Origin of the sequence: Streptomyces sp. SudanB52_2052 (assembly GCF_964272415.1) — a bacterium.
Classification (GTDB): domain Bacteria; phylum Actinomycetota; class Actinomycetes; order Streptomycetales; family Streptomycetaceae; genus Streptomyces; species Streptomyces olindensis.
Map to the genome: position 1 here is coordinate 2718946 of NZ_OZ186796.1, position 230686 is coordinate 2949631.

The 230686-nt window shown below is 71.1% G+C and carries 207 protein-coding genes, 1 tRNA gene, 3 pseudogenes and 2 riboswitches (1 of these 213 cut by a window edge); of the genes and pseudogenes, 75 read left to right on the plus strand and 136 right to left on the minus strand.

The features are described 5' to 3' along the window. Positions 1–547, plus strand: partial view of an NADP-dependent oxidoreductase gene (locus tag ACSUPV_RS11765; RefSeq protein WP_436947441.1) — the 3' portion only. 401 nt of this gene lie to the left of the window's left edge; 547 of the gene's 948 nt are visible here — the last part of the coding sequence; its start codon lies off the left edge, out of view; its stop codon occupies positions 545–547. Between the two features lie 90 nt (positions 548–637). Here the strand turns inward: ACSUPV_RS11765 and pruA are convergent, their stop codons facing one another. Together pruA and ACSUPV_RS11775 are read right to left on the minus strand one after the other, a co-directional pair. Beyond that, positions 638–2269 carry an L-glutamate gamma-semialdehyde dehydrogenase gene (gene pruA, locus ACSUPV_RS11770; protein WP_031121457.1) on the minus strand — a complete coding sequence of 544 codons (1632 nt, stop codon included), beginning with the start codon at positions 2267–2269 and terminating at the stop codon, positions 638–640. Positions 2270–2322: 53 nt separating this feature from the next. After that, entirely contained in the window at positions 2323–3249 is a 927-nt protein-coding gene (locus ACSUPV_RS11775) for a proline dehydrogenase family protein (protein WP_031121456.1), read from the minus strand. Positions 3250–3439: 190 nt separating this feature from the next. On the opposite strand from ACSUPV_RS11775, the gene ACSUPV_RS11780 reads away from it, so the two are divergent. The 5 genes from ACSUPV_RS11780 to ACSUPV_RS11800 all read left to right on the plus strand — a co-directional run bounded on the left by ACSUPV_RS11780 (position 3440) and on the right by ACSUPV_RS11800 (position 10090). Continuing rightward, entirely contained in the window at positions 3440–4726 is a 1287-nt protein-coding gene (locus ACSUPV_RS11780) for a PucR family transcriptional regulator (RefSeq protein WP_436947442.1), read from the plus strand. Positions 4727–5183: 457 nt separating this feature from the next. Continuing rightward, positions 5184–6677, plus strand: a complete 1494-nt coding sequence (locus tag ACSUPV_RS11785) for an ABC transporter substrate-binding protein (protein ID WP_436947443.1) — start codon at positions 5184–5186, stop codon at positions 6675–6677. After that, a complete protein-coding gene (locus ACSUPV_RS11790; protein ID WP_436947444.1) occupies positions 6674–8455 on the plus strand; it encodes an ABC transporter permease subunit in 1782 nt (593 codons plus the stop codon). The genes ACSUPV_RS11785 and ACSUPV_RS11790 overlap by 4 nt, the downstream gene beginning before the upstream one ends. Then, a complete protein-coding gene (locus tag ACSUPV_RS11795) occupies positions 8445–9413 on the plus strand; it encodes an ABC transporter ATP-binding protein (RefSeq protein ID WP_436947445.1) in 969 nt (322 codons plus the stop codon). Before ACSUPV_RS11790 ends, ACSUPV_RS11795 begins: the two co-directional genes overlap by 11 nt. Next, positions 9410–10090, plus strand: a complete 681-nt coding sequence (locus ACSUPV_RS11800; protein WP_031121450.1) for an ATP-binding cassette domain-containing protein — start codon at positions 9410–9412, stop codon at positions 10088–10090. The genes ACSUPV_RS11795 and ACSUPV_RS11800 overlap by 4 nt, the downstream gene beginning before the upstream one ends. Here ACSUPV_RS11800 and ACSUPV_RS11805 read toward each other — a convergent pair. After that, positions 10077–10655, minus strand: a complete 579-nt coding sequence (locus tag ACSUPV_RS11805; RefSeq protein ID WP_037768655.1) for a TetR/AcrR family transcriptional regulator — start codon at positions 10653–10655, stop codon at positions 10077–10079. The two genes, ACSUPV_RS11800 and ACSUPV_RS11805, sit on opposite strands and share 14 nt — an antisense overlap. Before the next feature lie 86 nt (positions 10656–10741). On the opposite strand from ACSUPV_RS11805, the gene ACSUPV_RS11810 reads away from it, so the two are divergent. Beyond that, on the plus strand, positions 10742–12283 hold the full coding sequence (locus tag ACSUPV_RS11810; protein WP_436947446.1) for an MFS transporter: 1542 nt from the start codon (positions 10742–10744) through the stop codon (positions 12281–12283). Between the two features lie 53 nt (positions 12284–12336). Here the strand turns inward: ACSUPV_RS11810 and serA are convergent, their stop codons facing one another. The 6 genes from serA to ACSUPV_RS11840 form a co-directional block, all read right to left on the minus strand. Continuing rightward, positions 12337–13926 (minus strand): phosphoglycerate dehydrogenase, encoded by a 1590-nt coding sequence (serA, locus tag ACSUPV_RS11815; protein WP_436947447.1) that lies wholly within the window; start codon positions 13924–13926, stop codon positions 12337–12339. A 220-nt stretch (positions 13927–14146) separates the two neighbouring features. Then, a complete protein-coding gene (ilvC, locus tag ACSUPV_RS11820) occupies positions 14147–15145 on the minus strand; it encodes a ketol-acid reductoisomerase (protein ID WP_031121446.1) in 999 nt (332 codons plus the stop codon). Positions 15146–15266: 121 nt separating this feature from the next. Continuing rightward, complete coding sequence (gene ilvN / locus ACSUPV_RS11825) at positions 15267–15791, minus strand: acetolactate synthase small subunit (protein WP_010048631.1); 525 nt, start codon at positions 15789–15791, stop codon at positions 15267–15269. A 35-nt stretch (positions 15792–15826) separates the two neighbouring features. Continuing rightward, complete coding sequence (locus tag ACSUPV_RS11830; RefSeq protein WP_031121445.1) at positions 15827–17674, minus strand: acetolactate synthase large subunit; 1848 nt, start codon at positions 17672–17674, stop codon at positions 15827–15829. A 230-nt stretch (positions 17675–17904) separates the two neighbouring features. After that, positions 17905–20925, minus strand: coding sequence for a putative bifunctional diguanylate cyclase/phosphodiesterase (locus tag ACSUPV_RS11835; protein ID WP_436947448.1), 3021 nt, complete (start codon positions 20923–20925; stop codon positions 17905–17907). A gap of 426 nt (positions 20926–21351) precedes the next feature. Beyond that, positions 21352–22302, minus strand: coding sequence for a 2-hydroxyacid dehydrogenase (locus ACSUPV_RS11840; RefSeq protein ID WP_031117526.1), 951 nt, complete (start codon positions 22300–22302; stop codon positions 21352–21354). Between the two features lie 77 nt (positions 22303–22379). On the opposite strand from ACSUPV_RS11840, the gene ACSUPV_RS11845 reads away from it, so the two are divergent. After that, entirely contained in the window at positions 22380–23378 is a 999-nt protein-coding gene (locus ACSUPV_RS11845; RefSeq protein ID WP_359789870.1) for an aldo/keto reductase, read from the plus strand. A gap of 130 nt (positions 23379–23508) precedes the next feature. Next, positions 23509–24681, plus strand: coding sequence for a PQQ-dependent sugar dehydrogenase (locus ACSUPV_RS11850; RefSeq protein ID WP_037768638.1), 1173 nt, complete (start codon positions 23509–23511; stop codon positions 24679–24681). 42 nt (positions 24682–24723) lie between these two features. Here the strand turns inward: ACSUPV_RS11850 and ACSUPV_RS11855 are convergent, their stop codons facing one another. The 7 genes from ACSUPV_RS11855 to ACSUPV_RS11885 form a co-directional block, all read right to left on the minus strand. Next, complete coding sequence (locus tag ACSUPV_RS11855) at positions 24724–24912, minus strand: DUF6191 domain-containing protein (protein WP_037768635.1); 189 nt, start codon at positions 24910–24912, stop codon at positions 24724–24726. 51 nt (positions 24913–24963) lie between these two features. Beyond that, entirely contained in the window at positions 24964–28005 is a 3042-nt protein-coding gene (locus ACSUPV_RS11860) for a helix-turn-helix transcriptional regulator (protein WP_037768746.1), read from the minus strand. 176 nt (positions 28006–28181) lie between these two features. Then, positions 28182–28367: a hypothetical protein gene (locus ACSUPV_RS11865; protein ID WP_031117532.1), complete on the minus strand. Its 186-nt coding sequence runs from the start codon at positions 28365–28367 to the stop codon at positions 28182–28184. A 197-nt stretch (positions 28368–28564) separates the two neighbouring features. Next, positions 28565–29107, minus strand: coding sequence for a hypothetical protein (locus ACSUPV_RS11870; protein ID WP_436947449.1), 543 nt, complete (start codon positions 29105–29107; stop codon positions 28565–28567). Positions 29108–29142: 35 nt separating this feature from the next. Next, positions 29143–29715, minus strand: coding sequence for a GNAT family N-acetyltransferase (locus ACSUPV_RS11875; protein ID WP_436947450.1), 573 nt, complete (start codon positions 29713–29715; stop codon positions 29143–29145). Then, positions 29693–31939, minus strand: a complete 2247-nt coding sequence (locus ACSUPV_RS11880; RefSeq protein ID WP_382615665.1) for an MMPL family transporter — start codon at positions 31937–31939, stop codon at positions 29693–29695. Before ACSUPV_RS11880 ends, ACSUPV_RS11875 begins: the two co-directional genes overlap by 23 nt. 158 nt (positions 31940–32097) lie before the next feature. Continuing rightward, positions 32098–32439: a hypothetical protein gene (locus ACSUPV_RS11885; protein WP_031117536.1), complete on the minus strand. Its 342-nt coding sequence runs from the start codon at positions 32437–32439 to the stop codon at positions 32098–32100. Between the two features lie 190 nt (positions 32440–32629). Between ACSUPV_RS11885 and ACSUPV_RS11890 the strand changes: the two genes are divergently transcribed. After that, on the plus strand, positions 32630–33433 hold the full coding sequence (locus ACSUPV_RS11890; RefSeq protein ID WP_031117537.1) for an SAM-dependent methyltransferase: 804 nt from the start codon (positions 32630–32632) through the stop codon (positions 33431–33433). A 65-nt stretch (positions 33434–33498) separates the two neighbouring features. Here the strand turns inward: ACSUPV_RS11890 and gatB are convergent, their stop codons facing one another. From gatB to ACSUPV_RS11940, 10 genes are all read right to left on the minus strand, one after another. Then, positions 33499–35013 carry an Asp-tRNA(Asn)/Glu-tRNA(Gln) amidotransferase subunit GatB gene (gene gatB / locus ACSUPV_RS11895; RefSeq protein ID WP_031117538.1) on the minus strand — a complete coding sequence of 505 codons (1515 nt, stop codon included), beginning with the start codon at positions 35011–35013 and terminating at the stop codon, positions 33499–33501. A gap of 15 nt (positions 35014–35028) precedes the next feature. Continuing rightward, the gene (locus ACSUPV_RS11900; RefSeq protein WP_031117539.1) at positions 35029–35268 is read right to left on the minus strand and encodes a hypothetical protein; all 240 of its coding nucleotides are present in this window, start codon (positions 35266–35268) and stop codon (positions 35029–35031) included. Then, positions 35265–36758 (minus strand): Asp-tRNA(Asn)/Glu-tRNA(Gln) amidotransferase subunit GatA, encoded by a 1494-nt coding sequence (gene gatA / locus ACSUPV_RS11905; protein ID WP_436947451.1) that lies wholly within the window; start codon positions 36756–36758, stop codon positions 35265–35267. Before gatA ends, ACSUPV_RS11900 begins: the two co-directional genes overlap by 4 nt. A gap of 6 nt (positions 36759–36764) precedes the next feature. Beyond that, the gene (gene gatC / locus ACSUPV_RS11910; protein ID WP_031117542.1) at positions 36765–37061 is read right to left on the minus strand and encodes an Asp-tRNA(Asn)/Glu-tRNA(Gln) amidotransferase subunit GatC; all 297 of its coding nucleotides are present in this window, start codon (positions 37059–37061) and stop codon (positions 36765–36767) included. Between the two features lie 146 nt (positions 37062–37207). Continuing rightward, positions 37208–39484: a putative bifunctional diguanylate cyclase/phosphodiesterase gene (locus ACSUPV_RS11915; RefSeq protein WP_031117543.1), complete on the minus strand. Its 2277-nt coding sequence runs from the start codon at positions 39482–39484 to the stop codon at positions 37208–37210. 258 nt (positions 39485–39742) lie between these two features. Further along, positions 39743–41938 carry an NAD-dependent DNA ligase LigA gene (gene ligA / locus ACSUPV_RS11920; RefSeq protein ID WP_436947452.1) on the minus strand — a complete coding sequence of 732 codons (2196 nt, stop codon included), beginning with the start codon at positions 41936–41938 and terminating at the stop codon, positions 39743–39745. Between the two features lie 15 nt (positions 41939–41953). Continuing rightward, positions 41954–42961, minus strand: a complete 1008-nt coding sequence (locus ACSUPV_RS11925; protein ID WP_037768615.1) for a methionine synthase — start codon at positions 42959–42961, stop codon at positions 41954–41956. A 31-nt stretch (positions 42962–42992) separates the two neighbouring features. Then, on the minus strand, positions 42993–43691 hold the full coding sequence (locus ACSUPV_RS11930; protein WP_436947453.1) for an SDR family oxidoreductase: 699 nt from the start codon (positions 43689–43691) through the stop codon (positions 42993–42995). Positions 43692–43709: 18 nt separating this feature from the next. Continuing rightward, positions 43710–44249: a TIGR00730 family Rossman fold protein gene (locus tag ACSUPV_RS11935; RefSeq protein WP_031117547.1), complete on the minus strand. Its 540-nt coding sequence runs from the start codon at positions 44247–44249 to the stop codon at positions 43710–43712. Further along, a complete protein-coding gene (locus ACSUPV_RS11940) occupies positions 44246–45049 on the minus strand; it encodes a class I SAM-dependent methyltransferase (RefSeq protein ID WP_359789858.1) in 804 nt (267 codons plus the stop codon). Before ACSUPV_RS11940 ends, ACSUPV_RS11935 begins: the two co-directional genes overlap by 4 nt. 81 nt (positions 45050–45130) lie before the next feature. Between ACSUPV_RS11940 and ACSUPV_RS11945 the strand changes: the two genes are divergently transcribed. Together ACSUPV_RS11945 and ACSUPV_RS11950 are read left to right on the plus strand one after the other, a co-directional pair. After that, the gene (locus ACSUPV_RS11945) at positions 45131–45454 is read left to right on the plus strand and encodes a DUF427 domain-containing protein (protein WP_031117549.1); all 324 of its coding nucleotides are present in this window, start codon (positions 45131–45133) and stop codon (positions 45452–45454) included. A 61-nt stretch (positions 45455–45515) separates the two neighbouring features. Further along, positions 45516–46298 (plus strand): alpha/beta fold hydrolase, encoded by a 783-nt coding sequence (locus ACSUPV_RS11950; protein ID WP_031117550.1) that lies wholly within the window; start codon positions 45516–45518, stop codon positions 46296–46298. Positions 46299–46396: 98 nt separating this feature from the next. Here the strand turns inward: ACSUPV_RS11950 and mnmA are convergent, their stop codons facing one another. After that, the gene (gene mnmA / locus ACSUPV_RS11955) at positions 46397–47527 is read right to left on the minus strand and encodes a tRNA 2-thiouridine(34) synthase MnmA (protein WP_037768610.1); all 1131 of its coding nucleotides are present in this window, start codon (positions 47525–47527) and stop codon (positions 46397–46399) included. Positions 47528–47587: 60 nt separating this feature from the next. Here mnmA and ACSUPV_RS11960 point away from each other — a divergent pair, with 60 nt between their 5' ends. Continuing rightward, positions 47588–48253 carry an N-acetylmuramoyl-L-alanine amidase gene (locus tag ACSUPV_RS11960; RefSeq protein ID WP_359789856.1) on the plus strand — a complete coding sequence of 222 codons (666 nt, stop codon included), beginning with the start codon at positions 47588–47590 and terminating at the stop codon, positions 48251–48253. A 34-nt stretch (positions 48254–48287) separates the two neighbouring features. Here the strand turns inward: ACSUPV_RS11960 and ACSUPV_RS11965 are convergent, their stop codons facing one another. From ACSUPV_RS11965 to ACSUPV_RS11980, 4 genes are all read right to left on the minus strand, one after another. After that, complete coding sequence (locus ACSUPV_RS11965) at positions 48288–48662, minus strand: DUF1304 family protein (protein ID WP_031117553.1); 375 nt, start codon at positions 48660–48662, stop codon at positions 48288–48290. Positions 48663–48740: 78 nt separating this feature from the next. Further along, positions 48741–49910, minus strand: coding sequence for a cysteine desulfurase family protein (locus tag ACSUPV_RS11970; protein ID WP_037768606.1), 1170 nt, complete (start codon positions 49908–49910; stop codon positions 48741–48743). A gap of 140 nt (positions 49911–50050) precedes the next feature. Next, entirely contained in the window at positions 50051–50317 is a 267-nt protein-coding gene (locus ACSUPV_RS11975; RefSeq protein WP_031117555.1) for a hypothetical protein, read from the minus strand. Positions 50318–50355: 38 nt separating this feature from the next. Then, positions 50356–50520 (minus strand): hypothetical protein, encoded by a 165-nt coding sequence (locus ACSUPV_RS11980; protein ID WP_031117556.1) that lies wholly within the window; start codon positions 50518–50520, stop codon positions 50356–50358. A gap of 114 nt (positions 50521–50634) precedes the next feature. Here ACSUPV_RS11980 and ACSUPV_RS11985 point away from each other — a divergent pair, with 114 nt between their 5' ends. Further along, entirely contained in the window at positions 50635–51273 is a 639-nt protein-coding gene (locus ACSUPV_RS11985) for a TetR family transcriptional regulator (RefSeq protein ID WP_031117557.1), read from the plus strand. A 596-nt stretch (positions 51274–51869) separates the two neighbouring features. On the opposite strand, the gene ACSUPV_RS11990 is transcribed toward ACSUPV_RS11985, so the two are convergent. Next, positions 51870–52730, minus strand: a complete 861-nt coding sequence (locus ACSUPV_RS11990; protein ID WP_436947454.1) for a thioesterase family protein — start codon at positions 52728–52730, stop codon at positions 51870–51872. A gap of 144 nt (positions 52731–52874) precedes the next feature. Here ACSUPV_RS11990 and ACSUPV_RS11995 point away from each other — a divergent pair, with 144 nt between their 5' ends. Beyond that, the gene (locus ACSUPV_RS11995; protein WP_037768601.1) at positions 52875–54110 is read left to right on the plus strand and encodes an alpha/beta hydrolase; all 1236 of its coding nucleotides are present in this window, start codon (positions 52875–52877) and stop codon (positions 54108–54110) included. Here the strand turns inward: ACSUPV_RS11995 and ACSUPV_RS12000 are convergent. The 9 genes from ACSUPV_RS12000 to ACSUPV_RS12040 all read right to left on the minus strand — a co-directional run bounded on the left by ACSUPV_RS12000 (position 54001) and on the right by ACSUPV_RS12040 (position 64539). Next, complete coding sequence (locus tag ACSUPV_RS12000; protein ID WP_037768599.1) at positions 54001–54675, minus strand: trimeric intracellular cation channel family protein; 675 nt, start codon at positions 54673–54675, stop codon at positions 54001–54003. The genes ACSUPV_RS11995 and ACSUPV_RS12000 overlap by 110 nt on opposite strands. Before the next feature lie 66 nt (positions 54676–54741). After that, a complete protein-coding gene (locus tag ACSUPV_RS12005) occupies positions 54742–55881 on the minus strand; it encodes an ABC transporter ATP-binding protein (RefSeq protein ID WP_037768596.1) in 1140 nt (379 codons plus the stop codon). Continuing rightward, on the minus strand, positions 55878–56960 hold the full coding sequence (locus tag ACSUPV_RS12010; RefSeq protein WP_031117563.1) for an ABC transporter ATP-binding protein: 1083 nt from the start codon (positions 56958–56960) through the stop codon (positions 55878–55880). Before ACSUPV_RS12010 ends, ACSUPV_RS12005 begins: the two co-directional genes overlap by 4 nt. Then, complete coding sequence (locus tag ACSUPV_RS12015; RefSeq protein WP_031117564.1) at positions 56957–57967, minus strand: ABC transporter permease; 1011 nt, start codon at positions 57965–57967, stop codon at positions 56957–56959. Before ACSUPV_RS12015 ends, ACSUPV_RS12010 begins: the two co-directional genes overlap by 4 nt. A 90-nt stretch (positions 57968–58057) precedes the next feature. Continuing rightward, a complete protein-coding gene (locus ACSUPV_RS12020; protein WP_436947455.1) occupies positions 58058–59824 on the minus strand; it encodes an ABC transporter substrate-binding protein in 1767 nt (588 codons plus the stop codon). 8 nt (positions 59825–59832) lie between these two features. Continuing rightward, on the minus strand, positions 59833–60831 hold the full coding sequence (locus ACSUPV_RS12025) for an ABC transporter permease (RefSeq protein ID WP_031117566.1): 999 nt from the start codon (positions 60829–60831) through the stop codon (positions 59833–59835). A gap of 330 nt (positions 60832–61161) precedes the next feature. Beyond that, positions 61162–61962, minus strand: coding sequence for an enhanced serine sensitivity protein SseB C-terminal domain-containing protein (locus ACSUPV_RS12030; RefSeq protein ID WP_031117567.1), 801 nt, complete (start codon positions 61960–61962; stop codon positions 61162–61164). A gap of 164 nt (positions 61963–62126) precedes the next feature. After that, complete coding sequence (locus ACSUPV_RS12035) at positions 62127–62915, minus strand: enhanced serine sensitivity protein SseB (protein WP_031117568.1); 789 nt, start codon at positions 62913–62915, stop codon at positions 62127–62129. A 952-nt stretch (positions 62916–63867) separates the two neighbouring features. After that, a complete protein-coding gene (locus ACSUPV_RS12040) occupies positions 63868–64539 on the minus strand; it encodes an AAA family ATPase (protein WP_031117569.1) in 672 nt (223 codons plus the stop codon). A 222-nt stretch (positions 64540–64761) separates the two neighbouring features. After that, positions 64762–64861, plus strand: a riboswitch (glycine riboswitch). Next, positions 64862–64970, plus strand: a riboswitch (glycine riboswitch). Between the two features lie 34 nt (positions 64971–65004). On the opposite strand from ACSUPV_RS12040, the gene gcvT reads away from it, so the two are divergent. The 5 genes from gcvT to ACSUPV_RS12065 all read left to right on the plus strand — a co-directional run bounded on the left by gcvT (position 65005) and on the right by ACSUPV_RS12065 (position 70000). Further along, complete coding sequence (gene gcvT, locus ACSUPV_RS12045; RefSeq protein WP_031117570.1) at positions 65005–66126, plus strand: glycine cleavage system aminomethyltransferase GcvT; 1122 nt, start codon at positions 65005–65007, stop codon at positions 66124–66126. A 103-nt stretch (positions 66127–66229) separates the two neighbouring features. Next, entirely contained in the window at positions 66230–66607 is a 378-nt protein-coding gene (gcvH, locus tag ACSUPV_RS12050) for a glycine cleavage system protein GcvH (RefSeq protein WP_010041753.1), read from the plus strand. Positions 66608–66621: 14 nt separating this feature from the next. Then, positions 66622–67884 (plus strand): serine hydroxymethyltransferase, encoded by a 1263-nt coding sequence (glyA, locus tag ACSUPV_RS12055; protein ID WP_037768591.1) that lies wholly within the window; start codon positions 66622–66624, stop codon positions 67882–67884. Between the two features lie 86 nt (positions 67885–67970). Then, complete coding sequence (locus tag ACSUPV_RS12060) at positions 67971–69338, plus strand: L-serine ammonia-lyase (RefSeq protein WP_037768588.1); 1368 nt, start codon at positions 67971–67973, stop codon at positions 69336–69338. Positions 69339–69442: 104 nt separating this feature from the next. Then, a complete protein-coding gene (locus tag ACSUPV_RS12065) occupies positions 69443–70000 on the plus strand; it encodes a glycoside hydrolase family 25 protein (RefSeq protein WP_031117574.1) in 558 nt (185 codons plus the stop codon). Positions 70001–70010: 10 nt separating this feature from the next. Here the strand turns inward: ACSUPV_RS12065 and ACSUPV_RS12070 are convergent, their stop codons facing one another. Next, entirely contained in the window at positions 70011–70673 is a 663-nt protein-coding gene (locus ACSUPV_RS12070; protein WP_037768585.1) for an NADPH-dependent F420 reductase, read from the minus strand. Between the two features lie 78 nt (positions 70674–70751). Next, positions 70752–71180: pseudogene (locus ACSUPV_RS12075) on the minus strand (FCD domain-containing protein); the annotation flags it as partial. On the opposite strand from ACSUPV_RS12075, the pseudogene ACSUPV_RS12080 reads away from it, so the two are divergent. After that, positions 71130–71831 (plus strand): annotated as a pseudogene (locus tag ACSUPV_RS12080) (ABC transporter ATP-binding protein). The pseudogenes ACSUPV_RS12075 and ACSUPV_RS12080 sit on opposite strands and share 51 nt — an antisense overlap. A 60-nt stretch (positions 71832–71891) precedes the next feature. Here the strand turns inward: ACSUPV_RS12080 and ACSUPV_RS12085 are convergent. Together ACSUPV_RS12085 and ACSUPV_RS12090 are read right to left on the minus strand one after the other, a co-directional pair. Continuing rightward, positions 71892–72104 (minus strand): EF-hand domain-containing protein, encoded by a 213-nt coding sequence (locus tag ACSUPV_RS12085; protein WP_031117577.1) that lies wholly within the window; start codon positions 72102–72104, stop codon positions 71892–71894. A gap of 48 nt (positions 72105–72152) precedes the next feature. After that, positions 72153–73067, minus strand: a complete 915-nt coding sequence (locus ACSUPV_RS12090; protein WP_037768583.1) for a MerR family transcriptional regulator — start codon at positions 73065–73067, stop codon at positions 72153–72155. Between the two features lie 49 nt (positions 73068–73116). Between ACSUPV_RS12090 and ACSUPV_RS12095 the strand changes: the two genes are divergently transcribed. Next, positions 73117–73788, plus strand: coding sequence for a GNAT family N-acetyltransferase (locus tag ACSUPV_RS12095; protein WP_037768581.1), 672 nt, complete (start codon positions 73117–73119; stop codon positions 73786–73788). Here ACSUPV_RS12095 and ACSUPV_RS12100 read toward each other — a convergent pair. The 6 genes from ACSUPV_RS12100 to ACSUPV_RS12125 all read right to left on the minus strand — a co-directional run bounded on the left by ACSUPV_RS12100 (position 73742) and on the right by ACSUPV_RS12125 (position 79944). After that, positions 73742–74347, minus strand: a complete 606-nt coding sequence (locus tag ACSUPV_RS12100; RefSeq protein ID WP_037768734.1) for an ADP-ribosyltransferase — start codon at positions 74345–74347, stop codon at positions 73742–73744. The two genes, ACSUPV_RS12095 and ACSUPV_RS12100, sit on opposite strands and share 47 nt — an antisense overlap. A 92-nt stretch (positions 74348–74439) precedes the next feature. Next, positions 74440–75618 carry a YncE family protein gene (locus tag ACSUPV_RS12105; RefSeq protein WP_436947456.1) on the minus strand — a complete coding sequence of 393 codons (1179 nt, stop codon included), beginning with the start codon at positions 75616–75618 and terminating at the stop codon, positions 74440–74442. Between the two features lie 67 nt (positions 75619–75685). Next, positions 75686–76294, minus strand: coding sequence for an ATP-binding protein (locus ACSUPV_RS12110; protein WP_359794829.1), 609 nt, complete (start codon positions 76292–76294; stop codon positions 75686–75688). 168 nt (positions 76295–76462) lie between these two features. After that, the gene (locus tag ACSUPV_RS12115; protein ID WP_031117583.1) at positions 76463–77230 is read right to left on the minus strand and encodes an enoyl-CoA hydratase/isomerase family protein; all 768 of its coding nucleotides are present in this window, start codon (positions 77228–77230) and stop codon (positions 76463–76465) included. 81 nt (positions 77231–77311) lie between these two features. Beyond that, complete coding sequence (locus tag ACSUPV_RS12120; protein ID WP_031117584.1) at positions 77312–78544, minus strand: L,D-transpeptidase; 1233 nt, start codon at positions 78542–78544, stop codon at positions 77312–77314. 155 nt (positions 78545–78699) lie between these two features. After that, entirely contained in the window at positions 78700–79944 is a 1245-nt protein-coding gene (locus ACSUPV_RS12125; protein ID WP_359794831.1) for a L,D-transpeptidase, read from the minus strand. Between the two features lie 186 nt (positions 79945–80130). Between ACSUPV_RS12125 and glgX the strand changes: the two genes are divergently transcribed. From glgX to ACSUPV_RS12140, 3 genes are all read left to right on the plus strand, one after another. Next, a complete protein-coding gene (gene glgX / locus ACSUPV_RS12130; protein ID WP_436947457.1) occupies positions 80131–82383 on the plus strand; it encodes a glycogen debranching protein GlgX in 2253 nt (750 codons plus the stop codon). Between the two features lie 305 nt (positions 82384–82688). Continuing rightward, entirely contained in the window at positions 82689–84494 is a 1806-nt protein-coding gene (locus ACSUPV_RS12135) for an ABC transporter ATP-binding protein (protein ID WP_436947458.1), read from the plus strand. Beyond that, a complete protein-coding gene (locus ACSUPV_RS12140) occupies positions 84491–86350 on the plus strand; it encodes an ABC transporter ATP-binding protein (RefSeq protein ID WP_436947459.1) in 1860 nt (619 codons plus the stop codon). Before ACSUPV_RS12135 ends, ACSUPV_RS12140 begins: the two co-directional genes overlap by 4 nt. Here the strand turns inward: ACSUPV_RS12140 and ACSUPV_RS12145 are convergent. Beyond that, complete coding sequence (locus ACSUPV_RS12145) at positions 86347–86829, minus strand: hypothetical protein (RefSeq protein ID WP_436947460.1); 483 nt, start codon at positions 86827–86829, stop codon at positions 86347–86349. The genes ACSUPV_RS12140 and ACSUPV_RS12145 overlap by 4 nt on opposite strands. 193 nt (positions 86830–87022) lie before the next feature. Between ACSUPV_RS12145 and ACSUPV_RS12150 the strand changes: the two genes are divergently transcribed. The 3 genes from ACSUPV_RS12150 (at position 87023) to ACSUPV_RS12160 (ending at position 91526) form a co-directional block, all read left to right on the plus strand. Further along, positions 87023–89083 carry a M4 family metallopeptidase gene (locus tag ACSUPV_RS12150; RefSeq protein WP_436947461.1) on the plus strand — a complete coding sequence of 687 codons (2061 nt, stop codon included), beginning with the start codon at positions 87023–87025 and terminating at the stop codon, positions 89081–89083. Positions 89084–89279: 196 nt separating this feature from the next. After that, the gene (locus ACSUPV_RS12155; RefSeq protein WP_436947462.1) at positions 89280–90926 is read left to right on the plus strand and encodes a M4 family metallopeptidase; all 1647 of its coding nucleotides are present in this window, start codon (positions 89280–89282) and stop codon (positions 90924–90926) included. A gap of 60 nt (positions 90927–90986) precedes the next feature. Beyond that, positions 90987–91526: a DUF1990 domain-containing protein gene (locus tag ACSUPV_RS12160; protein WP_359794840.1), complete on the plus strand. Its 540-nt coding sequence runs from the start codon at positions 90987–90989 to the stop codon at positions 91524–91526. A gap of 76 nt (positions 91527–91602) precedes the next feature. On the opposite strand, the gene ACSUPV_RS12165 is transcribed toward ACSUPV_RS12160, so the two are convergent. Next, positions 91603–94221: a glycosyltransferase family 1 protein gene (locus ACSUPV_RS12165; RefSeq protein ID WP_037768722.1), complete on the minus strand. Its 2619-nt coding sequence runs from the start codon at positions 94219–94221 to the stop codon at positions 91603–91605. Between the two features lie 275 nt (positions 94222–94496). On the opposite strand from ACSUPV_RS12165, the gene ACSUPV_RS12170 reads away from it, so the two are divergent. The 7 genes from ACSUPV_RS12170 to ACSUPV_RS12200 all read left to right on the plus strand — a co-directional run bounded on the left by ACSUPV_RS12170 (position 94497) and on the right by ACSUPV_RS12200 (position 105208). Continuing rightward, positions 94497–95699 carry a S8 family peptidase gene (locus ACSUPV_RS12170; RefSeq protein ID WP_037768559.1) on the plus strand — a complete coding sequence of 401 codons (1203 nt, stop codon included), beginning with the start codon at positions 94497–94499 and terminating at the stop codon, positions 95697–95699. A 214-nt stretch (positions 95700–95913) separates the two neighbouring features. Then, positions 95914–98037 carry an alpha-1,4-glucan--maltose-1-phosphate maltosyltransferase gene (locus ACSUPV_RS12175; protein ID WP_436947463.1) on the plus strand — a complete coding sequence of 708 codons (2124 nt, stop codon included), beginning with the start codon at positions 95914–95916 and terminating at the stop codon, positions 98035–98037. Then, on the plus strand, positions 98034–99734 hold the full coding sequence (treS, locus tag ACSUPV_RS12180; RefSeq protein WP_037766539.1) for a maltose alpha-D-glucosyltransferase: 1701 nt from the start codon (positions 98034–98036) through the stop codon (positions 99732–99734). Before ACSUPV_RS12175 ends, treS begins: the two co-directional genes overlap by 4 nt. 191 nt (positions 99735–99925) lie before the next feature. Next, entirely contained in the window at positions 99926–101368 is a 1443-nt protein-coding gene (locus ACSUPV_RS12185; protein ID WP_037766541.1) for a maltokinase N-terminal cap-like domain-containing protein, read from the plus strand. Positions 101369–101400: 32 nt separating this feature from the next. Beyond that, positions 101401–104205: a 1,4-alpha-glucan branching enzyme gene (gene glgB, locus ACSUPV_RS12190; protein WP_436947464.1), complete on the plus strand. Its 2805-nt coding sequence runs from the start codon at positions 101401–101403 to the stop codon at positions 104203–104205. 125 nt (positions 104206–104330) lie between these two features. Next, entirely contained in the window at positions 104331–104801 is a 471-nt protein-coding gene (locus tag ACSUPV_RS12195) for a hypothetical protein (protein WP_037766542.1), read from the plus strand. Then, the gene (locus ACSUPV_RS12200; RefSeq protein WP_037766544.1) at positions 104798–105208 is read left to right on the plus strand and encodes a hypothetical protein; all 411 of its coding nucleotides are present in this window, start codon (positions 104798–104800) and stop codon (positions 105206–105208) included. The genes ACSUPV_RS12195 and ACSUPV_RS12200 overlap by 4 nt, the downstream gene beginning before the upstream one ends. Positions 105209–105214: 6 nt before the next feature. On the opposite strand, the gene ACSUPV_RS12205 is transcribed toward ACSUPV_RS12200, so the two are convergent. From ACSUPV_RS12205 to ACSUPV_RS12225, 5 genes and pseudogenes are all read right to left on the minus strand, one after another. Continuing rightward, positions 105215–106594 (minus strand): cytochrome, encoded by a 1380-nt coding sequence (locus ACSUPV_RS12205; RefSeq protein WP_436947465.1) that lies wholly within the window; start codon positions 106592–106594, stop codon positions 105215–105217. A 63-nt stretch (positions 106595–106657) separates the two neighbouring features. Next, entirely contained in the window at positions 106658–108937 is a 2280-nt protein-coding gene (locus ACSUPV_RS12210) for a HelD family protein (RefSeq protein WP_436949897.1), read from the minus strand. Between the two features lie 143 nt (positions 108938–109080). Continuing rightward, positions 109081–109394, minus strand: a pseudogene (locus ACSUPV_RS12215) (thioredoxin family protein). Then, entirely contained in the window at positions 109391–109804 is a 414-nt protein-coding gene (locus ACSUPV_RS12220; RefSeq protein ID WP_436947466.1) for a MerR family transcriptional regulator, read from the minus strand. The pseudogene ACSUPV_RS12215 and the gene ACSUPV_RS12220 overlap by 4 nt, the downstream one beginning before the upstream one ends. Before the next feature lie 29 nt (positions 109805–109833). Beyond that, positions 109834–110343, minus strand: a complete 510-nt coding sequence (locus ACSUPV_RS12225) for an Lrp/AsnC family transcriptional regulator (protein WP_359786501.1) — start codon at positions 110341–110343, stop codon at positions 109834–109836. A 45-nt stretch (positions 110344–110388) separates the two neighbouring features. On the opposite strand from ACSUPV_RS12225, the gene ACSUPV_RS12230 reads away from it, so the two are divergent. Continuing rightward, a complete protein-coding gene (locus ACSUPV_RS12230; protein ID WP_436947467.1) occupies positions 110389–111303 on the plus strand; it encodes an NAD-dependent epimerase/dehydratase family protein in 915 nt (304 codons plus the stop codon). Between the two features lies 1 nt (position 111304). Continuing rightward, positions 111305–112204: an aldo/keto reductase gene (locus ACSUPV_RS12235; RefSeq protein WP_037766554.1), complete on the plus strand. Its 900-nt coding sequence runs from the start codon at positions 111305–111307 to the stop codon at positions 112202–112204. Here ACSUPV_RS12235 and ACSUPV_RS12240 read toward each other — a convergent pair. After that, the gene (locus ACSUPV_RS12240; RefSeq protein WP_436947468.1) at positions 112201–113871 is read right to left on the minus strand and encodes a DHA2 family efflux MFS transporter permease subunit; all 1671 of its coding nucleotides are present in this window, start codon (positions 113869–113871) and stop codon (positions 112201–112203) included. The genes ACSUPV_RS12235 and ACSUPV_RS12240 overlap by 4 nt on opposite strands. Before the next feature lie 108 nt (positions 113872–113979). Between ACSUPV_RS12240 and ACSUPV_RS12245 the strand changes: the two genes are divergently transcribed. After that, the gene (locus tag ACSUPV_RS12245; protein WP_031116380.1) at positions 113980–114597 is read left to right on the plus strand and encodes a TetR/AcrR family transcriptional regulator; all 618 of its coding nucleotides are present in this window, start codon (positions 113980–113982) and stop codon (positions 114595–114597) included. 81 nt (positions 114598–114678) lie between these two features. Here the strand turns inward: ACSUPV_RS12245 and ACSUPV_RS12250 are convergent, their stop codons facing one another. After that, a complete protein-coding gene (locus ACSUPV_RS12250) occupies positions 114679–116073 on the minus strand; it encodes a cation:dicarboxylate symporter family transporter (RefSeq protein WP_436947469.1) in 1395 nt (464 codons plus the stop codon). 177 nt (positions 116074–116250) lie between these two features. Between ACSUPV_RS12250 and ACSUPV_RS12255 the strand changes: the two genes are divergently transcribed. The 6 genes from ACSUPV_RS12255 to ACSUPV_RS12280 all read left to right on the plus strand — a co-directional run bounded on the left by ACSUPV_RS12255 (position 116251) and on the right by ACSUPV_RS12280 (position 122909). Then, a complete protein-coding gene (locus tag ACSUPV_RS12255) occupies positions 116251–117975 on the plus strand; it encodes a sensor histidine kinase (RefSeq protein ID WP_037766562.1) in 1725 nt (574 codons plus the stop codon). After that, a complete protein-coding gene (locus ACSUPV_RS12260; RefSeq protein WP_031116384.1) occupies positions 117972–118661 on the plus strand; it encodes a response regulator in 690 nt (229 codons plus the stop codon). The genes ACSUPV_RS12255 and ACSUPV_RS12260 overlap by 4 nt, the downstream gene beginning before the upstream one ends. A gap of 121 nt (positions 118662–118782) precedes the next feature. Next, on the plus strand, positions 118783–120150 hold the full coding sequence (locus ACSUPV_RS12265; RefSeq protein ID WP_031116385.1) for an extracellular solute-binding protein: 1368 nt from the start codon (positions 118783–118785) through the stop codon (positions 120148–120150). A 10-nt stretch (positions 120151–120160) separates the two neighbouring features. Then, positions 120161–121081 (plus strand): carbohydrate ABC transporter permease, encoded by a 921-nt coding sequence (locus ACSUPV_RS12270; RefSeq protein ID WP_037766565.1) that lies wholly within the window; start codon positions 120161–120163, stop codon positions 121079–121081. A gap of 6 nt (positions 121082–121087) precedes the next feature. Continuing rightward, positions 121088–121927 carry a carbohydrate ABC transporter permease gene (locus ACSUPV_RS12275; protein WP_031116387.1) on the plus strand — a complete coding sequence of 280 codons (840 nt, stop codon included), beginning with the start codon at positions 121088–121090 and terminating at the stop codon, positions 121925–121927. A 61-nt stretch (positions 121928–121988) separates the two neighbouring features. Beyond that, positions 121989–122909 (plus strand): zinc-binding dehydrogenase, encoded by a 921-nt coding sequence (locus ACSUPV_RS12280; RefSeq protein ID WP_031116388.1) that lies wholly within the window; start codon positions 121989–121991, stop codon positions 122907–122909. A gap of 481 nt (positions 122910–123390) precedes the next feature. Here ACSUPV_RS12280 and ACSUPV_RS12285 read toward each other — a convergent pair whose 3' ends face one another. Together ACSUPV_RS12285 and ACSUPV_RS12290 are read right to left on the minus strand one after the other, a co-directional pair. Beyond that, positions 123391–124728 (minus strand): enolase C-terminal domain-like protein, encoded by a 1338-nt coding sequence (locus ACSUPV_RS12285; protein WP_382616238.1) that lies wholly within the window; start codon positions 124726–124728, stop codon positions 123391–123393. A gap of 38 nt (positions 124729–124766) precedes the next feature. Then, positions 124767–126104, minus strand: a complete 1338-nt coding sequence (locus tag ACSUPV_RS12290) for a gluconate:H+ symporter (protein ID WP_037766571.1) — start codon at positions 126102–126104, stop codon at positions 124767–124769. 157 nt (positions 126105–126261) lie between these two features. Here ACSUPV_RS12290 and ACSUPV_RS12295 point away from each other — a divergent pair, with 157 nt between their 5' ends. Beyond that, positions 126262–127053: an IclR family transcriptional regulator gene (locus tag ACSUPV_RS12295; RefSeq protein ID WP_037766573.1), complete on the plus strand. Its 792-nt coding sequence runs from the start codon at positions 126262–126264 to the stop codon at positions 127051–127053. Positions 127054–127089: 36 nt separating this feature from the next. On the opposite strand, the gene ACSUPV_RS12300 is transcribed toward ACSUPV_RS12295, so the two are convergent. Continuing rightward, positions 127090–127515, minus strand: coding sequence for a PPOX class F420-dependent oxidoreductase (locus ACSUPV_RS12300; protein ID WP_037766633.1), 426 nt, complete (start codon positions 127513–127515; stop codon positions 127090–127092). Between the two features lie 201 nt (positions 127516–127716). Between ACSUPV_RS12300 and ACSUPV_RS12305 the strand changes: the two genes are divergently transcribed. Then, complete coding sequence (locus tag ACSUPV_RS12305) at positions 127717–128484, plus strand: helix-turn-helix domain-containing protein (RefSeq protein ID WP_051649176.1); 768 nt, start codon at positions 127717–127719, stop codon at positions 128482–128484. Here ACSUPV_RS12305 and ACSUPV_RS12310 read toward each other — a convergent pair. Beyond that, positions 128481–129506: an ATP-dependent 6-phosphofructokinase gene (locus ACSUPV_RS12310; RefSeq protein WP_031116394.1), complete on the minus strand. Its 1026-nt coding sequence runs from the start codon at positions 129504–129506 to the stop codon at positions 128481–128483. The two genes, ACSUPV_RS12305 and ACSUPV_RS12310, sit on opposite strands and share 4 nt — an antisense overlap. A gap of 187 nt (positions 129507–129693) precedes the next feature. On the opposite strand from ACSUPV_RS12310, the gene pta reads away from it, so the two are divergent. The 3 genes from pta to pyk all read left to right on the plus strand — a co-directional run bounded on the left by pta (position 129694) and on the right by pyk (position 134506). After that, complete coding sequence (gene pta / locus ACSUPV_RS12315) at positions 129694–131796, plus strand: phosphate acetyltransferase (protein WP_031116395.1); 2103 nt, start codon at positions 129694–129696, stop codon at positions 131794–131796. After that, the gene (locus ACSUPV_RS12320) at positions 131793–133007 is read left to right on the plus strand and encodes an acetate kinase (RefSeq protein ID WP_037766575.1); all 1215 of its coding nucleotides are present in this window, start codon (positions 131793–131795) and stop codon (positions 133005–133007) included. The genes pta and ACSUPV_RS12320 overlap by 4 nt, the downstream gene beginning before the upstream one ends. A gap of 74 nt (positions 133008–133081) precedes the next feature. After that, positions 133082–134506, plus strand: a complete 1425-nt coding sequence (gene pyk, locus ACSUPV_RS12325; protein ID WP_031116398.1) for a pyruvate kinase — start codon at positions 133082–133084, stop codon at positions 134504–134506. A 103-nt stretch (positions 134507–134609) separates the two neighbouring features. On the opposite strand, the gene ACSUPV_RS12330 is transcribed toward pyk, so the two are convergent. The 4 genes from ACSUPV_RS12330 to ACSUPV_RS12345 form a co-directional block, all read right to left on the minus strand. Beyond that, positions 134610–135959 carry a hypothetical protein gene (locus ACSUPV_RS12330; RefSeq protein WP_436947470.1) on the minus strand — a complete coding sequence of 450 codons (1350 nt, stop codon included), beginning with the start codon at positions 135957–135959 and terminating at the stop codon, positions 134610–134612. Continuing rightward, complete coding sequence (locus tag ACSUPV_RS12335) at positions 135949–136512, minus strand: DUF6114 domain-containing protein (RefSeq protein WP_031116400.1); 564 nt, start codon at positions 136510–136512, stop codon at positions 135949–135951. Before ACSUPV_RS12335 ends, ACSUPV_RS12330 begins: the two co-directional genes overlap by 11 nt. 118 nt (positions 136513–136630) lie before the next feature. Next, on the minus strand, positions 136631–137263 hold the full coding sequence (locus tag ACSUPV_RS12340; RefSeq protein WP_031116401.1) for a DUF6230 family protein: 633 nt from the start codon (positions 137261–137263) through the stop codon (positions 136631–136633). A 622-nt stretch (positions 137264–137885) separates the two neighbouring features. Further along, positions 137886–138860 carry a tetratricopeptide repeat protein gene (locus ACSUPV_RS12345; protein ID WP_037766577.1) on the minus strand — a complete coding sequence of 325 codons (975 nt, stop codon included), beginning with the start codon at positions 138858–138860 and terminating at the stop codon, positions 137886–137888. A gap of 232 nt (positions 138861–139092) precedes the next feature. Here ACSUPV_RS12345 and ACSUPV_RS12350 point away from each other — a divergent pair, with 232 nt between their 5' ends. Next, complete coding sequence (locus tag ACSUPV_RS12350) at positions 139093–139704, plus strand: TetR/AcrR family transcriptional regulator (protein WP_031116403.1); 612 nt, start codon at positions 139093–139095, stop codon at positions 139702–139704. 3 nt (positions 139705–139707) lie between these two features. Here the strand turns inward: ACSUPV_RS12350 and ACSUPV_RS12355 are convergent, their stop codons facing one another. The 5 genes from ACSUPV_RS12355 to ACSUPV_RS12375 all read right to left on the minus strand — a co-directional run bounded on the left by ACSUPV_RS12355 (position 139708) and on the right by ACSUPV_RS12375 (position 144011). After that, positions 139708–141408: an acyl-CoA mutase large subunit family protein gene (locus ACSUPV_RS12355; protein ID WP_037766579.1), complete on the minus strand. Its 1701-nt coding sequence runs from the start codon at positions 141406–141408 to the stop codon at positions 139708–139710. Between the two features lie 75 nt (positions 141409–141483). Next, positions 141484–141822 carry a DUF3817 domain-containing protein gene (locus ACSUPV_RS12360; protein ID WP_031116405.1) on the minus strand — a complete coding sequence of 113 codons (339 nt, stop codon included), beginning with the start codon at positions 141820–141822 and terminating at the stop codon, positions 141484–141486. Positions 141823–141865: 43 nt separating this feature from the next. Further along, on the minus strand, positions 141866–142375 hold the full coding sequence (locus ACSUPV_RS12365; protein WP_037766582.1) for a MarR family winged helix-turn-helix transcriptional regulator: 510 nt from the start codon (positions 142373–142375) through the stop codon (positions 141866–141868). Between the two features lie 32 nt (positions 142376–142407). Continuing rightward, positions 142408–142755 carry an antibiotic biosynthesis monooxygenase family protein gene (locus tag ACSUPV_RS12370; protein WP_031116407.1) on the minus strand — a complete coding sequence of 116 codons (348 nt, stop codon included), beginning with the start codon at positions 142753–142755 and terminating at the stop codon, positions 142408–142410. Further along, a complete protein-coding gene (locus tag ACSUPV_RS12375) occupies positions 142752–144011 on the minus strand; it encodes a cytochrome P450 family protein (RefSeq protein WP_078650999.1) in 1260 nt (419 codons plus the stop codon). The genes ACSUPV_RS12370 and ACSUPV_RS12375 overlap by 4 nt, the downstream gene beginning before the upstream one ends. 228 nt (positions 144012–144239) lie before the next feature. Here ACSUPV_RS12375 and ACSUPV_RS12380 point away from each other — a divergent pair, with 228 nt between their 5' ends. After that, complete coding sequence (locus tag ACSUPV_RS12380; RefSeq protein ID WP_436947471.1) at positions 144240–145883, plus strand: FAD-dependent oxidoreductase; 1644 nt, start codon at positions 144240–144242, stop codon at positions 145881–145883. A 41-nt stretch (positions 145884–145924) separates the two neighbouring features. After that, the gene (locus tag ACSUPV_RS12385) at positions 145925–146908 is read left to right on the plus strand and encodes an amidohydrolase family protein (RefSeq protein WP_037766588.1); all 984 of its coding nucleotides are present in this window, start codon (positions 145925–145927) and stop codon (positions 146906–146908) included. A 78-nt stretch (positions 146909–146986) separates the two neighbouring features. Here the strand turns inward: ACSUPV_RS12385 and ACSUPV_RS12390 are convergent, their stop codons facing one another. The 9 genes from ACSUPV_RS12390 to ACSUPV_RS12430 form a co-directional block, all read right to left on the minus strand. Further along, on the minus strand, positions 146987–147328 hold the full coding sequence (locus ACSUPV_RS12390; protein WP_031116410.1) for a TcmI family type II polyketide cyclase: 342 nt from the start codon (positions 147326–147328) through the stop codon (positions 146987–146989). Between the two features lie 23 nt (positions 147329–147351). Beyond that, a complete protein-coding gene (locus tag ACSUPV_RS12395) occupies positions 147352–147831 on the minus strand; it encodes an SRPBCC family protein (RefSeq protein WP_031116411.1) in 480 nt (159 codons plus the stop codon). Between the two features lies 1 nt (position 147832). Continuing rightward, the gene (locus ACSUPV_RS12400) at positions 147833–148090 is read right to left on the minus strand and encodes an acyl carrier protein (protein WP_031116412.1); all 258 of its coding nucleotides are present in this window, start codon (positions 148088–148090) and stop codon (positions 147833–147835) included. 34 nt (positions 148091–148124) lie between these two features. Further along, positions 148125–149375, minus strand: a complete 1251-nt coding sequence (locus tag ACSUPV_RS12405) for a ketosynthase chain-length factor (protein ID WP_031116413.1) — start codon at positions 149373–149375, stop codon at positions 148125–148127. Continuing rightward, positions 149372–150640: a beta-ketoacyl-[acyl-carrier-protein] synthase family protein gene (locus tag ACSUPV_RS12410; RefSeq protein ID WP_031116414.1), complete on the minus strand. Its 1269-nt coding sequence runs from the start codon at positions 150638–150640 to the stop codon at positions 149372–149374. The genes ACSUPV_RS12405 and ACSUPV_RS12410 overlap by 4 nt, the downstream gene beginning before the upstream one ends. Continuing rightward, complete coding sequence (locus ACSUPV_RS12415; protein ID WP_031116415.1) at positions 150637–151101, minus strand: cupin domain-containing protein; 465 nt, start codon at positions 151099–151101, stop codon at positions 150637–150639. Before ACSUPV_RS12415 ends, ACSUPV_RS12410 begins: the two co-directional genes overlap by 4 nt. Positions 151102–151161: 60 nt before the next feature. Continuing rightward, a complete protein-coding gene (locus ACSUPV_RS12420) occupies positions 151162–152280 on the minus strand; it encodes a SchA/CurD-like domain-containing protein (protein ID WP_382616224.1) in 1119 nt (372 codons plus the stop codon). 230 nt (positions 152281–152510) lie between these two features. Next, positions 152511–152804, minus strand: a complete 294-nt coding sequence (locus ACSUPV_RS12425) for an MTH1187 family thiamine-binding protein (RefSeq protein ID WP_031116417.1) — start codon at positions 152802–152804, stop codon at positions 152511–152513. Further along, positions 152801–153145, minus strand: coding sequence for a DUF3817 domain-containing protein (locus ACSUPV_RS12430; protein WP_031116418.1), 345 nt, complete (start codon positions 153143–153145; stop codon positions 152801–152803). The genes ACSUPV_RS12425 and ACSUPV_RS12430 overlap by 4 nt, the downstream gene beginning before the upstream one ends. Positions 153146–153353: 208 nt before the next feature. Here ACSUPV_RS12430 and ACSUPV_RS12435 point away from each other — a divergent pair, with 208 nt between their 5' ends. The 4 genes from ACSUPV_RS12435 to ACSUPV_RS12450 all read left to right on the plus strand — a co-directional run bounded on the left by ACSUPV_RS12435 (position 153354) and on the right by ACSUPV_RS12450 (position 156028). After that, positions 153354–153986: an AIM24 family protein gene (locus tag ACSUPV_RS12435; protein ID WP_031116419.1), complete on the plus strand. Its 633-nt coding sequence runs from the start codon at positions 153354–153356 to the stop codon at positions 153984–153986. 1 nt (position 153987) lies between these two features. After that, the gene (locus ACSUPV_RS12440; RefSeq protein WP_037766603.1) at positions 153988–154638 is read left to right on the plus strand and encodes an AIM24 family protein; all 651 of its coding nucleotides are present in this window, start codon (positions 153988–153990) and stop codon (positions 154636–154638) included. Further along, entirely contained in the window at positions 154635–155435 is an 801-nt protein-coding gene (locus ACSUPV_RS12445) for an AIM24 family protein (protein ID WP_037766606.1), read from the plus strand. The genes ACSUPV_RS12440 and ACSUPV_RS12445 overlap by 4 nt, the downstream gene beginning before the upstream one ends. A 116-nt stretch (positions 155436–155551) precedes the next feature. Further along, entirely contained in the window at positions 155552–156028 is a 477-nt protein-coding gene (locus tag ACSUPV_RS12450; protein WP_031116423.1) for a MarR family winged helix-turn-helix transcriptional regulator, read from the plus strand. Between the two features lie 10 nt (positions 156029–156038). Here the strand turns inward: ACSUPV_RS12450 and ACSUPV_RS12455 are convergent, their stop codons facing one another. Beyond that, on the minus strand, positions 156039–157460 hold the full coding sequence (locus ACSUPV_RS12455) for a sensor histidine kinase (RefSeq protein WP_037766609.1): 1422 nt from the start codon (positions 157458–157460) through the stop codon (positions 156039–156041). Further along, positions 157457–158125 (minus strand): response regulator transcription factor, encoded by a 669-nt coding sequence (locus ACSUPV_RS12460; protein ID WP_031116426.1) that lies wholly within the window; start codon positions 158123–158125, stop codon positions 157457–157459. Before ACSUPV_RS12460 ends, ACSUPV_RS12455 begins: the two co-directional genes overlap by 4 nt. Positions 158126–158241: 116 nt before the next feature. On the opposite strand from ACSUPV_RS12460, the gene ACSUPV_RS12465 reads away from it, so the two are divergent. Further along, the gene (locus ACSUPV_RS12465; RefSeq protein ID WP_436947472.1) at positions 158242–158895 is read left to right on the plus strand and encodes a PepSY domain-containing protein; all 654 of its coding nucleotides are present in this window, start codon (positions 158242–158244) and stop codon (positions 158893–158895) included. Between the two features lie 361 nt (positions 158896–159256). On the opposite strand, the gene meaB is transcribed toward ACSUPV_RS12465, so the two are convergent. Both meaB and ACSUPV_RS12475 read right to left on the minus strand, forming a co-directional pair. Then, positions 159257–160228, minus strand: a complete 972-nt coding sequence (meaB, locus tag ACSUPV_RS12470; protein WP_037766615.1) for a methylmalonyl Co-A mutase-associated GTPase MeaB — start codon at positions 160226–160228, stop codon at positions 159257–159259. Between the two features lie 38 nt (positions 160229–160266). Next, the gene (locus tag ACSUPV_RS12475; protein WP_031117522.1) at positions 160267–161475 is read right to left on the minus strand and encodes an acetyl-CoA C-acetyltransferase; all 1209 of its coding nucleotides are present in this window, start codon (positions 161473–161475) and stop codon (positions 160267–160269) included. A gap of 148 nt (positions 161476–161623) precedes the next feature. Here ACSUPV_RS12475 and mce point away from each other — a divergent pair, with 148 nt between their 5' ends. The 7 genes from mce (at position 161624) to ACSUPV_RS12510 (ending at position 171507) form a co-directional block, all read left to right on the plus strand. Continuing rightward, positions 161624–162064, plus strand: a complete 441-nt coding sequence (gene mce, locus ACSUPV_RS12480; protein ID WP_031117521.1) for a methylmalonyl-CoA epimerase — start codon at positions 161624–161626, stop codon at positions 162062–162064. Between the two features lie 232 nt (positions 162065–162296). Beyond that, the gene (gene scy / locus ACSUPV_RS12485; protein WP_382616215.1) at positions 162297–166244 is read left to right on the plus strand and encodes a polarized growth protein Scy; all 3948 of its coding nucleotides are present in this window, start codon (positions 162297–162299) and stop codon (positions 166242–166244) included. A 183-nt stretch (positions 166245–166427) separates the two neighbouring features. Continuing rightward, positions 166428–167363 (plus strand): cellulose-binding protein, encoded by a 936-nt coding sequence (locus tag ACSUPV_RS12490; protein ID WP_010040099.1) that lies wholly within the window; start codon positions 166428–166430, stop codon positions 167361–167363. An 85-nt stretch (positions 167364–167448) separates the two neighbouring features. Continuing rightward, entirely contained in the window at positions 167449–168408 is a 960-nt protein-coding gene (locus ACSUPV_RS12495) for an ABC transporter ATP-binding protein (RefSeq protein ID WP_436947473.1), read from the plus strand. Between the two features lie 2 nt (positions 168409–168410). After that, positions 168411–169181 carry an ABC transporter permease gene (locus ACSUPV_RS12500; protein WP_436947474.1) on the plus strand — a complete coding sequence of 257 codons (771 nt, stop codon included), beginning with the start codon at positions 168411–168413 and terminating at the stop codon, positions 169179–169181. Positions 169182–169303: 122 nt separating this feature from the next. Continuing rightward, positions 169304–170641, plus strand: a complete 1338-nt coding sequence (locus ACSUPV_RS12505; RefSeq protein WP_436947475.1) for an ABC transporter ATP-binding protein — start codon at positions 169304–169306, stop codon at positions 170639–170641. Beyond that, positions 170638–171507, plus strand: a complete 870-nt coding sequence (locus tag ACSUPV_RS12510) for an ABC transporter permease subunit (protein ID WP_031117512.1) — start codon at positions 170638–170640, stop codon at positions 171505–171507. Before ACSUPV_RS12505 ends, ACSUPV_RS12510 begins: the two co-directional genes overlap by 4 nt. 6 nt (positions 171508–171513) lie before the next feature. Here the strand turns inward: ACSUPV_RS12510 and ACSUPV_RS12515 are convergent, their stop codons facing one another. Next, entirely contained in the window at positions 171514–171846 is a 333-nt protein-coding gene (locus tag ACSUPV_RS12515; RefSeq protein WP_031117511.1) for a hypothetical protein, read from the minus strand. 254 nt (positions 171847–172100) lie between these two features. Here ACSUPV_RS12515 and ACSUPV_RS12520 point away from each other — a divergent pair, with 254 nt between their 5' ends. After that, entirely contained in the window at positions 172101–173129 is a 1029-nt protein-coding gene (locus ACSUPV_RS12520; RefSeq protein ID WP_031117510.1) for an LLM class flavin-dependent oxidoreductase, read from the plus strand. Between the two features lie 84 nt (positions 173130–173213). Here ACSUPV_RS12520 and ACSUPV_RS12525 read toward each other — a convergent pair whose 3' ends face one another. Further along, positions 173214–173606: an SCO5389 family protein gene (locus ACSUPV_RS12525; protein ID WP_010040113.1), complete on the minus strand. Its 393-nt coding sequence runs from the start codon at positions 173604–173606 to the stop codon at positions 173214–173216. A gap of 252 nt (positions 173607–173858) precedes the next feature. Between ACSUPV_RS12525 and nucS the strand changes: the two genes are divergently transcribed. Beyond that, complete coding sequence (gene nucS, locus ACSUPV_RS12530; protein WP_031117509.1) at positions 173859–174530, plus strand: endonuclease NucS; 672 nt, start codon at positions 173859–173861, stop codon at positions 174528–174530. Positions 174531–174599: 69 nt separating this feature from the next. Here nucS and ACSUPV_RS12535 read toward each other — a convergent pair whose 3' ends face one another. The 4 genes from ACSUPV_RS12535 to ACSUPV_RS12550 all read right to left on the minus strand — a co-directional run bounded on the left by ACSUPV_RS12535 (position 174600) and on the right by ACSUPV_RS12550 (position 179458). Beyond that, on the minus strand, positions 174600–177101 hold the full coding sequence (locus ACSUPV_RS12535; protein WP_382616209.1) for an ATP-binding protein: 2502 nt from the start codon (positions 177099–177101) through the stop codon (positions 174600–174602). 267 nt (positions 177102–177368) lie between these two features. Further along, a complete protein-coding gene (locus tag ACSUPV_RS12540) occupies positions 177369–177692 on the minus strand; it encodes an STAS domain-containing protein (RefSeq protein ID WP_003993003.1) in 324 nt (107 codons plus the stop codon). Positions 177693–177841: 149 nt separating this feature from the next. Continuing rightward, positions 177842–178690, minus strand: coding sequence for a 3-hydroxyacyl-CoA dehydrogenase family protein (locus ACSUPV_RS12545; RefSeq protein ID WP_031117507.1), 849 nt, complete (start codon positions 178688–178690; stop codon positions 177842–177844). A 126-nt stretch (positions 178691–178816) separates the two neighbouring features. Continuing rightward, entirely contained in the window at positions 178817–179458 is a 642-nt protein-coding gene (locus ACSUPV_RS12550; protein WP_436947476.1) for a TetR/AcrR family transcriptional regulator, read from the minus strand. A gap of 79 nt (positions 179459–179537) precedes the next feature. Between ACSUPV_RS12550 and ACSUPV_RS12555 the strand changes: the two genes are divergently transcribed. From ACSUPV_RS12555 to ACSUPV_RS12565, 3 genes are read left to right on the plus strand one after another with little or no spacing between them, the layout of a single operon-like run. Next, complete coding sequence (locus ACSUPV_RS12555) at positions 179538–180320, plus strand: ABC transporter ATP-binding protein (RefSeq protein WP_436947477.1); 783 nt, start codon at positions 179538–179540, stop codon at positions 180318–180320. Between the two features lie 17 nt (positions 180321–180337). Next, on the plus strand, positions 180338–181087 hold the full coding sequence (locus ACSUPV_RS12560) for an ABC transporter permease (protein WP_359790066.1): 750 nt from the start codon (positions 180338–180340) through the stop codon (positions 181085–181087). A gap of 13 nt (positions 181088–181100) precedes the next feature. Next, complete coding sequence (locus ACSUPV_RS12565; RefSeq protein WP_436947478.1) at positions 181101–181673, plus strand: cob(I)yrinic acid a,c-diamide adenosyltransferase; 573 nt, start codon at positions 181101–181103, stop codon at positions 181671–181673. A gap of 28 nt (positions 181674–181701) precedes the next feature. On the opposite strand, the gene ACSUPV_RS12570 is transcribed toward ACSUPV_RS12565, so the two are convergent. Continuing rightward, positions 181702–182280: a hypothetical protein gene (locus tag ACSUPV_RS12570; RefSeq protein WP_037770041.1), complete on the minus strand. Its 579-nt coding sequence runs from the start codon at positions 182278–182280 to the stop codon at positions 181702–181704. Positions 182281–182432: 152 nt separating this feature from the next. Here ACSUPV_RS12570 and ACSUPV_RS12575 point away from each other — a divergent pair, with 152 nt between their 5' ends. From ACSUPV_RS12575 to ACSUPV_RS12585, 3 genes are all read left to right on the plus strand, one after another. Further along, complete coding sequence (locus tag ACSUPV_RS12575) at positions 182433–183617, plus strand: sensor histidine kinase (protein WP_037770038.1); 1185 nt, start codon at positions 182433–182435, stop codon at positions 183615–183617. Further along, positions 183614–184255, plus strand: a complete 642-nt coding sequence (locus tag ACSUPV_RS12580; protein WP_037770035.1) for a response regulator — start codon at positions 183614–183616, stop codon at positions 184253–184255. The genes ACSUPV_RS12575 and ACSUPV_RS12580 overlap by 4 nt, the downstream gene beginning before the upstream one ends. Positions 184256–184377: 122 nt before the next feature. After that, a complete protein-coding gene (locus tag ACSUPV_RS12585) occupies positions 184378–186201 on the plus strand; it encodes a glycosyl hydrolase family 18 protein (RefSeq protein ID WP_436947479.1) in 1824 nt (607 codons plus the stop codon). A gap of 35 nt (positions 186202–186236) precedes the next feature. Here the strand turns inward: ACSUPV_RS12585 and ACSUPV_RS12590 are convergent, their stop codons facing one another. The 26 genes from ACSUPV_RS12590 to ACSUPV_RS12715 all read right to left on the minus strand — a co-directional run bounded on the left by ACSUPV_RS12590 (position 186237) and on the right by ACSUPV_RS12715 (position 214183). Next, the gene (locus ACSUPV_RS12590) at positions 186237–186683 is read right to left on the minus strand and encodes a DUF2550 domain-containing protein (RefSeq protein ID WP_031117494.1); all 447 of its coding nucleotides are present in this window, start codon (positions 186681–186683) and stop codon (positions 186237–186239) included. Positions 186684–186813: 130 nt separating this feature from the next. After that, positions 186814–187191, minus strand: coding sequence for a F0F1 ATP synthase subunit epsilon (locus ACSUPV_RS12595; RefSeq protein ID WP_031117493.1), 378 nt, complete (start codon positions 187189–187191; stop codon positions 186814–186816). Between the two features lie 130 nt (positions 187192–187321). Then, positions 187322–188758, minus strand: a complete 1437-nt coding sequence (gene atpD / locus ACSUPV_RS12600; protein ID WP_031117492.1) for a F0F1 ATP synthase subunit beta — start codon at positions 188756–188758, stop codon at positions 187322–187324. 3 nt (positions 188759–188761) lie between these two features. After that, positions 188762–189676 (minus strand): F0F1 ATP synthase subunit gamma, encoded by a 915-nt coding sequence (locus ACSUPV_RS12605; RefSeq protein WP_031117491.1) that lies wholly within the window; start codon positions 189674–189676, stop codon positions 188762–188764. Positions 189677–189696: 20 nt separating this feature from the next. After that, positions 189697–191286: a F0F1 ATP synthase subunit alpha gene (atpA, locus tag ACSUPV_RS12610; RefSeq protein ID WP_031117490.1), complete on the minus strand. Its 1590-nt coding sequence runs from the start codon at positions 191284–191286 to the stop codon at positions 189697–189699. Positions 191287–191410: 124 nt separating this feature from the next. Continuing rightward, the gene (locus tag ACSUPV_RS12615) at positions 191411–192226 is read right to left on the minus strand and encodes a F0F1 ATP synthase subunit delta (RefSeq protein WP_031117489.1); all 816 of its coding nucleotides are present in this window, start codon (positions 192224–192226) and stop codon (positions 191411–191413) included. After that, positions 192223–192771: a F0F1 ATP synthase subunit B gene (locus ACSUPV_RS12620; RefSeq protein ID WP_031117488.1), complete on the minus strand. Its 549-nt coding sequence runs from the start codon at positions 192769–192771 to the stop codon at positions 192223–192225. The genes ACSUPV_RS12615 and ACSUPV_RS12620 overlap by 4 nt, the downstream gene beginning before the upstream one ends. A 39-nt stretch (positions 192772–192810) precedes the next feature. After that, positions 192811–193047 carry an ATP synthase subunit C gene (locus ACSUPV_RS12625; RefSeq protein WP_010040161.1) on the minus strand — a complete coding sequence of 79 codons (237 nt, stop codon included), beginning with the start codon at positions 193045–193047 and terminating at the stop codon, positions 192811–192813. Between the two features lie 78 nt (positions 193048–193125). After that, complete coding sequence (gene atpB / locus ACSUPV_RS12630; protein WP_037765486.1) at positions 193126–193893, minus strand: F0F1 ATP synthase subunit A; 768 nt, start codon at positions 193891–193893, stop codon at positions 193126–193128. A 273-nt stretch (positions 193894–194166) separates the two neighbouring features. After that, positions 194167–194604: a hypothetical protein gene (locus ACSUPV_RS12635; RefSeq protein WP_037765453.1), complete on the minus strand. Its 438-nt coding sequence runs from the start codon at positions 194602–194604 to the stop codon at positions 194167–194169. A 298-nt stretch (positions 194605–194902) separates the two neighbouring features. After that, a complete protein-coding gene (locus tag ACSUPV_RS12640) occupies positions 194903–196249 on the minus strand; it encodes an MraY family glycosyltransferase (protein ID WP_037765451.1) in 1347 nt (448 codons plus the stop codon). 129 nt (positions 196250–196378) lie between these two features. Then, a complete protein-coding gene (glyA, locus tag ACSUPV_RS12645; protein ID WP_382616194.1) occupies positions 196379–197617 on the minus strand; it encodes a serine hydroxymethyltransferase in 1239 nt (412 codons plus the stop codon). 87 nt (positions 197618–197704) lie between these two features. Then, entirely contained in the window at positions 197705–198385 is a 681-nt protein-coding gene (locus tag ACSUPV_RS12650; RefSeq protein WP_031117482.1) for a low molecular weight phosphatase family protein, read from the minus strand. After that, positions 198382–199029: an L-threonylcarbamoyladenylate synthase gene (locus tag ACSUPV_RS12655; protein WP_190055023.1), complete on the minus strand. Its 648-nt coding sequence runs from the start codon at positions 199027–199029 to the stop codon at positions 198382–198384. Before ACSUPV_RS12655 ends, ACSUPV_RS12650 begins: the two co-directional genes overlap by 4 nt. A gap of 79 nt (positions 199030–199108) precedes the next feature. Beyond that, entirely contained in the window at positions 199109–199954 is an 846-nt protein-coding gene (prmC, locus tag ACSUPV_RS12660; protein WP_031117480.1) for a peptide chain release factor N(5)-glutamine methyltransferase, read from the minus strand. Between the two features lie 42 nt (positions 199955–199996). Next, complete coding sequence (gene prfA, locus ACSUPV_RS12665) at positions 199997–201064, minus strand: peptide chain release factor 1 (RefSeq protein ID WP_031117479.1); 1068 nt, start codon at positions 201062–201064, stop codon at positions 199997–199999. Between the two features lie 106 nt (positions 201065–201170). Next, the gene (gene rpmE / locus ACSUPV_RS12670) at positions 201171–201392 is read right to left on the minus strand and encodes a 50S ribosomal protein L31 (RefSeq protein ID WP_436947480.1); all 222 of its coding nucleotides are present in this window, start codon (positions 201390–201392) and stop codon (positions 201171–201173) included. A gap of 170 nt (positions 201393–201562) precedes the next feature. Beyond that, a complete protein-coding gene (locus ACSUPV_RS12675) occupies positions 201563–202699 on the minus strand; it encodes an LCP family protein (RefSeq protein ID WP_031117478.1) in 1137 nt (378 codons plus the stop codon). A gap of 206 nt (positions 202700–202905) precedes the next feature. Beyond that, positions 202906–204699 (minus strand): trypsin-like serine protease, encoded by a 1794-nt coding sequence (locus tag ACSUPV_RS12680; RefSeq protein WP_359790128.1) that lies wholly within the window; start codon positions 204697–204699, stop codon positions 202906–202908. Between the two features lie 138 nt (positions 204700–204837). After that, the gene (gene rho, locus ACSUPV_RS12685; RefSeq protein WP_436947481.1) at positions 204838–206850 is read right to left on the minus strand and encodes a transcription termination factor Rho; all 2013 of its coding nucleotides are present in this window, start codon (positions 206848–206850) and stop codon (positions 204838–204840) included. A 399-nt stretch (positions 206851–207249) separates the two neighbouring features. Continuing rightward, positions 207250–208167, minus strand: coding sequence for a homoserine kinase (thrB, locus tag ACSUPV_RS12690; RefSeq protein WP_031117475.1), 918 nt, complete (start codon positions 208165–208167; stop codon positions 207250–207252). A 361-nt stretch (positions 208168–208528) separates the two neighbouring features. Beyond that, positions 208529–209587 carry a threonine synthase gene (thrC, locus tag ACSUPV_RS12695; protein WP_037765441.1) on the minus strand — a complete coding sequence of 353 codons (1059 nt, stop codon included), beginning with the start codon at positions 209585–209587 and terminating at the stop codon, positions 208529–208531. 6 nt (positions 209588–209593) lie between these two features. Further along, positions 209594–210886, minus strand: coding sequence for a homoserine dehydrogenase (locus tag ACSUPV_RS12700; RefSeq protein ID WP_359790079.1), 1293 nt, complete (start codon positions 210884–210886; stop codon positions 209594–209596). Positions 210887–211039: 153 nt separating this feature from the next. Beyond that, a complete protein-coding gene (lysA, locus tag ACSUPV_RS12705) occupies positions 211040–212431 on the minus strand; it encodes a diaminopimelate decarboxylase (protein WP_436947482.1) in 1392 nt (463 codons plus the stop codon). Positions 212432–212444: 13 nt separating this feature from the next. Beyond that, positions 212445–213590, minus strand: a complete 1146-nt coding sequence (gene nrtL, locus ACSUPV_RS12710) for an ArgS-related anticodon-binding protein NrtL (protein ID WP_436947483.1) — start codon at positions 213588–213590, stop codon at positions 212445–212447. 83 nt (positions 213591–213673) lie between these two features. Next, positions 213674–214183 (minus strand): response regulator, encoded by a 510-nt coding sequence (locus ACSUPV_RS12715; protein WP_359790083.1) that lies wholly within the window; start codon positions 214181–214183, stop codon positions 213674–213676. Between the two features lie 121 nt (positions 214184–214304). On the opposite strand from ACSUPV_RS12715, the gene ACSUPV_RS12720 reads away from it, so the two are divergent. Beyond that, positions 214305–214376 (plus strand) — tRNA-Arg (locus ACSUPV_RS12720). Positions 214377–214541: 165 nt separating this feature from the next. Further along, entirely contained in the window at positions 214542–215339 is a 798-nt protein-coding gene (locus tag ACSUPV_RS12725) for a hypothetical protein (RefSeq protein ID WP_436947484.1), read from the plus strand. Between the two features lie 47 nt (positions 215340–215386). On the opposite strand, the gene ACSUPV_RS12730 is transcribed toward ACSUPV_RS12725, so the two are convergent. From ACSUPV_RS12730 to ACSUPV_RS12790, 13 genes are all read right to left on the minus strand, one after another. After that, on the minus strand, positions 215387–216850 hold the full coding sequence (locus ACSUPV_RS12730; protein ID WP_436947485.1) for a tyrosine-type recombinase/integrase: 1464 nt from the start codon (positions 216848–216850) through the stop codon (positions 215387–215389). Beyond that, entirely contained in the window at positions 216847–217041 is a 195-nt protein-coding gene (locus ACSUPV_RS12735; protein WP_111004752.1) for a helix-turn-helix transcriptional regulator, read from the minus strand. The genes ACSUPV_RS12730 and ACSUPV_RS12735 overlap by 4 nt, the downstream gene beginning before the upstream one ends. Next, positions 217038–218195, minus strand: a complete 1158-nt coding sequence (locus ACSUPV_RS12740) for an AAA family ATPase (RefSeq protein WP_436947486.1) — start codon at positions 218193–218195, stop codon at positions 217038–217040. The genes ACSUPV_RS12735 and ACSUPV_RS12740 overlap by 4 nt, the downstream gene beginning before the upstream one ends. Then, positions 218192–219091 (minus strand): bifunctional DNA primase/polymerase, encoded by a 900-nt coding sequence (locus ACSUPV_RS12745; RefSeq protein WP_436947487.1) that lies wholly within the window; start codon positions 219089–219091, stop codon positions 218192–218194. The genes ACSUPV_RS12740 and ACSUPV_RS12745 overlap by 4 nt, the downstream gene beginning before the upstream one ends. A 90-nt stretch (positions 219092–219181) precedes the next feature. After that, positions 219182–219691: a hypothetical protein gene (locus ACSUPV_RS12750; RefSeq protein WP_436947488.1), complete on the minus strand. Its 510-nt coding sequence runs from the start codon at positions 219689–219691 to the stop codon at positions 219182–219184. A gap of 17 nt (positions 219692–219708) precedes the next feature. Then, positions 219709–220152 carry a hypothetical protein gene (locus tag ACSUPV_RS12755; RefSeq protein WP_436947489.1) on the minus strand — a complete coding sequence of 148 codons (444 nt, stop codon included), beginning with the start codon at positions 220150–220152 and terminating at the stop codon, positions 219709–219711. 11 nt (positions 220153–220163) lie between these two features. Beyond that, positions 220164–220352: a hypothetical protein gene (locus ACSUPV_RS12760; protein WP_193460181.1), complete on the minus strand. Its 189-nt coding sequence runs from the start codon at positions 220350–220352 to the stop codon at positions 220164–220166. 35 nt (positions 220353–220387) lie between these two features. Then, the gene (locus tag ACSUPV_RS12765) at positions 220388–220639 is read right to left on the minus strand and encodes a hypothetical protein (protein WP_436947490.1); all 252 of its coding nucleotides are present in this window, start codon (positions 220637–220639) and stop codon (positions 220388–220390) included. Positions 220640–220778: 139 nt separating this feature from the next. Further along, complete coding sequence (locus tag ACSUPV_RS12770) at positions 220779–223034, minus strand: cell division protein FtsK (protein WP_436947491.1); 2256 nt, start codon at positions 223032–223034, stop codon at positions 220779–220781. 82 nt (positions 223035–223116) lie between these two features. Then, positions 223117–223500 (minus strand): RRQRL motif-containing zinc-binding protein, encoded by a 384-nt coding sequence (locus ACSUPV_RS12775; RefSeq protein ID WP_436947492.1) that lies wholly within the window; start codon positions 223498–223500, stop codon positions 223117–223119. Continuing rightward, positions 223500–224150 carry a GGDEF domain-containing protein gene (locus tag ACSUPV_RS12780; RefSeq protein WP_436947493.1) on the minus strand — a complete coding sequence of 217 codons (651 nt, stop codon included), beginning with the start codon at positions 224148–224150 and terminating at the stop codon, positions 223500–223502. The genes ACSUPV_RS12775 and ACSUPV_RS12780 overlap by 1 nt, the downstream gene beginning before the upstream one ends. Next, positions 224147–225139 (minus strand): DUF2637 domain-containing protein, encoded by a 993-nt coding sequence (locus ACSUPV_RS12785; protein WP_436947494.1) that lies wholly within the window; start codon positions 225137–225139, stop codon positions 224147–224149. The genes ACSUPV_RS12780 and ACSUPV_RS12785 overlap by 4 nt, the downstream gene beginning before the upstream one ends. Further along, the gene (locus ACSUPV_RS12790; RefSeq protein WP_436947495.1) at positions 225136–225435 is read right to left on the minus strand and encodes a hypothetical protein; all 300 of its coding nucleotides are present in this window, start codon (positions 225433–225435) and stop codon (positions 225136–225138) included. Before ACSUPV_RS12790 ends, ACSUPV_RS12785 begins: the two co-directional genes overlap by 4 nt. Positions 225436–225599: 164 nt before the next feature. Here ACSUPV_RS12790 and ACSUPV_RS12795 point away from each other — a divergent pair, with 164 nt between their 5' ends. Then, a complete protein-coding gene (locus ACSUPV_RS12795; RefSeq protein ID WP_030784520.1) occupies positions 225600–225995 on the plus strand; it encodes a GntR family transcriptional regulator in 396 nt (131 codons plus the stop codon). Between the two features lie 216 nt (positions 225996–226211). On the opposite strand, the gene ACSUPV_RS12800 is transcribed toward ACSUPV_RS12795, so the two are convergent. From ACSUPV_RS12800 to ACSUPV_RS12815, 4 genes are all read right to left on the minus strand, one after another. After that, positions 226212–226790, minus strand: coding sequence for a flavoprotein (locus ACSUPV_RS12800; RefSeq protein WP_436947496.1), 579 nt, complete (start codon positions 226788–226790; stop codon positions 226212–226214). Then, on the minus strand, positions 226772–228007 hold the full coding sequence (locus ACSUPV_RS12805; protein ID WP_436947497.1) for a helix-turn-helix domain-containing protein: 1236 nt from the start codon (positions 228005–228007) through the stop codon (positions 226772–226774). The genes ACSUPV_RS12800 and ACSUPV_RS12805 overlap by 19 nt, the downstream gene beginning before the upstream one ends. A gap of 263 nt (positions 228008–228270) precedes the next feature. Continuing rightward, positions 228271–228708 carry a hypothetical protein gene (locus ACSUPV_RS12810; protein ID WP_436947498.1) on the minus strand — a complete coding sequence of 146 codons (438 nt, stop codon included), beginning with the start codon at positions 228706–228708 and terminating at the stop codon, positions 228271–228273. 760 nt (positions 228709–229468) lie between these two features. Then, positions 229469–230314, minus strand: coding sequence for a DUF4231 domain-containing protein (locus ACSUPV_RS12815; RefSeq protein ID WP_436947499.1), 846 nt, complete (start codon positions 230312–230314; stop codon positions 229469–229471). Positions 230315–230686: the final 372 nt, after the last annotated feature.

A 230686-nucleotide genomic window follows, 5' to 3' on the forward strand; every position in this document is an offset into this window, starting at 1 on the left:
CTGGCACGCCCTGATCGACATCGCCCGGGTCGGCCCGGGCAGCCGCGTGCTGGTCCGCGCGGCGGCAGGCGGGACCGGCCACGTGGCGGTGCAGCTGGCCAAGGCGGAGGGCGCCCATGTCGTGGGCGTGGCGCGCGCCGAGGACCACGACTTCCTGCGTGAGCTGGGCGCCGACGAACTCGTCGACGACTCGGCCGGCGACGTCGCGGAGTCCGTCCACGACATCGACGCCGCCCTCGACCTGGTCGGCGGCGACCACGCGCTGTCCACCCTCAACACCCTGCACCCGGACGGCATCCTGCTCTCCACCGTCCCCGAGGACCTGGGCCTCGCCCCGGAGGACGCGGAGGCGCGGGGGCTGCGCTTCGCCCTCGTCCGCACCGACCCGTCGGGCGACCTCCTGGCGAGGACCGCCCCGCTGCTCGCCGACCGCCGCGTCCGCGTCCACGTGACGACGACCCTGCCGCTGGCGGAGGCGGCCAAGGCGCACGAACTGGGCGAGGAAGGCCACGCGCGGGGCGGGATCGTGCTGGTGCCGCACCCCTGAGCCCGGGTGCGTGAGGCCGGATACGCCGACGGGCCGGGTCCCGTGACCCGGCCCGTCGGTGCGCCCGGGGGCTCAGCCCAGGTGCGGGTATCAGCCCATGTGCGGGTAGGTGTAGTCGGTCGGCGGGACCAGCGTCTCCTTGATGGCGCGGGTCAGGGTCCAGCGCATCAGGTTCTGCGGGGCGCCGGCCTTGTCGTTGGTGCCGGAGGCACGGCCGCCGCCGAAGGGCTGCTGGCCGACGACGGCGCCGGTCGACTTGTCGTTGATGTAGAAGTTGCCGGCCGCGTAGCGCAGCTTGTCCGCCGTGTATGCCGCCGCCGCGCGGTCGTTCGCGATGACCGAGCCGGTGAGGGCGTAGTCGGAGACGGACTCCATCTGCGTCAGCATCTCGTCGTACGTGTCGTCCTCGTAGACGTGCACGGCGATGATCGGGCCGAAGTACTCGGTGCGGAACACCTCGTTCTCCGGATCACTGCACTCGATGACGGTCGGGCGGACGAACCAGCCCTCGGAGTCGTCGTAGGCGCCGCCCGCGACGATCGTGCAGGACGGGTCCTCCTTGGCGCGGTCGATGGCGGCCTTGTTCTTGGCGAAGGCCCGCTCGTCGATGACGGCGCCGATGAAGTTGGACAGGTCGGTGACGTCACCCATCCTGATGCCGTCGACCTCGGCGGCCCACTCCTCCTTGAAGCCGGAGTTCCAGATCGAGGCGGGGATGTACGCCCGGGACGTGGCGCTGCACTTCTGACCCTGGTACTCGAAGGCACCCCGGGTCAGGGCGGTCTTCAGGATCGCCGGGTCGGCCGAGGGGTGGGCGACGAGGAAGTCCTTGCCGCCGGTCTCGCCGACCAGGCGCGGGTAGGTGCGGTACTTCTCGATGTTGTTGCCGACCGTCTTCCACAGGTACTGGAAGGTCTTGGTCGAGCCGGTGAAGTGGATGCCGGCGAGGTCGCGGTGCTCCAGGGCGACCTTGGAGACCTCGATGCCGTCGCCGGTGACGAGGTTGATGACGCCCTTGGGCAGGCCGGCCTCCTCCAGCAGCCGCATCAGCAGCACGGCGGCGTGGGTCTGCGTCGGGGACGGCTTCCACACGACGACGTTGCCCATCAGGGCCGGGGCCGTCGGCAGGTTGCCCGCGATCGCGGTGAAGTTGAAGGGCGTGATCGCGTAGACGAAGCCCTCCAGCGGACGGTGGTCGAGACGGTTCCACACGCCGGGGGCGTTCGCCGGGGGCTGCTCGGCCAGCAGCTTGCGGGCGTAGGAGACGTTGAAGCGCCAGAAGTCGATCAGCTCGCAGGGCGTGTCGATCTCGGCCTGCTGGGCGGTCTTGGACTGGCCGAGCATGGTGGAGGCGGCGAGCGTCTCGCGCCAGGGGCCGGACAGCAGCTCGGCGGCGCGCAGGATGATCGCCGCGCGGTCGTCGAACGACATCGCGCGCCAGGCGGGCGCGGCAGCCAGGGCCGCGTCGATGGCGTCCTGGGCGTCCGCCTGCGTGGCGTTGCGGTAGGTGCCGAGCACGGCCTGGTGGTTGTGCGGCTGGACGACCTGGAAGGCCTCGCCGCCGCCCATGCGCTTCTCGCCGCCGATGGTGCAGGGCAGGTCGATCGGGTTGTCGGCCAGCTCCTTCAGCCTGGCCTCCAGCCGGGCCCGCTCGGGCGAGCCGGGGGCGTAGCCGTGCACCGGCTCGTTGACGGGGGTGGGGACCTGGGTCACAGCGTCCATGTTTTCCGTAACTCCTTACTGAGCGGTGTGTCGGTCTCAGCCCTTGCAGGCCGTCAGCCCTTGGTGATCATGCTGCGGGCGAAGAAGCGCAGGTTCGCCGGCTTCTCCGCCAGCCTCCGCATGAAGTAGCCGTACCAGTCGGTGCCGTACGCGGTGTACACGCGCATCCGGTGGCCCTCGGCGGCCAGCCGCAGGTGCTCCTCGGTGCGGATGCCGTAGAGCATCTGGAACTCGTAGTCGCCGGGCTTTCGCCCGGCGCGATGGGCGAGTTCCTGGCCGATGGCGATCAGGCGCGGGTCGTGGGACCCGATCATCGGGTACCCCTCCCCCTCCATCAACGTCCGCAGAATGCGAACGTATGCCCGATCGATCTCGTGCTTGTCCTGGTACGCGACCGAGGCGGGCTCCTTGTACGCCCCCTTGACCAGGCGGACCCGGCTGCCGCTCGCGGCGAGGCGGCGGGCGTCGGCCTCGGTGCGGAAGAGGTAGGCCTGGATGACGCAGCCGGTCTGCGGAAAGTCCTTCCGCAGCTCCTCGTGGATGGCGAACATCGAGTCCAGGGTGGTGTGGTCCTCCGCGTCCAGGGTGACCGTGGTGCCGATCTCGGCGGCGGCCTCGACGACCGGGCGGACGTTCTTCAGGGCCAGCTCGTGGCCGTCCTGAAGGGCTTGCCCGAACATCGACAGCTTCACCGACATCTCGGCGCGGGTGCCGAGCTCCAGCGGCTTGAGGCGGTCGACCAGTTCCAGGTAGGCGTCGCGGGCGGCGGCGGCCTGCGCGGGGTTGGTGATGTCCTCGCCGACGACGTCCATCGTCAGCTCCAGGCCCTGGTCGGTGAGGTCCCGGACGACGGGGACGATGTCGTCGACGTCCTCGCCCGGAATGAAGCGGTCGACGACCTGCTTGGTCACCGGGGCGGCCGAGATCAGACGTCGCATCCGGTCGCTGCGTGACGCGGCGAGAATCACGGGACCCAGCACGGGGCACCTCCAGAGCACAAGCAACGTGAGGCCGGACCCCTCGCGGATGACGCGTCGGGTACGGCACGGAGAACCACCGTGAAACCTAAGGATCCCTCCGATCGTCGGCCATCGACAGCTGTCACGCATCCGTGCCGCAGATCTCAGACAGATGTATGAAGGGGTCCCGGGAGTGCGGGACAATGCCCGGATGACGTCGGAACACAGGGGCGACTACGAGGAGCTGGTCGACGAGATCTCGGAGCTGCTCGGCGCGCCCGCGACGCTGGAGAACCGGGACTTCGAGCTGATCGCCTTCGGCGCGTACGACAGCGAGGGCGACCTCGATCCGTCGGCCCTGGACCCGGTGCGCACCCGCTCGATCCTCACCCGCCGCTCGACGGCGGCCGTGCGGGCGTGGTTCGAGGGCTTCGGCATCACGCGGGCGACGGGCCCGGTCCGCATCCCGCCGACCCCGGAGGCCGGCGTCTACCGGGGGCGCATCTGCCTCCCCGTCCGCCACCGGGGCGTGGTGCACGGCTACGTCTGGCTCCTCGACGACGATCCCGGCCCGAGCGAGCGACAGCTGTCCGCCGCGATGCTGGTCACGGCCCGGATCGGCGCCCTGCTCGCGGACGAGGCCCAGCACGGCGCCGACCTCAGCCGCGAGCTGCGGGCGGTGCTCACCGCCGAGCGAGGCTGGCAGAGCGACATGGCCATCGCCGAGCTCCGCACCGCCCTCGGCCCGCGCGCCGACGGCCCGCACACCGTGGTGTGTGTCGCGCCCTGGCCCTCGGCCGACCCCGACGACGCCCCGTCGGTGCGCGGCATGCCGGGCGCGACCGCCCTGTGCACGCTGCCGTGGGGAGCGGCGGCCCAGTGCGTGGCGGTCCTGGTCCGGCTGCGCTCGGCGGACGTCCTGACTCCGGCGACGACGGCGGCGGGCCGGCTGCTGGAGCGGGTGCGCGGGGGGACGGGGCCGGGCGACGGGCGCGGGGGGACAGGGCGGGGCGACGCGCGCGGAGGGACGGGGCCGGGAGACACCCCCACCCCGGGCGGTGCCTGTGCCGGTATCGCCACCCCCCGCTCCGGCCTCGCCGAGCTCGGCGCCTCCTGGTGGGAGGCGTCGGCGGCGGCGCGGGCGGCGCTGGCCGAGCCGCGGCTGGGGCCGGTGGCGCAGTGGGCGTCGATCGGGCCGTTCCGTCTGCTCACCGCGCTCCCCCCGGAGGTCGCCCACGACCCCGTCGCCCGGACCCTGCTCGCCCCGGTCCACCGGGAACTCGCCCGGACCGCCGAGGTCTACCTCGACTGCGCCGGCCAGGCCGCCCGGGCCGCCGCCGAGCTGGGCATCCACCGCCAGACCCTCTACTACCGCCTCTCCCGCATCGAGAAGCTCACGGGTCTGGACCTGGACGACGGCGAGGACCGGCTGCTGCTGCACATGACACTGAAAGGGGCCCGGCTCGCCCCCGGTGACGCCAGGGGGCCGTCCGGGTGAGTCCCGCCCCCGAACGGGCGGTGTTCGGGACGGACCCGTACCCTCCGGCGCCGCGCATGGTCACGGTTCTCCCGGTGTGCCATCGGCTGGGAGGAGTGCACGTGCGGAATCGACGCGCCTGGTCCGCGACGCGAACGGTGGTGACGGGGCCCACCCCGACTACCTCACCGGCCACGCCACCATGGGCGGCGCACGGATGCGCATGCTGACCGGGATCCTCGGCACCCGCTCGTCGACCTGCGCATCCGGTCGATCACCACCGGCGCGACCCGCCACTACCGCTACGCCCACGAGTACGAACGGGACGTCGTCGAGGCCCGCGTCCGGGGCGGGATTGCCTGGGCGCTGCGGACGTACTTCCGCCCCGTACCCTGATCACGGGCACTTCTGAAAACGATTGTCATCTGCTACGGTCGTGGCGCGTTCAACATTTACCAGGCCTTGACCGAGGTGTCCCGTGCGCGTCCCTGCCCGACTCATCCCCCTTGCTGCCGTCACCGCGGCCTCCGCCCTGCTCACCGGCTGCTTCACCGGTGGGCAGTCGGCCACGGACGACTCCGGGGCAGGGGGCAAGCGCATACGCGTGGCGATGATGCAGCCACCCCGCTCGGGACTGTCCCCGCTGTCGGACGACGCCTTCAAGCTGTCGCGCTGGTCGACGGCGGAGACCCTGGTGAAACTGAACGCGGACGGTGACGCCGAGCCGGCGCTGGCCACCGAGTGGACCCAGTCCGGCCGGAGTTGGACCTTCACCCTGCGCGAGGGCGTCACCTTCCACGACGGGACGAAGCTCACCGCCGAGGCCGTCGTCAACTCCCTCACCAAGGCCGCCGCCGCCTCCCCCAAGCCCCGCATTCTCGACGGCGTGGAGCTGACCGCGAAGACCGACGGCGACAAGGTCACCGTCACCACCGCCACCGAGGACCCCCTGGTCCCGCAGCGGCTCAGTTCCCCGCAGCTGTCGATCCTGGCCACCAAGGCCTACCAGGGGAAGACCGTCGACCCCGTCGGCGCGGGCACCGGCCCCTTCGAGTTGACGAAGGTCAACGGCACCGCCTCCGCCGCACTCGACCGCTACGACGGCTACTGGGGGAAGAAGGCCAAGGCCCCCGGCATCGACGTGCGGTTCGTGCCGGACGGCACGGCTCGTGCCGCGGCCCTGCGCAGCGGCGAGGCCGACATCGTCGAGGCGGTGCCGGTGTCGCAGGCCGCCGTCCTCGACCAGGACCTGATCACAGAGGTCCCGATGCCGCGCACCAACACCCTGTACCTCAACACCGAGAAGGGCCCCTTCCGGGACGCCGCGCTGCGGGCGGCGGCCCGTGAGGCGATCGACGCCGAATCGATCGTGAAGGGCGTGTACGAGGGCCGCGCCGACGTCGCCGAGGGGCTGCTCGGCCCCGCCCTGCCGTGGGCCGCCGAGCTGCGGAAGCCGGTGCGGCGGGCCAAGGCGTCCGACCCGGCCGGCAAGACGATCACCATCGGCACCTTCACCGACCGCGCCGAGCTGCCCGAGGTCGCCGCCGCACTGCAACAGCAGCTCCAGAAGGCCGGGTTCAAGGTGAAACTCGACGTCCGCGAGTACGCCAACATCGAGTCCGACGCGCTGGCGGGCCGGTTCGACGCGTTCATCCTCTCCCGCGCCACCGTCCTCGACTCCGGCGACCCGGCCGCCTATCTCTACAGCGACTTCGCCTCCGACGGCTCCTTCAACATCGCCCAGCTCGCCGACCCGGCCGTGGACAAGGCCCTGAAGAAGGCCGGCGAGACCAGGACCGGTGACCCGCGCCGCGCCGCGGTCATCGCCGCCGAGGCCGCCGTGCTCGGCACCGACGCGGCCGTGCCCATGCTGCACGAGCGTGTGATCCAGGGCGACGCCGCCGGCGTGACCGGCGCCGCCCACGACCCGCGCGAGCGGGAGCTGGTCACGGCGGACACCTACGTCAAGTGAAGGTCCGCATAGGGCGGCCGGCCGACGCCGCCACGCTCACGCGCCTCCTCTGCCTCATCGCCGTCCTGGCCGCCGTCGGCCTGCTGCCCTGGCTCTCCGGCAGGGACCCGGCACTGGCCGTGCTGCGGGCCCGCTCCGCGGAGCAGGACCCGACCGAGGAAGCCCTGGACTCCATACGACAGGACCTCGGTCTCGACGCCGGCCCCCTGTCCCTGCTGGGCAGTTGGGCCTCGGACCTGCTGCGCGGCGACCTCGGCACCTCCTGGGTGTCGGGCACCGAGGTACTGCCCTCCGTGGTCTCCGGGCTCCAGGTGTCGCTGGCGCTGATGGGCGCCTCGCTCGGCGTGGCACTGCTGCTGGCGTGCGCGCTGGTCACCCCGGTGCTGGTGCGGGGCCGGACCTCGGGCGGGGCGTGGGCCGCGATGCTCGCCGCCGTACCCGAGTTCCTGCTGGCCACGATCGCGCTGCTGGTGTTCGGGGTGTGGCTGAGGTGGCTGCCGACGTCGGGCTGGGCAGGGCCGGAGAACTTGGTCCTGCCCGCCGTGGCCCTCGGCGTCCCCGGCGGCGGGCTGCTCGGCCGTCTGGTCGCGGACTCGCTGCCCGCCGTGCTCGACGAGCGGTGGGTGGAGCTGTGGCGGGGCGCCGGGGTGAGCCGGGCGCGGATCGCCGGGGCGGCGCTGCGGCGCGTCCTGCCGCCACTGGTCCCGCAGTTCGGGATGGTCGCCGTGGGGCTCACCGGTGGCGCGGTCGCCGTGGAGACGGTCTTCGCCGTGCCGGGTATCGGCCGTACCGCCCTCGGTGCGGCCAAGTCAAAGGACCTGCCGCTGCTCCAGGGCTCGGTGCTCGCGCTGCTCGCGCTCGGCCTCGTCACGGGCGCGCTGGCGGCGTTCGCCCGGCGGCGGCTGCTGGGCCCGGCCCTGCGTGACGCCTCGCTGTCGCTGCCTCCTGCACGGCCGGTGCGCGCGCATCCCACGATCCCGCTGTCGCTGTTCACCGTCCTCGCCGTGACGATCGGCTGGGGCCTGTCGCGCGACCCGTACGCCGTGGACACCACGGCCCGGCTGGCCGAGCCTTCCTGGGCGCACCCGCTGGGCACCGACGGCCTGGGCCGTGACGTGCTCGCCCGGCTGGGCCACGGCGCCGCCTCCACGGTCGGCACGGCGACGGCCGTCTGCCTGCTGAGCCTGCTGATCGCGCTCGCCCTGGGCTTCCTGCCCCGGATCGCGGAGGGCGCGGCGGACATCGCCAACGCGCTGCCCCCGGTGATCGTCGGCATCCTGGTCGCGGCGGCCGTCGGGCCCGGCACCGGCGGGGCGGCCCTCGCGGTCGCGCTGATCTCCTGGCCGGCCCTGTCCGCGCACGCGGCGGCGCTGGTGCAGGAGGTGCGGGCGTCGGCGTTCCTCACCGCCCAGCGCGCCATCGGTGCGAGCCCGTTCTGGATCCTCACCCGGCACGTCCTGCCGTCCGTGGCCGGGCCGGTCGCGCGCCACGCCCTGCTGCGCCTGCCGGGCATCGCCCTGGCCCTGGCCTCGCTGGGCTTCCTCGGCCTGGGCGCCCAGCCGCCCGCCCCCGAGTGGGGCCTGCTGCTGGAGGAGTCCCGCGCCTATGTGGAACGCGCCCCGTGGGCGGCCCTCGCCCCGGCGGTCGCGCTGGCCCTGCTGGCCGGGCTCGCGGTGTCGGGCGCGGCGCTCACGCAGGGCCGTGGGCTACGGCGAAGCGCCCCGGCCTCGGCTCCGGCTCCGGCTCCGGCCAAGAAGGAGGCCCCCGTTGAAGTCTGAGGCACTGCTCACCGTCAGCGATCTCCGGATCGCCTTCGACGGCGTGGAGGCCGTGCGCGGCCTGTCCTTCGACGTCCGCCCGCGTGAAGCACTGGCGATCGTCGGCGAGTCGGGAGCGGGCAAGTCCCTCACGGCCCGCGCGCTCCTCGGCATGCTGCCGCGCGGCGCGACCACGAGCGGCACGATCAGCCCGGACCTCTCCACCCACCGCGGCCGGCGCATCGCGCTGGTCCCGCAGGACGCCCTGTCCGCCCTGTCCCCCGTGCACCCGGTGGGCGACCAGCTCGTCGCCGCCGTACGGTCCGTGGCCGGGGTGTCCCGCGGGGAGGCCCGGGCCCGGGCGGTCGCGGCCCTGGACCGGGTCGGCATCCCGGACGCGGCGCGCAGGGCGCGGGCCTACCCGCACGAGTTCTCCGGCGGCATGCGGCAGCGCGCGGTGATCGCCATGGCGACGATCAACGAACCGGAGATCGTGGTCGCCGACGAGCCCACCACCGCGCTCGACGAGGAGCGCCGCGACCAGGTGCTGGGGCTGCTCGCCGAGCAGCGTGCGGCGGTCGGCGCCGCGCTCGTCCTGGTCACGCACGACATGGACGTCGTCCAGGGCCACGCGGACCGTGTCCTGGTCATGTACGCGGGGCGCCTCACCGAGCTCGGCCCGGCGGACGAGGTGCTGACCCGTCCCCGCGCCCCCTACACCGCCGGTCTGCTGGCGTCGCTCCCGCAGCACGCGCCCGAGGGCCGCCGTCTCCCCGCCCTGCGCGGCACCCCGCCCGCCCCGGGCGCGCTCCCGCCGGGCTGCGCCTTCGCCCCGCGCTGCCCGCTCGCGGCCGAGGCCTGCCACACGGCGGAACCCGAGCCCCGGCAGGCCGCCGGTCGCCTGGTCGCATGCCACCGCTGGGAGGAACTGCCTCACCCGGCGACCGAGTTGTTCCTCAAGGAGCGGCAGCCCGCATGAGTGATCCCCTGCTCGACGTCCGCGACCTCGTCGTCCGCTACGGCCGGGTCACCGCCGTGGACGGCGTCTCCTTCTCCCTGGCCGCCGGCGAGACCCTCGCGCTGAACGGCCCGTCCGGCTGCGGCAAGTCCTCCACGGCCCTCGCGGTGCTCCTGCTGCGCCGCCCGGCCGAGGGCTCAGTCCGTTTCGAAGGGCGGGAGTTGACGGCGCTGAGCGAGAGCGAGCTACGGCCGCTGCGCCCCCGTATGCAGCCCGTCTTCCAGGACCCGTACGGCTCGCTCAGTCCCCGCCACCGCATCCGGGACGCGATCGCCGAGCCCCTGAAGGTTCAGGGTCGCTGGGATCCGGACCAGGGCCCGGCCCGCGTCGCCGAACTCCTCGACCGCGTCGGCCTGGACCCCGCGTACGGCGACCGCCGGCCGCACGAGCTGTCCGGCGGCCAGTGCCAGCGCGCCGGCATCGCCCGCGCCCTCGCCTCGGACCCGCGCCTGCTGGTCCTGGACGAGCCCGTGTCCTCACTCGACCCGTCGGTGCGCGCGGGGGTGCTGAACCTGCTCGCCGACCTCCAGGACGACCTGGGCCTCGGCTACCTGTTCATCTGCCACGACCGGGCGGTCGTCCGGCACGTCGCGGACCGGGTGATCGAGATGCGGGAGGGCCGCGTCACGTCCGGGTAGCGGCCTCGATCACCTGACGCAGCCCCTCGGCGAGCCGGCCGGCCTCGGGCGCGCTCTTCGGATCGAAGGTCCACTGCGCCATGAGGCCCATCATCAGTGTCAGGTAGAAGTACCCGAGGGTGTCCACCCGCTCCTCGGGCACGTCGTCCTCGTGCCCGCCGTGGAAGAGCGTGACGATGCCGCGGGCGCCGCCCCGCTGGGCCCGCGCCAGATGCTCCCGCACCTCCGGCAGCTGGTCGCCCATGGCCACGATCTCCATGCTGAGCCGCCACATCGACCCGGGGTCCCGCATGGTGGAGATGATGTTCGCCCACACCTCGGCGAACCGCTCCAGCGATCCCGGCTCCCCGCGCAGCTCGCCGCCGCCCTCGAAGGTCTCGGACATCCCCTCCACCATCTCGATGTACGCCTGCGCCAGCAGCGCGTCCTTCGAGCCGTAGTGGTAGCCGATCGACGCCAGGTTGGCCCCCGACTCCTTGACGATGTCGCGCGCGGTCGTGCGCAGGAAGCCCTTCGCCAGCAGGCAGCGCTTGGCGCCCTCGAGCAGATCCTCACGGTGTCCCATGCCGCCTCACTCTACTCCAGCGTCCATACACACGTCTTATACAGACGTACTAGACAAGCGTTTAATACGCTCGTACAGTCCTGCCCATGACGACGAAAGCGCACCCTCCCGCCCTCGCCGGCCGTCGTGAATGGACGGCTCTCGGCGTGCTGATGCTGCCGCTGCTGCTGGTCTCGATGGACGTGTCGGTCCTGTACTTCGCGGTCCCCGCGATCAGCGCGGATCTGGAGCCGAGCGCCACCCAGCAGCTGTGGATCTTCGACATCTACGGCTTCGTACTGGCCGGTCTGCTGATGACCATGGGCTCGCTCGGCGACCGCATCGGCCGCCGCAGGCTCCTGCTGATCGGAGCCGCGGCCTTCGGTGCGGCCTCCCTGGTCGCGGCCTATGCGAACAGCGCCGAGACCCTGATCGCCGCCCGCGCGGTCCTCGGTATCGGCGGCGCGACGCTGATGCCGTCGACGATGGCACTGGTGCGGACGATGTTCACCGACCCCGCGCAGCGCACCAAGGCGATCGGTGTGTGGTCCGGTGTGATGACGGCCGGCATCGCGCTCGGCTCGGTGATGAGCGGTGTGCTGGTCGAGCACTTCTGGTGGGGCTCGGTCTTCCTGGTCAACCTGCCCGCGATGGTGTTGCTCCTGGTCCTGGGTCCCGTCCTGCTCCCCGAGTCACGCAACCCGCGCCCCGGCCGCTTCGACCGGCTGAGCGTCCCCTTGTCGATGGCAGCGGTGCTCCCCGTGATCTACGGCCTGAAGGAGCTCGCGTCGGAGGGCTGGAACGTGCGGTACGTGATGTCGGTGACGGTCGGCCTGCTGTTCGCCGCCCTGTTCGTCCACCGCCAGCGCACGGCGGCGTCCCCGCTGGTCTCGCCGGAACTGTTCCGGCGTCGCGGCTTCACCCCGGCCGTCGTCCTCAACCTCGCCGCCGCCTTCGGCATGATGGGCTCGGCGTACTTCACGACCCAGTACCTCCAGTCGGTCCTGGACAAGAGCCCCCTCGAAGCAGCGCTGTGGAGTCTGCTGCCGTCGGTGCCTATCGGGCTCGCGGCCCTGGTCGGCGCACAGCTCGTGCAGCGGGGCGTGCCGCGGGCTCACGTCGTCGGCGCGGGCTTCGCCGTCGCCGCGTGCGGCTACGTGATGCTGGCCCTGGCCGGAACGGACTCCCTCTGGCTGCTGCTGGCCGCCTGCGGCGTCCTGGCCTGCGGCATCGTCGCCGTCATGTCCCAGGTGGCGGACCTGGCCCTGAGCGCAGCTCCCGTGGAGAAGGCCGGCGCGGCCTCGTCCCTGCTGGAGACCGGAACGGAGTTCGGCGGCGCGCTGAGCATGGCGTTCCTCGGCTCCATCGGTACGGCCGTCTACCGCCACGAGATCCCGGCCTCGGCCCCCACTGCGGCCCACGAGACACTGGGCGGCGCCCTGGCCGTCGCCGACCGGACGCCGGGGCGCGCGGGAGACGCCCTGGCGACGGCGGCGCGGGAGGCGTTCACCAGCGGGATGAACGCGGCGGCGATCACGGGCGCGGTGCTGCTGGCCGGGGCGGCGGTAGCCGCGGCGGTGACCCTGCGACAGGCCCAGATACAGGAGAACGCCGGACGGGCTGAGGTGGTCAGCCCGTCCGGCGCTTGAGGAGGAGCCCGTTCAGGGCGAACGGGGGCTCGGGGGCGGAGCCCCCGGGAAGGTCACACCAGGTTCACCGACCGGGCGGACGTGGCACCGATCTCCGCCGCGACCTCGGCCAGCACGCCCGGGTTGACCGTGTCGTCCACGGTCAGCACGGCCAGCGCCTCGCCACCGGCGGCCGCACGCGACACCTGCATGCCGGCGATGTTGATGCCCGCCTCGCCGAGGATGCGGCCGACCGTGCCGACGACACCCGGCCGGTCCTCGTACCGCAGCACCACCATGTGGTCGGCGAGCGCGAGGTCCACGTCGTAGACCCCGACGGCGACGATCTTCTGGAGGTGCTTCGGACCGGCCAGCGTGCCGGAGACCGACACCTCCTCGCCGTCGGCGAGGGTGCCGCGCACGGTGACGACGTTGCGGTGCTCGCTCGCCTCGGAGCTGGTGGTCAGGCGCACCTCGACACCGCGCTCCTGGGCGAACAGCGGGGCGTTGACGTACGACACCGTCTCGTCGACGACGTCCTCGAAGACGCCCTTGAGGGCGGACAGCTCCAGCACCTTCACGTCGTGCTGGGTGATCTCGCCGTAGACCTCGACGTCCAGGCGGACCGCGACCTCGCCGGCGAGCGCGGTGAAGATCCGGCCCAGGCGCTCGGCCAGCGGCAGACCGGGCTTGACGTCCTCGGCGATGACACCGCCCTGCACGTTCACCGCGTCCGGCACGAGCTCACCGGCGAGCGCGAGGCGCACCGAGCGGGCGACGGCGATACCGGCCTTCTCCTGCGCCTCGTCCGTGGAGGCACCGAGGTGCGGGGTGGCGACGACCTGGTCGAACTCGAACAGCGGGGAGTCCGTGCAGGGCTCCTTCGCGTAGACGTCGAGGCCGGCACCGGCGACCCGGCCCTCCTTCAGCGCCGAGTACAGCGCCTCCTCGTCGACGATCCCGCCGCGCGCGGCGTTGACGATGCGCACGCTCGGCTTGACCTTGCGCAGCGCCTCGTCGCCGATCAGACCGAGGGTCTCGGGCGTCTTGGGGAGGTGGACGGTGATGAAGTCGGAGACCTCCAGCAGCTCGTCCAGCGAGAGCACCTTGACGCCCATCTGCGCGGCCCGGGCGGGCTGCACGTAGGGGTCGTAGGCGACGACCTTCATGCCGAAGGCGGACATGCGCTGCGCGACGAGCGCGCCGATGCGGCCGAGGCCGACGACGCCGAGGGTCTTCTCGGCCAGCTCGACACCCGTGTACTTGCTGCGCTTCCACTCGCCGTTCTTCAGCGCGGCGTTGGCCTGCGGGATGTTGCGGGCCGTGGCGAGGAGGAGACCGCAGGCCAGCTCGGCGGCGGTCACGATGTTCGAGGTGGGGGCGTTGACGACCATCACGCCGGCCTTGGTGGCGGCGGAGACGTCCACGTTGTCCAGGCCGACGCCGGCTCGTGCGACGACCTTGAGCTTGTTCGCGGCCGCGATCGCCTCGGCGTCGACCTTGGTGGCCGAGCGGATCAGGATCGCGTCGACCTCGGCGATGGCGGGGAGCAGCTCGGCGCGGTCCGCGCCGTTGCAGTGCCGGATCTCGAAGTCCGGGCCCAGCGCGTCGACGGTGGCGGGCGACAGCTCTTCAGCGATGAGTACGACGGGTTTCGAGCTCACGTGAGTCCTCACAAGTCCAGTGCTGCGGACGGCCGTCCCGACGGCCGCAGGCGGTGGAGGGGTGCTTGCCGCGTGGAAGACGCACGACGCTGTGGGCCTGACGCGTATATATGCAGCAGTGTAGTGGTGCGACGAGGGGCGTCTTACGCCTCTGCGGAAGGATCACCCGGACGAGAAAGGGCCCGGCCGCGGCGTCGCTGCCGCGGCCGGGCCCGGGGGCTCACGCCTCCTCGTTGACCCAGCTCATGAGCTTGCGCAGCTCCTTGCCGGTGGTCTCCAGGAGGTGCTCGGAGTCCTGCTTCTTGTACTCGTTGTACTTCTTCAGACCGCCGTGGTACTCGTCCATCCACTGCTGCGCGAAGGAGCCGTCCTGGATCTCGGCCAGGACCTTCTTCATCTCGGCCTTGGTGGCGTCCGTGATGATGCGCGGGCCGGTGACGTAGTCGCCCCACTCGGCGGTCTCGGAGATCGACCAGCGCATCTTCTCCAGGCCGCCCTCGTACATGAGGTCGACGATCAGCTTCAGCTCGTGCAGGCACTCGAAGTAGGCGATCTCCGGCTGGTAGCCGGCCTCGGTCAGCGTCTCGAAGCCCGCCTTGACCAGCGCGGCCGTACCACCGCAGAGGACGGCCTGCTCACCGAAGAGGTCGGTCTCGGTCTCCTCGGTGAAGGTCGTCTTGATGACGCCGGCGCGGGTGCCGCCGATGCCCTTCGCGTACGACAGGGCCAGCGCGAAGGCGTTGCCGGAGGCGTCCTGCTCGACGGCGGCGATGCAGGGAACGCCGCGGCCCTCCTCGTACTGGCGGCGGACCAGGTGGCCCGGGCCCTTCGGGGCGACCATGCAGACGTCCACGCCGGCCGGGGGCTTGATGAAGCCGTAGCGGATGTTCAGGCCGTGGCCGAAGAACAGCGCGTCGCCGTCCTTCAGGTTGGGGGCGATGTGCTCCTCGTAGACCTGGGCCTGGATGGGGTCCGGGACGAGGATCATGATGACGTCGGCCTCGGCGGCGGCCTCGGCGGGGGTCACCACGCGCAGGCCCTGCTCCTCGGCCTTGGCCTTGGACTTGGAGCCCTCGTGCAGACCGACGCGGACGTCGACACCCGAGTCACGGAGCGACAGCGCGTGGGCGTGGCCCTGGCTGCCGTACCCGATGACCGCGACCTTGCGGCCCTGGATGATGGACAGGTCGGCGTCGGCGTCGTAGAACAGCTCGGCCACTTTGGGTTCTCTCCTCGGGAGTGCAGGTGTTGCGTCCCACCGTATGACGGGGGGCGGAAGGGAAGTCTGGGGGTCTCGGAATACGGGCGGCCGACGACGCGCCGACCGCCCTTCTTCCGTCTTACGCCGACCGGTCCAGGGCGCGCAGCGACCGGTCCGTGATGGAACGGGCGCCGCGGCCGATCGCGATCGTGCCGGACTGGACGAGTTCCTTGATGCCGTACGGCTCCAGCATCTTCAGCATCGCGGACAGCTTCTCGCCGGATCCGGTGGCCTCGATGGTGACGGCCTCCGGGGAGACGTCGACGGTCTTGGCGCGGAACAGCTGGACGATCTCGACGATCTGGGAGCGCGTCTCGTTGTCGGCGCGCACCTTCACCAGGACGAGTTCGCGCTGCACCGCCTGCGACGGCTCCAGCTCGACGATCTTCAGCACGTTGACGAGCTTGTTGAGCTGCTTGGTGACCTGCTCCAGCGGCAGGTCCTCCACGCCCACGACGATGGTGATGCGGGAGATGTCGGGGTGCTCGGTGACGCCGACCGCGAGCGAGTCGATGTTGAAGCCGCGGCGGGAGAACAGGGCGGCGATCCGGGCGAGGATGCCGGGCGTGTTCTCCACCAGGACGGAGAGCGTGTGCTTGGACATGGTCTGCTTCCTCTGCTTGAAAGTCCTGGGGGCTCTCAGTCGTCTTCGTTGTCGCCGAAGTCGGGGCGGACGTCCCGGGCGGCCATGATCTCGTCGTTGGAGGTGCCGGCGGCGACCATCGGCCAGACCATCGCGTCCTCGTGGACGATGAAGTCGACGACGACGGGGCGGTCGTTGATGGAGTTCGCCTCTTCGATGACCTTGTCGAGGTCCTCCGGGGACTCGCAGCGGATGGCGTAGCAGCCCATGGCCTCCGACAGCTTCACGAAGTCGGGGACGCGGGTGCCGCGGGCCTCCGGGTTGACGTCGTCCGGGCCGGAGTGCAGGACGGTGTTGGAGTACCGCTGGTTGTAGAAGAGGGTCTGCCACTGGCGGACCATCCCGAGGGCGCCGTTGTTGATGACGGCGACCTTGATCGGGATGTTGTTCAGGGCGCAGGTGGTGAGCTCCTGGTTGGTCATCTGGAAGCAGCCGTCGCCGTCGATGGCCCAGACGGCCCGCTCGGGGGCCCCGGCCTTGGCGCCCATGGCGGCCGGGACGGCGTAGCCCATGGTTCCGGCGCCGCCGGAGTTCAGCCAGGTGCCCGGCTTGTCGTACTCGATGAAGTGGGCGGCCCACATCTGGTGCTGGCCGACGCCCGCCGCGAAGATCGTGCCCTCGGGCGCGAGCTGCCCGATGCGCTCGATGACCGCTTGCGGGGAGAGCGAGCCGTCGTCGGGCTGGTCGTAGCCGAGCGGGTAGGTCTCGCGCCAGCGGTTCAGGTCGTTCCACCACATGCTGTAGTCGCCCTGGTGGCCCTCGCTGTGCTCCTTCTGCACGGCCTGGATCAGGTCGGCGATGACCTCGCGGGCGTCACCGACGATCGGCACGTCGGCGGCGCGGTTCTTGCCGATCTCGGCGGGGTCGATGTCCGCGTGGACGATCTTGGCGAACGGGGCGAAGCTGTCCAGCTTGCCGGTGACGCGGTCGTCGAAGCGGGCGCCGAGGGCGACGATCAGGTCGGCCTTCTGCAGGCCGGTGACCGCGGCCACCGAGCCGTGCATGCCGGGCATGCCCAGGTGCTGCGGGTGGTTGTCGGGGAACGCGCCGAGCGCCATCAGGGTGGTGGTGACGGGCGCGCCGGTCAGCTCGGCGAGGACCTTCAGCTCGGCGGTGGCCCGGGCCTTGAGCACGCCGCCGCCGACGTACAGCACGGGCCGGCGGGCCTGGGTGATCAGCTTGGCGGCCTCGCGGATCTGCTTGGCGTGCGGCTTGGTGACCGGGCGGTAGCCGGGCAGGTCCATGGTGGGCGGCCAGGAGAAGGTCGTCTTCGCCTGGAGGGCGTCCTTGGCGATGTCGACCAGGACCGGGCCGGGACGGCCGGTGGAGGCGATGTGGAACGCCTGCGCGATGATCCGCGGGATGTCCTCGGCCTTGGTGACGAGGAAGTTGTGCTTGGTGATCGGCATGGTGATGCCGACGATGTCCGCCTCCTGGAAGGCGTCCGTGCCGATCGCCTTGGACGCCACCTGGCCGGTGATCGCGACCAGCGGCACGGAGTCCATGTGCGCGTCGGCGATCGGGGTAACCAGGTTGGTGGCGCCGGGGCCGGAGGTGGCCATGCAGACGCCGACCTTGCCGGTGGCCTGCGCGTAGCCGGTGGCGGCGTGGCCGGCGCCCTGCTCGTGGCGGACCAGGACGTGGCGCACCCTGGTGGAGTCCATCAGCGGGTCGTAGGCCGGGAGGATCGCACCGCCGGGAATGCCGAATACCGTGTCGGCGCCGACCTCCTCGAGGGAGCGGATGAGGGACTGCGCGCCCGTCACCTGCTCGGGGGCGGAGTGCTGTCCTCCGGATCGGGGCCGGGGCTGCGGGTGATGGGCCCCGGTGGCCTGCTCGGTCATCGGCATTCTCTTCTCAGATGCTGAGGGTTTTTGCGAGATTTGTACGGTCTTCGGCTGCTGCACGGAGGGCGCCTGTGCAACAAAAAACCCCTCGTGCCATAAGGCAAGCGAGGGGAGCGCGCCGGGTGGGGTCGCTGAGCGGTCGAGGCTCAGCGTCAGCCGACGCGCTTTCCAAGTACGAGAATTCGGGTGCGCATGGCACAGACCCTCCCCCCGGCACGCACTCACTGTCAAGTGGGTGGGACGGGAGTCTCATTATGTGAGCGGAGAGCCGTACCGCCTCCGATGACGGCGGACACCCCCGAGCTGTACACCCGCGGGGCACCGCCCGCGAAAGCCGGCTCGGCCGATCCGTTCGGCACCGGATAGTGACCGGCGGCGAGCGCCCGGCGCAGCCGGTACTCGTCGAGCGGCCCGGAGAACGCCATGCCCTGCCCGTGGGTGCAGCCCATCGCGCGCAGGGCGACGACCTGCTCGGGCAGGTCCACGCCTTCGGCCACGGACTGCAGCCCGAGGTCGCCGGCGATGCGCAGCAGCCCACTGGTGATCTTGTGCAGGCGCGCGGACTCGACGACGCCCTCGACCAGACCGCGGTCGAGCTTCAGGATGTCCACGGGCAGCCTCCTGAGGGCCGTGATCGCCGCGCAGCCGCTGCCGAACCCGTCGAGGGCGATGCGTACGCCGACCCGCCGCAGGGCGCCGAGGCGCCGCTCCAGCTCGTCCAGCGGGACCCTCGGGTCGGCGTCGGACAGCTCGATGATCAGCGATCCGGACGGCAGGCCGTGCCGGGTGAGCAGCGCCTCGACCGAGCCGAGCGGCATGGACTTGTCCAGCAGCCGGCGCGCGCTCATCCGGACCACGACCGGCGCGGACAGCCCGGTCGCGTGCCGCTCCGCCGCCTGTTCGACGGCCTCCTCGATCATCCACCGGCCCAGCTCGGCGGTCTTGTCGCTGTCCTCGGCCACGCGCAGGAACTCCGCCGGGGTGAAGAGCACCCCCTGGGAGGAACGCCAGCGCGCCTGTGCGGACACCGATGAGATCCGGCCGTCCTCAAGACGGACCACCGGCTGGTGCAGCAGGGCGAACTCGCCGTCGTGCAGCGCGGCCCGCAGGCGCGTGGCCAGCTCCGCCTTCCGTACGACGTCCTGCTGCATCTGCGGCTTGTACAACTCGACGCGGCCCTTGCCGCCGGCCTTGGCGCGGTACATCGCCAGGTCGGCGTTGCGCAGCAGCTCGCCCGCGCCGAGGCCCGCTTCCGCGAAGGCCACGCCGATGGAGGCGTTGACCCGGACATCGTTGCCGTCGATGTCGTACGGCTGGGACAGCGTCGTCCGGAGGCGGTCGGCGAGCTCCAGGATGTGCCGCTGCCGGGCCTCGCGGTCGCGGGTGTTGTCCCCGACGATCAGGGCCGCGAACTCGTCTCCGCCCAGCCGGGAGGCGGTGTCTCCCTGCCGGACGGAGTCCTGGAGCCGGCGGGCGGCCTGGATGAGCAGCTCGTCCCCGGCCTGGTGCCCGATGGTGTCATTGACGGCCTTGAAGCCGTCGAGGTCGATGAAGAGCACGGCCGTGTTGCGCAGGGCAACGCCCCGGTCGGAGGCGCGACGGCCGGACAGCGCCTGCTGCACGCGCCTGGTGAACAGGACGCGGTTGGGCAGGTCAGTCAGCGGGGCGTGCTCGGCGTTGTGCTGGAGCTGCGCCTGCAGCCGCACTCTTTCGGTCACGTCCCGGCTGTTGAAGATGAGGCCGCCGTGGTGACGGTTGACGGTCGACTCGACATTCAGCCAGCCGCCGTCACCCGACCGGAAACGACACTCGATGCGTGTGGTGGGTTCCTCGACCGGGTCGGCGGCGAGGAAACGGCGCACCTCGTAAACGACGCAGCCCAGGTCCTCCGGGTGGATGAGGTGGGCCAGTTCCGTCCCCACGAGCTCCTCCGCGGGGCGGCCGTAGACACCGGCGGCGGCCGGGGAGACGTACCGGAGGATGCCGCTGGGCGCGGCGATCATGATGACGTCGCTGGAGCCCTGCACCAGGGAGCGGAAGTGGTTCTCCTTCTGCGCCAGTTCCTGGGTGAGGGTGATGTTGTCGAGCAGCATGATGCCCTGCCGCACGACGAGCGCGAGCACCACCGTGCCGCCGGTGATCAGCACCACGCGGTCGACGCTGCGGCCGTTGAGGACGTTGTAGAGAATCCCCAGTGTGCACACGGCCGCCGCGAGATACGGCGTGAGGGCGGCGAGGGAGCCGGCGATGGGCCGGGCGGCCGGGTACCGGCCGAGCTCGCCTCCGGGCAGGGGCAGGTGGGGGTGCGGTCCGCTGCGCTGCCCGGGCACGTGCTCGCGGACCACGCACGTGGGCCCCGCCGTGCTCTGCCGGTCCGGGTCGTGCCGGTCGATGTCCGGCGTACGGGGCGCGGCCCACGGGGCATACGCCAGGAGCAGCGAGCCGGCGAACCAGCCGGCATCGAGGAGATGGCCGGAGCGGTAGCTGTCGTGCATCAGCGGCGAGGTGAACAGGGCGTCGCACACCAGGGTCAGCGCCATGCCGCTGATCGCGGTGTTGATCGCTGTGCGGTTCACCGCCGAGCGCCGGAAGTGCAGCGCGAACACCATGCTGATCAGTGCGATGTCGAGCAGCGGATACGCCAGCGACAGCGCGATATGCGCCACGCCCGGCCCTTCCGTCTTCGCGGCCTGGGCGAGCGCGAGGCTCCAGGCCAGGGTGAGCAGCGAGCCTCCGATCAGCCAGGCGTCAAGCGCGAGGCAGACCCAGCCGGCCTTTCTCACGGGCCGCTTGGCGAGGACCAGCAGTCCCACGATGGCGGGCGGTGCGAAGCACAGGAAGAAGAGGTCGGCGTACGAGGGGCTGGGGACGGGCTGCCCGAGGACGACCTCGTACCACCCCCAGACCAGGTTGCCCAGGGCCGCCATCGCCGAGGAGAGGCCGAACAGCAACCAGGCGGGTCGAAGGCGGGTGCAGCGGTTGCGGGCGTAGAGGACACAGGACACGGCGGCGGCGCCGGCGGCGGCGCTCAGCCCGAAGTCGCCCATGATCAGGGCCATTTCGTACGAACCCCAGCCGAGCGCGCAACCGACGGTGTATGCCGCGCAGACCAGGGCGAGGACGAGTCGGAGGGCCGGGCCCGGCCGGGGACCGGGGGCCGGCGTGCGGGGCAGCAGTGCCCTGGGGGACGGAGACTGTGCCCGCAGTTCTCCGTCCAGCGTGGGCGCGGGGGTCGGCGGCGCGCTCACCGGACCCTCCCGGGCCGTGCCGCTCCCGGGTCCCGCGGGCCCCGGTGCCCCGGCTGGGCATGCCTTCCGCGGCTGCCGGGCCTGCGGTGGTGATGGCTGTGGTCGGTGTGGTGGTCGCTGTGGTGGGTGTGCCGCCCGCCGTGATCGGCGTGGTGACCGCTTCTGCGCGCGGTCGTCCGCCAGGGTCGCCGCCGGCAGCCCCGCCCCGTCGGATCGCTCGTCCAAAGGCCGTGCATCGCCTGTCGCCCCCCTCACAGTCCTGAAGTGTCCGTCCCCGGCGCCGAACGGTCCCCGGCGCATCCCCTGTCGGGACGATACACCAGTCTCGTCACTCAGGGACATAGGTTCTCTACGCTCCGTGACGATCAACAGGTACATGAGTACCCACCGCACCCGAAGGATTGCGGACGGTACCCGAAGTTCGGATCAGCCGGTTGAGGCACCCGTCGTAAGGATCACGTTGCGCAGCGGCTCCCGGTTCACATAACGGTTCAACTGGTCCACCAGGAGCCGCTTGGCGCGCGGCAGGAACGCGGAGGTGGGTCCGCCGACGTGCGGGCTGATGAGTACCCCCGGCGCACGCCACAGGGGGTGTTCGCGCGGCAGGGGCTCGGGATCGGTGACGTCGAGGGCGGCGGTGATGCGACCGGTCTCCAGTTCGGCGAGCAGCGCTTTGGTGTCGACGACTTGGCCGCGGGCGACGTTGACGAGGAGCGCACCGTCCTTCATCCGGGACAGGAAGTCGGCTCCGGCCAGGCCACGGGTGGTTTCGGTGAGCGGCGTGGACAGGATGACCACGTCCGCCTCCGGGAGCAGCGCGGGGAGTTCGGTGAGCGGACGCACCGGCCCGCGCGCCGTGGTGCGCTCGGAGCGCGCGACGCGCGCCACCCGCGCCACCTCGAACGGAACGAGCCGGTCCTCGATGGCCGCGCCGATCGCTCCGTAGCCGACGATGAGGACGTTCTTGTCGGCGAGCGCGGGCCGGAACCCGCCGAGCCACTCCCCCCGGTCCTGGGCGCGGACGAAGTCCGGGACGCCGCGCAGCGAGGCCAGGATCAGCGCGAGGGTGAGCTCTCCGGTGCTGGCCTCGTGCACCCCGCGCGCGTTGCACAGCCGCACGCCCGGGGGCAGGTGCCCCAGCCCCGGCTCGACGTGGTCGATCCCGGCGGAGAGGGTCTGCACGACCTCCACGTGGCTCATCCGGGGCAGGGGACGTACGCACAGCGGGCTGGGCTTCATGTAGGGGACGACGTAGAAGGCGCAGTCGGCCGGGTCCGCCGGGAAGGTCTCCCCGCCGTTCCAGAAGCGGTACTCCGGCCCCTCGGGGAGTCCGTCGATCTCGTCCGGCGGGATGGGCAGCCACACGTCAGCAGTCATGCTCTGGAGGCTATGTCAGGAGCGCGCCACGGCAGAGGTTAGGTTGGGGTGGCCGGAACAGGGAGGGTCACGACCAGGTGGAGCGCAGGACGATCGGCGCGGCGGCACTCGCGGTGGGGGCCGTCGGACTGGGGTGCATGCCGATGAGCTGGGCCTACAGCGCGTCGCGGCAGCGTGGCGACGAGTCGCTCAGGGCGGTGCACCGGGCGCTCGACCTGGGTTCCTCCCTGCTGGACACGGCCGACATGTACGGCCCCTTCACCAACGAGCTGCTGGTGGGGCGGGCGTTGAAGGAGCGGCGGTCCGACGCCTTCGTGTCGACGAAGGTGGGGCTCCTCGTGGGCGACCAGCACATCGTCGCCAACGGCCGTCCCGGGTATGTGAAGCGGGCCTGCGACGCCTCGCTGCGGCGCCTGCAGACGGACATCATCGACCTCTACCAGCTGCACCGGGCCGACCCCGAGGTGCCCGTCGAGGAGACCTGGGGCGCCATGGCGGAACTCGTGCGGGCCGGGAAGGTGCGGGCGTTGGGCCTGTGCGCGGTGGGCGCCCGGTCCTCGCGCCGCGGTGGGGCCCGGCTGCACGACGCGACGATCCGGCAGCTGGAACGGGTGCAGCAGGTCTTCCCGGTGAGCGCGGTGCAGGCGGAGCTGTCGGTGTGGTCGCCGGAGGCGCTGGAGACGCTGCTGCCCTGGTGCGAGAGCCGGGGTGTCGGCTTCCTGGCCGCGATGCCGCTGGGCAACGGTTTCCTGACCGGCAGGCTGCGGCCCGGCGCGGGTTTCGAGGCGGACGACCTGCGCGCCCGGCACCCCCGCTTCACGGCCGAGATGATGGCCGCGAACCAGCCGATCGTCGCGGGCCTGCGCCGGGTGGCCCGCCGGCACGGCCCGGGCGTGACGCCCGCCCAGGTCGCCCTCGCCTGGGTCCTCGCCCAGGGGCGGCACGTGGTCCCCGTCCCGGGCACGAAGCAGGAGCGCTGGGTCACGGAGAACGCGTCCGCGTCCGCGCTGCGGCTGGACTCCGAGGATCTCCGGGAGGTCGCGGAGCTGCCTCCGGCCCAGGGGTCGTGGGACTGAGCCCCGGGCGAGCCCCGGCCCCGGGGCGTAAGGGGCAAACCCCTCGTTCACGGTTCGACGTTTCGTGATCGGGAACTTGGGAGGCGCGGGCGGTGTATGACAGGGAGAACCCCGCCGCGTCGAAGGGACCATGATCGTGCAACGTCGAGCCGTCCCGGCCGTGTTGACCGCCGCAGCACTCCTGCTGACCGCCGGCTGCTCCTCCGACGACGGGGGGACGGCCGGCGCCGACGGCAGCGCCTCCCCGAGCCGTACGGCACCGGGATCGTCCGCGCCGCCGCGGCAGGGCGCCGAGGAGGCACCGCCCGCCAAGGGCTCGGTGAAGGTGGTGCGGACCGTCGCCGAGGGCCTGGACTCCCCCTGGGGCCTGGCCCCCCTGCCGGGCGGCGGCCTGCTCGTCTCCTCGCGGGACGACGGGACGATCGTCCGGGTCGACGACAGGACCGGCAGGAAGACCCAGGTCGGCGAGGTGCCCGGGGTGTCCGCGGCCGGCGAGGGCGGCCTCCTCGGCATCGCCCTGTCCCCCGAGTTCGCCTCGGACCGCATGGTCTACGCGTACTTCACCTCGGGCGGGGACAACCGCATCGTCCGCATGCTCTACGACGACAAGAAGCCCGCCGGTGAGCAGCTCGGCGCGCCCGACACGGTCTTCCGGGGCATCCCCAAGGGCTTCATCCACAACGGCGGGCGGATCGAGTTCGGCCCGGACAAGATGCTCTACGTCGGCACGGGCGAGAGCGGCGACACCGGCCTGTCCCAGGACAAGGACTCCGTGGGCGGCAAGATCCTGCGGCTGACCCCGGAGGGCGAGCCGGCGCCGGGCAACCCCTTCCCGGACTCCCCGGTGTACTCGTACGGCCACCGCAATGTGCAGGGCCTGGCCTGGGACGGCAAGCAGCGGCTGTTCGCCTCGGAGTTCGGCCAGGACACGTGGGACGAGCTCAACGCGATCAAGCCGGGCGACAACTACGGCTGGCCCGAGGCCGAGGGCAGGTCCGACGACTCGGGGTTCCACAACCCGGTCGACCAGTGGACGACCGCAGAGGCCTCCCCCAGCGGCATCGCGTACGCCGAGGGCTCGATCTGGATGGCGGGACTGCGCGGCAAGCGGCTCTGGCGGATCCCGCTGAACGGCACGGAGGCGTCGGCGGAGCCGCAGGCCTTCCTGGAGGGCGAGTACGGCCGGCTGCGCACGGTGGTCCCGGCGGGCGGCGACCGGCTGTGGCTCGTGACCAGCAACACGGACGGCCGGGGCGACCCGAAGGACGGGGACGACCGGATCCTGGAACTGCGGGTGACGTGACGGCGACGTGACGGCGGGCTCAACGGTGACGCGACGGCGGGCTCAGGAGTCCTCGGGGGCTCCCGGCTCCTCGTGCGGCGGGCGTACGACGACCTTCCCGGAGGCCAGGTCTATCGGGCCGCGTCCGGGATCGGCGTCGCCGACGTCCTCCCGGGTCAGTTCCAGGCGGTTCTGCTCGTCGCGGGTGTGCTTGCGGCCGGGTGAGAACAGTTCCTCGAAGACGTTGAACAACGGATCCTCCCTGGGCCGCGACAGCTCGCGACGTCTCTTCCAGCGTATGCCTCAGCCCGCCGGCCCGGACGTGAGCGATTCGGCCGGAAACAGGCCCAGCCGGTGCGCCACCGCCGCCGCCTCGCCCCGGCCGGAGACACCGAGCTTGGCGAGGATGTTGGAGACGTGGACGCTCGCCGTCTTCGGGGAGATGAACAGCTCCTCGGCTATCCGACGGTTGGTGTGACCGGCCGCGACCAGGCGCAGCACGTCCCGTTCCCGGCTGGTGAGGCCGAGGGCGTCGGCAGGGTCGGCGGCAGCGAGGGCCGGTTCCGCCGTTGAGGACTGCGGCAGGCGGGCGCGCCGGGCAAGCGCGGTGGCGGCGTCGGCGAGCGGCCGGGCACCGAGGTGGCGGGCGACGGCGTGGGCGAGGCGGAGCAGTTCCGCGGCGCGGTCGCGTTCGTCCTCGCCGCCCTTCGCCAGCAGGGACTCGGCCAGCCGGTACCGGACGCGGGCGAGGTCGTAGGGCCGCTCCAGGGATTCGAAGGCGGTGACCACCTCCGACCAGGTGCCCGGGGTGTTCCGGCCCCCGGCGCGCTGGAGTTCGGCGCGGACCCACCGTTCGTGGGCGAGCCAGACAGGGGCGTTCGTGGTGAGGCGCTTGACCACGCCGATGAGGCGGTCCAGCACCTCCTCGCGGCCGTCGCGCGCGGCGGGCAGCGCGCGGGCGTCGGCCTCGGCGGTGGCCGCTTCGAGCAGCAAGGGCCAGGCGTAGCGCTGGGTGCCGGGCGGGAAGCCGGACTCCAGGGTGCGGGCCAGTTCGGCGCGGGCGTCGGACAGGCGGCCCTCGGCGACGGCGACGGCGATCGTGAGGCAGGAGATCGGCAGGTCGTGCTGCGGCATGGGATCGTGCGGCCCGTAGGCGGCGCGGCCCTCGGCGAGATGCCGGGCCGCCTCGGGGACCCGGCCGCGGGCGAGCGCGAGGAACGCCAGGCTGTTGGCGCCGGATCCGTGCGGACCGGCCGTCTGCCCGCGCCGCTGGGCGTTGCCCGCGGCCTCGGCCGCCTCGTCCCAGCGGCCCAGGGAGATGAGGGATTCCGCGAGGTTGCTCCAGATCCAGGCCTCGGAGTCCCGCAGGCCCATCTTCTCCGTGAGCCGCAGGCCCTCGTGCAGGATGCCGACGGCCTCCTCGGAGCGGCCGACGCCTTCCAGGACGGAGGGCAGGTTCACATGGCTGCGGCCCACGACCGACACGAGCCCCCGGGCGACCACCTCGTCCCTGACCTCGTACATGTGCGTGAGCCCGGCCTCGATCTGCCCGGCGTCGACCATGAGCCCGCCGAGGGTGAGGCGGGCGTGGGACTCGATGTCGTCGGCGCCCACCATGCGCGCGTACTCGACGGCCCGTTCGGCGGCGGTGAGGGCTTCGGGTCCGGGTTCGTGGAGCATCGACCAGTGGGCGGCCGTGGCGAGCACCTCGGCGTGCACCTCCGACGGCGGCAGGCCCCGGACCAGGTCCTGCGCGGTGGCGATCTCCTGCCAGCCGTCACCGCGGGCGAGCCCCTGCACCAGCCGGGAGCGCTGGATCCAGAACCAGGCGGTGCGCTGGGGGTCGCCCGCGCCGTCCAGCAGGCGCAACGCCCGCTTGGTGATCTTCAGGGCGCGTTCGCGCTCCCCGCAGAGCCGTCCGGCGACGGCGGCCTCGGCCAGCAGGTCCAGGTGGCGCAGGGCGGTGGTCGCGGGGTCGCAGCCGCAGGGCGGGTAGGCCTCGGCGTAGTCGACGGGGCGCAGGGTCCGGCGTACGGCGTCGGGGGCGGCGTCCCACAGTTCCATCGCCCGCTCCAGCAGCCGCAGTTGCTCGGCGTAGGCGTGGCGGCGGCGGGCCTCGACGGCGGCGTCGAGGACGGCGGGCAGGGCCTTGGCGGCGTCGTGGGCGTGGTACCAGTAGCTGGCCAGACGGGTGGCCCGCTGGTCGGCGGGGACGAGCGTCGGGTCGGCCTCCAGCGCTTCGGCGCAGCGGCGGTTGAGGCGGGAGCGTTCGCCGGGGAGCAGGTCGTCGCTGACGGCCTCGCGGACCAGGGAGTGGCGGAAGCGGTAGCCGTCGCCGCCGGGCGCGGGGGTGAGGATGCCGGCGTTCACGGCGGCCCGCAGCGCCTCGATGAGGTCGTCCTCGGCGAGCCCGGCGACGGCGGCCAGCAGCCGGTGCTCGACGGTGGAGCCGCCCTCGGCGACGATCCGGGCGACCTGCTGGGCGGTCTCCGGCAGCCCTTCCACGCGGACCAGGAGCAAGTCGCGCAGGGAGTCGGTCAGGCCCGTGCGGCAGCCCTCCCCGGCGACGGCCAGTTCCTCGACGAAGAAGGCGTTGCCGTCGGAGCGTTCGAAGATCGCGTCGACCTGGCCGGGGTCGGGTTCGTGGGCGAGGATGCCGGCGACCTGGCGGCCGACCTCCTCGCGGGTGAAGCGGGCGAGTTCGATGCGGCGGATGGTGCGGAGCCGGTCCAGTTCGGCGAGCAGGGGCCGGAGGGGATGGCGGCGGTGGATGTCGTCGGAGCGGTAGGTGCCGAGGACGACGAGGCGGCCGGTGCGCAGGGTGCGGACGAGGTAGGCGAGCAGGTGGCGGGTGGAGGCGTCGGCCCAGTGCAGGTCCTCCAGGGCGAGGACGACGGTGTGCTCGGCGGCGACGCGCTCCAGCAGGCGGGCGGTGAGCTCGAAGAGGCGGGCCATGCCGTGCTCGTCGTGCCACCCGGTGCCGGAGTCCCCCAGCTCGGGGAGCAGCCGGGCCAGTTCCTCCTCCTGGCCGGCGGCCGCCGCGGCCAGTTCGCCGGGGAGTTCGCGGCGCAACGCGCGCAGGGCGGTGGAGAAGGGGGCGAAGGGCAGTCCGTCGGCGCCGATCTCGACGCAGCCGCCGAGTGCGACCACGGCTCCCCGGCGGCGGGCGGCGCCGGCGAACTCCTCGACCAGGCGGGTCTTGCCGACCCCGGCCTCCCCGCCGATGAGCAGCGCCTGCGGTTCTCCCCCGCAGGAGCGTACGAGGGCGTCGCTCAGTGTGCCCAACTCCTCGGCACGGCCGACGAACACGGGGCTGACGGACCTGGTTTCCACGGTCCCGAGCATCGCATGCGGGTCCGACAGCGCGGCACCGGATTTCCGGAGGCGGCCGACCCGGGCGCCCGCCGCCGGAACCGCACGTACGGCCATGGCACCGGCCGCGGCCGCCGTACGCGCGGCCACGGCACCGGCCACCGCCCCGGCGTGAACTGCCGGGGCGCCGGCCGGTCGCGCCCCGGGGTTCACGCGGCCCGGGCGAACCTGGGCCTGCGGAAGCGGCGGCTATGGCTCTCGTGTTCGGCGGAGCCGTGGCCGGCTTCACCGTGGGCGCCGCGGCGGGCCCGGGTGACCTCGCGGACGAGGCGCTCGTGCTCGGCCCGGCGGATCAGGTCGGCGGTGCGCATCTGCTGGAGCTCGTACTCGTACATGGTGTGTCCTTGCTGAGAGGCCGGTCGCGGAGGGGTTCCTCCGCGATGTCTCCACCTTCGTCTCCCAGGCGGGGCGGCCGCATCGGGAGAGTTCCGCATCTTGCGGGGCTGGCGGGGCCTTAGACACGCGTGAGGGGCCTCAGGGCCTCCGTAAGGTGCTTACGGAGGCCCTAAGACCCCTCAGGACCTGCGGTGACTCAGCTCGCGGACGGCAGGCCGAGCAGGACGCCGGTGTACTTCAGGACGGCCAGGAACAGGCCGATGACGCCGAGCGCGACGCCCGCCCAGGCGACGGACTTGATCCAGGGGGCCTGGATCCTGCCGGGCGGGCCGAAGGCGGGCCGGGCGAGCACCACGACACCGACGACCAGGGCGATCAGGGCGAACAGGCCGCCCCACAGGGCCGTGGTCTGCCAGGCGTCGCCGTAGACCGCCTGGATCTGCTTGGCCACGCTCGCGTTCTGCGCGGTCTCCAGCTGACCGATGAGGTTCTGGCGCGCGGCGGCGACCGTACCCATCCAGCTGCCGGTGAGCGAGACGACGCCCAGCGCGGCGGAGACCACGGCTCCGGCGCCCTGGCCGACGCCGTAGGAGTTCTCCTCCTTGGCCGTCGCCTCGGTCTCCGCGGCCGCGGCCGGGGCCTCGGTCCGGGGCGCCTCGTCGGACTTGGTGGTGTCCACCGCCTTCTCGTCGGTCGTGGCCTCGGTGGCCTCGGTCTCGTCCACTGCGTTCGTTGCCATGTCTCGCACCGTAGGGTCGCTGTCTGAGAAGTCTCTTAATGATCGTTGTGAGCGGCACGCGCGCGTGCCTCGCGCCACTCGGGCGCCAGCACGGACCAGACTTCGAGATCGTGCCGTAGGCCACCGTAGTGGTGGGCCTCGCGCCGCACACCGTCGCGGGTCATGCCGAGCCGCCGCGCCACGTTCAGGCTCGGCTGGTTGCCCGAGGCGGCGACCCACTCGACGCGGTGGATGCCGCGCTGCTCGACCGCCCAGTCGATCAGCACCCGCATCGCCCGTGTGACCAGGCCCCGCCCGGTGCCGGCGGGCTCCAGCCAGCAGCCGACCTCGCAGGTGCCGTTCGCCGCGTCGAAGTTCAGGAAGAGCACGCCGCCCACGAGCGTGCCGTCCAGCCACAGCCCGTGCAGGGACCCGGTGTCGGCGGCCCGCATGTCGGCGTACAGCTGGAGCTTCGCGCGGGCCGAGAGCAGGTCGGTCTCGGTCGTCCCGAACGGAATGTACCGGCCGATGAACTCCCGGCCCCGCTCCAGGTGTGCCAGGAACTCCTTGGCGTGCCAGGGTTCCAGGGGTCGCAGTTCGGCGTCGTCACCCAGGGATATCGCGTACATCCCGCTGCCGCTCCTCCTCCGCCAGGACGTCCGCCACCTCGGCGTCCGTCGCGGCGGCCAGCCTCTCATGGGCGGCACGGCTCTCGGGCGGTTCGATGCTGATGCGCGGCATGCGCTTGTCGAGCCAGCGGGGCAGCCACCAGTTGGCGCCGCCGAGCAGGTGCATCAGGGCGGGGACGAGGAGCGTGCGCAGGACGAAGGCGTCCAGGGCGACGGCGGCCGCGAGGGCGATGCCGAACATGGCGATCACGCGGTCGCCGCTGAGCACGAAGGCGAGGAAGACGGAGATCATGATGACCGCGGCCGAGTTGATCACCCGGCTGGTCTCGGCGAGGCCGACGCGGACGGCCCGCCGGTTGTCGCCGGTCTCCAGCCATTCCTCGTACATCCGGCTGACCAGGAAGACCTGGTAGTCCATGGAGAGGCCGAAGAGCACCGACACCATGATCACGGGCAGGAAGGGCTCGATGGGTCCCGCGCTGCCGAGGCCGAGCAGTTCGCTGCCCCAGCCCCACTGGAAGATCGCGACCACCACCCCGAAGGCGGAGGCCACGGCGGCGACGTTCATCGCGGCGGCCTTCAGCGGTATGCCGATGGACCGGAAGGCGAGCAGGAGCAGCAGACAGCCCAGGCCGATCACGACCCCGACGAAGACGGGCAGCTTGGAGACGATGACGTCGGCGAAGTCGTCGTAGCCCGCCGTCACACCGCCGACCTGCACGTCGAGGGAGGTGCCCGCCTCGGCGCGCGGCAGCACCTCGTCGCGCAGCCGGTCGACGAGGTCGCTGGTCTGCTTCGACTGCGGGGAGGACTCCGGTACGACGGTCAGGTACGCCGTGTGGCCGCCGGAGTCGAACGTCACCGGGGTCACCGAGGCGACGCCGTCCGTGGCGCGGAGCGTGCCGTCCAGGTTGTCCAGGGCGAGCTTGTCCTCGGCGCCGTCGACCTTGGTGACGAGGGTGAGGGGGCCGTTCACGCCCGGTCCGAAGCCGTCGGCGAGCAGGTCGTAGGCCTGCCGGGTGGTGGCCGTCCTGGGATCGTTGCCCTGGTCGGAGGTGCCCAGGTGCAGGGAGAAGGTGGGCAGCGCGAGGACGGCCATGACGACCAGGGCGACCACGCCGAGCACCTTGGGGTGGCGCTCCACGAACGCCGACCAGCGGGCGGCGAAACCGGTGGGCAGTTCCGGCTCGGGCCCGTGCTCCGCCAGCCGGCGGCGCTCGCGGCGGCTGAGGGCGCGCATGCCGATGAAGGACAGCAGGGCGGGCAGCAGGGTGACGGAGGCCGCGACCGTCAGGATGACGGTGAGCGAGGCGGCGATGGCGACGCCGTTGAGGAAGCCGAGCCGCAGGATGAGCATGCCCAGCAGGGCGATGCAAACGGTGGCACCCGCGAAGACGACCGCGCGTCCCGTGGTCGCGACGGCGTTGGTGGCCGCCTCGGTGACGGACAGCCCGCGTTTGAGCCCGCGCCGGTGTCTGGTCACGATGAACAGCGCGTAGTCGATGCCGACGCCGAGCCCGATCAGCATGCCGAGCATGGGCGCGAAGTCGGCGACCGTCATGGCGTGCCCGAGCAGCACGATCCCGGCGTAGGCGGTGCCGACGCCGACCAGGGCGGTGGCGATGGGCAGCAGGGAGGCGGCGAGCGAGCCGAAGGCGAGGAACAGCACGACCGCGGCGACGGCCACGCCGACGATCTCCGCGAGGTGCCCGCCGGAGGACTGGGTCAGCCCGACGGCGCTGCCGCCGAGCTCCACCTGGAGCCCGTCGGTCTCGGCGCTCTTCGCGGTGTCGACGACGGCCTGCGCCTCGCCCTTGTCGATGTCCTGGGCCTGGTCGTCGAAGGTGACCGTGGCGTACGCGGTCCGGCCGTCCTCGCTGACGCGGCCCGTGCCCGGGCCGTCGTAGGGGCTGGTCACGGAGGCGACGCCGGGCAGGTGCGCTATCCGGTCCAGGGTGCCGGTCATCGTCTGCTCGACGTCGGCGGCGCGGACGCTGCCGGACGCGGTGTGCCAGACGACGGTGTCGCTGTCGCCGCCGAGCTGCGGGAAGCCCTCGTGCAGCAGTTCGGTGGCGCGGCCGGACTCGGTGCCGGGGACCTTGTAGTCGTTCGAGTACGTGGTGCCGGCGACGGCGGCGCCCGCGGTGACCCCCGCGAAGGCGAGGAGCCACAGCAGAACGGTGACCAGTCGGCGTTGGACACACCAGCGTGCGAGGGCTGCCACGAAACGTGCTCCCAGAGTTACTTTTGGTGGATCTTTGGCCGGGAGCAGTCGTCCATGAACTGAACAGCCCGCAAAGAACGCATGAGCAATGCGAAATCACTCTTGCAGGCTCACGAGATCATTTGTCGGTTTCGTGGGCTTATTCACAGCGGGCGCACTCAGTCGAACTGGTCCCCCAGCGCCATCACCATCACCCCGGCGATCAGCAGCCACAGGGCCCGCCGGGTGCGGCCGCGGGAGCCCAGCACGGCGGCGACGGCGCAGACGGCGGCTCCGGAGGCGTAGGCCGCCGGGACCAGCGCGGGGGTGGAGCGGGTGAGGCGGAGCAGCGCGGCGGCGAGCCCCGCCAGGGTCAGTGCGGCACCCGTGGCGGCAGCCGTCCAGCGGGCCCGGCGGGCGTCTTCCTCGCCCTCTGTGGGGTCGTCGGCCTCGTCCTGCGCGGCGGTCGCCTCCGAGTCCGCTATCTCTGGATCGGTGTCGGAATCAGTGCGTCCACTCATGGCCGAGACGGTAGCGCGTCGGTGGGAAAAACCGGGTGCGGGGCCGAGGGACCGGCTGTTAGCGTCCGCTGGTCCGAGGAATGCCCGCGGCATCTCGCCGCCCGGCCGAAGCAGGTGCATTGTTTGACGGTCCGACCGAGCTCCGACGCATCCCCTTTCTCCCTCAAGGACTCAAGGAGCCCGTTCACCGATGTCGGACATCACTTCCCGGACCTCGGACATCCCCCTCGCTGACCGTGTGAGCCACCCCGGCTACCCGCGCAGCAACGGCTATGACGCCCGCTGGACCGTCGACAACCAGATGGGCCCGCACGCGTTGTGGCTGCTGGAGTGGCTGGCCCCCGCCCTGGGGCTCGACACCCTGAGCCCCGGCTCCCGCGTGCTCGACCTCGGCTGCGGCCGCGCCATGACGTCGATCTTCCTGGCCAAGGAGTACGACGTCCAGGTCACCGCCGCCGACCTGTGGGTCAAGCCGGACGAGAACGCCGGGCGCATCGCCGAGGCGGGCGTCGCCGACCGCGTCCTGCCCGTGCTCGCCGAGGCGCACGACCTGCCGTTCGGTGAGAGCAGCTTCGACGCGATCGTCTCCGTCGACGCCTACCACTACTTCGGCACCGACGACCTGTATCTGCCCACGCTGACCCGGCTGCTGAAGCCGGGCGGGCGGATCGGCGTCGTCGTACCGGCGCTGCGTGAGGAGATCGACGGCGTCGAGCCGCCGGAGCACCTCAAGCCGTACTGGGAGCCCGGGTTCTGGTCCTTCCACACCGCCGCCTGGTGGCGCCGCCACTGGACCCGCAGCGGAGTCGTGAAGGTCGAGACCGCGGACTGGCTGGAGGACGGCTGGCGCGACTGGCTGCGCTGGTGCGAGGTCGTCGCCGAGGAGCACACGGACGAGTTCCACATCCGGATGGCCGGCCACTGTGCCGAGATGCTCCGTGCCGACCAGGGCGGCACGCTGGGCTTCGTCCGGGTCGTGGGGCGTCGTGACTGAGTGAAGGACGAGGGGGGACGCACCGGGTCCGGTGCGTCCCCCCTCGGTCGTGTCCGCGTGCGGGCTCAGCCCTCGCTGACGCCCAGCTTCTCCAGGATCAGCTCCTTGACGCGCGCCGCGTCGGCCTGGCCCCGGGTCGCCTTCATGACCGCGCCGACCAGGGCACCGGCCGCCGCGACCTTGCCGCCGCGGATCTTGTCCGCGATGGCCGGGTTGCCCGCGATGGCCTCCTCGACGGCGGTGGTGAGGGCCCCCTCGTCGGAGACGACCTTCAGACCGCGCTGGTCGACGACCTCGTCCGGGGTGCCTTCGCCCGCGAGGACGCCTTCGATGACCTGGCGGGCCAGCTTGTCGTTCAGGTCGCCCTTCGCCACCAGCTCGGTGACCCGGGCCACCTGCGCCGGGGTGATCGCCAGCTCGTCGAGCGCCTTGCCCGACTCGTTGGCGCTGCGGGCCAGCTCACCCATCCACCACTTGCGGGCGGAGGCGGCGTCGGCCCCGGCCTCGATCGTGGCGACGATCGGCTCCAGCGCACCGGCGTTGAGGATCGCCTGCATGTCGGTAGCCGAGACGCCCCACTCCTCGCGGAGCCGGTTGCGGCGGACCAGCGGCAGCTCGGGCAGACCGGCCCGGAGCTCCTCGACCCACTCGCGCGACGGCGCCACCGGGACGAGGTCGGGCTCCGGGAAGTACCGGTAGTCCTCGGCCTCCTCCTTCACGCGGCCCGAGGTCGTCGACCCCGTGTCCTCGTGGAAGTGGCGGGTCTCCTGGATGATCGTGCCGCCGGAGGACAGCACGGCCGCGTGCCGCTGGATCTCGTAGCGGGCCGCGCGCTCCACGGACCGCAGCGAGTTGACGTTCTTCGTCTCCGAACGCGTGCCGAACTTCTCCGTGCCGTGCGGGCGCAGCGACAGGTTGACGTCGCAGCGCATCTGGCCCATCTCCATGCGGGCCTCGGAGACGCCGAGCGCCCGGATGACCTCGCGCAGCTCACGGACGTAGGCCCGCGCGACCTCGGGGGCCCGCTCGCCGGCGCCGGTGATCGGCTTGGTGACGATCTCGATGAGCGGGATGCCGGCGCGGTTGTAGTCCAGCAGGGAGTGGGACGCGCCGTGGATGCGGCCGGTGGCACCGCCGACGTGCGTCGACTTGCCGGTGTCCTCCTCCATGTGGGCGCGCTCGATCTCCACGCGGAAGGTCTCGCCGTCCTCCAGCTGCACGTCGAGGTAGCCGTTGAAGGCGATCGGCTCGTCGTACTGGGAGGTCTGGAAGTTCTTCGGCATGTCCGGATAGAAGTAGTTCTTCCGGGCGAAGCGGCACCACTCGGCGATCTCGCAGTTCAGCGCGAGGCCGATCTTGATGGCGGACTCGACGCCGGTCGCGTTGACGACCGGGAGCGCGCCGGGCAGGCCGAGGCAGACCGGGCAGGTCTGCGTGTTGGCGTCCTGGCCGAGAGCGGTCGAACAGCCGCAGAACATCTTGGTCTTGGTGCCGAGTTCGACATGGACCTCGAGGCCCATGACGGGGTCGTACGACGCGAGTGCGTCCTCGTACGACACCAGGTCGGTCGTGGTGGTCACGGTGAAGGTTCCCTCTCAGCCCAGCAGGACGTCGTCGTCGCCCAGCCGCTTCAGCTCGCGGTACAGAATGGCCAGGTTGGTGACGACCGCCGCTCCGGTGACGACGGCGTCGATCAGCCGCAGCGTGTCGTTGTCCCCGCGGGCCTTCTTGATCTGCTTGTAGACACCGACGGCGCCGAACGCCGACGTGGCCATCGAGACGTACAGACCGGACTTGGACTTCTTGAAGCCCTTGGCCTTGGACAGTGCGCTCACAGCGACGGAGCCTCCTCGATCAGCGGGTGGCCCCACTTTTCCACGAAGGCGGCCTCGACGGCGGCGCCCACCTTGTACAGGCGGTCGTCCTTCATGACGGGGGCGATGATCTGCAGACCGACCGGGAGGTTGTCCTCCGGGGCGAGACCGCACGGCAGCGACATGGCCGCGTTGCCCGCCAGGTTGGTCGGGATGGTGCACAGGTCGGCGAGGTACATCGCCATCGGGTCGTCGGCGCGCTCGCCGATCGCGAAGGCGGTGGTCGGGGTCGTCGGGGAGACGATCACGTCGACCTGCTCGAACGCCTTGTCGAAGTCCTGCTTGATGAGCGTGCGGACCTTCTGGGCACTGCCGTAGTAGGCGTCGTAGTAGCCGCTCGACAGGGCGTACGTGCCGAGCATGATGCGGCGCTTGACCTCGGGGCCGAAGCCGGCCTCGCGGGTCAGGGAGGTGACCGCCTCGGCGGAGTTCGTGCCGTCGTCGCCGGTCCGCAGGCCGTAGCGCAGGCCGTCGAAGCGGGCGAGGTTGGAGGAGCACTCGGAGGGCGCGATCAGGTAGTACGCCGACAGCGCCAGGTCGAAGGACGGGCAGTCCAGCTCGACGATCTCGGCGCCCAGTTCCTTGAGCAGCGCGACGGACTCGTCGAACCGCTGGATGACGCCGGCCTGGTAGCCCTCGCCGCGGAACTGCTTGACGACGCCGACGCGCATGCCCTCGACGCTGCCGTTGCGGGCGGCCTCGACGACCGCCGGGACCGGCTCGTCGATGGACGTGGAGTCGAGCGGGTCGTGCCCGGCGATCACCTCGTGCAGCAGGGCCGCGTCCAGGACCGTGCGGGCGCAGGGGCCGCCCTGGTCGAGGGAGCTGGAGAAGGCGACCATGCCGTACCGCGAGACGGCACCGTACGTCGGCTTCACGCCGACCGTGCCGGTGACGGCGGCGGGCTGGCGGATGGAGCCGCCGGTGTCGGTGCCGATGGCGAGGGGCGCCATGTGCGCGGCCAGCGCGGCGGAGGAACCGCCGCCGGAGCCGCCGGGGATCTTGGTGAGGTCCCAGGGGTTGCCGGTCGGGCCGTAGGCGCTGTTCTCGGTGGAGGACCCCATGGCGAACTCGTCCATGTTGGTCTTGCCGAGGATGACGACGTCGGCGGCCTTCAGCTTCTGGGTGACCGTGGCGTCGTACGGCGGGATCCAGCCCTCCAGGATCTTCGAACCGACGGTCGTGGGCACGCCCTCGGTGGTGAAGATGTCCTTCAGCGCGAGGGGGACGCCGGCGAGGGGGCCGAGCTTCTCGCCCCGCTCCCGCTTCTCGTCGACGGCTCGGGCCTGGGCGAGGGCGCCCTCGCGGTCGACGTGCAGGAAGGCGTGCACCTTCTCGTCGACGGCCTCGATGCGGGCGAGGTGGGCCTCGGTGACCTCGACGGCCGTGAGCTCGCCGGAGGCGATCTTCGCGGCGGTCTCGGCGGCCGTGAGCTTGATGATGTCCGTCATGACTTCTTAGTCCTCCCCCAGGATCTGCGGCACCTTGAAACGCTGCTGCTCCTGGGCCGGGGCGCCGGAGAGCGCCTGCTCGGGGGTGAGCGAGGGACGGACCTCGTCCGGGCGCATGACGTTCGTCAGCGGGAGCGGGTGCGAGGTCGGCGGTACGTCTTGGTCGGCGACCTCGCTGACGCGGGCGACCGCGCCGATGATGTCGTCCAGCTGGCCTGCGAAGTGGTCGAGCTCTTCGGGCTTCAGCTCCAGACGCGCCAGCCGGGCGAGGTGGGCGACCTCCTCGCGCGTGATGCCAGGCATGCAGCGATCCTCTGGGGTGAGTGAATGTGGTTTGGCCCAATCCTATGGGTCGGGAGGGCGTGCCCGTGAAACGGTTTGCCGGACCTTCGCGCCCCGGCCCCGCCAGGGCGCGTCGGGTGCCGGTGACCGGCCGGCCGTGCCGGTGACTAGCCGACCCGGCCCGAGTCGTCCGCCGCGGCCGCCGGGAGTGCGGCCCGGGGGCGCTGCCAGCCCCGGGAGCCGCGGGCGCGGAGCCACGCCGTGGTCTCGTCGGGCGGCATCGCGGCGGCGACCAGCCAGCCCTGCACGGCGTCGCAGCCGAGGTCGCGCAGGCGCTCCCAGGTCTCGTCGTCCTCGACGCCCTCGGCGACGACGAGCAGGCCGAGGGAGTGCGCGAGGTCGACCGTGCAGCGCACGATCTCCGCGTCCTCGGTGTCGACCGCCAGCCGGGCCACGAACGAGCGGTCGATCTTCAGCTCGCTGACCGGGAGCCGGCGCAGGTGCACGAGCGAGGAGTAGCCCGTGCCGAAGTCGTCCAGGGACATCTTCACCCCGTGTCCGGTCAGCCCGTTGAGGGTGTCGGCGGCGCGCTGCGGGTCCTCCAGGAGGACGTGTTCCGTTATCTCCAGTTGGAGCGCTCCCGCCGGGACGCCGTGCCGGGCCAGCCGGGCGGCGACGGAACCCGCGAATCCGGGGGTGTGCACATCGCGCGGCGAGACGTTCACCGCGACCGGCACGAACAGGCCCTGGGCGCGCCAGCGGGCGACCTGGCCGAGCGCGGTCTCCAGGACGTACTCGGTGAGGTGGGGCATCAGGCCCGAGGACTCGGCGATCGCTATGAACTCGTCCGGCGGCACCTTGCCCCGCTCGGGGTGCACCCAGCGGACCAGGGCCTCCAGGCCCGCGACCTGTCCGTCGAAGCGGACCTTGGGCTGGTAGTGCAGATGCACCTCGTGGGCGTCGAGGGCGCGGCGCAGGTCGCCCAGCAGACCGAGGCGGTCCGGGGTGTTGGAGTCGCGCTTGGACTCGTACACCTCCACCCCCGTGCGGTCCCGCTTGGCCTGGTACATCGCCACGTCCGCCCGGCGCAGCAGCCCCTCGGCGTCCAGGGCGTGGTCGGGGAAGACGGCGACTCCGGCGCTGGCCTCCAGGACCAGCGTGAGGCCGTCGAGGTCGAGCGGGGAGCTGAGCGCGGAGACCAGGTTGCGGGCGACCCGGGTCGCCGACGTCGTGGAGTCGGCGACCGGCAGTAAGACGGCGAACTCGTCCCCGCCGAGCCGCGCGGCCTCCGCTCCGCGCGGGAGCGCCGCCCGCAGCCGGTCGGCGATCTGCAGCAGCAGCCGGTCACCGGCCAGATGCCCGAGCGTGTCGTTGACCGACCGGAAACGGTCGAGGTCGATCAGCATCAGGGCGGCGCGGGCGTCGATGCGCTCCGCGTCGTCGAGCGCGGTCCAGATGCGCTCCAGCAGCCACTGGCGGTTGGGCAGCCCGGTCAGCGGGTCGCGCAGCTGCTCCTCCGCCCGGGCCCGGGCTATCCACAGGGTGGAGTCCAAGGCGATGAGGGGGATGGAGAACAGCGGCAGCAGGATCGGCTTGGCCACCGCCACCACGCACACCAGCGGCGCGATGCCGAGCAGCGCCACCGCGACCAGGCCCTGTCTGACCAGGGCGGTGCGGGCGACGGTGGGCAGGCCGGGGCGCGGGGCGTGGAGGTACCACAGGAGGACGCGGGTGACCGTCAGGTAGGCGACGGCGACCAGGGCCACCTCGGGCGCCGTGCCGAGCGTCCAGGCGCCGGGCTCCGCGGGCGACTCGACGGACGGCACGGTCCCGAAGACCCCGAGCACCAGGGCGCCGGCGCCGATGCCGAGGAGGTCGACCGACCCGTGCAGCACGCCTTGGCGCCAGCGGTTGCGGCGGGCGATGCCGACGAGCACGACGACCGTGAGGCTGACCATGCCGGCCGGGACCCAGCCGTAGAGCAGCAGCACGGCGAGGGTGAGGGCGGCGCCCGAGCCGGTGCCGCCCCACCAGCGGGAGCGGCCCAGCATGACGAGGTGGCCGACGATGATGCCGGTCAGCACGGCCAGCGCCCAGCCGGCCGTGCCCGACGGGAAGAGCGCGTGGTCGCCCGTGAAGGCGCGGTAGAAGCCGGCGCCCAGGACGAACCCGGCCGCCACGACGACCGCCGCGGGCAGCGCGGGCCAGGACAGGTGCCGTTCCGACTCCGCGTCCTCGCCGGCCAGTCCGGGAGTGTGCTCGGTGACGGGCTGTGCGGCGCGCCCCCCGGCGGCGCGCCCGTCCGCGGTGTACTGTCCGACGGCGCGCGCCTCCGCGCCCGGACGTCCCGCCGGCCGACCGGCCCCACGGACTGCGCGCCATGCGACCGCCATGCGGCGCAGGCGCAGCCGTGAGCCCGGCACGGCGCTCTCGGTCGGTTCCATTCCCGTCCCTCTCACAGCCGGCGGTGCCCACGCCCGCGGCCCGGTGCCCGACAACCCTTAGGCGGCCCGCGCTGGAAAACCCTTCCCCGTGCCCTGCCCGAGCACGAAGATGCCCCGACCGCAGCTGGGCACGGCAGGCGCACATCTCAACAGTAGGCCGCAGAAGGCTTCCACGGGCAGCGGTCGCCGACGGTTGCCCGAATGCGCCCCGGCCACCCGTATGCATCTGGTATGCGCCGATCGGGTGGCCTTCAACCGCTACTCCTCGGACGAAAGGGCGACTTCGGCCGCCGCTTCCGGTCCCTGTTCCAGCAGGACGCCGAAGCCCTCCTCGTTCAGGACCGGCACCTTCAGCTGCATCGCCTTGTCGTATTTCGATCCGGGGTTGTCACCCACAACGACGAACGACGTCTTCTTGGAGACGGAGCCGGTCACCTTCGCTCCGCGGTTCTGCAGGGCCTCCTTGGCGCCGTCGCGCGTGAAGTGTTCGAGGGTGCCGGTGACGACGACCGTGAGCCCTTCGAGCGGGCGCGGCCCGTCGTCCTCGCCGGTGCTCTCCTCCTCCATGCGGACGCCGGCGGCCTTCCACTTTCGGATGATCTCGCGGTGCCAGTCCTCGGCGAACCACTCCTTGACGGCGGTGGCGACGATCTCGCCGACCCCGTCGGTGTTCCTCAGCTCCTCCTCGGTGGCCTGGTCGATGCGCTCGATCGAGCGGAACTCGCGGGCCAGGGCCTCGGCCGCGACGGGTCCCACATGACGGATCGACAGGCCGGTGAGGATGCGGGCGAGGGGGCGCTGCCTGGCCGCCGCGATGTTCTCCAGCATGGCGAGCGCGTTCTTCCTGGGCTTGCCCTCCTGGTTCGCGAAGACCGTGGCGACCTTCTCCTCGCCGGTCTTCGGGTCGCGCTTGGGCAGGCCGCTGTCCGGGTCGAGGACGTACGCCTTGATGGGCAGCAGCTGTTCGATGGTGAGGTCGAACAGGTCGCCCTCGTCCACCAGCGGCGGGGTCTTCGGCTCCAGGGGTGCCGTGAGGGCGGCCGCGGCGACGTACCCGAAGTGCTCGATGTCGAGCGCCTTGCGGCCCGCGAGGTAGAACAGGCGCTCGCGCAACTGGGCCGGGCAGGTGCGGGCGTTCGGGCAGCGCAGGTCGACGTCGCCCTCCTTCATCGGCCTGAGCTCCGTGCCGCACTCGGGGCACTCGCTCGGCATCACGAACTCGCGCTCGGTGCCGTCTCGCAGGTCGGCGACGGGGCCGAGGATCTCCGGGATGACGTCACCGGCCTTGCGCAGCACGACCGTGTCGCCGATGAGGACGCCCTTGGCCTTGACCACGTCCTGGTTGTGCAGTGTGGCGAACTCGACCTCGGAGCCGGCGACCGTGACCGGCTCGACCTGGGCGTACGGCGTGACCCGGCCCGTGCGGCCGACGCCCACGCGGATGTTGATGAGCTTGGTGTTGACCTCCTCCGGCGCGTACTTGTACGCGATCGCCCAGCGGGGGGCGCGGGAGGTGGAGCCGAGGCGGCCCTGGAGGGGGATCTCGTCGAGCTTGACGACCACGCCGTCGATCTCGTGTTCCACGGAGTGGCGGTTCTCGCCGAAGTGGGCGATGAACTCCCGGACGCCTTCGAGGCCGTCGACCACCTTGTTGTGCCGTGAGGTCGGCAGGCCCCACGTCTTCAGCAGGTCGTAGGCCTGGGAGAGTCGGGTCAGGCCTTTGAAGCCCTCCAGGGCGCCGATGCCGTGGACCACCATGTGCAGGGGGCGGGTGGCCGTGACGCGGGGGTCCTTCTGGCGCAGCGAACCGGCGGCCGCGTTGCGCGGGTTGGCGAAGGGCTTGTCACCGGCCTCGACCAGGCGGGCGTTGAGCTCCTGGAACTTCTCCATCGGGAAGTAGACCTCGCCGCGGATCTCCACGAGGTCGGGGACGTCGTCGCCCTTGAGGCGGTCGGGGATCTCCGCGATCGTCCGCACGTTCGGCGTGATGTCCTCGCCGGTGCGGCCGTCGCCGCGGGTGGCCGCGCGGGTGAGGCGGCCGTGCTCGTAGGTGAGGTTCACGGCGAGGCCGTCGACCTTCAGCTCGCACAGGAAGTGGTAGTCCTGCGCGCCCAGTTCCCTGGCGATGCGGTCGGACCAGGCGGCGAGCTCCTCGTCGTTGAACGTGTTGTCGAGGGAGAGCATGCGCTGGCGGTGCTCGACCGCTGTGAACTCCGTCTCGTAGGACCCGGCGACCTTCTGGGTCGGCGAGTCCGGCGTGCGCAGCTCCGGGTGCTCCTCCTCCAGCGCCTCCAGGGAACGCAGCAGCTGGTCGAACTCCGCGTCGCTGACGACGGGAGCGTCCTTCACGTAGTAGCGGAAGCGGTGCTCCTCGATCTGCTCCGCGAGGCGCGCGTGCTTCTCCCGTGCCTCGGCGGGCACCGTCGTCGTCTCCGCTTGCTTGTCGCCGGCCACCGTGTCGTCCTCCCGTTACTCTGGGTTGTCCGCGAGGGATCTCGCCGCCCGGACGCAGTGGGCGAGAGCCGTGCGCGCGTACCCCGGGGACACCCCCGCGAGTCCGCACGCCGGGGTGACGGTGACCGCCTCCGCGAGAAGCCCCGGTGACAGCCCCAGCCTGCGCCACAGCGTCCTGACACCCATGACGCTACCGGCAGGGTCTGACAATGGACCCTCCGCGCCCGGGACGACACCGGTGAAGAGCCGGGTGCCGCCCTCCACCGCCTCACCGATCGCCTCCTCGTCACGCTCGGTGAGCAGGGAGAAGTCGAACGAGACAGCCGCCGCGCCCGCCCGCCGGAGCAGGGCGAAGGGGACGTCCGGGGCGCAGGAGTGGACGACGACCGGGCCGCCGGTGTGGGCCCCGACGAGGTCGCGCAGCGTCTGCTCGACGATCTGCCGGTCGACGGCCCGGTGGGTGCGGTAGCCGCTGGCGGTCTTCACCTGGCCCCGCAGGACGGCCGTGAGGGACGGCTCGTCGAGCTGGAGCACGAGCTGCGCGCCGGGGATCCGCCGCCGTACTTCGGCCAGGTGCAGCCGCAGTCCCTCGGCGAGGGAGGCGGCGAGGTCGCGGCAGGCGCCGGCGTCGGAGAGGGCCGCCTCGCCGTTCCTCAGCTCCAGGTGGGCGGCGAGGGTCCAGGGACCGACGGCCTGGACCTTCAGCGGCCCCTGGTACTCCTGCGTGAACTCCTCCAGCGCGTCCAGGTCCTCGCCGAGCCAGGAGCGGGCCCGCTTGGTGTCCCGCCCCGGCCGGTCGCCGAGCCGCCAGCCGCTGGGCTCCACGCGCGCGTACAGCTCGACGAGCATTCCGGCGGTCCGGCCGATCATGTCCGCGCCGGGGCCGCGGGCGGGCAGTTCGGGCAGGAAGGGGAAGTCCTCGAAGGTTCCGGTGACGGTCTTGGCGGCTTCTCGGGCGTCGCCGCCCGGCATGGACCCCACACCGGTGGCGGCGCCGAACCTGAACTGGCTGTTTTCGCTCACCGGAGAAGCCTACGCAGCGGCTCCGCCCGGGTCAGTTCCCCGGTCGGACCGTGAGGTCGTTGACCTCCGCGTCCCGCGGCAGGTCCAGGGCCATCAGGATCGTCGTGGCCACGGACTCCGGGTCGATCCACTTCGAGGCGTCGTACTCCTTGCCCTCCTGCTGGTGGACCTTGGCCTGCATGGGGCTGGCCGTCCGGCCGGGGTACACCGAGGTGACGCGGACACCACTCGCGTGCTCCTCGTGGCGCAGGGAGTCGGCGAGGGCCTTCAGGCCGTGCTTGGACGCGGCGTAGGCGGACCAGCCGGCGCTCGCGCTGAGGCCGGCGCCGGAGTTGACGAAGACCACGTGGCCCCGGGCGGCGCGCAGCTGGGGCAGGAAGTGGCGGGTCAGCTCGGCGGGGGCGACGAGGTTGACGTTGAGCTGGTGGCGCCAGGTCTTGGGGGTGAGTTCGCCGACCGGGCCGAGGTCGACGACACCGGCGATGTGCAGGAGCGAGTCCGCGCGGTCGGGCAGTGTCTGGTGGGAGAAGGCCCAGGAGAGCTTGTCGGGGTCCGACAGGTCGCCGACCAGCGTCCTCGCGCCCGGGAACTCGGCCGCCAGCTCCTTCGCCCGGCCCGCGTCGCGCGCGTGCAGCACGAGGTCGTCCCCGCGCGCGTGCAGGCGGCGGGCCACGGCCGCGCCGATGCCGGAACCGGCTCCGGTGATCACATGAGTAGCCATGCCCGCCATGCTCGCATCAGGGCCGGGTCACTCGATGCCCCGGCTCTCCTCCAGGTAGGCCAGCGCCCCGACCGGCTCCTCCGCGAAGAACACCAGGTCGGTGAGCGGGCGGGGCAGGAAGCCCTCGTCCTCCATGCGGCGGAACTGCTCCTTCAGACCGTCGTAGAAGCCCGCGGTGTTGAGCAGGACCACCGGCTTGTCGGTGTGCCCGTGCTTCTTCAGCTCCAGGATCTCGGTCGCCTCGTCGAGCGTGCCGGTGCCGCCGACCATGATCACCACGGCGTCGGCCTTCTCCAGGAGGAGCTTCTTGCGCTCGGCGAGGTCCTTGGCGACCACCATCTCGTCGACGCCCGGGCGGGCCTTGGCCGAGAGGAACTGCACGGAGACGCCGACGAGCCGGCCGCCCGCCTCCTGCACCCCGTCGGCGACCACCTTCATGAGGCCGACGTCGGAGCCGCCCCACACGAGCGTGTGGCCGCCCTTGCCCAGCAGCTTGGCGAACTCCCGCGCGGGGCGGGTGTAGCGCTCGTCGAGGTCGGCGGCGGAGAGGAAGACACAGATGTTCATGAGCCCACGGTACGGGCCCGGTCCGCGGCCGTGGTCACCCGCATTTTGGACTGGCGGTGCGGCAGTTGTTCCCAGTCGTCCATGAACCGGGCGTCCAGGCCGTGCTTCGCGGCGAGTTCGGTCAGCGTCCGCGTCCGGTAGTAGAAGTCCTCGTGCAGCACCTGGTGCTCCACACCCTCGGTGCGGTCGAACGTGAAGTCGAAGAACCCGCCCGGCGCGAGGATCCGGCCGACGTGCGCGAAACACTCCTCGATGACGTGCAGCGGCGAGTGCGAGAAGACGCTGTGCGCGTGCACGACGTCGAAGTGCGCGTCGGGCAGGAAGGCGAGGGTGAGGTCGTCGGCGAGCGCCAGGTAGGGCAGTTTGGGCTGGAGCTTCTCGGCCACGAGGGTGTCCTGGGCGGCGAGCAGGATGTGCGGCGAGATGTCGATGCCGTAGTAGTGCCCGGTGTCGAGGTAGTCGATGAACAGACGTCCGGCGCGCAGGTTGCCGCAGCCGATGTCCAGCATGCGGTGGTGCGGCTGGAGACCGTGTCCCACCAGGTAGTCGAACTGCATGCGGCCGATGCGGGTCCACGCCTCACGCGAGGGGTTGTGCCCCACCGCGGCCTCCGCGCTGCGCGCCGTGTCCGAGGCCATCACGGCCCGGTAGTAGGCGATGTGGTCGCGGTAGCGCAGCCGCAGCAGGGCGTCCCGCAGCGCGCGCCGGGCGTGCGCGGGCACGCGCTCCGGGTGGCGCAGGGCGTACCGGACCTGGTGGGCCAGGCTGCTGCGGTTTCCGGCCGGTTCCGTGGCGCGCATGGTGGCCTCCTGCGACGGGGGAAGAACTCCGCTCCAGGGTGCGCTGTACCGGTGGAGTCGGCTACCCAAGGAGGGGCGATCGTGACGACAGGGCATCGCATCACCATCGAACGGAGCAACCGGCACGTGCGCGTGGTGCACCGCGACCAGGTCCTGGCGGAGAGCGACCGGCCACTGGTCCTGCGCGAGACCGGCTGTCCCCCGCGGTACTACATCCCGGCCGAGGACGTACGGCTCGACCTGCTGACGCCGTCCGCCACGCATACGTACTGCCCGTTCAAGGGCACCGCGTCCTACTGGTCGCTGCCGGACGCGGCGGACCTCGTCTGGGCGTATCCGGACCCGAAGCCGGACGTCGCCGAGATCAAGGACCACCTGTGCTTCTACGAGGTTGACGTCACGTGATCGGCTGACGCACGGCCCGCCTCACCGATGAACACCGTGCCGTGCGGCAGTCTCAACAGGCATGGACAAGAAGATCCTTTCGCGCGACGGCACCCGCATCGCCTACGAGAGCACCGGCCGGGGTCCCGCGGTCGTCCTGGTGAGCGGTGCGATGTCGACGGGCGGCACCCTGGCGCCGCTGGCCGTGTCGCTGTCGGAGCGCTTCCAGGCCGTCGTGTACGACCGCCGGGGCCGCGGGGCCAGCGGGGACACGGCGCCGTACGCGGTGGAGCGTGAGGTCGAGGACCTGGCGGCGGTGATCGAGGCGGTGGGCGGCGAGGCGTTCCTGTACGGCATCTCGTCGGGCGGGGCGCTCGCCCTGGAGGCGGCGGCGAGCGGGCTGCCGGTGCGGCGCGTGGCGGTGTACGAGACGCCGTTCGCGATGTCCGAGGAGGGTGCCAGGGAGCGCGCGGAGTACACCCGGCGGCTGACGGAGGCACTCGGCGAGGGGCGGCGCGGGGACGCGGTCGAGCTGTTCCTGCGGTTGACCGGCCTGGCCGAGGGCGTGATCCAGGGCGCCCGCCAGTCCCCCATGTGGGCCGGCATGGAGGCCATCGCCCCGAGCCTCGCCTACGACGACGCCGTGATGCGCGACGGCCGGGTCCCCCGGGAGCGGCTGGGCTCGGTCGCCGTCCCCGTCCTGGCGGTCGCGGGCGACGCCAGCCCCGCCTGGCTGCGCGAGGCGGCCCGGGCGATCGCGGACTCCGTACCCGAGGGCACGTACCGCACGCTCCAGGGGCAGACGCACATGGTGGAGCCGAATGTGCTGGCGCCGGTGCTGGCGGAGTTCTTCGCGCAGGGCTGAGGCCCGAGCGCTGCGCGCGGGGCTGGGGCCGGGACCTTCGCGCGGGGCTGGGGCCGGGGCACGCGCGCGCGTGGGGCCTGCCCCGGGTGGTCTCCGGGTCAGGCCACGCCGGCCGTCGCCCGCTTCGTCGACGCGATCGTCGCCGAGCCCACCACGCGCGTGCCGTCGTACAGGACGATCGCCTGGCCGGGGGCGACGCCGCGGACCGGTTCGGTAAAGGTGACCTGCAGGGTGCCGTCGACGAGTTCGGCGGTCACCTCGGTCTCGCCGCCGTGGGCGCGCAGCTGGGCCGTGTACGTGCCGGGGCCGGTGGGGGCGGCGCCGCACCAGCGCGGTTTGATCGCGGTCAGGGCGCTGACGTCGAGGGCGGCGGCCGGGCCGACGGTGACGGTGTTGGTGACCGGGGAGATGTCGAGCACGTAGCGCGGCTTGCCGTCGGGGGCCGGGGTGCCGATGCGCAGGCCCTTGCGCTGGCCGATGGTGAAGCCGTACGCGCCCTCGTGCGTGCCGAGCTTGGCGCCCGTCTCGTCGACGATGTCGCCCTCGGCCTTGCCGAGCCGGTCGGCGAGGAAGCCCTGGGTGTCGCCGTCGGCGATGAAGCAGATGTCGTGCGAGTCGGGCTTCTTGGCGACGGCCAGGCCCCGGCGCTCGGCCTCGGCGCGGATCTCGTCCTTCGTGGTGACCGTGTCGCCGAGCGGGAACAGGGCGTGGGCGAGCTGCCGGTCGTCGAGCACGCCGAGGACGTACGACTGGTCCTTGGCCATGTCGGAGGCGCGGTGCAGTTCACGGGTGCCGTCCTCGCGGACGATCACCTTGGCGTAGTGGCCCGTGCAGACCGCGTCGAAGCCGAGCGCGAGCGCCTTGTCGAGGAGGGCGGCGAACTTGATCTTCTCGTTGCAGCGCAGGCAGGGGTTGGGGGTGCGGCCGGCCTCGTACTCGGCGACGAAGTCCTCGACGACGTCCTCGCGGAAGCGGTCGGCGAGGTCCCACACGTAGAAGGGGATGCCGATGACGTCGGCGGCGCGGCGGGCGTCGCGCGAGTCCTCGATCGTGCAGCAGCCCCGCGCGCCCGTCCGGAAGGATTGGGGGTTGGCGGAGAGCGCGAGGTGGACGCCGGTCACGTCGTGGCCCGCCTCGGCCGCGCGGGCGGCGGCGACGGCGGAGTCGACGCCGCCGGACATGGCGGCCAGGACGCGGAGGGGGCGGGGGCGCTGCGGGGTTTCAGTCATAACCCCTCCAGGGTAAGGGGGCGCGGGAACCAGGGCCCGCGAGTATCCGTTGACGATCACATGGGACAGCGGAAGGCTCCGAAGGACGGCGACCGGAAGGTCGGGCGCCGGGCGTTGCTGATCGGTGGGGCGGCGGCAGCTGCGGGTTCGGCCGTGCTGGCCCGGGACGAGCTGGCGCGCCTGTGGTGGCGGACTCCCGGCGTGGAGAAGCCGCGCGAGGAGGGCGAGGTCGACTACGCGGGCGCGCGCTGGGTGGCGGCGTCGGACGCGAACTGGCGGCGGGCGGACCGGCCCGACGACTTCGGCATAGACATGGTGATCGTCCATGTCACGCAGGGCAGCTTCGACAGCGCGGTGAAGGCCTTCCAGGACCCCGGGCACAAGGCGGCCACGCACTACATCGTCCGCCAGGACGGGCACGTCACGCAGATGATCCGCGAGCTGGACGTGGCCTACCACGCGGGCAACCGCGACTACAACGAGCGCAGTGTCGGCATCGAGCACGAGGGCTTCGTGGACCGCCCGCAGGACCTCACGGACGAGATGTACGAGGCCTCCGCCCGTCTCACGGCCCGGATCTGCGCGCGGTACGACATACCCGTCGACCGCGAGCACATCATCGGCCACGTGGAGGTCCCGGGCACGGACCACACGGACCCGGGGCCGCACTGGGACTGGGACAAGTACATGCGGCTGGTGCGTCAGGCGCGTACGGCACCCGCCTGACCGGGCTGGGCCGGGCGGCGTCGGAACAGCGGCGTCAGAACAGGGCGGCGAGAAGCGCGACGGCGGGTGCCAGCCCCTGGCCGAGCGCCCCGCGCCACAGCCGCGGGAACGACACGGCGAACACGACGGCGGACACCACCAGGAAGCCGCAGAGGTAGAGGACCAGGGCGCGCCCGGCGGTCTCGTCCCCGGTGTGCAGGGCCACGACCCCGGCCAGGAGCCCGAGCCCGAGCAGGATGTTGTAGACGGCGACCCCTGACCGCCACAGCGTCACCTCGGGCGCGTCCGCCGTGGACGTGGTGAGGAAGAGCCGGACCGCGGGGCGGTGGTAGAGGAAGCGCTCCAGAACGCCCACCACGAGGTGGATCAGGGCGGCGAGGAGGGCGAAGACCTGGGTGACGACGCTCACGTCCGGAGTGTCCGCCCGGGCACGGCCCCCGGCAAGGGCGCGCGCCGAAGGCCACGCGCCCCTCGTCCGCGCCGGGCGTTACGTCAGCCCCGCCGCCCGGGCCCGTTCCACCGCCGGGCCGATGGCCTTCGCGAGGGCCTCGACGTCGGCTTCGGTGGAGGTGTGGCCGAGGGAGAAGCGGAGGGTGCCGCGGGCCAGGTCGGGATCGGTGCCGGTGGCGAGGAGGACGTGGCTGGGCTGGGCGACGCCGGCGGTGCAGGCGGAGCCGGTGGAGCACTCGATGCCCTGGGCGTCGAGCAGGAGCAGCAGGGAGTCGCCCTCGCAGCCGGGGAACGTGAAGTGCGCGTTGGCCGGGAGGCGGCCCTCCGGGTCGGGGTCGCCGCCGAGGATCGCGTCCGGGACGGCCGAGCGGACCGCGGTGATCAGGCTGTCGCGCAGGGCGCCGATCTCGTGGGCGAACCACTCGCGCTGCTCGGCGGCCAGCCGCCCGGCGACGGCGAAGGAGGCGATGGCGGGGACGTCGAGGGTGCCGGAGCGCACGTGCCGCTCCTGGCCGCCGCCGTGCAGCACGGGCACGGGGGCGTGCTCGCGGCCGAGGATCAGCGCGCCGATGCCGTAGGGGCCGCCGATCTTGTGGCCCGACACGGTCATCGCGGCGAGGCCGGAGGCGGCGAAGTCCACGGGGATCTGACCGAAGGCCTGGACCGCGTCCGAGTGCAGCGGGACGTCGAACTCCGCGGCGGCGTCGGCCAGTTCGCGGATCGGCAGGATCGTCCCGATCTCGTTGTTCGCCCACATGACGGTGGCGAGGGCCACGTCGTCGGGGTTGCGGGCGATCGCCTCGCGCAGGGCGTCGGGGTGGACGCGGCCGTGGGCGTCGACCGGCAGGTACTCGATGGTGGCGCCCTCGTGTTCGCCGAGCCAGTGCACGGCGTCGAGGACCGCGTGGTGCTCGACGGGGCTGGCGAGGACGCGGGTGCGGGCCGGGTCGGCGTCGCGCCGTGACCAGTAAAGGCCCTTGACGGCGAGGTTGTCGGCCTCCGTGCCGCCCGAGGTGAAGACGACCTCGCTGGGGCGGGCGCCGAGGGCGTCGGCGAGGGTCTCGCGGGCCTCCTCGACGGTGCGGCGGGCCTGCCTGCCGGATGCGTGGAGGGAGGAGGCGTTGCCGGTGGCACCCAGGTGGGCGGTGAGCGCCTCTGCCGCCTCCGGGAGCATCGGGGTGGTCGCGGCGTGGTCGAGGTAAGCCATGGTGAGCCCGATTCTACGGCTCCCCTTCTCCGGGCCTCAGATCAAGGTTGGCCGAAGGTGAATCGCTTTCCGGCGCGGCGGCGGCCCGTCGTCCCCGGGCCCGGCCGCTGCGTGTCGGTCGGAGATGGTCCGACGGCGGCTCAGAAGCTCCACGAGACCGTGCTGTCGGCCTCCATGAAGGCCACGAGGACCAGCAGGTCGGCGACGCCCAGGCCCAGACCCAGGAACGCCCGGCCGCGGCGGTTGGTGCCGCGCCACAGGGCGATGCTCGCCAGCACGATGGCGATCGGGCCGAGGAAGATGTTGAGCACGAGCAGGCCGAGCAGGCCGAGGACGAAGGACGCGACGGCCATGCCGTCGGTGTCCCGGATACCGGTGTGGCGCGAGGCCGGAGCGGTGAGCTGCATGGTGATCGACTCCCGGTGTCGGGTCGGAGGTGCGGTGGTCAGTGGGCCTGCGTGTGGCGCCGGCGGTTGCGCTCGCGGAGCGCGAAGATGCCCAGCCAGGCGGCGATGACGGCGCCGGCGGCGAGGGAGAAGGTGAGCGGCGCGTGGGCGACGGTGCCCAGGACCACGCCCAGCAGCAGGAGTGCGGCGACGATGAACAGCATGGGAACAGCCCCCAGGTTTCGGTGAACGATTGTGGTTACAGTTGTTCACTGACTTTCCAGTCTAGCGCCTCCCATGACTTTCCAATTCCAGAGAACAGTTGTTAACTGCATGGTATGAGTCACACCCTCGGCATCCGGCAGGCCCAGAAGCAGAAGACCCGGCAGGCACTCCTGGACGCGGCCCTGGGGCTGCTGGAGGAGCAGAGCCTGAGCAGCCTCGGGCTGCGCGAGGTCACCCGCGCCGTCGGTGTCGCCCCGACCGCCTTCTACCGCCACTTCCGCTCCACGGCGGATCTGGGCGTGGCCCTGGTCGAGGAGGCGCTGGGCAGCCTGCACCCGATGATCCGGACGACGGTGTCCGGCACGGGCGACCCGGAGGAACGCGTCGCGCGCGCCATCGAGTTGATCGCCCGTCACGTCGACGGGTACCCCGCCCATGTCCGGTTCATCGCCCGGGAGCGACATGGCGGGGTCCAGCCGGTACGGGAGGCCATACGGGACCAACTGTCCCGGTTCGCCCGGGAGGTCAAGGACGAGCTGGCCAAGGACCCGGAGTCCGAGGGGTGGACCGAGGACGACCTGCTGATGCTCGCCCATCTCTACGTGGACCAGATGCTCATCACGGCGTCGCTCTTCCTGGAGGCGCTGGAGGGGCCGGAGGAGGGGCGCGAGGAGCGGAAGCGGGAGGTCGCCCGGGTGGCGGCCCGGCAGATGCGGCTGATCGGCCTCGGCCGCCACCACTGGCTGGACTGAGCCGCGCCCGACGACACCACAGGGGCGGCGCGCCCGTCGCCGAGTGCGCCGCCCCTGCCGTGCCCCGGGGGGTACCGGGGGATGATTCTTTCCCTTCTTGCGCTCAGTTCGCCTGCCCCTGGCCGCCGCCGCCCGGAGCGCCACAGCCGCCGCCCCGACCACCGCCGGGAGCGCCGCTGGGCCCTCCACCGGGTCCTCCGCCGGGCATGCCCGAGGGCATCCCGGACGGTGCGCCGGTCGGCTTGGCGCCCCCGGCAGCGGCTCCCGAGGACGCACCCGACGGCGCCCCGGAAGGCGCACCCGAGGGAGCCCCCGACGGCGCACCGCTCGGCCTCCCCGACGGCGCCCGGCAGGCCTGCTGCTGCCCGGACCCGCTCCCGCCCCCGCTCCCCGAGGACGACGAGGAGTCACCCGAGCCGCAGGCCACCAGGGCCAGGGGCGACAGCGCCAGCAGGGTCACGGCCGGGAGGAGACGCGCACGCTTCATGAGGAACCACTCCAGGGAAGGTGAGGAAGTCCTGAGGCAGGCACTCAACCAACGCCGCTCAGGACTCTCCTCGGGCCGCCCTGTGACCGACCTGTCAGGCGGGCAAAGTTCAGCCCAGCCGGACCCGCGCCAGCTGCCGGGACTGGGCCACCAGCCGGTCGGCGCCGTCCCACACCTCGGCGTCCTCCTCCAGGAAGCCGCCGGCGAGGTTGCGGGTGGTGATCGCCACGCGCAGCGGGCCCGGCGCCGGGCGGCAGCGGACGTGCACGGTGAGCTCGACGGTGGGCACCCAGCCCTTCAGGCCGAGTTCGAAGGCGGTGGGCGGCAAGGCGTCGACCGCCAGCAGCAGGGAGAGCGGGTCGGGGTCGCGGCCGTCCTTGAGGCCGAACCAGGCCCGCATCTCGCCCTTGCCGGAGGGCTGCCCGAGGGCCCAGCCGAGGGTCGACGGGTCGAGCTTGAGCATCAGCCGCTCGGTGATCGCCGAGCTGCCGTCGACGGGGGCGGGACCGTCCTCCGGGCCGAAGCAGTGCTCCAGCGGCGGGATCGCGGGGGGCCGGGCCGTCGTCCGGACGTCGTCGGGCAGGGCGTCCAGGTCGCCGTAGGAGGCGAGGACACGGATGCGCTCGACCTCCCGGCCCTGGTCGTCGTACTGGAAGAGGGAGGCCTGGCCGGTCGACAGGGTCCGGCCGGTGCGGACGACGTCCGTACGGACGACTGCCGGGCCGGGCTGGGACGCGGTCAGGTAGTGCGCCGAGACGGTGAAGGGGTCGCTGTGCGGCAGGGCGTCCGCGAGGGCGCGGCCCAGGACCGCCAGCAGGTAGCCGCCGTTGACGGCGCTGATGATCGTCCAGCCGGCGGAGAGGTCGATGTCGTAGACACCGGGCGCACGGCGGGTGAGCGCGGTGTCGCGGTCGAACTCGCTGTCGCCGATCGTGGCCCGGACGGCCGGGGCGGAGGCTGCTTCAGGCATGGCTGAACAGTACAAGAACTAACTACTAAGCGGTAGCTTTCCAGGACCGGGCCGGAGTCCCGCCTTGGTGAGACACCGGCAACTTCTTGGTAAGTGTCCGACTCGTCCGTAAACCCTGGGGCTCGTTCCTCCCTCTGTAGGGGCATGAGCCTCACCGGGACACCGTTCCTCTGCACGCTGATCGTGCTGTCCGTCGTCGCCCTCGTCCTGCCGCTGTTCCTCTGGTCGCGCGTGCGCGGACCCCGGGTCCTGCGCGCCGCGGCCCGGACGCTGATGCTGCTGTTCGCGCAGGGAACCGCCGTGGCCCTGGTGTTCACGCTGGTCAACAACGCCAACAGCCTGTACGACAACTGGGCCGACCTGCTCGGCACCGGCGACCATGTGCAGCAGGCCGCAGACCTGGGCGCCGACGGCACCGGTGGCATCGCGCTCAAGCGGCTGCCCAAGGTGCGCCAGACCTTCGAGCCCGCCGCGGGGCCCGGGATGCGCGCGGCCGGCGGGGTCCGGGTCACCCAGGTCAGGGGCCGGGTGTCGGGCGTGAACGCCGAGGTCTACGTCTGGCTGCCGCCGCAGTACCACGAACCGGCCTACCGGCACCACAGGTTCCCGGTCGTGGAACTCCTGCCCGGCTACCCCGGCTCGGCGAAGGCCTGGTTCGGCTCGCTGCACGCGCACGAGCAGTTGGAGCCCCTGATGCGGGACGGCCGGGTCGCCCCTTTCATCCTGGTCGCGCCCCGCACGAACCTGCTGGCCGGGGTGGACACGGGCTGCGCCAACATCCCGGGCACGGTCAACGCCGACACCTGGCTGAGCGTCGACGTGCCGAAGATGGTGACGGACAACTTCCGCGCCCAGCCGGCCCCGCGGGGCTGGGCGGTGGCCGGCTACTCGGCCGGGGCGCACTGCGCGGCCAAGCTGGCCGTCGCCCACCCCGACCGCTACCGGGCCGCCGTCAGCCTGTCCGGCTACAACGACCCGATCGGCGAACGCGACTCGCTGGCCGCGCAGAACCCCACCCTGCGCGCCGAGAACAATCCCTACGTGCTCCTGCGCAGGGCGACCGTCCCGCCGCGGATCGCGCTCTACCTCTCCGGCCAGCCGCACGACGGCTACGAGGCGGCGGTCGCCCTGGAGCAGGCCGCGAAGGCGCCGACGACCGTGCACGTGGTGTACGTCCCGAGGAGCGCGGGCGGGCACACCATGGCGCTGTGGCGGCCGCAGGTGGTCCCCGCGTTCGAGTGGCTGACGCAGGAGATGGGCGCCCGTCCCGTCACGGCAGCACGGGCTGTTCCTCCTCGCTCACCGTCGACCGCCGGTGCCAGGCCCGCGGAGCTCGCCAGTGGTACCGCATCGCGAGCAGGCGCAGTACGAAGGCGGTGATCACCGCGAGGGCGCTGGTGAGCGGGTTCAGGGCGTCGTAGCGGATGCACACGGCTACCAGGGCGGAGCCGACGATCGCCGGGACCGCGTACAGGTCGCGGTCCCAGCGCAGGAGGGAGGGCACCTCGTTGGCGAGGACGTCCCGCAGCACGCCGCCGCCGACCGCGGTGGTCAGGCCCAGCCCGGCCGAGGCGGTCAGGCCGAGCCCGTACTCGTACGCCTTGATCGTGCCGGCGACGCAGAACAGGCCGAGGCCGGCCGCGTCGAAGACGTTCACGGCGACCTGGATGCGTTCCACCTGCGGGTGCAGGAAGAAGACGAGGAGCGTGGCGAGCAGCGGGGTGAGGAAGTACCCCAGGTCCGTGAACGCGGCGGGCGGTACGGCCCCGATGACCAGGTCGCGGAAGAGCCCGCCGCCCAGCGCGGTCACCTCGGCGAGGACGGCCATGCCGAACACGTCGAAGTTCTTGCGCACGGCCAGCAGGGCGCCGGAGATCGCGAAGACGAAGATGCCGATCAGGTCGAGCGTGTGCTGGACGGACGGACTGAAGAGTTGCTGGAGCACCCGAGCATTTTCACCCACGGGTGAGCCCCCGCCCCGATGTGCGAGGGCGGGGGGCTCGGGAGGGGGCTACTTCTCGACGGGGGTGGCGCCGCCGTTCTCCGCGGCGACCTCCTTGGCCGAGGACAGCAGCTTGGTGTCCTGCGGCTGCTGGTCTTCAAAGTTCTCCGGGTGGTGGCAGGCCACGCGCTGCCCGGCCCGCAGCTCCGCCAGCGGCGGCTCGGTCGTCCTGCAGATCTCCGTCGCCTTCCAGCACCGGGTGTGGAAGCGGCAGCCGCTCGGCGGCGCGATCGGCGAGGGCACGTCGCCCTTGAGCAGGATGCGCTCGCTCTTGACGCCCCGGCGCTTCGGGTCCGGGATCGGCACGGCCGACAGCAGCGCCTTGGAGTACGGGTGCATCGGCGACTTGTAGAGCTTGTCGCGGTCGGCCAGCTCGACGATCTTGCCGAGGTACATCACCGCGATCCGGTCCGAGACGTGCCGGACGACCGACAGGTCGTGCGCGATGATCACGTACGTCAGGCCGAGCTCCTCCTGGAGGTCGTCCAGCAGGTTCACCACCTGCGCCTGGATCGACACGTCCAGCGCGGAGACCGGCTCATCCGCCACCACGAGCTTGGGGTTGAGCGCGAGCGCGCGGGCGATGCCGATGCGCTGGCGCTGGCCGCCGGAGAACTCGTGCGGATAGCGGTTGTAGTGCTCGGGGTTGAGGCCGACCACCGACAGCAGCCGCTGGACCTCCTTCTTCACGCCGCCCTCGGGCTCGACGCCCTGGAGCCGGAAGGGGGCGCCGACGATCGTGCCGATCGTGTGCCGGGGGTTCAGCGAGGAGTAGGGGTCCTGGAAGATCATCTGCACGTCGCGGCGCATCGGGCGCAGCTCGCCGGTCTTCAGGTGCGTGATGTCCTTGCCCTCGAACTCGACCGAGCCGCCGGTCGGTTCGAGCAGCCGGGTGATCAGCCGGCCCATGGTGGACTTGCCGCAGCCCGACTCGCCGACGACGCCGAGCGTCTCGCCCCTGCGGACCTCGAAGTCGATGCCGTCGACGGCGCGCACCGCCCCGGTCTGCCGCTGGAGCAGGCCCTTGCGGATCGGGAAGTGCTTCTGCAGCCCGGTCACCTTCAGCAGGACCTCGCCGTCGGCGGAGGTGTCCTTGGTGAGGGTGCTGCCGCTCGTGTCCGGTGTGCTCACCGTTTTGTCGTCGCTCACAGCTTCGGCGCAATCTCTTCGGTCCAGATACGCTCCCGCTGCTCCTGCGTCATGTGGCAGGCGGCCCAGTGCGAGCCGCCGACCTCGGTCAGCTCGGGGCGGACCGTGCGGGTGACGTTGTCCTTCGGGATGTCCGCGTACGGGCAGCGCGGATGGAAGGCGCAGCCGGACGGGAGGTTGATCAGGGAGGGCGGCGCGCCCTTGATCGGGATGAGCCGGTCGGTCTCCTCCCGGTCCAGGCGCGGCATCGAGCCGAGCAGGCCCCAGGTGTAGGGGTGCCGGGGCTCGGAGAACACGTCCTCGGCGGGACCGCGCTCCACGCACCGGCCGCCGTACATGACCAGCAGGTCGTCGGCCATCTCGGCGACCACACCCAGGTCGTGGGTGATCATGATGACCGCGGAGCCGAACTCCTTCTGCAGATCCCGGATCAGGTCGAGGATCTGCGCCTGCACGGTGACGTCCAGGGCGGTGGTCGGCTCGTCCGCGATGAGCAGCTCGGGGTTGTTCACCAGCGCCATGGCGATCATGGCGCGCTGGCGCATACCGCCGGAGAACTCGTGCGGGTAGCCGTCCACGCGCTTGGCGGGCTCGGGGATGCCGACCCGGTCGAGCATCTCGATCGCGCGCTGCTTGGCGACCTTCTTGTTCACGTCGTGGTGGACGCGGTACGCCTCCACGATCTGGTGCCCGACCGTGTAGTACGGGTGCATCGCGGACAGCGGGTCCTGGAAGATCATGGCCATCTTCCGGCCGCGCAGCCGCCGCACCTCGTCGGGGTCGGCCGCGATCAGCTCCTGGCCGTCCAGCCAGACCTCGCCGGAGACATGGGCGCGCGCCGAGCGGTGCAGGCCCATCACACCGAGCGAGGTGACGGACTTGCCGGAGCCGGACTCGCCCACGATGCCCAGGGTCTTGCCCTTGCGCACGTCGAAGCTGACGCCGTCGACGGACTTCACCAGGCCGTCGTCGGTGTCGAAGTGGATGCGCAGATCGCGGACGGACAGGAACACGTCGTCCGGGACGGACGGGGCGGTGGTGTCCGGTTCGCCGAGCGCGGCTTTGTCGAGCTTGCTCACGAGTACCTCACCCGGGGGTCGATGGCGGCGTACACCAGGTCGACGATCAGATTGCAGAAGACGATGAAGAACGCGGCGACCAGGGTCACGCCCATCACGATGGGCAGGTCGTTGTCCTTGATGGCCTGGACCGAGTAGGCGCCGATGCCCTGGAGGGAGAACACGGTCTCGGTGAGCACCGCGGTGCCGACCAGGGTGCCGAAGTCCATGCCGAAGATGGTGACGATCGGGGTGAGCGCGGAGCGCAGGCCGTGCTTGGCCACGACCGTGGTCTCCTTCAGACCCTTGGCCCTGGCCGTTCTGATGTAGTCCTCGCCCATCGTCTCCAGCATGCCCGCCCGGGTGAGCCGGGCGTAGAGCGCGGAGAAGAGGAAGGCGAGGCTGACCCAGGGCAGCAGCAGATGCCAGGCCCAGTCGGCGGGGTTCTCGGTGAACGGGACGTAGTCGACGCTGTCCCAGATGGGGATCTCGTAGACGAAGAGCGCGAGCAGGATCTGGCCGGTGAAGAAGATCGGCAGCGAGACGCCGGCCAGCGCGATGAACATGGAGACGCGGTCGATCGGCTTGCCCTTGCGCAGGGCGGAGATCACGCCGATCGTCACACCGGAGACGACCCAGATCACGGCCGCGCCGACGGCCAGCGAGAACGAGACCGGGATCCGCTGCTCCAACTGCGGCCACACCTCGATGTGGCTCTTGAAGGAGTACCCGAAGCAGGGTGCGCTGCAGTGCGTCGCGTCGGGTCCGAACCGGTAGTCGGCGCCCGCCACGAGGCCCTTGATGAAGTTCCAGTACTGCTCGTAGACGGGCTGGTCCAGTCCCAGGTTCTTCTTGATCGCGGCGACGGACTCGGGGTTCGCGTCCTTGCCGACGTACTGGGTGGCCAACTGGTCGGCCGTCTGGCCCCCGAGGCGGGGCACCAGGAAGAAGATGGCGAAGGTGACTGCGCTGACCACCAGCAGCAACAGCACCGCGCCCATGACGCGTCGGAGGATGTACGCAGCCACAGCTGTACGGCCCCGGGTGGCCGCGGCGGGATCGTCCGCCGCGGCCACCCGGTGCCTTCACCTGCCTTTCGAAAGGATCCGGCCTGCTGGTTACTTCGAGGAGCTCATCAGCAGGTAGTCGTACATGCCGAGGTAGGCCTGCGTGACCGTGACGTTGTTCGCCGACGTCGGCCGGAGCAGCAGGTTCTTGCGGTAGAACAGCGGGACCACCGAGGCGTTGTCGAGCACCATCTTGTCGATCTCGCCCCAGGACTTGGTGCGGGCCGCGTCGTCGGTGTTGGCGATCGCGTCCGTCAGGGCCTTGTTGATCTTCGGGTCGTCCAGCTCCATCAGGTTGTTGCCGCCCGAGGGCTTGATGGCCGCGCCGTTGACGATCTGGTCGAGGAAGCCGTAGCCGGTCGGCCAGTCGGCGCCCCACGCCATCGAGAGCATGCCGAGCTTGTTCTGGTGGACGTAGGACGGGACACCGGCGAAGTTGGAGAAGTACTTGCCGGAGGGGAACTGCTTGATCTCGATGTTGATGCCGATCTTCTTCAGCGACTCCTGGACGGCCGTGGCGGCCGCGACCTCGGCGGGCCGGTCCGAGCGGGCGGTGAGGATCGTGTTGAAGCCGTTCGGCTGACCGCAGGCCTTCAGCTCCGCCTTGGCCTTGGCCACGTCACCCTTGTGACCGTCGGTCGCGTAGGTGTCGAACTTGGTGTAGCCGTTGACCGACGGCGGCAGCAGCGTGGTCGCCACGTCGCCCTTCGGCGAGCCGCCCACCGCGTTCAGCACGGACTGCTTGTCGAGACCCCACTGGACGGCCTTGCGGCAGTGCTCGTTGTCGAACGGCTTCACGTTGACGTTGAGCGCGATGTACTGCGTGGCGCCCGCGTAGGAGCTGTCCGTCTGGTTGGCGAGCTTGCCGCGCAGGACCTTCGGCTGGGTCTGCGGCTGCACACCGGTGCCGGCCGCGTCAGCCGTGATCTTGTCGGAGATCAGGTTGTTGTCGACCGTGACCGGGTTGACCTTGAACTTGATCGAGATCTTGTCCGGCAGGGCCTTGCGGATCGGGTCCGTCTTCGGGTCCCACTGCTTGTTGCGCACGAGGGTGGCGCCGCGGCCCTCCTCGTAGGACTGGAACTGGTACGGGCCGGAGGACACGATGTTCTGCACGTACTTCGCACCGGTGTCCTTCGCCTTCGGCACCGGCGCCGTCTGCGAGAACGTCGCCAGGTAGTCGAAGTCGGCGAACGGCTGCTTCAGCTTGAAGACGATCGTCCGGTCGTCCGGCGTCTCGATCGACTTCAGGCCCTCGGGGGACTTGTCCTTGTACGGGCCCTGGTACTTGTCGCCGCCCTCCAGGTACGCCTTGAAGTACGTCGGGCCGTTGGACAGGGCCTCGGGCGCGAAGTTGGAACGCTCGATGGCGTACTTCACGTCCTTGGACGTCACCGGGGTGCCGTCCTGGAACTTCACACCCGCACGCAGCTTGTACGTCCAGGTCTTGGCGTCCGGGCTGGACTTGCCGAGGGACTCGGCGAGGTCCGGCACGACCTCCAGGCCTTCCTTGCCCGCCGCCGGCTTGAACGTGGTGAGCGTCCGGCCGTAGAGACGGGAGAAGTTCTGGACCCAGCCGTAGTACGTGTTGCCCGGGTCGAGGGAGTCCGGCACGTCCGAGTGCTCGTACGTGACCGTCCCTCCCTTCTTGTCCGACGCGTTGACGATCGAGTTCAGCGCGGCGTCCTTCTTGCCGTTGCCTCCCCCGTCGTTGTCGTCTCCACCGCCGCCGCACGCGGCAGCTCCCAGCGACAGTGCCAGGACCGACGCAACGCCGGCGGTCACCCTTCTCGTCTTCACCTGAGGAAGCCCCCTCATTCGATGGATCACTTGCTGCGAGGGTCGAGGGCGTCACGCAGCCCGTCACCCAGCAGGTTGAAGGCCAGGACGGTGATGAAGATCGCCAGTCCGGGCACGAACATGTACTGCGGATCAGCCGTGTAGAGATCCACAGCGTTGCTGAGCATGCCGCCCCAGGAGGCCTGCGGCGGAGCGATACCGACACCGAGGAAGCTCAGCGCGGCCTCGAACAGGATGTTCGTCGGGATGATCAGCGTCGAGTAGACGAGGATCGGCGCGACGAGGTTCGGGAGGAGCTCCCGGAACAGGACGTACGGGCCGCGTGCCCCGAGGCTCGTGGCGGCCTCGATGAACTCCCGCTTGCGCAGGGTCATCGTCTGGGCGCGCACGATGCGGCCGATGTACGGCCAGCTGAAGAAGCCGATCACGAAGATCAGCACGCAGATGCGCAGGGGCAGGCCGTCGAGACCGAAGAACCCGTCCTGCACCGAGGCCGAGATCGAGATGGCGAAGAGCAGCAGCGGGAAGGCGAGGAAGGTGTCCATCAGCCTGCTGATGACGCTGTCGATCCAGCCGCCGTAGTAGCCGGCGATGACACCCAGCACGGTGCCGATGCACACGGACAGCAGCGTGGCGCCGCCCGCGACCAGGAGGGAGACCCAGGAGCCGTCGATGATGCGGGCGAGCATGTCCCGGCCGTACTGCGGGTCGACGCCGAGCGGGTGGTCCCAACTCATGCCGCCCCAGCCGCCCTTGGGGGCGAGCAGCGCCGGGTCGATGAGGTCCTGGTTGAACTTGTTGGGATCGAGGTTGAAGATCCACTGGATCGGTTTGGAGAACACCGCCATCAGCACGAGCAGGACGACGACGATGCCTCCCGCCATCGCCACCTTGTCCCGCTTGAAGCGCATCCAGGCGATCTGGCTGAGCGAACGCCCCTCGATCTGGCTCTTCTTGACCCCGGAGAGCACGGCCTCGGGCTGTGCTCCGGCTTCCGCCCCGGTGGTCTCGATGGGTGCGGTCACGGTGCGATTGACCCCTCTCGGGCCGGCGATCGCCGAGCCCCTGGCTGCCGCTGTAGCGGTTTTGTTTGTCTCGTACACGAGACCGACCCGGCCCGTGTCTTGCGGGGAGTCTTCAACGCTTTGGCGATCTGTTGCCAGACTTGACGAGGAAAGGATGCGTAAACGTGATGCTGTCTGCGGGGTTCCGTTATCCGGACAACGGGTAACGCGGGTCGGACGCGCTGTGTCAGGGGCATTTTAGGACAGAGACGCCCATTCAACCCTTATCTACGCGCGGAGAGCTGAATGCCTGTCGCTTTTGGGAGGGGGTGCCGGACAGGCCGGGAGAGGTCAGTACCGGCCCTGCGCCGGCGGGTAGCCGTAGCCCGAGGCCGGGGCCTGGACGGGGGCGGTGGCGTGGGCCTCGCGGTCGTAGAAGGGCCGGGCGTTCGCGCGCAGCCACATGGCGACCGGGTCGTGCTCGTCGGACATCGCGACGGTGGAGACGGGGAGCCCGTCCGGTACGGCGCCGAGGGACTGCTGCATCATCGCGCGCACCGAATCCACGGCCTGCGGCGAGGCGTCGTACACATCCAGTCCGATGGCGAGGTACGGCGCCCCGAGCGCGGGCTGCACCCAGGCGCGGCGCAGGGAGCGGACGGCCGGGGTGCGGTGGGCGTTCTGCGCGAGCAGGGCGTAGAACTGCGGGACCTCGATGGCGGGTTCGGACAGCCGCAGCGGTCCCGCGGGCTGGCGGTCCAGGCCCGTGGCGATCCGGCGCAGGTCGAGCCAGGGGATGCCGACGCCGCCGCCGGGGGCGTGCGGGTTGAGCCAGAGGCCGTAGTGGTCGGGGTAGAGGGCACGGGCGACGTCGACGCCGTCGACCACCTCGTACGAGCGGTTCCAGCCGCTGGCCGACAGCTCCTGTGCGGAGGTGACACAGGGGGCGTAGCCGTAGCCGTCGACCTCCATGTTCCCGTACTGGGCGTCCGGGGAGCCGGCCTGGCCGTGCCACAGGAGCATCCAGATCTGGCCGGTGTGCGGGGTGGCGAGCGCGCGCAGGAGAGCCTCGTAGGCGTCGTAGCGCCCGGGCGTGACCTGGCGCAGCATGTGCTCGACCTGTCCGGCCGCGGCCGTGCCGCTCGCGCTCACCTTTACCGCCCCTTCGTACAACGCCTCGACCGTGACCTAGCTTAAGCCCGCGCGCCGACTCGGGACTTGTCCTCGCCCGGCGCGTGCGGCTCCGTCTGCTGCCGGTCGCGCTCACGCGGCTGAGCCGCATGATGTTACAGTCCCGCGCCCCTGGGCCGGCTGATCTACCGCTGGTAGAAGGGCCGGACCCTGTCCTTCATCCACTCGCCCACCGGGTCCTCCGCCACGTCCAGGAGGACGAGGTTGACGGGCCAGGGGGCCGGGGACGTGGTGACGGCGCGGGTGAGCGCCTCCAGGGGGAGAGCGCGGAGGTCGCCTTCCCACTGGGAGAGTTCGACGCCGACGAACATCACGGGGTCGGCGGTCTCGATGGCGGCGAGGCAGCGGCGGGCGGTGAGGACGACGCCGGTCGCCTCGAACTCGGCGGAGGCGGCGGCGAGGAAGTCCACCGGGTCGTCCTGCCAGTCGGGCTCGAAGAGACGGACCCGGCCGCCGCTCGCGGGGCCGTCCAGAGGGGTCCGGCCGGCCCGGCACAGCTCGGCCACGGCGGGCGGCGGGAGCGGGATGCCGACGACACCGCCCGGGTTGACGGCTATCCCCGCGTGCGGGGGCAGGCCGCGGGCGAACTCCACGGCGGGGGCGATGGTGTACGGCATGTGGGAGCCGGCGACCTGGCGGAACTGCTCCTCGGAGCTGAACACCGGGACGTACGCCTGGCCGTCGATCTCGATGCCGGGCAGGTCGAGGGGGCCGCTGTGCGGGCCGCCGCCGTTGGGCAGCGGGACCCACACGAAGCTCCGGCCGAGCACCTCGACGATCCGCCCACCGGCGGACGGCCCCGCGCCGAGGGAGGCGGAGAGCACCTCCTCCAGCTCGTTGCCGGGCCATCCGCCGTGCGGGTGGGTCTGCGTCTGCGCCGGGAAGTCCGCGGAGAAGTCCGCCGGGAAGTCCATCTGCCTACCGCCTGCCTGGAACCACTGCTGTGGCCCAAAGGCTAGCGGCTCCCGCCCGGGCGACGGCCGGCCCGGGGTCCACGGCTCCGGGAGTGGGGGTGGCGGGCCGCTGGGCAGGGGTGAGCGACTGGACGGGTGGCTGCGCGGATGGGCGGGTGGCTGAGCCGTCGGCGGCCGGATGCGACATCCGGTGCGGATCCCGGGCTATCGGGTCGGCCGGCGCGGTTGCGGACGCCGAGGCCAGGGCTGGGGCCGGGAGGCCGGGGGCCGGCCGGTGGAACACGCAGCACCACCACGCGCGGCCGTCCGCGCCGACCGGTGAACGGGCCATGGGCGATCGACCCGGGCGGTGCAGTGCGGCCGACGGGCGCGGATGACCGGTCCGGGAACCACCATGCTCGGACACCGAGGGCGCTTCCGTGAACCGTGCTGCGCGGCCTGCCGGACGGTCGCCCCAGGGCTCTGGGCCCGGCATGCCCAGCAGTGGGCCCGCGCCCCCGCGCCCGGCACACAGCAGTGGCCCCACGTCCCCAGGCCCGGCACGCCCAGCGGTCGGCCCGCGCCCCACACCCGGCACACCCAACAGCCAGCCCGCGCCCCACACCCAGCACACCCAGCAGACGGCCCGCGCCCCCGCGCCCGGCATGCCCAGCAGACGGCCCGCGCCCGGCATGCCCGGCGGTCGGCCCGCGCCCCCGGCCCGGCACACCCAACAGCCAGCCCGCGCCCCACACCCAGCACACCCAGCAGACGGCCCGCGCCCCCGCGCCCGGCATGCCCAGCAGACGGCCCGCGCCCGGCATGCCCGGCGGTCGGCCCGCGCCCCCGGCCCGGCACACCCAACAGCCAGCCCACGCCCCACACCCAGCACGCCCAACAGACGGCCCGCGCCCCCACACCCGGCACGCCCGGCGGTCGGCCCTGGGATCCTTGTGCGTGGCCGGTTCGGGGATCAGCCCGTGAAGGCGATGCGGTGCAAGGTGTTCGCCGCGTCGCGGTCGGCGAGGATCGCTGAGCCGCAGCCCGCGGGCAGTTCGCCCTGTTCCACGGCGCGCAGCAGGCGGGTGGTCGCCGCGCGGTGGCGCAGGAACGCGTAGCGCGAGACGCCGCGGCCGCGGTCGCGCTGACCGGCCAGGGCTTGTTCGGGCGTGACGTCGAGGACGAGCAGGTGCAGGGTGCCGCCCCGGCGGCGGGCCTCGCGGGCGAGCCAGCGGCGGACCCAGGCCTGCGTGCCGCAGTCGTGCACCACGACCCCCTCGCCGCTGCGCAGGGCGCGGCGCAGCCCGGCGTAGTGGGCGAGGCGGACGAGCGGGCGGTAGACCGCGTAGGGGAGGAAGCGCGGCATGCGGCGGTCCCAGCGGTCGCGGGTGTCCTGGGAGTCGACGCGCAGGCCGGGCACGGTGCGCCGCATCAGCGTGGACTTGCCGCTGCCGGGCAGGCCCGTGACCACGACGAGGTCACGGGGGCCGAACAGCAGTGCGCGCGGGCTGCGGCCGGCGCGCTCGCGCAGATCGCGGACGACCGGCGCCGGCACCGGGCCGCAGGCCGCCCGGGCCGGTGCGGCGGCCGGCTGCTCGGGCGGCGCGATGCCCGTGGTCGTGGCGTACGCCGTGGTCCTGTTCACCGTGATCGTCCTCCCCTGGGGCCAGGTACGGAGTCCCATCCCCGCCGAGTGTAAAGAGAAGGTAATGCCGCAGGCCTCTCAATTCCGTACTCTTCCTGCAACAGGGCTGCTACAGGTCTCCGTGTCCGGCGCGCGGGACTCGTGCACTCCCTGGGAAAGGTCCCCCTGCCGCGCCGGAAGGATGCGTGCAATGATGTGCGCGCCAACTGCATACCGGCCGTTTGAATCCGCGCGGGAGAGTTCCCAGCACCGCTGACGCTGGGGCGCCGAAGGAGCAAGTCCCTCCCTTGAATCTCTCAGGCCCCGTTACCGCGCGGGCGAGGCACATCTGAAAAGCGGGTCGCCCACCACCGGCGGCTCCACCCAAGGTGCAAGCCGTGTCCCGTGTGGTCATGGCGAACCTCTCAGGTTCCGATGACAGATGGGGAGGAACGACCTCGCCGTCATGCCTGGGAGAAGCGACCGATGAGCAGTACAGGAGAACTCCGTCACACCGCGCTCGATGCCCTGCATCGTTCGCTCGGTGCGACGATGACCGACTTCGCCGGCTGGGACATGCCCCTGCGCTACGGCTCCGAGCGCGACGAGCACACCGCCGTGCGCACGAAGGCCGGGCTCTTCGACCTCTCCCACATGGGTGAGATCACCGTCACCGGGCCGCAGGCCGCCGCCCTGCTCGACTACGCGCTGGTCGGCAACATCGGCGGCGTGAAGCCGGGCCGGGCCCGCTACACCATGATCTGCCGGGCCGACGGCGGCATCCTCGACGACCTGATCGTCTACCGGCTGGGCGAGACGGAGTACATGGTCGTCGCCAACGCCTCCAACGCCCAGGTCGTCCTGGACGCCCTGACCGAGCGCGCCGCCGGTTTCGACGCCGAGGTGCGCGACGACCGGGACGCCTACGCGCTGATCGCCGTCCAGGGCCCGGAGTCCCCCGGGATCCTGGCGTCCCTCACGGACGCCGACCTCGACGGGCTGAAGTACTACGCCGGTCTGCCCGGCACGGTCGCCGGGGTCCCGGCCCTGATCGCCCGCACCGGCTACACCGGCGAGGACGGCTTCGAGCTGTTCGTGAAGCCGGAGCACGCCGTCGAGCTGTGGCAGGCCCTGACCAAGGCGGGCGAGGGCGCCGGACTGGTCCCGTGCGGGCTGTCCTGCCGCGACACGCTGCGACTGGAGGCCGGCATGCCGCTGTACGGGCACGAGCTGACCACCTCCCTGACGCCCTTCGACGCCGGTCTCGGCCGGGTGGTGAAGTTCGAGAAGGAGGGCGACTTCGTGGGCCGCGCGGCCCTGCGTGAGGCCGCGGAGAACGCGAACCACGAGCCGCCGCGCGTCCTGGTCGGCCTGATCGCCGAAGGCCGCCGGGTCCCCCGCGCCGGGTACGCCGTCGTCGCCGAGGGCAAGGTGATCGGCGAGGTCACCTCCGGGGCCCCCTCCCCCACGCTGGGCAAGCCCATCGCGATGGCCTACGTCGACGCCATGTACTCCGCGCCGGGCACGGCCGGTGTCGGTGTGGACATCCGGGGCAGTCACGAGCCGTACGAGGTCGTGGCGCTGCCGTTCTACAAGCGGCAGAAGTAGACACTGGCCCCGGGGGCCGGCAGCGGCTCCCGCGACCGTCGTCCCAGCTCACCAGCAGTCCCCCTTTTCACAGCACTCCCGCGCGTACAGGAGAATCCAGGCCATGAGCAACCCCCAGCAGCTGCGCTACAGCAAGGAGCACGAGTGGCTGTCGGCCGCCGAGGACGGCGTGTCGACGGTCGGCATCACGGAGCACGCGGCCAACGCGCTCGGCGATGTCGTGTTCGTCCAGCTTCCCGAGGTCGGTGACTCCGTGTCCGCCGGCGAGACCTGCGGCGAGCTGGAGTCGACCAAGTCGGTGTCCGACCTGTACTCGCCGGTCTCCGGTGAGGTCACCGAGGTCAACGAGGACGTCGTGAACGACCCGTCGCTGGTGAACTCGGCCCCCTTCGAGGGCGGCTGGCTGTTCAAGGTGCGGGTCACGGACGAGCCGGGCGACCTGCTCTCCGCCGACGAGTACACCGCGTTCTCCGCCGGCTGAGGAGTCGTAGCCGTATGTCCGTCCTGAACACCCCCCTGCACGAGCTCGACCCGGCCGTGGCCGCCGCGGTCGACGCCGAGCTGCACCGCCAGCAGTCCACGCTGGAGATGATCGCCTCGGAGAACTTCGCCCCGGTGGCGGTCATGGAGGCGCAGGGCTCGGTCCTCACCAACAAGTACGCCGAGGGCTACCCGGGCCGCCGCTACTACGGCGGCTGCGAGCACGTGGACGTGGTCGAGCAGATCGCGATCGACCGCGTCAAGGAGCTGTTCGGCGCCGAGCACGCCAACGTGCAGCCGCACTCCGGCGCCCAGGCCAACGCGGCCGCGATGTTCGCGCTGCTCAAGCCGGGCGACACCATCATGGGTCTGAACCTCGCCCACGGCGGGCACCTGACCCACGGCATGAAGATCAACTTCTCCGGCAAGCTCTACGACGTCGTCGCCTACCACGTGGGCGAGGACGGCCGGGTCGACATGGCCGAGGTCGAGCGGCTCGCCAAGGAGTCCAAGCCGAAGCTGATCGTCGCCGGCTGGTCGGCGTACCCGCGGCAGCTGGACTTCGCGGAGTTCCGCCGGATCGCGGACGAGGTCGGCGCGTACCTGATGGTCGACATGGCGCACTTCGCCGGGCTCGTCGCGGCGGGGCTGCACCCGAACCCGGTGCCGCACGCGCACGTGGTCACCACCACGACCCACAAGACGCTCGGTGGCCCGCGCGGCGGTGTGATCCTCTCCACGGCCGAACTGGCCAAGAAGATCAACTCCGCCGTCTTCCCCGGTCAGCAGGGCGGCCCGCTGGAGCACGTGATCGCCGCCAAGGCGGTCGCCTTCAAGGTCGCCGCCTCGGAGGACTTCAAGGAGCGCCAGCGCCGTACGCTGGAGGGTGCCCGCATCCTGGCCGAGCGTCTGGTGAAGGACGACGTCCGGGCCGTGGGCGTGGACGTCCTGTCCGGCGGCACGGACGTGCACCTGGTCCTGGTGGACCTGCGCGACTCCGAACTGGACGGTCAGCAGGCCGAGGACCGGCTCCACCAGATCGGCATCACCGTCAACCGCAACGCGATCCCGAACGACCCGCGTCCGCCGATGGTGACGTCCGGTCTGCGGATCGGCACCCCGGCCCTGGCCACGCGCGGGTTCCGGGCGGAGGACTTCGCGGAGGTCGCGGACGTCATCGCCGAGGCGCTGAAGCCGTCGTACGACGCGGAGGCCCTCAAGGCCCGGGTGAAGGCCCTGGCCGACAGGCACCCGCTGTACCCGGGCCTGAACAAGTAGCGAAGAAACCTTTCGGGTGCCGTGCCGGCCACAAGCGGGCGCGGCACCCACCCCCTCTGCACCACCCCGTAGTCAGGAGTTCCCCCGTGGCCATCTCGGTCTTCGACCTGTTCTCGATCGGCATCGGCCCGTCCAGCTCCCACACGGTCGGCCCCATGCGTGCGGCCGGCCTGTTCGTCCGGCGGCTGCGCAACGAGGAGCTCCTGGGATCCGTCGCCTCGGTCCGCGCGGAGCTGTACGGCTCCCTCGGCGCCACCGGCCACGGCCACGGCACGCCCAAGGCGGTGCTGCTCGGCCTGGAGGGCGACTCGCCGCGCACGGTGGACGTGGAGACGGCGGACGAGCGGGTGGAGACCATCAAGGCCGAGGGCCGGCTGAAGCTGCTCGGCGAGCACGAGATCGCGTTCTCCTTCGACGACGACATGGTCCTGCACCGCCGCAAGGCCCTGCCGTACCACGCGAACGGCATGACCCTGTGGGCGTACGACGCCTCGGGCGCGGAGCTGCTGACCAAGACGTACTACTCGGTCGGCGGCGGCTTCGTCGTGGACGAGGACGCGGTGGGGGCCGACCGCATCAAACTCGACGACACGATCCTCAAGTACCCCTTCCGCACGGGCGACGAGCTGCTGCGCCTGACCGAGGACACGGGCCTGTCCATCTCGGCGCTGATGCTGGAGAACGAGCGGGCGTGGCGCACCGAGGAGGAGATCCGCGCGGGACTGCTGGAGATCTGGCGGGTCATGCAGGCGTGCGTGGCGCGCGGCATGTCCCGCGAGGGCATCCTGCCGGGCGGTCTGAAGGTGCGCCGCCGGGCCGCCAACACCGCGCGCAAGCTGCGCTCCGAGGGCGACCCGAAGGCCCTCGCCATGGAATGGATCACGCTGTACGCGATGGCCGTGAACGAGGAGAACGCGGCCGGCGGCCGGGTCGTCACCGCCCCCACCAACGGCGCGGCCGGCATCATCCCGGCGGTCCTGCACTACTACATGAACTTCGTGCCCGGCGCCGACGAGGACGGGGTGGTGCGCTTCCTGCTCGCCGCGGGCGCGATCGGCATGCTGTTCAAGGAGAACGCCTCCATCTCCGGCGCCGAGGTCGGCTGCCAGGGCGAGGTCGGCTCCGCCTGCTCCATGGCGGCGGGCGCGCTGGCCGAGGTCCTCGGCGGCTCCCCCGAGCAGGTCGAGAACGCCGCCGAGATCGGCATGGAACACAACCTCGGCCTCACCTGCGACCCGGTCGGCGGCCTCGTCCAGATCCCCTGCATCGAGCGCAACGGCATGGCCGCGGTGAAGGCCGTCACCGCCGCGCGGATGGCGATGCGCGGTGACGGCTCCCACAAGGTGTCCCTGGACAAGGTCATCAAGACGATGAAGGACACCGGCGCGGACATGTCGGTGAAGTACAAGGAGACGGCCCGCGGGGGCCTGGCGGTCAACATCATCGAATGCTGACGGCACAGCGGCGAAGTTGACATTTCCACGTCAGGTCACAGCGGCCCGTGCGATGGTGGTGGGCACCAACTCCCCCTCCCCCACCAGTACTTCAGGGAGCCCCCATGCTGCGCGGCATCGACGTGAGCGCGTACCAGTCCTCCTCCTACAGCACCGAGGGCCTCTCCTTCGTCTTCATCAAGGCGACCGAGGGCCGTTCCTACGTCAACCCCAAGCTCGCCGCCCAGACGAAGCGGGCGCGGGACGCCGGGCTGGTCGTCGGCTTCTACCACTTCCTGTGGCCCGGCAACCTCACCGCCCAGGCCCAGTACTTCGTCGGCAAGGCACCGGACCGGGCGGGCGACATCCTCGCCGTCGACTGGGAGACCACGAGCAACGGCACGCGCGCGAGCAACGCCGAGAAGGACCTGTTCCTACGGAAGCTGAAGGACCTGCGGCCGAACAACCCGGTGGTCCTCTACTGCAACCGCGACTTCTGGCTCAACGTCGACACGACGTCCTACGCGGGCGACGGGCTGTGGATAGCGGACTACGTCTCCGCGGGCAAGCCCCGCATCAAGGCCAAGTGGCGCTTCCACCAGTACACCGACGACCCGCTGGACAAGAACGTGGCCGCCTTCGAGAGCAGGGCGGCGCTGCGGAAGTGGGCCGAGGACGCCTGAGTCCCGGTGGCTATCCGCGGAAGTCCGCCGGGCGTTCCGGGGACGCCTCGGACAGGGCCTTCGTGACCGCGTCCGCACCGGCGCGCAGGCCGTAGACCGGGGTGCCGGGCTGCTGGCGCCAGGAGTCGTCGATGCCGCCCGCGTCGACGGTGTCGAAGCCGAGTTCGTCGATCAGGTCGCGCACCGTGCGCTTGGCCGCCTCGTCGTCACCGGCCACCGGGAGGGCCATGCGGTCGGGGTCGCCGGCCGGGAGCGGCCGGTCCAGGATGTCCTGGGCGTAGGTGCCGTTGAAGGCCTTGATCACCGGATGGCCGATCTGCCGTTCCGTCCAGCGGCTCTCGGTGAGGCCCTCGTCCTCGATCGCGGCGATCCTGCCGTCCCGCTGGCGCGGGTAGTAGTTGCCGGTGTCGATGACGGCGACACCGTCCGCCGCCCCGTCGAAGAGACCGGAGGGCAGGTCCGGGACCGCCTTCAGGGGGATGGTCACCACGACGACCTCCGCTCCCCGCGCCGCCTCCTCGACCGTCACGGGCGTGGCCCCGGTCTCCTCCGCCAGGGCCGTGAGCGTGTGCGGGCCGCGGGAGTTGGCGACGGACACCTCGTGACCGAGGGCGGTGAGCCGCCGGGTCAGATTGCCGCCGATGTTGCCCGCCCCGATGATGCCGATCCTCATGTCCTCGCCTCACCCTTCACGATGTGGACAGCGCCTCGCGAAGCCTTCGTGACCAGAGCAACCTCCGGGGCGGACGGGCTATTCCGGGTCCCGGGCGGGCGCGAACGGGTCCTCCAGCTCCTCGCGCAGCACCTCGGCCGCGCCCTCCGCGTCCCCCCGCGCCACCGCACGGACCAGCGCCTCGTGGGCCGCGTCGCCGGTGCTCGGGTCGTGGACGCGCAGGCCCGTCAGGGTCAGCAGCTCGATCAGCCCCTCGCGCAGAACGGGCGGGAACTCGGTGAACAGGTCGGCGAGCACGGGGTTGTGGGCGGCGGCGACCACGGCGGCGTGGAAGGCGATGTCCGCGTCGACGAAGTCGGCGTCATCGGCGGGGGTGGCGGCCCGGCGGGCGTCGAGTGCCGCCCACAGTGCGGTGATGTCCTCCGGTGTGCGGCGGCGGGCCGCCAACCGGGCCGCGTGCACCTCCACCGCCATGCGGACCTCGTAGACGTCGGTCACGGCGGCCTGACCGTCCGGGCCGTGGAGCACTGGGCGCTGCTCGGGCCCAACGGCGCGGGCAAGTCCACGCTGCTCCGGCTGCTGGGCGCGCTGCTCCACCCCACCCGGGGCGGCGTGGAGGTGCTGGGTCATCGGCTGGGCCGGGTCGACCTGCGGGAGTTGCGGGCACACGTGGGGCACTGACCAACTCGGTGGAGCCGCTGCCCCGGTGGCGGCCGACGCCCGAGCAGGCCGAACGGGCCGAGCGTTTGATGGCGACGCTGGGGCTGGCCGGGCACCGTGCCGCGCGCTGGCCCACGCTCTCCCAGGGGCAGCACGACCGGACCCTGATCGCCCGGGCCCTGATGCCGCAACCCAGGCTGCTGCTCCTGGACGAGCCGGCGACCGGCCTGGACCTGCCGGGCCGGGAGCAGCTGATCGGCGCGCTGGAGGAGCTGGGCCGGGAGCATCCGCGGCTGGCGACGGTCCTGGTCACGCACCATCTGGAAGAGCTGCCGGCGCACACCACGCACGCCCTGCTGCTGCGCGAGGGCCGTCCGCTCGCGGGCGGCCCGGTGGCCGAGGTGCTCACGGCCGACCAGCTGGGCACGTGCTTCGACCTGCCGCTGGCCTGGGAGCGGCACGGGCCGGTGGAGTGTGCGCGCGGCACGCCGGGCGTGACGAGGGGCCCGGTCCGTGCGGGACCGGGCCCCTTCGCTCACCCGCGGGCGCGTCGGGCGACTACTTGTTCAGGTAGGACCAGAACTCGTCGAAGCTCAGCTTCTTGTCGCCGTCGAGGTCGCGGGTCTTGATGACGACCTCGGCGACCGACTCGGTGACGTTCCAGTCGCCCGACCGGGCCAGGGCGGTCTTGAACTCGGCAGCGGTGATGAATCCGTCACCGTCCGTATCGATCCGCTCGAACTGCTTGCGTGCTTCCTCGATGTCCGCCACCGATCCGCCCCTCATCTCGTGCTGTACGTCGTACTGACGCAGGTCAGATTAGCCGCCCGCCCGAGCCTCCAGCGCGGCGACCACCCAGGCGAACTCCTCGCGGTACGCCGCCTCGGGCCCGGTCCCCTTCACGACGGCCAGCAACTCGCGGTAACGGGCGACCCGGTCGGTGGCGTGCGACCGCAGCCGGTCGAGCACGGTCGCGGGGTCGGCGTCGCCCAGCAGCTCGCGCAGCACCCCGGCCGCCTCCGGCGCGTCGGGGGCGATGCCGCGTTCGCGGGCCGCGGCTCCCAGCTGGACGAGCCGGCGGGAGAACCACAGGGAGGCCCCGGGGGGCGTGGTGTGGCCGTGGTCCGCCGCGTTGAACTCGGCGACCTTGCGCATCTCGGCCCGGAAGTCCGGGTCCTGGAGCATCTCGGCCAGCTCCAGCCAGGCGTCCACCTGCTCGGGCGTGGGCTCCTCGGGCAGGTCGGCGGCGGTGTTCCGCATGCGTGCGCGGATCTCCGGGTCCGCCGTGTCCAGCCCGTGGAACACCTCGTCCACGAACTCCTCCAGGATCCGCCGCCGCTCGGCCGCCGACAGCCGTGCCAGTCTGTTCACCAGAGTCATCTCCTCCGCGTCGGAACCCCGCTGCGCGACCGTCGACAGCACCGCGCGCGTCACCTTCAGGGACCGGATCTGCGCGTCCAGCGCGACCACGTGGGCCGCCGCCACCTGCGCCACCGTCGTCTCGCCGGCCAGCACCCGGCGGACGTCCGCCAGTCCGAGGCCGAGCTCGCGCAGGGTCCGGATCAGCTCCAGGCGGGCCACGGAGGCGGCGTCGTACAGCCGGTAGCCGCCTTCGGACCGGGCCACCGGGGGCAGGGCGCCCTCGTCGGACCAGTAGCGGATGGTGCGTACGGTCAGTCCGGTGGCCCGGGCCAGTGCGCCGATGGTGAGCAGTCCGCTGCCGTCGTCGGTCATGTCTGCGAGTCTGGACCTTCCAGCGGGTGGAGACTCAAGGAGGGGACCGGTGGCGGACACCCTGCGGGACATTCTCGACGCGGCGGAGCGGGGCGTGTTCCCACCGGCCGACGGCGGTACGACGATCGTGCCGCAGCCCTCGCCGCGGGACACGGGGGTCCTCGCCTTCACGGCCCACTCGGTGGTCTTCACGGACGAGGATCCGGACTGGGTGCGCCGGACGCTGGCCCGCACCGACTGCGACCGGCTCGCGGCCACGATGAACGCCCGCTTCCTGACGGCCCTCATGGACCGGACGGGGCGTACGTCCGACACGATCGACGTGCTGCTGACCGGCGCCGCGCTGCCCGGGGAACCGCCGCTCCGGCTGACGGAGACCGACGGCTCGACGCATCCGCGGGTGCGCTCCGCCCGGGGACGGCGGGACGACGTGCGGGCGTGGACGGCGGACGGCGGAGTGCTCGTCCTGGGCCGCGGGCCGGCCGGCCGATGGGAGGTCGCGGTCGAGGTCGACGAGGGGGCGCGGCACCGAGGGCTGGGGCGGCGGCTGCTGCAGTCGGCGCGGCACCTGGTCGACGGGGCGGCCGTGTGGGCCCAGGTGGCCGCCGGGAACGCCCGTGGGCTGCGGGCGTTCCAGGCGGCCGGCTACCGGCCCGTGGGCTCGGAGGTGCTGCTCAGTGCCACGGCTCGTAGTGCGGGTTGCTCTCGCACTCGCTCATGATCTCCGTCTTGGTCTGCTTGTCCACCGGGCAGACGCCGATGATGTACTGCCGGGCGATGCCGCCGGGGAAGGCGACCTCCTGCTGGTCGGCCCACTTGTGGGTGTCGCCGATGGTCTTGTTGACGTCGATGCCGCCCGGGGCGTCGACGTAGTAGTTGTAGCCGGACTTCCACTTCTTGTAGAGGTCGTGGTCGTACGTCGTGGACACGTACGGGGACGGCTGGTTGACCAGGACGTACTTCTCCAGGTCGTACTGGCCGTTGACGACGTCCTTGGGGTGGAAGCCCTGCTCGAAGACGACGGACGGGCCGCGGCCGTCGGCGCGGTAGAGCGTGCCGCACGTGGTGCGCCAGGACGGGTCGGGGGTGATGCGGTCGACGTCGACACGGCGGTCGGCGGCGGCCTTGATCTCGTCGTCGAACTGGACGGGACAGGCGGCCGGTGCGGGGGCGGCGGGCTTGGCGGGCGCCTGGGCGGGCGCGGCGGCCGTGGTCGTGAGGACGGCCGTCAGGCAGAGGGCGGCGGCGGTGGTGCGCCGCCGCAGACGAAGAGTGATCATGCACGGCACGATCACGGTTCCGCTGCGGCGGGCCGGGACCCTCACCCGATCAGGGGCGTGTCAACTGCTGCCGTGTGGACGGCGGATGGGCGTCAGCGGAAGATGCCCGTGTGGCCGAGGGAGTAGCGGCCGGGCTGCGGGTAGACCGCGAGGCCGTGCGGGCCGCTGCCGACGGGGATGCGGGCGAGCTGGGTGCCGGTGCGGGTGTCGATGGCGTACACCTCGGCGTCGTAGCGGCCGGAGAGCCAGAACACCTTGCCGTCGGCCGAGACGCCGCCCATGTCGGGGCTGCCGCCGTCGGGCAGCTGCCACTTCTTGGTCAGCTTGTCCTGGGTGAAGTCGAAGACGGAGATGGTGCCCTCGCCGCGGTTGGACACGTACATCTCGCGGGAGTCGCGGCTGACGTAGAGGCCGTGGCAGCCCTTGCCGGTGGGCAGCAGGGTGGGCTCGGCGAAGGTGTCGCCGTCCAGGACCCACATGCCGTGGGCCATCATGTCGGCGATGTAGAACTTCTTGCCGTCGGGCGAGACCTTCACGTCCTGCGGCATGGCGCCCTCGAACGGCAGCCGCTGCTGGCCGACGACCTTCATCTTCTCGGTGTCGACCTTGAGCAGCTCGCCGCTGAACTCGCAGGAGACGATGAAGTAGCGGCCGTCGAGGGAGAAGTCGGCGTGGTTGACGCCGTAGCAGGAGACGGGGACGGTCTTCTTGCGCTCCATGGTGTGCGGGTCGCGGAAGACGAGTTCCCGGTCGAGGGAGGCCATGACGACGGCGTACCTGCCGTTGGGCGTGAAGTAGAGGTTGTACGGGTCGTGGACCTCGACCTCCTTGCCCGCCTTGCCGGTCTTCGGGTCGATCGGGGTGAGGGTGTGGCCGCGGTTGTTGTTGACCCAGAGCGTCTTCAGGTCCCAGGAGGGCACCACGTGCTGGGGCTGCCGGCCCACGGGGATCGTCTCGATGATCTCGTAGGTCTTCGGGTCGATGACGGAGACCGTGTCGGACTCGGTGTTGGGGACGTAGACCCGGGACGGGAAGTCCTTCACCACGGGGGACAGCTTGTTCGGGCGGTCGGCCGCGTACACGTCCTCGGGGTCGAGGACGGGCGGCATGCCGGGCAGGCCCTCGACGGGCTTCTTCTCGGGCGGGGCGGGCACGGCGGCCTTGGTGCCGTGCGCCTGGGAGGTCCGTTCCCCGCTCTGGGTGCCACAGGCGGCGAGGACGGCGAGGGCGGCACCCGCGACGAGGGTGCTCTTGAGGAGGTGACGGCGCATTGCACCATTTAAGGTGCGCCGCAACCGGAATCCGGCTATTCGCCCGATCGGCGGCCGGGTGAGCCCCTCAGCGGTCGGTGACCCGCATCTCGAACCACGTGGTCTTGCCCCGGGGCAGCAGATCGACGCCCCAGCGGTCCGCCAGCTTGTCGACGAGGAACAGGCCCCGGCCGCTGACGTCCAGCTCCTGGACCGGCATCAGGCAGGGCAGGCCCCGGGAGGGGTCGCGGACCTCGACGCGGATCCAGCCGCGGCGCCGGTGCAGACGGAGCCCGAAGACGCGGGCGCCGGTGTGGCGTACGGCGTTGCCGACCAGTTCGGAGACGAGCAGGACGGCGTCCTCCGTGGTCTTGGGGGTGAGTCCCCAGTGGCGCAGGACCACGACCTGGGTGAGGCGTCTGGCGGTGGCCGCGGACTCGGGGCGGGACGGCAGTGGGACCTCTGCCTCCGTCGGGTTGCCGTACAACTCCAGCGCCTTCAGCGCGTGTTCGTCCTCGACGGTCGGCGACCAGCGCGCCGCGGCCGCATGTGCGTCTCCCCGCGGCTGTTCCATACCCTCCAGCCCCGCCATGCCCCCATCATGGCCGCCGGGAGCGTGCGACGGGGCCGTTCCCGGGGAATACGCCCCCGGGTACGGCCCGTGAACCGACGGCCCACCGTCATATGCCAACGGCACCTCGGAGTCGTCCGCACCCCCTCCGACCTGCTGGGACGACCTATTGCGGGGCAATCGACGGACTCCCTCGGCCGACCACGCTTAAGGTTGCCTTAAGGCTGCCATAAACCGCCCCATCGAGGGACCCGGATCAGACACCGCGTCAATTGCAAGCCTTCGGAGGAAGGTTCACAGGAACTTCGCCTTGCCCGGCCCCTCCTCCACGAAGCTGCGCATCCCGCGCTCGCGGTCCTCGGTGGCGAACAGGCCCGCGAACCAGTTCCGTTCGACCGCGAGGCCCGTGTCGATGTCCGTCTCCAGGCCGGTGTCGACGGCCTCCTTGGCCGCGCGCAGCGCGAGGGCGGGGCCCTGCGCCAGTTTCGCGGCCCAGGCGTGCGCCTGCGCGTACACCTCGTCGGCGGGCACGACCCGGTCGACCAGGCCGATCCTCTCGGCTTCGTCGGCCTTGACCATCCGGCCGGTGAAGATCAGGTCCTTGGCCTTGGAGGGGCCGACCAGGCGGGCCAGGCGCTGGGTGCCGCCCGCGCCGGGGATCAGGCCGAGCAGGATCTCCGGCTGGCCGAGCTTGGCGTTCTCGGCGGCGATGCGGAAGTCCGCGCACAGCGCGAGTTCACAGCCGCCGCCCAGCGCGTAGCCCGTCACGGCCGCGACGACCGGCTTGGGGATGCGGGCCACCGCCGTGAACGAGTCCTGCAGGGCGCGGGCGCGCAGGACCATCGCGGTGTGGTCCATCGCCTGCATCTCCTTGATGTCCGCGCCCGCCGCGAACACCTTCTCACCGCCGTAGACCACCACGGCCCGCACGTCCTCGCGGCGCCCGGCCTCCTCGGCGAGTTCCTTCAGCCGGTCCTGCGTGGCGATGTCCAGCGCGTTCATGGGCGGTCGGTCGAGCCGGAGCGTGCCGACGCCTTCAGCGACTTCGAGAGAGACGGTCATAGGGAGCAGGTTAACGGGGGCTAACGGGTAGGGCCCCGGTGCGGTCCGTCACACCGGGGCCCCCTTGTCAGCAGCGCGGAATTACTTCTTCCACTTCTCCCACGACATGTTCCAGCCGTTGAGCCCGTTGTCCGGGTCGACGATCCGGTCCTCGGAGTTCTTGACGATCACCACGTCGCCGATCATCGAGTGGTTGAAGAACCACGCGGCCGGCGCCTTCTTGTCCCAGCCGCCGCGCACGTCGCGCAGGCCGATGCAGCCGTGGCTGGCGTTGTAGTTGCCGAAGGCGCCGCTCGCCCAGTAGTTGCCGTGCAGGAACGTGCCGGAGGTGGTCAGGCGGATGGCGTGCGGGACGTCCTTGATGTCGTACTCGCCGCCGTAGCCGACGGTCTCGCCGTTCATCCGGGTCACCGTGAGCATCTCGCTGATGACCATCTGGCCGTTCCAGGTCTCCATGCCGGGCTTTCCGGTGGTGACCGGGATGGTCTTGAAGACCTTGCCGTCGCGCATGACCTTCATCGTCAGCTTCTTGGCGTCGACGACGGAGACCTGGTTGCGGCCGATGGTGAAGTCGATGGTCTTGTCCTGCTCGCCGTAGACCCCGGGGCGTCCCTCGACGCCGTCGAGGTTCAGGTCGACGGTCACCTTGGTGCCCGGCTTCCAGTACTTCTCGGGGCGGAAGTCGAGGCGGTCGTTGCCGAACCAGTGGCCCTCGACGTCGACGGCCGGTTCCGTCCTGATGCGGATGGCCTTCTCGACGTCGTCCGGGCTGGTGATGCCCCGGGAGAAGCGGATCGAGAACGGCATGCCGACGCCGACCTTGGAGCCGTCCTCGGGGGTGAAGGTGCCGATGAAGGTGTTCTTCGGGGTGAGCGTCGTGAAGCCGGCGTCCTCCGCGGCCGTGCGACCCTCGGAGTCCTTGGCGACCGCGTGCACCGTGTACTTGGTGGCGGCGGCCAGGTGCGTGGACGGCGTCCAGGTGGCGCCGTCGCCGGATATCTCGCCGTCGACCCTCCTGCCCTCGCCGTCCTTGACCTCGACCTCGGTCAGCTTGCCCTGAGCGGCGGTCACCTTCAACGCGCCGCTGGTGTCGACGGACTTGGCGCCGTCCTTGGGGGTGATGCTGACGACCGCCTCGGACTGCTTGCTCTGCGCGGTGTCCGCGTCCTTGCCCTTGCCGCCGCCCGCGCCGGAACCGGAGCCGGTCCCCCCGCCGCCGCACGCCGTGACGGCGAGGAGCAGCGCGCCCAGGATCAGCGCGAGCAGTCCCTTCCCGCCCCCAACCGACGCCCCCGATATCGGTCGCCCGTTCAAGTCGTTCTCCCCTCCCCGGGCCTGGTCAGGCCCGCACCCCTGCGCGTCCCCCGCGCACCGGCGAATAGTAACCACAGGGTGCGGGGCACCGGCGGCCCGCGATTGTCACTGTTCGGTCCCAACGGAACGCCGGGTCAACCCGCCCCTCTGTCCGGCTACTTCACCGCACTGCCCGCCTTCCATGCATTCCAGCTCATATTCCATCCTCCGAGCCCGTTGTCGGGAGCGACCTTTTTGTCATTGCTGTTGACGACCTCGACGACGTCCCCGATGAGGCTGCGGTCGAAGAACCAGCCGGCCGGGGTGTCGGAACCGCCGCCCTTCACATCGCGCAGTCCGACGCAGCCGTGGCTGACGTTGGTGCGGCCGAAGACGGTGGGGGGCGCCCAGTAGTTGCCGTGCAGGAAGGTGCCGGAGTCGGTCAGGCGCATGGCGTGCGGGACGTCCGGGATGTCGTACTCGCCCTTGCCGTCGCGCTTCTTGAAGCCGACCGTGGCGCCGTTCATCCGGGTGACCTCGAGCATCTCGGTCACCACCATCTTGCCGTTGTACGTGGTGGTCTTCGGGGCGCCGGCCGTGATGGGCACGGTGGCGAGCGGCTCGCCGTCGCGCCGCACCTCCATGGAGTGCCGGGCGGCGTCGACGACGGAGACCTGGCTGCGGCCGACGGTGAAGGAGAATGTCTTGTGCTGCAGGCCGTAGACCCCGGGCGCTCCCTTGACGTCCCGCAGGCGCAGGGCGACGGTGACCTGGGTGCCGGGCTTCCAGTAGTGCTCGGGGCGGAAGTCGAGGCGGGTCCGGCCGAACCAGTGGGGGCGGATCTCGACGGCCGGGCGGGCGCTGACCCGCACCGCGCGTTCGACGGCGGCGCGGTGCCTGATCTCCCGGTTGAACTCCAGGGAGACGATCATGCCGGTGCCGACCGTGGCGCGGTTCTCCGGGGCGACGTAGCCGATGAAGCGCTTCTCGGGGACGTACGTCGTGAACGTGGTGTGCCGGGCCGAGCGGCGTCCGTCGCCGTCGACGGCGACCGCGTCGACCGTGTACTCGGCGGCCAGCGCCAGCCGCTCCTCCTCGGGTTCCCAGGTCAGGCCGTCGGCGGAGATCCGCCCGGGCACGGGGGACTCCTGGGCGTCCTGCGACCTGACGACCTTCACCGACTCCAGCCGGCCGTCGGGCACGCGCACCCGCAGCTTCTTCCCGGGGCGCACACCCCTGCTGCCGTCGCCGGGCGAGACCTTGATGACGTCCTCGGGCGCCGGGGGCGCGCCGAACGCCCCGGCGAGCCCGCCCGCGTCGTCCGAGGTACAGCCCGTGGCCCCGGCCAGGAGCCCTGCCCATGTCACTACGGCGGCCAGCGCGGCCCTCGCGCGCCGCGCGCGCCCTTGTACGTGCCTCACGAGGTGCCCAACGACCGGCCGCGTCCCCGGGAAACGACCATGCCCGCCCCCGGGGAAACGTGAGTGCGACCCACCCTCTGGGCAGAACAGTGGGGAGGACGACGCGCAGGGGAGCCGCGACCCGGGCCACAGCAGGGCCGCACCCCTCTGTCCCCCGTCGTCCCACGAGCCGCGGGAGGCTGACAGGTGTCCAGCGCAGCCGAGCAGGAGGCGGTGGCCGGTCCTCAGGCCACCGGGAACGGGCGCCAGGCCGCCGCCGTGAACGGCGCACGGCGGGCCGCGCCGCCCCCCACGGTGCCCGCCCGGCCGGGCACGCCGACGCCCCTGGGGGCCCGGTTCCGGGTCGGCCCGGACGGCGTGGCGGGGACCAACTTCGCCCTGTGGGCGGGCGGCGCCGAGGGGGTCGAGCTGTGCCTCTTCGACGAGGCGGGCAAGGAGTCACGGGTCCGGCTCGCCGAGCTGACCCACGAGATCTGGCACGGCTTCGTCCCGGGCGTGCTGCCCGGGCAGCGCTACGGCTACCGGGTGCACGGCCGCTGGGACCCCTGGACGGGCGCCCGCTGGAACCCGGCGAAACTGCTCCTCGACCCGTACGCGCGTGCCGTGGACGGAGACTTCACGCTGCCCGCGGAGGTGTACGGGCACGTCCGCGACTGGCCGCAGCAGCACGTCGCCGACACCGTGCGCGACGACCGCGACTCGGCGCCGTACGTCCCGAAGGGCGTCGTCGTCCACGATGACGACGACTGGGCCGACGACCGCCGGCCGAAGACGCCCTGGGCGGACTCGGTCATCTACGAGCTGCACGTCAAGGGCTTCACCCAGCGGCACCCGGACATCCCGGAGGAACTGCGCGGCACCTACGCCGGCCTCGCGCACCCGGCGGCCATCGAGCACCTGGTGAAGCTGGGCGTGACGGCGGTGGAGCTGCTGCCGGTGCACCAGTTCGCACACGAGGACCACCTGCTGCGCAGAGGCCTGAGGAACTACTGGGGTTACAACTCCATCGGCTACTTCGCCCCGCACGCGGCCTACGCGGCCTCCGGGACGACCGGCCAGCAGGTCGGCGAGTTCAAGCGCATGGTGCGCGCCCTGCACGCGGCCGGGATAGAGGTCATCCTCGACGTCGTCTACAACCACACCGCGGAGGCCGGCGAGCTCGGTCCGACGCTGTCCCTGAAGGGCATCGACAACCGCGGCTACTACCGCCTCCAGGACGACGCCCGCCGCTACGCCGACTACACCGGCTGCGGCAACACCCTGCACGTGGTCCAGCCGCACGTGCTGCGCCTGATCACGGACTCGCTGCGCTACTGGGTCACCGAGATGGGCGTGGACGGTTTCCGCTTCGACCTGGCGGCGGCGCTGGCCCGCTCGATGCACGACGTCGACATGCTCTCCCCGTTCCTGGCGGTGATCGCCCAGGACCCGGTGCTGCGCCGGGTGAAGCTGATCGCCGAGCCGTGGGACGTCGGGTCGGGCGGCTACCAGGTGGGGGCGTTCCCGCCGCTGTGGACGGAGTGGAACGACCGGTACCGCAACGCCGTCCGGGACTTCTGGCGACACGCGCTGCCGGACGTCAGGGAGATGGGCTACCGCCTGTCCGGCTCCAGCGACCTGTACGCCTGGGGCGGCCGCAGGCCCTACGCCTCCGTCAACTTCATCACCGCGCACGACGGTTTCACCCTGCGCGACCTGGTGTCCTACGAGCGCAAGCACAACGAGGCCAACGGCGAGGGCAACCGGGACGGCACGGACGACAACCGCGCCTGGAACTGCGGCACCGAGGGTGACACGGACCACGCGGGCGTGCTGGCCCTGCGGCGCCGCCAGCTGCGGAACCTGCTGACCACGCTGCTGCTGTCCACGGGCGTGCCCATGCTGGTCGCGGGCGACGAGCTGGGCCGCACGCAGCACGGCAACAACAACGCCTACTGCCAGGACAACGAGATCAGCTGGCTCGACTGGGGTCTGCTCGAGGACCCCGGCTGGCGGGCCCTGTGCGAGCTGACCTCCCGGCTGATCGCGCTGCGCCACCGGCATCCGGTGCTCCGGCGCCGGGCCTTCTTCTCCGGCCGCGCCCAGACCGCGGACGGCCTGCGCGACCTGGCCTGGTTCACGTCCCGGGGCACGGAGATGACCGAGCAGGACTGGTACGCGCCCGCCGCCACACTGGGCATGTACCTGTCCGGCCGGGACATCCCGGGCCGGGACGAGCGCGGGGCGCAGATCCTCGACGACAGTTTCCTCGCGGTGCTGCACGCGGGCGAGACGCCGGTGGACTTCGTCCTGCCCGGGCCGCCGTGGGCGGAGCGGTACGAGGTCGTCGTCGACACCGGCCTGGAGGAGCAGGGGGAGGCGCCGGGGGTGGAGCACCGGGCGGGGAGGGGGATCACCGTGCCGGCCCGGGCGGTGCTGCTGCTGCGGGTGGCGGGCTGAGGCATCGTTTCGGCTGGACGGGTGGGAGGGGCCGACCGGACCGGGCGGGAGGGGCCGACCGGACCGGGCGGGAGGGCCCGACCGGACCGGGGGGATCGACCGGGCACCGCTGTCACACCCGACCGGTGCGGCCTTTCGGCCGTCGCGCTCGAACGGGCATCAGCCGATCGGCTGACGGGACGGTACGACTCGGCGGGCGCCGCCGTGCGGCCCCTCGAACACGCAGGTCGTAGGACCAACGGCCGACCCGGGTCCGGCGGAAACTCGGTGGGCAGTGTCAGTGGCGATCCGTAGGCTCGCTGCTGATGGCCACGACACCCGCACCCGCCCAGGACCGTTCCGTCGTGCGTACGCTGCTGCGCCTGTGGCCGTACGTGCGGCCCGTGCGGGCGCGGCTGTTCACCGCCGCGTTCGTGGCGATACTGGCCTCCTGCACGGGTCTGGTCATCCCGCTCGTCCTGAAGTGGATCGTGGACGGGCCGGTCGCCGACCGGGACCCGGCGGGGGTGTGGCTCGGCGCGCTGTACCTGCTGCTGCTCGGTTTCGCGGAGGCCCTGCTGTTCGGCCTCAGACGCTGGTTGGTGGCGCGTCCCCTGTCGCACGTCGAGGCGTCGATGCGCGCGGCCCTGTACCGGCACCTCCAGCGACTGCCGGTGTCCTTCCACGACCGGTGGGCCTCGGGTCAGTTGCTGTCCCGGGGGACGACGGACCTGTCGCTGCTGCGCATGTTCCTCGCCTTCCCGCTGACGTTCCTGCTGGTCAACGGAGTGACGATCCTCGTCGGCGTGGTCATCATGCTGCTGCAGGACTGGACGTTGGGGCTGGTCATCCTCGGACCCGCGCTGCCCCTCATGGTCACCTGCGTGGTCTTCGAGAAGCGCTACGCCGAGGCGGCACGGCGCGCCCAGGACCAGGTCGGCGACCTGACGACGGTCGTCGAGGAGAGCGTGCTCGGCATCCGCATCATCAAGGGCTTCGGCCGTCACCGGAGCCAGGCGCGGGCGTTCCGGGAACTGTCGCGGAAACTGCGCGGCACGGAACTGCGCAAGGCGCGGCTGCTGGCGACGATCTGGGGCGTCATCGTGACGCTGCCGGAGGTGGCGATCGGGGCGGCACTGGTGGTGGGGGTCGTCCAGGTGGCCGACGGGGGACTGTCGGCGGGGACGCTGGTGGCGTTCCTGTCGACGGCGCTGGCCTTGCGGTGGCCCGTGGAGTCGATCGGGTTCCTGCTGGCGATGACCCAGGAGGCGGCGACGGCGACGGAGCGGTACTTCGAGGTGATGGACGAGAAGGTCGAGGAGGCGTCCACCACCCCCGGTGGCGGACCGGCGCCCGTGCAGGACAAGGGACTTCGCTTCGACGGCGTCACCTTCCGCTACCCGGACGCCCCGCCCGGCACCCCACCGGTGCTCCGGGACATCGACCTGCACGTCCGCCCGGGCGAGTCCATGGCCCTGGTCGGCGCGACCGGCAGCGGCAAGACCACCCTCACGGCGCTCATCCCCCGCCTCTACGAGGTGACCTCGGGGCGGATCACACTCGACGGCGTCGACATCACCGCCCTGTCCCGTGAGGCGCTCCGCGCCAAGGTCGCCGTCGCGTTCGAGGAACCCACGCTGTTCTCGGCGTCGGTCGGCGACAACGTTCTCATGGGCGCCGGTGACACGGCCGGTCCGGCCGAGCTGGAGCGCGCCCTGGCCGTCGCCCAGGCCGACTTCGCGCACGCGCTGCCGCAGGGCACGGACACCCAGGTGGGCGAGCAGGGTCTCAGCCTCTCCGGCGGACAGCGGCAGCGCCTGGCCCTCGCCAGGGCCGTGGTCGGACAGCCGGAGTTCCTCGTCCTGGACGACCCGCTGTCGGCCCTGGACGTACACACCGAGGCCGCGGTGGAGGCCGCCCTGCGGCAGGTCCTCGCGGACACGACGGCCCTGATCGTGGCGCACCGCCCGTCCACGGTGCTGCTCGCCGACCGGGTCGCGCTGCTGTCCGGCGGCCGGATCGCCGCGGTCGGCACCCACCAGGAACTGCTGCGCACGAACGCCGAGTACGCGCACCTGATGTCCGGGGCACAGCCAGGGGAAGAGTCAGGCGAACAGGAGGACGCGCGATGACGGCGGCCACCACCGCACCGGCCGACGACAAACCCGACGACCGGTCCCCCGGCGGCGGCGATGCCGGCGACCCATTCGACAAGGACGTCCTGCCCACACCCCCGGGCGCCACGGCCGCCCTGCTGCGCTCCCTGCTCGCGCCCATGAAGGCCCGTGTCGCGGTCACGACGCTGCTCCTGCTGCTCCAGCAGGCGGTCGTGCAGGCGGGGCCGCTGCTCGTGGCGTACGCCATCGACCGCGCCGTGCCGGCGTTCCGGGCGCAGGACCACGGGCCGCTGATCGCGGTGGGCGCCGGCTATCTGGGGTGCGCGCTGGCCGCGGGCGGACTGCAGTGGGCGTTCATCGCCGCCGCGGCCCGCGTCAACCAGGACGTGCTGCTGGACCTGCGCGGCCGGATCTTCCGCCACGCGCAGGCGCTCAGCGTCGACTTCCACGAGCGCTACACCTCGGGCCGGCTCATCTCCCGCTCCACGGCGGACGTGGAGTCGCTGCGCGAACTGCTGGACGAAGGCCTCCAGGAGCTCGTGACGGTCGTCCTGTCCTTCGTCTACATCTCGGCGATGCTGCTCTGGCTCGACCTGGGCCTCGGGGGCCTGGCGGTGGCGTCCCTGGTGCCGCTCTACGGGCTGGTGCGGCTGTACCAGCGGCGGGCCGGGCGGGTGTACCGGGCGCGGTCCACCGCGATCGCGGCCGTCATCGTCAAGTTCGTCGAGACCATGAACGGCATCCGCCCGGTGCGCGCGTTTCGCCGCGAGGCCGCCAACGACGCGGACTTCGGGGCCCTGAACCAGCGCCACGAGCGGACCAACGGCGACGCGCTGCTGGAGATGGCCCGCTACGTCACCGGCTCACGGCTGATCGCCAACACGGCGGTCGCGGCGATCGTGCTGTGGGGCGCCTACCGGGTCGCGGACGGCACGCTGGCCCTCGGTGTGCTGGCGGCGGCCGTGCTGTACCTGCGGCGGCTGTACGACCCCATCGACCGGCTCGGGATGTTCCTCAACTCCTACCAGTCGGCGGCGGCTTCGCTGGAGAAGATCGCCGGCCTGCTCGCCCAGACCCCGTCCGTGCCCGAGCCGTCGAGCCCCCGGCAGCTCCCGCCGCTCGAAAGCGAGCACCCGGGCCGCGAGGTCGTCTTCGACGGCGTCCGCTTCGGCTACCGCACCGGCGGCGAGGTGCTGCCCCGCTTCGACCTCACGATCCCCGCCGGGCAGACGGTCGCGGTCGTCGGCTCCACGGGCGCCGGCAAGTCGACCCTGGCCAAGCTGCTGGCCCGGTTCTACGACCCCTCCGACGGCCGGGTGCTGCTGGACGGCGTCGACCTGCGCGACCTGGCCGTGCCGGAGCTGCGGCGCGGGGTGGTCATGGTGACGCAGGAGGCGTTCCTCTTCTCGGGCACGGTCGCCGACAACATCGCGATCGGCCGCCCGGACGCCACCCGCGCGGAGATGGAGCAGGCGGCGAAGGAGATCGGCGCGCACGACTTCATCAGCGCCCTGCCCGACGGCTACGACACGGACGTCCGCAAGCGGGGCGGCCGGATCTCGGCCGGGCAGCGCCAACTGGTGGCGTTCGCCCGCGCGTTGCTCGCGGACCCGGCGGTACTGATCCTCGACGAGGCGACCAGTTCGCTCGACATCCCGGGAGAGCGCGCGGTACAGCGGGCGATGGCCACGGTGCTGAAGGGCCGTACGGCGGTCGTCATCGCACACCGCCTGTCGACCGTGGAGATCGCGGACCGCGTCCTGGTGATGGAGGGCGGGCACATCGTGGAGGACGGCGAACCGGCCGAACTCATCGCGGGGACGGGCCGGTTCGCCGATCTGCACCGGGCGTGGCGGGACAGTCTGGCCTAGGGGGTGTCCGCCAGTTCCCGCAGGGAGGCCATCGCCGGGTTCCGGGCCAGTGCCGGATGGTGACGTTCGAGGTACTCCACACCGCCGGTGACGAAGGACCGGGCCTCGGCGGTGTACGCGTCGAGCGAGCAGCGGGGAGGTGGCGTCGGAGAGCCGTACGAAGCGGTGAACCGCACCTGATCGCCCGCGCGTTCCAGCCGGATGACGTAGGTGTTCTCCGTGAAGTCGATCTCCGCCGAGCCCTCGGTCCGCAGGCCGTGCAGCGAGTGCCCCACGGTGAACATGATGTCGACCAGGGGAGTCCGCGTGCCTGCGAGGAAAGCGTGGCCGTCCACGGTGAAGTCGACCGGGTAGTCGAAGAATCCGTAGCGCAGGTCGGTCGCCGTGAGAGCCGCCAGGTCGACCCGGCCGGCCTGCCAGGCCCGTTCCCAGCCGGAATCGATGTCACGGCTGCTGTCGGGCGTGAAACGAATCTTCAAGGGACTCCTGAGCGTCCGTATATCGAACATGAACTTCCGGTCAACGAACCGTTTCCGGCCATAGTTTTGACGCGCTCCTGACAGTAAGCGCACTCCCCTGCCACGCTTCCCGCGACTGCTCCACGGCAACCCCACTGCAACACCTCCACCTCCCCAGGCCGGGCGACCCCCGGTCCCGCAGAAGGAGTCAGTGTTGAGAAGCAGTTCCTCGCGAAGAGGCACCTCCCACAGACGCACTCCCCACACCCCCCGCCGCACCGCGGCCGTGGCCCTCGCCGGTGTCGCCGCGCTGATCGCCGCCGCCGTGCAGAGCGGCACCGCCGTCGCAGCCCCGGAGAAGGCACCGCAGGCCGCGAGCAAGGCGAACCCCGGCTCGGAGTCGGTCAGGCTCACCCCCGCGCAGCGCGCCGCGCTGATCCGCGAGGCGGACGCCGCCAAGGCGGAGACCGCGAAGGACCTCGGCCTCGGCGCCAAGGAGAAGCTGGTCGTCCGCGACGTCCTGAAGGACCGCGACGGCACCCTGCACACCCGCTACGAGCGCACCTACGACGGCCTGCCGGTCCTCGGCGGCGACCTGGTCGTGGAGAGCACGAAGGCGGACGAGACCGCCGCCGTCGTGAAGGCCACCCGCACCGCCGTCAAGCCGGCCACCACGAAGACCGCGGTGCCCGCCGCGAAGGCCCGGCAGCAGGCCCTGGCCGCCGGGAAGGCCGAGGAGGCCAGGAGCCCGGACATCAACCGCGAGCCCCGCAAGGTGATCTGGGCCGCGAGGGGCAAGCCGGTCGTGGCGTACGAGACGGTCGTCGGCGGCTTCCAGCACGACGGCACCCCGCAGGAACTGCACGTGATCACGGACGCCACGAGCGGCGAGAAGCTGTACGCGTGGGAGGCCATCGAGACCGGCACCGGCAACACGGTGTACTCCGGCACGGTCGACCTCACCACCACCCAGTCCGGGTCGACGTACAACCTCACCGACGGCGCCCGCGGCAACCACAGGACGTACAACCTCAACCGCGGCACCTCCGGCACCGGCACCCTCTTCTCCGGCCCGGACGACGTGTGGGGCAACGGCAGCCCGTCCAACCTGGAGTCCGCAGGCGCCGACGCCCACTACGGGGCCGCCCTGACCTGGGACTACTACAAGAACGTGCACGGCCGCTCCGGCATCCGCGGCGACGGCGTGGGCGCGTACTCCCGGGTCCACTACGGCAACAACTACGTCAACGCCTTCTGGTCGGACGGCTGCTTCTGCATGACGTACGGCGACGGCTCGGGCAACGCGAACCCGCTGACGTCGATCGACGTGGCCGCCCACGAGATGACCCACGGGCTCACGTCGAACACGGCCAAGCTCGTCTACTCCGGCGAGTCCGGCGGCCTCAACGAGGCGACCAGCGACATCTTCGGCGCGACCGTCGAGTTCTTCGCCAAGAACTCCTCCGACGTCGGTGACTACCTCATCGGCGAGGAGATCGACATCAACGGCGACGGCACGCCGCTGCGCTACATGGACAAGCCCAGCAAGGACGGCGCCTCCAAGGACGCCTGGTACTCGGGCATCGGCTCGATCGACGTGCACTACTCCTCGGGCCCGGCGAACCACTTCTTCTACCTGCTGAGCGAGGGCAGCGGCACCAAGACCATCAACGGTGTCAGCTACGACTCGCCCACCTCGGACGGCCTTCCGGTCACCGGCATCGGCCGGGACAAGGCGGAGAAGATCTGGTTCCGCGCGCTGACCACCAAGTTCACCTCGACCACCAACTACGCGGGCGCCCGCACCGGCACCCTCGCGGCCACCGGTGAGCTGTACGGCACCGACAGCGCCGAGTACAAGGCGGTCCAGGACGCGTGGGCGGGCGTGAACGTCGGGGCGCGCTCGGGCGGCGGAGGCGGCGGGGGCACGTCCTTCGAGAACACCGCCGACGTGGCGATCCCGGACCGGGGCGCGGCGGTCACGTCGTCGGTCACCGTGTCCGGCCGGACCGGCAACGCGCCGGCCAACCTCCAGGTGGCCGTGGACATCGTCCACACCTACATCGGCGACCTGAAGGTGGACCTCGTCGCCCCGGACGGCACCGCCTACACGCTGAAGGGGTACGGCACCGGCGGCAGCGCGGACAACCTGAACACCACGTACACGGTGAACGCCTCCTCCGAGGCCGCCAACGGCGTCTGGCAGCTGCGGGTCCAGGACAACGCGGCCCGTGACACCGGCTACATCAACAGCTGGAAGCTCACCTTCCCGTAGGCCCCCACGGCAGGGCGTCGCCCCGGCGGGTCCGAATCCCCCGGGGCGGCGCCCGTTTCACGCTCCGGACGTCCACCTCGTCGTCGATTTCCGGCCAACATCACGACACGCTCCTGACATGCACACGCCCCAGGTGCCACTCTTCCCCCACCCGCCGCACAGCACCACAGCAGTTCCCCCACACCTAGGAGCTCGTGTGACCACCCCCCGCTACGCGCGTCACAAGCGCACCACGCTCGCCATCGCCACCGCCGTCGCGGCCGGCGCCCTGCTCACCACCGGCCTGACCTCCGGCAGCAGCGTCGCCGCCGACGCCGCGAGCAAGCCGGTGCTCGCCGCCGCCCCCGTCCTCCTCACCGCGCCCGCCCGCACCGCTCTCATCAAGGAGCAGCAGGCGGACGCCGCCGCCACCGCCGACGAGATAGGCCTCGGCGCACAGGAGAAGCTGGTCGTCAAGGACGTCGTGAAGGACGCCGACGGCACCGTGCACACCCGCTACGAGCGCACCTACGCGGGCCTGCCGGTCCTCGGCGGCGACCTCGTCGTGCACGAGTCGAAGTCCGGCGCGCCCCAGGGCGTCACCAGAGCCACGAAGGCCGCGATCAAGGTCGCCTCCCTCAAGCCGGCGGTCACCGCCGCCAAGGCGGAGGAGCAGGCCGTGACCCTGGCCAAGGCGGCCGGCTCGGAGAAGACCGAGGCCGACTCCGCGCCCCGCAAGGTGATCTGGGCGGCCGACGGCAAGCCCGTCCTCGCCTACGAGACGGTCGTCGGCGGCCTCCAGGAGGACGGCACGCCGAACGAGCTGCACGTGATCACGGACGCCGCCACCGGCGAGAAGCTCTACGAGTACCAGGGCATCGAGACCGGCACCGGCAACACCACGTACAGCGGCAAGGTCGACCTCACCACCACGAAGTCCGGGTCGTCCTACACCCTGACGGACGGCACGCGCGGCGGCCACAAGACGTACAACCTCAACCGCGGCACCTCCGGCACCGGCACCCTCTTCTCCGGTTCCGACGACGTCTGGGGCACCGGCAACCCGACCAACCTGGAGACCGCCGCCGCCGACGCCCACTACGGCGCCCAGGTCACCTGGGACTTCTACAAGAGCACCTTCGGCCGCAGCGGCATCCGCAACGACGGCAAGGCGGCCTACTCGCGCGTCCACTACGGCAACAACTACGTCAACGCCTTCTGGTCCGACAGCTGCTTCTGCATGACCTACGGCGACGGCTCGGGCAACACCCACCCGCTGACCTCGCTCGACGTGGCCGCGCACGAGATGAGCCACGGCCTGACGTCCGCCACGGCCGGCCTGAACTACAGCGGCGAGTCCGGCGGCCTCAACGAGGCGACCTCCGACATCTTCGGCGCGGGCGCGGAGTTCTTCGCGAACAACTCCTCCGACGTCGGTGACTACCTCATCGGCGAGAAGATCGACATCAACGGCGACGGCTCCCCGCTGCGCTACATGGACAAGCCCAGCAAGGACGGCTCGTCCAAGGACGCCTGGTCCGCGAGCCTGGGCGGCCTGGACGTGCACTACTCCTCGGGCCCCGCCAACCACTTCTTCTACCTGCTGTCCGAGGGCAGCGGCTCGAAGACCATCAACGGCGTGACCTACAACTCGCCCACGTCCAACGGCTCCACGGTCACCGGCATCGGCCGCACCAAGGCGCTGCAGATCTGGTACAAGGCGCTGACGACGTACATGACGTCGACGACCAAGTACGCGGCCGCCCGCACGGCGACCCTGAACGCGGCCTCGGCGCTGTACGGCGCGAACAGCACCGAGTACAAGGCGGTCGCGGCCGCCTGGTCGGCCGTCAACGTCGGCTGACCGAAGCACGTCCCAGGGGCGGTACCCGGACCGAAGGCAGACCCGGGTACCGCCCTACTCTTGGTGACCGTGTCTTATCCGGATCCGAAGGACTTCACCTACGCCGACGTCGGCGCCACGCGCGAGGCGGGTTTCTGCCCGCCCGGCTTCCACCCCATGAACGTACGCACCCGCCTGGGGGAGGGTGAGGAGGTCTTCCGCCGGGCCTCCGAGGCGGTTCTGACCTGGGAGATGCACCGGACCCTGGGCGTCGGCATCGACGCGAGCGCGGACCGCGCCGCCCCCGGCGTCGACGTCACCGTCACCCTGGCCGGCATGATCAAGGCCCCCTGCCGAGTGGTGTGGACGGTGGAGGAACCCCGCCGCGCGGGCTGGGCGTACGGCACGCTGCCCGGCCATCCGGAGTGCGGCGAGGAGTCCTTCGTGGTCGACCGCACGGGCGACGGCACGGTCTGGCTGACCGTGAACGCGTTCAGCCGTGGAGCCAAGTGGTACGCGAGGGCCGGCGGCCCGGCGACCAGGGGGTTCCAGCACGCGTATGCGCGCCGCTGCGGCAGCGTCCTGCGGAACCTTGCGACGCAGGGTGGTGAGTCGCCCTGAAGGGGCGCGGGGCTGTATCGATGTGCGGCTCCGCCGCCTGAGCGCGACCGGCCCCCACGCACCCGCAGACGGCGAACTACCGCATCAACAACCCCCCAGCCGCCACCAGTTCCTCAGAAGGCCCGGCCACCAAGCCCAACTCCGCACTCGAAGCCAACAGCCGATGCGCGGGAAGGACCCGCACCGTGTACCCAAAAGGCCCGGTGCGATCCAAGGACAAGGGCCCTTCATAAACCCAGCACCCCTCCTGATCGGCGGAGCCCACCGGCTTCAGGGGCACGATCGTGGCGTCACCGATCCGGTCCTCCTCGTCCACCCGCCCCGAGACGACCTGCACCTCCACGTCGTCCGGCCCGAGATCCCCGAGCCCGACCCGCACCCGCAGCACCAGCGTCGTCCCCAACTCCGCCAGCGCCGCCGAGGACGACGTCTCCACATGGTCGACCGTGACCCCCGGCCACGCCGCCCGCACCCGCGCCTTCCACTCGGCGAGATCCCGCGCCGCGTCCGGGTCCATCGAGCGGTGCGCGAGGGCCGCCGGCGCGTAGAGCCGCTCGACGTACTCCCGGACCATCCGCCCGGCCAGCACCTTCGGCCCGAGCAGGCTCAGCGTCCGGCGGACCATCTCGATCCACCGGTCGGGCAGCCCGCTCTTCCCCCGCTCGTAGAAGCGGGGCGTCACCCGCTGCTCCAGCAGGTCGTACAGCGCCGCGGCCTCTATGTCGTCGCGGTGGTCCGGGTCGGTGCCGACCCCGTCGGCCGTGGGGATCGCCCAGCCGAAGTCGGGCTGGAACCACTCGTCCCACCAGCCGTCCAGGACGGACAGGTTGAGGCAGCCGTTGAGCGCCGCCTTCATCCCGGACGTGCCGCAGGCCTCCAGGGGGCGGAGCGGGTTGTTCAGCCAGATGTCGCAGCCGGGGTAGAGCTTCTGCGCCATCGCCATGCCGTAGTCGGGCAGGAACACGATGCGGTGGCGCACCCGCGGGTCGTCCGCGAAGCGCACCAGTTCCTGCACCAGCCGCTTGCCGCCGTCGTCGGCGGGGTGCGCCTTGCCCGCGACGACGATCTGAACCGGCCGCTCGGGGTGCAGCAGCAGCTCCATCAGCCGGTCGCGGTCGCGCAGCATCAGCGTCAGGCGCTTGTACGAGGGGACGCGCCGGGCGAAGCCGATGGTGAGGACGTCCGGGTCGAGGACGCCGTCGATCCAGCCCAGCTCGGCCGTGCCGGCCCCGCGCTGCCGCCAGGAGGCCCGCAGCCGCTCGCGCACCTCCTCGACGAGCTGCTCGCGCAGCACCCGCCGCAGCTCCCAGATGTCCTGGTCGGGGATGTCCGCCACCGTGTCCCAGCGGTCCGAGCCGCCGACGGTCAGCGCGTCCTCGGCACGCTGCACGCCGATCTGCCGGGCGCCGAGCCGGAACACCTCGGGGGCGACCCAGGTCGGCGCGTGCACGCCGTTCGTCACGGACGTGATCGGCACCTCGTCGGGGTCGAAGCCGGGCCACAGGCCGGAGAACATCTCGCGGCTGACGTTGCCGTGCAGCAGGGAGACGCCGTTGGCGCGCTGGGCCAGGCGCAGGCCCATCACGGCCATGTTGAACAGGTTGGGCTCCCCGCCGGGGTAGGTCTCCATGCCGAGCCGCAGGACGCGCTCGACGTCGATGCGGGGCAGCTCGGCGTCGGGGCCGAAGTGGCGCGCGACCAGCTCGCGGTCGAAGCGGTCGATGCCGGCCGGGACGGGGGTGTGGGTGGTGAAGACCGTGCCCGCGCGGACCGCCTCCAGCGCGGAGTCGAAGTCGAGGCCCTGCGCGCAGAGTTCGGCGATGCGCTCCAGACCGAGGAACCCGGCGTGTCCCTCGTTCGTGTGGAACACCTCCGGCTCGGGGTGACCGGTCAGCCGGCAGTACGTCCGCACCGCCCGGACCCCTCCTATGCCGAGCAGCATCTCCTGGAGCAGCCGGTGCTCGCTGCCGCCGCCGTAGAGCCGGTCGGTGACGCCGCGCTCGCCGAGGTCGTTCTCCTCGACGTCCGAGTCCAGCATCAGCAGCGGGACCCGGCCGACCTGCGCCTGCCAGATCCGGGCGTGCAGCTGTTTGCCGCCGGGCAGGGCCAGGGCGACCTGGGCGGGGGTGCCGTCGGGCTCCTCCAGCTGGACAACGGGCAGCTCGTTGGGGTCGAGGACCGGGTAGTGCTCCTGCTGCCAGCCGTCCCGGGACAGGGTCTGCCGGAAGTAGCCGTGGCGGTAGAGCAGGCCGACGCCGATCAGCGGGACGCCGAGGTCGCTGGCCGCCTTCAGATGGTCGCCGGCGAGGATGCCGAGGCCGCCGGAGTACTGCGGCAGGGCGGCCGTGATGCCGAACTCGGGTGAGAAGTAGGCGATCGCGGCGGGCAGTTCCTCCTGCTGGGTCTGGTACCAGCGGTCGCCGGTCATGTAGTCGTTCAGGTCGCCCGCGACCGCGGCGAGGCGGCGCAGGAAACGGCGGTCCTGGGACAGCTCGGCGAGCCGCGCGGGCGGCACGCTGCCCAGCAGCCGGACCGGGTCGCCGCCCGAGGCGGTCCAGCGCCCGGGGTCGACGGACTGGAACAGGTCACGGGTCTCCGCATGCCACGACCAGCGCAGATTGCGGGCCAGATCGCTGAGCGGCCGGAGGGGTTCGGGGAGCACGGGTCGGACGGTGAATCGACGGATCGCCTTCACGGGTTCCACCTCGGCGCGTTGCTGGATGACGCAGGGCTTCATCGACGTCTCCTACGACAGTACCGGCGTCGGTGCCGCCACCGCCGACGCTCCGGCACCGCGCCCCCGATCGGCCTGAACAGGCCCGTCCGCGGATATGGCCGATTCCGCCCCCATAGGCGTCCTTGTGGTGCTTCACACGCCACGAGAGGCTGCCCCTGGCGTACCGGCCCGCGCCGGCCGCACGCGGCGTCGCGCGGCAGCCGTACGCCGAGTCGAGGAGGGGAACTCGGACCATGGCACGGACGCGACAGCGGCGTCTGCGCTGGACGGGGGGCCTGGCCGCGGCGATCTCCGCCGCGGCGTTTTCGGCCATCACCCTGCCCGCGCACGCCGTACCGGAGGGGCGGATACTCGGCGCCGGAGGACCCGGCTCCGTGCACGGAAGTTACCTGGTGACGCTGGAGGAGGGCACGCGGGCACCGTCGGCGGCCGGAAAGGACCTCGCCGAGAAGTACGGGGTGGAGATCAGCCACACCTACGGCACGGTCCTGAACGGCTACGCGGTCCGGGCGGACGAGAGACGGGCCCGGCGGCTCGCCGCCGACCCGCGGGTGGCCTCCGTCGTCCAGGACACCCGTGTGCGGCTGGACGACACGCAGCGGAAGCCGCCGTCCTGGGGGCTGGACCGCGTCGACCAGCCGGAACTGCCCCTGGACGGCGCCTACACCTGGCCCGATGCGGCGGGCGCGGGGGTGACGGTCTACGTGATCGACACCGGCGTCCGGACCACCCACCAGGACTTCGGCGGCCGGGCCGGCCACGGCTGGGACTTCGTCGGGAACGACAGGACCGCGTCGGACGCCAACGGCCACGGCACCCACGTCGCCGCCACGGTCGCCGGGAAGCGGTACGGCGTCGCCAAGAAGGCGCGGATCGTCGCCGTGCGTGTCCTCGACGCCGCGGGCGCGGGCACCACGGCCCGGGTGATCGCCGGGATCGACTGGGTGACCCGGCACGCGAAGAAGCCGGCGGTCGCGAACCTCAGCCTGGGCGGACCCCGCAACGCGCAGCTGGACGCCGCCGTCCGCACCTCCATCGCCTCCGGCGTCACCTACACGGTCGCCGCGGGCAACGACGGCAGGCCGGCCGGTCTGTACTCCCCGGCGGGCGTCAAGGAGGCGCTCACGGTCGGCGCGACCGACCGCGGGGATGCAAAACCGGCCTTCTCCAACCACGGCCCGGCGCTCGATCTGTTCGCCCCGGGCGTCGGCATCGTCTCCGCGACCGCCGCGAGCGACACCGCGCGGGCCGTCTTCTCGGGCACCTCGATGGCGTCCCCGCACGCCGCGGGCGCGGCCGCGCTCCATCTGGCCGACCATCCGAAGGCGACTCCGGACCAGGTCACGAGGGCCCTGGTCGCGTCGGCGGCGCCCGGGAGGGTCTCCGGGCGGGGGGTCGGTTCGCCGGACCGGTTACTGCGGGTGCCGCGCGAGTAGGGCGAAGGATCAGCCACCCCTGGGGCCGGCCTCGTCCGTCGCGGACGAGGCCGGTCTTGTGTGTCGACATACGCGTGAGTAGTTAACAAAGTGCCGGATTGCCCACCCGAATAGGGTGGGAAGGCTCCTCCGGGTACCCCTCTCAGGAGCACCAAGCAGGACCCACCTCCCCACACACATCCGCCCACCCACGTTGACGCGGACAGGAGCGGTCATGCCCGCCAAGCACCATTCGCCAGCACCTCCCAACCGCCGCACCACCGGGGCGCACGCCCCCGGCGGCGAAGCACGCCCCGTGCGCCCGGCCGACACCGGTCCGCCGGTCCCGCCACCACCTCAGGTGGGCGGGGCGACCGCCGTAGGGCGGATACCCGTTCTCGACGTCCGCCCGGTCGTCCAGCACGGGCGCCGGCCGGCCAAGGCCGTGACCGGCGAGGTCTTCGAGATCTCGGCGACCGTGTTCCGAGAGGGGCACGACGCGGTGGCCGCCAATGTCGTGCTGAAGGATCCCGAGGGCCGCCCCGGCCCGTGGACGCCGATGCGGGAGCTGGCGCCGGGGACGGACCGCTGGGGCGCCACGGTGACCGCCGGGGAACCCGGCCTGTGGACGTTCACCGTGGAGGCCTGGGGCGACCCCGTCAGCACCTGGCGGCACCACGCCCAGATCAAGATCCCGGCGGGCATGGACACGGACGTCGTCCTGGAGGAGGGCGCGCGCCTGTACGAGCGGGCGGCCGAGGGCGTGCCCGTGGAGGAGGGCCTGCGGGACGTGATCCTGGCCGCCGTCGAGGCCCTGCGGGACGAGAGCCGTCCGGCGGCGTCCCGCCTGGCGGCGGCGTTGACGCCGGAGGTGGACGCGGTCCTGGCCCGGCATCCCCTGCGGGACCTGGTCACCACCTCCGAGCCGCTGCCCCTGCTCGTGGAGCGCGAGCGGGCGCTGTACGGCTCCTGGTACGAGTTCTTCCCCCGCTCCGAGGGCACCCCCGACCAGCCCCACGGCACGTTCCGCACCGCCGCCCGGCGGCTGCCCGCGATCGCCGCGATGGGCTTCGACGTGGTCTACCTGCCGCCGATCCACCCCATCGGCACCACCTTCCGCAAGGGGAAGAACAACACCCTCTCCCCCGGCCCCGACGACGTCGGCGTGCCCTGGGCGATCGGCTCCCCGGAGGGCGGCCACGACGCCGTCCACCCCGACCTGGGCACCCTGGAGGACTTCACCTGGTTCGTCGGCAAGGCCCGCGAGCTCGGCCTGGAGATCGCCCTGGACTTCGCCCTGCAGTGCTCCCCGGACCACCCCTGGGTGCAGAAACACCCCGAGTGGTTCCACCACCGCCCCGACGGCACCATCGCCTACGCCGAGAACCCGCCGAAGAAGTACCAGGACATCTACCCCATCGCCTTCGACGCGGACATGGACGGCCTGGTCGCCGAGACGCTGCGGGTGCTGCGGCACTGGATGGACTGCGGGGTGCGGATCTTCCGCGTGGACAACCCCCACACCAAGCCGGTGGTGTTCTGGGAGCGGGTGATCGCGGACATCAACCGCACCGACCCCGATGTGATCTTCCTGGCCGAGGCGTTCACCCGCCCGGCGATGATGCACACCCTGGCCCAGATCGGCTTCCAGCAGTCCTACACCTACTTCACCTGGCGCAACACCAAGGAGGAGCTGACCGAGTACCTGACGGAGCTGTCGGGCGAGGCCGCCAGTTACATGCGGCCGAACTTCTTCGCCAACACCCCCGACATCCTGCACGCCTACCTCCAGCACGGCGGCCGGCCCGCCTTCGAGGTCCGCGCCGTCCTGGCCGCGACCCTCTCTCCGACCTGGGGCGTCTACTCCGGCTACGAACTGTGCGAGAACACCCCGCTGCGCGAGGGCAGCGAGGAGTACCTCGACTCGGAGAAGTACCAGCTCAGGCCCCGCGACTGGGTGACCGCCGAACGCCAGGGCCGCACCATCACCCCGCTGCTGACCCGGCTCAACACCATCCGCCGCGAGAACCCGGCCCTCCAGCAGCTGCGCGACCTCCACTTCCACCACGCGGACAAGGAAGCGGTGATCGCCTACTCGAAGCGGAAGGGTTCGAACACGGTTCTGGTGGTCGCCAACCTCGACCCCCACCACACCCAGGAGGCCACGGTCTCGTTGGACATGCCGCAACTCGGCCTGGACTGGCACGAGTCGGTGCTGGTGCGCGACGAGCTCACCGGCGAGACCTATCACTGGGGCAGGGCCAACTATGTGCGCCTCGAACCGGGCCATAGGCCCGCGCATGTCTTCTCGGTTCTGCGACCGTCCACCCCGCAGATCGGAGGGTCACCCACAACATGATCGTCAACGAACCCGTTCCGGACACCTTCGAGGACACTCCCGCCAGGGACCGCGACCCGGAGTGGTTCAAGCGCGCCGTCTTCTACGAGGTGCTCGTCCGCTCGTTCCAGGACAGCAACGGCGACGGCGTCGGTGACCTGAAGGGCCTGACCGCCAAACTCGACTACCTCCAGTGGCTGGGCGTCGACTGCCTGTGGCTGCCGCCCTTCTTCAAGTCGCCGCTGCGCGACGGCGGCTACGACGTCTCCGACTACACCGCCGTCCTCCCGGAGTTCGGCGACCTCGCCGACTTCGTGGAGTTCGTCGACGCCGCCCACCAACGCGGCATGCGCGTGATCATCGACTTCGTCATGAACCACACCAGCGACCAGCACCCGTGGTTCCAGGAGTCGAGGAAGGACCCCGACGGGCCCTACGGCGACTACTACGTGTGGGCGGACGACGACAAGCAGTTCCAGGACGCGCGGATCATCTTCGTCGACACGGAAGCCTCGAACTGGACGTACGACCCGGTCCGCAAGCAGTACTACTGGCATCGTTTCTTCTCCCACCAGCCGGACCTCAACTACGAGAACCCGGCCGTGCAGGAGGAGATGATCTCCGCGCTGAAGTTCTGGCTGGACCTGGGCATCGACGGCTTCCGGCTGGACGCGGTGCCGTACCTGTACCAGCAGGAGGGCACCAACTGCGAGAACCTCCCGGCCACCCACGCCTTCCTGAAGCGGGTGCGCAAGGAGATCGACGCGCAGTACCCGGACACCGTGCTGCTCGCCGAGGCCAACCAGTGGCCGGAGGACGTCGTCGACTACTTCGGCGACTACCCGAGCGGTGGCGACGAGTGCCACATGGCGTTCCACTTCCCGGTCATGCCGCGCATCTTCATGGCCGTCCGGCGGGAATCCCGCTACCCGGTCTCCGAGATCCTGGCCAAGACCCCGGCCATCCCCTCGGGCTGCCAGTGGGGCATCTTCCTGCGCAACCACGACGAGCTCACGCTCGAGATGGTCACCGACGAAGAGCGCGACTACATGTGGGCCGAGTACGCCAAGGACCCGCGGATGCGCGCCAACATCGGCATCCGGCGCCGGCTCGCCCCGCTGCTGGACAACGACCGCAACCAGATCGAGCTGTTCACGGCCCTGCTGCTGTCGCTGCCGGGCTCGCCGATCCTGTACTACGGCGACGAGATCGGCATGGGCGACAACATCTGGCTCGGCGACCGGGACGCGGTGCGCACGCCGATGCAGTGGACGCCCGACCGCAACGCGGGCTTCTCCTCGTCCGATCCGGGGCGGCTGTTCCTGCCCACGATCATGGACCCGGTCTACGGCTACCAGGTCACGAACGTCGAGGCGTCCATGGCCTCGCCCTCGTCGCTGCTGCACTGGACCCGCCGCATGATCGAGATCCGCAAGCAGAATCCTGCCTTCGGACTCGGCTCGTACACCGAGCTGCCGTCGACGAACCCGGCGGTGCTGGCGTTCCTGCGGGAGTACGAGGACGACCTGGTGCTGTGCGTGAACAACTTCTCGCGCTTCGCACAGCCCACGGAGCTGGATCTGAGCGCCTTCGAGGGCCGGCACCCGGTGGAGCTGTTCGGCGGGGTCCGCTTCCCGGCCATCGGGGAGCTGCCGTACCTGCTGACGCTGGGGGGCCACGGCTTCTACTGGTTCCGGCTCCGCAGGGACGCCGTATGAGGCCTGGAACGGCCTGCTGAGGCCTGATGTGCGGGGCAGGCCGCAAACCCCCGTGGCGGGGCGTTTCCCCTGCCCCGCCCGGGGCACGCATCAGTAACACCCCGCCCACCCGCGTGAGCCGGAGGGGCGCCCGCCGGCACCGGCTGAAGGCGCCGCAGGCGCACCAAGAATGGGTGAAAGGACGCGACGCCATGTCGGAAGCCGTCACACGCACCGTCACCACCCCGCCCGGCCTTCTCGCATCCCTGGATCCGCTGCTGCGGGAATGGCTGCCGCGGCAGCGCTGGTTCGCCGGCAAGGGGCGCCCGGTCACCGGGTTCACCCTGGTCGAGGCCACCGAGTTGCTCCCGGGCACCGGCAAGCTGGGCCTGTACCACCTGCTCGTCCGCGCGCACCAGCCGCTCGTGCCGTCCCACGGGGCACCCGACCACCCCGGCGACTGCTACCAGCTGCTGATAGGCGTGCGCGAGGCGCTGCCGCCTCGGCTGGCGCCCGCGCTCATCGGACATGTGTCGACGGGACCGCTGGCCGGCCGGACGGTCTACGACGCCCTGCACGACACCAGGCCCGCCGAGCTGCTCCTGGAGGCGCTGCGCACCCAGGCCCGCATCGGCGGGCTGCGCTTCGAGCGGGACCTCGGCCAGGACATCCGGTCCGGGCTGGTGCCGCGCGTGGTGACCGCGGAACAGTCCAACTCGTCGATCGTCTACGGAGATACGTTCATCCTGAAGCTTTTGCGCCGGATAGTGCCCGGGGTCAATCCGGACCTGGAACTCCCGCTGGCGCTGGCCCGCGAGGGCTGCCCCCGGGTGCCCGCGCCGACGGCCTGGATGGTCGCCGACGTCCCGCCCACCGCGGACCCGGTCCTCGCCCCGGCCCCGGCGGACCACGCCGACCAGCCGTACGTCCTGGGGGTGCTCCAGCCGTTCGTGCAGGGCGCCTCCGACGGCTGGGAGCTGGCGCTGCGCGAGCTGGCCAAGGGCGAGGACTTCGGCGCCGAGGCGCGGGCCCTGGGGCGGGCGACCGCCGAGGTGCACACCGCGCTGGCCCGGGCGTTGCCGACGGTCACGCTCGGTCACATGCAGCTCCGGCTCATGGTCGACGGCATGACCGAGCGGCTGGAGGCGGCCGTCCAGGCGGTGCCCGCGCTGCGGCCGTACGCGAACGGGCTGCGGTCGGCGTTCACGGCGCTCGGCGACCTGGCCGCCGAGGGCCGCACCTGGACCGCGCAGCGGGTGCACGGCGATCTGCACCTCGGTCAGTGTCTGCGCTCGCCGGCCGGCGAGTGGAAGCTGATCGACTTCGAGGGCGAGCCGGCCCGGCCGCTGGCCGAGCGGCGCATGCCGCAACCCACGGTGCGGGACGTCGCCGGCATGCTGCGGTCCTTCGACTACGCGGCACGCTCGGTCGATCCGCCCCAGCCGGACTGGGCCGAGACCTGCCGCTCCGCGTACTGTTCCGGCTACGCGGAGGCCTCCGGCCGCGATCCGCGCACCGACCCGGTGCTGCTGCGCGCCTACGAGACGGACAAGGCGATCTACGAGGTGGTGTACGAGGCCCGGCACCGCCCCGACTGGCTGCCGGTGCCCCTGGCCGCCATAGACCGGCTCGCCTCGTCCGGCCACCTGACCTGACCCGACCCACCCTCGCCCAGGAGGCTCCGCCCGTGACCCCCCGCCCTGAGTCCAGCGGTTCGCGTCCCCAGGGGACGGCCGGGGAGAAGATCCCCGAGCAGCCCACGGCCGCCCAGAAGAAGAGTGCCGCGAAGAAGACGGCGGTGCCGAAACAGGCAGCGGCGAAGAAGACGGCCCCTGCGAAGACGACCGCCGCCAAGAAGGCCGCCGCCAAGAAGACACCGGCCGGGCAGTCACCCGCGTCCAAGGCCACCACGGCCAAGAAGGCGACGCCTGCGAAGACGACCGCGAAGAAGGCGGTCGCCAAGAAGGCGGCACCCGAGAAGACCGTCGCGAAGAAGGCGGCACCCGCGAAGGCCGCCGCGAAGAAGACCACTGCCAAGAAGGCCGTCACGAAGAAAGCCGCCGCGACGAAGACCACGACGGCCAAGGCCACGACGGCGAAGTCCGCGGCGACCAAGGCCACGACGGCGAAAGCGGCTGCCAAGAAGACGGCGGCCAAGAAGGCCCCGGCCACCAAGGCCACGGCGACCCAGGCGCCCGCCAAGAAGGCCGCCGCCAAGAAGCCGGCGAAGAAGACCACCGCCAAGAAGGCGGTGGCGAAGAAGGCCGCTGCCGCCCAGGTCGTCCCCCCGGAGATGGAGGTCGCCGTCTCGCCCGCGGTGGACGCGGTGGACCGGGAACGGCTGCTCGACGGTACGCATCACGACCCGCACTCCGTGCTCGGCGCCCACCCGGTGCCCGGCGGGATCGCGTTCCGGGCGTTCCGGCCGTACGCCCTGTCGGTGACCGTGATCGCCGGGGAACTGCGGGCGGAGCTGCACGCCGACGGGGAGGGCTTCTTCTCCGGGCTGCTGCCGCTGCGGGAGGTCCCGGAGTACCGGCTGGTCGTCGCGTACGAGGGCACGGTCCAGGAGACCGAGGACGCCTACCGCTTCCTGCCCACCCTCGGCGACCTCGACCTGCACCTCATCGGCGAGGGCCGGCACGAGGAGCTGTGGACGGCGCTGGGCGCGCACCCGATGACCCACCAGGGCGTGACCGGCACCCGCTTCGCGGTGTGGGCGCCGAACGCGCGGGGCGTGCGCGTGGCCGGCACCTTCAACTTCTGGGACGGCACCGGCCACGCCATGCGCTCGCTCGGCTCGTCGGGCGTGTGGGAGCTGTTCCTGCCGGACATCGGCGAGGGCGAGCTGTACAAGTTCGAGATCACCCGCCCCGACGGTTCGAAGACGATGCGCGCCGACCCGCTGGCCCGCCGCACGGAGGTGCCGCCCGCGACCTCGTCGGTCATCACGTCCTCGGACTACGAGTGGGGCGACGCCGACTGGCTGGCCCGGCGCGCCGAGGCCCCGGCGCACGAGTCGCCGTTCTCGGTGTACGAGGTCCATCTGCCGTCCTGGCGGCCGGGCCTGACCTACCGTCAGCTGGCCGAGCAGCTCCCGGGCTACGTGAAGAACCTGGGCTTCACGCACGTCGAGCTGATGCCGGTCGCGGAGCATCCGTTCGGCGGGTCCTGGGGCTACCAGGTCACCGGCTTCTACGCGCCGACGGCCCGCCTCGGCACCCCGGACGACTTCCGCTACCTGGTCGACCGGCTGCACCAGGCCGGCATCGGCGTGATCATGGACTGGGTGCCCGCCCACTTCCCGCGCGACGACTGGGCGCTGGCCGAGTTCGACGGCCGGCCCCTGTACGAGCACGAGGATCCGCTGCGGGCCGCGCACCCCGACTGGGGCACGCTGGAGTTCGACTTCGGGCGCAACGAGGTGCGCAACTTCCTCGTCGCGAACGCCGTGTACTGGTGCGAGGAGTTCCACATCGACGGGCTGCGCGTGGACGCGGTCGCCTCGATGCTCTACCTGGACTACTCGCGCGAGCCGGGCCAGTGGACGCCCAACGAGCACGGCGGCAGGGAGAACCTGGACGCGGTGGCGTTCCTCCAGGAGATGAACGCGACGGTGTACCGCAGGGTGCCCGGCGTGGTCACGGTCGCCGAGGAGTCCACCGCCTGGGACGGCGTCACCCGGGCCACCCACCACAAGGGCCCGAGCGGTTTCGGCGGGCTCGGGTTCGGGCTGAAGTGGAACATGGGCTGGATGCACGACTCGTTGCAGTACATGAGCCACGATCCGGTGCACCGCAAGTACCACCACCACGAGATGACGTTCTCGATGGTGTACGCCTACAGCGAGAACTACGTCCTGCCGATCTCCCACGACGAGGTGGTGCACGGCAAGGGCTCCCTGGTGTCGAAGATGCCCGGCGACTGGTGGCAGCAGCGGGCCGGGGTCCGGGCCTACCTCGGCTTCATGTGGGCCCATCCGGGCAAGCAACTGCTGTTCATGGGCCAGGAGTTCGCGCAGGGCGCCGAGTGGTCCGAGGCGCACGGCCCCGACTGGTGGCTGCTGGACCCGGGGTACGGGGCCGAGGCCGACCACCGGGGCGTGCGGGACCTGGTCCGCGACCTCAACACCGTCTACCGCGCCACCCCGGCGCTGTGGCGCCTCGACACGGACCCGGCCGGTTTCGAGTGGATCGTGGGGGACGCGGCCGACGACAACGTGCTCGCGTTCCTGAGGCTGGACCCGGACGGCAACCCGCTGCTGGCGGTGTCCAACTTCGCGCCGGTCGTGCGCCAGGACTACCGCCTGGGCGTGCCCGAGGACGTGCCCGCCTGGCACGAGGCCGTCAACACCGACGCCGCCCGCTACGGCGGCAGCGACGTCACGCGCGCCGACCCGGTCAAGCCCGAGGCCCAGTCCTGGCACGGCCGCCCGGCGAGCATCCGCCTGACCCTGCCGCCGCTCGCCACGGTGTGGCTGCGTCCGGCGTAGGCGGCCTGTGACACCGCTGTGACGGGAGGAGTGGCTTCCGTCACAGCCGGTCCCGTGCGGGCCTGGTGGGGTGGCCGCATGCGTGTCACCCCCCTCGTCCGTCGGCCCGGAAGGGACTGAGGCCCGTGCTGGTGGGACTCGGTATCTCGGCGGCCTGTGCCATCGCCGCGATCGTCGCCGCCGCGGGGACCGCCGCCATGGCGTTTCCCGGGCGGCCCGAGCCGTGGACGGTGCACCTGATGCGCCGGGCGGCGGCGACGGCCGCGTGGGCGGCCGCAGCCGTGTACTCCCTGGGCTTCTTCGCCGTGCTGGCGTCGGAGTCGGACTTCAACGACGGGGCGAACTCGGTCCCGGCCCCGGCCTGCCGCGACGGTTTCGACCCGGCCACGATCGAAGGGCTGAGCCACCACCGGTCCTCGTACCTGCCGCTGCGCTTCGACTGCGTCCGTGAGGACGGCTCCGTCTACGCCAGTGATCCCGGCTACGTGTGGATGAACGGGGCGACGGCGGTCCTCGCCCTCTGCGCCGCGCTGTTCGCCATCGGCGCGGGCTACGCGACCGAACTGCGCGCCCGGAAGGCCGCCGCGGCGGCATGACACTGCTCCCGGTGTTCGTCGGGCTCGTGGTGGGCTGGGTCGCGCTGCGCGGGCTGCTGGCGTACCCGTGGCTGCCGGGGTGGGCGAAGGCCTGCGCCGTCCTGGCGATGCCGCTCGCCGCCGTCGCCTGGGTCGCCGTCATGATCGCGGACGATCCCTTCCTGTTCCCGGAGACCGCCCCCTGCCCCCGCGAGCCCATGGCGGAGGGTGTCCTCGGGGACGGGCGGGTCTCGGGGGTCTCCGAGCCGTTCCCGCCGCGTGCCTACTGCGTGTGGGAGGACGGCACCACCTACGACCTCGCGCCCGGTGCCGCGTTCGTGTTCTGGGTGAGCTTCGCGGCGGTCGTGGTGCCGCTCGGCCTGGGGCTGTGGCACGCCGTGCGGGACCCGAAGTCCCTGCTCCGGTGAGCCCGTTCAGCCCTGCCCCCGGAACATCATCCTTCTGAGCCCGGCCAGCAGGCCCCTGGTCCGGCGGTCCGGTTCCCGGGGCACGCCGCCGCGGTGCCGCGACGGGGGCCGGGCCATCTCGTAGCGCACCGGCAGCAGGCGCAGGCCCCGCACCACCGGGCCCGTCCGCCAGGGCAACTGGTCGGGCGGAAGGGTGAGTTCCACGGTGGTGAGGTGGTCGAGGATGCGGCCCACCGCCTGCGCCACGAGCACGCCGGCGAGTTCCCGCGCGGCCGTGGGGCACTGGTGCTGGCCGGCGCCCCAGCCCAGGTGGGAGCGGGTGCTGAGGGCCGGGTCGACCAGGCGCGAGGTGCCGATCGCGAGGAGGTCCTGGTGGGCGGCGGCGGCCGACGGCGAGACCGCGTCCCCGGCCCGGATCCAGTAGTTGCCGAGCGGGGTGTCCCGCGCGGCGAAGCGGAAGCACATGTTGGCGACCGGCGGGTTGGCGAGCGCCGCCCGGTCGACCGTCTCGCTCAGCTGCCCCGCCGACAGGCTGCGGCGGACCGTGGCGTTGCCGCGGATGACCTCCAGCAGGGTGTTGAGGACCATGTTGCCGGTGATGTCGTTCAGGTAGACCGCGTTCATGAACAGCTCCCGGCCCAGCTGTTCGTCGGACAACCGCGGGTCGGCCAGCAGCAGGTACGAGGTGAGGTCGTCGCCGGGTCGGGCGCGGCGGTGGGCGGCGAGCCGGGTGAAGGCCGCCAGGGCCCGGGTGGTGGCGGGCTCGGCGCCCGGGCCGCCGTCGAGCATCCGCCACAGGTCCATGACGAGTTCGTCGCCGAGGTCCACGGGGCAGCCGAACAGTTTCGTGGTGACCATGAGCAGCAGCGGCCGGGTGTACTGGGCGCCCAGGTCGGCGAAGCCGGCCGAACCGGACTCGGCGGCCAGCAGCGCCACGAGGTCGTCGGCGTACCGGGAGACGGCGGCCCGGAGCTCCCAGCCCTGCGGGCCGCGCGCCTCCTGGAAGGGCCGCAGCGCCGTGTGCAGGGTCTGGCGGGCGGCGCGGTGCTCCTCGTCGTCCATGAACATCGTCTGCCGCACCTCGTATCCGGCCAGCAGCGGCCAGCCGGACGGCAGTTCGCCCTGGGCGCGGGCCCGCCAGTAGCGGATGTCGCGCCGCCAGAGGTACTCGTTGCGGAGCACGTCGAGGACCTCGCGGTAGTCGAGGACGAGCCACACGGGCACGCCCATCAGCCCGACCGGCGCCACCGGGCCGTGGCGGCCGCGCAGCCGCCGGTAGACGGCTCCGGGGTCGGCGTCGAACTCCGAGGTGAGCAGCGGTTCGACGGGCAGCGATCCGAGGACCGGGCGGTCGTCCGGCGCGGCCGCGTAGGGCTGGGCTTCCATACGGCAACGCATACCGCACCGGACGTGCACGGGCAGTGACTACACCACGAACCGTTACCGCTCCTACACGAAGGCGTCCGCCAGCGCCCTGGGCAGCGGCCCGGTGTGCAGGACGCCGAGCCGCTGCGTGGCCCGGGTCAGGGCCACGTACAGGTCGCTGGTGCCGTAGCGGCCGGGCTCGACCACGAGGACGGAGTCGAACTCCAGGCCCTTGGCCTGGCGCGGGTCGAGCAGCACGACGGTCTGCGTGAGGTCGGGTTCGGCGCCCGCCGTCACGCCGTCCAGCCGGGCCGCGATGCCCCGGTGGAGGTCGCGGGGCGCGATCACCGCGAGCCGCCCCTCGGCCGGCGTGAGTTCACCGACGGCCTTGGCGACGGCGCCGGGGAGGTCGTCGGTGGCCCGGGCCCAGGGCCGTACGCCCGTGGAGCGGACCGAGCTGGGCGGCTCGAACTCCGGGTTCTCGGCGCGGACCACGGCCGCCGCGACGTCCATGATCTCGGCGGGGGTGCGGTAGTTGACGCCCAGGCGGGTGTGCTCCCAGCGGTCCTCGACGTACGGGGCGAGGATGCCCGACCAGGAGCCGACTCCGGCCGCTTCCGCGGTCTGCGCCGGGTCGCCGACCAGGGTCATCGAGCGGGTGGGGCTGCGCCGCATCAGCAGCCGCCACGCCATCGGCGACAGCTCCTGCGCCTCGTCGACGATGATGTGCCCGAACGCCCAGGTGCGGTCGGCCGCGGCCCGTTCGGCGGCGCTGCGGTGGTCGTCCTCCTCGTGCCGCTCGGCGAACCGCTCGGCGTCGATGATGTCGTGCGCGGACAGCACCTCGGAGCTCTCGGGGTCGTCCTCCTCCTTGTCCTCGAACTCGTAGGTCCGGGACGCGTAGGACACGTCCAGTACGCCCTGCGCGTAGGCGATCTGCCGCTCCCGCTCGCGCGCGGCGCGCTCCCGGGCCAGCCGGTCGTCCTCGCCGAGGAGTTCGGCGGCCTCGTCGAGCAGCGGCACGTCGGCGACGGTCCAGCGCCGGGTCACCGGGCGGCGCACGGCGTCGGCGTCCTCGGCGGGCAGGAACTCCTCGGGCGCCGCGAGGAAGTCCGCGACGAGCCGCTGCGGGGTCAGCACCGGCCACAACTGGTCGATGGCGGCCCACACTTCGGGGTTCTCGGCGAGGTCGTCGCGGATCTGGGTGATGTCGCTGGGGTCGAGCAGGCTGGACCCGTCGAACGGGTCGGTGCCGATCCGCTCGGCGTACAGCTCGGTGAGGGTGTTGAGGATGTGGCCCTCGAAGTGCTCGCGGGCGGCGTTGTGCGGCAGCTTGGCGGCGCGGGTGCGCTCGCGGGCGACGTTGACCAGCCCGTCGTCGAGCATGAGGACCTCGCGGTCGTGCTCGATGGCGATGACTGGGTCGGGCAGCGCCTGCCGGCTGCGGACGACCTCGGCGAGCACGTCGGCCATGCCGGCCCGGCCCTTCACGGCGGCCGCCTCGGGCGGGTCGGTCGCGGTCGCCTTCACGCCCGGGTACAGCTCGCCCACGGTCGCGAGGAGCACGCCGGTCTCACCCAACGAGGGCAGCACCTCGCCGATGTAGCCGAGGAACGCCGGGTTGGGCCCGACGATCAGCACCGCGCGCTTGGCCAGCAGCTCGCGGTGCTCGTAGAGCAGGTAGGCGGCGCGGTGCAGTGCGACGGCCGTCTTGCCGGTGCCCGGGCCGCCCTCCACCACCAGGACGCCGCGGTGCGGGGCGCGGATGATGCGGTCCTGGTCGGCCTGGATGGTCTGCACGATGTCGCTCATGCGGCCGGTGCGGGCCGAGTTCAGCGCGGCGAGCAGCACGGCGTCGCCCGTGGGGTCCTCGTGGCCGGTGCGGGTCTCGTCGCCGAGGTCGAGGATCTCGTCGTGCAGATGGGTGACCCTGCGGCCGTCGGTGGCGATGTGCCGCCGGCGCCTCAGGCCCATCGGGGTGTGGCCGGTGGCCAGGTAGAAGGGGCGGGCGACGTCGGCGCGCCAGTCGATGAGGACGGGCGTGCGCTCGGCGTCGTCGGTGCGCAGGCCGATGCGGCCGATGTGATGGGTGACGCCCGAGGTGAGGTCGATCCGGCCGAAGCACAGGGAGCCGTCGACCGCGTTGAGCGCGGCGAGCAGCCCGGAGCGCTCCGCCACGAGGATGTCCCGCTCCAGTCTGGCCTGCATGGGGGTGTTGCCCTGCGCGAGCGCGTCCGTGACGGAGGTCTCGGCGTCGCCGCGCAGCGCGTCCACGCGCGCGTACAACCCGTCGATGAATTCCTGTTCCTGCCGCAATTCATCGTCCGGAAATTCGGTGTTTGACAATTCCGCTCCCGCCCGGATATACTGTGCTCACTGAACTTCTCCGTGACCTCATTCGACGTGAAGTCACGAACAAACAAATATACGCAAGGAAATCCCCCGGGCGCAATTGCCCGGGGGATTTCCTCGTGTCGGGGCGGTCGTCCACAGCACGTCGCGCTCGTCTACAGCACGTCGGACAGCTCCTCCAGCAGCGCCGCTTGGCCCGCGCGCCGACCATGGACTTCACGGGTTCGCCGTCGCGGAACACCAGGAACGTCGGCATGGACAACACCTTGTAGGCGTTGGTGGTCAGCGGATTGTGGTCCACGTCCAGCTGCACCACCTTCAGCCGCTCGCCCTCCTCGGAGGCGAGGGCCTTGAGCACCGGCGCCATCTGCCGGCAGGGCGGACACCAGTCGGCGGTGAACTCCACCAGGACCGGCAGGTCCGCGCCGACCACCTCGGCCTCGAAGTCCGCGTCCGTCACCTCGGTCACCATGTGTGCCTCCCCAGCTCGCAACCGGGCTCCGGACCTCCCGGAGCCTCCGCCTCGGCGGCCAGCTCGGCCCGCGCCAGCTGCCGGGCGACCGTCTCCCGCACGCTGCTCAGCTGGCCGATCAGCGTGTCGAGTTCGTCCAGCTTGCGCCGGTAGACCGCGAGGGACGCCGGGCACGAGTCGCCCTCGGGGTGCCCGGCGCGCAGGCACTCCACGAACGGCCGCGTCTCCTCCAGGTCGAACCCGAAGTCCTGCAGCGTCCGGATCTGCCGCAGCAGCTTCAGATCGCTCTCGTCGTAGGTCCGGTAACCGTTGCCCTCACGCCGCGCGGGCAGCAGCCCCCGCGCCTCGTAGTACCGCAGCGTCCGCGTCGTGGTCCCGGCCCGTGCGGCCAGCTCGCCGATTCGCATGCGCTCGAACGTAATCCTTGACCCCGGCGTCAAGGCAACAGCGGTTTCCGCTCCACCGGCGAGGTCAGCACGATCGAGGTCGTGGTGCGGCCCAGTGCGGAGATCTCCTCCAGGACCTCCTCCAGGTGGACGGTGTCCCGGACGGCGACCTTGAGGAACCAGCAGTCCTCCCCGACCACGTGGTGCGCCTCGGTGATCTCGGGCCGCTCGATCAGCTCCAGGGTCCTGGGGTGCTTCAGGTTGTAGCCGCCGTGCGGGTCGACCCGGACGAACGCCTGGATGCCGTAGCCGAGCCGGGCCGGCACGACGTGGGCGCCGTAGCCGCTGATGACGCCCGCCGCCTCCAGTCGCCGCACCCGCTCGGTGACCGCCGCCGGGCTGAGCCGGACCCGGCGGCCCAGCTCGCTGAACTTGATCCGGCCGTCGCTCTGGAGCAGTTCGAGGATCTGCCGGTCCAACGCGTCGAACGCCGCCGATGTTTCGTCGGCAGCGGCCCGCAGATGCCGTGGTTCTTTCGGCGTGGCGGCCTGAACTCCCATGGTTCCCCCTTCAGGGCGTGGATGTGCGCCGGGAGAATTATGGTCATGGAAAAGGCCCTGGAGACCCTGGTCATCGGCGGGAACCGCTACGTCGGAAAGCGACTCATCGCACGGCTGCTCGGCACGGGGCACCGTGTCACCGTGCTGAACCGGGGCTCCGCCCCGCCACCCGCCGGGGTCGAGCACCTGGTCGCCGACCGGGACGACGAGCGGTCGCTGACCGGCGCGCTCGGCTCCCGCGTCTTCGACGCCGTCGTCGACCAGGTCTGCTACACACCGCGCCAGGCGGCGATCGCCCGCCGCGTCTTCGACGGCCGTACGCGCCGCTATGTGATGACCTCGACGGTCGAGGTGTACGAGTACGAGGACTCCCCCGCCCTCGTGCGTGAGGAGGCCGTCGATCCGGCCACCGTCACGGTCGGCCTCGAACTGCCCTGGGACGAGCCCGCGTTCCGGGAGGCGCACTACGGGGAGGGCAAGCGGCAGGCCGAGGCGGTCCTCGCGGCCGGCGGCCCGGCGTTCCCGTACACGGCGGTGCGGGTCGCCCATGTGCTGGGCGGGGACGACGACTTCACCGGGCGGCTGGCCCACTACGCCGACCGGATGCGCGCCGGCGAGCCGATCGCCGTCCCGGCCGTGAACCGTCCGGCCACCTACGTGTACGTCGAGGAGATCGCGCGCTTCCTGGCCTGGGCGGCGGGCGCGGACTTCACCGGGCCGGTGAACGCCGCCTCCCACGGGACGCTGACCACCGAGGAGTTGTGCGAGGCGGTGGCGGCGCACGTGCCGGGCGGCCGGGCCGTGTTCCGGCCGGTCGAGGTCGGCGAGGTCTCGCCGTTCTCCTTCCGCCGCTCCTACGGCATGGACAACGCCCGGGCCGCCCGGCTCGGCTTCACCTTCACCGACGCCCGGCAGTGGCTGCCGACGGCCGTCGCCGAGACCCTCGGGAAGGGCGCCTGACGTGCGGTACAGAACACTGGGCGGGGTGCGGGTGAGCGCGGTCGGGCTCGGCGCGATGCCGCTGTCCATCGAGGGCCGGCCGGACGAGGCCCGCGCCCTGGCGACCGTGCACGCCGCGCTCGACGCGGGCGTGACCCTCCTGGACACCGCCGACTCGTACCATCTGCCGGGCGCGGAGCCCGGCCACAACGAGCGTCTGGTGGCCCGCGCGCTGGCCGCCCACGGCGGTGACACCTCGGACGTCCTGGTGGCCACGAAGGGCGGCCGGGGCCGTCCGGCCGGCGGCGACTGGACGGTGAACGGCTCCCCCGCCCACCTCAAGGCCGCCGCCGAGGCGTCGCGCAAGCGGCTCGGCGTCGAGGCGATCGGCCTCTACCAGCTGCACAAGCCGGACCCTTCCGTGCCGTTCGAGGAGTCGGTCGGCGCGCTGCGCGAGCTGCTCGACGCGGGCACGATCCGGCTGGCCGGAGTGTCCAACACGGACGCGGAGCAGATCCGCCGGGCCCGCGTGATCCTCGGCGACCGGCTGGTGTCGGTGCAGAACCGCTACTCCCCCGCCGTCCGGGACAGTGAGCCCGAGCTGCGGCTGTGCGCCGAACTGGGACTGGCGTTCCTGCCGTGGAGCCCGCTGGGCGGGCTGGCCCGCAGTTCCCTGGACGGGCCCTCGCGGACGGAGGGGGCGCAACGCTTCGCCGCCTTCCACGAGGTCGCGGCGGAACGCGGCGTCAGCCCGCAACGGGTCGGGCTGGCCTGGCTGCTGACCCGTTCCCCGGCCGTGATCCCGATCCCCGGGGCGAGCCGGCCGGAGACGGCCCGGGACTCGGCCGCCGCGGCGGACCTGCTCCTCAGCGCGGAGGAGCGGGCACGCCTGGACGAGTCGGCCGCGCCGGTCCCGGCCTAACGGGCCCCCGCGGACTCCGGTTCCCGGTCCTCGGCGGGCTCGGCCGCGGGCTTGTCCCTGCCGGGCAGCAGCAGCGCCACGATCACCGTGCCGACGCCCAGGACCACCGCACCGACCAGACTGGTGTGGGCGACGGCGTCGGCGAAGGAGGAGCCCACGGCGTCGGCCATCTGCCGGGCGCCGTCGGCCAGTTGCCCGGCCTGCGCCTTGAGCCGCTCCGCCTGCTGCGGGTCGCTCGCGTGCCCCGCCTGCTCGGCCAGTTGCCGTGCCTTGTCGCCGATGCCCTGCGCCACGGCGTATCCGGCGCCGACGGAGTCCTGGGCCGTCTCCAGGGAGGACGCGGGCAGCTCGCTCCCGGCGGTGGCGTCCGAGAGGTGACCGGAGTACGACGTCGCCAGCAGCGAGCCGAGGACGGCGATGCCGAGCGAGCCGCCCAGCTCCAGCGAGGTGTCGTTCACCGCGCCGCCGACCCCCAGCTCGGACTCCGGGAACGCCCCCATGATCGCGTCCGTGCAGGGCGACAGCGCGAGCCCGATCGCGAGCCCGAGGACGACCAGGGGCGCGACGAAGTCGCCGTACGACGACCCGGAGTCGACCTGGGTGAGCAGCGCCAGGGCGGCCGTACCGCCGACCATGCCGGCCGTCACGGTCCACTTCATGCCGACCCGGGGGGTCAGGTAGCCCGTGAGGGCCGAACCCACGAAGACGGCTCCGGCCAGCGGCAGCATGCGCACGCCGGTGTCCAGGGCGTCGTAGCCGAGGACGAACTGCAGGTGCTGGGTGAGGTAGTAGAAGGCGCCGAAGACCGCCAGGAAGAACAGCGCGACGGCGAGGTTGGAGCCCGCGAACCGGCGGTCGGTGAAGCGGCGGACGTCGAGCAGCGGGCGCGGATGCCGCAGCTCCCACACCACGAAGGCGACGAGTCCGGCGCCCGCGACGACCGCGGCCGTGATCGCCTCGGCGCCCCAGCCGAAGTGCGGCCCCTCGATGATCATGTAGACCAGTGCCGCGATCCACACCACGGACAGCAGCCCGCCGCCGTAGTCGATGCGCCCCCGGTCGGCGGCCCTGGACGGCGGCACGAGGACGAACGCGCCGACGACGGCCAGGGCGGCGACGGGGACGTTGATGAGGAACGTGGAGGACCAGCCGTGGTGCTCCAGCAGGGCCCCGGCGACGAGCGGCCCGGCCGCGATGGCGAGCCCGGCGGTTGCGGTCCACAGGGTGATGGCCTTGGCGCGCTCGGCCCGCGGGAAGGTCGCGGCCAGCAGGGACAGCGTGGCGGGCATGATCATCGCGGCGCCGGCGCCCATCACGGCACGGGCGGCGATGACCGCCGTGGCGCTGCCGGCGAGGTACCCGGAGACCGCGCCGCCCCCGAACACCACGAGACCGAGGACGAGCGCGCCCCGGCGGCTGTACTTGTCGCCGATCGCGCCGAGCAGCAGCATCAGCGCGGCGTACGGGACGGTGTAGCCGTCGATGACCCACTGCAGGTCGGCGCTGGACAGGCCGAGGTCCTCGGTCATGTCGGGCGCGGCGACGGTGAGGGCGGTGTTCGCCATCACGATGATCAGCAGGCTCAGGCAGAGCACGAGGAGCGCCCACCAGCGGCGGGCGTAGGGGCGGTCCGTCCCCTCGACCGGTTCGGTCATGACGAGTCGCATGGCAGGGTTGCCTTCCTCGTTGATTTGCACATGGGTGTGCATTTACACAACGCTGTGCAATCTACGCCGTTGCACAGCGCTGTGCAAATCGATCGGGGGAAGGGCACAATGGCGTCCATGACCACGGGCAACACCAGCCGCGCCGACGCCAACCGGCGCCGCATCCTCGACGTCGCCCTCGCCGAGCTGCTGCGGGACCCCGACGCCTCCATGGACCAGATCGCCCGCGCCGCGGGCGTCGTACGGCGGACCGTCTACGGGCACTTCCCGAACCGCGAGGCGCTGATCAGCACGCTCGTCGACGAGGCGGTCGCGGCCCTGTCGGCCGCGCACACGGCGGGCCGCGAGGGGGTGCGGGACCCGGCGGAGGCCGTGGCGCGCTCGGTGCTGGCGGTGTGGGAGATCGCCGACCGCTACCGGCTGCTGGTCGCGCTCGCCCAGCGCACGGTCACCATGCAGGGCATCCGGGAACGGCTCGCGCCCGTCCGGGAGGAGAGCGTCAGGCTGTTGCGGCGCGGCCTGGACGAGGGCGTCTTCAGCTCACCGCTGCCGGCGCCGGCCCTGGCCTATGTGCACGAGCAGACGCTGATCGCCGTCCTGGAGGCGGTGAACGACGGCCTCCTGACAGCACGAGAGGCGGGCCGCTGCGCCGCGGTCACCGTCCTGACCGCGGCGGGCGTGCCCGCCTCGATGGCCACCGAGCTGGTGGCGAAGCTGAACGATTGATCTTTCGCGAGGCAGGGACCGGGCGGCTGGGCGACGGGGGGACACCCAGCCGCCCGGAGTCTCGCGGGGGCGGCGCGGCCGTCAGGCCTTCGCCAGCTCCTTCTCGCCGCCCTGCTCGGGCACCTCGACGTGGTCGTCGGGGGCCGGGCCGCCGTGCCCGTCGTCCAGCAGCGTCTTCTCGTCGAAGGGCAGCTGTCCGGCGAGGACCTGGTTGACGCGGTCCTTGTCGATCTCCTTCGTCCAGGTGCCGATCAGCACGGTGGCCACGGCGTTGCCGGCGAAGTTGGTCAGGGCGCGGGCCTCGCTCATGAAGCGGTCGATGCCGACGATGAGGCCGATGCCGTCCACCAGGGCCGGCTTGTGCGACTGCAGACCACCGGCCAGGGTCGCGAGACCGGCACCGGTGACACCGGCGGCGCCCTTGGAGGCGACCAGCAGGAAGAGCAGCAGCGGGATCTGCTCGCCGACGGACATCGGGGTGCCCATGGCGTCGGCGATGAACAGGGACGCCATGGTCATGTAGATCATGGTGCCGTCGAGGTTGAAGGAGTAGCCGGTCGGGACGGTGATGCCGACCACCGGCTTGCTGACGCCCAGGTGCTCCATCTTCGCGATGAGCCGCGGCAGCGCGGACTCGGAGGAGGAGGTGGACAGGATCAGCAGGAACTCGCGGCCGAGGTACTTGAACAGCGTGAGGATGTTCAGCCCGGAGATCACGCGCAGCAGGATGCCGAGCACGATGAAGACGAAGAGGAAGCAGGTGACGTAGAAGCCGAGCATCAGCACGGCGAGGCTCTTGAGCGCGTCCAGGCCGGCGGAGCCGGTGACGGCGGCGATGGCGCCGAAGGCACCGATCGGGGCGGCCCACATCACCATCGCGAGGATGCGGAAGACGAGCCGCTGGATGTGCTCGATGCCGCGCAGGATCGGCTGGCCGGCCGAGCCCATGCCCTGCAGCGCGAAGCCGGCGAGCAGCGCGATCAGCAGGGTCTGCAGGACCGACTCGTTGGTGAAGGCGGAGACGATCGTGGTCGGGATGATGCCGAGCAGGAACTCCGTGGTGCCCTTGGCCTCGGCGTCGACCTGCGCGTGACCCGCGTCCTTGACGGCGTCGGTCACCGCCAGGCCCGTGCCCGGCTCCAGGATGTTGCCGACGACCAGGCCGATGCCCAGCGCGATCAGCGACATCACCGTGAAGTAGCCCAGGGCGATACCGCCGACGGCGCCGACCTTGGCGGCCTTCCGTACCGAGCCGATGCCCAGCACGATCGTGCAGAAGATGATCGGCGAGATCATCATCTTGATCAGGTTCACGAAGCCGGTTCCGATCGGCTTCAGTCCGACGGCGAAGTCGGGTGCGGCCAGACCCACCGCGATACCGGCGGCGACGGCGATGATCACCGCGATGTACAGATAGTGCGTGCGGTCCCGCTTGGCTCGGGGTGCGGCAGGTGCCGTATCGGCTGCGCTGGTCACGGCGGCCCTCCTTGACGACGTCGTCGGCATCACCGGCGTGCGGCTCACGTCCGGGAAACAGGGAGCGGGGCTCCCGGAGATGCGTTATGGGGAATGCCGTGACTATGTCCTGCTCTGTGAGCGCGGTCACCCTTCCGTTCATTTAGTTCACAATCAGCCACGGGGCAGACTGGCGGCATGCGCCTCACCGTCCCCGGTCCCCGCAGCCTGGCGGGCCAGCTCTTCGCCATGCAGGCCGTTCTGATAGCGGTCGTCGTGGCCGGATACGCGCTGTTCACTTATGTCAGCGACCGCAGCCAGGCCGAGGAGGCCGCGAGGCGCCAGGCCAGGGCGGTGGCGCGGTCCGTCGCCGACTCCCCCTCCGTGCTGGCGGCGACCCGCACCTCCGACCCGACCGCCCAGCTCCAGCCGTACGCGCTGAAGGTGATGCGGGACACCGAGGTCGACTTCATCACGATCATGAACCCGCGGGGCATCCGCTGGACGCACCCCGACCCGGACCAGATCGGCCAGAGGTTCCAGGGGCACACCGAGAAGGCCCTGCGGGGCCAGACCTTCACCGAGACCTACACCGGCACGCTCGGCCCCTCGGTCCGCGCGGTCACCCCGATCCAGGACGGCCGGAAGGTGGTCGGCCTGGTCAGCGCGGGCATCCGGGTCGAGGAGATCACCCAGCGGGTGCAGGACCAGCTGACGGCCCTGCTCGGTGTCGCGGCCGGCGCCCTGGCGCTGGGCGCCGTCGGCACGTACGTCATCAACGCCCGGCTGCGCCGCCACACCCACGGCATGAACGCCGCCGAGCTGAGCCGCATGCACGACTACCACCAGGCCGCACTGCACGCGGTACGCGAGGGGCTGCTGATGCTGGACGGGCAGTACCGTGTGGCGTTGATCAACGACGGAGGGCGGGAGTTGCTCGGCGTGGCCGGGGACGTGGTGGGCAGGTCGGTGGCGGAGCTGGGGCTGCCCGCCCCGCTGACGGGTGCGCTGCTGGCGTCGGAGCCGCGGGTGGACGAGGTGCATCTGACGGCGTCCCGGGTCCTGGTGATCAACACCTCGCCGGTGTCGGGCGGCGAGCGGCGCGGTACGGTCGTCACCCTGCGTGATGTGACCGAACTCCAGTCGCTGATGGGCGAGTTGGACTCCGAGCGGGGCTTTACGCAGGCGCTGCGCTCGCAGGCGCACGAGGCGGCGAACCGGCTGCACACGGTCGTCTCGCTGATCGAGCTGGGCCGGGCGGACGAGGCGGTGGAGTTCGCGACGGCCGAGCTGGAGCTGGCGCAGGCACTGACCGACCAGGTCGTGGCGGCGGTGAGCGAGCCGGTGCTGGCGGCGCTGCTGCTGGGCAAGACGGCCCAGGCGAACGAGCGGGGCGTGGAGCTGATGGTGTCGGAGGACAGCCGACTGGACGACGGACTGCTGCCGGATTCCCTGCCGGCGCGGGACCTGGTGACCATCCTCGGCAATCTGATCGACAACGCCGTTGACGCGGCGCAGGGCAGCGTGCGGGCGCGGGTGACGGTGTCGGCCTACACCGAGGACGCCGACGACGTGGGCGACGCCGGGGACGCCCGGGACACGGAGAGCGCGCGGGAGCCGCTCGGTGCCCCCGAGCTGGTGATGCGGGTCTCGGACACGGGCCCGGGTGTGGACCCGGCGCACGCCGAGGCGGTCTTCGAGCGGGGCTTCTCGACGAAGCCGGCGGGCCCGGGCGGCCGGGGCCTGGGGCTGGCGCTCGTCCAGCAGGCGGCGCAGCGGCACGGCGGGACGCTGACGGTGACGCGGGCCGACGGCGGCGGGGCGGAGTTCGAGGTACGGCTCCCGCTGCGGGAGTCCGGCGCGGTCGCCGGGCGGACGACGTCCGGGACCCCGGTGTCCAGAGGCGCTGGAGGCGACGCATGACGAGCAGCGAGAAGGCCATCCGCGTCCTGGTCGTGGAGGACGACCCCGTGGCCGCCGACGCCCACGTCCTGTACGTCGGCCGGGTCCCCGGCTTCGTCGCCGTGGGCAAGGCGCACACGGGCGCGGAGGCCCGCCGGGCCCTGGACCGCACGCCGGTGGACCTGCTCCTGCTCGACCTGCACCTCCCCGATGTGCACGGCCTGCAACTGGCCCGCTCCCTGCGGGCGGCCGGCCACCACGCCGACGTGATAGCGGTGACGTCGGCCCGCGATCTGGCGGTCGTCCGCGAGGGCGTCTCGCTCGGGGTCGTGCAGTACGTCCTGAAGCCGTTCACCTTCGCGACCCTGCGCGACCGGCTCGTGCGGTACGCGGAGTTCCACGCGGCGGTCGGCGAGGCGAGCGGCCAGGACGAGGTGGACCGGGCGCTCGCGGCCCTGCGCGCCCCCGGCCCGGCCGCCCTGCCCAAGGGCCTGAGCGCGCCCACGCTGGAGCGGGTGACGATCGCCCTGCGCGACAGCGCGGAGGGCCTCACGGCCGCGGGCGTGGCCGAGACGGTGGGCATCTCCCGCATCACGGCCCGCCGTTACCTGGAGCACCTGGTCGACGCGGGCCGCGCGGCACGCCGTCCGCAGTACGGCACGGTGGGGCGGCCGGAGCTCCAGTACCGCTGGGTCACGGGCCAGTGACGGTCCCTCAGTCATCCGATGGAACCGCCGCACACGCATTGACCTGACTAGACCACTCAACTTAGGTTCACGACGCAGCCGTCCCGGCCACAACGAAGTGCGCCCGTAGGAGGTCGTGCCCGTGCGCCCCACCGCCGCCCTCACCCCCCTCGTCGCCCTGGTCGTCGCCGCCACCGCCCTCACCGCCTGCGGCGGGGGCTCCGGCAGCGACCCGGACACCGTGAAGGTCTCCTTCAAACAGTCCACGGACAACTCCGTGAAGGTGATGGACACCTACCTCGCGGACATCAAGAAGCAGTTCGAGAAGGCCCACCCCGGCAAGAAGGTCGAACTGGTTCCGATCAAGGCCCCGGACTCGGAGTACTACACCAAGCTCCAGCAGATGCTCCGCTCCCCCAAGACCGCCCCCGACCTGGTCTACGAGGACACGTTCCTCATCAACTCCGACATCACCAGCGGCTACTTGAAGCCCCTCGACCCCTACCTCGCCAAGTGGCCCGACTGGAACCGGTTCATGGACACGGCGAAGGCGGCGGCCCGGGGCGAGGACGGCAAGACGTACGGCGTCCCCGACGGCACGGACACGCGCGGCCTGTGGTTCAGCAAGGACATCTTCGCCAAGGCCGGCCTGCCCGCCGACTGGCAGCCGAAGACCTGGAACGACGTCCTCACCGCGGCCCGCACCATCAAGCGGAAGGTCCCGGGCGTCATCCCCCTCAACGTCTACACGGGCAAGCCGGTCGGCGAGGCCGCCACCATGCAGACGTTCGAGATGCTGCTCTACGGCACGAACGACGGCTCCACGGACCCCCTGTACGACAAGGCGAGCAAGAAGTGGATCGCCGGCGGGCAGGGCTTCGAGGACGCGCTCGCCTTCGTCGAGACGGTCTACAAGGAGAAGCTCGGCCCGGACGTCTCCGACGCCCTCGACCCCAACGTCATGACCCGCGTGCGCGGCGAGTGGCTCCCGCAGGGCGAGCTGGGCATCGCCCTCGACGGCTCCTGGCTCCCGCAGGACTGGCTGCCCGGCAGCGGCCACGAGTGGCCCGAGTGGTCGGAGGAACTGGGTCTGGCCGCCATGCCGACCCAGCACGGCCAGGCGCCCGGCAAGGTGAGCATGTCCGGCGGCTGGACCTGGTCGATCCCCGCCAAGGCGGCCAACCCGGACCTGGCGTTCGAGTTCATCAGGACGATGCAGACCAAGGCCAACGCGCAGAAGTGGTACATCGCCAACTCGGGCATCGCGGTCCGCGAGGACGTCGCCGAGGACCCCGCGTACGTCGACGCCCAGCCCGGCATCAAGTTCTTCACCGACCTGGTGGCCTCCACGCACTACCGCCCCGCCTACCCGGCCTATCCCAAGGTCTCCACGGCCATCCAGGAGGCGATGGAGAGCGTGACCACGGGCGACGCGTCGGCGGACGAGGCGACGAGCGCCTACACGGACGCGCTGAAGGACGCCACCGACAACCAGGTGGTCGAACGGTGAGCGAGGGCCGATGACCGCCACCGCACCCCACCCCCGGCTCACCAAGGCCCCCACGGACCCGCACCCGGCACGCGGCCCCCGCCTGCCGGTGCGGATCCTCCCCCTGGCCCCCGCCGTCGTCCTCCTGCTCCTCTTCCTGGCCGGCCCGATCGCCTACTGCGTCTACATCGCCTTCACGGACCTCCAGCTCACCGGCCAGGCCCGGGAGTCGTTCGTCGGCCTCGACAACTTCACCCGGGCCCTCGGGGACGAGGAGTTCCGCAACGCCGTATGGCTGACGCTGGTGTTCACGGTCCTGTCGTCCCTGATCGGCCAGAACACCCTCGGCCTGGCGCTCGCCGCGCTGATGCAGCGCGCGTCGAAACCGGTCCGCACCCTCACCGGCGGCATCGTCGTCACGGCGTGGGTGCTGCCGGAGGTGGTGGCCGGCTTCCTCCTCTACGCCTTCTTCCGGCGCGAGGGAACACTCAACGCCATCCTGGACTGGCTGCACCTGCCCGCGCAGAACTGGCTGTTCACGCTGCCCATCCTGGCGGTGTCGTTCGCCAACGTCTGGCGCGGCACGGCGTTCTCGATGCTGGTCTACTCGGCGGCGCTGAACGAGATCCCGAAGGAGATCACCGAGGCGGCCGAGGTCGACGGGGCGGGCGGCTGGCGCCGCATGTGGCACATCACGCTGCCCATGATCCGCCGCTCCATCGGCACGAACCTGATGCTCAACACGCTCCAGACCCTCTCCGTCTTCGGCCTGATCTGGGTGATGACGAGGGGCGGCCCCGGCGGGCGGAGCCAGACGCTGCCCCTGTTCATGTACGAACAGGCCTTCCAGAACAGCCTGATCGGCTACGGCACGGCGGTCGCCCTGCTGCTGCTCGTGGTCGGCTCCCTCTTCTCCCTCGTCTACCTGCGCCTGCTGCGGACGGAGGTCTGACCCGTCATGGCCCTCACCCTCGCCTCCCGCCGCACGACCCGCCGCCTCGCCGCGGACGCGGGCCTCCTGGTGGTCGCCGCCGCGTTCGTCCTCCCCCTGGCCTGGGTCGTCCTCTCGGCCCTCGACCCCCGGGCGAATCTGCGGGTGAAGACACCCGACGGCCTCACCCTGGCCAACTTCGACGCGATCCTCACCCCCGAGATCACCTTCACGCCGCTCCTCAACAGCCTGATCCTCTGCGGCGGCGCGACGCTGCTGACGGTGGTCTGCGCGGCCCTGGCGGCCTACCCGCTGTCCCGCTTCCGCTCCCGCTTCAACCGCCCGTTCCTGCTGACGATCCTCTTCGCCACCAGCCTGCCCATCACAGCGATCATGGTCCCGGTCTACGCGCTGTTCGTGCGGGTGGACCTGATCGACACCATGCACGGCACGATCTTCTTCTTCGCCGCGTCGCAACTGCCGTTCGCGATCTGGCTGATGAAGAACTTCATGGACGGCGTGCCGAAAGAGTTGGAGGAGGCGGCGTGGACCGACGGGGCGTCGTCGACGCAGTCGCTGCTGCGGATCGTCCTGCCCCTGATGGGCCCCGGCGTGGCCGTCGTGACGGTCTTCTCCTTCGTCATGATGTGGGGCAACTTCTTCGTCCCCTTCATGCTCCTGCTCACGCCCGACCAGATGCCCGCGTCGGTCAGCATCAACGACTTCTTCGGCAACCGGGGGATGGTGGCGTACGGGCAGCTGGCCGCGTTCTCCCTCGTGTACTCCACGCCGGTGATCCTCTTGTACGTCCTGATCGCCAGGCGTCTGGGAGGGGGCTTCGCCCTGGGCGGGGCGGTGAAGGGCTGAACGGCGCCGGGAAGCCGGTGGGCGTGTCCGCTGTTGCATGTCGTGAACCCAAGGGGGAGACATGTCAGTTCGCGCTCTGGTCGTCGATCCGTCCGCACCGGCCGCCGTCCGTCTCGGCGAGGTCGCCGACCCCGTGCCCGGGCCGGACGAGGTCCTGGTGGAGGTCTCGCACGCCTCGTTGAACTACGGCGACCTCAACGACGCCCGTTCCGGGCGGGTCCCGGTGGGCGCGGTGCTCGGTTCGGACGCGGCCGGAGTGGTCGTCCGGGCCGCGGCCGGGGGCGACGGGCCCGCGGTGGGCACGCGGGTGGTGGCCCTGACCACCGGGGCGTTCGCCGAGCGCGTCGCGATCGGCGTGGGCGCGCTCGCCGAGGTGCCCGAGGGCCTGGAGATGGCGAAGGCGGCGGCCCTGCCGGTCGCGGGAGTGGCGGCCCTGCGCGCGCTGCGGTCCGCCGGGCTCGGACCGGGCCGCAGGGTGCTGGTCACCGGGGCGTCCGGCGGGGTCGGCCGGTACGCCGTCCAGCTGGCGGCGCGGGCCGGTGCGGAGGTGATCGCGTCGGTGGGCTCGGCCGCCCGTGCGGAGGGGCTGGCCGAGGCCGGCGCCGACGAGGTGCTGATCGGGCTGGAGGGCCTCCGGGAACCGGTGGACCTGGTCATCGACAGCGTCGGCGGACCGCAACTGGTCGCGGCCTGGGAGCTGCTCGCTCCCGGAGGCAGTGTCCAGAGCGTCGGCTGGACGTCCGGGGAACCGGCGGTCTTCCCGCCGTACGCGACCGTCGGCCCGGCCAAGTCGCTGTCCTCCTTCGTCATCGAGGGCGAGGCGGGCGCGGACCTGGCCGTCCTCACCGAGCTGGCGGCCGAGGGCACCCTCACCGTCGAGACCGGCTGGCAGGGCCCGTGGACCCGCTTCGACGAGGCGGCCGAGGCACTACGAGGACGCCGCGTCCGCGGAAAGGCGGTGTTGGAGGTGGCGTCCCGGTAGCGGGGACCGGGTGCCGGTAGCGGGGACCGGGTGCCGGTGGCGGGGGGCCGTGGTTCAGGTGGCGGGGGGCAGGGCCCCCGTAGCGGGGGCAGGGTCCCGGCAGGGGTCAGAGTCCGGTAGCGGGGCCAGGGTCCCGGTAGGGGCAGGCTCCCCGTAGCAGGGGCCAAGGTCCCCATCGCGGGGCCAGGGTCCCGTGGCGGGGGAAGGGTCCCGGCAGGGGTCAGAGTCCGGTAGCGGGGTCAGAGTCCCGGTAGGGGACAGGGCCCCCGTAGCGGGGCCCTGCGCCCCGGAACAGCGGCCGGCGCCCCGGTGGCAGGAGCTGGTGTCCCCGAGCAACAGCGCGCGCCCTGGCAGCAGAGGACGGCGCCCCGGAGCAACGGCCGGGTTCCCGGCACCAGAGGGCCAGGGGCAGCCCGGCCGCTCCCCCAGCGCCCAGCCCTCCAGCCCCGGGCCCGTCACCCGCCCTCGCCGGCCCGGGCGGCTACCGCACCAGGCACGGCCGCTTCGCGTCGAACGACCAGTCCGGGACGAGGTACCGCATCGCCACCGCGTCGTCCCGAGCCCCCAGCGCCTTCTCCCGGTACAGCTCGTGCGCCGCCAGCAGCCGGTCCATGTCGAGCGCGACGCCCAGCCCCGGCGCGTCCGGGACCGCGACCTCCCCGTCCACGATCAGCGGCGGATCCACCGTCAGCCGTTCCAGCCCCTCCTGCCAGATCCAGTGCGTGTCCAGCGCGTTGTACTCCCCCGGCGCCGCCGCCCCGCAGTGCGTCACCATCGCCAGCGAGATGTCGAAGTGGTTGTTGGAGTGGCACCCCCACGTCAGCCCCGTCGCGTGGCACAACTGCGCCACCCGCACCGACCCCTGCATCGTCCAGAAGTGCGGATCGGCCAGCGGGATGGACACCGACTGCAGAGCCAGCGCGTGGGCCAGCTGACGCCAGTCCGTCGCGATCATGTTGGTCGCGGTGGGCAGCCCGGTCGCCCGGCGGAACTCCGCGAGGATCTCCCGCCCCGAGTAGCCGCCCTCCGCGCCGCACGGATCCTCGGCGTACGCCAGCGTCCCCACCAGCGGCCGGCACAGTTCGACCGCCTCGCGCAGCGACCAGGCCCCGTTGGGGTCGAGGGTGATCCGGGCGTCGGGGAACCGCCGCTTGAGCGCCCGCACGGCCGCGACCTCCTCCGCTCCCTCCAGCACACCCCCCTTGAGCTTGAAGTCCCGGAACCCGTACAGCTCGTACGCCGCCTCGGCCTGCCGCACGATCGCCTCCGGCGACAGCGCCTCCTCGTGCCGCACCCGGTACCACTCCACCGGGGAGCCCGGCTCACGGACGTACTCCAGGTCGGTCCGGTCCGGGTCACCCACGTAGAACAGGTAACCCAGCACCCGTACGGACTCCCGCTGCTGCCCGTCCCCGAGCAGCGCCGCCACGGGCACGTCGAGGTGCTGCCCGAGGAGGTCGAGCAGCGCCGACTCGACGGCCGTCACCGTGTGCACCGTGGTCCGCAGGTCGAACGTCTGCGCACCCCGCCCACCGGCGTCGCGATCGGCGAACCGTTCCCCGATCTCCCGCAGCACCCGCTTGTAGTCCCCCACCTTCGCCCCGACGACCAGCGACTCGGCGTCCCGCAGCGTCCGGGTGATCTTCTCCCCGCCGGGCACCTCCCCCAGCCCGGTCCGCCCCTCGGAGTCGGTGAGGACGACGACGTTGCGGGTGAAGTACGGCCCGTGCGCCCCGGAGAGGTTCAGCTCCATGCTGTCCCGCCCCGCGACCGGATAGACGGCGAACGCCGTGACGACCGGCTGCCGACCGCTGCTCATCGGTTGCCCCATCAGTTGCCCCTTCACAGAAGTGTGGTTCACACACCGAGAACGTCGAGAACCCACTCGCCCACCAGCACCCCGCCCAGCCCGAGCACGGCCAGCACGGTCGTGTAGGACGTGCGGACCTTGATCGCCTCGATGACGGAGAGGTTGAAGTACTCCTTGAACAGCCAGAACCCGGGGTCGTTCACATGCGAGAACGCGATGGAGCCGCAGGCGACGGCCAGCACCATCACCTCCGGGTGCACCCCGCTGCCCGCGAGCAGCGGCAGCGCCACCCCGGACGCCGTCACGACGGCCACCGTGGCCGAGCCGAGCGCGATGCGCAGGATGACGGCGACGAGCCAGGCGAGGACGATCGGCGAGATGGACCAGCCGTCGGTGGCGTCCTTGATGTAGTCGGAGATCCCGCCTTCGACGAGGACGTTCTTGAAGGCCCCGCCCGCGCCGATCACCAGCAGGATCATCGCCATCGCCTGGGCCGCCGAGGTGCAGGAGGCGCCCACGTCGCTCAGGCTGCGCCCGATCCGGGGCCCGAACGCCCACACGGCCAGACACAGCGTCAGCAGCAGGGCGATCGGCGCCGAGCCCACGAACGCGACGACGTTCAGCAGCGGGGCCTCCCCGGTCGCGGCCATGTCGGTCACCGCGGCGGCCACGATCAGCACCACGGGGAACAGCGCCACGCACAGCGACCAGCCGAGCCCCGGCATCTCCTCCTCGGTGAACTCCCGCTCGCTGACGAGCCCCTTGGGGATGGACGGCGTCAGCCGCGCGACGAACGGCAGGCGGGGCCAGGTCAGGGCGATGAGCGCCCCCGCCGGCACGGCGATGAACAGGCCGTAGAACAGGGTCAGTCCGACGGAGGCGTGGAAGGTCGCGGCGACCGCGGTGGGCCCGGGGTGCGGCGGCAGGAAGCTGTGCATGGTGGACAGCGCGATGGACATCGGCAGCCCGACCCACAGCAGCTTCGCCCCGGTCACCCTGACCAGCGTGAACGCGATCGGCACGATGATGATGAACGCGACCTCGTAGAACATGGTCACACCGATCAGCATGGCCGTGACCACCATGGCCACCTGCACCCACCGCGGGCCGAAGGCGTCGAGGAGCCTGCCGGCGATCCGCTGGGCGGCACCCGAGTCCCCCATCACCCGGCCGACCATGGCGCCGAGCCCGATGGTCAGCATGGTGTCGCCGATCTGGTCCCCGATGCCTTCGGAGAGGACGTCCGGGATGGTCGCCACGGGGACGCCCTGGACGAGCGCGACCCCGACCGCCACCAGCAGCAGCGCCGCGAAGCCGTTCAGTCTCAGCCTGGTCATGAGGAGCAGCAGGATCAGAACGCTGATCCCGACGACGAGCAGAGGCAAGGCAGTTCCCCTTTGAACCGGTGCGCCGACGAGCGCGCGACGACTCCCATCCCCGTATGCAGATGGCGTCCACGTATGCAGATGGAGGTTAAGTGGGTGAACGACAGGGGTCAATGGCCGGGCGATCACGAATTACGGAGGGACCTACGATGAGCGCATGGAGGGGAACAGCAGGGGCGTCCGCGGCGTGAAGTCGGCGGCCCGGACTGTCGCACTGCTGGAACTGCTCGCCGAGCGCGGAGAGGAGCCCTCACGCCTCGACCAGCTCGCGGCGGAACTCCGGGTGCCGCGCAGCAGCATGTACCAGCTGCTCCAGACGCTCGTCGACGCCGGCTGGGTCCGCACGGACGCCACCGGCTCCCTCTACGGCATCGGGATCCGCGCGCTGCTCACCGGCACCGGCTACCTGGACGGGGACCGCCGCATCCGACTGGTCCGCCCGTACCTCGACGAGGCGTCGGACGCGCTGGGCGAGACCATCCACCTGGCACGGCTCGACGGCCGGGACGTCGTCTATCTCGCCACCCGCGAGTCCCACGAGTACCTGCGCACCATCAGCCGGGTCGGCCGCCGCGTCCCGGCGCACGCGGGGGCGCTCGGCAAGGCCCTGCTCGCCGAGCGCCCCGACGACGAACTGCCTTTCGGTGACGAGCCGTTGACCGCCCTCACGGAGAACACGCACACCGACCGTGCCGCACTCCTCGCCGACCTGGCCGGGGTGCGCGAGCGCGGCTACTCCATCGACCGCGAGGAGACGGTGCCCGGCATCGCCGGCTTCGGCTTCGCCCTGCGCTACGGCACACCGGTCGTCGACGCCATCAGCTGCTCGGTGCCGGTGGCGCGGCTGACGCGGGAGCACGAGGAGCGCATCGTCGCCGTGATGCGGGACGTCAGGGCCAGGATCGAGTCCCGGCCGCCACCGGCCTCGGGAACGCCCGACTGGCGTTAGCGCCCGCCGGGCACGGGCCGTCCGCCGAGGCGATCGTCAGCCGGCCGCCCCCTCGGGCAGGATCCCCGGCCGGAACGGCTCGACGCCCTCCAGGCGGCGCACCCGCGTCGGTTCGATCAGCAGCATCACCCGGCGCTCGCCGGGCAGCAGCCACGGGTACCGGTCCTCGCCGAGGTACTTGCGCGCCAGCCGGTCCATCGCCCGCTCCGCCTCGTCGCCCTCCACGAAGCGGACGACCTTCCCCCGGACCTCCGCCCGGTCGTACGGGTTGGCGGGGTCGTGGTGGGACAGCGAAACGTACGGATTGCGCCGCAGATTCTCCTCCTTCACCCGCCCGATCGAGGTGTTGACCATGACGTACTCCCCTTCGAGGTCCGCCCACATGGGCGAGACCTGGGGTGCCCCGTCCGCTCCCACCGTCGCCAGGTGCCAGAAGTTCGGCGCGAGAAGCCGCTCGCGCATATGCTCGTTGAGCTTGCCGTTCACGTGAGTCACTGCCTTTCCGGGCCCACGACCGGCGGACCCGGCGCCATCCTCGCCCCGCCCCCGCCCCGGCCGACAGACGATCTTCGGCCCCGGTCGAACCCGCCGGTAGCCGTAGGTTCCTACAATCCGTGATCCTGGCCGAACAGACCGTAGTCGCCGCTGCCCCGCGCCCCTAGCTTGTGGCCCGTGCGCCGACCTTCACCCCATGCGAGCGAGTCCTCCCCCACGACCACGACCCCGCCCTTCGACGCCGCCGCGGCCCGCCGCCTGCGCGTGGCCCTCGGCATGACCCCCGAGCACGTCGCCCACGGCATGCGCGTCTCGTACGGGCACCCCCATGTCTCCCCGGACCACGTCATCGCCTGGGAGCGCGGGATCACGGCCCCGACCAACTCCGAACTCACCGCCCTCGCGGGCGTGCTGTGGTGCTCGCCCGCGGAACTCATCGGCAGACCGCGCACCCTGCGCGAGCATCGCATCGCCCGCTGCCTCGCCCCCGAGGACGTGGCCCGGGCCGTGGGGCACGACGTCCACAGCTACCTGCGCATGGAGGAGACCGACAGCTGGCGCGGCACCGACCGCCAGTCCGCCGCCCTCGCCGACCTGCTCGGACTCCGTCTGCCCGACTTCGTCGCCGTCACGGGCCGGAACGCCAAGCTCGGCGAACTGCTGCGCAGCGCGGTCACCACCCGCTGGCAGGCCTACGTGCGGCCGGTCGCGAAGGTCGTCCCCCTGGACCGGCCGTTCCTGGAGGGCGCCCTCCAGGCGCTGCACGAGGACTACCAGGGGCACATGGCCGCCACCCTGAGCTGGGGCGGCGGGGGCAGCGATGCGGGCGACGCCGGCCAGGAGTTCCTCTACCGGATCGTGGAGCACTTCTGGGCGAAGCTCCAGGACGACACCGCCCGGGAGGGGGTCCAGGGGGTGTCGTCCGGAGGCGTCTAGAAGACCGACTCGGCCTCGTCCATCCGGTCCTTCGGCACCGTCTTCAGCTCCGTCACGGCCTCCGCGAGCGGCACCATCACGATGTCCGTCCCGCGCAGCGCGGTCATCCTGCCGAACTGCCCCTGGTGCGCCGCCTCCACCGCGTGCCAGCCGAAGCGCGTGGCGAGCACCCGGTCGTAGGCGGTCGGGGTGCCGCCGCGCTGGACGTGGCCGAGAATGACCGGCTTGGCCTCCTTGCCGAGCCGGCGTTCCAGCTCGTGGGCGAGGGCGGTGCCGATGCCCTGGAAGCGCTCGTGGCCGAACTTGTCGATCGCGCCCTTGCCGTAGTCCATGGTGCCGTCGGCGGGGTGGGCGCCCTCGGCGACGCAGACCACCGCGAACTTCTTGCCGCGGGCGAACCGCTCCTCGACCATCTTGACGAGGTCGGCCGGGTCGAACGGGCGCTCCGGCAGGCAGATGCCGTGCGCACCGGCGGCCATGCCGGACTCCAGCGCGATCCACCCGGCGTGCCGGCCCATGACCTCCACGACCATCACCCGCTGGTGGGACTCGGCGGTGGTCTTCAGCCGGTCCATCGCCTCGGTGGCGACGCCCACCGCCGTGTCGAAGCCGAAGGTGCGGTCCGTGGAGGAGATGTCGTTGTCGATGGTCTTCGGGACGCCCACGACGGGCAGGCCCGCGTCGGACAGCATGCGGGCGGCCGTCAGCGTGCCCTCGCCGCCGATCGGGATCAGCGCGTCGATGCCGAACTCGTGGATCATGTCGGAGGCGTTCTCGCAGGCCTCGCGGAGCCGGTCGCGCTCCAGCCGGGACGAGCCGAGGATGGTGCCGCCGCGGGCCAGGATGCCGCTGACCGCGTTCAGGTCGAGGCTGCGGTAGCGGCCGTCCAGCAGGCCCGCGTAACCGTCTTCGAAGCCGATGACCTCGTCTCCGTAGTTGTCGACCGCCCGGTGCACGACCGACCGGATCACGGCGTTCAGGCCGGGGCAGTCGCCGCCTGCGGTGAGAACTCCGATACGCATCGTGCTGTGTCTCCTGCTCGCTGTTGATACCGGTGAGCCTCTGCCGATTGTTTCACGGCCCACAGCCCGGTGCCGCACCCCGGGCTGACGGGCGCCTTATCCATCGGCGGAGGTATTGTCAAGAGGGTTCTGCTCACCTCGGTGGGCGATTTTTGTGCCCCCACTCGAGACGAAACGGAGAGCGCGCGTGACCCGCAGCGTGTACGTGACCGGCATCGACCGCGGAGACGGCCGCCAGGTCGTCGAACTGGGGGTCATGGAGCTCCTCACCCGGCAGGTCGACCGGGTGGGCGTCTTCCGTCCCCTGGTCCACGACGGGCCCGACCGCCTCTTCGAGCTGCTGCGCGCCCGCTACCGGCTCGCCCAGGACCCGGCGACCGTCTACGGCATGGACTACCAGGAGGCGTCCGCCCTCCAGGCCGAGGCCGGCACGGACGAGCTGGTGTCCACGCTCGTCGACCGCTTCCACCTGGTCGCCCGCGACTACGACGTCGTCCTGGTCCTCGGCACCGACTACGCCGACACCCAGCTCCCCGACGAGCTGTCGCTCAACGCCCGGCTGGCGAACGAGTTCGGCGCGTCGGTGATCCCGGTCGTCGGCGGCCGCAAGCAGACCGTCGAGTCCGTGCTCGCCGAGACGCGCAACGCCTACCGCGCCTACGACACCCTCGGCTGCGACGTCCTGGCCATGGTCACCAACCGGGTCGCCCGCGAGGACCGCGACGAGATCGCCGGCCAGCTCGACTCCCGGCTCCCGGTGCCCTGTTACGTGCTGCCCGACGAGCCCGCGCTGTCCGCCCCGACCGTCTCGCAGATCAGCCACGCCCTCGGCGCCAAGGTGGTCCTCGGCGACGACTCCGGCCTCGCCCGGGACGTGCTCGGTTTCGTCTTCGGCGGCGCGATGCTGCCGAACTTCCTCGGCGCCCTGACCCCGGGCTGCCTCGTCGTCACCCCGGGCGACCGCGCGGACCTGGTCGTGGGCGCGCTCGCCGCGCACAGCGCCGGCACCCCGCCGATAGCCGGGGTGCTGCTCACCCTGGACGAGGTGCCCGGGGACGACATCCTCACCCTGGCCGACCGCCTCGCGCCCGGCACCCCGGTGCTGTCGGTGGCCGGCACCAGCTTCCCCACCGCCGAGCAGCTGTTCTCCCTGGAGGGCAAGCTCAACGCGGCCACGCCGCGCAAGGCGGAGCGCGCCCTCGGCCTGTTCGAGCGGTACGCCGACACCGCGGACCTGGCCCGCCGCGTCTCGGCGCCCAGCAGCGACCGCGTGACGCCGATGATGTTCGAGCACAAGCTGCTGGAGCAGGCCCGCTCCGACCTGCGGCGCGTCGTGCTGCCCGAGGGCACGGAGGAGCGCGTGCTGCACGCCGCCGAGGTGCTGCTGCGGCGGGGCGTGTGCGAGCTGACGCTGCTCGGCCCGGTCGACCAGATCCGCAAGAAGGCCGCCGACCTCGGCATCGACCTGGGCGAGTCCCAGCTGATCGACCCGGCCGCCTCCGACCTGCGCGACGCCTTCGCCGAGAAGTACGCGGCTCTGCGCGCCCACCGGGGCGTGACGGTGGAGCTGGCGTACGACGTCGTCTCGGACGTGAACTACTTCGGCACGCTGATGGTCCAGGAGGGCCTCGCCGACGGCATGGTGTCGGGCTCGGTGCACTCCACGGCCGCGACCATCCGCCCGGCGTTCGAGATCATCAAGACCAAGCCGGACGCGGACATCGTCTCGTCGGTGTTCTTCATGTGCCTGGCCGACAAGGTCCTCGTCTACGGCGACTGCGCGGTCAACCCCGACCCGAACGCCGAGCAGCTCGCCGACATCGCCATCCAGTCGGCGACCACGGCCGAGCAGTTCGGGGTGGAGCCGCGGATCGCGATGCTGTCGTACTCCACCGGCACCTCCGGCTCGGGCGCCGACGTCGACAAGGTGCGCCAGGCCACCGAGCTGGTCCGCTCCCGCCGGCCCGACCTGAAGATCGAGGGCCCGATCCAGTACGACGCCGCCGTGGAGCCGTCGGTCGCGGCGACCAAGCTGCCCGGCTCCGAGGTCGCGGGGCAGGCGAGCGTGCTGATCTTCCCCGACCTGAACACCGGCAACAACACCTACAAGGCCGTGCAGCGCTCGGCCGGCGCGATCGCCGTCGGGCCGGTGCTGCAGGGCCTGCGCAAGCCGGTCAACGACCTGTCCCGGGGCGCCCTCGTCCAGGACATCGTCAACACCGTCGCCATCACGGCGATCCAGGCCCAGACCCCCGCCCCGTCCCCGAGCGAGAAGGCAGCCGCCCAGTGAGCCCGTCCCGTGTCCTCGTCCTGAACTCCGGCTCCTCGTCGGTGAAGTACCAGCTGCTCGACATGCGTGACAGCAGCCGGCTCGCGGTCGGCCTGGTCGAGCGCATCGGCGAGCGGACCTCCCGGCTGAAGCACACCCCGGCGGGCGGCGAGAGCCGGGAGCGCGGCGGGGCGATCGCCGACCACGACGCCGCCCTGAAGGCCGTCGCCGAGGAACTCGCCAAGGACGGCCTCGGCCTGGACTCCCCCGAGCTGGCCGCGATCGGGCACCGGGTGGTGCACGGGGGCAGGTCCTTCACCGAGCCGACCGTCGTCGACGACGCCGTGCTCGCCGAGATCGAGCGGCTCATCCCGGTGGCCCCGCTGCACAACCCGGCCAACCTCACCGGCCTGCGCACGGCCCGGGCACTGCGGCCGGACCTGCCGCAGGTCGCCGTCTTCGACACCGCCTTCCACACGACGATGCCGGAGTCGGCCGCGCGCTACGCCATCGACGTCGAGACGGCCGACGCGCACCGCATCCGCCGCTACGGCTTCCACGGCACCTCGCACGCCTACGTCTCCCGGGCCACGGCCGAGCTGCTGGGCAAGGACCCGTCCGAGGTGAACGTGATCGTGCTGCACCTGGGCAACGGGGCGTCGGCCTCGGCCGTGCGGGGCGGTCGCTGCGTGGACACCTCCATGGGGCTGACGCCTTTGGAGGGGCTCGTGATGGGTACGCGCTCCGGAGACATGGACCCGGCCGTCATCTTCCATTTGATGCGTGTTGGTGGAATGTCCGCCGACGAGATCGACACTCTTCTCAACAAGAAGAGCGGTCTGATCGGTCTGTGCGGCGACAACGACATGAGGGAGATCCGCCGCCGCGTCGACGAGGGCGACGAGCGGGCGGAGCTGGCGTTCGACATCTACATTCACCGCCTGAAGAAGTACATCGGCGCCTATTACGCCGTCCTCGGACGGGTGGACGCGGTCGCCTTCACCGCCGGCGTCGGCGAGAACGCGGCTCCGGTGCGGGAGGCTGCCCTCGCGGGCCTGGAGGAGCTGGGCCTCGCGGTGGACGGCGAGCGCAACGCCGTACGCGGCGACGGGGCGCGGCTGATCTCGCCCGAGGGCGCCCGGGTGGCGGTGGCGGTGGTCCCCACTGACGAGGAATTGGAGATCGCGACACAGACCTACGCGCTGGTAAATGGTTCAGGGAATCACACCTGAGCGGCATCCCGCCCTTTTGTATTTTCCGCCAGACGGAATATTCCGTTGCGAAACAAACCGATAGGATCGCCCCCATGCGCCGTTCGAAAATCGTCTGTACTCTCGGCCCTGCGGTCGACTCCCACGAGCAGCTTGTCGCGTTGATCGAAGCCGGCATGAACGTGGCCCGCTTCAACTTCAGCCACGGCACGCACGCCGAGCATCAGGGCCGGTACGACCGGGTCCGGGCCGCCGCCAAGGAGACCGGCCGGGCCGTCGGGGTCCTCGCCGACCTGCAGGGCCCGAAGATCCGTCTCGAGACCTTCGCCGAGGGTCCCGTGGAGCTGGTGCGCGGTGACGAGTTCACCATCACCACCGAGGACGTCCCGGGCGACAAGACGATCTGCGGGACGACCTACAAGGGCCTGCCCGGCGACGTCAACAAGGGCGACCAGGTGCTCATCAACGACGGCAACGTCGAGCTGAAGGTCACCGAGGTCGAGGGCCACCGGGTGAAGACGATCGTCATCGAGGGCGGCGTCATCTCCGACCACAAGGGCATCAACCTGCCCGGCGCGGCCGTCAACGTGCCCGCGCTGAGCGAGAAGGACGTCGAGGACCTCCGCTTCGCGCTGCGCATGGGCTGCGACCTGGTCGCGCTGTCCTTCGTCCGCGACGCCAAGGACGTCCAGGACGTGCACCGCATCATGGACGAGGAAGGCCGCCGCGTCCCGGTCATCGCCAAGGTGGAGAAGCCGCAGGCGGTGCAGAACATGGAGGACGTCGTGATGGCGTTCGACGGCGTGATGGTCGCCCGCGGTGACCTCGCCGTCGAGTACCCGCTCGAGAAGGTCCCCATGGTGCAGAAGCGCCTGATCGAGCTGTGCCGGCGCAACGCCAAGCCGGTGATCGTGGCGACCCAGATGATGGAGTCGATGATCACCAACTCCCGTCCGACCCGCGCCGAGGCCTCCGACGTGGCCAACGCGATCCTGGACGGCGCCGACGCGGTCATGCTGTCCGCCGAGTCGAGCGTGGGCGCGTACCCGATCGAGACCGTGAAGACGATGTCGAAGATCGTCACCGCGGCCGAGCAGGAGCTGATGTCCAAGGGCCTCCAGCCGCTCGTCCCGGGCAAGAAGCCGCGCACGCAGGGCGGTTCGGTGGCCCGGGCGGCGTGCGAGATCGCCGACTTCCTCGGCGGCCGGGTCCTGGTGGCCTTCACCCAGTCCGGCGACACCGCCCGCCGACTGTGCCGCTACCGCGCCGCCCAGCCGATCGTCGCCTTCACCACCGACGAGGGCACCCGCAACCAGATGGCGCTGAGCTGGGGCGTGGAGCCGTACGTGGTGCCCTTCGTGAACAGCACCGACGAGATGGTCGACCTCGTGGACCAGGAGCTGGTCAAGCTGAACCGCTTCAACGAGGGCGACATCGCGGTCATCACCGCCGGTTCGCCCCCCGGCGTCCCCGGCACCACCAACATGGTGCGGGTCCACCACCTGGGCACCAAGAGCTGACCCGGCAGGGGCCGTGAGGGCCCCTGAACGGCACCGAGGGCGCCCCCTGGATCCAGGGGGCGCCCTCGGTGCGTGCGGCTCCCGAACGGGCTCTGGTGGGCGCTCAGTCGGTGATGTAGTTGTGCAGCCCGGGCACGTGCAGGGTCCCGCCGAACTGGCCCGCCTGAGTGACCTTCACGTTGGTGAAGTAGATCAGCGGGATGTTCAGCGGCGGCGGGTGCTCCGGGTCGAACGTGATCGGGATCAGCCCGAGCAGGTTGCCGGAGATGCTCTCCGTGTACATCACCGTGTCGCCGTCGCGGATCGTGGACGTCGAGCCCTTGGCCGCCTGCACGTGGTAGGTCTTGCCGGACTGCTTGTCCTTGACCGTCTGGTGGAGGTCACCGATGTCGGTGCCGCCGGAGATGACGTACTTCAGGACCTTCTTGACGGTGCCGTTGGCGGTGCGCACCTCGACGATGCCCTTGTAGTCGGCGCCCTTCAGCGTCAGCGAGCTGGCGTTGAGGTACCAGGGGTCGTCGGGCAGCGGCACCTTGTTGTCGACGCCGCCCTCGGCGTCGGTGGCGGCCGGGCAGTCCTCGGGGTCCGTGGTCGGGCTCGCGGACGGGCTGGGGGTGGCGGTGGCCTTGTCCGCCGCCTCCTGCGCCGCCTTCTCGACCGCCTTGGTGGTGTCCTCGACCGCCTCGGACGCCTTGTCGGTGGTGTCCTTGACGGTGTCCTCGGCCGTGCCGACGGCCTTCTCGGTCGTCTCGCGCACGGTGCCGGAGGCGTCCTCGGCGGGCTTCTCGGCCCCCTCGGTGCTCTCCGGGGTCCCGGACGCCGAGGCGGACGGGGTGGGGCTCGGGCTCGCGCCGCCCTTGTTCCCGCCGTCGAAGATGCCCCCGATGGCGTCGCCGATGTCCTCCAGCAGGTTGCCGCCGCTCTCGGACGGCGAGGGGGACGGCGTGGCCGCCGCGTCGTCACCGCCCTCGGCGGGCGCGCTCGCGGACGGCGTCGGCTTCGGCTCGTCCTTGTCGTCGGAACCTGAATCCGGCGAAGAGGAACCGTCGTCGCCCGAACCGCCCGGAGTGGCCGAGGGGGTCGGCGTGGGAGCCGTGTCGCCCTTGTCGTCCTTGTCGTCCGTCGCGCCGTCACTGGCGGAGGGGGACGGCGTGGGCGAGGCGGAGGCGCCGTCCTTGGCGTCCTCCAGGGCCGCCACGCAGTCCTTGTACTCGTCGGCCGTCAGGCTCTTCGACGTCGGCGTCGCCGAGTTGTTGCTGTCGGCGATGGCGAGCGTCGATGTGAAGCCCATCCCCATGAGGACCGCCGTCGGCATCGCCGCCATGGCTATCGCCTTGCCGGTCGGCCTGCTGAACCTGGTGAACAGCGGCTTCTTGGGTGCCGCGTGGCGCGGCCCGGTTCTCACACGGGACGCCTCCACATCAGCCCCGTGGGTCACCTCGTCAGCCGGCACTGTGCCTCCCGTTCGCCCCGTTGGCCGGGTTCGTTCCTGACAGATCGTTCGGCTTGTCCAGCCCGTCCACGGGCTTGAGCACCGTGGTGTCGTGGTCCGTGGCCTCGGGAGCCCCGCCCGTGCCCGTGCTGGCGTGGGTGGCGAGCTGCCCGGCGGGCGGTGCGCCCGGCGCCCAGGCCACGGCCATGGCCCCGCCCACGAGGGCGAGGAGGAAGCCGATGAGGAAGCCGCCGAGGTTGGACACGGGGATGGACACCAGCGCCAGCAGGATGGCCGCGACTCCCGCGAAGACGCGGACGTGCTTCTGGAACCAGAGGCTGACGCCCAGCACGACGAGCAGCACGCCGATGATCAGGGACCCGGCACCCGCGGTGGTCGCCATCGCCAGCGTCAGGTGACCGATCTGGAGGTTCGCGTACGGGAAGTAGGCGATGGGCAGTCCGCTGAGCAGGACGAACAGACCGGCCCAGAACGGCCGCGTACCCCGCCAGGCGCGGAACTGCTGCCTCCGGAGAGTGAACTGGCCGCCTGCGGCAGGAGTCTCGGCGCTCATGGAAAAACAGCTCCCTGGTACGGCGTTGCTGTGGTGGTGATGTGGGCCGCTCGTGAAGGCGCGGCCGGAAGGTGGACGGGCGGGGGCGCCACCGGCTCCCCCGCCCGTCATAGAGTGCTTAGTAGCACTCCTTGACACCCGTCGACAGCGACATCTTCAGGCCGCTGAGCTTGAAGGTTCCGGCGGTGGTCGCCCACGCCGTCTGCTTCACGTCGGTCAGGACCGCCCGGTCCGCCTGCTGGGCGAAGCCGTACGGGTTCGCCGTCTCGCCCTTCCTCATGGCCGGACCCTTGTTGGCGTCCTTGGCGGCCACACCGATGTCGATGTTCTCGAACGTCGCGTCGGCCTCGAGGTCGGCGACATCGATGTAGAGGTTCTGGGCCTCGACCGGCTTGGCACCCTGACCCGCGCGCAGGATCAGGCTGACGTTCCCGAGCACCGGAATGTTCGGGGTGACGACCGACTGGCACAGGTCCTTGATCGTCGCCTGCTTGAACGACGAGACCGCGACCGGGTGGACGGCCTTCTTGCCGTCCATCGTGTAACCCTCGTCGAGGGCGCCGTACTGCGAGAAGCCCGTACCGACGAGCTCCTTGGTCGTGACCTTGAACGACTGGCCGGAGACGCTGAACGACGCGGCGAGAGCGCCCTGCGCGAGGGCGACACCTATCGCAGCCGTGGCGGCGACGCTGGGCACCATGACCACAGCGAACCGCTTCCATCTGGTCCCGCCACGCACCTGGGACTCCATATTTCCTCCTTCTCGGACGTACATCTCCTGTCCTGGCTCGCCCCGAGTCGCGGCTCAGCCGGGCAGGGATGGGAGAAGTGCTACGTCCTCGGGAAGGAGAGCGCCTGCACTCGGCGGCGCAACTAGCGCCCGAATCACCGGCGATCACCCCCGAGCGACAACCACTGGTCGCGCCTGACACGCATCACGCACAACCCTGCTGGACAGGCTTCGCCGAGTGGGCGAAGACCCCCCTGTCCAAGAGCCGGCGCCACTGCCGCCGGCTCTGCTCGGTGGGGACCCAGGACGTCCCGCGACCCAACCGGCTGCCGGGGTACGGGAATGGACCGAGCGTGGCCGATCGTGGTGCATTCTCGCCGCCCGCACAAGGGGGATCGTTACTGGCTAGTAACGGCCGGATAACCGAACAACGACCCATCGGTCTCGGTCGACGACTCAGGGTGGCCCCGGGCGGCAGTACAAAGCTGTTGATCGCTGGACAGAATCCGACAGATCAACGCCCACGACTTACTCGCAGTAACAGCGGCCGCGATTACCAAGTTTTGGTAAAGCGCGGCCGCAGTGACGCTCTGTCGGCAAAGTTTTCACGCGGGCACCACATGCCCGCATGTTTAACGACTGGTCAGAACAGGGCCCGAGCCAGGGCCCTGCGCGCCGCGATCACCCGCGGATCCTCGGGTCCGACGACCTCGAACAGCTCCAGCAGCCGCATCCTGACGGTGTCCCGGTCGTCACCCACCGTGCGCTGCACGGTCTCGATGAGCCGGCCGAAGGCGTCCTCCACGTGGCCGCCCACGAGATCCAGGTCGGCGGCGGCGATCTGCGCCTGCACGTCGGCCGGCTTCTCCGCCGCCTCCTTGCGCACCCGCTGCGGGTCGACGCCCTGCACCCGCTGGAGCAACTCGGCCTGGGCGAGGCCCAGTTTGGCCTCCTCGTTGCCCGGGTCCTCGTTCAGCACGTTCTTGTAGGCCTGGATGGCACCGCCCAGGTCGCCCGAGTCCAGCGCCTGCACGGCGGCCTCCAGGAGGCCGTCGTAGGGACCGGCCGGCCGCTCGGGGGCCGCCTGGGCGCCGCCCGGCTCGGCGTCGGGGTCGACGGCGAGACCGGTCAGGCCGAAGCGCTGCTCGGCGACCTGCACCAGCTGGTCCAGGGTCTGCCGGATCTGTGCCTCGCCCGCGGCCCCCTGGAAGAGCGGCAGCGCCTGCCCGGCGACGACCGCGAACACCGCGGGGATCCCCTGGATGCCGAACTGCTGCATCAGCATCTGGTTGGCGTCGACGTCGATCTTGGCGAGCAGGAAGCGGCCGTTGTACTCGACGGCCAGCCGCTCCAGGACCGGGCTCAGCTGCTTGCAGGGCTGACACCACTCGGCCCAGAAGTCGATGACGACGGGCACCTCGGCGGACCGCTGGAGGACGTCCCTCTCGAACCCCGCCTCATCGACGTCGATGACGAGGTCGGCCGGGGAGATCGCCCCCGTGCCGCCCTCCCGGGCGGCCTGGGCCCGCGCCTGCTCCGCCTTCGCCTTGGCCTCCTGGGCCGCCTTCACCGCGGCGAGGTCGACGACTCCGCTCATGGACATGTTCCGTGGCTGCATGCGTCTATCCTCCCCCGTACTGCGCGCGCGTGTGAAAAACGGTGAGAAAGCCAGGCCGGTCGGGTGCGTTTCGGCGCCGGGTCCCCACCCGCGCCGCGTGTCGAAACCCGTGTACGTCCCGCACGGGCTTTCGCTACGAGTCGTAGCGTAATGCCAGACCGTACCGCCGGGACACCACCCTCCGGTGATCTCCCTCACGGCCACACAGGAACTGCGGGTTTATGGTCAGGGGATGCAGACCCGCAGCCCAGCCGGCCGCGCCGGGCGCCCGCGCAGCGCCGCGGCGGACGCCGCGATCCTGGCCGCCACGCGGGAGGCCCTCGTGGAGCTGGGCTGGTCGAAGCTCACGCTGGGAGACGTCGCGACGCGCGCCGGGGTTGCGAAGACGACGCTCTACCGCCGCTGGGCGGGCAAGAACGAACTGGTCGTCGACGCGGTGGCGGAGCTCTTCGACGAGCTGGAACTCCCGGACCGCGGCTCCCTGGCCGCCGACATCGAGGGTGTGGTGCTCCAGTTCGCCGCGATCCTGGCCCTCCCCGAGGCGAAGAGCGGCCTGATGGCGGTGGTGGCGGAGGCGACCCGCGACGAGGCCCTGCGGGAGCGCATCCGCGCGTCCGTGGTCGACCGCCAGAAGCGCCTGGTCCTGGAGGGCCGCGCCCGGGCCCAGGCGCGGGGCGAACTCCCGCCGGAGCCGGACCCGCGGTCGGCCGCCCGCACGGTCGACCTGATCTTCGACATGGTCGCGGGAGCGGTGGTGCACCGCACCCTGGTGAGCGCGGAGCCGGCGGACGAGGAGTGGGTCCGCGGCTTCACCAGGGTGCTGCTGCAAGGGCTCGGTACGTAGCTCTCAGAACCCGGCGGGCTCGGTGTACACCCCCCACTCGTCCCGCAGCACCCCGCAGATCTCGCCCAGCGTGGCCTCCGCCCGTACGGCGTCCAGCATCGGCTCGATCATGTTGGCGTCCGAGCGCGCCGCCGAGATCATCTCGTCGAGCGCCGCACGCACGCGTGCCTCGTCACGCCCGGCCTTCCGCTCGCGGAGCGTGCGCACCTGCTCCCGCTCCACCTCGTGGCTGACCCGCAGGATCTCCAGGTCGCCGGTGACCGAGCCGGTGTGGACGTTCACCCCGACGACCTTCTTGTCGCCCTTCTCCAGCGCCTGCTGGTACCGGAACGCCGACTCGGCGATCTCGCCGGTGAACCAGCCGTCCTCGATGCCGCGCAGGATGCCGGAGGTGATCGGCCCGATGGGGTGCTGCCCGTCGGGGTGCGCCCGCAGTCCCCGTTCCCTGATCTGCTCGAAGATCTTCTCCGCGTCCGCCTCGATCCGGTCGGTCAGCTGCTCGACGTACCAGGAACCGCCCAGCGGGTCGGCGACGTTGGCGACGCCGGTCTCCTCCATCAGCACCTGCTGCGTGCGCAGCGCGATCTCCGCGGCCTGCTCGCTCGGCAGGGCGAGGGTCTCGTCGAGGGCGTTGGTGTGCAGCGAGTTCGTCCCGCCGAGCACGGCCGCGAGGGCCTCCACGGCGGTCCGTACGACGTTGTTGTACGGCTGCTGCGCGGTGAGCGAGACGCCGGCGGTCTGGGTGTGGAAGCGCAGCCACTGGGCCTTCTCGGACGTCGCCCCGTAGACATCGCGCATCCAGCGGGCCCAGATCCGGCGGGCCGCGCGAAACTTGGCGATCTCCTCGAAGAAGTCGACGTGCGCGTCGAAGAAGAAGGACAGGCCGGGGGCGAAGACGTCTATGTCCAGCCCGCGCGACAGCCCCAGCTCCACGTAGCCGAAGCCGTCGGCCAGCGTGTAGGCCAGCTCCTGCGCGGCCGTCGCCCCGGCCTCGCGGATGTGGTAGCCGGAGACCGACAGCGGCTTGTACGCGGGGATGCCCGCCGCGCAGTGCTCCATCAGGTCGCCGATCAGCCGCAGATGCGGCTCGGGCTGGAAGAGCCACTCCTTCTGGGCGATGTACTCCTTGAAGATGTCCGTCTGGAGCGTGCCGTTCAGGACGGACGGGTCCACGCCCTGCCGTTCGGCGGCCACCAGGTACATGCAGAAGACGGGGACGGCCGGGCCGCTGATGGTCATCGACGTCGTGACGTCGCCCAGCGGGATGTCCTTGAACAGGACCTCCATGTCGGCGGCCGAGTCGATGGCGACACCGCAGTGCCCGACCTCGCCCAGGGAGCGCGGGTCGTCGGAGTCGCGGCCCATGAGGGTCGGCATGTCGAAGGCGACCGAGAGCCCGCCCCCGCCGTTGCGGAGGATCATCTTGTAGCGCTCGTTGGTCTGCTCGGCGTTGCCGAACCCGGCGAACTGCCGGATGGTCCACGTCCGCCCTCGATAGCCGGTCGCGTACAGGCCACGCGTGAAGGGGTACTCCCCGGGCCAGCCGATCCGCTCGAACCCGTCGTACCTGTCCCCGGGCCGCGGCCCGTACACCGGCTCCACGGCATCGCCGGAGAGCGTCGTGAAGTCGGCCTCGCGCTTGCGCGCGGCGTCGTACCGGGCCTGCCAGCGGCGGCGGCCCTCCTCGATGGCGTCAGCGTCCATACCTTCGAATTTACTTGGACGTCCTAGTAAATGTCGATGGCTGACCGCCGCACGTTCGTCCGTACGGCGGTCCGGTTACGCCTTGGCGGTCGCGGGCGCGTCCTCCGCGACCCTGGCCTCGAGCTCGCGGCTGATCCTGCGCTCCACGAAGAACGCGGCCGTGGGGATGGTCCCGGCGAGCAGCACCCAGATCTGCTTGCCCACCCGCCACTTCGCCTTGGAGCCCAGGTCGAAGGCGAAGATCAGGTACACGACGTACAGCCAGCCGTGCGCGATGCTGACGACGCGCGTGAAGTCGGCGGCGCCGTTCAGGTCGAGCACGTACTTGCCGATCATGCCGAGGGTCAGCAGGACCAGCAGTACGCCGGTGACGTAGGCCATCACGCGATAGCGGGTCAGCACGCTCTTTTTCATGCCGTCGAGCGTAACGACCCGTTCCGGGAGATCTCGCCCGGGGTCACTGCTCCTCGAAGTCGCCCGCCGCGATCCGCAGCGGCCGCAGCATCGCGAAGATCTCCGCGCACTCCTCCGCGTCGTACACCCCGAGCCCGAAGTCCATCGCCATCAGGTCGCGGGTGGCCGCCTCGACGACCTCACGGCCCTTGTCGGTGATGCTGGCCAGGGTGCCGCGCCCGTCGTTGGGGTTCGGCCGCTTGGCGACCAGACCCGACCTGACCAGCCGGTCCACGGTGTTCGTCACGGACGTGGGATGCACCATGAGCCGCTCGCCGATCTTGGACATCGGCAGCTCGCCGGACTGGGAGAAGGTGAGCAGCACCAGCGCCTCGTAGCGCGCGAACGTCAGCCCGTAGGGCTTGACCACCGCGTCGACCTCGGCGAGCAGGATCTGCTGGGCGCGCATGATCGACGTGATCGCGGCCATGGACGGCACGTTTCCCCAGCGCTGCTTCCAGCGTTCGTCGGCGCGCGCGATCGGATCGAAGGAGAGACTGAGCGGCTTCGGCACGAACCCGACCTTACCCGCCGGTCACATGGTGGTCAGCCCTGTCTCGGCCTTCGGTCACCCGTGCTCTCGGGCATGATCTCGAAGACCCCGGTCCACCGGTCGTCGTGCAGACAGGCGTTCATCGGCCCGACCAGAGTGGTGTGCTCAGGGTCGGTGCGCCACCGTTTGATGGCTTCGAGGCTCTCCCACTCACTGGTGAGCAGCCATCGACCGGGATCGTCCACGGAGCGGCAGAGCTGTTCGCGCAGATGCCCGGGGGACCGCATGGCGCCGTCGCGTACGCCTTGGTAGGCGGCCACGAAATCCGCTTCCCTTCCCTCCCGGACGCGCAGCAGGCGAACCACTCGCACCCGCGGCGGTGCCGGAGCCTCCCCCGTCACGACGGGTCGAGAACGACGGGGAGTTCCGCGAGCCCGCGGAAGGCGGGGAACGGCACGGTCAGCCAGGGCACGTTCTCCGGCTCCCCGGCCAGGGCCATGCCGGGGTGACGCCCGAAGAGCGTGGTGAGGGCGATCTGCATCTCCAGACGTGCCAGAGGCGCGCCGATGCAGTAGTGCGGGCCGAGGCCGAATGCGAGGTGCGTCGCCTGGACGTTCGGGCGCTCTACGTCCATGCGGTCCGGGTCGGGGAACATCTCCGGGTCGCGGTTGGCCGCGGTGATCGAAATCTGCACGAGCGCGCCCTTGGGGATGAGTGTGTCGCGCATCTTGATGTCTTCCGTCGCATAGCGGAACGTCGAGTTCTCCACGGAGGTCTCGAATCGGAAGATCTCTTCGACGGCTGCGGCCGTCGCCCCCGGGTCCCGGAATGCCAGACGCTTCTGCTCCGGCTGACTGAGCAGGTGGTAGACGGCGTTGCCGATCTGGTACGCGGTCGACTTGTGGCCCGCGAAAAGCAGCACCCACGCGGTGGAGACGAGTTCGTGGTCGGTGAGCGCGCCGTCCTCGTCCCGCGCCGTGACGAGCGCGCTGAGCAGAGCTCCGTCCGGCTCCTTCCGCTTCCGCGCGATCAGGTCCACCAGGTAGTCGCGCAGGTTGCCCTCGGCCAGTTCCAGCGCCTTTCTGGCCTCCGGCCCGAAGCCGGTCTGTGCGACGGTGGCGGACCATTCCTGGGCTTGCCTGCGTTCGTTCTCCGGGACGCCGAGGAGTTCACAGATCACGTGCAGCGGCAGCGGGAAGCAGAACTCCTGGAGGAGGTTCACGGGCTCCGATGCCGGGCAGCGGTCCAGCAGTTCGTCGGTGATCTCCTGGACCTTCGGACGCAGCGATTCCACCCTCTTGGGGGTGAAGGTGGTGCCGACGATCCTGCGGAGCCTGGTGTGCTTCGGAGGGTCCGAGAAGAGCATATTGTCGTCCAGCGCGATCGACGAGTCGCCGAAGATTCGGTGATAGGCGTCGATGGCGCCGTACATGTCCTTGCTCAGCCGAGGATCGGCCAAGGCGGCACGGGCGTCGTCGTACCGGGTGATGAGATACGTGTCGACCCCGTGTGGAGGCTTCAGCGGGCAGACGGGTGCTGTCGCCCTGAGCGCGGCGTAAACGGGATGCGGGTTGGCGCGAAACTCCCGACTGCAGGCCGAGGCCGCTGCGGCGGCTTCTTCGGGCGACATTTCCTCGGATGCGAACGCTTGCGTCATGGCTGGTCCCGGGGGTCGAGAGTTCCGTCGGTCGGTCACACGATTTCCCGGACGACACTGTGCCGCAAACGCTGCTGGGCCATATGAGTTCGAGCGCCGCAGGATCTGCGCACTTCTCCGGTTACCCGGCCGGCGTACCCCAGGGCGCCCCGGATCGCGCGCGTAAGCGCTGCTTGGTAAACATCGTGGACGGGCCAGTCCACCGTTCCCGGGCTGGGCAGTCACCGGATGACGAGGAAACCAGTGAGCAGACGCGGAGTGGAATCTGTACCAGTTCTCATCGTAGGCGGATCCCTGGTGGGTCTTTCCACCTCCGTGTTCCTGGGGCGTCTCGGAATCGAGCACATGCTCGTGGAGCGGCATGCCGAGACGTCGACGCACCCACGTGGCCGCGGGAACAACGTGCGCACCATGGAGATCTTCCGGACCGCCGGACTCGAGCAGAGCGTGCGGGAGGCCGCTTTCGCTCTCGCCGGGAACGATGGCGTTCTCCAGGTGGACACCCTCGTCGGAGACCAGCGCCGCTGGATCATTCAGGACGTCGCCGCGGGCATGGACGTCTCCCGGGTCAGCTCCTCGAACTGGTGCCTGTGCAGCCAGAACGATCTGGAGCCGGTCCTGCTGAACCGTGCCCGCCAGGGCGGAGACATCCGCTTCGACACGGAACTGCTCTCCTTCACGCAGGACGAAGAGGGGGTCCTGGCTCAGGTCATGCGCCGGGACACCGGTGAGACCCATACCGTGAAAGCCGATTTCCTGGTGGCCGCCGATGGCCCGAGAAGCCCCGTTCGTAAACGTTTGGGAATCGGCCAGTCCGGACCCGGCGCCCTGTTCCACAACGTCAGTGTCACGTTCCGGAGCAAGACCCTCAAGGAATACATCGGGCCGAAGCGCTTCATCGTCTGTTACACCACCGATCCACAGGGGGAGGGCGCCTTGCTGCCCGTGGACAACGAGGAACGATGGGTCATTCATATCCCTTGGTCCGCTGATCGGGGCGAAACCCTGGAGGACTTCGGAAACGAGCGCTGCGCGGCACATATTCGCGCGGCCGTCGGTGTTCCGGACATTGATGTCGAGATCACCGGAAAGGCGCCCTGGCACGCTTCCAAGCGAGTCGCGGACAGCTACGGTCAGGGCCGGGTCTTTCTGGTCGGTGACGCGGCTCATGAAATGCCGCCCAACGGGGCGTTCGGCGCCAACACCGGGATCCAGGACGCCCACAACCTCGCCTGGAAACTCGCCGCGGTGCTGCGCGGCTGGGCCGGGCTGCCGCTGCTCGAGACGTACGAGTGCGAACGACGGCCTGTCGCCGTCACGACGAGTGAGCGGGCCTCCCGGCAGGCCGCCGAGGAGCAGCACCCCGCGCTCGGCCCGGCAGCGGGACGCAACAACGACGCGGCGGACCTCATGACGGTCGCGCTCTGCTACCGGTACGCCTCGGACGCCGTGGTGGGCGCCTCACCCGAGCGGCCGGTCGTCCCGGAAACCTTCCGGATCGACGGGGAGCCGGGGAGCCGCGCACCCCACATGTGGGTCCGCAGAGCGGGCGCCAGGATTTCCACTCTCGATCTGTACGAGCGTTCCTTCGTCCTGCTCGCCGGGGCCGAAGGCCACCCGTGGCGCCGCGCGGCGGAGCAGGCCGGCGAGAACCTGGGCGTTCCGGTCGAGGTGTATCTCGTGGGAGACGGCCGTGAACACGACCTGGTTCCCGAGCCGGATGCCGACTGGGCGGCACTGCACGGCACCGCCGACGACGGGGCCGTCCTCGTCCGCCCGGACGGTTTCGTCGCCTGGCGCGCGCCCACCCACCTGCCGTCTGCCGATCGTGTGCTGACGGACGTGCTGCAGACCGTGCTCTGCCGCGGCTGAGCAGCACCACCCACCGAAACGACCACTGCGAGGACATGCCGATGCCATACGAAGACGGTCCCGTCGCGGGGCGAGTGGACGTCCACCACCATTTCACCGCGCCGGCCTGGCTGGACTGGGCGCAGGAGCGCGGTGTCGTCAACCGCGAGAGGCTGCCCTGGTGGACCCGCTGGGACCTGGACGCGGCTCTGGAGGTCATGGACAAGACGGGCATCGGCACCGCCGTCATGACCGTCGCGATGCTCGGACGGTTCCGCGAGCCCGCGGAGCGCCGGGAGAGCGCGCGGATCGCGCTGCGGGCGGCGGCCGATGTCGTCGAGGACCATCCCGCACGTTTCGCCTTCTTCACTCCTGTGTTCCTGGACGACCTGGAACTCTCGCAGTGGAGCCTCCGTTACGGGCTCGACGAGCTCGGGGCCGTCGGGGTGAGCACGAGAACGAGCATGGACGGTGTCTACCTCGGTGACGCCACCCACGATCGCCTCCTGCAGGAGCTGAACGACCGGTCCGCCGTCATCAGCACGCACCCCATGGAAGTGCCCGCCGGAAAGGACGGCGGGGCCGGACTGCCGGGGATGCCGCCCTTCGTGTGCGACTTCCTCATGGACACCACACGTGCGGCCATCAACCTGATCCGTAACGGCACCCTGGACCGCTATCCGAATCTCAGTTTCGTCCTTCCTCACGGAGGGGGCTTCCTGCCGTACATGGCCACACGGCTCGAACTCTTCGGCGGACACCTCACCCCCGGGATCGAGCCGGGCAGGGTCCGTGACTACCTGCACCGGTTCTACTTCGACACCGCGGGCCCCATGTCTCCCTCCGCCACGCCCACGCTGCTGGCCACGGTGGATCCCGGCCGTGTCCTGTTCGGCACGGACTGGCCACCCACCCCCGGCCAGGTCGTCGCCGACATCGCGGTCCCCTCTCTGGACGGCGATCCCTTCCTCTCGCCGGAGCAGCTCAGGGGCATCAACCGGGAGAACGCCCTGCGTCTGCTGCCGGCACTGGCCCGCTCCGCCTGACTCCTGCCTTGCCTGGCCGCACCCACGGGAGAAGGCCGCCGCCCTCACGGGCGGCGGCCTTCTCCTCTCTCATCGGCGTCACCGGGTGGCCGGGGCCGTGTCTCTCTCCCAGTGGTAGAAGCACCGCGCCATCGCGTCCTTCGGACCGCGCCAGGTCTGCGGGTCGTACGGGCTGACGTACGCCTCCAGCTTGCTGCTGATGTCGCGGAACTCGGGATGCCCGGCCACCCGCGCGATGGCGGGACCCGGGTCCTGCTCGGCCTCGATGAAGTGCATGTACACGTCGCCGAACTGGAAGAGGGAACGCTGGGTCACCCCGACGAGGCGGGGCAGGTCGCCGCGGTCGGAGGCCGCGAAGACCTCGGCGATGTCCGGAGCCGAGTGCGGGGCCATCCGGGCGACGATCAAGGCGTGGTGCATGAGGTCTCCTTACGCGGCGGCGTTCAGGCGGGCGTGACCGGTGAGGTCCGCCGCTCGGCGGCGACCTGCTCGATGTGGTCGCGGATGAGGGCCAGCTGGACGGGCGAGTTGCGGTTGATGATGTCCGTCATCCCGGCGTCGTCGACCGGCGCGTCCGGCCTCATGGCGAAGTCCTGGGTCCAGTGCATCCGGGTGCCGTCGGGGGTCTCCTCGTACTCCCACCGGATGTTCATGTACTCGAACGGACCGGGCTCGACCCGGCGTGCCGTGACGGTGAGCTTGTCGCGGTCGGTGGTCCGCTCCGACACCCAGCTCCACACCTTGCCGTTCTCGTCGGGGTGCATGGTCAGGCGGAAGGTGACCGTGTCGCCCTGCCGGGACAGCACTTCGGCGTCCGCGTACTCGCTGAACAGCTGCGGCCATCTCTCGATGTCGTTGGTCATGTCCCAGACGAGGTCGAGGGGCGCGGCGATGGTGATCTCGTTCTCGGTGTGCCCTGCCATCTCAGGCTCCTGTCATGAGCGTGCTGTTGACGAGGTCGAGGAAGTCGCGGGGGCTCTTGCACTTCTCCGCGTCGGTGGGGAGCGCCCGGCCCTTCCGGTTCTCCAGCTCGCCCACGATGCCGAGGAGGCCGAGCGAGTCCAGCCCGAACTCGGCGAAGGGTGTGTCCACCCGGGCCTCGAGGTCGTGCGGGTCGACGGTGACACCGGCGGCCTTCTTCATCAGTGCCGCCAGCTCTTCGAGGGTCACTTCACTGCTCATGCGCGTTCTCCTTGTCGTACGGGTGCTGTGGGCTTCACCGGGCGGCCGGTCCCGGGGCGCGGCGCAGTACCAGCGCCGCGTTCGAGCCCATGAGTCCACGGCTGAGGACCAGGGCCGTGCTCAGCTCGGCCGGGCGCGCCGTGGACGTCACCAGGTCGATGTCGTGGCAGATGTCGACGACGTTGGGCGTGGGCGGGATCCGCCCTTCTTCCATGGCCATCACCGCGGCCGCGACGTCCAGCAGGGGTGCCCCGCAGTAGGACCGCCCGATGCCGGTCTTGGGAGCCGTGACGGGCACGCGGGTTCCGTGCCGGCCGAGGGCGTCGGCGAGGGCGAGGGCCTCGGCGCGGTCCGCCTCCGGGACACCCATCGCGTCGGCGAAGACCACGTCGATCTCCTCCGGTGCGCAGCCGGCTTCGTCGAGGGCGCCGCGGATGGCATGGGCGAGTCCCTCCCTCGAGCGGTCCCAGCGCGAGGCGCCGGTGAACGTGGCCGCGTGGCCCACCACGGTGGCGCGGACGTCCGCGTCGCGCCGGCGGGCGCGGTCCAGGTCCTCGACGACCAGCACGGCACCGCCCTCGGCCGGCACGAAGCCGCAGGCCTCGGAGGTGAAGGGCCGATAGGCCCGCGCCGGGTCCTCGACGGTGCTGAGTTCGGGGTATCCGAGCTGGCAGACCATCGAGTACGGAGCCAGCGGCGCTTCTGCCGCCCCGACCACGACCACCTCGGTTCCCCGCCCCACGGTCCGGGCGGCGTGCGCGACGGCGTCCAGCCCGCCGGCCTCGTCGCTCGCGACCACCCCGCAGGGGCCCTTGAAGCCGCTGCGGATGGATATCTGGCCCGTGCTGGCCGCGTAGAACCAGGCGATGGACTGGTAGGGACCGACGAACCGGGACCCCTGTCCCCACAGCTTCTGCAGCTCCCGCTGACCGAACTCACCGCCACCGGATCCGGCGGCGGTGACGACACCGACGGAGTACGGGGAGTCGGTGGCGGCATCGCTCAGTCCCGCGTCCTTCAGAGCCGCGCCGGCGGCGGCCATCGCGAAGTGGCTGAACCGGTCGGTCTGGACGAGGAAGGTCTCCTCGATGAGTGCCGTGGGGTCGAATCCCCGGACCTCGCCGGCGACGCGGAGCGGAAGATGCCCGCATCCCTCACGGGTGATCCGGTCGAGTACGGACAGGCCCTCCTCGACGGACTTCCAGTAGGTCTCCGTTTGCAGACCGTTGGGCGCGACCACACCGATCCCTGTGATGGCGGTGCGACGGTTCGGCTGAGCACTCATCGTTTCCTCCCGGCCGGCCCCGTCAGGAGCACCGCGGACTGGAACCCGCCGAATCCGCTGCCCACGGACAGCACGTTGGCGAGCTTGCGCGGCCGCGCGGTGCGCGGCACGTAGTCCAGGTCGCACTCGGGGTCCGGGGTTTCGTAGTTCGCCGTCGGCGGGACCACCTGGTGGGCCAGGGCCAGCACGCAGGCGACGACCTCGATCGCGCCGATCGCGCCGAGCGAGTGGCCCACCATGGACTTGATCGAACTCATGGGCGTGTCGTAGGCGTGGGCGCCCAGGGACCGCTTGACCGCGGCGGTCTCGTGACGGTCGTTCTGGCGGGTGCCCGAGCCGTGCGCGTTGACGTAGTCGATGAGTGAGGGATCCAGCCGGGCCTGCCCGAGCGCGGTGTCGATGGCCCTGGCCATCTCCAGACCCTCACTGGTCAGTCCGGTCATGTGGTACGCGTTGCCGAAGGTGGCGTAGCCACCGATCTCGCAGTAGACGTGCGCGCCGCGGGCACGGGCGTGTTCGAGCTCCTCCAGGACGAGCACGGCGGAGCCCTCCCCCATGACGAATCCGTCGCGGTGGGCGTCGAAGGGCCGGGAGGCGTGCCCCGGGTCGTCGTTGTTCGGCGAGGTCGCCCTGATGGCGTCGAAGCACGCCATGGTGATGGGGGAGATCGGGGAGTCGGACGCTCCGGCGATGCAGATGTCGGCGCGGCCGTCCTCGATCATGTGAAAGCCGTAGCCCACCGCGTCGAGTCCGGAGGTGCAGCCGGTCGACACGGTCTGCACCGGCCCCTGGGCGCCGAAGTGCTCGGCGACGTCGGACGCCAGGGTGCTGGGCGAGAAGGCCCGGTGCAGCTGCGGGCCGGCGGCGCGGTGGTCGACGTCCCACCGTTGCCCTCGCTCGCTGACCAGGACGTAGTCGTGCTCCAGGCGGGTGGTGCCGCCCACGGCGCTGCCGAGCGAGACGGCCACGCGCCACGGGTCCTCGGCGCCGAACTCGATGCCGCAGTCGGCCACCGCCTCCGCCGCGGCGACGACGGCGAACTGTATGTACCGGTCGCTGCGTTCGACCACATCGGGATCGAGGCCGTACGCGAGCGGGTCGAAGTCGCACTCGGCCGCGATACGTGACCGCAGCCCCTCGGGATCGAACAGCGTGATGCCGCGCGTCGCGGTACGGCCGCTCGAGAGGAGGTCCCAGAAGGCCGGCACCCCGATACCGCCAGGCGCCACGACACCGATGCCGGTGACCGCCACCCGCCGGGTCACGAGAGCACCCCGCGTCGCTCGGGCCGCGCGCCGTCCTCCTGCACGGCCGGGTACGTTTCGCCGCTCGCGTTCCCCTCCAGGGCCTCTGTGTCGACGTGGCCCATGCTCGGCTTCGGAGCCAGCGGACCAAGATGGAAGACCATCCGGGCTTCGACGTCACCGACGTTGCGGAAGCGGTGCCGCATGCCGATGGGGACCATGAGGCCCTGGTCGGCGCGGATCGGGTGTGTCACGTCGTCCAGGTCGACTTCCAGCTCGCCCTGGACGACGTAGACGAACTCCTCCGAGTACGGGTGGTAGTGCTCGCTGATGCGTTCACCCGGCTGCATGATGGCCAGGCCCATGAACCCGCTCGTGGAACCCACCGTGAGAGGCGTGAGCAGGGTGCGCAGGTCTCCGCCACGCTTGCGGTTGGGCTCGGTCTCGCTCAGATCCACGATGCGCGGTCGCGTCTTGTTCATGGTCCGTCTCCAGATCGGTCTGTGGGGTGTTGTCCATGGGCGCGTGTCGTCCATGGATCGTCAGGACTGGGCAGCCCTGCGATCGGTGATCAGCGTCATGTCGGCGTGCGCCAGGAGGCGAGTGGCGTCCCGGTCGCCGGAGAGCGGTCCTTCGACGCCGAGCGCGGCGCCGTCGAGCAGGCGGGACAGCACGGCGGCCTTCCTCGTGCCGTGCATGCCGAGCACCCTGACCGGATCGGTCTCGGGGTCCCGCGTGTCGATGAGACGGACGACCAGGTCGTCCCGGTGGAAGACGGTGCTGCGGTGCACGGGGCCGGCGGGGTCGGCCGCGGCGGTCTCGTCCTGCTGGGCGAGCAGCCGCGCCAGTACCATCCCGCAGCCCTCACGGGCCGGGTAGTACAGGGCGTGACGCCGCAGACCGGCCGGCTCCGGCCCGCCGCGCGCCACATGGTGGACGGCCGGCATGGCCGCGCGGATGAAGAAGGCCCGTGCCGACGCGGGGTCGGTCAGGTCCCGGCTCTGTTCCAGGTGCGGATTGAGGGCTTCCTCGACGGCCCGCACCTCCGGCTGACGCGAGACGTGGCGCAGCGCCGTCTGCAGATCGCCCTCCACCTCGACGGTGCGTACGACTCGGTTGCCGTGCATGAACAGCGTCGTGCGGCGCAGTCGTGTGGAGTCGTCGGCGCGGGCCTCAGGCGGCGCGTATCCGGCGAGGATCTCCGCGACCTTCGACTCGGAGCCGGGCTTGACGGTGAACGTCAGCGCGTGGCGCGTCACGCCGTCGCCCACCCGCACCGGCGCCTGGACCCCGTCAGCGGTCCCGGCGGCGGGCGGGAGGGCCCGCCCGGTCTCCCGGACGACGTTGTAACGCAGCGACCGGAGGTCCCGGACGCAGTCCTGCATGGGCCTGACGGTCTCCAGGTGCTCCTCGCTGTTCACCCAGGCGAGATACGGCGGCGCGGTCGCCCATTCGCTCGTGATGAGCCACTGGGACGGGTTCTCCACGGACTGGCACAGCTGGTCACCGAGATGACCGGGAATCGACGCGACCCGGCTGCGCATGTGCTCGTACGCGTCGAGGAACCGTTGCTGGGCGCCTTCGTGGAGATCGACGAGCAGGATGACGCGCAGCCTGGAACCATCGAACGCCGACTGGGAGGTGTACGTCGAAGTGTTCACCGGCAGGCCCTTCCTTCACTGGGCAGACGGCGGCCGCCGTGCCCGGCTGGGGGATGGCGGTCGGCCCTGAGCCCTCATCGTGGGTCGGTGTGCCGGACTCCGCGAGCCGCACGGGTCATCAGGGGGAACTGCCCGGTGCACAGGTCGAGCCGCTCCGGCGCGGATCCGGGCCTGGCCACGGCACAACACAGCCCCGGCTCGTCACGAGCCGGGGCTGTCGTCCTTGCGGCCTACTCGGCGAGATGCCGCTCCACCGTCTCCACCTTGGCTGTGAGCCCGTCCGTCACTCCGGGGCGGATGTCCGCCTTGAGGACCAGGGACACACGCGGGGCCCGCTGCTCGACCGCGGCGACGGCGCGCCTGACGACGTCCATGACCTCGTCCCACTCGCCTTCGATCGAGGTGAACATCGCGTCGGTCCGGTTGGGCAGACCCGACTCGCGCACCACTCGGACGGCGTCGGCGACGTACTCCCCCACGTCCTCCCCGACACCCAGCGGCGTCACGGAAAAGGCGACGATCACGCCTTCACCGCACCTTCCTGGCGCGCCCGGGACGCGATCACCGCGTCCTCGGCCTCACGCCGCAGCTTGCGCTCGGCGAAGAACCCGCCGGCGGGCAGCACCGAGAGCACGAAGTACAGCGCGGCGGTCTTCGCCGACCACTTCGTCCGGTTCCACGCGTCGGCCCAGAAGATCACGTACAGGATGAACAGGACGCCGTGCACCATGCCCATCACCGGCACGGCGTTGAAGTCCGTGGTCCGCTTCAGCACCGAGCAGACCAGCAGGAGGAGGAAGGAGATCGCCTCGGGGGCCGAGACCAGGCGGAGGCGGCGGATGGCGGTGGCGGTCTTGAGGTCCACGGGTCACCTTCGGTGGGAGACGGTCTTGCTGGGGCCTGACGCTCTGCGAAAGCGCTTTGTGAACGCACGCACAAGCGTCCCGGCCCATTGTGGCAAACCACCGCTGGCCCCTCGGCCCGGGGGCCCCTAGGGGTCCGGTCAGGGTCGTTCTCCACCCACGGGCCCTGTCCGTGGCGCCCGGCCTGCGGCTACCGTCGCGTATGTGGCGATGTTCCGACTTCAGAGCAGCAAGGTGCTCGCCGTCGACATGACCGGAGACGCCGTGAAGGCGAAGAACGGCTCGATGGTCGCGTACGACGGCGAGATGGCCTTCAAGAAGCTCAGCGGTGGCGGCGAGGGCATCCGGGGCATGGTGACCCGGCGGCTGACCGGTGAGCAGATGACGTTGATGGAGGTGAAGGGCCGGGGCACCTGCTGGTTCGCCGACCGCGCCTCCGAGATCAACCTGGTCAGCGTCCAGGGCGACAAGCTCTACGTGGAGTCGAGCAACCTGCTCGCGACCGACGGCGGGCTGCGCACGGGCACGGAGTTCACGGGCCTGCGCGGAGCCTCGCAGGGCAACGGCCTCTTCACGACGACCGTCGAGGGCCACGGCCAGGCCGCGATCATGTCCGACGGGCCGGCCGTGGTGCTGCGCGTCAGCCCGCAGTACCCGCTGACCGTGGACCCGGGCGCCTACGTGGCGCACCAGGGGAACCTGCGGCAGTCCTTCCAGTCCGGTGTGACGTTCCGCACGTTGCTCGGGGAGGGCGGCGGCGAGGCCTTCCAGATGCGGTTCGAGGGGGACGGGCTGGTGTACGTGCAGCCGAGCGAGCGGAACACGATCGCGGGAGACGTGTGAGATGGCCTTCCGGGAGATCAACGCGAAGATGGTCGAGGCGACGGTCGCGCCGGGTCAGCGGCTGTTCAGCCAGCGCGGCGCGATGCTCGCCTACCGGGGCGAGGTGTCCTTCACACCCAACATGGCGGGCGGCCAGGGCGGGATCATGTCGATGATCGGCCGCCGGGTCGCCGACGAGGACACGCCGTTGATGACCGTCGAGGGCAGCGGCACGGTCCTGTTCGGGCACGGCGGGCACCACGTCCAGGTCATCCGGCTCGCCGGCGACACGCTGTACGTGGAGGCCGACCGCCTCCTGGCCTTCGAGGGCACGCTCCAGCAGGGCACGATGTTCCTGGGCTCGCAGGGCGGCGTCATGGGCATGGTCCGGGGGCAGGTCAGCGGCCAGGGGCTGTTCACGACCACGCTCAAGGGACACGGGGCCGTCGCGGTCATGGCCCATGGCGGGGTGATCGAGATCCCGATCACGCCCCAGCGGCCGGTCCATGTGGACCCGCAGGCCTACGTCGCCCACCACGGCGACGTCCGCAACAAGCTGTCCACCGCCCTGGGCTGGCGGGACATGGTGGGCCGCGGCTCGGGCGAGGCGTTCCAGCTGGAGCTGAGCGGCAGCGGTGCGGTGTACGTCCAGGCGTCGGAGGAGAAGCTGTGAGCACGTACGGAACCCCGGGCGCCGGCCCCGCGGTCTTCGACCCGGCGACCCTGCCGCCCGACGACAACGTCAATCCCTACACCTTCTGCGTGGAGCTCAAGGGGAGCCAGTGGTTCCTGCAGAAGGGGAAGATGATCGCCTACTACGGCTCGATCGACTTCAACGGCGTGGGACACGGTCGGCTGGACCGTCTTGTCCGTACGTCCTTCCATTCGCCTCTGCACGCTAGCGACTGGGTCGTGGCGGAGGGCTCGGGCAAGATGCTCCTCGCCGACCGGGCCTTCGACGTGAACTCGTACGACCTGGAGGACGGCAATCTGACCATTCGCTCCGGCAACCTGCTTGCTTTTCAGCCAACTCTCGCACTGAAGCAATCAATCGTGCCGGGTTTTCTCACCCTCATCGGAACCGGAAAGTTCGTGGCCGCGTCGAACGGGCCGGTGGTGTTCATGGAACCCCCGATCCGGGTCGACCCCCAGGCCCTGGTCGGCTGGGCCGACTGCCCCTCCCCCTGCCACCACTACGACCACGGCTACATGACCGGCGTGATGGGCGGTCTACGTGCGCTGACGGGCCTCGGAGGGGTCTCCGGCGAGGAGCACCAGTTCGAGTTCGTCGGCGCCGGCACGGTGCTGCTCCAGTCGTCCGAGACCCTGATGGCCGAGCAGGACACGGGAGCCGTTCCGCACCAGGCCGGCGTGCCCGGCGGCGGGGCGCACGGCCCCCAGGCCGGGCAGTCCGGGGCACCGCGTCTTCCCGGACAGCTGGGGGACCTCCAGCGTCGCTTCGGGCTGTGAGCGGTAGTCTGCGGAGTGTGACATCGAACGCCTGCGCACCAACGTTCGGCAGGCGTGCGTCGTCACACGAAAACCCTCACTAGTTCGCCTTTCAACCTTTTAGGTAGACTTCATTCATGGAGACCGAGACGGCCACTCGCTGGCTGACCGATGCGGAGCAGTGCGCCTGGCGCACCCACCTGGAGGTCAACAGGCTGTTGACGTACCAGCTCGAGAAGGACCTGCAGCCGTTCGGCCTGACAATGAACGACTACGAGATCCTGGTGAATCTCTCCGAGTCCGAGGACCAGCGGATGCGGATGAGCGACCTCGCCTCCGCCACCCTCCAGTCCAAGAGCCGCCTCTCGCACCAGATCACGCGCATGGAGAACGCGAACCTGGTCCGGCGGGAGAACTGCGAGTCCGACCGCCGGGGGCTCTACGCCGTCCTCACCGAGCACGGCATGGCGACGATGCAGAAGGTCGCGCCCCACCACGTGGCGTCGGTGCGCAGGCACTTCATCGACCTGCTGTCCCCCGAGGCCCTGACGGAGCTCGACAAGGCCCTCAAGCCCATCGCGGAGCACCTGCGCGGCCAGCGCGGGCGCCCGTGACGGCAGCCCGCTAGGCGAGGGGCAGGCGGAGTTCGAACAGGGCTCCGCCTGCGGGTCCCTGTCCGGCCGTCAGCGTGCCGCCGTGCCTCACGGCGACGTCCCGGGCGATGGCGAGGCCCAGTCCGGCACCGCCGTCGTCGCGGCTGCGGGCGGCGTCCAGCCGGACGAACCGCTCGAAGATCCGCTCCCGGTCGCCCTCGGGCACACCGTCCCCGTCGTCCGCCACACCGACGACGGCCCGGTCCCCCTCGCGCCGCACGCTCACGGTGACGGCCGTCCGGGCGTGCCGCTGGGCGTTGTCGAGCAGATTGGCCAGCACCCGCCCCAACTGCCCCCGCGATCCGGCCACCTCCACCGGCTCCGCGTCCACCGTCACGCCCGTCCGCCCCTCGGCCTCCTCCCGGGCCAGCCCGGCGAGGTCGACGCGCGCGTCATGGGGCCGCTCCCCCGCGTCCAGCCGGGCGAGCAGCAGCAGATCGGCGGCGAGCCGCTGGAGCCGCACGGTGTCCTCCACGGCCCCGTCGAGGTCGAGCAGTTCGGGATGGGCGGCGGCCACCTCCAGCTGCGTCCGCAGCGAGGCGATGGGGCTGCGCAGCTCGTGGGAGGCGTCGGCGACGAAGCGCCGCTGCCGCTCCACGGACGTCTCCAGGGCGGCGAGCGTCTCGTTGGTGGTGCTGGCGAGCCGGGCGATCTCGTCGTGGGTGTCCGGCTCGGGGACGCGCCGGGCGAGGTCCTCGGACTGGGTGATCGCGGCCATCTCGCGCCGGATGCCCTCCACCGGCCGCAGGGCCCGCCGGGTGACCAGCCAGGTCACGCCCGCAACCACGCCCAGCAGCAGCGGGAACCCGATCAGCATCACGGTCAGCGCGCTCCGCACGGCCCCGTGCTCGGCGGCCAGCGGGGCACCGGCGAAGACCTTGAGGTGCCCCCGGTCATGGGTCTCCACCTCCACGGCGGCGAACCGGTAGTCCTCCGTGTCCCCGTCGACCGTCGCCGACCCGTTCCTGAAGACGCTCTCCCCGGAGATCTCCCCCGGTTCGAGAGACGCGCCCGAGTCGCCGGAGTCATCGGCGTCGTCATCGTCGTCCCCGCGTGGCGCCGCGGCCGACGGCTGCGCCTTCACCTTCGCGCTGTCCGTACCGCTGATCCGCTGCAGGTCCTCACTGACCGCGACCAGCCGCTTGTCCTCGTCGAGGACCTGCACCGGCCCGACGTCCCCGTCCAGGCCCGACAGCTTGTCGTACGGCGTCCCGGCGGCGAGCTCGGAGGCGACCGCCCGCGCGGAGCGCTCCGCCTGCGTGCCGGCCTCGCCCATCAGATTCGACCGCAGCGACAGCAGCACGGCGGCCCCGGCCGCGACGAGCGCCACCGCGACCACGAGCGTGGCCGCCAGCGTGGCCCGCGCCCGTACGGACCCGAAGAGCCGCCTCACGGCGAGGTCTCCAGCCGGTACCCGGCACCGCGCACGGTCCGGATCAGCCCCGGCCGCAGCTTGCGCCGCAGGGTGCTGACGTACACCTCGACGATGTTCGGGTCGCCCTCGTACGCGAAGTCCCAGACGTGCTCCAGGATCTCGGACTTGGACACCACCTCGCCCGCCCGCAGCACGAGCTGCTCCAACACGGAGAACTCCTTGGCGGTGAGGGAGATCTCGTCCTCCCCGAGGAACACCCGGCGAGCGGCCGTATCCACCTTCAGGTCCCCGTGCACATGCACGGGCGAGGCCCCCGCACCCTGCCCGCGCCGCCGCAGCAGCGCCTTGATCCGGGCGACGAGCACGACGTACGAGAACGGCTTGGTCAGGTAGTCGTCCGCGCCCGTGTCGAGCCCCTCGGCCTCGTCGTACTCACCGTCCTTGGCGGTCAGCATCAGGATCGGCACCTCGTGCCCGGCGGCGCGCAGGGCGGCGCAGACCCGGTAGCCGTTGAGGCCCGGCAGCATGATGTCGAGGATCACCAGGTCGTACGCCCCCTCCGAGGCCTGGTGCAGCCCCTCCCGACCGTCGTGGACGACGTCCACGGCGTACCCCTCGGCCGTCAGGCCCCTGGCGAGCGACAGGGCCAGCCGCTTCTCGTCCTCCACGATCAACAGGCGCATGCGTAAAGAGTGGCAAAGGGAACCTGAAGATCCCTTCAGGGGGTTTCAGGTTCCTCTCAGCCTCCGTCGGCCAGAGTCGAAGACGTCGAAAACGAAACGACTCGGGAGGAATCCGCATGAAGCGCAACATCGTGATCGCCGCTGTGACCGCTGCCGCTCTGATCGGAGGCGGTACGGCCACGGCCCTGGCGACCACGGGAGACGACACGGGCTCGGCGCGGCAGACGGCCGACACCCGGCTGTCGGGCGACGACGTCCGTGACGACCAGGACGGTGCGGACGACCGCGACGACGACGCTGCTCGGGTCTCCTCCTCCGACGTCACCGCGCCCGAGGCGATCGCCTCCGCGCTGAAGCACACCTCGGGTACGGCCGTCTCCGCCGAGCTGGACGACGAGGACGACAGCGCCAAGGTGGTCTGGAAGGTCGATGTCCTGTCCGGCGACAACACCTGGCACAGCGTGAGCGTCGACCCGTCCAGCGGCAAGGTCCTCGGTTCGCACGCCGACGACGAGGACGACACGGCGCAGGTGCGGGCGACCCTGAAGGGTTCCTCGGTGACGGCCGAGGAGGCCGCGAAGGCTGCCGCCGACAAGGGCGTGGTGACCTCCGTCGACCTGGACGAGGACGGCAAGAACAAGTCCTGGGAGGCCGAGACCCGCACGTCCGGCGGCGCCGAGCAGGACTGGAAGATCGACCTGAAGACGGGCAAGGTCACGGCGGACCGCTCCGACGCGCAGGACGACGCCGCCGCCGACGACCAGGACTGACCACTCACTGCCCGATATCAACCGCCCCGGCGTCTGTGCTGACGCCGGGGCGTTACGCAACCCGGCGCAGCGGGGTACCGCTGCGCCCACCCGTGCCGCCCCTGGCGGCACGCATGCCCGCAGCTGAGCGGGACGCCAGGGTGAGCCACGACGCGCCCGCACCCGCCGTCGTACGCAAGGGGCCGTGTCGGGGGGTGTCCGCCCGCAGCGGTTGGCGCGTCAACGAACAGTCGGTCGGCACGCAAGTCGATCGCGCCGTTCCGAGGACGGACACCCCCCGGCGCGGCCCCGACCCACCACCGGCGAGTAGGCGCGACACAAGCCCCCACACAGCCGCACAGGCCGCCGCAGGCCCCCCGGCTCAACCGCCGGAGGCAGAGGCGCTCGTCAACCCCGCGACCAGCTCGTCCGCCGCCCGATAGGGGTCCAGTTCCCCGGCCACGATCCGCTCCGCAAGCGCCCCCAGCCGCCGGTCCCCGTGCAGGTCCCCGATCCGCTCCCGCAGCGCCGTCACCGCGATCGTCTCGACCTCGCGCGAAGCCCGGGCCATCCGCCGTTCGGCGAGGACCCCCCGCTCCTCCATCCAGGCCCGGTGCTTCTCCAGCGCCTCGACGACCTCGTCCACGCCCTCGCCCCGCGCGGCGACCGTCTTGACGATCGGCGGGCGCCAGTCGCCCGGCCCCCGCGCCTCCCCCAGCCCCAGCATGTGGTTCAGCTCGCGGGCCGTCGCGTCGGCCCCGTCCCGGTCGGCCTTGTTCACGACGTACACGTCGCCGATCTCCAGGATCCCGGCCTTGGCCGCCTGGATCCCGTCCCCCATCCCGGGCGCGAGCAGCACCACGGACGTGTCCGCCTGCGAGGCGATCTCCACCTCGGACTGCCCGACCCCCACCGTCTCGACGAGGATCACGTCGCAGCCGGCCGCGTCCAGCACCCGGATCGCCTGGGGCGCGGCCCACGCCAGCCCGCCCAGATGCCCCCGCGTCGCCATCGAGCGGATGTACACGCCCGGGTCGGACGCGTGCTCCGACATCCGCACCCGGTCCCCGAGCAGCGCACCGCCGGAGAACGGGGACGACGGGTCGACGGCGAGCACGCCGACCCGCTTGCCCTGCTTGCGGTAGGCGGTGACCAGCGCCGAGGTCGACGTCGACTTGCCGACCCCGGGCGACCCGGTCAGCCCCACCACGTACGCCCCTCCGGTCAGCGGCGCGAGCGCCGCCATGACCTCCCGGAGCTGCGGGGACGCCCCCTCCACCAGCGAGATCAGCCGGGCGACGGCCCGCGGCCGCCCCTCCCTGGCCTGGGCCACCAGCGTGGAGACGTCCTGCATCACAGCTCCGTTCGTGAAAGGGGGATCCGAAACCGCCGTCAGGCCTTCGGTACCCGGACGATCAGCGCGTCACCCTGACCACCGCCACCGCACAGCGCGGCCGCGCCCACACCGCCGCCCCGCCGCTTCAGCTCCAGCGCCAGATGCAGCACGAGACGCGCACCGGACATCCCGATCGGGTGACCCAGGGCAATGGCACCACCGTTGACATTCACCTTTTCGGTGGACACCCCGAGGTCCTTCATGGACTGCACGGCGACCGCCGCGAACGCCTCGTTGATCTCGATGAGGTCGAGGTCCTCGACGCCCAGCCCCTCCTTCTTCAGCGCGTGCTGGATCGCGTTGGACGGCTGCGACTGCAGCGAGTTGTCCGGCCCGGCCACGTTCCCGTGGGCCCCGATCTCGGCGATCCACTCCAGGCCGAGTTCCTGCGCCTTGGCCTTGCTCATCACGACCACGGCGGCGGCACCGTCGGAGATCTGCGAGGCGGAACCGGCCGTGATCGTGCCGTCCTTGGAGAAGGCGGGGCGCAGCTTGCCGAGCGACTCAACGGTCGTGTCGCCGCGGATGCCCTCGTCCTTGCTGAACAGCACCGGGTCGCCCTTGCGCTGCGGGATCTCGACGGGCGTGATCTCGGCCTCGAACAGGCCGTTCTTCTGCGCGGCGGCGGCCCGCTGGTGGGACAGCGCGGCGATCTCGTCCTGCTCGGCCCGGCCGATGCCGAGGCGGGTGTTGTGCTTCTCCGTGGACTCGCCCATGGCGACGCCGTCGAAGGAGTCGGTCAGGCCGTCGTAGGCCATGGCGTCGAGCATCTGCACCGCGCCGTACTTGAAGCCCTCGCGGGACTTGGGCAGCAGGTGCGGGGCGTTGGTCATGGACTCCTGGCCGCCGGCGACGACCACGTCGAACTCACCCGCGCGGATCAACTGGTCGGCGAGCGCGATCGCGTCGAGGCCCGAGAGGCACACCTTGTTGATGGTCAGCGCCGGCACGTTCATCGGGATGCCGGCCTTGACCGCGGCCTGACGCGCCGGGATCTGCCCCGCCCCGGCCTGGAGCACCTGCCCCATGATCACGTACTGCACCTGGTCGCCGCCGATCCCCGCACGGTCGAGGGCGGCCTTGATCGCGAAGCCGCCGAGGTCGGCTCCGGAGAAGGACTTGAGCGAACCGAGCAACCGTCCCATGGGCGTACGCGCGCCCGCGACGATCACCGAGCTGTTCGCTTCGGAGGTTCCAGAAGACATGAGCTGCGATCCCCTTACCGGCTGCACAGCCGAGGAGTGAACGAGGGTTTACTTCGAATGTACTGACCGGTACTCCACCCCGTCATCGGGCTGTCGGTGTGATCGCGCGCACGTTGCGTAACCACCGCAGGAGCGCTGCACTGAATCCATGCTGACGCGAATCGACCACATCGGAATCGCCTGTTTCGACCTCGACAAGACCGTCGAGTTCTACCGTGCCACCTACGGCTTCGAGGTGTTCCACTCCGAGGTCAACGAGGAGCAGGGCGTGCGCGAGGCCATGCTCAAGATCAACGAGACGTCCGACGGCGGCGCCTCCTACCTGCAGCTTCTCGAGCCGATCCGCGAGGACTCCACCGTCGCGAAGTGGCTGGCGAAGAACGGCGAGGGCGTCCACCACATCGCTTTCGGTACGGCGGACGTCGACGCCGAGTCCGCGGACATCCGCGACAAGGGCGTACGCGTGCTGTACGAAGAGCCGCGACGCGGTTCCATGGGGTCACGGATCACCTTCCTGCACCCCAAGGACTGCCATGGCGTACTGACAGAACTGGTCACTTCGGCGCCTGTTGAGTCACCTGAGCACTGACCCTCGTACATAGAGGCCGGTAGGGTTGGGTGCGGTCGCCGCTCAGCCAGGGTGACCGCGGTCCCGCCGTGCGACGGCAGGACCACCGGGGTCCGGGTTTCGGGGGAAGAGCGTCGGGGCAGCAGCCTCTGCTCCGCCGATGATCTGACACCATTCCCCGGGGGCCCCGTTCGGCGGATGGACGGAGCTCGTTTGGAGAGAGTTGCGACCAGGGGACGGATGGGACCGCGCAGTGCGGGGCTACGAGAGCCAGGAGCGAGAGCCGGCGGCTGACGTCGACCACCTCTCTCGGTTCGAAGCCGAGATGAAGCGGCTGAAGACCGAACGGGAAAAGGCGATCCAGCACGCCGAGGACCTCGGCTACCAGGTCGAGGTGCTGCGCGCCAAGCTGCACGAGGCGCGGCGCACCATCATGTCCCGGCCCTCCTTCGAGGGGGGCGACATCGGCTGGCAGGCCGAGCAGTTGCTGCGCAACGCGCAGATGCAGGCCGACCAGATCCGCGCGGACGCCGACCGGGAGCTGAGCGAGGCCCGGGCCCAGACCCAGCGGATCCTCCAGGAGCACGCCGAGCAGGCGGCCCGCCTCCAGGCGGAGCTGCACCAGGAGGCGGTGACCCGCCGCCAGCAGCTGGACCAGGAGCTGGCCGAGCGCCGCCAGACGGTCGAGTCGCACGTCAACGAGAACGTGGCGTGGGCGGAGCAGCTGCGGGCCCGCACCGAGCAGCAGGCCCGCCGGCTGCTGGAGGAGTCCCGCGCCGAGGCCGAGCAGGCCATGGCCACCGCCCGCGCGGAGGCCGAGCGGCTGACGACGGAGGCCCGGCAGCGGCTGACGAACGCGGCCGAGGAGGCCCGCGCCGAGGCCGAGCAGATCCTGCGGCGCGCCCGCACGGACGCCGAGCGCCTGCTCAACGCCGCCTCCACACAGGCCCAGGAGGCCACCGACCACGCCGAGCAGCTGCGGACGTCCACCGCCTCGGAGTCGGAGTCGGCGCGCCGCCGGGCCCAGGAGCTGAGCAAGGCCGCCGAGCAGCGGATGGCCGAGGCCGAGGAGGCGCTGCGCAAGGCGCAGACCGAGGCGGAGAAGCTGGTCGCGGAGGCCAAGGAGGCCGCCGCCAAGGCCCTGGCGAGCGCCGAGTCCGCGAACGAGACGCGGACGCGCACCGCCAAGGAACAGGTCGCCCGGCTGGTCGAGGAGGCCACGAAGGAGGCCGAGAACACCAAGTCCGAGGCCGAGCAGATCGTCGCGGACGCCCGTGCCGAGGCCGAGAAGATCGTCGCGGAGGCCTCCGAGAAGGCCCGCACGCTCACGGCCGAGGAGACCGCGACCCAGCTGTCCAAGGCGGCCCGGACGGCCGAGGAGGTCCTCACCAAGGCGTCGGAGGACGCCAAGAAGACCACCAAGGCCGCGGCCGAGGAGGCCGAGCGGATCCGCAAGGAGGCCGAGGCCGAGGCGGACCGGCTGCGCGCCGAGGCACACGACATCGCCGAGCAGCTCAAGGGCGCGGCGAAGGACGACACCAAGGAGTACCGCGCCAAGACGGTCGAGCTGCAGGAGGAGGCCCGCCGGCTGCGCGGCGAGGCCGAACAGCTGCGGGCGGACGCCGTCGAGGAGGGCGAGAAGATCCGCGCCGAGGCCCGCAAGGAGGCCGTGGCGCAGATCGAGGAGGCGGCGAAGTCCGCCGAGGAACTGCTCGCCAAGGCCAAGGCGGACGCCGACGAGCTGCGCACGACCGCCCAGACGGACAGCGAGAAGGTCCGCACCGAGGCCATCGAGCGGGCGACGACCCTGCGCCGGCAGGCCGAGGAGACCCTCCAGCGCACCCGGCAGGAGGCCGAGCGGCACCGCGAGGAGGTCATCGAGCAGGCCGAGGCCCTCAAGGCGGACGCCGAGCGCGCGGCGCGGGAGCTGCACGAGGAGACCGAGCGGGCCGTAGAGGCCCGCCGCGCGGAGGCCGCCGAGGAACTGACGCGGCTCCAGACGGACGCGGAGGAGCGGCTGGCGGCGGCCGAGCAGGCCCTGTCGGACGCCCGTGAGGAGGCCGCGCGGATCCGCCGCGAGGCCGCCGAGGAGAACGAGCGGCTGCGCGCCGAGGCCGCCGAGCGGATCCGCACGCTCCAGCAGCAGGCCGAGGCCGAGGCCGAACGGCTGCGCGACGAGGCCGCGTCGGACGCGTCCGCGGCGCGCGCCGAGGGCGAGGCCGTCGCCGTACGCCTGCGGTCGGAGGCCGCGAGCGAGGCCGAGCGGCTGAAGTCGGAGGCGCAGGAGAGCGCCGACCGGATGCGCGCGGAGGCGCAGGCCGCCGCCGAGCGGCTCGCCACGGAGGCGTCCGAGACGCTGGCCGCCGCCCAGGAGGAGGCCAACCGGCGCCGCCGCGAGGCCGAGGAACTCCTCGGCAGCGCCCGGCAGGAGGCCGACCAGGAGCGCGAGCGGGCCCGCGAACAGAGCGAGGAGTTGCTGGCCTCGGCGCGCAAGCGCGTGGAGGAGGCGCAGACCGAGGCCGTCCGGCTGGTCGAGGAGGCCGACCGGCGCGCCACGGAGATGGTGTCGGCGGCCGAGCAGCACGCGCAGCAGGTCCGGGACTCCGTCGCGGGGCTGCACGAGCAGGCGCAGGAGGAGATCGCCGGGCTGCGCTCCGCCGCCGAGCACGCGGCGGACCGTACGCGCCGGGAGGCCCAGGAGGAGGCGGACCGGGTCCGCTCCGACGCCTACGCCGAGCGGGAGCGGGCGAGCGAGGACGCGGGCCGGCTGCGCCGCGAGGCGCACGAGGAGACCGAGGCCGCCAAGGCGCTCGCCGAGCGGACGATGTCCGAGGCGATCGCGGAGGCGGAGCGGATCCGCACGGAGGTCTCCGAGCACGCCCAGCGGGTGCGCACGGAGGCGTCGGACACCATCGCCGAGGCCGAGCAGAGCGCCGCGCGCACCCGGGCGGACGCCCGCGAGGACGCCAACCGCATCCGGTCGGACGCGGCGACGCAGGCGGACACCCTCATCACCGAGGCCCGCAACGAGGCGGAGCGGCTCACCACCGAGACGGTCCAGGAGACCGACCGGCTGCGGATGGAGACGGTCACCGAGGCCGAGCGGGTCCGCACCGAGGCCCTCTCCGCGGCCGAGCGCGTCCGTTCCGAGGCGGCCGCGGAGGCCGAGCGGCTGCGGGCCGAGTCGGTCGCCAAGGCCGACCAGCTGATCGGGGAGGCCACCGGCGAGGCGGAGCGGCTGCGGGCCGAGGCCGCCGAGACGGTCGGCTCGGCGCAGCAGCACGCGGAGCGGGTCCGTTCCGAGGCCGAGCGCGTCAAGGCCGACGCGGAGGCGGAGGCGGAGCGGCTCGTCGCGTCGGCGCGCGAGGAGGCCGACCGCACGCTGGACGAGGCCCGCAAGGACGCCAACAAGCGGCGCTCCGAGGCGGCCGAGCAGGTCGACAAGCTCATCTCGGAGACCACGGCCGAGGCGGACAAGCTGCTCGGCGAGGCGCAGCAGCAGGCGCACAAGACCACCGCGGAGGCCGAGGCGCAGGCCGACACGATGGTGGGCGCGGCCCGCAAGGAGGCCGACCGGCTCGTGTCCGAGGCGACGGTCGAGGGCAACTCGCTGGTGGAGAAGGCCCGTACGGACGCGGACGAGCTGCTGGTCGGCGCGCGTCGGGACGCCACGCAGATCAGGGAGCGCGCCGAGGAGCTGCGCGACCGCATCACCTCGGAGATCGAGGAGCTGCACGAGCGGGCCCGCCGTGAGTCGGCCGAGACGATGAAGGCGGCGGGCGACCGCTGCGACGCGCTCGTCAAGGCGGCCGAGGAGCAGCTCGCGAAGGCGCAGGCGAAGGCCAAGGAGATCGTGTCGGAGGCCAACTCCGAGGCGGGCAAGGTCCGTATCGCCGCGGTGAAGAAGGCGGAGGGGCTGCTCAAGGAGGCCGAGCAGAAGAAGACCACGCTGATCCGGGAGGCCGAGGAGCTCAAGGCCGAGGCGATCCGCGAGGCCAAGCGCACGGTCGAGGAGGGCAAGCGCGAGCTGGAGGTCCTGGTCCGCCGTCGCGAGGACATCAACGCGGAGATCTCCCGTGTCCAGGACGTGCTGGAGGCGTTGGAGTCCTTCGAGGCCCCGTCCGCGGCCAAGGACAACGGGGTCAAGGCGGGAGCGGCGGTCGGCGCACCCCGTTCGGGTGGCAAGACTTCGGAAAGCTAGCGAAGCGGGGCGAATCCGGTGTCTGCTGGGGTCTTTGACCACGTCTTTGGCAAGCAGTCCGACGGACGGCCACTCAAAAGGGGTCTCATTTTGCAGATCAAACGCGCATCCGCTCGATGACACACCGTTTCGGCCCCTAGGATTCCACCTATCACCTCACCGGTCTCATTCGACAGGAACCCCATGAGCGACACTTCCCCCTACGGCTTCGAGCTTGTGCGGCGTGGGTACGACCGCGCTCAGGTGGACGAACGTATCTCCAAGCTCGTCTCCGACCGTGACAGCGCTCTCGCCCGCATCACCGCTCTGGAAAAGCGCATCGAGGAGCTCCACCTCGAGACGCAGAACGCCCAGGCCCAGATCAGCGACGCCGAGCCGTCGTACGCGGGTCTCGGCGCGCGCGTGGAGAAGATCCTCCGCCTCGCCGAGGAAGAGGCGAAGGACCTGCGCGAGGAGGCCCGGCGCGCGGCGGAGCAGCACCGCGAGCTCGCCGAGTCGGCGGCCCAGCAGGTGCGCAACGACGCCGAGTCGTACTCCGCGGAGCGCAAGGCCAAGGCCGAGGACGAGGGCCTGCGGATCGTCGAGAAGGCCAAGAGTGACGCCGCCCAGCTGCGTGCCGAGGCGCAGAAGGACGCGCAGTCCAAGCGCGAGGAGGCGGACGCCCTCTTCGAGGAGACCCGCGCCAAGGCCGCGCAGGCCGCCGCCGACTTCGAGACGAACCTCGCCAAGCGCCGCGAGCAGTCCGAGCGCGACCTGGCCTCCCGTCAGGCCAAGGCCGAGAAGCGCCTCGCCGAGATCGAGCACCGCGCCGAGCAGCTCCGCCTGGAGGCGGAGAAGCTGCGCACGGACGCCGAGCGCCGCGCCCGCCAGACGGTGGAGACGGCCCAGCGCCAGGCCGAGGACATCGTGGCCGACGCCAACGCCAAGGCCGACCGCATCCGTTCGGAATCCGAGCGCGAGCTGGCCGCCCTCACCAACCGCCGCGACAGCATCAACGCCCAGCTGACGAACGTCCGCGAGATGCTCGCGACGCTCACGGGCGCCGCGGTGGCCGCGGCCGGCACGCCGGCCGAGGACGAGCCGATCTCCCGTGGGGTCCCGGCCCAGCAGTCCCGGTAACAGCCCGGCATACGGAGTCTGAATCTCCGCAAAGCCCTCTGCCGCTCGGGTGGCAGAGGGCTTTGTCCCGTTCTAGCGTGGCGGCATGATTGAGCTGGAGGGGCTGACCAAGCGGTACGGCGAGAAGGTGGCGGTCAACAACCTGTCCTTCACCGTCAGACCGGGCATCGTGACCGGCTTCCTCGGGCCGAACGGCGCGGGCAAGTCCACCACCATGCGGATGATCCTGGGTCTCGACCACCCGACCGCCGGCGACGTCCGCATCGACGGCAAGCACTACCAGCAACTCAAGGACCCGCTGACGTACATCGGTGCCCTGCTGGAGGCCAAGGCCTGGCACGGCGGGCGCAGCGCCTACAACCACCTGCTGTGCCTCGCGCAGAGCAACGGCGTCCCGAAGCAGCGGGTCGGCGAGGTGCTGGAGACGGTCGGGCTGACGGCGGTCGCGAAGAAGAAGACCAAGGGCTTCTCGATGGGCATGGGGCAGCGGCTGGGCATCGCGGCCGCGCTGCTCGGCGATCCGCGGATCCTGATGTTCGACGAGCCGGTCAACGGCCTCGACCCCGAGGGCATCCACTGGATCCGCACCCTGATGAAGTCGCTGGCCGCGCAGGGCCGGACCGTGTTCGTCTCCTCCCACCTGATGAGCGAGATGGCGCTGACGGCCGACCACCTCGTCGTCATCGGGCAGGGGCGGCTCCTCGCGGACACCTCCATGGCCGACTTCATCGACCGGAACTCACGGTCGTACGTCCGGGTCCGCACACCGCAGCGGGAGCGGCTGCTCGACGTGCTGCACCAGGCGGGCGTCGTGGTCGTGGAGAGCGGCGACGGAGTGCTGGAGGTGGACGGCGGCAAGGCCGAGCAGATCGGTGAGCTGGCGGCGCAGCACCGGATCACGCTGCACGAGCTGAGCCCGCAACAGGCCTCGCTGGAGGAGGCGTTCATGCGGCTGACGGCGGAGTCGGTGGAGTACCACGCCCACAGCGACACGAGTGCCGGGCCGCCACCGCAGCAGTGGGTCGACGCCTGGGGGAGGAGCTGAGCATGGCGGCGACACAGGTCGTACGGTCGGAGTGGACCAAGATCCGGTCAGTGGCGTCCACGGTGTGGACACTCTCGCTGGTGGTGGTCGTGACGGTCGCCCTCGGCATGCTGATCTCGGCGCTGTCGAAGAACGAGTTCGACTCCATGGGCACGCAGGAGCGGGCGGAGTTCGACCCGACGTTCATCAGCTTCGCGGGGATGAGTCTCGGCCAGCTCGCGATGATCGTGTTCGGGGTGCTGGTCGTGTCGAACGAGTACAGCACCGGCATGATCCGCACCTCGCTGGCCGCCGTGCCGCAACGCGGCTCCTTCCTGTTCAGCAAGATCGCGGTGGCCACCGCGCTGGCCCTGCTGGTGGGCCTCGTCACCAGCTTCGCCGCCTTCTTCCTGGGGCAGGCGATGCTGGGTGAGCACCGGGCGGAGATCGGCGACCCGGGCGTGCTGCGGGCGGTGTTCGGCGGCGGCCTCTACATGGCCCTGATCGCGATGTTCTCCATGGGCGTCGCCACGATGCTGCGCTCGCCGATGCTGTCACTGGGCATCCTGATGCCGTTCTTCTTCCTGATCTCCAACATCCTGGGGAACGTCGACGCGACGAAGAAGGTCGGCCGGTTCCTGCCCGACCAGGCCGGCAGCAAGATCATGCAGGTGATCCCGCCGCTCGACGACGACACGCCGTACGGGCCGTGGGGCGGCCTCGGGATCATGGGGCTGTGGGTGCTGGCGGCGCTGATCGGCGGGTACGTGCTGCTGAAGAAGCGCGACGCTTAGGGGGACAGGCTTGGCGTGACCTTTTACCTGCTCTTGGGCGGAACCGTCAGCGCCTCGATATCCTCCTAACCCTTACGGGGGCGTGTGCCCCGCTGTCCTGAACCTTGCGATGGGTGCGGAGCATGATCGAAGCAGTCGGCCTGACGAAGCGCTACGGCGACAAGACCGCTGTGTACAACCTTTCCTTCCAGGTGCGGCCCGGAGCCGTCACGGGCTTCCTCGGGCCGAACGGCTCGGGCAAGTCGACGACGATGCGGATGATCCTCGGCCTGGACAACCCGACCAGCGGCCACGTCACGATCGGCGGCTATCCCTACCGCAAGCTGCCCAACGCCCCCCGCCAGGTCGGCGCCCTGCTGGACGCCAAGGCCGTGCACGGCGGCCGCGCCGCCCGCAACCACCTGCTGTGCCTGGCCCAGCTGTCGGGCATCCCGGCCCGGCGCGTGGACGAGGTGCTCGGGGTCGTCGGCCTCCAGGACGTGGCCAAGAAGCGGTCCAAGGGCTTCTCCCTCGGCATGGGGCAGCGGCTCGGCATCGCCGCGGCGCTGCTCGGCGACCCGCAGGTGCTGCTGTTCGACGAGCCGGTCAACGGCCTCGACCCCGAGGGCATCCTCTGGGTGCGCAACCTGATGAAGGCGCTCGCGGCGGAGGGCCGTACGGTCTTCGTCTCCTCCCACCTGATGAGCGAGATGGCGCTGACCGCCGACCACCTCATCGTCATCGGGCGCGGGCAGCTGCTCGCCGACATGAGCGTGACGGACTTCATCTCCGCGAACTCCGCCGACTTCGCGCGCGTCCGGACGCCCGACACCGAGCCGCAGCAGCGCGAGAAGCTGTCGGCCGCGCTCACCGAGTCGGGCGGCCACGTGCTGCCCGAGCAGGACGGCGCGCTGCGGGTGACGGGGCTGCCGCTCCCCCGCATCAGCGACATCGCGCACGACCACGGCGTACGGCTGTGGGAGCTGTCGCCGCACCAGGCCTCCCTGGAGGAGGCGTACATGCGGATGACGCAGGGCGCCGTGGACTACCGCTCCACCATCGACCAGAAGGAAGGGCTCCAGCAGCCGCTGCCGCCCGGCGCGCAGCCGCCGATGCCGGTGCCCGGCCAGGGCCAGCCCGGCTGGTACGCCCCGCCGCCGCCCCAGCAGGGCGGCCAGCCGTTCCCGATGCCGCCGCAGGGCGCCCCGGGCCAGGCCCCGGCGGGCCCGTACGGCGCCCCCGGAGCCGCTCCGGGCGCCTCTGGCGCGGCCGGCCCCAACCCGTACGCCCAGCCCGCGCCCCAGGCGCCGCAGGCCCTCGCGGGCCAGGCCGGACCGACGCCCGTCGCGTCCGCGGCGCCCGCGCCCCAGGGTTCCGCCCAGCCCGCGCCGCAGGCGTCTGCGGCCCCCGCGCCCCAGCCCGCCGCGGCGCCCGCCGCCGCCCCGACCTCCGACCTGACCAAGCCCGAGGACGCCCGATGAGCAGCCCCCAGCCCCAGATGCCGCAGGCCGCGCCCGCCTGGCACGCGGCGCCCGGTTCCCCGCACTCCGGCTACACCTCGCCGATCCCGGTCGTCCGCACGCACCTCGGGCACGCCATCGCCTCCGAGTGGACGAAGATCCGTTCGGTGCGCTCCACGATGTGGACGCTCGGCGTGTTCGTCCTGCTCGTCATCGGCATCGGGACGCTGACCGGCGTGGTGGTGGCGAACTCCGACCCGGCCCTGGAGGGCGAGAGCCCGCTCGGCCTGGGCTTCTTCGGCCTGCTGCTCGGCAGCATGTGCATCATCACGCTGGGCGTGCTGACCACGGCCTCGGAGTACGGCACGGGCATGGTCCGCACCACGATGGTGGCGTGCCCGAGCCGCGGCCGGGTGCTGACCGCGAAGGCCGTGGTGTTCTTCCTGGTCGCGTTCGTGGTGACGCTGGTGTCCGCGTCACTCGTCGCCTTCCTGCACGTGGCGATGCTGGAGGGCAGCGGCGCCAAGGACCCCTCCGGCGGGGAGTGGCTGAAGGGCACGGTCGGCATCGCGGCCTACGTCGCGCTGCTGGGCCTGCTCTCGCTCGCCGTGGGCTCGATCATCCGGCACTCGGCGGGCGCCATCACCATCATGATCGGCGCCGTGCTCGCCCCGCTGGTGATCGCGCTGTTCATGTTCTCGCAGTCGCTGGAGGACGTCCGCCAGGCCCTGTTCGAGTACTCCATCCCGAACCAGCTGAGCGTCTTCTACTCCAACTCCCTCAGCCAGTCCGGCCCGTCCGGCTGGGACCCGCTGTGGATCATCCTGGGCGCGACGGCCGTCGCGTTCGCCGCCGCCTTCGCCCTGCTGGAGAAGCGGGACGTCTGAGTTCCGTCAGAATCTGGGCGCGTTACGGGACCGCCGCACCCCGGGGGTGCGGCGGTCCCGCGCGTTCCAGCAGGCCTTGTGCCAGTGCCGGCGGTCGTCGACGCCCGCGTGCTCCGACCAGGCCACCACGTGCGGCACCCCGTCCGGGATCAGCTGGTCGCAGCCGGGGCAGCGGTACGACTTGCCCTGGGCGCTCGCGCCGGCCACGTGCCGCACGCTCCAGTTCTCGCCCTGCCAGTTCTCCGAGGACTGCCAGCCGCCGTAGCGGCCGGGGCGGTCGTCCTCGGCGCTCCGGCCGGACGAAGCGGCGCCCTTGGGTCGGTTGCGACGCGGGGACACGGGACACCTCTCGGGGCTATACAGGAAGCTCGGGCCGTGTCCAGCCTACGCGGCGCGGTCCGGGGTACGCGTACGGCACCAATCGCCACAAGTCCCGCTTCGGGGCGAGGCGGGCGCTCCCCCGGGCTCCCCGCGGAGCACCCCATTCTGCAGACAATCCGCAAAATACTCCGCTCGGCCGTGTCCTCGGCACGTGTCAGACGGTTATGCGCTGTAGGGGAGCTCCGTGTCGGAGCCAAGGAAGCAGGAAAGCAATGCGCGTTGGAAGTTTCGTGTTGGCGGCCCAGTTCCCCGGGCAGGGCGAGGGGGAGGCGCTGCACCGCGCGGTCCGCTCGGCCGAGGTGGCCGAGGAGGCCGGGCTCGACACGGTCTGGCTGGCCGAGCACCACTTCGTGCCGTACGGCACGTGCCCGTCGGCCATCACCCTGGCCGCTTTACTGCTGGGCCGCACCCGCCGCATCCGGGTCGGCACGGCGGTCAGCGTGCTGCCCACCACCCACCCCGTCACCGTCGGCGAACAGGCCGCGCTGCTGCACCACACGAGCGGCGGCCGTTTCACACTCGGGGTCGGCCGCGGCGGCCCGTGGGTCGACCTGGAGGTGTTCGGCGCGGGCCTGGAGGCGTACGAGAAAGGGTTCCCGGAGTCCCTGGACGTCCTGGTGCGCTGGCTGCGCGACCCGTCCGTGGCGGCCGACGGGGAGCGTTTCCGCTTCCGTGAAGTCCCGGTGGTGCCGCGGCCGTCGGAGGCCCTGACGGAGGTCGAGGGGCCCGAGCTCGTCGTCGCCTGCACCTCGCCGACGAGCGTGCGCCTGGCGGCCGAGCGGGGGCTGTCGATGCTCCTCGGGATGCACGTGGGGGACGAGGAGAAGGCCGAGATGGTCGCCCTGTGGCGGCAGCACGCGCGGGCGTGCGGCCGGTCGCCGGAGGAGATCCTCGGCGCGTCCCATGTGTCGGCCGGCGTCTGCCAGATCGCGGACAGGAGGGTCGACGCGGCGGAGACGCTGATCAAGGCGATGCCGGGCTGGCTGAAGCAGGGCCTGGAGGCCCATGTCACGGTCGACGGGCGCACGCGCCGGATGCGCGACCCGCTGGCCTACACCGAACTGCTCTGCGGACTGCACCCGGTGGGCACGCCGCGGCTGTGCGCCGACCGGCTGGCGGCGACCAGCGAGCGAACGGGCATCTCCCGTTTCGCCCTGCTCGTCGAGGGTTCCGGGGACCTGGCGGCGACCGAGGAGAACGTACGGCGGCTGGGCGCCGAGGTGCTGCCCCAACTCGTCTGAGGGCGCTGTGACTTCCTGGGGGCTTGCCGCTCCGGTACAGAACTGCACCTCCCGCGTACGGAGCGGCAAGCAAGCGGCGCCGCGTCAGCAGTCCCGAAATTCGGGCGACTGGTTCAGCACCTGGCTGCGGACCGAGGTGAAACGGCCCAGCGTCTCGTCGACCGAGGAGTCAAGCGGGAACACGGCCACCCGGTGGCAGTTCTGGAAGGCCAGCCGCACACCGAAGTGCCGTTGCAGCGCGCCGCGTATCGCGTCACTCGCAAGCGCACGCAGCAGCTGGCCGCGTGCCTGCTCGTCCGGCGGAGGCGTCTGGTTGTCGGCGAACGCACCGCCGTCCACCTTCAGCTGGGCCACCAGGGAGCTGATCATCTCCCACGCATAGGGCAGGGAGGTCCGGACGCAGTCGACGAATTCCGCTTCGTCGACCTCGCCTCGCTCGGCCTGTTCGAGTAGGGCCGGTGAGACGTCGAGCGACATGAGTTCTCCTCTCGCACCCCCAACGAGCAGGGGTTGCCTGACAGATGAGGGAGCCCACGACACCGGACACGCTGCGTACACGCGCCGCGACCTCCCGTTCATACGGTAAGCAACCGACGGTGACGGCACCAGGAGAATGCGCAGATGAGGCACTCCCGGTGAGCACACCCTGCACACAATCGGCCATTACCGAACACGTGTTTTCCAGGGCGAATCGCGTGGACAGGCGCCCGTCGAGTAGCGTTGCCGACCATGCGTCTCGTCATTGCCCGCTGCTCCGTCGACTACGCCGGGCGGCTCACCGCCCACCTTCCCTCGGCCCCGCGCCTGATCCTGGTGAAGGCGGACGGCAGCGTCTCGATCCACGCCGACGACCGGGCCTACAAGCCCCTGAACTGGATGTCGCCGCCCTGCACGCTGAAGGAGGGCACCGGCGAGGAAGAGGGCGTCTGGACCGTCGTCAACAAGGCGGGCGAGAAGCTCATCATCACGATGGAGGAAGTCCTCCACGACTCCTCGCACGAACTGGGCGTCGATCCCGGCCTGATCAAGGACGGCGTGGAAGCGCACCTCCAGGAGCTGCTCGCCGACCGCATCGAGACACTCGGCGAGGGCTACACGCTCATCCGCCGCGAGTACCCGACGGCCATCGGCCCGGTCGACATCCTGTGCCGGGACGCCGACGGCAGGACCGTCGCGGTGGAGATCAAGCGGCGCGGTGAGATCGACGGCGTGGAGCAGCTGACGCGCTACCTGGAGCTGCTGAACCGCGATCCCCATCTCGCCCCGGTCCGCGGCATCTTCGCGGCCCAGGAGATCAAGCCGCAGGCCCGCGTCCTCGCGACGGACCGGGGCATCGGCTGCCAGGTCCTCGACTACGACGCGCTGCGCGGCATCGAGGACGACAAGCTGCGGCTGTTCTGACAGCACCGCCGTACACCACGAAGAGGGCCGGGTCCGCGGAACGGACCCGGCCCTCGCGTGTGCGGGGTCTCAGATCACCTGGTCCGAGCTGCTCGGCGTCGCCGCGCCGCTGCTCTCCGGTGCGCTCGCCGAGGTGCTCGTGGGGGCGGTCGGCGCCGGGCCGCTGGCCGAGTCCGAGGTGGACGGCGACGACGCCGGCGGCTGGGAGGTCGGCGGCTGCGAGGTGGGCGGCTGGGACGTCGGCGGCTGCGAGGTGGGCGGCTGGGACGTCGGCGGCTTGGACGTCGTGGGGGGCTTGGACGTCGTCGGCGGCTTCGATGTGGTGGGCGGCTTCGAGGACGACGGCGGCTTCGATGTCGTCGCCGGATCGCTCGGGTCCGCCGAACCGCTCGGAGAGCCCGTCGGCGTCGGGTCGTCCGACGTGCCGAGCGTGCCGTCCGGGCCCGGGTCCGTCGGGCGGCTGGTCGCCGCGCCGGTGTCGCCGTCGCTGTCGTTCACCGGCCGGTCGGCGCCCAGGCTGCCGCCGCCCGCGCCCTCGCTGGCCGAGGGGTTGACGCCGACCTGCTCGGACGGCGCACCCGGCTCGTTGTCGGAGGTGGCGCCGAGCGTCACCACCGTGCCGAGCACGGCGACGAGCAGGGCACCCGCCCCGGCGGCCACGAGGTTGCGGCGGGCCAGGCCCCTGAGGCCGCCCCGGGCCTTGCGCGAGGGCGCCGGGGAGCTGCGGTGGGTGACCAGGGCCGGGGAGGACGGCTGCTGGAGCGTCGGGAAGGCCGCCGGGACACCGCCGGGCGGGGACGCCGACTCCTCGTACCGCGCGTCGGGCACCTCCTCCCCCGCGGTCGGCCCGAGTCCGATGGGCGTGCCCGAGCGGTCGGCGACCAGGGCGAGGGCGCGGCGGCCCGCGACCGTGCCGCGCTTGTCGGCCAGGGCGCCGCGCAGGCCGATGGAGGCCTCCAGTTCGGCGCGGGCCTGGTCGAGCCGGCCGCCGCACAGGGCGTGGATGCCGAGTTCGTGGTGGAAGTAGGCCTCTTCGGCGACGTCCCCGGCGAGTCTGGCGGCCTCGACGCCGGCCCGCAGGGCCCGTTCCCAGGCGCTCCAGTGCAGTCCGGCCGCGAACGCGGGCGAGGCGGTGCGGGCCAGGTGCACGGCCGCGCTCTCCTCGCCCTCGGCGGGCGGGTGGGTGACCGGCCCGAGGACGGCCAGCGCCGCGAGGATCGCGTCGGCCTCGGCGCACACGCGCTCCGGGGTGACCGAGGGGTGCCCGGCCCACCAGGAGTAGTGCTGGGCGGCGCTGCGGGCGCCGGCCTCGGCCTCGTCGGCGTATCCGGCGGCCTCCAGCTGCGCCGGCACGCCCGCGGCGAGCCGGTAGCGGGCGCCGACCGGGGAGACGAGCCCGCAGGCGGCCAGTTCGCCGAGCGCGGCGTCCGCGTGGGTGTCACCGACCAGGGCGGGCAGATGCGCCTGGTGCGGGACCTCGCCGCCGAGGGCGACGGCGAACCGCAGGGTGGCGCGGGCGGACGCGCTCAGCCGGGAGGCGAGCAGCGGTGCGGGCGCCGCGGCCTCACCGAGCGAGGGCAGCGGCACCTCGTCGCCGGTGGTGTCGTAGGCGTCGGCCGGGGGCGCGTCCGCGAAGACGCCGAACTCGTCGACGGCGCTCTCACCGGCGCGCAGCCGGTCGCGCTGCCGCAGCAGGGCGCCGGCCTGCACGAAGCGCAGCGGCAGGCCCTCGGACTCGAACCAGAGGTCGCCCGCCCAGTTGGACTCCTCCTCGGTGAGGGGCCGGCCGACGGCGTGCTCCAGCAGGTCGAGCCCGGCCGCGCGGTCCAGGCCGCCGAGGGCGACCTCCTCGACGGCGGCCTCGGCGGAGGGGGCCGGCACGTCCGGGGTGGCGCCGAGCAGGAAGGCGCACTCGGGGGTGGCCTCCAGCAGCTCGTCGAGCGCGGCGCCGCCGAACTCCAGGTCGTCCAGGACGACGACCGCGCCGATCTCACGGAGACAGGAGAGCAGTTCCTCCCGGTCCGGGCGGTGCAGGGGGGCGTTGTACACCGCGTAGAAGAGGTCGTGCAGCAGGTCGTCGGCGGTGCGGCCGAAGCCGTTGAGCCGGACGACGCCGTCGGGGGCGAGGTCCGAACAGTCGTCGGCGACGAGGTCGAGCAGCCGGGTGCGGCCGGAGCCGGCCGGGCCGGTGAGGCGGACGGAACGGCCGCGGGCGAGCAGGCGCACCAGGCGCTCGCGTTCGTCCTGGCGGGCCAGCAGCGGCAGGGCGGGCAGCGCGGGGCCGGGCGGCACGGGCGGCCGGGACGCGCGCTCGGCCTCGGCGCGCTCGGCCGTGGTGAGCTTCACGGGCCGGGCGGGCCGCTCGGTGGGCGGGCAGACTTCTATCTCGCTGCCGTCGACGGGGTTGACGGTCAGCAGGAAGTCGCCGGAGACGAGCTGCACCGTGCGGGCGAGCGCGGGCGCGTGCTGTCCGAAGTCGGGTGTGAGGGAGTCCCGGGGCGGGCGCTGGCGCGGCCCCTGGCCGTCGCCCTCGCGGCCGTACTCCTCGGGTCCCCGGGTGTTCGGGTCCATAGGTCAAGCCCCCCAAAAGCGTGTGTGTGCTTGGAAAAGCCCCTCCCGGCCTTGCTGCACACCGCGCTGTCGCTTCTGGTCCGGGCCCGCTCGAAGGGTGGCAAGGCAGCGGGCAGCCGAACCCTAAACCTTCGCACAGTATCTACGACAGTCCGGGGTACCGCGCCGTCCGTAACGTCACGGTCTCGTGAGGATTGTGCGCGTCGCACGATTCGACGACGTCCGTCCGGGTCTCCCCGGTCGCCCGGTTCACACCCGTACACGGCGTCACACGCGAGGTAGCGTCTCCACCCCGATGCCCCCCTCGATCGCCAGGATCCGGTGCAGGCGGGTGGCCACCAGCAGGCGCTGCATCTGCGGCGGTACGCCGCGCAGCACCAGGCGGCGGCCGCAGCGGCCGGCCCGCCGGTGGGCCCCCATGATCACGCCCAGTCCGGTGGCGTCCCAGGAGTCCAGTTCGGACAGGTCCAGCACCAGGTCGCCGACTCCGTCGTCGACGGCCGAGTGCAGGACCGTACGGGCGTCCGCCGCGCTCCGGACGTCGAGGCGGCCCCCGACGACCAGCTCGGCGTGGTCGCCCCTGATGTGCATATGCGCTCCCCGTGCGTGCGTCTCGTGCTCCGCGTTCTGATGCCGGTGATGCAACCTCTGACTGTGTGGAGGACGCAGAGGTTGCTTCTTGTAAGCGAACCGATACCGAATTCACCCCGGGGTGTGATGGCCCCGGGGCGTGTGCGGTTTCAGTGCTTGTAGAAGCCCTGCCCGCTCTTGCGTCCGATGTCACCGGCGTCAACCATCCGGCGCATCGACTCGGGAGCCGCGAACTTCTCGTCCTGGGACTCGGTGTAGATGTTGCTCGTGGCGTGCAGCAGGATGTCGACGCCCGTCAGGTCCGCCGTCGCGAGCGGGCCCATGGCGTGGCCGAAGCCCAACTTGCAGGCGAGGTCGATGTCCTCGGCGCTCGCCACGCCCGACTCGTGCAGCTTCGCCGCCTCGACGACGAGGGCGCAGATGAGACGGGTCGTCACGAAGCCGGCCACGTCGCGGTTGACGACGATGCAGGTCTTGCCGACCGACTCGGCGAACTCCCGGGCCTTGGCGAGGGTTTCGTCGCTGGTCTTGTAGCCGCGGACGAGTTCGCACAGCTGCATCATCGGCACCGGCGAGAAGAAGTGCGTGCCGACGACCCGCTCGGGACGCTCCGTCGCGGCCGCGATCTTGGTGATCGGGATGGCGGAGGTGTTGGAGGCGAGGATCGCCTCCTCCTTCACGAGCTTGTCGAGCGCGCGGAAGATCTCGTGCTTGACCTCGAGCTTCTCGAAGACGGCTTCGACGACGACGTCCGCGTCGGCCACGGCGTCCAGGTCGGTGGTCGCGGTGATCCGGGCGAGGGCGGCGTCGGCGTCGTGCGCCTCCAGCTTGCCCTTGGCGACGAACTTGTCGTACGACGCCTTGATGCCGTCGGTGCCCCGCTTCAGCGCCTCGTCGGTGACGTCACGCAGGACGACGTCCCAGCCCGCCTGTGCGGAGACCTGGGCGATGCCGGAACCCATGAGGCCGGCTCCGATGACGGCGAGCTTCCCTGCCACTGTGCGACTCCCCTGACGCGCTGCTTATGTCTGCCTCTCGGGCGGACACTAGCGCTCGTGAGGGCCTGTGTGACCGGTAAGTAATGCGCGTCACGTCTCACATGACGGACATCACACCGGCAGGTCTCATTCCGCGCCTCGGACGGCGTAGTTGAGCACCTTCTCGCTCAACAGATCCTCGATGTCGTCGAGGAGCCCGAGCACCTCCCGGGACACTTCGTCCGGGTTGCGCCCCTGGGCCATCTCACGGCCGATCACGACGAAGACGGTGCCGTGGACCCAGCAGATCTGACCGGCGATCAGCCCGGGCAGGGGGTCGTCGGCAGCGGCCCGGGTCTCCTCGCGGAGGGTCGTCTCCAGGTTCTCCAGGACCTCCTGCTGGATGCGCCACAGCCGCGAGCGCAGCGGCGGCGCCTCGTCGATGCAGCGCATGAAGCGGTCGTAGCCCTCGATGAGGCCCATCCGGGGAGAGACGGCCTCGATCTCGGCGCGCAGTTCCCGCAGCACAGCTCGGGCGGCCGACTCACCCCTGTCCCGGCCGCGCACCCAGCGCGAGAGCCGGTCGACGACCCCCTTCGAGCGGTCGAAGAAGAGGTCCTCCTTGGCCGGGAAGTAGTTGTAGACGGTGTTGACGGAGACGTCGGCCGCGTCCGCCACGTCCGCCATCGTCACCGCCATGAAACCGCGCTCCAGGAACAGCCCGGTGGCGATGTCCGAGATGCGCTGCCTGGTCTCGCGCTTCTTCCGCTCCCTGAGTCCCTCTGCCATGTCCGAATCCTAGCTAGCTTGGGTCGACTGAAAAATTGGAGTCATTGCAAAATTTAAGAGGCTCTGTTTTTCTGGTGTCATGACCATCATCAGTACGGCCGGTCTGGCCCGCACCTTCCAGACCAAGCAGGGCCCCGTGGAGGCCGTGCGCGGCATCGACCTGACCGTCCGCCAGGGCGAGATCCTCGGCTTCCTCGGCCCGAACGGGGCCGGCAAGACCACGACCCTGCGGATGCTGACGACCCTGCTGGCACCGACCGGCGGCGCCGCCACCGTCGCGGGCCACGACCTGGCGACCGATCCCGCCGGAGTACGGCGGGCCTGCGGCTACGTGGCGCAGTCCGGCGGGGTCGACCCGCAGATCAGCGTGCGCGAGGAGCTGGTCACCCAGGGGCGCCTGTACCGGCTGAGCAGGGCGCGGGCCGCCGAGCGCGCCGAGGAGCTGGCCGGCGACCTCGGGCTCACCGAGCTGCTCGACCGCAAGTGCGCCGCGCTCTCGGGCGGGCAGCGGCGTCGGCTGGACATCGCGATGGCGCTCACCCACCGCCCGGAGGTGCTGTTCCTGGACGAGCCGACGACCGGCCTCGACCCGGGCAGCCGTGCCGACCTGTGGGACCTGGTCCGGCGCCTGCGCGACGAGCACGGCACGACGGTCTTCCTGACCACCCACTACCTCGACGAGGCCGACGCCCTCTCCGACCGGCTGGTCGTCGTCGACCGGGGCGTGGTCGTCGCCGACGGCACGCCGAGCGCGCTGAAACTGCGGTACGGCGGCTCGATCGACGCCACGCTCCAGAACACCTTCCTCGCCATCACCGGCCGCAGCACCGCCCCCACCGACCAGACCCCCGTCGCCGTATAGGACGCAGAGGACTCCTGATGCTGTTGCACGACACCGCCCTCATCTACGGCCGCTACCTGCGCCAGTCCCTGCGGTCCCGCTTCGCGCTGCTCTTCGGCGTGCTGATGCCGCTCCTCTATCTCCTCTTCTTCGGTCCGCTGCTGACCGACCTGCCGCTCGGCGAGCGGGGCAGCTCCTGGCAGGTGCTCGTCCCCGGGCTGCTGTGCCAGCTCGGCCTCTTCGGAGCCTCGTTCGCCGGGTTCGCGATCATCATCGAGAAGGGCCAGGGGGTGGTCGAGCGCATGCGCGTCACCCCGGTGAGCCGGCTGGCCCTGCTGCTCGGCCGGGTGCTGCGGGACGCCACGGTGTTCGTCTTCCAGGCCGTGCTGCTGGTGCTCGCGGCGGTGGCGATGGGCCTGCGGGCTCCGCTCGCCGGCGTCCTGATCGGCTTCGCCTTCGTCGCCCTGCTCACCGTGTCACTGGCCGCGCTGTCGTACGCGCTGGCGATGCGGATGAGCACTCCGCAGACCTTCGGCCCGGCGATCAACGCGCTGACCCTGCCGTCGATGCTGCTGTCCGGCCTGATGCTGCCGATGACCCTGGGGCCGGACTGGCTGGACGTGCTGTCCCACTTCATGCCGTTCCGCTATCTGGTGGACGCGGTACGGGACGCGTACGTGGGCTCGTACGCGAGCGCGCACATGCTGTACGGCGTCCTCGTGGCCGTCGCGTTCGCCGCCCTGTCCGTGACAGTCGGCACACGCGTGTTCCGAACGGCCGGGGCGTAACTACGCTGGCCGCATGGTCAATCTGACGCGCATCTACACCAGGACCGGCGACCAGGGCACGACCGCCCTCGGCGACATGAGCCGGGTCGCCAAGACCGACCTGCGGATCGCCGCGTACGCCGACGCCAACGAGGCGAACGCGGTGATCGGCACGGCGATCGCCCTCGGCCGGCTGGACGAGGAGATCGTCAAGGTCCTCACCCGTGTCCAGAACGACCTGTTCGACGTGGGCGCGGACCTGTCGACGCCGGTGGTGGAGAACCCCGAGTTCCCGCCGCTGCGGGTCGAGCAGTTCTACATCGACCGGCTGGAGGCGGACTGCGACCGCTTCAACGAGCGGCTGGAGAAGCTCCGCTCCTTCATCCTCCCGGGCGGCACGCCGGGCGCCGCCCTGCTCCACCAGGCCTGCACGGTCGTACGCCGGGCGGAACGCTCGACGTGGGCGGCCCTGGAGGCCCACGGCGAGACGATGAACCCCCTCACCGCCACCTACCTCAACCGCCTCTCCGACCTCCTGTTCATCCTGGCGAGGACGGCGAACAAGGAGGCCGGGGACGTGCTGTGGGTTCCGGGCGGGGAGCGCTGACGTCTCCGGCCCCCTGCCGGGGTCCGGCCTAGCGGCGCACCCGCTCCTTCTCCAGCGGAACTCCGGGCTCCCCCGCGGGGGCCTTCCGCGGCCAGATCAGATAACTCAGCGCGACCAGTCCGTGGATCCCGGCCGCACGCCAGGCCACATAGCGCCAGCTCTCCAGGGAGGTCACGCGGCTCGGGTCGTCCACGTACCAGATGGCGAGCTGGAGGAGCGCGGTCGCGACGGCGGCGCCCACCACCGTGCCCATCCAGACCTTGCCCTCGTGACGGGCCCGGGGCATGCCGTACTGCGGCGGCTTCCGGGGCGGCGGGGCCCCGCCGAAGCGGTGGGCGGCGTGACCGTCGAGCCACTTCACGGTGCGGTGGCCGTGCCCGACGGTGTAGCCGATGTACAGCGCGGCCAGCCCGTGCGTCCAGTTGGGTTCCGCGCCGTTCTTCAGGTCCAGCGCGGTGGCGACCAGCAGCACGACCTCCAGCAGCGGCTCGCACAGCAGCAGCGCCAGCCCCGTGCGCGGCATGCGCAACAGATAGCGGAAGGCCAGGCCGGCGGCCAGCAGCACCCAGAAGCCGATCTCACAGGCGGCGATCAAGGCGACGATCACGGTTCGCTCCTCTCGGTCACCCGTCCAGGCTCCCGGGCGGCTCGGCCGGAATCGTCGTCGCGACTGACGAACCCGCGGTACATCGAAAGATGCAGTCCAGGACCCGTCGCGGGAAGCACGCGCGGGGCCCGGCGGCCGTGTTGGATGGTGCCATGGCCGCACCACTGCCCCGCCCCCGCCGCTTCGACGTCCATGTCGCGCTCGGCGGTCTGCTCGGCGGACTGCTGCTGTGGGGCGTCGGCCTGGCCACCCGCCCGCACACCGAGCCGTACGTGCTCCTGCCGGGACGCTGGCCGGTCCTGCTGCCGCTGCTCGTCATGGCCGGCTGCGAGCTGCTGCGCCGCGGCGCCCCCCGCGTCGCCCTGCTGATCGGCACGCCCGCGCTCGTGCTGGACCTCGTCACCCAGGGCAACCTGGTCACGATCCTGATGTACACCGACCTGATGTACGCGGCCGTCCTGTACGGACCGCCCGCCTCGGCCCACCGCATCCCGCGGATCACCGGGCTGCTCTCCCTGGCCGCGGCCGTGGTGCCGTTCGCGGTGTGGCGGGAGCCCGAGGCGCTGCTGATCGGCGTCGTCACCGGCCTGGTCACCTTCGGGCCCGCCTCCACCGGCCTGATCGTCCGCAACCACCGCGACGCCGCCGAGGCGGCCCGGCTGCGCGCGGAGCAGACGGCGTTGCTCGCCGAGATGGACCGCACCCAGGCCGTCACCGCCGAGCGCGCCCGGATGGCCCGCGAACTGCACGACATGGTCGCCAACCACCTGTCGGCGATCGCGATCCACTCCACCGCCGCGCTCTCCCTGGAGGACCCGAAGACCTCCCAGGAGGCCCTGGTGGTGATCCGCGAGAACAGCGTGGCGGGACTGTCCGAGATGCGGCGGCTGATCGGCATCCTCCGCGACTCCAGCGGCGACACCGAGCCGGTCGCGGCGCCCACCCTCGACGGACTCGGCGCCCTGGTCGAGGGCGCGCGCGCCAACGGCCTCGACGTCACCCTGGAGGCCGAACAGACGGCCGTCCCGGCGCCCGTGGAACTCGCCGCCTACCGCATCGTCCAGGAGTCCCTCACCAACGCCCTCAAGCACGCCGGTCCCGGCCGGGTCGCCGTCTGTCTCGCCCAGCGGGACGGGCTGCTGACCGTGGCGGTGACCAGCCCCTACGGCGACCGGGACGGACCCACCGCCCCCGGCTCCGGCGCCGGTCTGGTCGGCATGCGGGAACGCGCCGCGCTGCTGGACGGCACGTTCGAGGCCGGCCCCGAGGACTCGCCGGACGGCAAGATCTGGGTCGTACGCGCGACCCTGCCCGTGACCGAAGGAGAACCCGAATGATCCGCGTCCTGGTCGCCGAGGACCAGTCCGCCGTCCGCGCCGGCCTGGTCCTCATCCTGCGCAGCGCGCCCGACATCGAGGTGGTCGGCGAGGCGGCGGACGGCGAGCGGGCGGTGGCGCTGGCCCGCGAGCTGCGGCCGGACCTGGTGCTGATGGACGTTCAGATGCCCCGCCTGGACGGGGTGTCGGCGACCCGGCGGGTGGTCGCGGAGCGGCTCGCGGACGTGCTGGTGCTGACCACCTTCGATCTCGACGAGTACGTCTTCGGGGCGCTGCGGGCGGGCGCGTCCGGCTTCCTGCTCAAGAACACCGAGGCGAAGGAGTTGCTGGAGGCCGTGCGGACGGTGGCGCGCGGGGAAGGGCTGATCGCCCCGGCCGTCACCCGGCGGCTGATCGCGGAGTTCGCCGCGAAGCCCGCGCGGGAACCCGCGGCCGACCCGGCCGTCCTGGACCGGCTGACCCGACGCGAGCGCGAGGTGCTGTCCTGCCTGGGTGAGGGCCTGTCCAACGCAGGCATCGCCGAGCGGCTGGAGATGGCCGAGGCGACCGTGAAGACCCATGTCAGCCGCCTGTTGGCGAAGCTGGAGCTGCGCAGCCGGGTGCAAGCGGCGGTGCTGGCACAGGAGTTGGGGATCTGACCCGACTCGGGCGTAGTGGTCCAGACCTATTGACCGGTGGTCCAGACCTTTCTATTCTCACGGCACCATGAGTGGGCGTGAGGCTCAGTCACGCCCCCACAACTCCATCGAGGAGGCGCAGCATGCGCTTCAGACACAGAGCCGCGGCAGGGTTCGCGACCCTGTTGCTCCCCTTCGCCGGCCTCGTCGGCCTGGCGAGCCCGGCCCAGGCCGCGACGTCCGCCACCGCGACCTACGCCAAGACCCAGGACTGGGGCTCCGGCTTCGAGGGCAAGTGGACGGTGAAGAACACCGGCACCACCACCATCAACTCCTGGACCGTCGAGTGGGACTTCCCCTCCGGTACCTCCGTCACCTCCGCCTGGGACGCCGACGTCACCTCCTCCGGCACCCACTGGACCGCGAAGAACAAGTCCTGGAACGGCACCCTGGCCCCCGGGGCCTCCGTCTCCTTCGGCTTCAACGGCTCCGGCTCCGGCTCCCCCGCCAGCTGCAAGCTCAACGGCGGCAGCTGCGACGGCGGCACCACCGAGCCCGGCGACAGCGCCCCGAGCGCCCCCGGCACCCCCACCGCCTCCGGCATCACCGACACCTCGGTGAAGCTGACCTGGTCCGCCGCCACCGACGACAAGGGCGTCAAGAACTACGACATCCTGCGCGACGGCACCAAGGTCGCCACCGTGACGACGACCTCGTACACGGACACCGGCCTGACCAAGGGCACGGACTACTCCTACTCCGTGCAGGCGCGTGACACCGCCGACCAGACCGGCCCGGTCAGCGGCGCCGTCCGCGTCCGCACCACCGGCGGCACCACCGAGCCGCCCACCGGCGACAAGATCAAGCTCGGCTACTTCACCGAGTGGGGCGTCTACGGCCGCAACTACCACGTCAAGAACCTCGTGACGTCGGGCACCGCGTCGAAGATCACCCACATCAACTACGCGTTCGGCAACGTCAAGAACGGCCAGTGCACCGTCGACGACACCTACGCCGCCTACGACAAGGCCTACACCGCCGACCAGTCCGTCAGCGGCACCGCCGACACCTGGGACCAGCCGCTGCGCGGCAACTTCAACCAGCTGCGCCAGCTGAAGGCGAAGTACCCGCACATCAAGGTGCTGTACTCCTTCGGCGGCTGGACCTACTCGGGCGGCTTCGGCCAGGCGGCACAGAACCCGGCCGCGTTCGCCAAGTCCTGCAAGGCCGTCGTGGAGGACCCGCGCTGGGCCGACGTCTTCGACGGCATCGATATCGACTGGGAGTACCCGAACGCCTGCGGCCTGACCTGCGACACGTCCGGTCCGGCGGCCTTCAAGAACCTCTCCCAGGCCCTGCGGAACGAGTTCGGCCCGAACTACCTGGTCACCGCGGCCATCACCGCCGACGGCTCCTCCGGCGGCAAGATCGACGCGGCCGACTACGGCGGCGCCGCCCAGTACCTCGACTGGTACAACGTGATGACCTACGACTACTTCGGCGCCTTCGACAAGGACGGCCCGACCGCCCCGCACTCCCCGCTCACCTCGTACCCCGGCATCCCGCAGGCCGGCTTCAACTCGGCCGACGCGATCGCCAAGCTGAAGGCGAAGGGCGTCCCCGCCAAGAAGCTGCTCCTCGGCATCGGCTTCTACGGCCGCGGCTGGACCGGCGTCACCCAGTCCGCCCCCGGCGGCTCGGCGACCGGCGCGGCTCCCGGCACCTACGAGGCGGGCATCGAGGACTACAAGATCCTCAAGAACTCCTGCCCGGCCACCGGCACCGTCGCGGGCACGGCGTACGCCCACTGCGGCAGCACCTGGTGGTCGTACGACACCCCGGCGACCATCGCGGGCAAGATGAGCTGGGCCAAGAACCAGGGCCTGGGCGGCGCGTTCTTCTGGGAGTTCAGCGGCGACACCGCAGGCGGAGAACTGGCGACCGCCATCGACAGCGGCCTGAAGTAGGCCGGATCAGAGAGACGTTCGAAGGGTCGTAGACCCTAGGCCACATTGACACGCTGACCGGGCGGGGCTGCCTCCAGCCACGCGAGGAAACCGGTCAGCGCGTCTTCGCTCATCGCGAGTTCCAGACGCGTGCCCCGGTGCAGACAGGCCAGGATCACATGGTCGGACAGGAGCGCCAGCTCCTCCTCGCCCTCCGGGACCCGGCGGCCGGCCACCTCGATCGCGGAACGCTCCAGGATGCGGCGGGGCCGCGGCGAGTACGAGAAGACGCGGAACCACTCCACGCGGTCGCCGTTGTACCGGGCCACCCCGTACGCCCAGCCCTTGCCGTTCGTGTCGCCGTCCGCGGGCGCGTCCCAGCGCAGGCTGGCGTCGAAGGTGCCGCCCGAGCGCTGGATGAGCCGGCGGCGCAGACCGAAGACGAACAGTCCCACCACCACGAGGGCCACGACAATTCCGCACACAGTCAGAGCGAGGACCATCGACACCGACCTCCTCGTCTCCTAGGTAACGGAACGTAAAAAACACCCACATCCACCTCAGCCGCGGCTGGGTCCGGATTACTCCGGTACCCAGCCGCGGCTGAGTGACGTCATCACACGGCTGACGGGGTCAGCGGGCCGCCGTCGCAGCCCGCAGACGGACGTCCGCGCGGCGCCGGGCCTCCGCGTCGTCCTCCGCCTTCGCGCGCTCCAGCTCCTGCTCAGCGCGCTGGACGTCGATCTCGTCCGACAGCTCGGCGACTTCGGCCAGCAGGGAGAGCTTGTCGTCGGCGAACGAGATGAATCCGCCGTGCACCGCGGCGACGACCGTCCCGCCGTCGCTCGTGCGGATGGTCACCGGGCCCGACTCCAGCACACCGAGCAGCGGCTGGTGACCGGGCATGACGCCGATGTCGCCGGACGTGGTGCGCGCGACGACCAGGGTGGCCTGGCCGGACCAGACCTCACGGTCGGCCGCGACCAGCGCGACGTGCAGCTCAGCAGCCAAGGGTGGCTCCTCGGGTCACCACCCGGCGTGAGTGCCGGGTGTTGGTTACAAGTCTAAGGGGCGTGACGAAGGGGGCGGGACGATCCCCGCCCCCTCCGCTGTGAGCGCGAGCTCACATCGAGCGCGAGGCTCAGGAGACGCCCAGCTCCTTCGCGTTCTTCTTCAGGTCCTCGAGACCACCGCACATGAAGAACGCCTGCTCCGGGAAGTGGTCGTACTCGCCGTCGCAGATCGCGTTGAACGCGGCGATCGACTCGTCCAGCGGCACGTCCGAACCGTCCACGCCGGTGAACTGCTTGGCGGCGTGGGTGTTCTGGGACAGGAAGCGCTCCACGCGACGGGCACGGTGGACGACGAGCTTGTCCTCCTCGCCGAGCTCGTCGATACCGAGGATCGCGATGATGTCCTGCAGGTCCTTGTACTTCTGCAGGATGTTCTTCACGCGCATCGCGGCGTTGTAGTGGTCCGCCGAGATGTAGCGCGGGTCGAGGATCCGGGACGTCGAGTCCAGCGGGTCCACGGCCGGGTAGATGCCCTTCTCGGAGATCGGACGGGAGAGCACCGTCGTCGCGTCGAGGTGGGCGAAGGTGGTGGCCGGGGCCGGGTCGGTCAGGTCGTCCGCGGGGACGTAGATCGCCTGCATCGAGGTGATCGAGTGACCACGGGTCGAGGTGATGCGCTCCTGGAGGATGCCCATCTCGTCGGCCAGGTTCGGCTGGTAGCCCACCGCGGAGGGCATACGGCCGAGCAGGGTCGACACCTCGGAACCGGCCTGGGTGAAGCGGAAGATGTTGTCGATGAAGAACAGCACGTCCTGCTTCTGGACGTCACGGAAGTACTCCGCCATCGTCAGGCCGGCCAGGGCCACGCGCAGACGGGTGCCCGGGGGCTCGTCCATCTGGCCGAAGACCAGCGCGGTCTTGTCCAGAACGCCGGACTCTTCCATCTCCGCGATGAGGTCGTTGCCCTCACGGGTGCGCTCGCCGACGCCCGCGAAGACGGAGACGCCCTCGTGGAGGTTGGCGACACGCATGATCATTTCCTGGATCAGCACGGTCTTGCCGACACCGGCACCACCGAACAGACCGATCTTGCCGCCCTTGACGTACGGGGTGAGGAGGTCGACGACCTTCAGGCCCGTCTCGAACATCTCGGTCTTCGACTCGAGCTGGTCGAACGCGGGGGCCTTGCGGTGGATGGACCAGCGCTCGCCCTCGTAGTTCTCGTCGACGTTCAGCACCTCACCGAGGGTGTTGAACACCTTGCCCTTGGTGAAGTCGCCGACCGGGACGGTGATGCCCGCGCCGGTGTCGACGACCGGTGCCTGGCGGACCAGGCCGTCGGTGGGCTGCATGGAGATCGCGCGGACCAGGCCGTCACCCAGGTGCTGGGCGACCTCCAGGGTCAGCGTCTTCTTCTCGCCCGCGTTCGCCGGGTCGGCGACCTCGACGTGGAGGGCGTTGTAGATGTCCGGCATCGCGTCGACGGGGAACTCCACGTCGACGACCGGGCCGATGACCCGCGCGACGCGGCCCGTCGCCGTGGCCGTCTCAACAGTGGTGGTCATTTGTCAGTCACTCCCCGCGGTCGCGTCGGCCAGGGCGCTGGCGCCACCGACGATCTCGCTGATTTCCTGGGTGATTTCGGCCTGGCGGGCCTGGTTGGCAAGCCGGGTGAGGGTCTCGATGAGCTCTCCGGCGTTGTCGGTCGCCGACTTCATCGCGCGCCGGGTGGCGGCGTGCTTGGAGGCGGCCGACTGGAGCAGCGCGTTGTAGATGCGGCTCTCGACGTAGCGCGGCAGCAGGGCGTCCAGGACGTCCTCCGCCGACGGCTCGAAGTCGAACAGCGGGAGGATCTCGCCCTTGGGCTTCGCCTCCGCCGCCACCTCGTCGAGGCTGAGCGGCAGCAGCCGGGCCTCGATCGCCGTCTGCGTCATCATCGACACGAACTCGGTGTAGACGATGTGGAGCTCGTCCACGCCGCCCTCGGCCGTCTCCGTCTCGATGGCCTCGATCAGCGGGGCCGCGACCTTCTTGGCGTCCGCGTACGACGGGTCGTCGGTGAAGCCCGTGAACGACTCCGTGATCTTGCGCTCACGGAAGTTGTAGTGGGCGACACCGCGGCGGCCGACGATGTAGCTGTCGACCTCCTTGCCCTCGGCCTCAAGCTTCGCCGTGAGCTTCTCGGCGGCCTTGATGGCGTTGGAGTTGAAGGCGCCGGCCAGACCGCGGTCGCTCGTGAGGAGCAGGACCGCGGCGCGGGTCGGGTTCTCCGCCTCCGTCGTCAGCGGGTGCTTGGTGTTCGATCCGGTGGCCACCGCCGTGACCGCCCGGGTGAGCTCGGTCGCGTACGGCGTGGAGGCCGCCACCTTGCGCTGCGCCTTGACGACGCGCGAGGCGGCGATCATCTCCATCGCCTTCGTGATCTTCTTGGTCGCGGAGACGGATCGGATGCGACGCTTGTAGACCCGGAGCTGGGCTCCCATGAGTCAGGTCCCTTCCGTCGTCACTTGCCGGCAGCCGGGGCGTCCTCGCCGAGCAGCTTGCCGTCGGAGGTCTCGAACTGCTTCTTGAACTCCGCGATGGCGTCGGCCATGGCCTGGAGGGTGTCGTCGGACATCTTGCCGCCCTCGCGGATGGAGGTCAGCAGGCCCTGCTCCTTGCGGTGCAGGTACTCCAGCAGCTCCTTCTCGAAGCGGCGGATGTCGGCGACGGGGACCTCGTCCATCTTGCCGGTGGTGCCGGCCCAAATGGAGACGACCTGGTCCTCGGTGGCCATCGGCTGGTACTGCGGCTGCTTCAGCAGCTCGACCATGCGCTGACCGCGCTCCAGCTGCGCCTTGGAGGCGGCGTCCAGGTCGGAACCGAAGGCGGCGAACGCCTCCAGCTCACGGAACTGGGCGAGGTCCACACGCAGACGGCCGGAGACCTGGCGGATCGCCTTGTGCTGGGCGGAGCCACCGACTCGGGAGACGGAGATACCGACGTTCAGCGCGGGGCGCTGACCGGCGTTGAACAGGTCCGACTCCAGGAAGCACTGGCCGTCGGTGATGGAGATGACGTTGGTCGGGATGAACGCCGACACGTCGTTGGCCTTGGTCTCGACGATCGGCAGACCGGTCATCGAGCCGGCGCCCATGTCGTCGGAGAGCTTGGCGCAGCGCTCCAGCAGACGGGAGTGCAGGTAGAAGACGTCACCCGGGTAGGCCTCACGGCCCGGCGGGCGGCGCAGCAGCAGCGACACGGCGCGGTAGGCGTCGGCCTGCTTCGACAGGTCGTCGAAGATGATCAGGACGTGCTTGCCCTGGTACATCCAGTGCTGGCCGATGGCCGAACCGGTGTACGGCGCCAGGTACTTGAAGCCGGCCGGGTCGGACGCCGGGGCGGCGACGATGGTCGTGTACTCCAGCGCGCCGGCCTCCTCCAGAGCGCCGCGCACACCGGCGATCGTGGAGCCCTTCTGGCCGATGGCGACGTAGATGCAGCGGACCTGCTTGTTCGGGTCGCCCGTGCGCCAGTTGTCGCGCTGGTTGATGATGGTGTCGACGGCCAGGGCGGTCTTGCCGGTCTGGCGGTCGCCGATGATCAGCTGACGCTGGCCGCGGCCGATCGGGGTCATGGTGTCGACGGCCTTGTAGCCCGTCTCCATCGGCTCGTGCACCGACTTGCGCTGCATGACCGTGGGGGCCTGCAGCTCGAGGGCGCGGCGGCCCTCGGTCTCGATCTCGCCGAGGCCGTCGATCGGGTTGCCGAGGGGGTCGACCACGCGGCCGAGGTAGCCCTCGCCCACCGCGACGGAGAGAACCTCACCGGTACGGGAGACCGGCTGACCCTCCTCGATGCCGCTGAACTCACCGAGGACGATGGCACCGATCTCGCGCTCCTCGAGGTTGAGGGCGAGGCCGAGGGTGCCGTCCTCGAACTTCAGCAGCTCGTTGGCCATGGTCGAGGGCAGGCCCTCGACCTTCGCGATGCCGTCGCCGGCAAAGGTGACCGTACCGACCTCCTCGCGCGAGGCCGCGTCCGGCTTGTACGCCTGGACGAAGTTCTCCAGTGCGTCCCGGATCTCCTCCGGCCGGATCGTGAGCTCCGCCATCTGGGTTCCCTGCTCTCCTTGTTGGGCCCGAAGTTTCTTAGGGGGTCTGGGGGCGACCCCCAGGATTCTTCTGCACGGCCCAACCAGGGCCGTCGTCAGTACGTACTGCCTATTGAGTTGCTGCTCAGCCGGCGAGCCGGCGGCTGGCGTCCTCGATACGGTCCGCGAGGGAGCCGTTGATGACCTCGTCGCCGACCTGCACCCGGATCCCGCCGAGGACCTCGGGGTCCACGTCCAGGTTGAGGTGCATCTGGCGGCCGTAGAGCTTCGCGAGGGCGGCGCCCAGGCGCTGCTTCTGCAGGTCGCTCAGCGGAGCCGCCGAGGTGACGATGGCCACCATGCGGTTCCGGCGCTCGGCGGCGAGCTTGGACAGGGACTCCAGTCCCGACTCCAGGCTACGTCCCCGCGGCGCGGTCACAAGGCGCGTCACCAGACGCTCGGTGGCCGACTGCGCCCTGCCGCCGAGCAGGCTGCGCAGCAGCTCGCTCTTGGCCGAGGTGGTGGCCTTGCGGTCGGTCAGCGCGGCGCGCAGCTCGGTGCTGCCGGAGACGATCCGGCCGAACCGGAACAGCTCGTCCTCGACGTCGTCGAGCCGGCCCGACTTCTGCGCGGCGGTGAGGTCGGCGGTGTTCGCCAGCTCCTCGATCGCGTCCACCAGGTCGCGCGAGCGCGACCAGCGGGAGCGCACCATGCCGGCCACCAGGTCGGCGGCCGGGCCGCTGACCTGGGTGCCGAGCAGGCGCTGGGCCAGCTCGGCCTTGGCCTCTGCGGCCTGCGCCGGGTCGGTGAGGACCCGACGCAGCGACACCTCGCGGTCGAGCAGCGCGGTGACGGCGGCCAGCTCGTCGGCGAGCGAGCCGGCGTCCACGGACGTGGAGTCCGTCAGCGCGTCGAGACGCTCTCGTGCGGCTGCCAGGGCCTCGCGGCTCGCTCCGTTCATCGGCCGGCCTCGGCCTTCTCCTCGAGCTCGTCGAGGAACCGGTCGATGACGCGGCTCTGGCGGGCGTGGTCCTCGAGGGACTCGCCGACGAGCTTGCCGGCCAGGTCGGTGGCGAGCTTGCCCACGTCCTGGCGCAGCGCGGACGCGGCGGCCTTGCGGTCGGCCTCGATCTGGGCGTGACCCGCGGCGACGATCTCCTCGCGCTGCCGCTGGCCCTCGGCCCGCATCTCGGCGATGAGGGCGGCACCCTGCTCCTGCGCCTCCTGGCGCAGACGCGCGGCCTCGTGCCGGGCCTCGGCGAGCTGTGCCTTGTACTGCTCAAGGACGCTCTGGGCCTCGACCTTCATGGTCTCGGCCTCTTCGATACCGCCTTCGATCGCCGCGCGGCGCTCCTCCAGAACCTTGTTGATGTTCGGAAGCAGCTTCTTCCAGAAGAAGAAGAACACGATGGCGAAGGCGATGGTGCCGACGAGCAGCTCGGGGCCCGGAGGAACGAGCGGGTTCTGCTCCTCCTCGGCCGCCAGCTGTACCAGGTTGGCGATCACATCAGTGCCTTTCGTCGAAACGTGTCGGTGAGCAGGTAATTACTGACCGAACACGAACGGCATAACGATGCCGATGAGGGCGAGCGCCTCACAGAAGGCGAAGCCCAGGATCTGGTTGGCACGGATCAGGCCGGCGGCCTCGGGCTGACGGGCCAGGGCCTGGGTGCCGTTGCCGAAGATGATGCCGACGCCGATGCCGGGGCCGATGGCGGAGAGGCCGTAGCCGATGGAGCCGAGCGAACCGGAGACAGCGGCGAGGGTCTCAGTGGCAGCCATGCTGAATCTTCCTTCTCTTTCACGGACCGGCGGGGGTTGGCCACCGGACGTTCTTGGGATTTGCGGGGGCGGAGGGGCTCAGTGGTGCTCGGCCAGAGCGCCCTGGATGTACGTGCAGGCGAGGAGCACGAAGACGTACGCCTGGACGGCCTGCACGAAAAGCTCGAAGACGATCATGGCCATGGTCATCACGAAGGAGATACCGGCCGCCGGGATCATCCAGCTGTTGAGCAGGTACCAGGAGGCGACGGTGAACATGACCAGCATCAGGTGACCGGCGAACATGTTCGCGAACAGTCGGACGGCGTGGGTGAACGGCCGGACGAGCAGGTTCGAGAAGAACTCGATGACCATCACGAGCGGCAGCACCGGGCCGAGCGACTTGTCGTAGCCGGTGATGTTCTTGAAGAACCCGACGAAGCCGTGCCGCTTGAAGGTCAGCGAGACCCAGGTCACGTAGACGACCGCGGCGAGGACGGCCGGGTAGGCGATGACCGACGACACCGGGAACTGCGCCAGCGGGATCACGGACCAGATGTTCATGATCCAGATGAAGAAGAACAGCGAGACCATCAGGGGGACGTACTTCTCGCCCTCCTTCTTGCCGAGGGTCTCGTAGACGATGCCGCGGCGGACGAAGTCGTATCCGGCCTCACCGACCATCTGCAGCTTGCCGGGCACCACCTTGGCCTTGCCGAAGGCCGCCCAGAAGAAGCCGATGACGAGGATGGTGGTGATGACGGCGAGCAGCATCACCTTGTTGAACTCGTACCCCCCGACCGTGGCGATCGGCTTGAAGAGGAACGAGTGCAGGCCCGGTGCCGGAAAACCACACCCGTCGGACATGATCCGACAGCTCCAGTCGAAGGCGAGCTGGGTCTGGTCAGCACTCACCGCGGGCTCCTTCGGTGTGACGCATAGGTACGGCAACCTCGTTGTGTCGGCGCGGCGCGCAGCCGCGGATCGGCACCGGACTGGTGTTACGGATGTGAGGGCGGCTGGGGGGCATCGAGCCTCGCGTTCGAGCAGGCGTCAGCTCAGATGCCCGCGCCCGCGATGCCGCAGTTGGCACCGGACGATAGCAGGAGTTCTTACTGCCCTTTATCGCGCCCCTACTCGTCACGACGACGACCCGGTCTTCTCGGGCTTCTCGCTCTTCTCGGAGTCCGGGTCGATGTAGAAGATCTTGGCCTTCATGTGCGCACGAGCCTGCGCAGCCATCCACACGACGGTCGCGACGACGAGCCCGATGGCGAACGTCTTCGCGTTGAAGAGAGAGGTGTCCTTGAAGAGGGCGACGAAGATCAGAAGAAGCAGCAGCTGGGCGACATAGAGCATCAGCCCCATGGCCTGGAACAACTGCGGGAGCGTTTTTGCCGTCCACTGGAGAACGTAGAGACCGACCCCCATGAAGAGGATCGCCAGCAGCGCGCCGACGGCGGCGCCGACGGCGCCCTTGCCTCCGGCCACCACGCCACTGACGGCGGCCGCGACCACACCGGCAGCGGCTGTGGGCACAGCGCACTGCAGAAGGTTCCGGGCGTCATTGGACGGCATGGCGGCAACTCCGCTTTCGCAGGGGGCAGGGGTGTCGTCATGGACGAGCGTAGTCCCGGGCTGAGTGGAGACCTCACACCGCTGGACCGTCGCACTACGGTCCTTCGGCTCTATCCGGGGGGTTCTCGTGAACCGTATCACAAACTATTTGATGCAGTCTTTACCTGGGGGTGTGCGGACAGTCACACATGAGAGTGAACATGCGCGTCTGAGCGAGAACGCCGCCGAGATGTCTGGTATTGGGGCGCTTCGCACCCCCATCACCACCCCACGACTTGGCAATGCTCTCGTCAGATTCTTACCTTGTCCCGGCCTTGCGCCGGTCGGCCAGCCGTGAGCGGGCGCCGATGGCGGTCGCCCCGTTGACACCGGAGACCCCGGAGACCACGGGCGTGCGGTTCTCGGACCCCACCGCGGCGGGCTGCTCGGCGGCGGACGCAGGCGTCGAGGCCTCGGGTGAGAGCGCGGGGACCGCGCCGCGGCGCCGGTAGCGCGGCGGCACGAAGCGCTCCATCCAGCGCGGGGCGCGGGGCGTGAAGCGCGGCAGCAGGAGCAGGACCAGGCCGATCGCGCTGAGGAACACCACGCCCAGCACGATCCACATGGACGCCGAGTTGACCGAGTAGGCGAGCGCGCCGAAGGCGATCAGCGCCGACCAGAAGTACATGATCAGCACCGCGCGGCTGTGCGAGTGGCCGATCTCCAGCAGCCGGTGGTGCAGGTGGCCGCGGTCGGCGGCGAACGGGGACTGGCCGCGCCAGGTGCGGCGCACGATCGCCAGGATCAGGTCCGCGGCCGGCACCGCGATGATGGTCAGCGGCAGCAGCAGCGGGATGTAGACGGGGACCGTCTGGTGCACGGCCTCCTTCTCCGACCCGACGTACAGGTTGAGCGCGTCCGGGTCGACCTGCCCCGTGATGGAGATCGCGCCGGCGGCCAGGACCAGGCCGATCAGCATCGACCCCGAGTCGCCCATGAAGATCCGCGCCGGGTGCATGTTGTGCGGCAGGAAGCCCAGGCACATGCCCATCAGGATCGCCGAGAACAGGGTGGCGGGGGCGGCGGCCTCGATGCCGTACGAGTACCAGATGCGGTAGGCGTACAGGAAGAACGCGGTGGCCGCGATGCAGACCATGCCGGCGGCGAGGCCGTCCAGGCCGTCCACGAAGTTGACCGCGTTGATGGTGATGACGACCAGCGCGACCGTCAGCAGGGTGCCCTGCCACTGGGTGAGCGCCACCGAGCCGACACCCGGGATCGGCAGCCACAGGATCGTCAGACCCTGCACGACCATCACGCCCGCGGCGATCATCTGGCCGCCCAGCTTGATCAGGGCGTCGATCTCGAACTTGTCGTCCAGGACACCGATCAGCCAGATCAGCGCCGCCCCCGACAGCAGCGCCCGGGGTTCGTTCGACGTCTCGAAGACCTGGTTGAGGTTGGTCAGGTGGTCGGCGACCAGCAGGCCCGCGCACAGGCCGAAGAACATCGCGATCCCGCCGAGCCGCGGAGTGGGCTCCCGGTGCACGTCGCGTGCCCGGATCTCCGGCATCGCTCCGGCCACGATCGCGAACTTCCGTACCGGCCCTGTCAGCAGATACGTCACCGCGGCCGTGATGCAGAGCGTCAGCAGGTATTCACGCACGGGCTTCCCCACAGGTCTCGCTGGCCATCACAGCCCCACACCCTAGCGATGCGCGCATATGAGTGGGGACTTCCGGGTAGCGACGATGGTTGCACGAGTGGCTGTGCACCCTGGTGCGCTTACCCCGACTCAGCGCGGATACGGCGGAAATCCACCGGCCAGCTCCCGCACTTCTTCACGGGCCCTCGCGGTCTCCGTCACGCCCCTGAGCACTCCCGCGAGCAGCTTGGCGATCCGGGCCATCTCCGCCTCGCCCATGCCCTGCGTGGTGATCGCGGCCGTGCCCAGGCGCAGTCCCCGGGCGTCCCCGTGCGGCAGCGCGCAGCAGTCCAGGACCAGGCCGGCCGCGGCGAGACGGCCCCGGGCGGTGCGGCCCTCGACGCCGAGGGGGGCCGGGTCGGCGGTGATCAGGTGGGTGTCGGTGCCGCCCGTGGTGACGACCAGGCCCTCGGCGGCCAGCCGTGCCGCGAGAACCCTCGCATTGGCGACCACCTGATGGGTGTACGCGGCGAACGCCGGTGTTGCCGCCTCCCCGAACGCGACCGCCTTGGCGGCGATGGTGTGCATCTGGGCGCCGCCCTGTGTGAAAGGGAACACGGCCCGGTCGACCCGCTCGGCCAGTTCCGCGCGGCACAGGATCATGCCGCCGCGCGGACCGCGCAGCACCTTGTGGGTGGTCGCGCAGACGATGTCCGCGTACGGCACCGGACTGGGCGCCGCTCCCCCGGCGACGAGCCCGATGGGGTGCGCGGCGTCCGCGATGAGGTAGGCGCCCACCTCGTCGGCGACCTCGCGGAAGAACGCGTGGTCGAGGTGGCGCGGGTAGGCGATCGAGCCGCACACGATCGCCTTGGGCCGGCGTGTGCGGGCCAGGGTCCGCACCTGCTCGTGGTCGATGAGCCCGGACTCGGCCTCCACGCCGTAGCCGGCGAAGTCGAACCAGCGACCGGAGAAGTTGGCGGGCGAGCCGTGCGTGAGATGACCGCCGTGGGGCAGGCCGAGGGCGAGGACGGTGTCGCCCGGGCGCAGGAGGGCGGCGTAGGCGGCGAGGACCGCCGAAGAGCCCGAGTGTGGCTGGACGTTGGCGTGGTCGGCGCCGAACAGGGCCTTGGCACGGTCGACGGCGAGGCGCTCGGCGACGTCGACGATCTCGCAGCCGCCGTGGTGGCGGGCCCCCGGGTAGCCCTCGGCGTACTTGTTGGCGAGCGGCGAGCCGAGGGCGGCCAGCACGGCCGGGGAGCTGAAGTTCTCGGCGGCGCTCAGCTGGAGCGTGGTCGCCTGCCGCTCCCGTTCCGCGAGCAGGATGTCGGCGAGTTCGGGGTCCTGGTGGCGCAGGACGTCGGCCTCGAAGGCAGGGGTGACCGTCATGGTGGGCTCCGGGCGACGTGCTTCTGGGCGGTTCGCCGTGGTGACGTACGACCAATGTAGGCCCGGGGCCCCGGGGGCGCTCGGTCGTTACGTCCGCGCGGGGACGCCCGTGAGTGCCGTGACGACCGGGTCGAGCGACTGGTGTATCTCGTCCCCGATCGACCGGAAGAACGTCAGGGGCGCCCCGTACGGGTCGTAGACCTCGTCGGCCTCGGCGTTCGGGGCCAGGAGCCACCCGCGTAGAGCGGCGGCGGCGCGGACCAGGGCACGCGCGCGGACGACCACGCCCTCCTCCAGGGGCGGGAGGGTCGCCGGGTCGATGGCCTTGACCAGACGGGTGAACTCCTTGAGCGTGAAGGTGCGCAGGCCCGCCGAGTGGCCCATGGAGATGACCTGCGCCCGGTGGTCCCGGGTGGCGGTCAGCACCAGGTCGGCGCGGATCACGTGCTCGTCGAGGAGCTCGCGCCCGGTGAAGCCGGAGGCGTCCGCGCCGAAGTCGGCCAGGACGGTCTCCGCGTGGGCCTCCATGGGCGCGCCCTCGTGGCCCCAGGTGCCCGCGCTCTCCACGATCAGCCCGCCGCCCAGGATGCCCAGCCGCTCCTTGACGAAATGGCGGGTCAGCCGCTCGGTGATGGGTGAGCGGCACACGTTGCCGGTGCTGACGTGGAGGATGCGGAAGCTGTCGCGCGGCAGTCCCACGAAGGTCGTCGTGATCTCCGCCGCGCTTTCCCCGTTGCCTATGCCACGCCCCGCCTCAGGGGCCGTCAATTCGCCACCTCGAGGTCGGGTACGACCTTTCGCAGCTCGTCCGCCGAGAGCGCACCGGCGCGCAGGAGCAGGGGCACCTCACGGGTGACGTCGACGATCGACGACGGGACGTTGCCGGGGGTCGGGCCGCCGTCCAGGTAGACCGAGACGGAGTCGCCGAGCATCTCCTGCGCGGCGTCGCAGTCCTCCGGCGCCGGGTGCCCGGTGAGGTTCGCCGACGACACGGCCATCGGGCCGACCTCGGTGAGCAGCTCGATGGCGACCGGGTGCAGCGGCATGCGCACGGCGACGGTGCCACGGGTGTCCCCGAGGTCCCACTGCAGGGACGGCTGGTGCTTGGCGACGAGCGTGAGGGCGCCCGGCCAGAAGGCGTCGACCAGCTCCCAGGCGAGCTCGGAGAAGTCCGTGACGAGCCCGTGCAGCGTGTTCGGGGAGCCGATGAGGACGGGGGTGGGCATGTTGCGGCCCCGGCCCTTGGCCTCCAGCAGGTCCGCGACGGCCTCCGAGGAGAACGCGTCGGCGCCGATGCCGTACACCGTGTCCGTCGGCAGCACCACGAGCTCGCCACGGCGGACGGCGGACGCTGCCTCGCGCAGACCGGTCACGCGGTCGGTCGCGTCGTTGGTGTCGTATCGCCGTGCCATCTTTAGCTGGCCTCCTCGTACACGTGCTGCTGAGATGAAGACTTCGAAAACTGCGGGGCCTGCCAGGCCTGGGGGGTGCTCACGGCAGCGCCTTGCGGGCCGTGGCGAAACGCGGGCGGTTGTTCAGGTCCGGGTGGTCGGCTGCGTCGGTCCAGCCGCGGTCCTCGGCGAAGATCCACGGCACCTGGCCACCCTGGGTGTCGGCGTGCTCCACGACCACGACGCCACCGGGGCGCAGCAGCCGGTGCGCGGTGCGCTCCAGGCCGCGGATCAGGTCGAGGCCGTCCTCGCCGGAGAAGAGGGCCATGTCGGGGTCGTAGTCCCGCGCCTCGGGGGCGACGTACTCCCACTCGGTGAGCGGGATGTACGGCGGGTTGGAGATGACCAGGTCGACCTGGCCGTCCAGGTCGGGGAAGGCCGTCAGGGCGTTGCCCTGCCGCAGGTCGACCCTGGACCCCTCGACGTTCTTGCGGGTCCACTGCAGGGCGTCCTCGGACAGCTCCACGGCGTGCACGCGGGAGCGCGGGACCTCCTGGGCGAGGGCGAGCGCGATGGCGCCGGAGCCGGTGCACAGGTCGACGATGCACGGCTCGACGACGTCCATGGCGCGCACGGCGTCTATGGCCCAGCCGACCACGGACTCGGTCTCCGGGCGCGGCACGAACACTCCCGGCCCGACCTGGAGTTCCAGGTACCGGAAGTAGGCGCGTCCGGTGATGTGCTGGAGCGGCTCGCGGGCCTCGCGGCGGGCGATGACCTCCCAGTAACGGGCGTCGAAGTCGGAGTCCTTGACGGAGTGCAGCTCGCCGCGCTTCACGCCGTGCACGAACGCGGCGAGTTCCTCCGCGTCGGTGCGCGGCGAGGGCACGCCGGCGTCGGCGAGCCGCTGGGTGGCCTGGGCCACCTCCGCGAGCAGCAGATTCACGCAAGTCCTCCGGTATTCAGTGCTCCTGCACTCCTACGTGCCTTACGCGGCTGCCAGCTTGGCGGCCGAGTCCGCGTCGACGCAGGCCTGGATCACCGCGTCGAGGTCGCCGTCCAGGACCTGGTCCAGGTTGTAGGCCTTGAAGCCGACGCGGTGGTCCGAGATGCGGTTCTCCGGGAAGTTGTACGTGCGGATCTTCTCGGAGCGGTCGACGGTGCGGACCTGGCTGCGGCGGGCGTCGGCGGCCTCCCTCTCCGCTTCCTCCTGCGCCATGGCGAGCAGCCTGGAGCGCAGGATACGCAGTGCCTGCTCCTTGTTCTGCAGCTGGCTCTTCTCGTTCTGGCAGGAGGCGACGACTCCGGTCGGGATGTGCGTGATGCGCACGGCGGAGTCGGTGGTGTTGACGGACTGTCCGCCGGGTCCGGAGGACCGGTAGACGTCGATGCGGAGGTCGTTCGGGTTGATCTCGACGTCGACCTCCTCCGCCTCGGGGGTCACGAGGACACCGGCCGCGGAGGTGTGGATGCGGCCCTGGGACTCCGTCGCGGGGACACGCTGCACGCGGTGCACGCCGCCCTCGTACTTCAGCCGCGCCCAGACGCCCTGGCCGGGTTCGGTCTGGCCCCGGGTCTTCACGGCGACCTGGACGTCCTTGTAGCCGCCCAGCTCGGACTCGGTGGCGTCGATGATCTCAGTCTTCCAGCCGACGCGCTCGGCGTACCGCAGGTACATGCGCAGCAGGTCGCCGGCGAACAGCGCGGACTCGTCGCCGCCCGCGCCCGCCTTGATCTCCAGGATGACGTCCTTGTCGTCGCTGGGGTCACGGGGGACCAGCAGGAGGCGCAGCTTCTCGGTCAGCTCCTCGCGCTGCTGCTCCAGCTCCTTGACCTCGGCGGCGAAGTCGGGGTCGTCGGCGGCGAATTCGCGCGCGGTCTCGATGTCGTCGCCCGTCTGCGTCCAGGAGCGGTAGGTGGCGACGATGGGGGTGAGCTCGGCGTAACGCTTGTTCAGCTTGCGCGCGTTGGCCTGGTCGGCGTGGACCGACGGGTCGGCGAGCTTCTTCTCCAGGTCGGCGTGCTCGGCGACGAGTTCCTCGACGGCCTCGAACATCTTGGGCTCCTGTGTACGGCGGGGGTGAAGGGGCGGGCGACCAAAAACGCCGGTCCCGGAGCGCCCGGTGAGGGGGCGCGTCCGTGGACCGGCGGTTCGGGGCTCGCTACTTCTTGGAGCCGGCGCCCTTGCCGAAGCGGGCCTCGAAGCGGGCCACACGGCCACCGGTGTCGAGGATCTTCTGCTTGCCCGTGTAGAACGGGTGGCACTCGGAGCACACGTCGGCCCGGATGGTGCCGGACTCGATGGTGCTGCGCGTGGTGAACGACGCGCCGCAGGTGCAGCTGACCTGCGTCTCGACGTACTCGGGGTGGATGTCGCGCTTCAAGGTGTCTCCTAGGTATCGGGAGGGCGCCGGGTCGCTGCCGCGGGGTGCGGGAGCGTGAACCGGAGCCGACGTACCAGTCTGCCAGGACTGGGGCCATCCCCCAAAACCGGGGGTTGCCGTTGTTTGTTCCCCGCGGGCCGACGGGAGTGCTCGCGCAGTTCCCCGCGCCCCTAGGAGGACGACACCACGCCCTTGGCTTCACCGGTCGCCGTGCCCTTCGTCGCGCTCTTCGGGATCGGCTTGTCGTTCGCCAGGGCCTTCCAGATCTGGTCGGCCTTCTTCTCCTGGAGGAGGACGCGGTTGGGGTCGGCGGGGTCGTAGGCGACCGGCATCGTCACCATGTGCATGTTGGACGGGCTGATGCCCTGCAGGCCGCCCGCGAAGGAGGCGAGCTTGTTGACCGAGCCCAGGTCGGAGTCGGTCGTCACCGTCTTCGTCGCGGTCTCCGCGAGGTCGAGCAGCTTCTTGGGGTTGGTGAAGACGCCGACGTCCTTGACCTGATTGACCAGGGCCTTGATGAAGGCCTGCTGGAGCTGGATGCGGCCGAGGTCGGAGCCGTCGCCGACGCCGTGCCGGGTGCGGACCAGGCCGAGGGCCTGCTCGCCGTCGAGTCTGTGGGTGCCGGCCTTGAGCTTCAGGTGGCTGTCGGGGTCGTCGATGCTCTTGGTGGTGGTGACCTCGACGCCGCCGAGGTCGTCGATGAGCTTCTGGAAGCCGGCGAAGTCGACCTCCAGGTAGTGGTCCATGCGCAGGTCGGTGATCGACTCGACGGTCTTCACGGCGCAGGCGGCCCCGCCGGTGGAGTACGCGGAGTTGAACATCACGCCGTCGGCCGCGGGGTGCTCGTTGCCCTTGGTGTCGGTGCACGCGGGGCGGTCGATGAGGGTGTCGCGCGGGATGGAGACCACGCTGGCCTTCTTGTGGCCCTTGTAGACGTGCACGATCATCGCCGTGTCCGAGCGGGCGCTGCCGTCGTCGGTGCCGCCGCCGAGCTTCTTGTTGCCGCCGGCGCGGGTGTCGGAGCCGAGGACCAGGATGTTCTCGGAGCCGTTGTCGGCCTTCTTGGGGCGGTCGGTGCCGAGCGCCTGGTCGATGTCGACGCTCTTCAGGTTGCCGTTGAGCTTGAAGTACACGTACCCGACGCCGGTGCCGCCCAGGACGACGATGCCCGCGGCGGTCCAGCCCATGATCATCATGCCCTTGTGGCGCTTGCGGGGCTTGCGGCGTCGGCCCTTGGCGCGGTGACGCGCTCCGGTGGTGCCGGTCTCACCCGGTATGCCCGGGCCCGGCGTGCTCTCGGCAGACATGGGCTCCTCAGCTCGTCTACGGTCGGTTACCCCCTGCGGTCAGTGCCAGGCGTGGTCGGCCGAACCCTTCCTCGCACCATCGTCGCTCCGCCTGGTCAGACGGAGAAACTCGGGAAAGGGTTGCACAACGGACTGTGCCCACCGCGTGCGACGGTGGGCACAGTCCGTGTTCATAACAGCGAGGTATACCTCGCTCACCTGCGGTTTCAGCCGAAGATGTCGTACTGCTTGAAATCGGTGCCGACGGACTGCCTTGTGGCAAAGATCTCGCTGGTGGCCTTGCCCGTGCCCGCGTACAGGTAGAGCGTGCCGCCGGGGGTGCGGGCCAGGAAGTCGGCCTTGCCGTCGCCGGTGATGTCACCGGTCGCGTCGAAGGCGTTGTACGTCGTGCTGCTCCAGGTGCGGACCTTGATCCGGCCGGAGAACGCCCCGGTGCCGGCCGAGCCGGTGCCCTTGTACAGGTAGATGTAGCCGCCCGTCTTGCTGCGGGCGATCAGGTCCGTCCTGCCGTCGCCGGTGAAGTCGCCGTGGCCGCGCACGGAGTTGTACTGGTTCCAGCCGGAGCCGACCTTCACGCGGGGCGCGAAGGTGCCGTTGCCCTTGCCCGGGTAGATCCACATCACGCCCGCCGAGTCGACCGAGAGCAGGTCGGGCAGGTAGTCGCCGGTGACGTCCCCGGGGGTGATGATGCGGGTGCGGGTCGTCCAGTTGTCGGCGATCTGCTGGGTGGACCAGGTGCCGCTGGAGATGACGTAGTGCGTCCAGTAGACGTCGCCGGTGGAGCTGACCCGGTAGACCAGGTCCTGGTAGCCGTCGCGGTCGAGGTCGGTCTGCAGGACGACGTTGACGCCGTTCCAGTTGCCCCAGGACACCCGGGCGGCGAACGACGTGCCCTTGGAGTCCTTGGAGTAGCCCGTCCTGGTGGAGGCGTTGCGCACCCACAGGTCGGCCTTGTGGTCGCCGCTGATGTTGGTGTCGTCGACGCGCGGGTAGGCGGCGCCGACGTACGAGCTGACCTTGCTGAAGACGCTGTAGGCGCCCTTGGCGACGCAGTCGGTCACGCCCCAGGAGACGACGCCGACGATCCGGTTGTTGACGACGAGGGGCCCGCCGGAGTCGCCGTTGCAGGCGGAGGTGGTGCCGGTGTCGCTGCCGGTGGCGGGCGGGCCCGCGCAGACCATGTGGCCCTTGATGAAGTCCCGGCCGTAGTAGCCCGCGCAGGTGGTGTCGGACTGGATCGGCAGGGTGGCCGTCTTCAGGGTCTCGGAGATGTCCTCGCTGGTGGAGCTGGTGCGGCCCCAGCCGTAGACCTTGGCGCTGGTGCCGGCCTGGTACGAGGCGGTGTCCCCGGACGTCGTCATGCGGATCGGCGTGACCTTCACCGGGACGGGCAGGGTGAGCACGGCGATGTCGTTGTCGATGGTCGTCGCGTTGTACGACGGGTGGTTCCACTGCCGCCAGACGCCGGTGACGGTGCCGCCGTGCAGGTCGGTGCCGTCGGCGGAGGGCAGCTGGGAGGTGCCGGTGACGACGGCGCCGTTGGCGTTCCAGTTGTAGCCCTTGACGCAGTGCGCGGCGGTGAGGATCTTCGTCGGCGCGACGACGGCGCCGCCGCAGAAGAAGCCGATGTCGTCGCCGGTGCTGGAGGTGCCGCGGTCGTCGTAGTAGTGGAGCTGGGCCATCCAGGGCGCCGAGGCGATGGTGGTGGTCGTACCGCCGATGATCTTGGCGTCGATCGTGCCGTCGCCGGTGCTGCTGCTCAGCGATGACTTGCTCGGCTGCCCCGCGGTGTCGTCGCCGGCGAGCGCGCCCGCGACGCGCCTTTTCAGTTCGGCGAGCGACGGGGAGCCGACGGTGGGCTTGACGGTGGGCTGCGGCAGCGGCGTGGCCGCGTCGGCGGACGAGGTCAGCAGTGCGGCGGCCAGAGCAGCGGCGACACCGAGGGCTCCGACGGGCAGGGCGAGGCGTATCCGGCGTCTGTGACGACCGGCGCCGGACATGGACGTGCGCAAGAAAGTCCCCCCAGGGGTGCAAGACGTGGAGGGGGCAACTGGAGGTGCCCCCACCGTTCTGCGCCGAAGGGCCGTTTCCCGTCACTGGGTGACGGAAAACGGCCCTTCGAGGGACGGCGTCGGCGACTAGTCGCCGTTGCCCGGCGTCGGCGTCGTCTTCTGGATCTGCATCAGGAACTCGACGTTCGACTTCGTCTGCTTCATCTTGTCGAGGAGCAGCTCGATCGCCTGCTGCTGGTCGAGCGCGTGCAGCACCCTGCGCAGCTTCCAGACGATGTTGAGCTCCTCGGCGCCGAGCAGGATCTCTTCCTTGCGCGTACCGGACGCGTCGACGTCGACGGCCGGGAAGATGCGCTTGTCGGCGAGCTTCCGGTCGAGCTTGAGCTCCATGTTGCCGGTGCCCTTGAACTCCTCGAAGATCACCTCGTCCATGCGGGACCCGGTGTCCACCAGGGCGGTGGCGAGGATGGTGAGCGAGCCGCCGTCCTCGATGTTGCGGGCCGCACCGAAGAAGCGCTTCGGCGGGTACAGGGCGGTCGAGTCGACACCACCGGACAGGATGCGGCCGGAGGCCGGGGCGGCGAGGTTGTACGCACGGCCCAGTCGGGTGATCGAGTCGAGCAGCACGACCACGTCGTGCCCCAGCTCCACCAGGCGCTTGGCGCGCTCGATGGCCAGCTCGGCGACGGTGGTGTGGTCCTCCGCCGGGCGGTCGAAGGTCGAGGAGATGACCTCGCCCTTCACCGACCGCTGCATGTCGGTGACCTCTTCCGGACGCTCGTCGACGAGGACGACCATCAGGTGGCACTCGGGGTTGTTGTGCGTGATCGCGTTGGCGATCGCCTGCATGATCATGGTCTTGCCGGTCTTCGGCGGGGCCACGATCAGACCGCGCTGGCCCTTACCGATCGGCGACACGAGGTCGATGATGCGGGTGGTCAGCACGCCCGGGTCCGTCTCCAGGCGGAGGCGGTCCTGCGGGTACAGCGGGGTGAGCTTGTTGAACTCCGGGCGGCCACGGCCGTGTTCGGGCGCCATGCCGTTGACGGAGTCCAGGCGCACCAGCGCGTTGAACTTCTCGCGGCGCTCGCCTTCCTTGGGCTGGCGGACGGCGCCGGTGATGTGGTCGCCCTTGCGCAGGCCGTTCTTGCGGACCTGGGCGAGGGAGACGTACACGTCGTTCGGGCCGGGCAGGTAGCCGGAGGTGCGGATGAAGGCGTAGTTGTCGAGGATGTCCAGGATGCCCGCGACGGGGATCAGGACGTCGTCCTCGGCGATCTGCGGCTCCTGCACGTCGTCGCGGCCACGACGGCCACGGCGGTCTCGGTAGCGCCCGCGACGGCCCCGGCGGCCGCCCTCGAAGTCGTCGTCGTCCTGCTGGCCGCGGTCCTGGCGACCACCGCCGCCCTGCTGGTTCTGCTGCTGGCCGCGCTGGCCGCCGCCCTGCTGGTCGTCGCCCTTGCCGCCGCGGCGGTCACGGTCACGGTCCCGGCCGCGCTCACGGCGGTCGCGACGACGGCCCTCGCCGCCGTCGCCGTCGGACTTGGCCTCGTTGCCCTGGGGCTGCTGCTGGGCCGGCGTCTCGCCCTTGGGCTCGCTCTTCGCCTCGGCCGCGACCGTCTCGGGAGCGGAAGCGGGGGCTCCGGCCTCGGCGGTGGCACGGCGCCGGCGGCGCTCGGAAGGAGCGTCGTCGGAGGCCGGCTGGCCGGGGATCTCGATCTGCTGCTGCGCCACGGCCTTGTCGGCCTTCTCCGCGGGGGCCTCGGGGGCCTCCTTCGCGTCGGCCTTCGTCTCGGCCTTCTCCGCCTTGTCGGCGTTGTCGCCCGTACGGGCCCGGGAGGTTGCGCGGCGCTTCGGCTTGGTCTCGGCGGGGGCGTCGGCCTTCGCGGCCGGAGCGGCGCCGCCGGACGCCTGCGCCTCCTTGATGACCTCGATCAGCTGGCTCTTGCGCATGCGCGCGGTGCCCCTGATGCCGAGGCCGGATGCGACCTGCTGCAGCTCGGCCAGCACCATGCCCTCGAGGCCGGTACCGCGGCGCCGCCGGGAGCCGGCACCGGTGGCAGGCGCGGAGGCGTCCGTGGCGGGCGCGGCAGCGGTCTCCTCGACACGTGCGCCCATCAGATCGGTGGTGTCGCTCACGAAGGGTCCTTCCCTGGAGCGGACGTCGGCCTGTCTGGCTCGGCGACCGGTTGTGCTGTCCGGCTTCGGTCCGTGTGGTGTGAACCGTGCCGGGGCGGTGGTCCGCCTAAGCGGCGGAGGAATCTGGTGATGGCGCTTCCTTGAGCCGTGGCACCCAGTGTCAGTGTCACGCGGCGTGGTCGCACCGGTTCCGGAGCGTGCCCTGCGAACCGCTCAGTGTCCGTGTACGGCGTACGGTCCGACGTACGGAACACAGTGCGGCTTGGGGGGCTCCCGGAAGAATGTCTGTCCCGGACGGGGACACGAGGCACCTCGCCATGGTGGGGTCGGGTGCAGACTTGAGGTTAACACTACCGGATCCAACAAACATTCCCCCTCTCCAAATCCGGCAAGCGTGTGTCAGGTCGCGAGCGGAAGCACGCTCGCGCCCTGCGGATCGAGGCTCAGCCGGTTCGCGGCCCAGTCCGCGCCGGCCAGGGCCTCGACCTTGTCGGCGGTGTCCGCGTCGGCCAGCGCCATGACCGTCGGCCCGGCGCCGGAGATGACCGCGGGGATGCCGTCGCTCCGCAGCCGCTCCACCAGCGCCGCGCTCTCCGGCATGGCGGGGGCGCGGTACTCCTGGTGCAGACGGTCCTCGGTGGCGGGCAGCAGCAGCTCGGGGCGCCGCGTCAGGGCCTCGACGAGCAGGGCGGCCCGGCCGGCGTTGGTGGCCGCGTCGACGTGCGGAACGGTGCGCGGGAGCAGGCCGCGCGCCGTCTCGGTGAGTACCGGCTTCCCGGGCACGAAAACCACCGGAACGATGGAATCGGCAGGGTCCATCCTGATCGCGCGGGCCGCGCCGCCCTCCATCCAGGACAGCGTGAAACCGCCCAGCAGACACGCGGCGACGTTGTCGGGGTGGCCCTCGATCTCCGTGGCGAGTTCGAGCAGCGCCGTGTCGTCGAGCTTGGCTTCGGCGCCTATGGTCACGGCCCGGGCGGCGACGATGCCGGCGCAGATGGCGGCCGAGGAGGAGCCCAGGCCCCGACCGTGCGGAATGCGGTTGGCGCAGACGATTTCCAGGCCGCGCGGCTGTCCGCCCAGCAGATCGAAGGCGGTACGCAGGGAACGCACGAGAAGGTGCTGCTCGTCACGGGGGAGCGTCTCGCTGCCCTCACCCGCGATGTCGATGTGCAGCCCGGAGTCGGCCACCCGGACGACCACGTCGTCGTACAAGCCCAGGGCCAGGCCGAGGGCGTCGAAGCCCGGGCCGAGGTTGGCGCTGGTGGCGGGGACGCGCACCCGGACGGCGGCGGCGCGGAACGCTGGACCGGCCATCGCTCGATGACTCTCCTTGAGCTGCGTGATTGTCGAATGACGTTCAACGGACATTCGATGGTGTACGAGAACCCGGGGGGCCGCTGCCGACCGGCGGGGCCGGCCGCTGTCCCGGCCGTGGAGACGGCGCGGCACCGCGCTCCATGCGGAGGCATATGCGGCGGGCGGGTTCAGTACAGCCTATCGAAGGAAGGTTCTGTGGCGACATAGGGCGCACAGGAGGCGCACGATGCGTGTCGTAAGCCCCCTGTGCACCCCCCGTAGGGAGTCTCCCCGGCCCGACGCCGTCTTACGCCGGAACGTGTCGGGCGTAACACCGGCGCTCGGTGCGTCGGCGCACGTCAGGCCGGTTCGAGCGCCGTCAGACGAGACCCAGGCGCTCCGCCGCGGCCGCCGCGTCGACGGGGACGGTGACCGGCTGCGGGGCCCCGGCGACGGCCCAGTCGGGGTCCTTGAGCCCGTTGCCGGTGACCGTGCAGACGATGCGCTGCCCCGGGTCGACCTTGCCCTGCTCGGCGGCCTTCAGCAGACCGGCGACGGACGCGGCGGACGCGGGCTCCACGAAGACGCCCTCCTGCGAGGCCAACAGCCGGTAGGCGCGCAGGATCTCACGGTCCGTCACCTCGTCGATGGACCCGCCCGACTCGTCGCGCGCGGCGATCGCGTACTGCCAGGACGCCGGGTTGCCGATGCGGATGGCGGTGGCGATGGTCGACGGGTCCTTGACGACCTCGCCGCGCACCAGGGGCGCGGAACCGGAGGCCTGGAATCCCCACATGCGGGGGGTCTTCGTGGCGACGCCGTCGGCGGCGTACTCCTTGTAGCCCTTCCAATAGGCCGTGATGTTGCCCGCGTTGCCCACCGGCAGGACGTGGATGTCGGGCGCGTCGCCGAGCATGTCCACGATCTCGAACGAGGCCGTCTTCTGCCCCTCGATACGGACCGGGTTGACCGAATTGACCAGCGCGACGGGGTAGTTGTCGCTGAGGCCGCGCGCGAGGGTGAGGCAGTCGTCGAAGTTGCCGTCGACCTGGAGGATCTTCGCGCCGTGCACGAGGGCCTGGCCCATCTTGCCGAGCGCGATCTTGCCCTGCGGCACGAGCACGGCGCAGACCATGCCCGCGCGGACGGCGTACGCGGCGGCGGAGGCCGACGTGTTGCCGGTGGAGGCGCAGATGACGGCCTTCGCTCCCTCCTCCTTGGCCCGCGTGATGGCCATGGTCATGCCGCGGTCCTTGAAGGACCCGGTCGGGTTCGCGCCCTCCACCTTGAGGTGGACCTCGCAGCCCGTGCGCTCGGAGAGCACCTGCGCGGGCACGAGGGGCGTGCCGCCCTCGCGGAGCGTCACGACCGGCGTGGTGTCGGATACCGGCAGCCGGTCCCGGTACTCCTCGATGATTCCGCGCCACTGGTGGGTCATTGCTGGTTACTCTCCTTCAACCCGCATGATGCTGGCGACACCACGCACGGTGTCGAGCTTGCGCAACGCCTCGACGGTCCCGCTGAGGGCGGCGTCGGACGCGCGGTGCGTGACGACGACGAGGGACGCCTCGCCGTCCTTCCCCTGCTGGCGAACCGTATCGATCGAGACTCCGTGCTCGGCGAAAACGGTCGCGACCTGGGCGAGAACACCCGGTTTGTCGGCCACGTCCAGGCTGATGTGGTAGCGCGTGACCACGTCGCCCATCGGCGACACCGGCAGCGCGGCGTAGGCGGACTCCCCCGGTCCGGTCGCGCCGCCGATCCGGTTGCGGCAGACGGCGACGAGGTCGCCGAGCACGGCGGACGCCGTCGGGGAACCGCCCGCTCCGGGCCCGTAGAACATGAGCTGCCCGGCGGCGTCGGACTCGACGAACACGGCGTTGTAGGCGCCGCGGACGGAGGCCAGCGGGTGGCTCAGCGGGATCATGGCCGGGTGCACGCGCGCGGTGACGGACCCGCCGTCCTCGGCCCGCTCGCAGATGGCGAGCAGCTTGATGGTGCAGCCCATCTCCTTGGCGGAGGCGAAGTCGGCGGCGGTGACCTCGGTCATGCCCTCGCGGTAGACGTCGTCGAGGCGCACGCGGGTGTGGAAGGCGATGCCGGCGAGGATGGCGGCCTTGGCGGCGGCGTCGAAGCCCTCGACGTCGGCGGTCGGGTCGGCCTCGGCGTACCCGAGGGCGGTGGCCTCGTCGAGGGCCTCCTGATACCCGGCACCCGTCGAATCCATCTTGTCGAGGATGAAGTTCGTCGTGCCGTTGACGATGCCCATCACCCGGTTGATCTTGTCGCCGGCGAGGGACTCGCGCAGCGGGCGGATCAGCGGGATGGCGCCGGCGACGGCGGCCTCGTAGTAAAGGTCCTTGTCGTGCTCCTGGGCGGCCGCGTGCAGGGCGGCACCGTCCTGGGCGAGCAGCGCCTTGTTGGCGGAGACGACGGAGGCGCCGTGCTCGAAGGCGGTGGTGATGAGGGTCCGGGCGGGCTCGATCCCGCCGATCACCTCGACCACCACGTCGATGTCACCGCGTTTGACGAGGGCGGTGGCGTCGGTGGTGACCAGGGCCGGGTCGATGCCCTCCCTGACCCTGTCGGGCCGGCGGACGGCGACACCCGCCAGCTCCACGGGGGCGCCGATCCTGGCTGTGAGGTCGTCGGCGTGCGTCGTCATGATGCGCGCCACCTCTGAGCCGACCACTCCACAGCCCAGCAGCGCCACCTTCAGCGGACGCGTACGCATCATCCGACCTCGTTTCCTCATTACCGTCTACGGTGGAACCAGTCTCACTCACCGGACGGGACTTTCTGCCCCCGGTCCGAATTTTGAGACGTCTATTTCATTTGTGCGGAGGCGGAAGACAGGAGATCTTCCGCCCCCGGATGCATGGCTTCCGGCTCAGCCGACGTCGAGACGCAGCAGGTCCTCCTCCGTCTCGCGGCGGACGATCACGCGCGCCTGGCCGCCCTCGACGGCGACGACCGGCGGGCGGAGCACGTGGTTGTAGTTGCTGGCCATCGACCGGCAGTAGGCGCCGGTGGCGGGCACGGCGACGAGGTCGCCCGGCGCCAGGTCGCCCGGCAGGAACGCGTCCTTGACCACGATGTCCCCGCTCTCGCAGTGCTTGCCGACGACACGGGCGAGCATCGGCTCGGCGTCGGAGGTGCGCGAGACCAGCGCGACGCTGTACTCGGCGTCGTACAGCGCGGTGCGGATGTTGTCCGACATGCCGCCGTCGACGGAGACGTACGTGCGCAGCCCGTCGAGGGGCTTGATGGTGCCGACCTCGTAGAGCGTGAACGCGGTCGGCCCGACGATGGCGCGGCCCGGCTCGACGGAGATACGAGGAGTGCGCAGCTTCGCTGCCTCGCACTCGCGGCTGACGATCTCGGTGAGCGCCTTGGCGATCTCGTGCGGCTCGCGGGGGTCGTCGTCGCTGGTGTACGCGATGCCCAGCCCGCCGCCGAGGTCGATCTCGGGCAGCTCGACGCCGTGCTCGTCGCGGATGTCCTTCAGCAGCCCGACCACCCGGTGGGCGGCGACCTCGAACCCGGACATGTCGAAGATCTGCGAGCCGATGTGGCTGTGGATGCCGACCAGCTCGAGACCGTCGAGCTGGAGTGCCCGCCGTACGGCCTCGGCGGCCTGCCCGCCGGCCAGCGGGATGCCGAACTTCTGGTCCTCGTGGGCGGTGGCGATGAACTCGTGCGTGTGGGCTTCCACACCGACGGTGATCCGGATGAGGACCTTCTGCCGCTTCCCGAGGCCCTGCGCGATGTGGGCGACGCGGACGATCTCCTGGAAGGAGTCGAGCACGATGTGGCCCACGCCGGCCTCGACGGCCCGGCTGATCTCGTCGACGGACTTGTTGTTGCCGTGGAAGGCGATGCGCTCGGCGGGCATGCCCGCGGACAGGGCGGTGGCCAGCTCGCCGCCGGAGCAGACGTCGACGTTCAGCCCCTCCTCGTTCAGCCAGCGCACGACGGCGCGGGACAGGAACGCCTTGCCGGCGTAGTAGACGTCGGCCTCGGTCCCGAAGGCGGTGCGCCACGCACGCGCGCGTGCCCGGAAGTCGGCCTCGTCGAGGACGTAGGCCGGGGTGCCGAACTCCTCGGCGAGCCGCGTGACGGGGATCCCGCCCACGGTGACCACACCGTCCTCGTCACGGGTCACGGTCTGGGCCCAGACCTTCGGGTCGAGCGCGTTGAGGTCGGCGGGCGGGCCGGAGTAGTGGCCCTCGGGGAGGACATCGGCGTGACGGGGCCCGGCGGGGTGTGCGGAACGGCTCATTCTGCGTGCTCTTTCAAAGATGGTCGGGTGCGTCGATGCCGAGCAGGGACAGGCCGCCGGCCAGCACCGTCCCGGCCGCTTCGGCGAGGGCGAGCCGGGCACGGTGGGCGGCCGAGGGTTTCTCCCCGCCGAGGGGCAGCACGGCGGGGAACAGGGGCAGCGCGGCGTCGGCGACGGCGAGGAGGTGCCGGGCCAGGCGGTCGGGGGCGTCCTGGGCGGTGACGAGGACCCGGGGGTGATCACCGAGCAGGGCGACCAGCGCGTCACCGCCGCTCACCGGACCGGGCTCGGGGTGAAAGCCGAGGTCGGCGGCGTTGCGCAGCAGGGCCCGGGTGCGGGCGTGGGCGTACCGAACGCGGAAGAGGGGGTTGGTCTCCCGCTGCACGAGATGATCCCGGGTGATCCGGGGCCGGTCGTGCGCGGCCGGGTACAGCAGGGCCCAGCGGGCGGCGTCGCGGCCGAGGGGGAGGGGGGTGGTGGGGGCGGGGTGGGTGGTGATGTCGACGTGGAAGTCTGTGGGGTTGTCGACGGCCAGGGGGTTGTCGGGGTCGGTGGGGTCGGCGAGGTCCGTGTCTGTGGCGTTTTCGAGGTCGGCGAGGTCCGTGGGGTTGTCGAGGTCGGTGGGGTTGTCGACGACCATGGGATTGCCGACGTCCACGCCGAGGGCGGACTCCCACTCCGGCGCGGGCCGGCCGTCGTACGCGACGCGGACGAGATCACCCTGGCTGCGCCGGACGCGGGCGACGGCGTCCGCGACGACGGCGGCCCGTACCTCGGCCGGGCACCGGAGCCGTACGACGTTCCCGCTGAACCCCACGGCGTGCCCGTACCGCCGCCCGCGCCGCAGGATCTCCTCGACGAGGTCGGCGGAGGCGGTGCTCTCCAGGCTGAGGTTGAGGAACCCGGGGCCGGTGACGACGACGTCGGTGACGCGGTGCTCGTCGAGCAGGCGCGCCCGGAGGATCTCGGCGACGCGCTGCGGCGGCTGCCCCGCCGCGCGGGCCAGCTGGAGGGCGATGTTGGTGGCGTAGTCGCCGCACCCGCCGGGCCCCGGCGGCGTGACCACGGCCCGCTCCGGCACGGTCACGCTCAGCTCACCCTCGTCGACAGCGCGACGCACGGCGTGCAGCACGGTGCGGGAGAGCTCGACGGGGGTCACGGGGACAAGCGTATGGGAGGAGGGGGGTGGGTAGGCGAGCCGGTTTCGGGGAGGTCCGGGATATGGACGCGGGGCGCGGGCCCCTACGGCACGGCCGACTGATCGACTGCCGGCGCCTGTGCACCGTCACCGTCACCGGGGTCACCACCGCCCTGCCGCCCCCGGCCCCGCGCCCGCTCGACCAACTGCCGCACCATGCCGACCAGTTCGGCCGGCTCGAAGGGCTTGGCGAGGAAGGCGTCGACGCCCACGTCGAGCCCGGCCTCGACCTCGTACTGGGTGCAGGCGCTGACGATGGCGAGGGGGACGTCACGGGTACGCGGATCGGCCCGCAGCCGGGCGGCCGTCCTGATTCCGTCCAGCCGGGGCATGACGACGTCGAGGGTCACGACATCGGGCCGCACCTGATGAACGACATCAAGACACTCGGCACCATCGGCCGCGGTCACGACCTCCAGCCCCTCCAGCTCGAGGTTGACCCTGATCAACTGCCGGATGACCTTGTTGTCGTCCACAACAAGCACCCGGCCCGACGCGCCTGGCACAACTCGAGAGTAGGTCGGCCCCGGCCACCGCGTCCGGGTTTTCCCCACTTCCACCCCGCACGAGCGACCCGCATCCCCGCCCCCGGCAGCGGAAACCCGTTCATGACCACCCCGAGGGAGCTGGTAGTGTTCTACCCGTCGCCGCGAGCGAGCAGCTCACGCCCGACACGCCCCCGTAGCTCAGGGGATAGAGCAACGGCCTCCGGAGCCGTGTGCGCAGGTTCGAATCCTGCCGGGGGCACTCGCCGGTCAGTCAGCAGAAACCAAGCTCTGACCAGGGCGAATGCCGACACGAGAGAGCGGGAGTCAGTCTCACTGACTCCCGCTCTCTCGTACTGTCTCTCAGTGTTCGCGACACACCTCCGACACACCGGAGGGCCGTCCAGTCCGTCCAGGAGGTTGGCGGGTGCAGATCACGGCAACGGAGTTTCGAGCGACGGCGCTCCCCCAGCCGCTGCGGTTCCCTCCGCCTTACGCAGACAGGACGACCAACCCGTCTGGGTACTCCTACTGGTGGCAGCTTTTTAAGATCGTGTTCGACCTTCCAGACCCCCGCCGTTTCCCCTCATTGAGGGGCTTTTCCACTGATGAACTCGCGGTAATCAAGCGATACATCGCTTGTTGCGAGGAACTGTCGGAGTCAACGGTTCTCAGCAGCCGCGGGGGAATCAGGTTGAGCGTCCAGCGCGCACCGGACGGAAGTCAGAAAGAGAAGCTAACCGCCGAGTTTCCTCCCCGTGAAGCGATCCGAGGAACTACCGTTCTATGGCGGCAGCTGTACAGCAACGAGGAACGGGCAAGCTACACGAAGGTACGCAAAATCATTGGGCGTCGCATTCATGACACCCTTGATTCTGAGCGCGACCGCCGCGACGAGGTGCAGCGCCGTTGGAATCGGGCTCACGGGCAGTTGCGCGCCTACCTCCTGACCTTCCTGGCAGACCGCACCGTGTGCGAGGCCCGAGGCTGGAGTACGGATATGCTCCCCAACGCTGATGTGAAGCCGGAAGCGTTGGTGAGGCTTTTCCAGTACGGTGACCTTATCCACTGGGGCGAAGGAGCGGAAGAACTCGGCCATCTCTCCAACGACGAGTTCAATCATGCTTGGAACACGCTGCGCTACCTAGAGATAGTCATCCAGCTCAGTCATTTCTACTTGGGTTATTCTTTGCTGGCCAAGGCGGCAATATCGCAGTCGACATAGGTGAAGGGACAGACCGAGAACGGTCTGTCCCTTCACCTATGTCGCGCCTAAATTACGTCGCCTTCCTCCTCAAGTGCTCTGGCAATTCGCATGTTCGCGGCTTCCTCGTGTCCGTCGATGCAGCCGTGATACCGACGATGGATCACCTCCGGGGAGTTTCCGACTCTCCGGGCAACTTCGGCGATCGGCACCCCCGCGTTCAGCCACCGCGTAATGCACGCGTGCCGCAGATCGTATGGGCGCCCGGCCAACGGCGAGTCGACGCGCTCCGGCGGGAGCGCGTACCCCCGCGCTTCCTCCCACACCCGCCAGTAGGTGGATGAGCCGACCACTCCCCCGCGCTCGTTGCCGAACACGCGCCCTTCTTTGGCGGTCCCGAACTCTGTCAAGTGAGCCCGGAGGATGGCGACCAGAACGGGCGGAATGGGCACCGGACGGTCGCTGGTCGCCTCCCGCGCCTTCAGGCCGCGGCGGTCGTGCCGTTCGCCTGAGTCGGTCCACTGCTTGCCGGAGACGGGGCGTGTCTCCCGCAGCGTAAGCGTGCCCCAACCCGTCTGCGGCAGGTGGCAGTCAGACCGCCTCAGCCCGACCGCCTCAGCGGGCCGCAGTCCCGCGTAGTAAAGCGCCGCGTAGAAGGCCACCAGGCGCCGCCCACGGCAGCGATCCCACGAGCCGACGTAGGAGACGGCCGTGAGCAACTGCCGGGCCTGTACGGCGTTCACGAGGACGCGGCGGTCCACCACGTCATTGGAGCCGACGTGCTTCCGGCGGGCGAGCTGAAGGGGATTCTCCGGCAGCTCCCCCGCGACCACCGCGTGTTCGAGGGCGGTGTTCAGAGCGCGGCGCCGCCGCTTGTAGGTGTCGCCCGCGGCCGGAGTGCCGTCCAGCTTGTAGCTGAGGCGGTACAGCACATCCTCGAACACCTCGGGGTCGGCCAGATCACCCAACGGCCGGTCGGTCGTCGTGACCCAGTCGTACGCGGCCTTGAGTTCGGCCGGCGGGTCCTCCCCCACGTTCGCGGGCACGATCCCCCACCGGAAGGCCAGCCGAAGGGTCTCGTCGTCGGGAGCGTCGTCCCCACGCTTGACCATGGCGAGCGTCACGGCCGCAAGGCCGTCCGCCATGCCCTCACGGGTCTTGGCCGCAGCCGTACGCCACCGCCCGGCCACGTACTTCCGGCAGAACTCGAACCACCGCACCGGCGGTTCAGCGTCTGCTGCCTCGGCAGCTTCGGCCGCCGCGCGCACCTCGGACTCAGGCAGTCCGGATTCGATCTCGAACGCTTCACCACGCCGATTCATGGCCTGCCACAGCTCGGACCGTCGGCTCTCCGCGAGAGCCAACGTGGTGAACGTGTCGCCGTGCACCTGCCCTGCGACCACCCACCGGAGGCGCCACGGGCGGGACTTGCGCCCAGTCTTGGTCACCTTCCACAGCTTGACGTCGAAGGAGTAGCCCGGCCGGGCCGACCCGCGAGGGCGCCCGGCCGGGGTGTTGCTCTCGGCGCTCACGCAGCGTCCTCCCGCTCCGCAAGCCAACGCTCGTACTCCGACCGCCGGATCCGCACGTCGCCGTTCGGGAGCTTGATCGCGCGGGGCCCCTTCCCGAGCTGGCGCCACCGGTAGAAGGTCGACGGAGCGACCTTCAGATCAGCGATGACCTCCTTGACGGTCATCTTCTCGTCCCGCGTACGGGCGCTCATTTCGCCATCCCTTCGGCTTCGTCCGCACCGGACAGGCCGGACAGCTCCAATTCCGACTGTCCAGGGTGTTCGTGCTGGTCAGACGTGGTAACCGGACAGCCGGACAGTGCGGACACCTCTTGGGCGCCCTGCGTCCGGGTTTCGGTGTCCGGGTAGTACCGGCCGCCGGCGTCCTTGGTGAGTTGTCCGGCGTCGGCCATGCGGTTGCAGGTGCGGCGGATCGTGTCGATGTCGACGTGCGGCAGCTCGCCCGCCATGTCCTTCGGCTTGGCGCCGGGGTGGGCGCGGACGTACCGCAGGATCGTGGCGCGGGTGTCGCTGACGGTGTGGTCGGAGACTGGGCCGTCCAACAGGTGCCAGGCGCCGGAGGCGGGTTGGAAGCTGAGGGCGTACTCGGCTTCGTCCACGTCGCGGCCGGTGACGTGCAGGATGCCGTCCGCCTGCCCTCGGGCCCGTTTCAGTACGAGCGTGGCGTCCGCGGCTCCGGCGATGCCGTTGGTGCCGGAGACCTCGGTGAGGAAGTCTTCGGAGCCTGCCTTGCGGACGTGGTGGACGAGGACGACGGCCACGCCGTAGTGGTCGGCGAGCCGCTTGGCGTAGCCGACGGCGACATAGTCCGCGTCGTACGCCGACACCCCGGCCGGGGCCTGTCCGCGTATCTTGGCGAACACGTCGATGACGACCATGCGCGCGTCGGGGTTGCGCTCCAGCCACTGGGCGATGGCCTCGGTCCCGCCCTGCGGGAAGGGCGGGCATTCGGTGACCAGGGTCAGACCGGCGGGCGCGGGCTGGCCCCCGAGCAGCTTGCCCATGCGGGTCTGGAGACGGCGCGGGGTGTCTTCCAGGGCGAGGTAGAGCACCGGCCCGCCCTCGACGGGCACGGAGTCGAACGCCTTGCCGCCGGCCGCGACCGACAGCCCCAGTCCGAGGGAGAGCCAGGACTTGCCGACCTTGGGCGGTCCGGCGAGCACGTTGACGCCCTCGGCGAGGATGCCGGGCACGGCCCATTTCGGCTCCGGGAAGTGCGCGGCCATGAGCTGATCGGCCGTCCATGCGGTCCGTGGGCGCTCCCGTTTCGGCGGCGCCGTGGGGGCCGGTCCGGGGTCGCTGGGCACGGAGTACAGGTGCAGGGGCGGGATGGGGTTCGTGCTCATGCGGCGACCGTCCGGGGGCGCCGTGCTCCGGCCCGCAGGCCGGAGGCGATGGTGCGCCGTGCCTCGCGCTCGCCCTGGCCGACTTGGAGCGCGGCCGTGAGGAGCCAGCCGGTGACGTCGACTTCGCTCAACTCGCCTCCGGCAACGAGCTGTCCGAGGGCGATCGCGGCGATGTAGAGGCTGTTGTTGTGCTCGTGCGGGCCGGAGCCGGTGACCCGCTGCACCTCCCTGTTGATCGCGGAGCGGAGGAAGGCGGTGCGCCGTCCGTGGCCCGTGAGGGCGACCGTGACGGGCGTCTGCGGGGGCAGCGGGGCCGGTCGCAGGAGTTCGGCGAGCCAGCCCGGCAGGGGCGCCACGGGGCCGTGGTGGGTGACCTCGTACGGGTGTCCGGCGAAGGTGCTGCCCGCGCCGACCACGAGTCCGCCCCACGCGCGGGTGTCGACCTTCCAGCCCAGCCCACGGGCGCTGTCCCCGGCGGTGTTGCGCAGGGGCTCGCCCTCGGGCGCGAGGAAGTACAGGTGGGTGCCGCCGCTCCATGTGCGAACGGTGTAGGTGTCGGCGGGGAAGGGCTGGCCGTGGCGCTCGCAGAGCACGGCGAGCACGTCGGCGCCGTCGGTGACGCCGTGCTCGGCCCAAGCGGCTGGCGGGGTGTCGCCGGGGTGCTTGGGCTTGTCCAGGTCGATGATGATCAGGCCGGAAGGGCCGGTGGCGATGCCGACGTTGAAGGCGGCGACGGACCACGCGCGGGTGATGCGGTCCGGGTCGGTGGTGGCGCGGGTCTCCCAGTCGGAGACGGCCGGGCGCTTGTCACCGGGGATCAGGGGGAAGACGTGCCAGTCGCGCGACGCTGCGTCAAGCGCGGCGGTGAGCTGGGCAGAGCCGTCCAGGTGCGGCATGCTGGGGGTTCTCCTGTTCTGTCTGCGGATGGGCAGGGAGAACCGCGGCGGCGGGCGACCTTGCTGGGGAGTCCCGCCGCCGCGGCGTTGCTACTGGTTCTTGGCCCAGTGGGCGTATTCCTGGCGGACGTAGCCGCGCGGGTCGGCGGCGGTGGCCGGGTGCTCGGGCCAGTACGGATCGCCGTGGTAGTCGCCCTCCCCGTCCCGGTCGTGCTCGATGAGCCGGCGGGCGGCTTCCGTGGCCACCTCGGCCGCGTCGCCGCGGGGGCCGTCCTCCTCGTCCCGGAGCGCGATGCGGTCCAGCAGCGCGGCCTTGCGAAGCCAGAACTCCCGCCCCAGGTGCTCGCCCAACGGCTTGTCGGCGGCCGTCCGGGCGGTCCATCCGATCTCGCGGATGATGCTCGGGGCGAGCGCGTACGCCTCGTCCGGCGTGGGCCACGGTCCCGGCTCGGGGCGGTGGTCGGCGGTGACGTACAGACGGGTGCGCTCGCCGTCGCGGGTGGGGTAGGTGCGGACGGCGCCGGCGGCGAACGCGCCGCTGAGTGCGGCGGTGATCCGGCTGGTGTCGGCCGGGTCGCAGACGACGCGGATCTCGAACACGGGTCTCCTGTCGGGGTTCAGCCGTGGAAGTGGCTGCGCTTGATGACGGCCTTGCGGATGGTGACGGTGCTGCCGCGTCCGCCGGCGACGGCGCGGACGGGGGCGCGCCAGGCGAGCACGGCGAGCGCGATCCAGACCAGGGCGCCGGAGCCGAGTCCGGCGAGTGCGTTGACGGCCTCGCCGATGCCGTAGCCGACGCCGGCCGCGAGGGCGCCGCCGCCGATGCCGGCCCCGAGGAAGCGTTGGGCGATGGGGTCCAGCAGGGGCAGCGGGGTGAGGTCGCGCGGCTCGGGGCGGGCCATCGGGGGCGGGGCGAGGTGCTTGGGCATGGGGACCATGCGCCCGTAGGCGTCGGGCACCCACACCACCGGCCCGCGCTCGGCGGCCAGTTCGACCGCGGCCGGGGCGGGCGCGTACGGCTCGGTGGGCACGTAGGGCGCGGGCAGGGTCGGTTCGTTCACGGCGATGCTCCTCACAGGTGCTGGATGGCGTCGATGACGGCGACGGCGAGCTGGTTGATGGGCCCGGCGGCGCCGGTGGAGGCGAGGAAGAAGCCGAACCCGGCGGCGGTGAACGCGGCGCCGTAGCCGAGGGACTTGGAGCGCAGCAGGAAGAACAGGACGAGTCCGAACAGGGCCACGAGCGAGACGGTGACGGCCACGGGCGGAACCTCCCTTCGTCGGGGCGGGCGGGTGGTCAGTGGGTGCCTTCGCGGTAGATCCGCTGGGCTCGGTTGAAGAGCCAGCGGCCGGCGCGTATGCGCTTGCCGGTGGCCTTGCAGCGGCGGCAGCTCTTGCCGCGCTTGGGCCGTCCCTTGCGGTCGGTTTCCATGGCGAAGCCGAAGCCGTTGCACTTGCGGCAGGTGCCGAACGGGCTGGCCGCGCACATTCCGACGTAACCAAGCGTGATGGCGAGCAGGCAGGCGATAGCAAGGGCGATGGGGGGCATGAGGGGCCCTTCCAGGCGGTTTTCGGGGTTTTCGCAGGTGGGGTGCTATGCGCTAGATCGCAGATCAGGGGCTATGCGGGGTGCTAGCGGGGGTGCTACCGGTAGCAGGGCGACGTGCTACCGGTAGCACCGTCCAGGGCTAGGCGGCGCCCCGCTTTTCGTCACGCTCCGCAATCGCCTTCGTGAGGTCGGCGCGGACGATGCCGCGGCGGGTGGTGCGGGTGCCGTCGTCGGTGGTCCCAGCCACGTCGCGGGTCTTGATGCCGTGCGGCTTGAGCGCGCTGGTGACGTTCTCGCCCTTCCAGCCGCCGTAGACCTCCGGCCGCAGCTCGGCGAGCCGGGCGGCGATCCGCTCGTTCCACACCCGCTCTTCCGACGACGGCACGACCGCGGCGACGTCGGCGAGCAGGTCGTACGAGGGGCCGGTCACGGCCTCGGGGTCCTCTCCGAGCGCGTGGCCGGACAGGGTTCCCTCGGCCTTGCGCAGGGCGTAGGCGCGCTGCGCGATGGCGTGGGTGGCGTGGTCGTCCAGGTAGGCGGTGCGCACCACGACCGGCAGCGCCGTGGCGCCGGCGAGGTAGCCGTTACCGGCGTCGATCTCCGGGCGGAACGAGGTGGCGCGTACGCCGTTCTTGTACGCGGACGTACCGAGGATCATGTCGTTCTCGACCTGCCCGGCGACCTTGAGGGCGAAGCGGATGGACACGTTGCCGCTGATACCGGTCGGGAGCGAGTCCTTGTCCGGGCGCTGCGTGGCCAGGACGAGGATCACGCCCAGGGCGCGACCGAGCTTGATGATGAACTCGGCGTCGTCACCTGCCTGTTTGCCGTACTTGGGGTGCGCGAACAGGTTCTGGCACTCGTCGAACACGCCCACGAGCGGCCACAGCTTGAGCGAGCGCTTGTCGGCGATGGCACGGGTGATGCGCTTGTCCGGGCACAGGTCCCGCGGCAGCTTCTTGATCGCAGCCGCACGGCGCATGACCTCCTCGCGCAACAGCTTCAGGGAGTCGGCCGCGTACTTGATCGAGTCGTCGTCGATGCCGGAGACGAACCGGTGGCTGACGCATTCGAGGGAGTCCAGGTCGCCGGTGCCCTTGTTCTCGTGCAGCCACAGTTCGACGGACGGGTCCATGGCGGCGCCGCAGGCCAGCACGCGCACGGAGGCGGTCTTGCCCTGGCCGGGCAGCGAGCCGATCAGGATGTTGTGCTGGATCATCGGCACCGACTGAGCCCGGCCGCGCGGGTCGATGCCGAACGGGATCCGCTTGAAGATGTCGTGCTTGCGGGCGTTGGCGAGCGGCCACTTGACGAGTCCGGTCTTGGACAGGTCCCGGTCCCCGACCCACAGGATGAGCCGCCCCTCGTGCTCGTTGGGGTCGGCGTCCGGCCACACGCAGCCGAGCGGGCGGCGCAGGCCGGAGGCGAGTCGGGCGCGCCGGTCGGCCACGTCGGCGACGGTCACCCCGAGCGGCAGGTCAATGTCCGCGCGCCAGCCCGGGCCTTCGCGGGTAATCGGGGCGACGAACTTGATGCCGTCCTGGCCCTTGGCCACGGCACTGGCGATCTGGCCGATGCCAATGGACGCCATGGCCTTGACCACGATGTCGCTGGTCAGCTTCTGCACCTCGGTCTTGATGACCGCGCGGGTAGCCAGCGGCGCATCCGCCGGCGCGCCCAGCCAGCCCAGCGTCAGCACGATAAGCGTGGCGGCGATGACCTGCGTACGCGGCTCGGCGCCGTAGACCAGGAACAAGCCCATGACCAGGGCGGCCAGGGCACCGAGGATGGTGAGGAGCATCCGCAGCCGCACCCGCCGGTCGCGCTGACGGGAGAGCTTCAGGTACAGCTCGGAGTTCTCCCGGCGTGCCTCGGCCTGCCGCAGCGGCTCACCCTCCGCGTCGACCGCCCAGCGGCCCACGCGGGTCAGGGTGTTGGCCAGGCCGCGCGGCGAGCGCCAGATGAGCTTGGGCACGTACAGAAACGGCACACGGACCGCGTGGAAGGCGATGGTGTGCCAGACGTGCCCGGCCAGCCACCGCATCGCGTCGGCGAACTCCGGGCCCGACTTCGCCCACGCCGGGAGGATGTCCAGCCGCTTGGAGTCGCGGATGCGGTCGATCAGACCGGGGCCCGACTGAGTCGGCGCCGGACGGTCGACCAGGGTCGGGGCGGAGTCGTCCGACTCCCCCTCGCCCGGGTCGGCCGACTCGGTCGGCTTCGGGTCGCCCGACCGGTCGGGCCCGGAGTCGGGCGACGCGTCGGGCGCGCGGTCGGCCGACTCGGTGCGGGCCGACCGGGCCTTGTCCAGGTCGACCACGGCGCCGTCGGAGTCGGCGGCCATCTCGGCTTCAAGCCGGTTGAAGAGTTCGTTGTCGTCGTCGGGATGTTTCACTGAGGGTTCCTTCTCTCTGGGAGGGATGCGGGGCCCGGCCGCTGCTTTGGTCGGTTTGGGACCGGGCCCCGCACTGAGCGGGTCAGGCAGCGCGCTGTTCCTCGGGGTAGGTGCAGACGAGGCACATCCCGAGCGAGGTCGGGATGCAGTAGCTGTAGGTGATCCGGCACTTGGGGCAGGTGCGGCGGGCGAGCATCGCCAGGGCGAGCGCACCCCACTTGCGGGAGGTCATCGGCCGGACCGGCTTCGCGCGGTCGACGCGGTAGAGGTAGGCGACCTGCACCCCGGCCTTGCGGCCCCGGTGGCGGCGCATCACCTGTGCGGCGACCGGCTGCCCGCCCGGCCGCAGCCCGGCCGCACGCAGCTGCCGGCGAGTGGCGTAGCCGTCCGGGGCGAATCGCCACGGGTACGTGGGGACCCCGAACCGGGCACCAGACGGGTCGAAGCACTTGCTGTAGGCGGACATCAGGCCGCCACCCCTACGACCAGAGCATTGGTCCGGGCTCCGGCGCGGCCGGCGCGCCGCCCGGTGACCGTGGCGAACAGTCGCCCCAATCCGGCGCGGCGGGCACCGGCACGGGCCTGCTTGGCCGCGTACATCGCCTCATCCGCCCGCCGCAGCAGCCCGGACAGGTCGTCGCCGGGGAAGTCCGCAGCGCGCACCCAGCCGAGCGAGACCGTGGTGTGTACGGCCGGGTCCTGGCCGTCGACCGGGCGGGCGAGCACGCCATGCAGCACGGCGAGCAGGTCGGAGGCGGTGCCGTGGTCGTCGATCAGGACGGCGGCGAACTCATCGCCCCCGAGCCGCCCGGCCACCCCGGAGCGGCCGACGTGGTGGGCGAGCCGGTCCGCGGTCGCCTTCAACAGCGCGTCCCCGGCCGCATGCCCGAAGGTGTCGTTGATCTGCTTGAAGCGGTCGACGTCGGCCAGCACCACGACCGCCCGCGGGTCCCGCAGCAGAGCCGTGGCGCGACGGGTGAACGCCTCGCGCGTCCGCAGCCCGGTCAGCGGGTCACGGCGGGCGACGTTCAGGCGCCGCCGTAGCCACAGCGTGTGCGCCGTCCAGCCGGAGGCGACCGGCGCCGCCGCGGCCAGCATGGTCAACACGGTGTTCATGCCGCCTCCTCCTCGGTCCCCTCGTCGCCGTCGACGGAGTGCAGGCGGCGCCCCTCGGCCCGCTCGCTCAGCAACAGGTCGCGCAGCACACGGGAGTTGCCAGCCGAGCAGTGCAGCGTGGTCCGGATGGCTTCCGCGTTGATCGCGTCATCGGCCCAGTCGGCCGTGGCCTCGCGTGCCTCGGCGAGCAGTTCCGCCGGGGTCCGCGGCGCCTTGGCAGTCTTGGCCTTGCCCTTGGTGCTGGCCGGGCGCTTGCGCGGCGTCTTGGGCGCCTCCGGCTTCGGCTTCTCTGTCTGCTGCTGCGGCACAGGCGGGACGTCCTCGCTCGCCGGGGCCAGCTCGCCCAGCTTCAGCAGCACCCGTTCCGGGCGCGGCGTCTTTGACCGCCACCGCCGGCCGTGCCGCTCGCGCAGCCGGGCGCGGGCCAGCTGCCGCTCACGCTCCCGCTTCAGTGCCTCGGAGTAGGAGGTGATCTCCCACAGCGTCATCCGCCGCCACAGGGCGAACGTCGACAGCGGAGCGAGCATCCAGCGAGAGAACCGCACCTTCTCCATCCGCCGGCCGGTGGCGGCGCCGATCCGGACGGCGTAGACGTGGGCGCCGATCTCGGAGAACACCACCCACAGCAGGGGCATCGTGCCGTGTGCGACCTTGGCCCACAGCGTGTGCCCGGCGGCGACGTTCAGCCCGCACGTGACCAGCGTCAGCGCCCAGGGCACGAACCGCACCCACGCCAACGCCATGTCCATCCGGATCAGCAGCAGGTTGGCCACGGTGAACACCGGAATGGCCACGTCGATGCCGACCGGCAGCATCCACGGCGCGCCGAAGCCCCAACGGGCGGCGGCAGAGGAGACCGCGTCGAACGAGGCGATCAGCCCCAGGGCGCCAACCCCGGCCGCGGCCAACGCGCCTAATCCAGCAAGGCCCATCTCCGGCTTCGTCAGCGGCGGCACCGCGGGCCGCGCCGTCTCGGTTGCGGTCGTCATGCCGCCGCTCCCTTCCGGGAGGACCGGCGGCGCCTCGCCGGGCTCGCCAGCGGAACGACGTTGAACAGTTCCGGGGCGTGCGCCTCGATCACCTCGGCGGCGATGCGGGCCACGTCGTCCGGCAGGTTGCTGTACTCGGGGTCGGCGAGGATGTCGCGCGCCGCGTCCAGGCGGGCCGCACGCTCCTCGTCCGTCTCGCCCTCGGCCCCGAGCCAGAGCTCAACCGGGGTGCCAAGGGCCAGCTCCACGAAGTCCTCTACGGATACGGCCTGTTGATGGCCGACGTACGTGCGCATGGTGCTCTCCTGGGTCGAAGGAGCAGAGAGAACCGCGGCGACGGGCGACCTTGCTGGGGAGTCCCAGCGCCGCGGAGGCTTCAGATTGACCTATGTCAATCTGACTGTCAAGAGGGTCGAACGGAGAAGTAGAGATTGACCTAGGTCCAGCTACTCTCGAACCCATGGAGCAGAGTCCAGAAGCGCCCAAGCAGACGCCCACGGCCAAGGAGATCGCCGCGGATTTTCGCGAGAAGATCACGGGCCCGAACCGCGAGTACGATCCGGGAGACCGGCTCCCTGCGGCTCGCAAGCTCGCCAAAGACCTTGGCGTGCAGCTCATGACCGTGCAGAGCGCCTACGGCCAGCTCCGTGACGAGGGACTGGTTCTCACCCAGCAGGGTCGCGGGACGTTCGTCCGAGACCCGTCGGTGCCGCTCGGTACCGAGCCGGGCAGTAGTCCCGCGTTCACCGCACTGGCAGCAGAACTCAGCTCGATTCATGACGCTCTTCGTCTGCTCGGTGAGCGACTGGACCGCCTTGAACAGCTTGTCGGCGACGAGACTCCACCCTCGCCGTAAGTTCGTCCGCTCGCCGCAGCAGTCGTTCGACCGTGGCGCGCGCCTCGCTCAGACTCGCTTCAATCAAGGCAAGTTCCGTGGGAGTCAGGCCTCCCAACTCGCCGCTCCGCTCGTTGATTCCTGACATGCCAATGAGCATGCGGCCGGAAACGGAAGAGGACCCGGACAGTCTGTCCGGGTCCTCTTTCCTTGCAGATCAGGCAGGTTGACGCTTCGTCACCGAATGGCTTCCTCCACGGCGTCGAGCACTGCGGCCCACGGGAGTTCGCGCCCCGCCGGCGCTTCCCTCGGTTCGTACAGCGGCCAGACGTCCGGGCCGTAGACGACGTGCACTCCCCCGGCCCGAAGGGCGTCGACGTGGCCTTGCCACGCGGGGTGGCGAGCGTGCGCCGCGTTCACCCGGGGGAAGACGACAACCGGCAAACCGAGGGTGCCGATGGCCTCGCCAACCTGTGTCAGCGCCTGGTTGTCCATGAGGCCGGTCGCGAGCTTGGCAACCGTGTTGGCCGACGCGGGGGCAACCACGTAGCAGTCAACCGGCGGATGCGGTCGGTCCTCTCCAGGGAGACGCGGTTCGTCACGCACAGGCAGGCCGGTGAGCTTTTCCAACCGCTCAACCTCACCGATCATCCGCAGCCACTTACCCGCGGTCGGCGTAAGGGTGACGGCCACCTGCCATCCTCGGTCCATCGCGGGCCCGACAAGACCGGTGCGCAGAGCCTCAACGCCTCCGGCCGCCGACCCGACCACACCGAGCACCCCGCGCTTGCCTGAACTCACTGCACCGCCCTGCACCGCTGAGCCATCACGAACACCTCGGACGAACGCGAACCGCCGGTCACGGGAGACTGCTTGATCAGGTCCCGCAGCGTCTCGCGCACCCTTGGATTGTTGCGTACGAGCTGCGGCGATGTCCGCTCAGCTGTACGTAGCTCCGTGAACGCTTCATCCCCTTGTCCAGCGAGGGACAAGGCACGGGCGAAGTCGATACGGTGCGAGACACTGCGCTCCTGCGGCATGTGGTCGACGTTGATCCGGCCGTGTTCCACCACGTACGAGACGTTGTCGAGGTCCAGCTCAATGGACAGGCGATGGAGCAGTACGTTCGTCGGCCCGAACCCCGTCTGCCAGTAGTTCCCATCCGACCCAAGGTCATCCGCGAGTTCTTCGGCGCGGTCCAGTAGCGCCGTTGCGGTGGGCCGGTCCTGATGCCGTGCCGCCGCAACGGCAGCACGCAGGTGGATCATGCCCAGAAGGCTGAGCGCCGCCGGGTTGCTGTCGGTCACCTGAGCCGACAGCCACGTAGCTGCCGTGTTGCCCAGCTCCAGCGCATCGTCATAGCGCCCGTTGGCGAGCAAGGCATGCGTGCCGGATCGCGCAGCCGACGCCAACACGAGCGGGTCGTCCGACTCGTCAGCGGCTCGCATCGCGCGCTCGGCAGCAAGCCATGAGATGTCCGACTCGCCGATCTTCGCAAGAGTCGTAGCCGCAAGGTGGTGCGTACGGGCTGACACTGCCCAGCAGTCGCCATGGTCATCGCCGCGGCGCGCCGCTCGGTCCTCCAGTTCCTGTGCGGTCTGAAGAAGCGCCGGCAAGGCTGCGATCACGCTGCCGAGCCGTCCGCCCTGGTAGTCGTTCCATGCCTGCTCGACACGCAAAGCCACAGGGGCAGGTGTCGGAAGCTGGGTCTCAGCCTCGGGGCCGAAGAGCAGACGCGAGAGCCGACGCGGGCTCATGAGGGCATCACGTACGGCGGGGACATCGTCCTGCTGCCGCTCGTCTTCCATGAGCACGGTCTGACCGAGCAGATCCCCGAGAGGCACGCGCAGGGTGCGCGACAGCTCCGCGAGCATGTCGATACGGGGCGGCTTCCGACGTCCCGTCTCGATCTTCGCGAGCCAGTCAGTGCTACGACCGACCAGGCCGGCCAGCACCTCTTGCGTGTAGCCGCGGCGCTTCCGGTAGAACGCGATGCGCTCGCCGATGCTGAGGTGATCTCCAAGACCACGCATGTGGTGTTGCCTCCCGCTGCTGAGTAGGGGCGTCTTTCACGGTACCGACGCGGCGGGGAAGGGGTAAGTGATCTCAGCCCTTACCGCCAATGGCCAGCGTGCGGCACTGAGCAGGAGAGGACCCGGACGGATTGTCCGGGTCTGATGGAACCGTGCTGGGAGGTGTCCGCACTGTCCGGCTGTCCGGTTATGACTCCCACCTGCACAAACACTCCGGACAGCCGGAGCAGAGGCTGTCCGGGGTGTCCGGGTCGAAGACGCCCTCAGACATCGCGTACGAGTCGAGGCCTGGGGAAGGACCGGTTCGCAACGTCGATGTGCCCGCATATCTTCCCCTTGTTGGTGAGCGCTGCGCCGGTCTCCCGTGCCAGCACAGGGAAGAACTGCTGACCGTCCGGCGACTGGCTCGACGTGACCCAGTCGTAGCCCGGTCCCCCGCGCATGGCCCATCTCACGAGCCGACGCCCCAGTCCCTGACGCTGCCATTCAGGAATCATCGAGATCTTCGCGATCAGACCACATCGGCACTCATGGCAGATGTTCCAGATCAGGACTGCGTGATCAAGGCCGTCGCGGTCGCATACCCGCAGAACCTGAGCATCCGCAGTCCCGCTGTTGGGGTAGTACAGGAAGAACCTCTCATCCCTCGGGTTACGTAACTTGATCCACCACCATCTGACCTCGCCTACGCGCTCAGGCATTTGACCTCCATGCATTCGCCTGCGTAGACCGTACGACGCCCGACTGACAGAGCAGGGGCGCGCTGCGACCTGCGTTCGTGAGACGACATCGAGTGCCCCGCCTGGGGTCCAAGCGGCTGTAACACGCCGAGGGCGGCGGACACCCCGGGTGTTACAGCCTGTCGGCGAAGCCGGCCCCTCAATGATCGTAGGAGCCGGAGGCGACTTCCGATCTGATTCTCGGAAGGCCCAAACGGCCGGCCGGAAACCCTCCCTACTTCATCAAGTGCCCGCGCACGGCGCGGGCGCGCGCCGCCTTGTCGGCGGGGCCGCCGCCCTGTCTTCGCCAGCGGCGGCCCCGCCCGGCGGCGCGCTGCGTGCAAGCGGGCGAGGACGGGACGTCATCCGCGGGCACAAGATGAGGCCTCCGGCGGGGGATCGGCCGGCACCGGGATGGAGGGGCACCGTTCCCGGCTGCGGGCCCATAGTGGCGTGCGCGGGGAGTTCCCATCCCATCCACCGCCGACCCAGGCAGAGCCGAGCAGGCGCGGCCCAGGGCGTCAAGGTCGTTCGTACAGCAGCGCGCTCCACCTTGACGCCCTGAACCACGCCTGCTCCACGGTGTGTGGGTCGACGGCGGACGGGATGGGAACTGGGGTGAGTGGTGGGCGACGGTGGCGCTGCCGTCGGGTAGCCAATCATTGCGCGGCCTCACCCGAGTTGTTCCCTGCAGTCACTATTGCGCCCAGGATAATTCGCCACAGTGCATGTCGACGAAATATCAGATGACCTGCTGCTGACCCTGTTGAGGTTGATCGAGTTGCTGTTCTCGCATGCGCTGCTCTGCGCGCAACTCCTCAACAGTAGTAGCGAAAGATCTGAGATTTTCCTTATCATCCGTTGCGGCGTAGGGAGCGATACCCAACTCAATAGCGGTTACGTGCCGCTCAATACTATCCGCAGTCTGTTGGAGATTGAAAGCTCGCTCGCGCGGTTTGAAGTAGCCAGCCGCCGCAGTGATCACGGATACTGTGAAACCCAGGAAGATGAGAACCGCCTTCCCAGGTTGAGGTGGGTCGTACCAAGCAGTGACCCCAGAGATTGCTGCAGAACTAACAAAGAGGATCCATTGCATCAAGAGATGCATGCGCCGATAGTGGCGAGACTCTGTACGTAGCCGGGCTATCTCTGCGGGGATGCGCTCCAGGTAGGAGGCCTGTCGGTCCGGCGCAGGAGGGGTCCGCCGTCTAGCCTCGAGGATGTGACGCTCCTCGGCCAGAGCAAGATCCAGCTTCAAGCTCCTGACTGACTTACTAGCATCTTTCCATGCTCCGTCTTCGACGAACTCAAGAGCGAATTGCACGATCGTAGCGATTACCAAAAAGGCCAGGAATCCACTGAATGCATTGCTGACAGCTTCAGGGATCCCCTCGTGAGGCCAAATGGAGAACTTAAGGGACACCCACGCGAGGATCACGAAAGGAATGGCAATCGGGGTGCCATATAGCCCGAAAACCTGCAGGCGGCGGTTCTTGATGCGTTGCTGCAAGTCGGCGATATTTCTGCGATGCTCAATTAGCACATCGGTGGTCGTTTCGTCGCCGGAGTTGTTCGCTGTTTCTGGCATCTACTGCGCCGTCCCCCTCCGCGAATGAAAGTACTCTAAGACTGAAGCAGCAGGAAAAGAATTGGCGTGACGGATGCCATGGGTCGTGCCCGCAGCATTCGTGCGCATCCTCCCTGGGAGCAAGTGACTCCTGGTGATCAGTGTTCAATGATTGTGCCAGTCCGGGTGACTGGCACAATGCGCAGCTGCGAGCTGCATCTCGCGGCCCCAGCTAGGTCGCTGACATCCATGTCCGAGGATGAAGGTGCTGGGCCGTCTCTGGGGCGCCCGAGGCTGATCGGCAAGTACAACCGACGATCACTGACTACAGGTGTCCAGGTCAACAGCCCCAGGTCACCCGACCAGATCTGCGACTCTAGGAGGGCTATGCCT

Bases quoted from the DNA above. Each gene is read 5' to 3' on its own strand.
- ACSUPV_RS11935 (WP_031117547.1), bottom strand. From the start codon at position 44,249: ATGAACATCTGTGTCTTCCTCTCCGCCGCCGACCTCGACGAGCGCTAC.
- ACSUPV_RS11995 (WP_037768601.1), top strand. From the start codon at position 52,875: ATGAGCCTCACCGGGACACCGTTCCTCTGCACGCTGATCGTGCTGTCC.
- ACSUPV_RS11890 (WP_031117537.1), top strand. From the start codon at position 32,630: ATGTCGGACATCACTTCCCGGACCTCGGACATCCCCCTCGCTGACCGT.
- ACSUPV_RS12200 (WP_037766544.1), top strand. From the start codon at position 104,798: ATGACACTGCTCCCGGTGTTCGTCGGGCTCGTGGTGGGCTGGGTCGCG.
- ACSUPV_RS12300 (WP_037766633.1), bottom strand. From the start codon at position 127,515: ATGCGCGAGCGGCTTCTCGCGCCGAACTTCTGGCACCTGGCGACGGTG.
- ACSUPV_RS12560 (WP_359790066.1), top strand. From the start codon at position 180,338: ATGCTGTTGCACGACACCGCCCTCATCTACGGCCGCTACCTGCGCCAG.
- ACSUPV_RS11940 (WP_359789858.1), bottom strand. From the start codon at position 45,049: ATGCGCGCCACGGAACCGGCCGGAAACCGCAGCAGCCTGGCCCACCAG.
- nucS (WP_031117509.1), top strand. From the start codon at position 173,859: ATGCGTCTCGTCATTGCCCGCTGCTCCGTCGACTACGCCGGGCGGCTC.
- ACSUPV_RS11800 (WP_031121450.1), top strand. From the start codon at position 9,410: ATGAGTGATCCCCTGCTCGACGTCCGCGACCTCGTCGTCCGCTACGGC.
- ACSUPV_RS12810 (WP_436947498.1), bottom strand. From the start codon at position 228,708: ATGCCTGAGCGCGTAGGCGAGGTCAGATGGTGGTGGATCAAGTTACGT.
- ACSUPV_RS12340 (WP_031116401.1), bottom strand. From the start codon at position 137,263: ATGGAGTCCCAGGTGCGTGGCGGGACCAGATGGAAGCGGTTCGCTGTG.
- ACSUPV_RS12375 (WP_078650999.1), bottom strand. From the start codon at position 144,011: ATGACGCAAGCGTTCGCATCCGAGGAAATGTCGCCCGAAGAAGCCGCC.
- ACSUPV_RS11830 (WP_031121445.1), bottom strand. From the start codon at position 17,674: ATGACCGAGCAGGCCACCGGGGCCCATCACCCGCAGCCCCGGCCCCGA.
- ACSUPV_RS12380 (WP_436947471.1), top strand. From the start codon at position 144,240: ATGACGAGGAAACCAGTGAGCAGACGCGGAGTGGAATCTGTACCAGTT.
- ACSUPV_RS11960 (WP_359789856.1), top strand. From the start codon at position 47,588: ATGGGACAGCGGAAGGCTCCGAAGGACGGCGACCGGAAGGTCGGGCGC.
- ACSUPV_RS12535 (WP_382616209.1), bottom strand. From the start codon at position 177,101: ATGGACCCGAACACCCGGGGACCCGAGGAGTACGGCCGCGAGGGCGAC.
- gcvH (WP_010041753.1), top strand. From the start codon at position 66,230: ATGAGCAACCCCCAGCAGCTGCGCTACAGCAAGGAGCACGAGTGGCTG.
- prfA (WP_031117479.1), bottom strand. From the start codon at position 201,064: ATGTTCGAGGCCGTCGAGGAACTCGTCGCCGAGCACGCCGACCTGGAG.
- ACSUPV_RS12275 (WP_031116387.1), top strand. From the start codon at position 121,088: ATGGCCCTCACCCTCGCCTCCCGCCGCACGACCCGCCGCCTCGCCGCG.
- ACSUPV_RS12475 (WP_031117522.1), bottom strand. From the start codon at position 161,475: ATGTCTTCTGGAACCTCCGAAGCGAACAGCTCGGTGATCGTCGCGGGC.
- ACSUPV_RS12505 (WP_436947475.1), top strand. From the start codon at position 169,304: ATGATCGAAGCAGTCGGCCTGACGAAGCGCTACGGCGACAAGACCGCT.
- ACSUPV_RS12740 (WP_436947486.1), bottom strand. From the start codon at position 218,195: ATGAGCACGAACCCCATCCCGCCCCTGCACCTGTACTCCGTGCCCAGC.
- ACSUPV_RS12525 (WP_010040113.1), bottom strand. From the start codon at position 173,606: ATGTCGCTCGACGTCTCACCGGCCCTACTCGAACAGGCCGAGCGAGGC.
- ACSUPV_RS12065 (WP_031117574.1), top strand. From the start codon at position 69,443: ATGCTGCGCGGCATCGACGTGAGCGCGTACCAGTCCTCCTCCTACAGC.
- glyA (WP_037768591.1), top strand. From the start codon at position 66,622: ATGTCCGTCCTGAACACCCCCCTGCACGAGCTCGACCCGGCCGTGGCC.
- ACSUPV_RS11970 (WP_037768606.1), bottom strand. From the start codon at position 49,910: ATGGCTTACCTCGACCACGCCGCGACCACCCCGATGCTCCCGGAGGCG.
- ACSUPV_RS12245 (WP_031116380.1), top strand. From the start codon at position 113,980: ATGGCGTCCATGACCACGGGCAACACCAGCCGCGCCGACGCCAACCGG.
- ACSUPV_RS12605 (WP_031117491.1), bottom strand. From the start codon at position 189,676: ATGGGAGCCCAGCTCCGGGTCTACAAGCGTCGCATCCGATCCGTCTCC.
- atpB (WP_037765486.1), bottom strand. From the start codon at position 193,893: ATGTCCGACGGGTGTGGTTTTCCGGCACCGGGCCTGCACTCGTTCCTC.
- ACSUPV_RS12390 (WP_031116410.1), bottom strand. From the start codon at position 147,328: ATGCACCACGCCTTGATCGTCGCCCGGATGGCCCCGCACTCGGCTCCG.
- gcvT (WP_031117570.1), top strand. From the start codon at position 65,005: ATGAGCAGTACAGGAGAACTCCGTCACACCGCGCTCGATGCCCTGCAT.
- ACSUPV_RS11805 (WP_037768655.1), bottom strand. From the start codon at position 10,655: ATGGGACACCGTGAGGATCTGCTCGAGGGCGCCAAGCGCTGCCTGCTG.
- ACSUPV_RS12185 (WP_037766541.1), top strand. From the start codon at position 99,926: ATGTCGGAAGCCGTCACACGCACCGTCACCACCCCGCCCGGCCTTCTC.
- ACSUPV_RS12360 (WP_031116405.1), bottom strand. From the start codon at position 141,822: ATGAAAAAGAGCGTGCTGACCCGCTATCGCGTGATGGCCTACGTCACC.
- ACSUPV_RS12400 (WP_031116412.1), bottom strand. From the start codon at position 148,090: ATGAGCAGTGAAGTGACCCTCGAAGAGCTGGCGGCACTGATGAAGAAG.
- pruA (WP_031121457.1), bottom strand. From the start codon at position 2,269: ATGGACGCTGTGACCCAGGTCCCCACCCCCGTCAACGAGCCGGTGCAC.
- ACSUPV_RS12550 (WP_436947476.1), bottom strand. From the start codon at position 179,458: ATGGCAGAGGGACTCAGGGAGCGGAAGAAGCGCGAGACCAGGCAGCGC.
- ACSUPV_RS12295 (WP_037766573.1), top strand. From the start codon at position 126,262: ATGGAGGGGAACAGCAGGGGCGTCCGCGGCGTGAAGTCGGCGGCCCGG.
- ACSUPV_RS12105 (WP_436947456.1), bottom strand. From the start codon at position 75,618: ATGCGCCGTCACCTCCTCAAGAGCACCCTCGTCGCGGGTGCCGCCCTC.
- ACSUPV_RS12575 (WP_037770038.1), top strand. From the start codon at position 182,433: ATGGCCGCACCACTGCCCCGCCCCCGCCGCTTCGACGTCCATGTCGCG.
- ACSUPV_RS12585 (WP_436947479.1), top strand. From the start codon at position 184,378: ATGCGCTTCAGACACAGAGCCGCGGCAGGGTTCGCGACCCTGTTGCTC.
- meaB (WP_037766615.1), bottom strand. From the start codon at position 160,228: ATGCAGGACGTCTCCACGCTGGTGGCCCAGGCCAGGGAGGGGCGGCCG.
- ACSUPV_RS12100 (WP_037768734.1), bottom strand. From the start codon at position 74,347: ATGATCACTCTTCGTCTGCGGCGGCGCACCACCGCCGCCGCCCTCTGC.
- thrB (WP_031117475.1), bottom strand. From the start codon at position 208,167: ATGGCCGGTCCAGCGTTCCGCGCCGCCGCCGTCCGGGTGCGCGTCCCC.
- atpA (WP_031117490.1), bottom strand. From the start codon at position 191,286: ATGGCGGAGCTCACGATCCGGCCGGAGGAGATCCGGGACGCACTGGAG.
- ACSUPV_RS12700 (WP_359790079.1), bottom strand. From the start codon at position 210,886: ATGATGCGTACGCGTCCGCTGAAGGTGGCGCTGCTGGGCTGTGGAGTG.
- ACSUPV_RS12220 (WP_436947466.1), bottom strand. From the start codon at position 109,804: ATGCGAATCGGCGAGCTGGCCGCACGGGCCGGGACCACGACGCGGACG.
- ACSUPV_RS12745 (WP_436947487.1), bottom strand. From the start codon at position 219,091: ATGCCGCACCTGGACGGCTCTGCCCAGCTCACCGCCGCGCTTGACGCA.
- atpD (WP_031117492.1), bottom strand. From the start codon at position 188,758: ATGACCACCACTGTTGAGACGGCCACGGCGACGGGCCGCGTCGCGCGG.
- ACSUPV_RS12815 (WP_436947499.1), bottom strand. From the start codon at position 230,314: ATGCCAGAAACAGCGAACAACTCCGGCGACGAAACGACCACCGATGTG.
- ACSUPV_RS12225 (WP_359786501.1), bottom strand. From the start codon at position 110,343: ATGGGAGTTCAGGCCGCCACGCCGAAAGAACCACGGCATCTGCGGGCC.
- ACSUPV_RS11850 (WP_037768638.1), top strand. From the start codon at position 23,509: ATGATCGTGCAACGTCGAGCCGTCCCGGCCGTGTTGACCGCCGCAGCA.
- ACSUPV_RS11985 (WP_031117557.1), top strand. From the start codon at position 50,635: ATGAGTCACACCCTCGGCATCCGGCAGGCCCAGAAGCAGAAGACCCGG.
- ilvN (WP_010048631.1), bottom strand. From the start codon at position 15,791: ATGTCCAAGCACACGCTCTCCGTCCTGGTGGAGAACACGCCCGGCATC.
- ACSUPV_RS12285 (WP_382616238.1), bottom strand. From the start codon at position 124,728: ATGAGCAGCGGTCGGCAGCCGGTCGTCACGGCGTTCGCCGTCTATCCG.
- ACSUPV_RS12205 (WP_436947465.1), bottom strand. From the start codon at position 106,594: ATGGAAGCCCAGCCCTACGCGGCCGCGCCGGACGACCGCCCGGTCCTC.
- ACSUPV_RS12615 (WP_031117489.1), bottom strand. From the start codon at position 192,226: ATGAACGGAGCGAGCCGCGAGGCCCTGGCAGCCGCACGAGAGCGTCTC.
- ACSUPV_RS12035 (WP_031117568.1), bottom strand. From the start codon at position 62,915: ATGGACTTCCCGGCGGACTTCTCCGCGGACTTCCCGGCGCAGACGCAG.
- ACSUPV_RS12635 (WP_037765453.1), bottom strand. From the start codon at position 194,604: ATGCCGTCCAATGACGCCCGGAACCTTCTGCAGTGCGCTGTGCCCACA.
- ACSUPV_RS12680 (WP_359790128.1), bottom strand. From the start codon at position 204,699: ATGTCCGGCGCCGGTCGTCACAGACGCCGGATACGCCTCGCCCTGCCC.
- ACSUPV_RS12435 (WP_031116419.1), top strand. From the start codon at position 153,354: ATGTTCCGACTTCAGAGCAGCAAGGTGCTCGCCGTCGACATGACCGGA.
- ACSUPV_RS12350 (WP_031116403.1), top strand. From the start codon at position 139,093: ATGCAGACCCGCAGCCCAGCCGGCCGCGCCGGGCGCCCGCGCAGCGCC.
- lysA (WP_436947482.1), bottom strand. From the start codon at position 212,431: ATGAGCCGTTCCGCACACCCCGCCGGGCCCCGTCACGCCGATGTCCTC.
- ACSUPV_RS12415 (WP_031116415.1), bottom strand. From the start codon at position 151,101: ATGAACAAGACGCGACCGCGCATCGTGGATCTGAGCGAGACCGAGCCC.
- ACSUPV_RS11875 (WP_436947450.1), bottom strand. From the start codon at position 29,715: ATGTACGCGATATCCCTGGGTGACGACGCCGAACTGCGACCCCTGGAA.
- gatC (WP_031117542.1), bottom strand. From the start codon at position 37,061: ATGCCTGGCATCACGCGCGAGGAGGTCGCCCACCTCGCCCGGCTGGCG.
- ACSUPV_RS12260 (WP_031116384.1), top strand. From the start codon at position 117,972: ATGACGAGCAGCGAGAAGGCCATCCGCGTCCTGGTCGTGGAGGACGAC.
- ACSUPV_RS11870 (WP_436947449.1), bottom strand. From the start codon at position 29,107: ATGGCAACGAACGCAGTGGACGAGACCGAGGCCACCGAGGCCACGACC.
- ACSUPV_RS11975 (WP_031117555.1), bottom strand. From the start codon at position 50,317: ATGCAGCTCACCGCTCCGGCCTCGCGCCACACCGGTATCCGGGACACC.
- ACSUPV_RS12465 (WP_436947472.1), top strand. From the start codon at position 158,242: ATGAAGCGCAACATCGTGATCGCCGCTGTGACCGCTGCCGCTCTGATC.
- ACSUPV_RS12440 (WP_037766603.1), top strand. From the start codon at position 153,988: ATGGCCTTCCGGGAGATCAACGCGAAGATGGTCGAGGCGACGGTCGCG.
- ACSUPV_RS12280 (WP_031116388.1), top strand. From the start codon at position 121,989: ATGTCAGTTCGCGCTCTGGTCGTCGATCCGTCCGCACCGGCCGCCGTC.
- ACSUPV_RS12395 (WP_031116411.1), bottom strand. From the start codon at position 147,831: ATGGCAGGGCACACCGAGAACGAGATCACCATCGCCGCGCCCCTCGAC.
- ACSUPV_RS12345 (WP_037766577.1), bottom strand. From the start codon at position 138,860: ATGCAGCCACGGAACATGTCCATGAGCGGAGTCGTCGACCTCGCCGCG.
- ACSUPV_RS12590 (WP_031117494.1), bottom strand. From the start codon at position 186,683: ATGGTCCTCGCTCTGACTGTGTGCGGAATTGTCGTGGCCCTCGTGGTG.
- ACSUPV_RS12020 (WP_436947455.1), bottom strand. From the start codon at position 59,824: ATGAGGGGGCTTCCTCAGGTGAAGACGAGAAGGGTGACCGCCGGCGTT.
- ACSUPV_RS11840 (WP_031117526.1), bottom strand. From the start codon at position 22,302: ATGACTGCTGACGTGTGGCTGCCCATCCCGCCGGACGAGATCGACGGA.
- ACSUPV_RS12540 (WP_003993003.1), bottom strand. From the start codon at position 177,692: ATGCACATCAGGGGCGACCACGCCGAGCTGGTCGTCGGGGGCCGCCTC.
- ACSUPV_RS12555 (WP_436947477.1), top strand. From the start codon at position 179,538: ATGACCATCATCAGTACGGCCGGTCTGGCCCGCACCTTCCAGACCAAG.
- treS (WP_037766539.1), top strand. From the start codon at position 98,034: ATGATCGTCAACGAACCCGTTCCGGACACCTTCGAGGACACTCCCGCC.
- ACSUPV_RS11980 (WP_031117556.1), bottom strand. From the start codon at position 50,520: ATGCTGTTCATCGTCGCCGCACTCCTGCTGCTGGGCGTGGTCCTGGGC.
- ACSUPV_RS12790 (WP_436947495.1), bottom strand. From the start codon at position 225,435: ATGCGCACGTACGTCGGCCATCAACAGGCCGTATCCGTAGAGGACTTC.
- ACSUPV_RS12520 (WP_031117510.1), top strand. From the start codon at position 172,101: ATGCGCGTTGGAAGTTTCGTGTTGGCGGCCCAGTTCCCCGGGCAGGGC.
- ACSUPV_RS12805 (WP_436947497.1), bottom strand. From the start codon at position 228,007: ATGCGTGGTCTTGGAGATCACCTCAGCATCGGCGAGCGCATCGCGTTC.
- ACSUPV_RS12495 (WP_436947473.1), top strand. From the start codon at position 167,449: ATGATTGAGCTGGAGGGGCTGACCAAGCGGTACGGCGAGAAGGTGGCG.
- ACSUPV_RS12785 (WP_436947494.1), bottom strand. From the start codon at position 225,139: ATGACGACCGCAACCGAGACGGCGCGGCCCGCGGTGCCGCCGCTGACG.
- thrC (WP_037765441.1), bottom strand. From the start codon at position 209,587: ATGACCCACCAGTGGCGCGGAATCATCGAGGAGTACCGGGACCGGCTG.
- ACSUPV_RS12070 (WP_037768585.1), bottom strand. From the start codon at position 70,673: ATGAGGATCGGCATCATCGGGGCGGGCAACATCGGCGGCAATCTGACC.
- ACSUPV_RS11990 (WP_436947454.1), bottom strand. From the start codon at position 52,730: ATGCCTGAAGCAGCCTCCGCCCCGGCCGTCCGGGCCACGATCGGCGAC.
- ACSUPV_RS12310 (WP_031116394.1), bottom strand. From the start codon at position 129,506: ATGCGTATCGGAGTTCTCACCGCAGGCGGCGACTGCCCCGGCCTGAAC.
- ACSUPV_RS11885 (WP_031117536.1), bottom strand. From the start codon at position 32,439: ATGAGTGGACGCACTGATTCCGACACCGATCCAGAGATAGCGGACTCG.
- ACSUPV_RS12140 (WP_436947459.1), top strand. From the start codon at position 84,491: ATGACGGCGGCCACCACCGCACCGGCCGACGACAAACCCGACGACCGG.
- gatA (WP_436947451.1), bottom strand. From the start codon at position 36,758: ATGACGGACATCATCAAGCTCACGGCCGCCGAGACCGCCGCGAAGATC.
- ACSUPV_RS12460 (WP_031116426.1), bottom strand. From the start codon at position 158,125: ATGCGCCTGTTGATCGTGGAGGACGAGAAGCGGCTGGCCCTGTCGCTC.
- ACSUPV_RS12385 (WP_037766588.1), top strand. From the start codon at position 145,925: ATGCCATACGAAGACGGTCCCGTCGCGGGGCGAGTGGACGTCCACCAC.
- ACSUPV_RS11915 (WP_031117543.1), bottom strand. From the start codon at position 39,484: ATGGAACCGACCGAGAGCGCCGTGCCGGGCTCACGGCTGCGCCTGCGC.
- ACSUPV_RS12775 (WP_436947492.1), bottom strand. From the start codon at position 223,500: ATGTCCGCCTACAGCAAGTGCTTCGACCCGTCTGGTGCCCGGTTCGGG.
- glyA (WP_382616194.1), bottom strand. From the start codon at position 197,617: ATGACGGTCACCCCTGCCTTCGAGGCCGACGTCCTGCGCCACCAGGAC.
- ACSUPV_RS12510 (WP_031117512.1), top strand. From the start codon at position 170,638: ATGAGCAGCCCCCAGCCCCAGATGCCGCAGGCCGCGCCCGCCTGGCAC.
- ACSUPV_RS12335 (WP_031116400.1), bottom strand. From the start codon at position 136,512: ATGAGCGCCGAGACTCCTGCCGCAGGCGGCCAGTTCACTCTCCGGAGG.
- ACSUPV_RS11865 (WP_031117532.1), bottom strand. From the start codon at position 28,367: ATGTACGAGTACGAGCTCCAGCAGATGCGCACCGCCGACCTGATCCGC.
- ACSUPV_RS12135 (WP_436947458.1), top strand. From the start codon at position 82,689: ATGGCCACGACACCCGCACCCGCCCAGGACCGTTCCGTCGTGCGTACG.
- ACSUPV_RS12675 (WP_031117478.1), bottom strand. From the start codon at position 202,699: ATGTCTGCCGAGAGCACGCCGGGCCCGGGCATACCGGGTGAGACCGGC.
- pyk (WP_031116398.1), top strand. From the start codon at position 133,082: ATGCGCCGTTCGAAAATCGTCTGTACTCTCGGCCCTGCGGTCGACTCC.
- ACSUPV_RS12090 (WP_037768583.1), bottom strand. From the start codon at position 73,067: ATGACCGACGACGGCAGCGGACTGCTCACCATCGGCGCACTGGCCCGG.
- ACSUPV_RS12625 (WP_010040161.1), bottom strand. From the start codon at position 193,047: ATGGCTGCCACTGAGACCCTCGCCGCTGTCTCCGGTTCGCTCGGCTCC.
- ACSUPV_RS11930 (WP_436947453.1), bottom strand. From the start codon at position 43,691: ATGGCGGGCATGGCTACTCATGTGATCACCGGAGCCGGTTCCGGCATC.
- ACSUPV_RS12490 (WP_010040099.1), top strand. From the start codon at position 166,428: ATGAGCGACACTTCCCCCTACGGCTTCGAGCTTGTGCGGCGTGGGTAC.
- ACSUPV_RS12175 (WP_436947463.1), top strand. From the start codon at position 95,914: ATGCCCGCCAAGCACCATTCGCCAGCACCTCCCAACCGCCGCACCACC.
- ACSUPV_RS11860 (WP_037768746.1), bottom strand. From the start codon at position 28,005: ATGCTCGGGACCGTGGAAACCAGGTCCGTCAGCCCCGTGTTCGTCGGC.
- ACSUPV_RS12405 (WP_031116413.1), bottom strand. From the start codon at position 149,375: ATGAGTGCTCAGCCGAACCGTCGCACCGCCATCACAGGGATCGGTGTG.
- ACSUPV_RS12270 (WP_037766565.1), top strand. From the start codon at position 120,161: ATGACCGCCACCGCACCCCACCCCCGGCTCACCAAGGCCCCCACGGAC.
- ACSUPV_RS12115 (WP_031117583.1), bottom strand. From the start codon at position 77,230: ATGACCGTCTCTCTCGAAGTCGCTGAAGGCGTCGGCACGCTCCGGCTC.
- ACSUPV_RS12795 (WP_030784520.1), top strand. From the start codon at position 225,600: ATGGAGCAGAGTCCAGAAGCGCCCAAGCAGACGCCCACGGCCAAGGAG.
- ACSUPV_RS12735 (WP_111004752.1), bottom strand. From the start codon at position 217,041: ATGAGCGCCCGTACGCGGGACGAGAAGATGACCGTCAAGGAGGTCATC.
- ACSUPV_RS11780 (WP_436947442.1), top strand. From the start codon at position 3,440: ATGACGTCGGAACACAGGGGCGACTACGAGGAGCTGGTCGACGAGATC.
- ACSUPV_RS12240 (WP_436947468.1), bottom strand. From the start codon at position 113,871: ATGCGACTCGTCATGACCGAACCGGTCGAGGGGACGGACCGCCCCTAC.
- ACSUPV_RS12780 (WP_436947493.1), bottom strand. From the start codon at position 224,150: ATGAACACCGTGTTGACCATGCTGGCCGCGGCGGCGCCGGTCGCCTCC.
- ACSUPV_RS12230 (WP_436947467.1), top strand. From the start codon at position 110,389: ATGGAAAAGGCCCTGGAGACCCTGGTCATCGGCGGGAACCGCTACGTC.
- ACSUPV_RS12765 (WP_436947490.1), bottom strand. From the start codon at position 220,639: ATGCCCCCCATCGCCCTTGCTATCGCCTGCCTGCTCGCCATCACGCTT.
- ACSUPV_RS12655 (WP_190055023.1), bottom strand. From the start codon at position 199,029: ATGGCACGGCGATACGACACCAACGACGCGACCGACCGCGTGACCGGT.
- ACSUPV_RS12255 (WP_037766562.1), top strand. From the start codon at position 116,251: ATGCGCCTCACCGTCCCCGGTCCCCGCAGCCTGGCGGGCCAGCTCTTC.
- mnmA (WP_037768610.1), bottom strand. From the start codon at position 47,527: ATGACTGAAACCCCGCAGCGCCCCCGCCCCCTCCGCGTCCTGGCCGCC.
- ACSUPV_RS11950 (WP_031117550.1), top strand. From the start codon at position 45,516: ATGGACAAGAAGATCCTTTCGCGCGACGGCACCCGCATCGCCTACGAG.
- mce (WP_031117521.1), top strand. From the start codon at position 161,624: ATGCTGACGCGAATCGACCACATCGGAATCGCCTGTTTCGACCTCGAC.
- ACSUPV_RS12450 (WP_031116423.1), top strand. From the start codon at position 155,552: ATGGAGACCGAGACGGCCACTCGCTGGCTGACCGATGCGGAGCAGTGC.
- ACSUPV_RS12170 (WP_037768559.1), top strand. From the start codon at position 94,497: ATGGCACGGACGCGACAGCGGCGTCTGCGCTGGACGGGGGGCCTGGCC.
- ACSUPV_RS11810 (WP_436947446.1), top strand. From the start codon at position 10,742: ATGACGACGAAAGCGCACCCTCCCGCCCTCGCCGGCCGTCGTGAATGG.
- ACSUPV_RS12580 (WP_037770035.1), top strand. From the start codon at position 183,614: ATGATCCGCGTCCTGGTCGCCGAGGACCAGTCCGCCGTCCGCGCCGGC.
- ACSUPV_RS12565 (WP_436947478.1), top strand. From the start codon at position 181,101: ATGGTCAATCTGACGCGCATCTACACCAGGACCGGCGACCAGGGCACG.
- ACSUPV_RS12355 (WP_037766579.1), bottom strand. From the start codon at position 141,408: ATGGACGCTGACGCCATCGAGGAGGGCCGCCGCCGCTGGCAGGCCCGG.
- ACSUPV_RS12500 (WP_436947474.1), top strand. From the start codon at position 168,411: ATGGCGGCGACACAGGTCGTACGGTCGGAGTGGACCAAGATCCGGTCA.